The sequence below is a fragment of the Aeromonas sp. SrichE-2G genome, assembly GCF_017939565.1.
In the GTDB taxonomy this organism is placed as follows: domain Bacteria; phylum Pseudomonadota; class Gammaproteobacteria; order Enterobacterales; family Aeromonadaceae; genus Aeromonas; species Aeromonas taiwanensis.
In genome coordinates, this window is the sequence record NZ_JAGKRG010000053.1 from 227,067 (window position 1) to 455,009 (window position 227,943).

Below are 227,943 nucleotides of genomic sequence, written 5' to 3' on the forward strand. Positions count from 1 at the left end.
AGCCGTCATCAGCGCATGCAGCACAAGCTGATGTCACTGGTGCAGGGCACGCCCGGAACGGGGTTCGGGCTCATCGTCTATGACAGCACGGCGCACCTGACCACGCCCCTGACGCTGGACCCCGACTTCTTCTCCCTCTTCCTGGAGGCCCAGAGCCCGGCCATCATGCCGCAGGGGCAGGGCTCGGCCCTGGTCAAGGCCCTGGCGCTGGCACGGGAGAATCTGCCGACGGCCCCCGATGCGGCGCGCAGCATCCTGGTGGTGGCCGACACCCTGGCCCCCGACGAGGCGGCTGCCTTGAGGGAATCCCCGCTGCCGGTACAGGTATGGGTGGTGGGCACGGAGCGGGGGGGCACGCTGCCGGCCGAGTATGCCGAGCGCGGGATAGACACCCGGCTGAACGTCGATGAGTTTGGGTCGCTGAAGCGGGACGGCATACCGGTCACCCTGGCCACCATAGATGACGGGGATCTGGCGGCCGTCTCGGCCAACATCGAGCGGGCGGTGCAGGCCCAGAACAATGCCCGTGAAGACTTGCGGTGGAAAGACAGCGGCTACCTGCTGGTGATCCCCATGCTGGGGTTGCTGCTGTTCTGGCGCAGGCAACTCTTGTGCGTGGTCCTGCTGGCGGGCTCGCTCGGGCTCTATGGGGGCCACGTCGAGGCGGCCTGGCTGGACTGGTGGGCGACGCCGGATCAGCAGGGGCAGCGCGCCTTTGACCGGCAGGATTACGAGCAGGCCGCCGAGCACTTCCAGGATCCGCTGAGACGGGGCATTGCCCACTACCATGCCGAACAGTACGTGGCGGCAGCCACGGCGTTTCGCCAGGCCCCGGCCACACCGGAGACCCTGGTGTGGCTGGCCAACAGCTATGCCCGGCAAAAATCCTGGCAACAGGCCATCGACGCCTATGATCAGGCGCTGAGCCTGCGCCCCGGCTGGGACATGGCGCTGGACAACCGCGCCAGGATTGCCGGGATCATCATGGCGCTGCGCAAGCAAGAGCGGGATCGCGAAGCCTCCCAGGGGGAAGAGGCGGACTTCGATCCCGATGAGATCAAGCATGACCTGAAGAAGGGGCAGGGGGTGGATCAGCAGGATCTCGGGGCGGTGGGCGGCGCCACTCCCCAGGCGAACCAATGGTACGACAATCTGCAGCTCTCCCCCTCCGGGCTGCTGCGCAACCTCTATCAGGCCGACACCCCGGAGGCACAGTGAAACCGCTCTGTTTATTGCTGCTGCTCGTCAGCCTGTCAGGATATGGCGCCATGGACATCAGCCGGGAGCTGGTGGCGCCAGAGCAACTGGTGCCGGGTCAGCCGGTGCGCGTCGCCGTCACCTTCTGGACTGACTCCTGGTTCAACCCGCCCCCCGAATGGCCAGCCCAGGTGGTGAGAAACGGCGCCCTGCTGACCACGCCCCTGCCGAACCAGCTGCTGACGCGCCAGCAGGATGGCAAGAGCTGGAGCGGCGTGCGGATGGAGAGGCTGGTCTCCGCCTGGGATCCCGGCACGCTGAGCCTGCCGGCGCTGGAGGTGACCCTCTCATCGGCGGGACAAGCACCCCGCACCGTCTCCCTGCCCGCCGTCGAGCGACCCGTGGCCTGGCCCCAAGACGTCAAACAACCGGACCGCTTCCTGCCGGCCAGCGCCCTGACCCTGAGCCAGAAGCTGGTGCTCTACCGCAGCGGGGAGGGGGACGCGCTGCATGTGGGGGATGCCATTGAGCGGCAGGTGACGGTCAAGGCCGAAGGGGTCGTGCCGTCCCAGATCCCGCAGCTGCTGTACGCCATTCCTGGCCAGGACAGCCAGCGACTGCCCCCCGTCAACAGCCTGCTGGATTCGGGGCGCGGCGACTTTGGCGGTGGCCAGCGGGAGGAGCGCCTGCGCTATCTGCCCACCCGGCAGGGCAAGCTGGTGTTGCCGCCCTTGACCCTGAGGTGGTGGGATACCTCGGCGCAGCGCTGGCAGTCGGCCGAGCTGCCGGGAGCCGACTACGAGATACAGGGGCCGCGTGCGGCCGGTCGAGAGGCCGAACTGCGGGCCGGCACCGCCTCTCACCTCTGGCGCTACCTGTCTATGCTGGGAGGCCTGGCCATCCTGGCGGTGGCGGGCTTCTTCGCCCGTCATTCGCTGCTGCGTGGCTGGCAGTTTGCCCGCCTCGCGGTTGCCCGATTCTGGCGTCCCGTCCCGTTGCCGGACCTGACGCCCTCACACAAGGAGAATTAGATGAAACTCAACCCTCTGCTTGTCGCCCTGCTCGTGAGCACCTGTGCGGGCGCCAGCGAACAAGGCGCGGCCAACCCCCTTGCCGCCTGGCAAGACACGGCGCCCAAGAAGGCGATCGAGGCCTGGGTCAAGGGCGCCACGACGGAAGGCTCCAAGACCTTTATCCCGGTCAGCAAACGCTATGTGGTCTTCGACAACGACGGGACCCTGTGGCCGGAGGCCCCATTGACGTTCCAGCTGCAATTCGCCCTCGACGAGATCAAGCGACTCGCCCCCGCACACCCGGAGTGGAAAGACGATCCCATCGTCAAGCTGGTCCTGGCCGACGATCTGGCCGGGCTGGTCAAGGCGGGCAAACCGGGGCTGACCAAGCTGGTGGCGTTGACGCACAGCGGCATGAGCACGGACGACTATGCGCAGCGGGTGCGCCACTGGCTGGACACGAGCAAGCACCCCCGCTTTGGCTGTGGCTATGACAAGCTGGGCTACCTGCCCATGAGGCAGTTGCTGGAGTATCTGCGGGCGAACGGCTTCAAGACCTGGATAGTGTCCGGTGGCGGCATCGACTTCATGCGGGTGTTCGCGCAAGAGATGTACGGCATCCCGCCGGAGCAGGTCATCGGCTCCTTCGCGCTTTCAGACTATGCCTTGACGGCGGATGGCTCAGCCATCACCAAGACGATGAAGGGGGCCTACTTCGACGACGAGGCTGCCAAGCCCGCCGCCATCCACCTCTTCATGGGGCAGCGGCCGGTGGGGGCCTTTGGCAACAGCGACGGCGATGTGCCCATGCTGCAATACACCTCCACCCAGCCCGGCTTCAAGACCTTCGGCCTCATCGTGCATCACACGGACGCGAAACGGGAGTATGCCTATGACGGCCATCCCCCGAGCAGCGGCACCCTGGTCAAGGGGCTGACGGAGGCGACCAAATATGGCTGGACCCTGGTGGACATGAAGCAGGACTGGAAGAGCGTGTTCGATCCCGCCCTGTGTCAGACCCCCTGATGACCGCGCCCTGAGAGCATCAGGGCGCCTGCCATTCAGCCCTTGCGGCTCGCGAGCTGGCGCAGCCGCTGGGTGCTCTGGTGCAGACTCTGCTGCTGTGCCTCGCTCAGGGGGCACTGCCTGAGGACGTACTCCGCGCTGGCCACCACCGTCTTCCAGCGCGGGGCCTTGGGCAGGGTATCCAGGCTCAGGTACTTGTCGAGGGTGCGGGTCTGGGGGCTGGACCTGTCCATGTAGACGCGCCACAGCTTGCTCTTTTCCGCCAGCACTATCTTGCCCTTGCCGGTGCTCTGCTGCCAGGTGTCCAGGGTGAGCCGCATGGTATCCACCAGGGCCCGGCGCAGGGGCTCGTCATCCTGCTGGCGGATGAGGTTGTCCGCGAGCGATCTGAACTCTCCCCCCAACCGGCTCAGCTCCCCGAGCAGTTGACCATCCTCGATGATGGCCTGGCGTGACAGGCTCTTGAGGGCGTTTTCCAACGCCATCACCCGGTTGTCATCCTGGCGTTGCTCGGTGCTGAGGGTCAGCGCAAAGGCGTGCTGCCCGGCCAGGTTGATGGGCAGGGCGCGGGCATTGAGGCCATCTTTCTGACCCGCCACCAGGAAGTCCAGATCCTGCTCCGGGCGCGCCGTCATGTCGGGCCACTGCTGGGCCAGCGGGCTGGCCAGCCACTCGTCCAGTGGCTGCCCCTCCATGGCTTCCGGTTCCTGACCCAGCAGGCGCGCCAGTGCCCGGGAAGCGAACAGCACCACGCCCTGGCCGTCGATGAAGACCATGGGGTCGGCCCCTTCCCCGAGCAGGGCCAGCAGCCGCTCCTGGTCCTGATGCAACTGCTCCTGCAACATCAGACGGTGCTCTATCTCCTGCTTGAGCAATCGGTTCTCCACCAGGGAGGCGCGACCGGCGCTCGCCTCCAGCAGAGCCCTGACCCGGGCAAACAGCTCCTCCTTGCAGAAGGGTTTCACCAGGTAGTCGTTGGCCCCGGCGTTGAAACCCTCCTCGATATCCTTGGGCTGGTTGAGGGCGGTGAGCAGCAGCACCGGCAGCGTCTCCTTGGGGTGCTGCTGGCGCAGCCGGCGGCAGACGTCAAAGCCGGAGAGGGTCGGCATCATCACGTCCAGCAGGATGAGATCGACCGGCTCCTGGGCCAGCTTGGCGAGGGCGTCGTGGCCGTCGCTGCTCGGCAGGATGCGGTAGCCGCAGGGTTGCAGCAGGTGGCGCAGTATGTGCAGGTTGATGGGCTCGTCGTCCACCACCAGGATGAGGGGGGCGCCGGGTGGCGGGGGCGGCAGATCCTCGCTCTCCCAGTCCGGCAGGGTGAGGGGCTGCTGGCGCACCAGCTGGAGCTCCATCTGGCGGCTGTCCAGGGTCAGGGTGCCCGCCTTGCCGCTGGCGAGCGGCAGGGTGAAGGCGAAGGTGGAGCCGACGCTCGGTTCGCTCTCCACGAACAGCTCGCCCCCCATGAGATGCACCAGCTGGCGGGTGATGGAGAGGCCGAGGCCGGCCCCCTGTTTGCTGACCTCCGGGCTCATCTGCACCAGGGGCTCGAAGATGTGCTCCAGGTGATCCCGGGCGATGCCGATGCCGGTGTCGGTCACCTTGATGCGCAGGAAGTTGCCCTCCACCAGGGCGCTCAGCACTACCTTGCCCTGGGGGGTGTACTTGATGGCGTTGCCCACCAGGTTGTAGAGCACCTGTTCGAGCCGTTGCTCGTCCGCCAGCACCGGCGGCAGTTCGGCCGGGCTGATGTCCACCAGGGTGAGGGGCTTGGCCTGCACCAGGTGCTGGCAGAGATCCAGCACCAGCCGGATGACTCCCTTGGAGGAGACGGGTTGGGGGTGGATCTCCAGCTGGCCGTAGCGCATCTGGTGGTAGTCCAGCAGATCGTCCACGAGACGCGCCAGGCCGTCCGCGCTCTTGATGATGAGGCCGAGCTGCTTTTGCTGCCCCTCGGTGAGATCCTGCTGGCTGGCGAGCATGGACTCCGCCATGCCCTTGATGCCGTGGATGGGGGTGCGCAGTTCGTGGGAGGTGTTGGCCAGCAGTTCGTCCTTGAGCTTGTCCGCCTGCTGCAGGCTGAGGTTCTGCTTGTGGGTCAGCTTGACCTGCTGCTGCAGCTCCTGGGTCTGGCGCTCGATGAGCTCGATCTTCTCCTTCACCGAGCGCTGCATGTGGCGAAACGCCTGGGCCAGCCGATCGATGTCGTCGTCGGTGCGATCGATGGCGATGGGGTGATCCAGGGCGCCGTCGGCCACCTGCTCCGCGGCGGCGGTGAGGGATCGCAGCGGCGCCGTGATGGAGTGGGAGAGCCAGCGGGAGAAGAGGGTCAGCAGCAGCAGGGAGGCCGCACCCAGCAGGACCACCAGGGCTTCGAGCTGGCGAATGGGGGCATAGGCTTCCCGGGTGGAGATCTCGGCGATGAAGGCCCACTCGGTATCGAACACCTTCACCTGGGTGTAGGCGGCCAGTACCTCGTCCTCGTGGTAGGAGAGAAACTGCCCGACCCCCTGCTCGCCGGAGAGGGCCTTGATGATGAGCGGCGTCTGCAGCGGCCGGAAGTCCGGGGTGAAGCTGTTCTCCACGCTGAAGCCGGGGGCGAGGGAGGCGTTGGCGCGCATCCGCTTGTCCGGGCCGATGAGGATGGTCTCGCCGGTCTCCCCGAGCCCCTCCCGCTCCGCCATGATCTGGTTCAGCTTGTCCGGCAGCAGCTCGAAGATGACCACGCCGCGCACGTAGTCGTATTGCATCACGGGGGCGGCCAGATAGGCGACCACCTGGCCGGTTAGCTCGTTGCGGCCAAAATCGGTGAACTCGAAGATCTGCTGCGGCTTCTGGCCACCGTCGAGGCGGCGCTTGATCTTGGCGAAGGTGTTGCCAAGTCCGCTGGACTGGTAGGGGCCGGAGAGCAGGTTGGTGGCGAAGTTGGCGTGCTTGGTGACCGAATAGACCACGTCGCCGTTGAGGTCGACCAGGAAGATGTCGCTGTAGTTGGACTTGCGCACCATGTCGGCGTAGCCGCGGTGAAAACGCTGGTGGACACGGCCATACATCTCGTCCGCGAGGATGAGGGCACTGATGGAGGGCTCGATGTTGACCTGGCTGTCCGGTTGCTGCAGCTTGTCCCAGGAGCCGGGCACATAGCGGGCCTGGGCGCGGGCGCGGGCCTCCTGCGGCGTGGTGCCGAGCTTCTCGAAGGCGCCGGTGAAGCCGTAGAAGCGACCGATACTGTTGCCGGCAAAATCCTGCTGGGAGAAGTTGATGATCTGCTCTTTGAGGTTGCCAAAGTAATCTTCCAGCTGGCTCTTCTTGATATTGCGCACGGAGACCAGGTGGTTGGATGTCTGGGTGGTGAGATCCTTGCCGTGGCTATAGAGGAAAAACAGGGTGACGACCAGGAAGGGCACCAGGCCCAACATGAAGAAAGCCAGCATCAGCTGCGGTCGGAGCCCACGAGGCCTGAAGATCCATTTCATCGCGTGATTTTCAATTGAGAATCCGGTTACTAAGCGCGATGAGTTTCTGACTAAAGGCTAACTATTTCAATGGCTTTATCTGAAATTCGCTCGTCGGGTCACAGGGAATGGGGGGATTTTCGACCAAGACGTCTAAAGCCTGAGCAAACAGTTTTGAAAAGCGAACAAAGTCATAAAAAAGGGTTGTGCCCGGGCTCGGGGTACGTATAATGCGCCTCGTTGTCAGGCAACTGGCACGAAAGCAGTAATGCGGGAATAGCTCAGTTGGTAGAGCACGACCTTGCCAAGGTCGGGGTCGCGAGTTCGAGTCTCGTTTCCCGCTCCAATACTCCATGGCACCAATCATGGACATCACTCTCAAGGCCCAGGCCTTGTCAGCATGGCGCGTTAGCAAAGCGGTTATGCAGCGGATTGCAAATCCGTTTAGTCCGGTTCGACTCCGGAACGTGCCTCCATCTTCTCCCTGTTTTGTCACTCGTCATCGACGATCACTCAATCGGTTTTTCCCTGTATCGCCACTGTCATTGCGACCCGGTGAGCTGTTCGCATCCCTGTCGTTGCCACTCCTTGCGCAGATAGTGCTCCATGTCGGTCAGCGCCTCCCCCCGGAACTGAAACGCCAGCTCACCGCCGTGTTCGGCCAGGGCGGTCATCCGCTGGGTCAGCAGCGCGCACTGCCACAGGCTGGGGGAGGGCGTGCCATGATAGGCGATGTCGATGGCGTCCTCGCGATTGAGCTGCCACTCCTGCCATTGTGACCAGGCGAGCAGCCCCAGTACGCTCAGGATCGCCACATCCGCGAGTTTCATCCTGTTCCCCCTGTCTGTGTTTCCTCCGTTAACTCTGGTCCAGCCGCCGCGTTTTGCCACGCTTGTTGTTTTTTGGTTAAAAAATGTAACCCATTTTCATTTTATGGCTTTAAGACCGCTTTTTTCCAAAAAAATGGCCTCATGGGTGTAGTAATCCTACAATTTGTGGCGTAATCTTTGTTCAGTGGTCTTACCAGTGAGGCGTCATATCATGTTTCATCCCTTCTCCCTGACTCAGATAATCCTTCGCCGCATCTTCGTGCTGATGGCGGGTCTGCTTGCCTTCCCGGTGATGCTGTTTCGCAGCGATCGCGCCCGTTTCTACAGCTACCTGCACCGCATCTGGAACAAGACCAGCACCAAGCCGGTGTGGCTCAAGATGAGCGAGCGAGGGGAGCGGATCTTCTACTGAGGACGCGCCAGCCAATAAAAAAGACAGCCACGGGCTGTCTTTTTTATTGGGCGCTTGCCGGGCTGATAGCCAGCGCCAATGCGCCCTGGCTATCAGCCGGTGGCCAGTCAGGGCCGATGAGCCAGGGTGGCTAGTGCCGCCCGCAGGCGGGCGAGGCCGATGGGCTTGAACAGGCAGTCGTTCATGCCGGCGGCCAGGCAGAGCTCCCGCTCACGGGGCTGGGCGTGGGCGGTGAACCCCCAGACGGGCAGCTCATGGCCACGGGCACGCAGGTTGCGGGTCAGCTCGAAGCCATCCATGACCGGCATCTGGCAGTCGGTGATGACGAGATCGAAGGGATGACTGGTGAGGGCGCGCAGGGCCTCCAGCCCGTTGGCGCGCACGCTGACGTCGTGCCCCAGGTGCTTGAGCTGCTGGCGCAGCAGGGTCTGGTTGGCGTGGTTGTCATCCACCACCAGGATGCGCAGCCGGGTCGGTGGCGTCAGGGAAGTCGGAATCGCCGTCCTGGCAGGCAGCGGGGCGTGCTCCGCCAGCGTCAGGGGCAGGCTGATCGCGAGCCGGGTGCCTTCGCCGACCCGGCTGTGGACGCTTATTTCTCCCCCCATCAGCTGGCACAGGATGCGGGCGATGTTGAGGCCCAAGCCGCTACCCGGGATGTGGCCCTGGGTGTGCGCGCGGTAGAAGGGGGTGAACAGCCGGGGCAGCTTGTCTGGCGCAATGCCGGCCCCGGTGTCGGCGATGACGAGGTGCAGCACGGGCTCGGCCGGTGCACCGGCCAGGGTGGCCGCGATGCTCACCTGGCCCTGCTCGGTGAACTTGATGGCGTTGCCGATCAGGTTGAAGAGGATCTGGCGCAGGCGAAGGGGGTCGATCATCACCCTCGGCAGGGGCGGTTCGGGCAGCCTGACGTCATAGGCCAGTCCCTTCTGCCCGGCCATGCCCGCGAACACCCGGGTCACCGACTGCAGCAGCGGCGTGAGCTCGCACGGCACCGGCGTCAGGGTCATCTGGCCCGCCTCTATGCTGGCGATGTCGAGGCTGTCTCCGAGCAGATCCAGCAGGCCGTTGGCGGAGTCTGCGGCGATGCGCAGCCACTCGCCGCTGCGGCTGCTGAGGGCGGGATCCTCGGTGGCGAGCTCCAGCATGCCGAGAATGGCGTTCATGGGGGTGCGGATCTCGTGGCTCAGGGTGGCGAGGAAGTCGCTCTTGGCGCGGCTGGCGCTGTCGGCCTGGAGCTTGGCCTGGCGCAGCGCCTCCTCCAGTCGCTTGCGGTCCGTGATGTCTATCCAGCCATCGATCACCCCGCTGATGACCCCGTCGCCATCGAAGTAGGGCACCATCCAGTGATAGATGTCGGTCTGCTCCCCCTGCCGGTTGAAGAGGCGATCGGCAAAGACGGGCTGCCCCTCCCGCAGCACCCTGGCAAAGTCTTGTTCGAGCCTGGCGATGCTGCGGGCATCGAGCACCCCCTCCAGCCCCCGGGCGAAGGGCTGGCCCATGACGGCGTCCGGCTCTGCGCCGAGCTGGGTCAGGTACTTGCTGTTGCACAGCAGCACCTTGCCGCTCTTGTCCCGCACGACGATGGGGTGGGGCAGGCTCTCCCCAAGCGCCCGGATAAAGCGGACATGGGCCTCCAGCTGCTGGCGGGAGGCTTGCTCGCTGTGGGCGAGGCGGTTGAGCATGCGGTTGCGGTAGAGCAGCGCCAGCGCCAGGGAGAGCAGCACGGCAAACACCAGGTAGAAAACGTGGGCGTGGCGCTCCATGAAGCCGGGCACCGGCAGTTTGCGGTTGCGCCACTCGTAACGCAGCATGGCCAGCTCGTTGGGGGGAATGGCGAGCAGGGTCTTGTCGAGGATCCCCATCAGCATGCCGTGCTCCGGCAGGCTGGCAAATCCCATCCGGATCGGCTCGTCATCGGCGGGGCCGGCGATGCGCAGCCGGGCCCGGGGATCGTTCTCCAGCGCGTGACGGGCGAAGTAGAGCGGCACGATGGCGGCGTCCAGTCGCCCCCAATCGAGCGCATCCATCGCCTGGGCGGCACTCTCCACCAGGGTGATCTTGCTGCCAGCGAGCCTCTCTGCGAGCGGGGTGTGGCGCGTCATCGCCACCGTCCTGCCCGCCAGGCTCTGGAGGGAGTCGATGGCGTGCTCGTCCTGGCGAGTGAGGATCACATAGATGTTGTCGGTGGCGTAGGGAATGGAGGTGAGCAGCCCGTAGCGCTCGGCCACCTGCTGGGAGATGGCGCCAATGAGATCGATGGTGCCTGACTGCAGGGCTTCTGCCAGTTGGCGCTCGGAGTCCGCGCTCACGAATTCGAAGGTGAGGCCGGTGCGTGTGCTCACCTTGGCCAGCATGTCGACCGTCATGCCGACCAGCTGGCCGTCGTGATCCAGGGCACCATAGGGGTAGAGATTGTCCATCAGCCACACCTTGACGGGGGGGGCCTGGCGCATCCAGGCCCGCTCGGCGGCGTCATAGATCTCGCCATTCCTGTCGTTCATGTCGCGAATGGGCCCGTTCCACTGGGTGAAGATGGCATTGCGGATCCCGATGTCGATCCCCTCCAGACTCTTGTCGACCAGGGCTGACAGCACAGGCTCGCCGGCCTGCATCGCGAAGCGAAAATCTGCCGGCGCGAGCTCGGGCGGGGCCTCCCCACGCTGGCGCAGGTAGTCGAAGCGCTCGCTGTTGAGGAAGTGCATGGCATGGGCGTCCCCCAGCAAGATGTCCTGACGGCCGAAGAAGACGGCGTCGAAGGCTTCCATGTTGGAGGGGTAGGTCTCCAGAGTGAGGGTGGGGTAGTAGCGCTTGAAGCGTGCCGTGTCGATCTGCCCCTGGACGGCCGCGACGCGCTGACCCGGCGCGAACAGGGGCCCCTGGCGGGCTTTGGGAGCCGAGAAGACGAGAGGCGAGCTGAAATAGGGGACGCTCAGCCGGATACCGGCAGCATCGGTGTCCGCCAGCGTGAGGTTGCCAACGCTGGCAAGGTGGATCTCCCCGCGGCGCAGGGCATCGAGCAGGCTTTCCTTGTCGGGGAAGGCGCGCAGCGCCAGGGGTTTTTGCAGGGTTCTGGCCAGCACGTCGAGATAGTCGGCGGTGAGCCCCTCCACACGCTGCCGGGCGAGGATCATGCTGAACGGGCGATAGTCGTGGCGCAGGATGCCGACCCGCAGTTGGGGTGTCTGTCGCAGCCACGCCTGCTCGGCCTGGGTCCAGCGGGGCGGGAGGATCTCGGGGGCGTGACGGCTGTGAAGGGTCAGGGCTAGGGCCGGTTGCAGGCACAGCAGGCAGAGCAGGATCAGTGATCGAAAGAGGTTCATCATGCCATCCGACGTGACAGCCATCCTTGCCAGGTCTTGTTCAAAGGCGGCCATTCTACCGGAAAACGACTATAACGAGTCCCTCATTTGGCGTGTATTCCCATAAAAAGAGGCCCGGAGGGCGGATTGACCGCCGTCCGGGCGCCGTGGCCATGCCACCCGCTCAACCGAACCGGTAGGCCCCCATGTAGAGGCTGCCGTAGTCCCAGCTGTCGTGCAGTTTTTCCGGCCTGTCCTGCCCCGCCGCTCCCAGTGCCACGAACAGCGGCCGCAGGTGATCGTCGTGGGGGTGGGATTCCACTGCCCCGGGGGCCCGGGCGCGGTAATCTTCCAGCGCTGCCTTGTCCCCCTCGCTCATGGCCTGTTCCATCCAGTGGGCGAACTGGCTCGCCCACTGGGGAACCGGGGCGCCGTCCGGTCCGAGCGCGCGCAGGTTGTGGGTCATGGCGCCGGAGGCGAGGATGCCGATCCCCTGTTCGCGCAGGCCCCGCAGGGCTTCCCCCAGCCGCCACAGCTGATCCGGGCTGAAGCTGGCCGGCAGGGAGAGCTGCACCAGGGGGATCTCGCTGTGAGGATCCATCAGGGAGAGGGGGGACCAGACGCCGTGGTCCAGCTCACGGCGCACCGGGGTGGCGGGCATGCCGGTCAGCAGCAGCTGATCGCTCACCGCTTCCTGCAGCCACTGGGGGCTGCAGGCAGGCCAGCGGATATGGTAGAGCGGCTCGGGGAAGCCATAGAAGTCGTACATCAGGGCCGGGCTGGGTTCGACGTTGATCTGCAGCTCGCTGCGACTGAACCAGTGGGCGGAGAACACCACCAGCCCCTTGATGCCCTCGAGGCGCAGGCGCTTGAGAAACTGGGTGGCTGGCTGGTCGCGCAAGACCAGATCCGGGGCGCCGTGAGAGATGAACCAGACGGGGGCGATAGCCATGACGAGACTCCCTATGCAGTGTGCAGGTACGCGCGGCGTACCAAAGACCGGGGTCAGGGCGACGTGCCGCTGACGATGAGGTCATTATCTGCTCACGCCATGAGGTTAACAATCCATGCTGATGTGTAATCACTGTTCACTATAGGTAGATAGTGATGGGGGGAGGAGGGCGGTAACGAGAGGGCCGGCGCAGTGGCCGGCCCTGGGGGAAAGGAGAGGGCGGGGTCTTACTGAATGCCCAGCAGCTCCACATCGAAGATAAGGACGGAGCCCGGCGGGATCTTGCCGGCGGCGCGATCGCCATAGGCCAGGTTGGCGGGGATGTAGAAGCGGGTCTTCTCTCCTTCCACCATCAGTTGTACCCCTTCGGTCCAGCCCGGGATCACCTGGTTGAGGCCAAACTCGATGGGCTCGCCACGGGCGACGGAGCTGTCGAACACGGTGCCGTCCAGCAGCTTGCCTTCATAGTGCACCTTCACCTTGCTGGTGGCGGTGGGGTGAACCGTGCCGTTGCCTTTGGTGAGCACCTCGTACTGCAGGCCGGAGGCGGTGGTGGTCACCAGCGGATTGTCTTTATTGCCGGCGAGGAACTGGGCGCCGATGCGCACGTTTTCCGCGGCCAGCTTCTTGTTATTGCTGCTGGTGAAGAAGTAGTAGGCGACACCGGCGACCAGCAGCGCGATCAGAATGAATTTCATCGAATTTCCCTTGTGAGAGCGAGAACGGCATCTTATCCCAGCCGGGGCGTCAGGGCGAGCCGGGGCGGGCAGGATGTGACCGGACTGGCAAATGAACAGGGGGAGGATAGATCCTCCCCCTCATGGTGGCAGTGGGCGTTACTTGGCGGCCACCATCATCAGGGCGGGCAGGGCGAAGAAGAGCCCGGCCACGTACCCCAGGGCAAGCAGCTTGTTCTCGCTGCCGACCCGGGCCAGGGTCTCGGCGGCCTTGATGGGCAGCTCGCGCAGGAAGGGCAGGCCATAGATGAGCGTCACGGCGAACAGGTTGAACAGCACGTGGACGAAGGCGATGGTCAGCGCCAGCTGGGCACCGGCGCCGCTGATGGCGGTGGCGGCCAGCAGAGCGGTGATGGTGGTGCCGATGTTGGCCCCCAGGGTGAAGGGGTAGAGCTGACGGGTACTGAACAGACCGCTCCCCGCCAGCGGGATCATCAGGCTGGTGGTGGTGGAGGAGGACTGCACCATGACGGTGACCAGGGTGCCGGAGGCGATGCCGGTCAGGGGGCCGTGGCCCAGAGCCTTGTGCAGCAGCTCCTTGGCGCGGCCTACCATGACCCGCTGCAGCACCTTGCCGAGGGTGGTGACACAGCCGAGGATCAGCAGGATGCCGATGACGATGGTGGCAATGGCGGGCCCCTTGCCCGGCAGGAAGGCGACGGCGCTGTCGATGACGTTCATGGCCGGCTCGATGAGGGGTTTCATGAAGTCCATCCCCTTCATCGACATGTCGGCGGAGCCCAGCAGCAAGCCGGACAGCCACTCGGCGCTCTTTTGCAGCAGGCCGAACATCAGCTCCAGAGGGAGGAAGATGAAGACCGCCAGCAGGTTGAAGAAGTCGTGTACCGTGGCCGCGGCGAAGGCGCGGCGAAACTCGCCCCGATCCCGGATATGGCCGAGGGAGACGATGGTGTTGGTGATGGTGGTGCCGAGGTTGGCGCCCATCACCATGGGGATGGCCATGCCCATGGGCAGGCCGCCAGCCACCAGGCCGACGATCACCGAGGTGACAGTGCTGGAGGATTGCACCAGGGCGGTGGCGAGGATCCCGAGCAGCAAGGCCACGAAGGGGTTGTTTGCGAAGGCGAAGATCTGGGCCGCACCCTCGGCGCCGCCGGAGAAGCCCTTGAAGCCGTGGGAGACGGCGCCAACGGCGACCAGGATCAGGTAGATCAGCGTGATCACCGCCAGCCAGTTGAACAGTGGGCCGGTACGGCGGGGCTGCAGTGGTGCGGAAGATGCGGTGCTGTGCATGTGGCCTCTTGGGACGTGCTGCGTTGAATTGGACGGGCGCATTACAGCAGCGCTCTATGACAGAAATATGACAAAGTGACACTTTTATGATGGTTTGATGACGGCAGGGGGATGGGCGGATCGATCGTCACCGCCTCCTTGCTGCCACCAAATGGGTCAGGAACTGTCGGACGCACCCCCTGTGTGGAGGGGGCAAGGGCGTCGTTCGAAATCGTGCTTGTACTTGGCCGTCAGGGTTATATGCTGACGATTGTCCTTTCAACCAAAGAGAGTGGTGCTGTCATGCGAGCATGGATACTGTGTCTTTCCCTCGGATTGTTGTCTGCCGGCGTCCAGGCCGAGTGCAATCTCGAGAAGGCGGCCAAGAACGAGGCCCTCAATGCGACCCTGGGGGTCAAGGGACGCTGTGATACCGACAAGCTGGTGGATCAGAAGACCAAGGATGCCAAGAAAGAAGTGAAAGAGGTGAAGAAGAACACCACCAAAGCGATCGATGACAAGACCGATGGCCTCAAGGAGGCCGGCAAGGATGTGAAGAAGGTGGTGAAGGATCCGGTCAAGTCGGCGGCCACCGCCGTGGTCACCAAGGGCTGAGCCGGGTGTCGGCCATTCCGGGCCGAGGCGGCACGCCGTGCGACGCAAGAAAGGGAGCCAATGGCTCCCTTTCTGTTGGGCAGCCGGCGGCTGGGCCAGAGGTCGCGCTAGAAATTGACGGAGCAAACGGGAAAAGAGGAGCCAAAAGGACATAAAGGTGCTATCTGGTGCCAGCGTTCGACCCGGGAGAGTAGACTGCGGCGCCATGTCATTAGCAATGGTGAGTCTGTCATGAAGCATGTCGTCATGAAACCCTGGTCCCTTCTCCTCCTCCCCCTGGCCTTCTGCGCCCTCTCGGCCCAGGCCAACCTCCTCTCTTCCGGTTGCAGCGCCAAGGACGTGGCGATTGGCTCGGCCGTCAACAGCGCGACCGGGGTCAACAGTCGCTGTTCGGCGGCCAGCACCAAGCAGCGGGTCGAGCACGCCGTCGACAACCCGGGGGACTACGCCAAGCGCAAGGCCGCCCAGGCCACCGGGGTGGACGACGCCTATCGCAAGGCGAAGAACACCCGGCAGCGGGTGGAGGATGCGGTCGACAACCCGGGGGACTACGCCAAGCGCAAGGCGGCCCAGGCCACCGGGGTGGACGATGCCTATCGCAAGGCGAAGAACACCAGGCAGCGGGTGGAAAACGTCGTGGACGATCCGGCCCAGGCCGCGGGCAGGGCCGTGCTGCGCCACAGCGGCGCATACTGAGTCGCCGGACCGACGAATGCGCCGCAAGAGGGCGTGGATGTAAAAAGGGGAGCCCATGGGCTCCCCTTTTGCTTGGCGTGACGTTCTGCTTTGCGTGTCGCCGGCCGCTTACTGGCCGTCGGTCGCTTCCTCGTACTGACGGAAGGGAATGCGCAGCACCGCGATGCGCAGGAAGAGGTAGGCCACCCCGATCCCCGCCCAGATGAGGCCGAGCTCCAGGGAGCTCTGCTCCAGGTTGATCCAGAGCGCGCCTATGGTGGCGGCCCCCAGCAGCGGCAGCACCAGATAGAGCAGGTGATCTCTCAGGCTCTTGTTGCGCTTCTCGCGGACCCAGAACTGGCCGATGACCGACAGGTTGACGAAGGTGAAGGCCACCAGGGCGCCGAAGTTCACCAGGGCCAGGGCCATGTCCAGATCGAACGACACCGCGGAGAGCGCCAGGGCGCCCACCAGCAGCACGTTGATGGCCGGGGTGCGCCAGGTGGGGTGGATGTAGCCGAACACCCGCTCGGGGATCATGCGATCGCGCCCCATCACGTAGAGGATGCGCGATACCCCGGCGTGGGCGGCCATGCCGGAGGCCAGCACCGCCACCGTGGTGCACACCAGCACGATGCTCTGGAACAGGGTGCCGCCGACGTAGAGGGCGATCTCCGGCAGCACGGCGTCCGGCTCCTTGAAGCGGGCCAGATCCGGGAAGTAGAGCTGCAGGCTGTAGGAGACGGTCACGAAGATGATGCCGCCGATCAGTGCAGTCAGCACTATCGCCTTGGGGATCACCTTGCCGGCGTTCGGGGTCTCTTCCGAGAGGGAGCTCAGCCCGTCGAAGCCCAGGAAGGAGAAGCAGAGGATGGTGGCGCCGGTGAACAGCGGCAGCATGCTGGCGGACTCCACGTGGAACGGACGGCTGCTCATCAGGGTGCCGGCACCCTCACCCTGGCTCAGACCCCAGGCGATGAGGCCGAGGAAGGTGATGATGATGGCGATCTGGATGAAAACGATGGCGCCGTTGAAGTTCGCCACCAGCTTGATGCCGCGCAGGTTCAGGAAGGTCATCACGGTGACCAGGCCGAAGATGAAGATCCAGGGATCGACGTTCGGGAACATGGCGGTCAGGTAGATCTTGGCCAGCAGGATGTTGATCATCGGCATGAACATGTAGTCGAGCAGGGAAGACCAGCCGACCATGAAACCGACGTAGGGGTTGAACACCTTCTGGGCGTAGGTATAGGCAGAGCCCGCGGAGGGGAAGCGGCGCACCAGGTGGCCGTAGCTGAAGGCGGTCAGCAGGATGCCGCCCAGCGCCAGCAGATAGGCTGTGGCCACGCGGCCGTCAGTGATGTCGCCGACGATGGCGAAGGTATCGAACACCGCCATGGGGGTGAGGTACGCCAGACCCATCACCACCACCTGGAACAGGGTGAGCGTCTTGAGCAGCTTGGCACCGGCCATCACGCTTTCTCCTCTGCACAGGCCACGGGGGCGAGATCGGACGGGATCAGGGAAGCGCGCAGGCCTCGCTGGACACAGGGGGCGCCGGTCTGGGTGACAGACGGATGGCGCACGCCGGCGGGGACCGGCAGGAAAGCAGTGAAATGCCCCATGTTTTTCCTCACAACGTCGGGAGATTGTTTGGCAATCTCGGTATCAATTCCGGCACAAGGTCCGGCCTCTTGGTGGATGGTGGTGTGCCCCTTAAAAAGCAAAGAACCGATGTCGCAACAACATCGGCTCTCAAAGGGCGCCGTATTGTGCCCTCAGGGGGGGGAGGAGACAAGCAAAAAAGGCCGTCAGAAGGGATTTTGTTTCCAGTGCAAGCAGTCACTTCGCAGCCAGATCCAGGGGAAAATGACAAGATACTCACCAGAAGGGCGGATGGACTGGCGGGAGGAAAAAGCTGGAGCCCGCATGGGGCGGGCTCCAGGGGAGGGATCAGGAGGCATCGCTCTCGGGGCGGCCGAGCCGGACCCGGAAGACGGTCAGGCGCAGCAGCAGGTAGAGGGCACCGAGCGCCGCCCAGACCAGGCCCAGCTCGAAGGAGGCGGGTTCCAGATTGAGCCAGAGCACGCCGATGCAGGCGGCACCGCACAGGGGCAGCAGCAGGAACAGCAGGTGATCCTTGAGGGTCTTGTTGTGGCCGAGCTTCACGTAGAAGTGGGCAATCACCGCCAGGTTGACGAAGGTGAAGGCCACCAGGGCGCCGAAGTTGATCAGGGCCAGGGCGATCTCCAGGTCAAACGACACGGCGGAGAGGGCCAGGGTACCCACCAGCAGCACGTTGAGCGCCGGAGTCTGCCACTTGGGATGGACGTAGGAGAAGAAGCGCGCAGGCAGGGCGCGATCCCGCCCCATCACGTAGAGCAGACGCGACACGCCGGCGTGGGAGGCCAGGCCGGAAGCCAGCACCGCCACCGTGGTGCACACCAGTACCACCGCCTGGAACAGGGTGCCACCCACATAGAGGGCGATTTCGGGCAGGACCGCATCCGGCTGCTGGAAGCGGGAGATGTCCGGGAAGAACAGCTGCAGGAAGTAGGAGGTGGTGACGAACAGCACGCCGCCGATCAGCGCGGTCAGCACGATGGCGCGGGGGATCACGCGATCCGCGTCCGGGGTCTCTTCCGACAGGGTGCTGATGGCATCAAAACCCAGGAACGACAGGCACAGGATGGAGGCGCCGGTCAGCAGGGGGTTGATGTGCATCTGCTCGGAGAAGAAGGGACGGCTGCTGGCCACGGTCCCCATGCCCTCACCGTTGTAGACGCCCCAGGCGATAAGCCCGATGAAGACGGCGATGATGCTGAACTGCATCATGACGATCAGGCTGTTGAAGTTTGCCACCAGCTTGATGCCGCGCAGGTTCAGTGCCGTCATCACGGCGGCCAGGGCGAAGATGTAGGTCCAGGGCTCCACGTTCGGGAACAGGGCCTCCATGTAGATCTTGGCCAGCAGCATGTTGATCATCGGCATGAACATGTAGTCGAGCAGGGAGACCCAGCCCACCATGAAGCCGACATAGGGGTGGAACACCTTCTGGGCATAGGTGTAGGCGGAACCCGCCGAGGGGAACTTGCGCACCAGATGGCCGTAGCTCATGGCGGTGAACAGCATGCCGATGAGGGCGAACAGGTAGGCGGTGGGCACATGGCCTTCGGTGATCTCGGTGACGATGCCGAAGGTGTCGAACACCGCCATGGGGGTGAGGTAGGCCAGCCCCATGATGACCACGTGCCAGAGTTTCAGGCTTTTCTTCAGAGCGGTGGGTTGCGCAGTCATTATGGGTTCCCCTCGAAACGGACCGACGGGATCAGGCTGACGGAGATGTCATGCTGAGCAGAGGGGGCGCCATGCCCTTGTTCGGCTGGATGGCGCTGACCGGCGAGGGCCGGCAGTAAAGCGGTGATATGCCCCATGGTGTTCCTCACTAAGAAGCGGGTGTCGTGAGATGGCTGTCCATCTCGCTATCATTTCCGGTCGGTTCCGGCCTCGTTATGGATTTGTTTGGCGCAAAAAAAGAACCGGGCTCCGATGAGCGGGCGGTCCTTGAATACGGCGGCGCATTGTGCATTCGTGTTGCCCCCTTGACAAGCATATCAAGGGAGCAAAAACGCATTTTTTTGCACAAATAAGCGAACGCTTTCTTCCGTATCAGGCCAGGGATGCCAACAGGGATTGCTCGAGCAGATCGAGCCCCTCGTCGACGATGGCCGCCGGTGCGGTCAGGGGGGCGAGGAAACGGATGACGTTCCCGCGCACACCGCAGGCCAGCAGGACCAGGCCCCGCTTGCCCGCCTCGGCTACCAGCCGCTTGGTGAGGTCCGGATCCGGCCTGGTGGCATCCCGCTCCTTGACCAGCTCCATGGCCACCATGGCACCCGGGCCGCGGATGTTGCCGATGCAGTCAAACCGCTCGGCCAGCTGGAGCAGGCGGGTCTTGATCTGCTCGCCCTGGGCCTGGGCTTTCTGGTTGAGACGCTCCTCCTCGATCACCTCCAGCACTGCCAGGGCGGCGGCGCAGGCGATGGGGGAACCGGCATAGGTGCCGCCGAGGCCACCCGGCTTGGCCGAGTTCATGATGTCGGCCTTGCCGACCACGGCGGAGAGGGGGAAGCCACCGGCCAGGCTCTTGGCGAGGGTCATGATGTCCGGTTCGACGCCGCTGTATTCGGTGGCGAAGGTCTTGCCGGTGCGACAGAAACCGGTCTGGATCTCGTCACAGATGAGCAGGATGCCGTGCTGATCGCAGATCTGGCGCAGGCGCTGCAGGAAGCTCGGGGAAGCGGCATAGAAGCCCCCCTCGCCCTGCACCGGCTCGATGATGATGGCGGCGACCCGGGCGGGCTCGATGTCGGCGCTGAAGCAGAGATCCAGCGCGGCCAGGGCGTCCGCCTCGCTCACTCCCAGGTAATCGGCGGGGAAGGGGAGGTGATAGACCTCGCCCGGGAAGGGGCCGAAGCCGGTCTTGTAGGGAACCACCTTGCCGGTGAGCGCCATGCCCATCATGGTACGGCCGTGGAAGCCTCCCTTGAAAGCGATGGTGCCGCTACGGCCGGTGTGGGCACGGGCGATCTTGATGGCGTTCTCCACCGCCTCGGCGCCGGTAGAGAGGAACAGGGTGCGCTTCGGCGTGGGGCCGGGCACCAGGTCGTTCAGTTTCTCCGCCAGCTCGATGTAGCCGGAGTAGGGGGTGACCTGGAAGCAGGTGTGGCTGAACTTCTCCAGCTGGGCGCGCACCGCCGCCACCACTTTCGGATGGTTGTGGCCGGTGTTGAGCACGGCGATGCCGGAGGCGAAATCGATGTAGCGGTTGCCCTCCACGTCCCACAGCTCGGCGTTCTGCGCCCGATCGATGAAGACCGGCAACAGGGTGCCGACGCCCTGGACTACGGCCGCTTCACGGCGGGCCTGCCAGCTCTGGTTGTTGCTTGAATGACTCATTTTTCCTCCCTGAAGGGCATGTGCCCCGATATTCCTGTGCCATCTGGCTATCAATTTCATCCGCTGCCTGCCATGGGCAGGGCGGTATGTCCGGTGGGGGCGCACTCGGCGTGCTGTCGGGTCTGATGACCTCTGACGGTGGCCGGTGCGCCCCCCTTGCTGTCGATAAAACGAAGGGGTGGTCAGGTGCTCCTGACTGCCCCGCGTGCCTTAGCGAATGCCGCCAAAGCAGAGGTATTTGGTCTCCAGGTACTCCTCCAGCCCTTCAGCCGCCCCTTCGCGGCCCAGGCCAGACTCCTTGATGCCACCAAAGGGCGCCAGCTCGGTTGAGATGATCCCCTCGTTGATACCCACCATGCCGTACTCGAGCTGCTCCGCCACGCGCCACACCCGGGCCACGTCGCGGCCATAGAAGTAGGCGGCCAGGCCATAGGGGGTGTCGTTGGCCAGCGCGATGGCCTCGGCCTCGGTCTCGAAGCGCACCAGGGGGGCGACGGGTCCGAAGATCTCCTCGTCCAGGATGGGGTTGCCCTGCTCGACCCCGGTCAGGATGGTGGGGTGATAGAAGAGGGGGCCGGCGGGGTGGGGGCTGCCGCCCACCAGCACCCGGGCACCGGCTGCCTCGGCCTGCTTGACCAGGCTCGCCACCTTGTCGGCGGCGGCCGGGTTGATGAGGGGGCCTATCTGGGTGCCTTCCCCCATGCCATCCCCGACCTTGAAGCCACGCACCGCGGCCGCCAGCTTGTCGGCGAAGGCGTCATAGACACTCGATTGCACCAGGATGCGGTTGGCGCAGACACAGGTCTGGCCGGCGTTGCGGTACTTGGAGGCGAGCGCCCCGGCCACGGCGGCGTCGAGGTCCGCATCGTCAAACACGATGAAGGGAGCGTTGCCGCCGAGCTCCAGGGAGAGGCGCTTCATGGTGTCGGCGCACTGGCGCATCAGGAGCTTGCCGATGCGGGTCGAACCGGTGAAGGAGAGCTTGCGCACCGTCTTGTTGTTGCACAGCTCGTCGCCCACCGCGCTCGCCTGGTGAGAGGTGATGATGTTGATGACCCCGGCAGGAATGCCCGCCTGCTCCGCGAGGGCCGCCAGTGCCAGGGCGCTGAGGGGAGTCTCGGCGGCGGGCTTGATGACGATGGTGCAACCTGCGGCCAGCGCCGGGCCCGCCTTGCGGGTGATCATGGCGATGGGGAAGTTCCAGGGGGTGATGGCGGCCACGACCCCCACCGGCTGCTTGATGGTGGCCAGACGCCGGTCACCGGAGAAGCCGGGAATGGTGCGGCCATAGGCGCGCTTGCCCTCCTCGGCGAACCACTGGATGAAGCTGGCGCCATAGGCCACCTCTCCCTTGGCTTCGGCCAGCGGCTTGCCCTGCTCGCAGGTCATGATGCGGGCCAGCTCCTCCTGATTGGCCATGATGAGCTCGAACCAGGCGTAGAGCTTGCTGCTGCGCTCCTTGGCGGTGAGGGCCGCCCAGGCGGGCTGCGCCTGGTGGGCCGCCGCGATGGCGGCGCGGGTGTCTTCCCCGTCCATGTCCGGTACCTGGGTGATGACCTGGCCGGTCGCCGGGTTCAGAACCTCGAACCGGTGTCCGCCCCGGGCCTCGCACCAGCGGCCATCGACATAGGCAAGGGATTTGATCAAGGAGAGAGCAGGTTGTGATGCTGACATGGGAAGCCTCGATTGTGGGTCAGGGCGGTTCACTCGTCCGGTGGACACGCCGTATAGAATAATAAGCACATGACGACCATAAATTGAGCCGAAATGTTTTTCAAGTGTTAAATATATTTGAGTGTACGGGGTCTGGCATGCTAGAAATGAGGCTAATTGAGCGATTGTTGCGTTTTATGTCGTCTCGGGTGTGCAAAATAATGAACGGATGGGGTTGTGCAGGATAGTGAACAGGGCATCGGCGTTGATGCACTATTTTAACCAACCGTCACCAGGTATTCGAATGGCAATTAAGGAGATGGACGATGCAGCAACCCCATGGAGAGGTCCAGTGGCGGACCATGACGGATAACCCCTTGGCTGACAAAGAGATGGACAAGAGCATGGGGGAGCGTCTCGCCCAGATCCGCCGGGGCCTCGGGCTCTCCCAGCGCCGGGCGGCCGAGCTGAGCGGCCTGACCCACGGCGCCATCTGCATGATAGAGCAGAACAAGGTGAGCCCCTCGGTGGCTTCCCTGCAGAAGCTGTTGAGCGTCTACGAGCTGCCGCTGTCGCGCTTCTTCGCCGAGGAGGAGCAGCAGACGCCGAGCGTGGTGATCAAGGCGGATCAGCTCATCGAGCTGGGCAGTCAGGGGGTCTCCATGAAGCTGGTGCACAACGGCAACAACCGTCGCCAGCTCGGCTTCATGCTGGAGACCTATGCCCCGGGCACGGACACCGGGGGCCAGGTCAAACACCTGGGGGAGGAGGTCGGCACCGTGCTGGAAGGGTCGGTGCTGCTGACCCTGGCTGGCCAGACCTACGCGCTCAGCGCCGGGGACAGCTATGTGATAGACACAGGCGAGCCCCACAGTTTCAGCAATCCGTCGGGGCAGGTCTGTCGCATCGTCAGCGCCCACACCCCGGCCAACTTCTAGTGTCGTTCTGGAAAAAGTGTCGTTTTGGAAAAGAACCGGTAAGGAAACAGGGATCATGACCGAACATGTAAAGAGTTACTACGCAGCCAGTGCCAACCAGCACGCCCCCTATCCCATGCTCACCGAGCAGCTTGAGTGCGACGTCTGCGTCATCGGGGCGGGTTACACCGGCCTCTCCAGCGCCCTTCACCTGGTGGAGAAGGGCTACAAGGTGGTGGTACTGGAGGCGGCCCGCATCGGCTTTGGCGCCAGCGGCCGCAACGGCGGCCAGATCGTCAACTCCTACAGCCGCGACATCGACACCATAGAAGCGAACTGCCCGCCGGAACAGGCCAGGCTGCTCGGTTCCATGTTGTTTGAAGGGGGCCAGATCATTCGCGATCGCATCAAGCGCTACAACATCCAGTGCGATCTGCAGGAGGGGGGCGTGTTCGCCGCCGAGACCGAGAAGCAGCTGCACGAGCTCAAGGCGCAGCAGGAGCGCTGGCAGAAGTGGGGCAACGACAAGCTGGAGCTGCTCGATGCCGACGGGGTGCGCGAGGTGGTGGCGAGCGATCGCTACGTCGGCGCCCTGCTCGACAAGAGCGGCGGCCACATCCACCCCCTGAACCTGGCGCTGGGGGAGGCGGAGGCGATTCGCATGCAGGGGGGGCTCATCTTCGAGCAGTCCGCCGTGACCAGCATTACACCGGGCCAGAGCCCGCTGGTGAAGACCGCCAAGGGCGCGGTCAAGGCGCGCTACGTGGTGGTGGCCGGCAACGCCTACCTCGGCAACCTGGTGCCCGAGCTTGCCGGCAAGAGCATGCCCTGCGGTACCCAGGTGATCGCCACCGAGGTGCTGGGGGAGGAGCGGGCCCGCTCGCTGTTGCCACAAAACTACTGCGTGGAGGATTGCAACTACCTGCTGGACTACTACCGCACCACAGGGGATCACCGCCTGCTCTACGGTGGCGGCGTGGTCTATGGTGCGCGGGATCCTGCCGACATCGAGCGGCTGATCATCCCCAAGATGCTGAAAACCTTCCCCCAGCTCGCAGACGTCAAGGTGGAGTACACCTGGACCGGCAACTTCCTGCTGACCCTGTCGCGCCTGCCGCAGTTTGGCCGCATCGGCCACAACATCTACTACATGCAGGGTTACAGCGGCCACGGCGTCACCTGTACCCATCTGGCGGGCAAGTTGCTCTCCGAGGTGCTGAGCGGTCAGGCGGAGCGTTTCGATGCCTTTGCCAAGCTGCCTCACTACCCCTTCCCGGGTGGCCGGCTGTTCCGCATCCCCTTCACCGCCGCCGGGGCCGCCTGGTATACCCTGCGCGATCGCCTCGGGGTGTGAGCCCGGGCGCGTGCAGCAAGAAACGACAAGGCCACCCTGAGGTGGCCTTGGTTTTTTGGGCGTGGTGAAAGCGCTGGGCTCTCGCTTGCCGGTAGCCTTGCCCGAACAAGGGCCGCTGGCCTTGCCGGCAAAGGGAGAGTGAACAGGGGCTAGTCGCCCCTGGCCACCCCCTCGCGTCTCGGATCCGCGGCCCCCAGCCAGCCGCCGGCATTGCGCTGCACCCCCTGCAGCCCCGAGGTCTGCTCATTGAGCAGGATCTCGTGTCCCCTGGCTTTCAGCCCCTGGACCACGGCGTCGGGCGTGCGCCCCTGCTCCAGCTCGGTGGGGCCGTTACGGCTGCCAAAGTTCGGCAGGTCGATGGCCTGCTGCAAAGTCAGTCCCCAGTCCTGGGTACCGAGCAGCGCCTTGCCCACATAGTTGATGATGGCGGAGCCCCCCGGGGAACCCAGGCTCATCTCGAGCTCGCCGCTCTGCTTGTCAAACACCAGCAGGGGGGACATGGAGGAGCGAGGGCGCTTGCCGGGCTCGACCCGGTTGGCCACCGGCAGGCCGGCCACGTCCACCGAGGTGAAGGAGAAGTCGGTGAGCTGGTTGTTCAGCAGGTAGCCGTTGACCATCAGCCGCGAGCCGAAGCCATCCTCGATGGAGCTGGTCATGGAGACCGCCATGCCGCTGCCATCCACGATGGAGATGTGGCTGGTGGAGGGAAGTTCCGGGGTGGCGTCACGGCCCATGGCCAGCGCCCGGGGCGGGGTACCTGGCTTGGCGACCCCCATGGAGCGGTTGCCGATGAGGCGACCCCGCTCCGCCAGATAGCTCTTGTCCAGCATGCCCTGCACCGGCACGGAGACGACGTCGCCGTCGGCCACGTACTGGTTGCGATCCGCGAAGGCAAGGCGCGCCGCCTCGCTGTAGAGGTGGATGGCGTCGCTGGAGGCGGCGAGCCTGCCGTTCGGCCCTTTCACGGGCTTGAGCGCCGCCATGTCGCGGCTCTCCAGCATGCCGAAGATCTGGCCGAGGGCCAGGGTGCCGGAGGAGGGGGTCGGGAAGCCGCACACCTCGCTCTGGCGATAGTCAAAGCAGAGCCCGTCCCGCAGCTTGGCGCGGTAGCTGGCGAGATCGGCCGCCGCCAGCACCCCCGGGTTGGTGGGGTGGCTGCGCACCTTGGCCACCATGGCATCCGCCAGCGGCCCGCGATAGAAGGCGTCCGGCCCTTGGTTTGCCAGGGTGCGCAGCACCCTGGCCAGGGCCGGGTTGGTTTGCTTGGTACCCGCCGTCTTGGGCGTGCCGTCCGCCTGGTAGAAGTAGGCGCGGGCCTCCGGGTCCTTGGCGAGATAGGGCTCCTTGGCGAGCAGGGTGGCGAGGCGGGGGCTTATCACGAACCCTTGCTCTGCGAGGGTGATGGCGGGTTCGAACAAGCTAGCCCAGGGCAGCTTGCCATAGCGCTCGTGGGCCAGGGCCAGGGCGCGCACCGTGCCGGGGGCGCCGACCGAGCGGCCCCCCACCACGCCGTCGTAGAAGGCCATTGGCTTGCCATCCTGCATGAACAGTTGATCCGTGGCAGCCAGAGGCGCCGTCTCCCGGCCATCCACGGCAGCCACCCGCTTGCCATCCCACACCAGCATGAGGGAGCCGCCACCGATGCCGGAAGATTGCGGCTCCACCAGGGTCAGCACCAGCTGGACGGCGATGGCCGCATCCACGGCGCTGCCTCCCGCCTTGACGATCTGGTAGCCCGCGTCCACCGCCAGCGGATTGGCCGCGGCCACCATGAAGTGGCGACCCTGCCAGCCTGGCTTGTCAGTCCAGCCGCTGGCCGCTTCGGGGGCGATCAGGGTCTGGGGTGGGGGCACATAGTGGAAGCCATTCTGGGGGGCGCAGCCGGCGAGTAGGCCGAGGGCGACCAGCAGGCCGAGAGGTTTGAGGGACATGACAAACTCCTTGTCGGTTTCTTGTTCACCTGTCGGAATGTGTCACACTTGGAGCCTGATGAAAAGATTGTCTTTAATACTCATATGGTTACAAATCTGTCAGGAGGCACACCATGAGACTCGAAACGCTGGAAGGAAGGGGCGGCATCCTGGCGCTGCTCTGTCTGCTGCTGGCCGCCTGCGGGGAGCCGGCGCTCAGGCCCCTGGGGACGGGGGAGACCATACTGGCCTTCGGGGACAGCCTGACCGAAGGGCGAGGCGCGAGCACGGCCCAGAGCTACCCCGGCGTGCTGGCGAGTCTGACCGGTCATCCCGTCATCAATGGCGGGGTGTCGGGGGAGCTGAGCCAGGCCGGCAGGGCCCGCCTGCCGGGGTTGCTGGCGGAGCACAGGCCCGCCATGGTCATCCTGCTGGAGGGGGGCAACGATATCTTGCGCGGTAGCGGGGAGGGGGCGCTCAAGGCCAACCTCGCCGCCATGATAGAGGCGGTGCAGGGCAGCGGCGCCCAGCTGGTGCTGGTGGGTGTGCCCCGAAAATCCCTGTTTGCCGAGGGCGCTCCCCTCTACGAGGAGCTGGCGGAGCAGTACGGCTTGGTGCTGGACAACGACAGCATCGGCAACCTGCTGCGACGCCCCGAGCTCAAGTCCGACGCCGTGCACCTCAATGCGCCGGGGTATCGCACCCTGGCCGAGCGCCTGCACCGGCTGTTGCAGGAGCGGGGGGCACTCTGAGCCGGGGCATAAAAAAAACCGCCATCCGGCGGTTTTTTTACGATGATTTCTGTCGCCAGCCGGCGGACTAGATGGACTGCTCTTCCCCACCCAGGGCGGCAAACAGGGCCGGGATGAACTGGGAGAGTTCGGCGGTGACCAGGGCGAAGTCGGCGTCCAGACGGGCGGCGGGATCCTCGCTGGTGACGTCGTCGTTCTGCTCGCGCAGCTCTTCGCTGAACTTCAGGCGCTTGATGGAGAGGTCATCCCCCAGCACGAAGCCCAGGGTCTCGCCCCAGTTGAGGGCCAGCTTGGTCACCAGCTTGTCGTTGGCCAGGTGATTCTTGATCTCCTCGCTCATCAGATCCTGCTGCTTGCAGCGGATGATGCCACCGTGCTCCATGGCGCTGCGCAGCTCGGCCTCGTCCTCCAGGGTGAAGGCGGTGGGCAGGTTGCCCTCGTTGAGCCACTCGGTCATGGTGATCTCGGGCGGGTTCTTCAGGGCCACCGGCACCACCGGCAGGGAGCCGATGGACTTGCGCAGCAGGGCCAGCAGATCGTCCGCCTTCTTGGCGGAGCCCGCATCCACCACCATCAGGTTGTCGGCCGGATTGATCCAGGCGAAGGTCTGGCTGGTACGGCTGAAGGCGCGCGGCAGCAGGGTGTGCATGATCTCCTCTTTCAGCGCTTCCTTCTCTTTCTTCTTGAGGGCGCGCCCCTGCTCGAACTCGATCGCCTCTACCTTCTCCGCCAGCATCTCCTTGACCACGGTGCCGGGCAGCATCTTCTCTTCCTTGCGGGCGCAGACGAGGATGTGGCCGGAGGCGCTGTGGGTCAGGGTGGAGCCGAATTTGCCAAGGGGCTTGACCCACCCGAACCGGGAGATGTCCTGGCTGCCGCAGGGGGTGAAGGCACAGGCCTCCAGCTGGGTTTCCAGCTGCTCGACGGTCAGGTCAAAGGGGCGGGTAAAGCGATAAATCTGCAGGTTTTTAAACCACATGGCGTCCTCGGTCTCTAGATTGTCCGGCGGGCATTGTACTAGAGAGGCGCTTTGTGATCAGCCAATCATTCTCGCTAAATAAAGGGCGATCGACTTCACATGGCCTCACGTTGACCGCCCGTCTCCCTGCCGAACTCCCCTAGACTGCGAGTGTTCGAATTGTTAACAAGGATGCGACTATGTTGAGACAGAGCCGGCCGGAAGACATGGAAGAGATCGTCGAGATCTGGCTGCTGGCATCCTTGCAGGCCCACGATTTCGTCGACGCTTCCTGCTGGTGGCAGGCTCAGGAGGAGCTCCGTACCCGCTATCTCGATCACGCCCGTATCTGGGTGTTCGAGGAGCGCGGCGATCTGCTCGGCTTCATGGCGCTGGTGGACGACTACCTCGCCGCCCTGTTCGTGCGCCCCGACAGGCAGGGGCGCGGAGTGGGACATGCCCTGCTGCAGCAGGCCAAGTCCCGGGGGCGGGCGCTCCATACCCGGGTCTTCGTGGAAAACGAGCCGGCGGTGCGCTTCTATCGACGCCACGGCTTTCTGATCGGGGAGGAAGTGGCGGATCCCCTGACCCAACACCTCCAGTACGAGATGCACTACCAGCCCGTCTGACTCTGGCGGTCACCTCCCTTTTGCTTGAAAAGCGAGGGGCATATCCTCATCTTGTCTGCATCGGGCGGCACTGCTGCCTCCTCTTTCATTTCGAGCCGCTTTTTCATGAAGATCCTGCATACAGCCGACTGGCACCTTGGCCACCAACTCCATGGCCACGACCGCCGCTTCGAACACGACGCCTTCCTCGACTGGCTGGCTGATACCATCAAGACCCGCGACATCGACGCCCTGCTGGTGGCGGGCGATCTGTTCGATACCGCCAACCCCCCTGCCAGCGCCTGGCAGCAGCTCTATCGCTTTCTGGCGCGGCTGCGCGCCGACCATCCCGCACTGGAGATGGTGCTCATCGGTGGCAACCACGACTCCCCCTCCAAGCTGGATGCCCCCCACGAGCTGCTGCGCGCCTTCGACCTGCATCTGGTGGGCAGTATCAGCCGGGACGACGAGGGGCGCCTCGAGACCGAGCGCCTGCTGGTGCCGCTGCGGGGCAAAGACGGCGAGGTGGCCGCCTGGTGCGCCGCCGTGCCGTTTCTGCGCAGCAGCGATCTGCGCCCGGAAGGGCTCAACGAAGGGCAGGACAGGCTCATCGAAGGGGTACGCCAGGTCTATGAGGCGGTGCTGACGGAGGGGCGGGCGCGCTGCAATCCGGATCAGGCCCTCATCGCCATGGGCCACGCCTATCTGGCGGCGGGCCAGCTCTCCGAGCTCTCCGAGCGGCGGGTGCTCGGCGGCAACCAGCACGCCCTGCCTGCCGAGCTGTTTGCCGCTGCCGACTACACGGCGCTGGGTCACCTGCACCTGGCCCAGAGCCCGGCCGAGGGAGTGCACTACAGCGGCTCACCGCTGCCCCTCTCGCTGGCCGAGGCGAACTACAACCATCAGGTGCTGGAGGTGACGTTTGTGGGAGGCAAGCTGGCTAGGCTTGAGCGGATCCCGGTACCCCGCGCGGTGGAGATGATCCGGCTGCCCCAGAGCGGCCTCGACGAGGCGCTCCAGGCCATCGAGGCGCTGGAGTTGCCCGTTCGTTCGCAGCAGGCACAGCCCTTCCTCGAGGTGCGGCTGCTGTTGCCCAAACCCGAGGCCCGTATCCGCGAGCGTGTGCTGGCAGCCCTGGCGGACAAGCCGGTGCGTCTGGCCCGCATCACGACCAGCTATCAGGGCTCGGGGCAGGGGCTGGCGGACGGTGCCGGCCAGCGTCGGCTCGATGAGCTCTCCCCCACAGAAGTGTTCCGCCTTTGCTATCAGCGTCAGTTTGACGGAGAGCCGGAGGCTGAGCTGGTGGCGTCGTTTGAAGAGATCCTGGAGCAAGTGAAGGAGGCCAATGCATGAAAATCTTGTCGCTGTCAGGGGAGAATCTGGCCAGCCTGACCGACCTCTTTGCCATCACCGGCAATACCCGGGCTGATGGGGGCAAGAGCACGCGCGATATCGGGTCGGTATGGATGGAGGCGTGTGGCGTATGAAGATCCTCTCTTTGAGTGGTGAGAACCTCGCCAGCCTGACCGGTCAATTCACCATCGATTTTGCCGGTGGCGCCCTGGGGGCCGCCGGCCTGTTTGCCATCACCGGCAACACGGGGGCCGGCAAGAGCACCCTGCTCGATGCCATCTGTCTGGCGCTCTATGACGAGATGCCGCGCTTTATCGCCAATCGCAAGAACGTGGCCGAAGTGGGCCGCATGGATGACGAGGAGAAGCTCAAGGCCAACGACGTGCGCGGCATCCTCAGCCGCGGCCACGCCAGCGGTTTTGCCGAGGTGCAGTTTCGCGGCTGCGACGGCCGGGTCTGGCTGGCCCGCTGGGCGGTGCGCCGGGCCCGCAACCGCGCCGAGGGGCGCTTTCAGGCCCAGGAGCGCAGCCTGACCGACGTGGCGTCGGGTCAGGTGTTCAGTGGCAGCAAGCGGGAGCTGCAGGAGCGTATCGACGAGCTGGTGGGGCTCTCCTGGGAGCAGTTCCGCCGCGCCGTCATCCTGCCGCAGGGGGAGTTTGCCGCCTTCCTCAAATCGAGCGCCGACGAGCGTTCGGCCCTGCTCGAACGGATGACCGGCACCGAGCTCTACTCCGCCATTTCCATTCAAACCCATGAACGGGCGCGGGAGGAGCAGCAGAAACTGGCCGCCATCAGCCAGCGGCTCGACGATGTGACACTGATGGACGAGGCGACCCGCGAGCAGTGGGTGATCCAGCAGGTCAGCCTCGCCACTAGCCTCAAACACGAGCAGCAACAACAGCAGCTGATGCAGGACTTGCGCGATCTCAATGGTCGCATCGCTGCCCAGTTGCAGGCCTGTGAGGAGGGGGGGGTGGCCTTGGCCGCGGCCGAGGCGGCCCATGGTGCGGCCGCCCCGGAGCGCGAGGAGTTCGCCCGCGCCGAGCAGGCCCAGGTGGCTCGCGCCGATCACGACGAGCTGGCTCGCCTCACCCTGGAGGTGCAGCAGCAGGAGAAACTGCTGGCCGAGCTCGGTCCCGAGTTTGGCAAGCTGGAAGAGCAGACCCAGCAGAGCGCCCTCACCGAACAGCAGCTGCTGGCAGAGAAGATCGCCGCCGAGCGCGAGTGGGGGGCCCTGCAGCCCGAGCTCAAGCGGGCGCAGGAGCTCGATACCCGCATTCGGGAAAAGCAGCAGCAACTGCAGAAGATCCAGCTGGAGGGGACGCAGGAGCGGGAGGTGCAGCTCACCCTTGAGCAGGGCTGGCACCAGCAGCGCCAGCAGGTGGAGCAGCTCAAGGCCCAGCACCAGCAGTGGGGGCATTGGCTTGAAGAGCACAAGGAGCTGGCGCCGGTGGCCCGCCAGTGGCAGCCCCTGCTCACCGCCATGCAGGATTGGGCCGAGGATGCAGGCAGGCTGCAGCAGTTGCTCACCTTGCGCGAACACAAGCTGCGTGCCCTCAGGCAGTTGCAGCACCAGCTGGAGCAGGGGCAGCAGGAGCGCGACTACTGGCAGCGCGAGCAGGAGCGGTTGCAGCAGCAACAGCACGAACTGCAGGAGCAGCAGTGGGAGGGGCGCCTGGCCAAGGCGCAGGAGCAGTGGCAGCAGCAGACCGAACAGCTGGGCCAGCTGCGCCAGTTGCTGGAGCTGGCGGACTATGGCCGCAATCACGGCGAGCAGCATGGTCGCCTGCAACAGGAGATAGCCCAGCTTGAGCAGGCGCTCGGCAAGCTGGCCATTCTCGGCGACGAGCTAGCGCCGGCCCGTGAGCGGCTCGCCCTGCAACGGGACGAGGCGCGCCACGCGCTGGAGCAGTCCCGTGCCATCGCCAGTTTCGAGCAGTATCGCCACATTTTGCGCGACGGTGAACCTTGCCCGCTGTGCGGCGCCGAGGAGCACCCCTATCACCAGAGCCAGCCGCCGGTGGCGGGCATTCTGGGCCAGCTGGCGGAGCGCGCCCGCGGCCTCGAGCTCGAGTGGGATCGGCTCAATCACCAATACATTCAGTGCGAGAGCGAGCGCCAGGAGCTGGCTCGTCAGCTGGCGGTGCGCCAGCAACATCTGCCGGAGCTGGAGACCCGTGCCGAGCAGCTGACCTTGCGCTGGCAGCAGCTCGGGGGCGATACCCTGCTCGGCCATCCGCTGCCGCTAGGTCAGAGCCCGATCGAGTGGAATGAATTGATGAATACCCTGCTGGGCCGTGGCCAGAGCCTGGAGCAGGGGCTGGCCCGTAGCCAGCAGCAACTGCGTGAGGCCCAGCAGGGGCAGCAGCAGTTGCAGGCCGTGCGCCAGCAGCTGAGCCAGCTGGCCAGCCAGCACCAGCAGTTCGAGCAGCAGTGGCAGGAGGCCGACCGCCAGCGCATCGCCCTGGAGGGGGAGGTGAAGGCGATGGGCGAGCAGGAGACGACCCTGCGCCAGCGCCTCGAGCAGGGGGGCAACCGGCTCGATGAGCAGATGGGGGGCCAGCCCTGGCGTCAGTGGCTGGGCAGCCAGCAGTGGCACGAGTGGCAGCGGGCCTGCGAGGCCTGGCTGCACGGCCAGAGCGAGTGGGAGCGGCTGGCCGGCGAGATTGCCAGCCTCACCCCGGCCCTGAGCGCCCAGGAGGCGCGTCTGCAGACCCAGCGCGAGCTGCTGCACAAGCTCGAGCGCGACTACAAGGAGCATGAACAGCAACGGCAGGGGCTGGTCACCAGCCGCGCCACCTGTCTGGGGGGGGAGGAGATTGCCCTGGTTGAACATCGCTGGCAGCAGCGGCTGCAGCAACTGGCCAGCGAGCTGGAGATGATGCAGGGGGCGGCACGAACCCTGCGCGAGCGCCAGACCGAGCTCAAGACCCGTCTCAGCCATCTGGAGCAGGAGAAGCAGGTGAGCAGCCGGCGGCGGCGGGAGGTGCTGGGGCGCTGGGCAGCTCACGCCAGTAGCCTTGGCATCGCCGAATATGACCTGCGCCGCCTGCTGGCCATGAGCCCGGATGAGCTCAAGGCGCGGCGCGCCGCCTTGCAAGCGCTGGAGGATGCCCGCGCCGAGGCGCGTACCCGTTTGACCGAGCGGCAGCGGGCGCTGGCGCTGGAGGAGAGCAAGCGGGATCGTTACCGCGAGCATCACCCCGAGCTGGCCGCGTTGGCGCCAGAGGAGCTCGACAGCCGACTGACGGCGCTGGAGGCGCACTGCCGCGCCCTCGACGAGCAGCTGTTCCAGTGCAAGAGCACGCTGGCCCAGGCCGAGGCGGCTGCCCTCAAGGCGGGTACTTTGCAGGAGGAGCTAGCCGCCCAGCAGGCGGTGGCGGATCACTGGCAGCGACTCTCCGATCTCATCGGCTCGGCCAGCGGTGCCAAGCTGCGAACCTTCGCCCAAAGCCTGACCCTGGAGCGGTTGCTGCTGGAGGCCAACGCCCAGCTTGCCGAGCTCTCCCCCCGCTATCGGCTGGAGCGGGTGCCCGGCACCGATCTGGCACTTCAGGTGGTGGATCTCGACATGGGGGACGAGGTGCGCTCGGTGGACTCCCTCTCCGGCGGCGAGAGCTTCCTGGTATCGCTGGCGCTGGCGCTGGCCCTCTCCAGCCTGTCATCGCGCCAGACCCAGGTCGAATCGCTGTTCATCGACGAGGGCTTCGGTACGCTCGATCCCGACAGCCTGGATCTGGCGCTCTCAAGCCTCGACTCCCTGCAGGCGGCCGGTCGCCAGATAGGGGTCATCTCCCACGTGCAGACCCTGGTGGAGCGGATCGGTGTGCAGGTGAGGGTGGAGGCCCTCGGCGGCGGCGAAAGCCGGGTGGTGTTGCCCTGAGCCTGGGTCTGTCAGGCTCAAGATCCTAAAAAGCCAGTCCGGGATGCCGGACTGGCTTTTTCAATGGGGGATGAATGAGGATCCCTTTCCCACCGGCATAGGGCCTGTATGAGGGGCCGTATCTCTTATCCAACGCCGGGGTTTACGACAGTCAGGCATAAAAAAACCGAAGCACCAGGCTTCGGTTTTTTGCGGTCACTGGCACCAGGCCAGGGGCATCATTTCTTGATGCGGATCACCGGGGTCTCGCCCACGGTCACGGCACCAGTCATCTTCACCAGCTCTTTGATCTCGTCCATGTTGGAGATGACCACAGGAGTCAGGGTGGACTTCGCTTTCGCTTCCAGCACGGCCAGATCGAACTCGATGATGGTGTCACCGCGCTTGACCTGTTGACCTTCCTGAGCGATACGGGTGAAGCCTTCGCCTTTCAGTTCGACGGTGTCGATACCAAAGTGAACGAACAGCTCGATACCAGAGTCGGATTCCAGAGAGAACGCGTGGTTGGTCTCGAAGATCTTGCCGATGGTACCGTCGCACGGAGCAACCATCTTGTTGCCGGCCGGCTTGATGGCGATGCCGTCACCGACGATCTTCTCGGCGAAGACAACGTCAGGCACATCTTCGATGGGCACGATTTCGCCGGACAGCGGGGCAAAAATTTCGATGCCGCCGGTATCAGAACTGTCGTCGGAAACCAGTTTCTTCAGTTTATCAAACAGACCCATAGTAAAAGCTCCTAGAGATGATTGTCGCTGTTTGCAGCCGATCTTAGCAGACTGCCTTCTGCTTAATAAAGTTATCTACACAGGCTTCGATTTCGGCGGCGGTCGCATAGCTCAGGGCCTGGTCTGCCATTGCCTTCACATCTTCGAAGTTGGTGTTGCGGATAAGCTTCTTGATACGCGGTACAGAGATGGCGCTCATGGAGAACTCATCCAGACCCATACCCAGCAGCAGCAGGGTGGCACGTTCGTCACCAGCCAGTTCACCGCACATACCGGTCCACTTGCCATTGTCATGGGAAGCGTCGATCACCATCTTGATCAGGGTCAGGACGGAGGGTGACAGCGGGTTGTACATGGCGGAAATCATCTCGTTACCACGGTCGACGGCCAGGGTGTACTGGGTCAGGTCGTTGGTACCGATACTGAAGAAATCCACTTCCTTGGCAAGATGATGAGCCATGACGGCCGCGGCCGGGGTCTCGATCATGATACCCACTTCGATGGATTCATCAAAGGCTTTGCCTTCGGCACGCAGTTCGGCTTTCAGCGTCTCCACGGTGGCCTTGAGGCTGCGGAACTCTTCGACGGAGATGATCATCGGGAACATGATGCGCAGCTTGCCGAAGGCGGAGGCGCGCAGGATGGCCCGCAGCTGGGCGTTCATGATGTCGGCGCGATCGAAGAAGATACGCACGGCACGCCAGCCCAGGAAGGGGTTCATCTCTTTCGGGAAATTCATGTAGGGCAGTTCTTTGTCGCCGCCGATGTCCATGGTGCGGACGATGATCGGCTGATCCGGCATGGCCTCTGCCACTTCTTTGTAGGCCTTGAACTGCTCGTCTTCGGTCGGCAGCGCGTCACGGTCCATGAACAGGAACTCGGTGCGGTACAGACCCACGCCTTCGGCGCCATTGCGGATGGCACCCTCGGTATCCTTGACGGTACCGATGTTGGCGCACACTTCGACCTGATGGCCATCCAGGGTGATGGCGGGCAGATCTTTCAGCTTGGCCAGCTCGTCTTTCTCGGCCTGGAACTGGGCCTGGAACTTCTTGGCTTCGTTCAGCTGATCGGCGGTCGGGTTGATGATGACCTGGTTGTTGATCGCATCCAGTACCAGCATGTCGCCGTTCTTGACGCGCTCGGTGATGTCGTTGGTGCCCACAACGGCCGGCAGCTCCAGGGAGCGGGCCATGATGGAGGTGTGGGAGGTACGGCCACCGATGTCGGTGACGAAGCCCAGCACGTATTTCAGGTTGATCTGGGCAGTTTCGGACGGGGTCAGGTCTTTGGCGACCAGGATGACCTCTTCGTCGATGGTGCTCAGGTTGACAACGGCGATGCCCAGTACGTTCTTGACCAGACGGGTACCGATGTCGCGGAAGTCGGTGGCACGCTCGCGCAAGTAAGGGTCATCCAGCTCGGCCATCATCTTGGCGTACTGTTCGATCACCTCGAAGATGGCTTTGTCGGCGGATGCCTTGTTGTCCTTGATGAAGGATCTGATATCCCCTTCCAGCTCTTCATCTTCGAGCAGCATGATGTGGCCTTCGAAGATGGCCTCTTTTTCTTCACCGAAGGTGCGACCGGCCATCTCTTTGATGGCTTCCAGCTGGGCGGCTGACTTGGTGCGGGCTTCGAGGAAGCGGTTGATCTCGGCATCAATCTGGTCGGCAGAAATCTTGCCCTGATTGATAACGATTTCATCTTCTTTCAGAAGAAGCGCCTTGCCGAATGCGATACCGGGGGACGCAAGAATGCCAGATATCATAATCCTTCCTATTAAAACGACTGTGGGGGAGGAATAAAGCTGGATTACTCCAGCTCGTCCATCAGGGCAACCAGCTTCTCAACGGCTTTCTGAGCGTCCGGGCCGTCGGCCTGGATGGTCACGTTGGTGCCTTTGGTCAGACCCAGGGTCTGCAGCTTGAACAGGCTCTTGGCGCTGGCGGATTTGCCACCGGAGACCACAGTGATCTCGCTTTGGAATTCTTTGGCTTCTTTCACGAACTGAGCTGCAGGACGGGTGTGCAGGCCGTTTTCAGCAGTAATAACAACAGACTTCTCGTACATGGTTTCACCCCATATTATTGATATTGTGTGGAGAGATGGTCGCTAATGAGGCTTCCTGTCTCACCGTGTCAGTATGGATATGTTGTAAAGTAACGAAATCAGACCTGCAATGGTTTAATCCAGGTCAATTTTCTGTGCAGTATTCGGCGTTTTGGCCAGGTCTTTTTTCGTTGTCGCGCTACAAGCCGCGTCAGGACTGGCCTGAAATTAATTTATAACGAAAAATAACACTTTGTTACCTTGTGATACCTAGCCGGTAAACACCTCGTGACGCCGCACAGGATATGAGATTTATCACAGAATGTCTGCTTTTTTTGTCATGACGGAGTTTGTTATTTTACCCCAAAAAATAAGGGGCCGACTGACGCTGATGGCTATTGAGTTTAGCGCATAATGAAAACGGCGCTCCGAGGAGCGCCGTCGTTTTGATGTAAGCAGATCAACTACTGTTGCAGCTCTTGCTCGCTGAACACGCCGGCGAAGAGGGCGCTGGAGAGGTAACGCTCGGCGGCGCTCGGCAGGATGACGACGATGGTCTTGCCCTCGAACTCCGGCAGCTCGGCCAGACGGTTGGCGGCAACCACGGCGGCGCCGGAGCTGATCCCGGCCAGGATCCCTTCCTCTTCCATCAGGCGGCGAGCCATCTCGATGGCCTCGTCGCTGCTCACCTGCTCGACCCGGTCCAGCAGGCTCAAGTCCAGGTTGCCAGGGATGAAGCCGGCACCGATGCCCTGGATCTTGTGCGGACCCGGTTTGATCTCTTCCCCTGCCAGCTTCTGGCTGATGACGGGGGACTCGCTGGGTTCGACCGCCACGGAGACGATGGCCTTGCCCTTGGTCTGCTTGATGTAGCGGGATACCCCGGTGATGGTGCCGCCGGTGCCGACGCCAGCCACGAAGACATCGATATCACCATCGGTGGCCTCCCAGATCTCGGGGCCTGTGGTCTTCTCGTGGATTTCCGGGTTCGCCGGGTTTTCAAACTGTTGCAGCAGGACGTATTTTCCGGGCTCGGATTCGAGGATCTCGTTGGCCTTGGCGATGGCGCCTTTCATGCCGAGGGGGCCTTCGGTCAGCACCAGATTGGCTCCCAGGGCCTTGAGCAGTTTGCGGCGCTCCAGGCTCATGGTGGCCGGCATGGTCAGGGTGATGGGATAGCCACGGGCTGCGGCCACGAACGCCAGGGCAATGCCCGTGTTGCCGCTGGTAGGCTCGATGATCTCCTTGCCCTTGGTCAGCACGCCGCGTTTCTCGGCATCCCAGATGAGGTTTGAACCGATACGGCATTTGACGCTGAAGCTCGGGTTGCGGCTCTCGATCTTGGCCAGCACGCGGCCCTTGGTAACACGGTTGAGACGAACAAGCGGGGTATTGCCTATGGTCTGGCTGTTGTCCTCAAAAATTTTGCTCATGGTGCTATCCCTGTGTTTGTTAAGGCGATGAAACAAGATTAACCTGTGGTTTCTGAATGAGAAGTGACGAATCGTTATAACAATATGTTATTAGAACATATAGAATTTATTCTCTCTCGCCGAAGGGCCTCCCGGTGCCCGGGCGACCAAAGGAATGGATCTCATGGGATTTGCAGGAAGCGACCGCTATCTCGCGTCAACGTCACTGAGTATGGCCGTCAACGCCGCCATCGTGCTGGAGAAGCCGCTGCTCATCAAGGGTGAGCCCGGTACCGGCAAGACGGTGCTGGCCGAGGCAGTGGCCGCCTCGCTCGGTGCTGACCTCATCAGCTGGCACATCAAGTCCACCACCAAGGCCCAGCAGGGGCTCTACGAATACGATGCGGTGGCCCGGCTGCGGGATTCCCAGCTCGGGGACCCGAGGGTGGGGGAGATAGGTCATTACATCCGCCGTGGCAAGCTGTGGCAGGCCTTCGCCGCCCAGCAGCGGCCTGTGCTCCTCATCGACGAGATCGACAAGGCCGACATCGAGTTCCCCAACGATCTGCTGCTGGAGCTGGATCGCATGGAGTTCGACGTCTACGAGACTGGCGAGCGGGTCAAGGCGCGCCAGCGCCCCGTGGTCATCATCACCTCCAACAACGAAAAGGAGCTACCGGACGCCTTCCTGCGCCGCTGCTTCTTCCACTACATCCGCTTTCCCGACAAGGCCGAGATGGAGGCCATCGTCCGTCTGCACTACCCGGCCCTCAAGGAGAGCCTGCTCAGCGAGGCGATGGAGCTCTTCTTCGAGCTGCGCGCCGTCGAGGGGCTGCGCAAGAAACCCTCCACCTCCGAGCTGCTGGACTGGATCCGGCTGCTGCTTGCCGATGACATCGCCCCCGAGGCGCTGCGTGCCCGGGAGCCGGGCAAGCTGGTGCCCGCCCTCTACGGCGCCCTGCTCAAGACGGAGCAGGACTTGCACCTCTTCGAGAAGCTCGCCTTCCTGGCGCGCCGCGGCGGCTGAATGCTCATCGACTTCTTCCTCCATCTTCGCCGCCACAAGCTTCCTTGCAGCCTGCGGGAGCTGCTGGACTTGCACGGGGCGCTGGGGGGCAGGTTGGCCAGCGTCGACATGGAGGCGTTCTACCTGCTCGCCCGCTGCGTGCTGGTCAAGGACGAGGGACACCTGGACCGCTTCGATCGCGCCTTCGCCGAGTATTACGAGGGGTTGGATGCCATCCCCCTGCTGCCGGAAAGCCTGCCGGAGGAGTGGCTGCGCCAGGAGTTCGAGCGGCTGCTGAGCGAGGAGGAGAGAGCCCTGCTGCAATCTCTTGGCGGTCTCGACAAGCTGCTGGAGACCCTCAACCAGCGTCTGCGCGAGCAGAAGGAGCGCCACGCCGGCGGCAACAAGTGGGTGGGCACGGGGGGCAGCAGCCCGTTCGGTCACGGCGGCTATCACCCGGAAGGGATCCGCCTGGGGGGAGAGGGCCGGCATGGCCGGGGGACCAAGGTGTGGGAGGCGCGCCACTATCGCAACTTCAGCGAGGAGAACGCTTTGGGCCAGCGCGCCATCCAGCTGGCCTTGCGCAAACTCAGACGCTGGGTGCGCAAGGGCAGCCCCTCCGAGCTGGATCTCGACGACACCATCCAGAGCTCGGCCCGTCAGGGGTGGCTCGATGTGAAGCTGCGGCCCGAGCGCCACAACGGCGTCAAGCTGCTGGTCTTCTTCGATGTGGGCGGCTCTATGGATGCCCACGTGGCCGAGGTGCAGCGGCTCTTCTCGGCCCTGCGCCACGAGTTCAAGCACCTGGTGTTCTTCTACTTCCACAACTGCCTCTACGACTTCGTCTGGCAGGACAACGCCCGGCGCACCGAGGAGCGCTTCGACACCTTGCGGCTGCTGCGCACCTATGGCAGCGACTACCGGGTGATTTTCGTGGGGGACGCCAAGATGGGCCCCTACGAGATCACCTGGCCTGGGGGCAGCGTGGAGTACTGGAACGAGGAGCCGGGGCAGGTGTGGCTCGAGCGTTTGCAGCACCACTTCCCCAGGATGGTCTGGATCAACCCTCTGCCCAGGCAGGAGTGGCTCTGGCACCCCTCCATCAAGTTGATGAATGAATTGGTTGGCGGGCGCATGCACCCGCTGACGCTGGCTGGTCTCTCCGCTGCGATCGACCAGCTGTGACCCTCTGAACCCTAAAAAACAGACAAGCCGGGACTGCACCCGGCCAGGAGCAAAGATGACCTCTATCGTAATCAGTGGCTCGGGCCTCTATACCCCGCCCCATGCCGTCAGCAACGAAGAGCTGGTGGCCGCCTTCAACCAGTACGTGGATCTCTACAACGAGGAGAACGCCTCCGCCATCGACGCGGGCCAGCTCTCTCCCAAGCAGCACTCGAGCTGCGAGTTCATCGAGAAGGCCTCCGGCATCAAGAGCCGCTATCTGGTGAGCCGCGAAGGAGTGCTGGATCCCGACATCATGCAGCCCCTGCTGGCGGAGCGTCCGGATGAGCAGCCCTCCATCATGGTGGAGATGGCGGTGGCGGCCGCCGAGCAGGCGCTGATCGCCGCCGGTCGCGAGCCGGGGGAGATCGACCTGGTGATAGTGGCGGCCTCCAACATGCCGCGCCCCTACCCGGCGCTGGCCATCGAGCTGCAGCACTATCTGGGGGCGGGCGGCATGGCGTTCGACATGAACGTGGCCTGCTCCTCCGCCACCTTCGGCATCAAGACGGCGGCGGATCTGCTGGCGGCGGGCTCGGCCCGGCTGGCGCTGGTGGTGAACCCGGAGATCTGTTCGGGGCATCTCAACTTTAGAGATAGAGACAGCCACTTCATCTTCGGCGACGCCTGCACCGCCGTGCTGCTGGAGCGGGAATCCGACTGCAAGGTGGCCAACCCCTGGCAGCTGGTGGCGAGCAAGCTGGTGACCCAGTACTCCAACAACATCCGCAACAACTTCGGCTTCCTGAACCGCTTCAGTCCGCGCACCCGCTACGGGGACGACAAGCTGTTCCGCCAGCAGGGGCGCAAGGTGTTCAAGGAGGTGCTGCCCCTGGTGTGCGATCAGATTGCCGCCCAGCTCGACGAGCAGGGGTGGGCGGCGGACGACTTGAGCCGGCTCTGGCTCCATCAGGCCAACCTCACCATGAACCAGTTCATCGGGCGCAAGCTGCTGGGCCACGATGCCAGCCAGCAGGAGGCGCCGGTGATCCTGGACCGCTACGGCAACACCAGCTCGGCGGGCTCGGTCATCGCCTTCCACCTGTTCAACCAGGACTTGCCGAGCGGGGCTCGCGGCGTGCTCTGCTCCTTCGGGGCCGGCTACTCCATCGGCAGCCTGCTGCTGCAACGTCGCTGAGGGCCATCGTCAGGCAGAAAAAAACCACCCGTACGGGTGGTTTTTTTGTCTGTTCGGGGCGCTCAGTTCGCAGGCTCGATGGCGAGCACCTCGCACGTCGGCTCGCTGATGCGAAAGCGCACGTTCACGTCGAACAGCCTGACCCCATACTCCTTGTCGTCCGGCTTGCCCTGCTTGTAGGCAGGGCGCGGATCCTGGGCCAGCACCTCGCTCACCAGCTGGCGCAGCTCTGGGTGGGCCTTGAGCCAGGGGGCGAGCTGCTGCTCGGCCTGGGGGCTGAAGCTCACCGACAGCGGCGGGGTGGGGGCATCCGGGGCGAAGCCGCCACGGGCGTGAGGCAGGCTGTCGGCATAGGGAATGTAGGGCTTGATGTCGACGACGGGGGTGCCATCGAGCAAGTCCACCGCCCCCAGCTCCAGCCAGAGCTTGCCCCGTGCCCGGCCGACGCCGTGCAGCTCGACCACGGAGAGGCCGAGGGGGTTCGGGCGGAAGGTGGAGCGGGTGGCAAAGACCCCGACCCGCTCGTTGCCGCCGAGGCGCGGCGGGCGCACCGTCGGATGCCAGCCCTGGGCCATGGTCTGGTGAAACACGAAGCTTATCCAGAGATGGGAGAACTGCTCGATGCCGCGCAGCACGTCCTGCTGATCGTAAGGGGGAAGCAGCTCGAGGCGGGCGCGGGCCGAGGTGACCAGGCCGGGCTGGCGGGGGATGGCGAACTTCTCCTTGTAGGGAGAGCGGATGATCCCGAGGGTATCGATGTCGAACTTCATGGCGGGTCCTGGCTGAAAACCCCGGCAATGTAGCACAGGCGGGCCGAAAACGCAGGCACCCTGGCGGCCGGGGCGTTGCCGCCCCCCTGTGATCCGGGTCGCAGACCCGGGGGCGCGGGGCTGTGCCCGGGCGTGAACTTGCGTAGGGTGGTGCGCAAAGGAGATGCCGGACGTGGCCAGGGCGCCACGCCGCACAGGAGAGACAGGGATGAAATTGCTGATTATCGGCGGCACCGGCTTCCTGGGCCGCCACCTGACCTCGCTGGCCCTGGACTGGGGCCACGAGGTGACGCTGTTCAATCGCGGCCACCGCCAGCACCCGGACTGGCGCGAGCTGACCCGGTTGCAGGGGGACAGGGATCTCGACCTGACGCCCCTGCAGGCGGACGGGCTGCACTGGGATCTCGCCATCGACACCTGCTGCTATCGCCCCGAGCAGGCAGAAAGGCTCTCAGACGTCCTGCTCGGGCGCTGCGAGCGGGTCATCTTCATCTCTACCATCAGCGTCTATCGTGACTTCGCCCGGCCCGAGATGGATGAGTCGGCGCCGCTGCATGAGATGGGGGATCCGCTCCCGACCGATTACGGCCCGCTCAAGGTATGGTGCGAGGCGGCCTATCGCGAGCGCTGGGGCGAGCGGCTCTGCATCCTGCGCCCCGGCGTGCTCTGCGGCCCCTTCGACCCGACCGGGCGCCTGGCCTGGTGGGTGAGGCGGGTACAGCAGGGAGGGCCCTGGCTGCTGCCGGGGGAGGGGCAGGACAGGCTGCAATACCTTGATGTGCGCGACTGTGCCGAGTTCGTGCTGCGGGCTGCCGAGCAACGGCTGGAGGGGTGCTTCAATCTGCTCAAGCCCGGCATCGCGCTGGCGGACTGGGTGGAACGCCTCGCCGCCCGACTGGTGCCGGCGACGGCACTGCAACCCCAGTGGCGGCCCTGGGCCACCCTGATAAAGGCGGGGGTCGAGCCCTGGCAGAGCTACCCGACCCTGTTGCCCAGCACCCAGGCGGAGTATGCGGGCTATGGCAGCATCAGCGCCGAGGCCGCCATCGTCCACGGCCTGAACTTCCGCCCCCTGGAGGAGACGGTGGCCGATCTGGTGGAGTGGCTCGCGAGCAACCCGCAGGGACCGCTGGCGGGCATGAGCCGGGCAGAGGAGGAGGCGCTGCGCCGGCGGCTGGGGGAGGCCTGAATAAGGGAGTACAGGGCAATAAAAAAGAGAGGGCACCCCGGTGCCCTCTCTTTTTTCATTTTGCCTCGGGCGTCAGCGCAGGAGCGCGCCGCACTCGGCCAGCAGTGCCCTCAGCACGCTGCGATGGCAGCGGGACTCCTGCTCGCAGTAGCAGCCGACCGACAGGTTGGTGGTGTGGGAGAGGGCGGCCAGCAGGGCCAGATCGTGCCTCGCGGCCGGGACGGCCATCTCGGCCTTGTACTGCTTGCAGAAGGCCGTCCACTGGGCCGGGGTCTCGGCGCTCTGGCCCAGCTTCATGGTCTCGGCGCTGGGGGCCAGGTTCGGGAACCAGACGTCGTACCAATCCTGGCTGGCGAACTCCGCCTTGGGCACGCCGCGGGGCGGGCGGCGCACGGTACCGATACGCAGCCCCTCGTCCGCGAGGCGGGGGCTGCCGAGACGCACTATGGCCAGTGCCATGGCGGGCTCCTTACTTCTCTTCGGCCACTTTCAGTGCCTGGCCGTAGCAGATCACCTGCTTCAGGCAGCCCGGTACGTCGCTGAACTCGGCGCATTTGTCGAAGCTGACACCGTTGCCGCCCATGTCCGCCACGCGGCGGCGGGCCAGGGTGCGCGCCTCGCCGGCATTGGGCACCGCCTGATTGGCATCGCTCTGGCAGGATTCCCCCTCGACGGTGCCAAGGTAGAGGTAGTTGAGATCGGCGAGCTCGCTTGGCTCGTAGATGCGGACGCTGCCCGGCTTGAAGTATTCGTCGAAGTTTTCCTTGTCCAGATTGCTGTTGAAGGAGAAGTCGGCGCAACCGGAGGTGATGAGTGGCAGCAATAGAATCAGGCGTTTCATGTCGATGTCTTGTTGAACGGTGAGAGGGGCATTATAGGGGCCAGTCGCTGCCTGCGACCAGCCCCATTTTTGGCCTGGTGGGAAGGGTGTGACGAGGATCAGGCAGAAGCGAGCACGCTGGTGCAGGCTGCGGTAGTCGTCGTTGGTGAGCAGGGTCTCTGGATGAGAGAGGGGCGCACCGGCGCCCCTCGGGTGACTGCGATCAGACCGGAGCCAGCCGCTGGTGCAGGCTGCGGTAATAGTCGTCGGCAAGCAGCGTCTGATGCGGGGCACACAGGCGGATCTGCCCCTCTTCCATCAGGGCGACCCTGTCCATCCGCTCCAGTCCCAGCAGACGGTGGGAGATGAGTAGCAGGGTGCGATTTGCCCCCAGGGTCAGCAGCAGATCCATGATCTCCCGCTCGGTCTGGCTGTCGAGCCCTTCGGTCGGCTCGTCCAGCAGCCAGAGCGGCGCGTCGTGCAGCAGGGCGCGAGCGATGCCGATACGGCGGCGCTCACCGCCGGAGAGCGGACGGCCACCATCCCCGAGCCAGGCGTCCAGCCCGGCTTCGGTCTGATCTTCCTCATGCTCAAGCAGGCTGGCGAGACCCACCTGGGTGAGCACCTCCGTCAGCCGCTCATCGCTGGCGTTGGGGGCGGCCAGCCTGAGGTTGCCGCGCAGGGTATCGGCAAACAGGTGGACCCGCTGGCTGACGACGGAGCAGGAGGCGCGCAGCGCGTCCTCGCCGTACTGGGTCAGGGGTCTGCCGTCCAGCAGGATCTCCCCGGACTGCGCCGTCCACTCCCGGGTCAGCAGCCCCATCAGGGTGGACTTGCCGCAGCCGGTCTGCCCCAGCAGAGCGAGCTTCTCGCCCGCGTTCAGTTGCAGGGTGCAGCCCTGCAGCACGGGGCCGTCCTGGTCCGGATAGGTGAAATGGACATCTCGCACCTGCAAGGCGCCCGCGCTGGCGGGGGCCTGATCCTCTCCCCACGCAGGCGCCTTGGCCTCCTGCAGGATCTCGTTGAGGCGGCGGGCCGAGGTGAGGCTGGTGGAGAGGTGCTGGAAGGCGCCCGCCAGCGGCAGCAGCGCCTCGAAGCTCGCCAGGGTGGCGAACACCATCAGCGCCGTGATGGGGTCGGGGACACTGCCCCCGACGCCGTGACCGGCCAGCCAGAGCATCAGGGTCAGGGTCCAGCCGCTCAGCAGCTGGACCGAGAACGCGGCCAGACCACTGACCCTGGCCATGCGGGCCTGGGCCTGGATCAGAGCCCGTTCCGCCTGCTGCAACTCGGCGAGCGCCCCGGGGGCGGCGGCGAACATCTGCAGTTCGGCATGACCGTCCAGATAGTCCACCAGGCGGGTGCGCAGGCTGGACTTCTCGGCGATGAGCCGGCGGCCCGGTGCGCGCCCGGCAAAGTAGAAGACCAGGGGCAGGGCCAGCATGCCAAACAGCAGGATGGCGCCCAGGGTCAGGGCGAGGCGGCTGTCGAAGAAGGAGAGGAAGAACACCAGCCCGGCACAGCTCAGCAGCGCCGCTCCTATGGGGGTGATGAGGCGCAGGTAGACGTGGTCCATGGCGTCGATGTCGGCCACCAGGCGGTTGAGCAAGTCCGCCTGCCTAAAGCCGGCCAGGGAGCCGGGGGAGAGGGGGGAGAGCTTCTCCCAGAACCAGACCCGCAGCCGGGTCAGCACCCGGAAGGTGGCATCGTGGCTCACCACCCGCTCGCCCCAGCGGCTGGCGGTGCGCACGATGGAGAAGAAGCGCACCCCGCCCGCCGGGGTCATGTAGTTGAAGGTGTCCCGGGTGGCGACGGCCAGCCCGGCCACCGCGGCAGCGGAGAGGAACCAGCCCGAGAGGGAGAGCAGCCCCATGCCGGCCACCAGGGTGACCAGGGCCAGCAGCAGGCCCAGGGAGAGGCTGAGCCAGTGCTGGCGATAGAGACGCAGGAACGGCAGTAGATCAGTCATCGAGAGAGTCTCCGAAACCTTGTGACTGGTGCTGGGACAGGAGGCGGGCGAAGGGCCCGCGGGCTTCGCTGAGCCGTGCGAACTGGCCTTGTTCCACCAGCTGGCCGCGCTCCAGCACCAGGATGTTGTCCATCTGGCTGAGCTGGTCGAGGCGATGGGTGATCATCAGCAGGGTCTGGCCTTGTGCGGCCTGTTCGAGCGTGCCCATGATGGCGCGCTCCGAGTGGCGATCCAGGCTGGCGGTGGGTTCATCCAGCACCATCATCTGGGTCTCCTTGAGCAGGGTGCGGGCCAGGGCGATGCGCTGTGCCTGACCGACGGAGAGACCACCGGCCTGATCCCCGACGCGGTAGTCCAGCCCCTTCTCCTTGACGAAGGACCAGGCCTCTGCCCGAGTCAGCACCGCCTCGAGCTCCGCATCGCTCGCAGCGGGCTTGGCCAGCAGCAGGTTGTCTCGCAAGGAGGCGTGGAAGAGCTGCGGATTCTGGGAGAGCCAGCCCAGTTGCATGCGCCACTGGCTGATGTCCAGGGTGTGGAGCTCCACGCCGTTGACGCGAAGGGAACCGCGATAGGGGGCAAAGCCGAGCAGGGCGTTGACCAGGGAGCTCTTGCCCGCCCCGCTGATGCCGACCAGGGCGGTGCGCGTGCCGGCTTCCAGGGTGAAATCGAGGGGGCCGACCAGCACCTTGCCCTCGGCGCTCAGCACCTCCAGGGCGCAAGCCTCCACCCGGATGGGACCCTGGGCGTGGAAGGGGGTCGTTCCCGAGGCCGGCTCGCTGACCTCGGCTTCCAGAAACTCCAGCAGCTGTTCGGCGGCGCCGATGGCCTGCGCCTTGGCGTGGTAGTGGGCGCCGAGCTCTCGCAGGGGGGCGTAGAACTCGGGGGCGAGGAAGAGCACGAACAGGCCGGTAAAGAGCGTGACCTTGACGCCATAACTGCCAAAGTTGAGGTGATCTATATAGGAGAACCCGAAATAGACGGCCACCAGGGCCACTGCGATGGCGGCGAAGAACTCCAGCACGGCGGTGCTCAGGAACGCGAGGCGCAGCACCTCCATGGTGCGCTCGCGAAAATCTTCCGACGCGTCGCGGATGGCGTCACCCTCCGCCCGGGTGCGCATGAAGAGTTGCAGGGTACGCAACCCCTTGAGGCGATCGAGGAAGTGACCGGAGAGGCGTGCCAGCGACTGGAAATTGCGGCGGTTCGCATCGGCGGCGCCCACACCCACCAAGATCATGAAGAGCGGGATCAGGGGGGCGGTGCCGAGCAGGATCAGGCCCGCCGCCCAGTTGACCGGGAAGACGGAGACCAGGATCACCAGGGGGATGAAGACGGCTATGGCCATCTGGGGCAGATAGCGGGAGAAGAAATCCTGCATCTCTTCGATCTGCTCGAGCAGCAGGCTGGTCCAGCTGCCGGCGGGGCGGCGCTGGATATAGGCGGGGCCAAGGCGGGCGAGGCGGGTGAGCACCAGCTCGCGAATGGCCTGACGCACCGCGCTGCCCGCTTTGAAGCTGGCCACCTCGCGCCCATAGGCCAGTGCGGCCTTGGTCAGGGTCACCAGCAGCAGGCTGACGAAGAGGGGGGCGGATTGCTCAGGGGTCGAACCCTCGATGATGAAACCGTGGAGCAGGGTCGCCAGCAGCCAGGCCTGCATCACCATCAGGACGCCCTGACCCAGCCCGAGGGCGATGGAAAAACCGATCCAGCGTCGGCCATGGCCCGACTGCTTGCGCAACCAGCCATAGAGATGTTTCTGCCTGTTCTTGTCCATTCACCGCCTCCTCAAATGAGTGGCGCAAGACTATCGTCGCCCCCACGGCTTGGCAACCTTGCAAATCCGGCTCTGTGGGCGCCTTTGTTTGAAAAACCAGCTTCATGCTCAATAGTTGGCCGAACAGCTTGATTTATGGCAAAAAATGCGAAGTCGGTGATTGCGCTCGGCGGCAAAATGCATATAGTAGAGGCCACTGACGCGGGTGTAGTTCAATGGTAGAACGGCAGCTTCCCAAGCTGCATACGTGGGTTCGATTCCCATCACCCGCTCCACATTCCAGATGATGACCAAGCTTGTCATCACCTCCGCCGAATCGCTCTCTGTCATGGGATGACCCATCAGACCAGCAGGTTTAGATGCCTAGCGGGCATCGTATAATGGCTATTACCTCAGCCTTCCAAGCTGATGATGCGGGTTCGATTCCCGCTGCCCGCTCCAGCGTTCATGCAAAAAGCCCACTCCGTCGAGTGGGCTTTTTGTTTTGCGCTTCTTTCACGCCTCTACTGCAGTGGCTGCCACAAACAGAAGAGGCGCCAACAGGCGCCTCTCGCTTCACACACGGGAGCCGGCTTATTCCTGCTCCAGCTCACCGCAGAAACGGTAGCCTTCACCGTGGATGGTGGCGATGATCTCGGGGGTGTCGCCCACGCTCTCGAAGTGCTTGCGAATGCGGCGGATGGTGACATCCACGGTACGGTCGTGAGGCTTGAGCTCGCGGCCGGTCATCTTCTTGAGCAGCTCGGCACGGGTCTGGATCTGGCCCGGGTTTTCGCAGAAGTGCAGCATGGCACGGAATTCGGAGCGCGGCAGCTTGAACATGTCGCCCGCCGGGCTGACCAGCGCGCGGCTGTTGATGTCCAGGGCCCAGCCATTGAACAGGTAACGCTCCACCAGTTTCTTCTCTTCGCCACCGGCGGCCACGTTCATGGTGCGGCTCAGCAGGTTGCGGGCGCGGATGGTCAACTCGCGGGGGTTGAACGGCTTGGTGATGTAGTCATCGGCACCGATCTCCAGGCCCAGAATCTTGTCCACCTCGTTGTCACGGCCGGTCAGGAACATCAGGGCGATATTGTCATCCTCACGCAGTTCGCGCGCCAGCAGCAGACCGTTCTTGCCCGGCAGGTTGATGTCCATGATCACCAGATTGATGGTATGGCTGGTCAGGGCCTGGTGCATCTCGTCGCCATTGTTGGCTTCCAGCACGATGTAGCCTTCGGCCTCGAAGATGCTCTTGAGTGTATTGCGGGTGACCAGCTCGTCTTCGACGATCAGAATATGTGGTGTTTGCATGAGTATTCCCAGATTCTTATCAGTTAATTATCGAAATTTTAACACTCTTTGGCGTTATCCGACCGGTCCTGAAAATTTATTACGTCATCCTGGGTATGAAAATCAGGTCGAATCATCGCGAATTTGGTAACTATGTTGGCAAGCGTCCCTGTGCCATCCATAGGCTCTCAACAAGTCTGATCGAGAGGTGTCCGGAGAGGTAGTCCATTACAAAAGTTGCTGCATTTTATCAGTTAACAGGCGCATAACAACACTCTTTGCCGTCAGATAGCAACTTTTTAACTCGGGTTTGATATAAGTCAATCCCCGAGTTCGCTGCATCATACTTGGGCTGGCCCGCTTTTTCGCCCTTAATAAATGTAATGGGATGTAACATGTGGTTGACATGACTTTGTGGGAAAACTACAGAAAAGTGTGCTTCATTGCCCCCTCTGCACCGCCGGACTGGCCTGCCTATGCCATCGTCACGGCCTGGAACCCGGCCAGCCGCTGGGTGGCGCCGCGTCGCAATGCCCGCCGCCAGCGGGCCCTGATGCGGCAGGTGGACGAGCTCCCCGTCCTGCCGGTGTGGGGGAGCGATGAAGACGAGCGTTGGCAGGAGGCTTCCCTGCTGTTGCCACTCTCGCAGGCCGAAGCCGTCAGGCTGGCCGCCCGCTTCGGGCAGAATGCCCTCTACTGGGTGGAGGGCGGTGAGCTCTGGCTGGTGCCCGTTTTGCTCCAGGGGGCGCCCTGCCATCTGGGGCGGCTGGCGTCCCGCTGGCGGATCCGCCCTTCTGCGTGACGAAGGGGAGAGTAAGAGCTCACCCATCTGGACGGGCTGCCCAGGTCCCGGATTGTCAGACCCTCCCCATGATGAAAGAATGAGCGCACAGATTTCACTCCATGGAAGGATGATGAGCATGCTGGACCTACTGCCCGACCTTTGCGATCAACACGGTGACACCCTGCAGGTGGCCGATCCCCTGTTTCACGACTATGGCGGCAAAGCGCTGTTTCACGGCGAGGCGGTGACCCTCTCCTGTTTCGAGGACAACAGCCTGGTGCGGGAGCTGGTGAACCGGCCCGGCCAGGGCAAGGTGATGGTCATCGACGGGGGAGGCTCCCTGCGCCGGGCACTGCTCGGGGATCAACTGGCCATCAAGGCGGTGGAGCAGGGGTGGGAGGGGATCCTGATCAACGGCGCGGTGCGCGATGTGGGCACCCTGGCCACGCTGGCGCTCGGGGTCAAGGCGCTGGCGCCCTGCCCGGTCAAGACCGAGAAACGGGGGCTGGGTACACTGGATGCGGTGGTCTCCTTTGCCGGCGTGACCATAGCCCCGGGTGACTATGTCTACGCCGACCTCAACGGTGTGCTGGTGAGCGGCGCACGCCTGCTCTGAGGCCTCAGAAGTTGAAGCCCACGCCCAGGGTGAGGAATTGCTCGGTGCTGAAGGCGCTGACGCCGTAGTTGGCGGTGATGGCCAGTTGCGGCGTCACCAGCAGGCTGCTGTTGAGCTCCACCAGGGTGCTGGGCTTGCTCACCTCCAGCTGCTTGAGCTGGCTGCCGATGTTGAGGGAGGGGGAGACGCGATAGCGCACCCCTGAGCTGATATTGAAGCCGGCTCGGTCACTGTCGGTGCCGATGGCGGGCCCCGCCTCCATGTAGAGGCTGATGTCGTCCTCCACCGGATACTGGTAGCCGGTATTGATGAGCCAGATGTCAAAGTTGTCGCCCGGGTGGGCCTGATTGCCGAGCAGGATGCCGGAATAGCTCTTCACGTAGAGCGAGTTGTCTGCATCTGTCTGGAGAAAACTCCAGTCGGCGGCCTGGGCCGAGAAGGCGAGGCTGGATGCGAGTGCGATGACGAGAGACCTGGCCATTCGTTTCCCCTCCTTGGGCCCGAACAGGACTACAAGCATGGCACATGCCAGCGGGCTGTAAAGGGAACCCCGATCACAATAAAAGAGTTTTGACGGGGGGAGGAGTCGTGTTACACAGGCCCCTCACTCTGTGTCTTCACGATAATCTCCATCACGAGGTGAACTCATGAACAAAAAACTGATCCTGCTGGCCGCACTGGCCCTGGGAGGCTGCGCCATGACGACGGGGTCCACAATGGCCGAACTGCAGGCATCGACCTGGCAGTTGCAAGGGGCGAGCGGTGACACCTTCACCCTGCAGCTTGCCGGTGACAAGGTTGTGGGCAAGGGCGGCTGCAACCGCTACTTTGGCGGCATTACCCAGCAGGGCGACGGCGTGCTGACGCTCGGTCCCATCGGGGCGACCCGCATGATGTGCATCGGAGATCAGATGAGCAAGGAGATGGACTACCTGAAAGCGCTGGAGAAGGTGGCAGGCTTCCAGGTGACCGGCGATCAGCTGGTGCTCCAGGATGCCGGCAAGGCGACGCTGCTGACCTTCAACGCCGTCAAATAATCTGGTGCCGTCAGAGTCTGTCGCAGACCAACGCCCGCACCACAGTGTGACAGGGATGTGCAAAAGGGACGCCGTGGCGTCCCTTTTTGATCGCGGGGCCGAGGGTCAGCCCCCCCGCTGAAAGCGAAAGCGCTTCTTGCGCCGGTAGGGATAGACGTCCTCGAACACCCCCTCCTTGATGTTGCTCTGCAGCCGCTTCCAGTAGTTGGCATCGAACAACTCCTTGTGCAGCTGCATCATGATCTCCCGCACCTGGGGTTTTTGCAGCAGGAAGGTGGCGAACTCCTCGGGGAAGATGTCGTTCGGCGCCACCGAATACCAGGGCTCGGCGCTCCACTCGTCTTCCGGGTAGCGCGGTGGCGGGATCTGGCGGAAGTTGCACTCCGTCATGTAGCAGATCTCGTCGTAGTCGTAGAAGACCACCCGGCCGTGGCGGGTCACCCCGAAGTTCTTGAACAACATGTCGCCGGGGAAGATGTTGGCCGCCGCGAGCTGGCGGATGGCGTTGCCGTACTCCTCCAGTGCGAGCCGGGTCTGCTGCTCGTCCGCCTGATCCAGATAGAGGTTCAGCGGGATCATCTTGCGCTCGGTATAGAGGTGTCTTATCACCAGCTTGTCGGCCGTGATGGTGAGGGCCGAGGGGGCCACCGCCTTGAGCTCGGCCAGGAGCGCCGGGGAGATGCGGTCCAGCGGAAACTCGAAGTTGGTGAACTCCTGGGTATCGGCCATGCGCCCCACCCTGTCGTGCTGTTTCACCAGGCGGTACTTCTCCTTGACCTGCTCGTGGCTCACCTCCTTGGGCGGGGTGAATTCGTCTTTGATCACCTTGAACACCACGTCGTAGGAGGGGAGGGTGAACACGCTCATCACCATCCCCTTGATGCCGGGGGCGATGACGAACTGCTCCCGGCTCTGGGCCAGGTGCTGCTGATAGTGGCGATAGAGCTCGGTCTTGCCGTGCTTCTGGCAGCCGATGGCGTTGTAGATCTCGTAGTCCGGCTTGCGGGGCATGATCTGGCGCAGGAAGGCGACGAAGAGCGCCGGCACTGGGGCATAGACCATGAAGTAGGCGCGGGCGAAGCCGAACACGATGGAGGCCAGCTCCGGCTCGAAGATGACGGTGTCCACATAGATGCTCTGGCCCGTGCTGAGCAGGGGCAGGATGAAGGGCAGCACCTGCCCCTTCACCCTGATGAGCCCCACCAGATAGGCCCCCTTGTTGCGATAGAACACCTCCTTGAGCAGCTCGATGGCGAACGGCTCCTCCTGCAGGATGGCGGGGCCGCTCTCGGCCAGGTGGCGGTGGATGTCGATGATGTCCCGCTGCTTGTCCTCATAGGGCAGGGTGAAGCTGTAATCCCCGAGCAGCTGGCTCAGGGTCTGGGGCAGGTGGGCGAGATCGGTGCGATAGACCCGCAGCAGGGCGCTCAGGTCGGGATGATCGCCGCGGCTCACGAAGGGGTGGATGTAGAGGTTCTCGTCGCGGATGTTGCGATGGCGGAAGATCCGGCGATAGACGGAGTTGAAGAAGGACTCCGCCACCTCGAAGTTTTCGCAGCGGGGCAGCAGATCGCTGAAGGCCCCCTTCACCTGCTTGAGCAGGGACTGGGTGGCGTGATGCTCCCCCATCATCTGCTTGATCTGGGCCGTGGTGGCGCCGACGTGGTGATCATAGAGGCGGATGCGCTCGCGCCCGGCGAGCTGCACCCCCAGCCAGTCGCTGTTCTCGAAGCGGCTCTTGCTGCCCTGGGTTATCTCGAGAAAGCGGCTGTAAAACGACTCGAAGCGTTGCAGGATAGTCTCGGCGACGGCCTGCTCCAATGGCTGCTGCATCTCTCTCTTCCTTGTGATCTGGCGGGCCGATGGCATCTGTGCCAGGAGCAAAACGGGTCACTCCCTGGGCCACTATGGCAACATCCAAACATCTGTTCAAGTGGCAATCTTCGGGGATAAACGGTAGATTGCGCCCCTGTTTTGCCGGCGTTTCGCAGCCGTTCGCGGCGTCGGCCCCATCCAGGAGAGAACCCGATGAAACTCTATTTTGTGCTGGTGTCACCCGCCCGCGCCGCCAATGTGGGGGCTGCCGCCCGCGCCATGAAAACCATGGGCTTCGATGCCATGCGGCTGGTAGGGAGCCGGGTACACGAAGAGGAGGAGGCGAGCTGGGTGGCCCACGGGGCGCAGGAGATCCTGGCTGAGGCGTCGGCCTTCGACACCCTGGAAGAGGCGCTGGCCGACATGGATCTGGTGATCGCCACCACGGCCCGCCAGCGCGGCCGCTACCAGCACTACCTCACCCCGGGGGAAATTCGCGAGCAGATCCGCGCCAAGCCCTCCCTTGAGAAGGTGGCCATCGTGTTTGGCTGCGAGGAGTCGGGCCTCTCCAACGAGCAGCTCGCCCAGGTCGATCTCATCAGCTACCTGCCCCTCAAGGTGAGCTACCCGTCCCTGAACCTGGGGCAGGCGATCATGCTGTACGCCTATGAGCTGAGCCCCCTGCTGGATGACCAGCCGGTCGACGAATCCCGGTCGGTAGCAGAAAATTTTGAGAGCACCGGGCAGGTTCGCGTGCTGAAATCAAAAACAGCAGAATTGCTTAATGATCTCGGTGTTTCGCAGGATGAAAAACTGCATCAGTGGGTGATGGACCGAGTGCCCATGCTGCCGCAACGGGATCTGAATATGCTCCATCTGCTCTGCAAAGACCTCGCCCGCAAGTTTGGCAAGGAGGTTTAGGTTGACAGCCCGACGTCCGGCGCGGTATTGCTAAAAGCCAGCTTCGTTCAAGAGTGTTCGTCATGCAGCTATTCACCAACGTCATCACCACCACCATTATTACCGGTACCACCACAGGTGGCACTGGGGCCGGTTGATGCGCTGACGAACAAGCACAGAAATCAGAAAAAGGCCCGTACCCACCCAGTACGGGCCTTTTTTGTTGGGGCAATTTCAGACTGATTTTCAACGGATTACAGGGAGAGAAAGCGATGAGAGTGTTGAAGTTTGGCGGGTCGTCACTGGCCGATGCAGAGCGTTTCTTGCGGGTCGCCGATATCGCGGTAAACACCCACGGGCAGTCCCAGGTAGCCCTGGTGCTGTCGGCACCGGCCAAGGTGACCAACCACCTGGTGGCCCTGGTGGAACAGACCAGCCGCGGCATGGATGCCAGCAGCACCCTGTTCGAGATCAACGGCATCTTCTCCCGCCTGCTGGCGGGCCTGAAGGCCGCCTACCCGGCCCTCGATGACAAGGCGCTGCAAAGCCGCCTCACCGCCGAGCTGGATCAGGTCGAGCGGCTGATGCAGGGGGTGCGTCTGCTGGGGCTCTGCCCGGACAACGTCCAGGCCCGCATCCTGAGCCGGGGCGAAAATCTCTCCATCGCCTTCATGCACGAACTGCTGCGGGTGCGCGGCCTCGAACTGGATCTCATCGTGCCAGAGCAGCTGCTGGTCACCGACGGCGGCTACCTCGAAGCCCACGTGGACATCGAAGCCTCCCGCCTGCGCTTCGCCGCCAAGGGTCTGCGCTCCGACTGTCTCTACCTGATGCCGGGCTTCACCGGTGGCAGCGACAAGGGCGAAACCGTGCTGCTGGGCCGTAACGGCTCCGACTACTCCGCCGCCGTGCTGGCCGCCTGCGTGGACGCCGAGTGCTGCGAGATCTGGACCGACGTGGAGGGCTGCTACAACTGCGACCCGCGCCTGGTGCCGGATGCCTATCTGCTGAAAACCCTCTCCTACAAGGAGGCGATGGAGCTTTCCTATTTCGGCGCCAAGGTGCTGCACCCGAAAACCATCGCCCCCGTGGCCCAGTTCCACATCCCCTGCCTCATCAAGAACAGCTTCAACCCCCAGGGTCCGGGCACCCTCATCGGGGTCGACCAGGGGGAGGACGATCTGAAGGTGAAGGCCATCTCGGATCTCTCCGGCATGTGCATGTTCAACGTCTCCGGCCCCGGCATGAAGGGCATGGTGGGCATGGCGGGTCGCATCTTCTCCGCCGTCTCCCGCGCCGGGGTCAGCATCGTGCTGATCACCCAGTCGTCCTCCGAGTACAGCGTCAGCTTCTGTATCCACAGCTACGACAGCGACAAGACCCGCAAGGTGCTGGAGCGCGAGTTCGAGCTGGAGTTCAAGAACCAGCTGCTGGATCCGCTCGAGATCATGACCGATCTCGCCATCATCTCCCTGATCGGTGACGGCATGCGCACCAGCAAGGGGATGGCGGCCCGCTTCTTTACCTCCCTGGCCCAGGCGTCCATCAACATCGTCGCCATCGCGCAGGGGTCGAGCGAGCGTTCCATCTCTGCGGTCGTGCGCTCCGGCAAGGTGGCGGAAGCCATCAAGGCGTGCCACCAGAACTTCTTTGGCAGCCAGCAGTTCATCGACCTCTTCGTGGTCGGCGTGGGCGGCGTCGGTGCGGCCCTGGTGGATCAGATCGCCCGCCAGCAGCCGGTCCTGGCCGAGCAGGGCACTGGCCTGCGGGTAGTGGGCATCGCCAACAGCCGCCAGATGGCTGTCAACAAGGATGGCCTGAACCTCGCCAACTGGCGTGAGCAGCTGGTGGAGGCGCAAGGCAGCTTCAGCCTGGAGGCGGTGAAGAAGCTGGTGGAAGAGAGCCACCTCATCAACCCGGTGATCGTGGATTGCACCTCCAGCGAGGCCGTGGCCGTCCAGTACGCCGACTTCCTGGCGGCCGGCTTCCACGTGGTCACCCCGAACAAGAAGGCGAACACCGGGTCCCTGGATTACTACAAGGCGCTGCGCCGCACCGCCCGCCAGACCCGCCGCAAGTTCCTGTACGAGACCAACGTGGGCGCGGGCCTGCCGGTCATCGAGAACCTGCAGAACCTGATCAAGGCCGGCGACAAGCTGCGCGCCTTCGACGGCATCCTGTCCGGCTCCCTCTCCTTTATCTTCGGCAAGCTGGACGAGGGCATGGCCTTCTCAGAGGCCACCCAGATCGCCCGCGGCAACGGCTTCACCGAGCCGGATCCCCGCGACGATTTGAACGGCATGGACGTGGCCCGCAAGCTGCTGATCCTGGCCCGTGAGGCCGGCATGGCGCTGGAGCTCTCCGACGTAGAGGTGGAGCAGGCGCTGCCGCCGGGCTTCGACGTCAGCGGCGACGTGGAAGCCTTCATGGCCCGTCTGCCCGAGGCCGACGGCTGGTTCCGCGACCAGTTCGCGGCGGCCCAGCGTGAAGGCAAGGTGCTGCGCTACGTCGGCTCCATCGAGGGGGGCAAGTGCAAGGTCGCCATCAAGGCGGTGGGCGGTGACGAGCCGCTGTTCAAGGTGAAAGACGGGGAGAACGCGCTCGCCTTCTTCTCCACCTATTACCAGCCCATCCCCCTGGTGCTGCGCGGCTATGGCGCAGGGACCGAAGTGACCGCCGCCGGCGTCTTCGCCGACGTGCTGCGCACCCAGAACTGGAAGCAGGAGTTATAAGCATGAGTTCAGCGATGAACCCGAATGTGGAAGTGGGTGGCAGCGTGGTGGCCTATGCACCGGCCTCCAGCGCCAACCTGAGCGTGGGCTTTGACGTACTGGGGGCGGCGCTCGCCCCCGTGGATGGCTCCCTGCTGGGTGACCGCGTCCAGGTCAAATCGGCAGAGGTGCCCTTCGCCCTCTCCTCCGTGGGCCGCTATGCCCACAAGTTGCCGGATGACCCCAAAAAGAACATCCTCTACGACTGCTGGGTCGCCTACGGGGAGGCGCTGGAGAAGCGCGGCCTCGGGCTCCAACCCCTGGAGATGGTGTTGGAGAAGAACCTGCCGGTAGGCTCGGGCCTCGGCTCCAGCGCCTGCAGCGTGGTGGCGGCGCTGGAGGGCCTGAACGCCTTCCACGGCGCGCCCCTCAATGAACACGACATGCTGCTGCTGATGGGGGAGATGGAGGGCAAGATCTCCGGCTCCGTCCACTACGACAACGTGGCGCCCTGTTATCTGGGCGGCATGCAGCTGGTGCTGGAGGAGGGGGGGGTCATCAGCCAGGGCATCCCGGTCTTTGACGAGTGGTACTGGGTGGTCTGCTACCCGGGCACAGTGGTTTCGACTGCCGCCGCCCGCGCCATCCTTCCGGCCCAGTATCGCCGTCAGGACTGCCTCACCTATGGCCGCCGGCTGGCCGCCTTCGTGCACGCCAGCTACAGCGGTCAGGAAGGGCTGGCCGCCAGCGTATTGAAAGACGTGATCGCCGAGCCTTATCGCGCGGCCCTGATTGAAGGCTTCAACGAGGTGCGGGCCCAGGCGGCCCAGAACGGGGCGCTGGCCACCGGCATCTCGGGGTCCGGTCCCACTGTGTTCGTGGTGATGAAGGATCCGGCCCAGGCCGAACGAATGAAAGAGTGGATGGAAGCGCACTTCGTGCGCAATGAAGATGGATTTGCCCGGGTCTGCAAACTGGACATGGCCGGGGCACGGGTAACAGGAAGCGAGCTATGAATCTTTACAACATCAAGGACAAGAGTGAACAGGTGAGCTTTGCCCAGGCGGTGCGCCAGGGGCTGGGCCGCGAGCAGGGGCTGTTCTTCCCGGAAACCCTGGAGCCGCTGGCCGACGTGGATGCCCTGCTGGACCTGCCGCTCGCCGAGCGCTCTGCTCGTATCCTGAGCCACCTGCTGGGTGACGAAGTGCCGGCTGCCAAGGTAAGCGAGCTTATCGACGCCGCTTTCACCTTCCCGGCCCCCCTGGTGAAGCTGAAAGATGGCACCTATGCCCTGGAGCTGTTCCACGGCCCGACCCTGGCGTTCAAGGACTTCGGTGGACGCTTCATGGCCCAGTGTCTGGCCGCCTTCCGTACCAACGACAAGATCACCATCCTCACCGCCACCTCAGGCGACACCGGCGCCGCCGTGGCTCACGCCTTCTACGGCCTGGAGGGGATCGAGGTGGTGATCCTCTATCCGAAGGGCAAGATCAGCCCCTTGCAGGAGGCGCTGTTCTGCACCTTAGGGGGCAACATCCGCACCCTCGCCATCGACGGCGACTTCGATGCCTGCCAGGCGCTGGTGAAAGATGCCTTCGACGATGAAGGGCTCAAGACCGCCATCGGCCTGAACTCGGCCAACTCCATCAACATCAGCCGCCTGCTGGCCCAGGTTTGCTACTACTTCGAGGCCGTGGCCCAGCTGCCGAAAGCCGATCGCGCCAAGGCGGTCATCAGCGTGCCGTCCGGCAACTTCGGCAACCTCACCGCGGGTCTTATCGCCAAGGCGCTGGGGCTGCCGGTGAAGCGCTTTATCGCCGCCACCAACGCCAACGACACCGTGCCGCGCTACCTCAAGACCGGCCAGTGGGAGCCGCACCAGACGGTCGCGACCCTGTCCAACGCCATGGACGTGAGCCGCCCCAACAACTGGCCGCGCGTGGAAGAACTGTGCCGCCGCAACGGCTGGGCGCTGGAAACCTTAGGGTCAGGCATGCGTGACGACGCCCAGACTCGCGATGCGCTTAAACGCCTGCACCAGCTGGATTACTTGTGCGAGCCCCACGGCGCCATTGCCTGGGATCTGCTGAACGAGCAGCTCGCCGAGGACGAGGTAGGGGTCTTCCTCTGCACCGCCCACCCGGCCAAGTTCAAGGAGTCGGTGGACGAGATCCTGGGGCTGGACGTGCCGCTGCCTGGCCCGCTCGCCAAGCACGCCGCGCTGCCCCTGCTGTCCCACGACCTGCCCGCCGACTTTGGCCGCCTCAAGGCCTTCCTGCTCGGTTAAGCCGCCATGAGACGCTGACGATCCCCCGCTTTTTCACGAGAGCGGGGGATTTTTTATGTCCGTCATAGCGCGGGGAATCCCGCCCAGATCACCCTGAAACAAGGAGCACGGCATGAGTCAGCATCCCCTTCGCACATTGATCGAGACCTGTGACGCCGCCATTTCCCGGCGCGACTTCGACGCCCTGATGGCCTTCTACGCCGAAGACGCCGCCCTGGTGGTCAAACCTGGCATGGTGGTGCGCGGCATCCCCGCCATCCGCCGCGCCTTCACTGCGATCTCGGATTACTTTGACGGCCAGCTTGAGGTGACTCAGGGGGCCATGGAGGTGATCGAGGGGGCCGACAATGCCCTGGTGATCATGCAGACCCGGCTGCGCTACCCGGGCGGGGAGGGATGGATCGACGAGAACCGGCGTGCCACCTATGTGTTTCGCAAGGAGACGGATGGAGAGTGGCGCTGCACCATAGATAACTCCTACGGCACCACGCTGCTGGCGGCGGAAGCTTGATGCCAGCCACTCGATGGCCCTCTCTCTGAGCCATCCCCGCTGGCGCCGCACCACAGTGGGAGCCCGGGCACAACTCCCCGCATGGCGGCGTATCACAACCTACTGCCAGGATCCTCTGTTTCAGCGGTTGCTGCGGCCTGTTGCTGATGGATTGCGCACTCTGCCCAGCAAGGCAGGCAGGGGCAGGACAATAAAATGGAGGGGGAAAAACCCGGTTGAAAAGACTCGATGCGGGCCATTGACCCGGCGCCTTGTGGCTGTTAATCAGGGTGCTGCTTGAAGCTTTCATGGACGAGCAGGGCCGCAGATACCTCGAAGGCGCGGCTTATCGATAACAACAACACCACAGTGCAGGGAGCAAACCATCATGTGGCCGTACCGAAAAATAGTGACCCAGTCCCTCAAGACCCCCCTGATGATCGCCAGGATCATGTTTTACCTGGCCCTGTTATTGGTATTCCCCTTGCCAATGATAATGCTATCGGACTCTCCGGCGGCAGAGATCGGGCGTTTCTCTTACGTCCTGGTGACGTTTCCCATCGCCATGGGACTGATGCTGATATCAAGCCTGATGGCCATCCTGATTGCCATGGTGGAGTCGCGAAACCAGCAGCCACCCCAGGGGCGGTGGTGAGAGGGGCTTGGGCCTTTCGAGGCATCAATAAAAAACCATCCCGTGCGGGATGGTTTTTTGTTTCCGAGCATCCAGAACGGCGGCTGATGGCCGTGAAATATCCCAACGATTTCTAACTTGGGATACGTTGCTACGTTTGAATACTCGGCCCGCCGGGAAAACGGTGTTTGCCCGATCTTGAGCGGGCTCTTGGCGGCGCAGTGTGTGATGACAGATAAAGCCAGCTGGTAATGGCTGGCTCGGGAAGATGGTGCCATATATTTTGGAGTTTATCCTGGGTTTTTAGCAAGCCAAGCATCGAAAGAGTGTTTTGACATATTTGTTAGCATTGATGAAAAAACATCTTGGTTACACAAGTATAAACAGTGCCGAATTACAGTATATGGATTCAAGGTGTCATTATTTTCAGGGTTTTCTTCAAACTCTTGCTTATATTGTTTAACTTTCGTTATTGTTGCCTTCATGTATTCATTAAGATCATTTCGAGTAATATTAGGCGCTAAGGAAACAATTTCATCGGTGAATCCGTCAACTTTATAATCATCAAACTCATAATCTTTAAAGAAGTGCTTTGCTATTCTAAGAAATCCGAAAGCGGTTAACCCCCCTCTTCCATTAGACTTTATTGGCCTTGGCGGTCCGGGCTGATCAATTAAAAGAGGCATCGGTTCATCGACGTCATCCTCTTCTGCTTTCTTAATTTCATCATCTGTTGCAACACGGATTTCTTTAAATTCCCTATCCGCAAGTTCAAATAATGCAGCTAATGTATTTATTCTGCGCTTTAACCTATTTGGGATGCTCTTTTTATATTTTATTTTATGGTCTAAAACACTCCAAGAATCTTGAATTATCGTTCTTATCTGAATTTCAAAGCTTATACCAACAAAAGCTTTGTATTCTGGCATATCCTTTCTTGATTCGCCTAATTTCAAGTCTAGATGTAGACCCTTATAACCAAAGGAGCCCTCAGTGCTTTCAATTTGCGATATTTTGTCAGTTTCATCAATAATATCTAAGTGTAGCTTTAAAATCTGTTTGATTTTATCAATGTCATCCTCATAGAGGCATACTACGCGCAAACCCACCAAGTCAGATATATGCTCTGTTATTGTGTATTCTGTTTTATCTGCTTCAAGTTTTTTTCTATATTTAAGATTGAACTTCCTAATGCACTCTTCTTTTTCCTTTACTCTCCCTTCAACTTTAGATAGATAAATACTTCCGTCATGATCTAATAATGCTGAGATTAATGTTTTAAATGAAGTGACAGCTCCCTCAAGGAGCTTTATATTGTCTGAGTAATATTCTCTGAATGTTGACTTTTCTTTTTCGAAGTCTAAAGATGGCATTAATTAATCCTTTGATTTTCTGCCCAATGTTTACCGAGAAAAATAAATTCGGTTGCTGATTTTCTATTGGCACAATTCTAATCTTATTTTGGGAGGCATCTTTCTCATGTTTTGGGCCAACCTACAAATTGCATCAATCACTGTGCATAACCGACACTACCGCTCGTGGATTACAGCTTCCAATGCGCTCCATCGACCAGCGGGCGGGGCCCGGATGGTGCTATAGGCGCCGAATGGCCAGCATAGCCTCAAGCCTCATACGCAAACCAGTCGAAAATTGACGCAACTGGCGAGAAGCGCTGAATTTTTGCGCCAGCTCACCAATCTAGCCTCTCGTCTTGGTGGAGCGGGGGCGGGCAGGGGGAAGGAAGGCTGTGCGAGCACGGCGGCACTTTGGTTGTCATCAAGCAAGGGGACTATAGTGCAGCGAGGCGAGGGTGCCTCGTTTGGCCCGCGTGAGTGGGGCTAACCACAATGGATAGAACGAAGGGAGTTGGTCATATGAAGCGGATCCTGATGGTGTTGAGTCTGTGTGTGACGATGTTTGGCATGGGAATGGGGGTGGCCCAGAGCGCGACGGTGGCGGGCGATGGCTCGGGGGCGCAGCAGGCGTGCGAGGCCCAGGCCGCGGCCAAGAAGCTGGCGGGGGCCGCCAAGACCAGCTTTGTGGGCAAGTGCGTGAAAGATGCCACCAGCGCCGCGACCGGCGAGTGCGAGAAGGCGGCTGCCGACAAGAAGCTCGCGGGGGCGGCCAAGAACAGCTTCGTGCAAAAGTGCGTGAAGACCGGCGGGGCGAGCGATCCGGCGGCGAAGTGCGAAAAAGCGGCCGCCGACAAGAAGCTCGCCGGGGCTGCCAAGAACAGCTTTATCCAGAAGTGTGTGAAGGATAGCGCCGTCCAGTAAGGCGCTGTACTTATCCGGTGTGTTTGCGGGGGCCATCAGGCCCCCTGCTTTTTTGGGGAAAGGAGCGGGGGCACGCGGGTGGGAACGGGCTGGTCACGGCTGGCTGGGGCGCATCACGGCAGCGACAAGCCATCGGGGCTGGGGGTTAAAAGAGCGGTCTCTGAAGGGGCTCTGCCACCAGAAGACGCGCATCCACCCCCTCTGTGCCGCCGATCAGGAAGGGGCTCTGGGGATCGTGGCGCTGCCGGTTCTTGATGACGGCGCTCTGGCTGTAGGTGGCGTAACAGTAGGTGCAGCCATGGAGGCAGGTGTTGTAGGCGCCGATGTCGATGCTCTTGACGCAACCACAGGCCTCGCGCTGGCCGGGGTCTTTTCTGCCGTCAAGCCGGCGGCCGAACAGCGCCTGGATCAGCTGGTCGTCGATGCACTTGCCATGGGGGATGCCGAGATGGGCGAGATCCACGGCCTCGGCGCAGGTCTCTATGGTCATGTCGAACTGGGCGGCGGTCTGCGCCATAAAGGCTGCCAGCTCATCGAGCGCCTCATGATGCGCTGGCGCCTTGCCCCATTCCGTTCCCAGCAGGTCGTGCACGATGAGCCCCTCGACCGCGTTCAGGTTCTTCTCCGTCTTCTTGTAGAGGTCGACCACGCTGATGACGACCCTGTGGGTCTTGCCGGCCAGGAGGGACGCAATCTTGTGGAAGAGCCGCTTGTGCTCGGCCAGATCGACCAGGTTGCACAGCAGGATGGGGTCGTAGCGCCAGATGACCCTGTTCGCACCGACCCGCTCTGACAGGGCGCAGAAGGTCTGGATGGCGTGATGGGGTCTGGGGACCCGGCTCTCCAGGGCCTTGGGGTAGCCGGTCAGAGTGTATTGGAAGTAGTAGCGGTGGCCGAGGGCATCGAGCTCATCCAGGTGCCCCATCAAGGGGGCCGGTTGCCGGGTCCAGAACACGATGGCATCGACCTCCTCCGGGTGCAGCGACACCCGGGAGATCTGATGGGCATTGAAGGGGTTGCGGGTGAGCAGGAAACCGGCCCTTATCCGGTTCATCCACCAGGGGGTGTAAAAGGCCGGGATATCGGTTCGTCTGCTGGCGCTGATGATCATGGCGCTTCGGCTCTCGCTCCGGCGGTTGGCAAGGGGGGCCGCCCCTTGCCAACCCGCCATGCCTATCAGGCCCCGGATTCCGGCGGCGTGTGTTCCGGCGCGCTGCTCAGCAGATCCTGCCCCTCGTCCTGGCTCAGCACCAGATAGCGCTCGTACTGGCGCAAGACGTCGGCGCTCAGCTCGTCCCGGGTCAGGTACTGAACGTCGTAGCCGGCGCGGCCGTCGGCGAAGAAGGTGATGGGCTCGAAGATGCGGGCCTCGGGATCGTGGTTGTGGGCCGCCTCCAGGGGGTTGAACGCCGGGGCGGGGCGGGCCTCGATACGCACCCCGTAGCAGAAGTCGCGCCGCCCTTGCTGGGGCACCAGCAGGTGGCACTGCTCCGCGTCCTCCTGCTCGACCCGGCTGATGATCCCCCGGGCCGCGAACTCCTGGCTCAGGGCCGTCAGGGCCGGCAGGGCGACCTCGGCGAGGAACGTGCGGGCCCCCTGTTCGGTGGAGGGGCGCAGCAGGTGATCCATGCGGGTGCGCCACTGCTTGCCGCTCCAGAAATCGGTGGCGGGGGAGAGGCGTCTGGCCGAGTGCTCCCGGTCGGCAATCAGGCCGCGCACCAGGCCGAGGCAGAGCAGCACCATGATGAAGGCGAACGGCAGGGCGGCGATAAGCGTCATGGACTGGAGCGCCGCGAGCCCCCCGGTGCTCATCAGGGTGCCTGCGGTGATACCGAGCAGCACGGCCCAGAACAGGCGCTGCCAGACCGGGGAGCCCTCCTTGCCCTGGGTGGCGATGTTGTCGATGACGAAGGCCCCGGAGTCGGCGGAGGTGACGAAGAAGACGCTGATGAGGATCACCGCGAGGGCCGAGGTGATGTCGGCCCCCGGCAACAGATCGAAGAAGTTGAACAGCAGGGTGTCGATGTTGCCGACCGAGTCGATGAGGCTCTGGCCCCCCTCATGCTGGCTGGCCCAGATGGCGGCGTTGCCGAACACCGTCATCCACAGCAGGTTGAAGGCGGTGGGCACGAACAGGACGCCCAGGATGAATTCGCGCAGGGTGCGCCCGCGGGAGATGCGGGCGATGAAGAGGCCGACGAAGGGGGACCAGGAGATCCACCAGGCCCAGTAGAGCAGGGTCCAGTTGCCGAACCAGCCTGCCTGGCGGGTCTCGCTGTAGGTGAAGGTGCGGAAGGTGAGCTGGCTGAGAGACGACACATAGTTGCCTATGTTCTCGGAGAGGGCCCCCAGCAGGTACTGGGTGGGGCCGGCCAGCAGCACGAACAGCAGGAGCACAATGGCGAGGAAGAGGTTGAGCTCGGAGAGGCGCTTGACCCCCTTGTCGAGCCCGGTGACCGCCGAGACGCCGGCGAGGGCGATGACGGCCCCGATGAGGCCGAAGCGGAACAGCTCCCCCGAGGTGTCCATGCCGGTGAGCCGGGTGATCCCCGCCGAGAGCTGCATCACGCCATAGCCCAGGGTGGTGGCGATACCGAAGATGGTGCCCACCAGGGCGAAGACGTCCACCGCGTGGCCGAGCGGCCCGTGGATCTTCTCCTTGAAGATGGGGTAGAGGCCGGAGCGGATGGTCAGGGGCAGGTTGTAGCGAAAGCCGAAGTAGGCCAGCACCAGGCCGACGATGGCGTAGACGGCCCAGGCGTGAAAGCCCCAGTGGAAGAAGGTGGTGACCATGGCCTCGCGGGCCGCCACTGGCGTCAGGGGCGTCGCCTGGGGCGGCGAGACGTAGTGGCTCATGGGCTCGCCCACCCCGAAATACATGAGCCCGATACCCATGCCGGCGGCGAACAGCATGGCGAGCCAGGAGGTGAAGCTGAACTCGGGGCGGGCGTCATCCGGCCCCAGGCGAATGTTGCCGTAGTGGCTGAAGGCGATCACCAGCAGCAGGATCAGGAACATGCCGACCACCAGCACGTAGAACCAGCTGAAATGCTCGGCGATCCAGCTCTGGCCGTTGCCGAAGAAGCGGGCGGCGGCCTCGGGGGCCAGGGAGCAGATGGCCAGCAACGCCAGGATGAAGAGCAGGCCGGGGATGAAGATGGGCAGCGACAGGGTGCATCTGGGGGGGCGAGGGGCGTTCATGGGACACCTTTGGGTAGAGGGACTCATGACACTATAGGGCCATTGTTTGCAAAACAGACTACCTCAGCGGGATTTTTACGTACCTTGCAAGGCGCATGTGAAGCCGCTCACGTTCAAGCGGCTCGGGCGCTGAGGGCGGGCAGATGATTGGCAGGCAATTGACGGCCCATCGGGGAAGGAGAGGCGGGGGAGGGCCCGTTCAACTCGCGGCCCTCCTGATGGACGCAGGAGGGGATGGAAGGTGGCGCGGAGGCCAGGGCCCTTCGTTGACCGTTTTCATTCACACGTAACATCTTTTATAAAACAATGGCTTGTCACTTTCTTTTTTGTTAATAGCGAGCGAATCCGCCTTTTTGGGAAATCTTTTCGCCCCTCGTCCGGTTCTATTGAACGTAGCCGGACGACACGGGCCGGATACATCCCTCACGACAACAAGGAATAGAGACATGAACGTGAAAAAGAGTACTGCCATCGCCTCTGCCATGACGGGTCTGCTGGCCCTGGGGGCCCAGATGATCGCCGCGCCGGCCATGGCGGCGGAGGAAAAAGAGAAGTGCTACGGCGTGGTCAAGGCGGGCAAGAACGACTGCGCCAGCAAGGGGGGATCCTGCGCCGGTACCGCCAAGATGGACGCCCAGGGAGATGCCTTCGTGGTGGTGCCCAAGGGGCTGTGCGAGAAGCTGGCGGGTGGCTCCCTGCAACCCAAATAAGCCCGGTGCCGGGGGGCGGCATTCTCGCGCCCCGGCATCCTGCCACCCGAGGTCATTGCCATGAATCCCTTGATCGGTATCGGATTGCGCCCACCCCATTATGACGAGATCCGCCAGACCCTGCCGGAGGTCGGCTGGCTCGAGGTGCACAGCGAGAACTACTTCGAGCGCCACAGCCGGGGGGCCGAGGTGCTGACTGAGCTGGCCGGGCACTATCCCGTCAGCCTGCACGGGGTCGGCATGTCGCTCGGCTCCGCCGACCCGCTCGACCCGTCCCACCTGCGCCAGCTGGCTACCCTGGTGGCGGCCGTCTCGCCGGTACGGGTCTCCGAGCACCTGAGCTGGGGCAGCATCGGCGGGCGCCACTTCAACGATCTGCTGCCCATGCCCTACACCCGGGCGGCCCTCACCCACATGAGCGACAAGATAGAGAAGGTGCAGCAGACCCTGGGCTGCCAGCTGCTCATCGAGAATCCTTCGTCCTACCTGCAACTGCCCGCCGAGATGGGGGAGGGAGAGTTTCTGGCGGAGCTGGTGCGGCGCAGCGGCTGCGGCATTCTGCTCGATCTCAACAACCTGCACGTGAGCGCCTGCAACCACGGCCTGGAGGTGGACGACTACCTGGCGACCATCGACCTCGACACGGTCGGCGAAATTCACCTGGCCGGTTTTACCGAGAAGCACCTGCCCCAGGGGGCCCTCTATATCGACACCCACAGCGCGCCGGTGGCGTCTCCGGTATGGGCCCTCTATGACCGTGTCTGCCGGGAGCGCGCCATCCCCACCCTTATCGAGTGGGATCTGGCGATCCCCCCGCTGCCGGTGCTGCTGGCAGAGGCCCGCCAGGCCCACGAGATCCTGAGCGCCAGCTTGCGGGCCAAGGAGCCAGTCCATGTCTGAGCTGGCCCGCCTGCAACAGGCATTCGCCCAGGCCCTGCTCGGGGAGGATGACGCCATTCTGGGGCAGATCCGCTCCCGGTGCTTCCCGCCCGAGGCCGTGCTGCAGATCCACCGCAACAATTTCATCCTCGGCCTGACCGAGGTGCTCGCCAGCAGCTACCCCGCGGTCCGGGCCATGGTCGGCGAGACCTTCTTCGACGCTGCGGCGCGAGGCTTCGTGCTGGCCGAGCCGCTCGGGGAGGGGAGCGTCATGCACTACGGGGAGGGCTTTGGCGACTGGCTGGCAGGCTTGCCCACCACGGCAAGCCTGCCCTGGCTCGGGGATCTGGCCCGCTTCGAGTGGGCGCTGGAGCGGGTCTCCTTGCTTGCGCCAGAGACGCGGCGCTGGCCGGCCGAGCGGCTGGCAGCCCTGCCCCCTGCGCAGTGGGAGCAACTGGTGCTGCACCCTGCCCGGGATATGGCCCTCTTCGAGAGCTCCTATCCGGTGCTGGCGCTCTGGCACATGGCCCTGCACGGCGGGGAGACGGTCAGTGAGGGGGAGGCCCCGAGCTGGCTGGCGCTAAAAAAACGGCCCGGTCACGAGGTCGGCCCCATCCCTCTGGATGCCGCCGCCTGGCGCCTGCTGCACGGCTGCCAGCAGGGGCTGCCCCTGGCCCGCTTGCTGGCTCAAGAGGCGGCGATGGCCGAGCACCTCGCCCCCCTCGTCACCCTGGATCTGCTGGTCGAACTGGAGCTTCACCATGACTGAATTTCCCTCCCACCCGGCCCCTCAATGGGCCGCCCGCCTCCCGTGCTGGGGCAGCGCCGCCGTGCTGCTGCTGGCCCGGCTCTGGGTCGCCAGTGTGTTTCTGCGCTCGGGCTGGCTCAAGCTCGGCAGCTGGGACTCGACCCTCTATCTGTTCGAGTTCGAGTACAGGGTGCCCCTGCTGCCCTGGCAGTGGGCGGCCTATGTGGGCACCGCTACCGAGCTGCTGCTGCCACTCTTCCTGCTGGCGGGTCTCTTCACCCGCCCCGTGGCCCTGCTGCTATTTGGCTTCAACATCATGGCCGTGATCTCCTACCCCACCCTGTGGGCGGGGGGCTTCTACGACCATCAGCTGTGGGGCTGGATGTTGCTGACCCTGGTTGTCTGGGGGGCCGGCCCCCTGGCGCTGGATCGCTGGCGCCTTGCCCGGCGTTCGTCTCCGGCGTAAGGTGGTTGCACATGAGCCCCTGTTAGGGGGGTAGGTCATGGATTCAAGGAGCAGAGATGAAGGTACGCGAGGCCGTGGCGGCCGATATTCCCGCGCTGGTGGCCCTGCGCATGGCGCTCTTTGGTGAGCTGGGGGAGCTTGATGACCCGCTGGCGGAGCCCGCGCTTCGGCAGGCGACCCACGCCTATTTCAGCGAGGCCTTGAGGCAGGGCAGTGCCCGCACCTGGGTGGTGGAGGTGAACGGCGAGCCGGTGGCCTGCGGCACCCTGGCCCTCTTCGTGCGGCCCCCCTATCCCGGCAACCTGGCAGGGCGTGAAGCCTATCTGCTCAACATGTATACCCGACCGGCCTGGCGCAAGCGGGGCATGGCGAGCGCCCTGCTGGAGGCCATGCAGGCCCATGCCCGTGAGCAGCGGCTGGGCAAACTGTGGCTGCACGCCAGCGAGGAGGGACGAGCGCTCTACGAGCGGTTCGGGTTTGCAGGCAACCCCGCCTGTCTGGAGTGTGCGCCCGCCTGATCCGGCTTTTCCTCCGCCCCGCTGATCCCGGATCCCCCGGGCTGCGTACACTCCCTCCCTTGGCGGCGTCGCCGCTTTTCTATACACTGCGCGCCCCCGTGAATCCGGGTCATCCGACCACTCATCCCGGGGCTCGCGGTGCCGATATCCTCTATGTGGGATGGCGGTGGTGCCGTTCGGATCGTCAACGAGGTAGGAGTGTCATGTTCAATCACAAACTCAAGGCGCAGTTGCAGGCTTGCCAGAGCCGGCTCGACGAGGAGCAGGGCGTGGTCGAGGCGATCAAGACGGGCGCCGCCACCATCATCTTCACGCCGGACGGCACCATCCTGGAGGCGAGCGCCCCCTTCCTGGCCCTAATGGGCTACGGGGTAGGCGAGCTGCCGGGGCAGCACCACAGCCTGCTCTGCCCCAAGGGGTGGGCGCAGTCCAGCGACTATCGCCAGTTCTGGAGCCGTCTCGGCCAGGGGGAGGTGCAGTCCGGCACCTTCGAGCGTCTGAACAAGCGGGGGGAGACGCGCTGGCTGGAGGCGAGCTACTTCCCGGTCAGGCAGCAGGGCCGGGTGACCCGGGTGGTGAAGATCGCGAGCGACGTGACGGAGCAGCACCTGAGATTGCAGCACCTGGAGGCACTCTCCCAGGCGCTGGACCGCTCCCGGGCGATGATCGAGTTCAGCCCGAACGGCGACATCCTCAGCGCCAACGCCAACTTCCTCGACGTCATGGGCTATCGCATGAGCGAGATTGCGGGCAAGCACCACAGGATCTTCTGTGACGAGGCCTTCCTGCGGGAGCAGCCCCATTTCTGGGAGGAGCTGGCCCGGGGCCAGTTCAAGTCCGGCCTCTTCATGCGCCACAACAGCCAGGGTCAGCCTATCTGGCTGGAGGCGACTTACAACCCTATCCGGGACGAGAGCGGCAAGGTGGTGCGGGTGGTGAAGTTTGCCAGCAACATCACGGCCCGCATCGAGCAGAACCACGCCACCCGGGAGGCGGCGCGGCTGGCCCACAGCACGGCCCAGGAGACGCTGCACAGCGCACAGGCGGGGGCCGAGCTGCTGCGCGCCGTGGTGGAGACCTCCTCCCTCATCGCCACCCGGGTGGATCAGGCCATCGCCCTCATCGGCCAGCTCAACGAGCAGTCGAGGAGCATCGAGGCCATCGTCTCGACCATCAGCGCCATCGCCGATCAGACCAATCTGCTGGCCCTCAACGCGGCCATCGAGGCGGCGCGGGCCGGGGAGCAGGGGCGGGGCTTTGCGGTGGTGGCGGACGAGGTGCGCCAGCTGGCGGCCCGCACGTCCCTCTCCACCGATGAAATCGCCAAGGTGGTGCAGAAGAACCGCGAGTTGACCGCCCGGGTGACCGATGACATGGCCGGGGTGGCCGGCAGCGCCGAGCTCGGCAAGCAGCAGATCGCCGGCGTGGACAGCCTGATGACCGAGATCCACCAGGAGGCGAGCCGGGTCTCGGAGACGGTCTCCGCCCTCTCCATCTGAGGGCCGGCCCGGCGACAGCCGCTGGCCAGATTGCCAAAAGAGTGAGCAGTCGGACGCTCAGGCTGAACCCGGGCTGTATGGCGCCCACCTTGTGAATTGTCCTGCCCGGGCCACTTGTTTAGGCTGCCGCCTCCTTTTTCGATTGAGCAGGTAGACAATGATGGCAGTACGACAGAGAGGCAGGGCACTGGCCCTGCTGCTGGGAATGGTGGCGAGCCTGGGGCTAGGTGGTTGCATGGGCCAGATGGGCCTCTCCTCCATGGTGACCAAGGGCAACCTCAGCGTGGTGGACAACCGCTACGGCCGCGCCGGCGTCTTCGTGCTGCTCTCCCCCGTCTATGGCCTCGCGGCGACGGCGGATCTCTTCGTGTTCAACACCATCGAGTTCTGGTCCGGCAAGAACCCCATCACCGGCAAGTCGCCGGCCCTGGTGGATCAGAAGGCCGATGCCGTCATCAAGGTGAACCAGCACCTGGATCCTTCCCTCAACAAGGTGCCGCTCGCCATGCTGCCGCAAGGGGTCCGCGAGGTGGAGGTGCACTATCCGGACGCGCACACCGCGCTGATGGAGATCCACTACCTGGACGGCCGTCAAGGCACGATGCGCGGGGAGATGCAGGGCGAGCTGCTGCACCTCTATCTGGACGACAAACTGGTCTCCACCCTGACCCGTCAGCAGCTCGATGCGGCGGCAAGCCGGGGAGCGGTGCAGGCATAATTTGTCGCTCTCCTGATCTTTTCCTCACCACAGGGGGTATACATGCCTGCGGGCAAGTACGCCCCGATGTTGAGGGAGTGGGCTATGGGGGTAAATGGATTGCGCTTGGCAGAGCTGATTGGTTCTCTCAGCCATGCCCTGGACATGACGGAAGGGCAGCCAAGAGGCCACTGCATCCGCTGCTGCTGGATAGGCTCTCGTCTGGGAGATCAGCTGGGACTGGATGCCCGGCAGCGCCACGACCTCTACTACACGCTGCTGCTCAAGGATTTGGGGTGCAGCAGCAATGCCGCCCGCATCTGCGAGCTCTATCTCACCGACGATCTTCACTTCAAGCGCGACTTCAAGCTGGTGGATGGCTCCCTCTCCGAAGTGGTCAACTTCGTGCTGGGCCACACCGGCTTGCAGGCGGATCTGCTGGGGCGTTTTCGCAGCCTGTTCCACATCTTTCGCAACGGGGATCAGATAGCCAACGAGCTGATCCAGACTCGCTGCCACCGGGGGGCGGCCATCGCTCGCCAGTTGCGCTTCAGCGACGAGGTGGCTCAGGGCATCCTCTCCCTGGATGAGCACTGGAACGGCAAAGGTCGGCCGCTGCAACTGGCGGGTGAGGGGATTCCGCTCTTCTCCCGTATCGCCCTGCTCTGCCAGGTGGTGGACGTGTTTCACGCCGCCGCAGGCCCGGACGCGGCGCTCAGGGAGCTGCGCGAGCGCAGCGGAAACTGGTTTGATCCCGCCCTGGTCAGGGCGTTCGAGGCGCTGGCCGACGACGCCTTCTGGCAAGGGCTGGTGGACCCCAGGCTGACGGAGCGGGTCTTCGCCCACCCGGCGGGGCAGGGGGAGGTGGCGCTGGATGAGGATTATCTGGACGAGATAGCGGCGGCCTTTGGTCAGGTGGTGGACTCCAAGAGCCCCTATACCGCAGGACACAGCGGCAGGGTGGCGCTCTATACCGACATCCTCGCCGCCCAGATGGGGCTGTCCGAGCCGCGGCGGCGCTGGCTCAAGCGGGGCGCCCTGCTCCACGATGTGGGCAAGCTCGGGGTGAGCAACGCCATCCTCGACAAGCCGGGCAAGCTCGACGAGCAGGAGTGGGCGGCGGTGCAGATGCATGCCGCCTACACCGAGGAGATCCTGAGCCGCATCGGTGCCTTCAAGGAGCTAGCCCAGGTGGCAGGCGCCCACCATGAGCGACTCGACGGCAAGGGCTATCCCAAAGGGCTCAAGGGGGAGGCGATCACCCTGGAGACGCGCATCATCACCACCGCCGACATCTTCGATGCCATCACCGCCAAGCGCCCCTATCGGGACGCCATCCCGGTGCCCAGAGCGCTGGAGATGATGGCCGAAAACCTGGGCACTGCCATCGACCCCGACTGTTTTGCCGCCCTGAAGGCGGGTATCCAGGATTTCTCCCTCTACCTCACGCCGGAGCAGCCTCTGGCCCTGGCAGGCTAGGGCAAGGGTCAAGCCCGCGACAAAAAAGCCCCGCTTCGGCGGGGCTTTTTTGTGGGCGCGTGTCGGCGTGGGATCAGGAGGCCTGATGGGCCGAGGGCTTGGCATAGGGCTGCAGCACCAGCCCCAGCAGGCGATGGAGGTGGGCGAGCTGCTCGGTGAGCTGGACGTTGAGCCAGAGGTAGCCGGCGAGGGTGACGCCGCCCTCCCGGGGCGATTCGGCCTGGAGCGCGCGGGACACCTCGGCCGTCGCCTCCTGCAGGCGGGTCATGGCCTGGGTGGCGGCGACGGTGTCCCCGCTCTTGAGCATGAGGGCGAGCTGGGTGAGCACTCCCTCGGTGGCCTGCTGGCAGGCGCGAAGTCCGGGGTGGCTCTGCATCAGGAAGTGGCTCTGGCGGTCGCGCCAATGGGTGTTGGCCAGCATCTCCAGGGTGCAGACGCTGTTGCGCATCGTGGTCTGGATGGCCTCGAACAGGGGGCTGCCAAGGCGGGTCTCCTTGACGGCGGGCGCCAGCAGGGCGCGCAGGCCGACGATCTTGGCGAGCAGGCGTGCGTGGCTCTGGGTGAGCTTGGGGCGTTCCAGCACGTTGGGGGAGAGGTGGGTGTGGTAGATGCGCTGGGCCTGCAGCAGGGTGTCGTGCATCTGCAGGCGCCAGTGGAGGTAGGCGCGCTGGGGATAGATGCTGCAAAACAGCAGGGCCAGCACCGAGCCCAGGATGACGTCGCCGCTGCGCCAGAGCGCCGTCTCTATGTCCCCCGGCAGCCCGCCGACGATGACCCCCAGGGTGATGCCGATGAGCAGCCCCACGTAGGGGCGCTTGCCGAGCGCCAGGTAGCCGCACAGGAACATGATGGCGCAGCACCAGATCAGCATCAGGGGCAGGGAGTAGAGCTCCAGATAGAGGGCCACCACCCCGCAGGCCGCGCCGAAGATGGTGCCCACCACCCGCTGCAGGGCGCGGGAGAGCACGTTGCCCCAGAACGAGATGGGGCCCATCACCACCACCAGGGTGATGAGGGGCCAGGTGCTCTCCGGCAGCTTGAGCTGCCGGGTCAGCAGGAAGGTGAGGGTGAACGCCAGGGCGATGCGCAGGCCGTGGACGATGCGGTAGCGACCGTAGATCAGCAGATCGAAGCGGGAGAGGGGCGTATTCAGGCGCAAGGGGGCTCTCTTATCTCGGGGGGCGGCCGGTGTGGTGATGTCGGTATCGACCAAAGGGACGACCTGGGTTGCAACCACTCAGGTGACCGGAGTGGCAAAGAAGCGTCATGCAGACCCCTCTGCGGGCAAGCGTACCATCACCCGCTCGCCGGGGGGGAGGGCGGTGTGCCCGGGGGCAAGCTCGATGCGGCAGTTGGCGCTCTCGCGGCCCTCGTCCACCGGGCGCACCAGCAGGAGGCCGGCCTCATCCTGGCTGAGAACGCCGGGCAGAGAGGTCAGCCCCGCCGGGTTGGCCACGGCCGCCAGCAGCCGGGCGCAGAGGCGCAGGGGTGGCGGTGCCTGACGGGGCTCGCGCGAGGGCAGCCTGGCGCAGATGAAATCGGCGATGGCCTCCAGATCGTCGAAGCCGAACCGGGGCAGGGTCGTGGCCTGGGGGGCGTCGCTGACGAGGGCGACGATGTCCGGGTCATCGGGGAAGAGCAGGGGCCGGCCGATGGCGGCGCGATGCAGCTCCACCTTGGGGAAGTGCCTGTGCTTGAACCCCTCGATGAGCAGCAGGTCGAGAGCGCTGGCATCGAAGCGGGCCAGCAGTGCCTCCAGGGATGGCTCCCCCTCTGGCGTCTCCCGGATCAGGGCGTGGCGCAGGCTGGAGGCCGCCATCACCTGGACGGCGCCCGCCTGGCGCAGGCGGTGGCTGTCCTTGCCGGGCTGGTCGATGTCAAAGGCGTGATGGGTGTGCTTGAGCACCCCGAGGCGCAGGCCGCGGGCCACCAGGCGCGGGATGAGGCGCTCCAGCAGGGTGGTCTTGCCGGTGCCGCTCCAGGCGACGAAGCCGAGCAGGGGGAGGGGCGAATGGTTCATGGCTGATCCCCTTCAAGCAGGCGCGCCTCGTAGGCGGCGAGCTCGTCCGGGCTGTTGAGGTTGACGAAGGCGTCAGGCAGATCGGCGAAGGGCACCACCGCCATCCGGTGGCGGGCAAACCAGGCCCCGGTCTTGCGCTCCCCATCGGCCAGCGCCTGGCGCAGGGAGGGGAGCAGGGGGCGGCGGAGCAGGGCGACTACGGGCTGCAGGTGCTCCCCGTCGTGGGCCACCACCAGATCTGTGTCCGGGGTGATGGCGGCGCGAAAGCGGGTCATCAGATCAAGGGGCAGGGCGGGGCCGTCACAGGGCACGAACAGCACCCAGTCGTGGCGGGCGGCGGCCAGCCCCGCCTGCATGCCGGCCAGCGGCCCCTGGAAGTCGTCGTTGCCATCGCCGATGACGGGGGCGAGCGTCTGGTAACGCGCCTGGCTGCGGTTGGCGTTGATCAGTACCTCGTCCACCTGGGGGCGCAGGCGATCGAGCACGTGTTCGATCAGGGACTTGCCCGCGAGGGGCACCCAGCCCTTGTCGTCACCCCCCATGCGGGTGGCACGGCCACCGGCCAGGATCACGGCGGAAACGGGATGGGCGGGGAGTTGGGAAGGGCTCATGGTGCTCCAGTGTCTGCATCTGTATGGGGCGCCTGTGCGCCGCGCCCGGGGATCTTGCGCCAAGCGCGCCGCGCTCGCAACCTTCCGGGGCTCATGACTGCGCCCCTTTGGCCACAGGGTTTGGCCAAGCTCACAAAACCGAAACGCCAAACGTCATATGATCCGTGCATTTCGAGTCTTGCTCTCCTGCCGAACGGCAACTTCATGTAAATCAAAGAGAATGACTATGGCTACCGGACAATATCTGCTGTGGAAAGATGCGCAGGGCGAGGACTTTCGCCCGGTCGCGCTGACGGGGACCGACCTGCTCAACGATCGCAACCTCAACAAGGGCACCGCCTTCACCGAACAGGAACGCGCCGACTTCGAGCTCGACGGCCTGCTGCCGCCCCAGGTGCAGACCTTTGAAGCCCAGCTGGAGCGGGTCTATGGTGCCTTCCAGAGCGCCTGCAGCGACATCGAGAAGTACCAGAACCTGCGGGCCCTGCAGGATCGCAACGAGACCCTGTTCTACGCTCTGCTGGCGCGCCACGTGGAGGAGATGACCCCCTACATCTACACCCCGACCGTGGGCAAGGCGTGCCAGGAGTTCAGCCACCGCTTCCAGAAGCCGCGCGGCCTCTACATCACCCCGAAAAACGTCGATGACATGGGATCCCTTGCCCGCCACATGGACGCCAAGGCAGTGCGCATCATCGTCGTGACCGACAGCCAGGGGATCCTCGGCATCGGCGATCAGGGGGTGGGCGGCATGGGCATTCCCATCGGCAAGCTCTCCCTCTATACCCTGGGCGCCGGCATCCACCCGGCCTGCTGCCTGCCCATCGCGCTGGACGTGGGCACCGACAACCAGGCGCTGCTGGATGACCCCATGTACCTGGGCCAGCCCCACAAGCGCATTCGCGGCAAGGAGTACGACGACTTCATCGACAAGTTCGTGGCCGGGGTCAAGCGCCACTTCCCCAACGCCGTGCTGCAGTGGGAGGACTTCAGCAAGTCCAACGCCTTCAACAACCTGGCCCGCTACCAGCAGGCGCTGCCGTCCTTCAACGACGACATCCAGGGCACGGGTGCCGTGGTGCTGGCGGGCATCATAGGGGCGGTCAAGTCCAAGGGCGAGACCCTGGGCCAGCAGAACTACCTGGTCTACGGTGCCGGGGCTGGCGGGGTCGGTGTTGCGGATCAGATCTGTGCCGGGATGATACGCGAGGGGCTGGATCCGCAGGCGGCGCGGGATCGCATCTATATCCTGGATACCCAGGGGCTGGTGTGCGACAACCGCGAGGGGCTGGATGAATACAAGCGGCGCTACGCCAAGCCGGGCCTGCTGCTGGCCCAGTGGGATCTGCAGGGCAAGGCGGGGCTGACCGAGGTGCTGCGCCACGTGCCCATCACTGTGCTGCTCGGCACCAGCGGCGCCGGCGGCGCCTTCCAGGAGGAGCACATCCAGCTGATGCTGGCCCACTGCGAGCGCCCCATGGTGTTCCCGCTCTCCAACCCCACCGCCAACTGCGAGGCGCTGCCGGAAGACATCTTCCGCTGGAGCCGGGGTCGCGCCATCGTCGCCACCGGGAGCCCGTTCAAGGACGTGCACTTCGAGGGGCAGGATTATCGCATCGGCCAGGGCAACAACGTCTTCATCTTCCCCGGCGTGGGACTGGCGGCCATCGTCAGCCAGATCCGCGAGATAAGCCCGGACATCTTCACCACCGCCGCCTTTGCGCTGGCCGAGTGCGTGGATGAGGCGGATCTCGCCCGGGGCACCGTCTACCCGCGCATCAGCGAGCTTCGCAAGATCTCGGTGCACGTGGCGACCGCGGTACTCAAGGACATAGTGCGCCGCGACCCCACCCATCCACTCATCGGCCAGGATCTGCATCAGCACATCCTGAGCCACATGTGGGAGCCGGTCTACCTGCCCTATCGCCGGGTCTGACGAACGCAAGCCAGCAATGAAAGGGGGGTGACCATGGTCACCCCCCTTTTTTTGTCAGCCGGACGGTCAGCTTCGCAGGGGCAGCCAGCGGCCCTCCCTGCTGCGGCAGGCGGTGTCCTGCCACTGCTGGCTGGTCTGGCCTATGTAGAGCTGCTCGCGATAGTCGCGACACCAGAGGCCGTTGGGGTGGCGAAAGGTGCGCAGCGGCGTGACGCTGCCCGTGTGGCGGTTGGCGGAGTTGAACCAGGTGAGGCTCTGGCCCTTGGGACGGGTTTGCAGCGCCTCGGCCAGCGCCTGGTTGGCCAGCGCCACGTCGCGCTTGTCCATCTGGTGATAGAGGGGGGCGGGTGGCTGGGTGGCGCAGGCGGACAACCACAGCGCCAGAAAAATCAGCAGATGACGGCTCATGGCTGCACCTTGCTGTCAAACCCCTGCCGGATCAGGGCTTGCTCCTGCTCATCGGTCAGGGTCTGACCGCGATCGTCGACCGTGCCGTCTCCCCTAAGCTTGTTGCCGCTGGCATCGACGGCGTCCACGCCATCCACGCCATTGTCATCGACCGTGCCGTCCCCTCTAAGTTTGTTGCCGCTGGCATCGACGGAGTCCACGCCGTTGTCATCGACCGTGCCGTCCCCCCTAAGCTTGTTGCCGCTGGCATCGACGGCGTCCACGCCGTTGTCGTCGACCGTGCCGTCTCCCCGCAGCTTGTTGCCGTCGGCATCGACGGCGTCCACGCCGTTGTCATCGACCGTGCCGTCTCCCCGCAGCTTGTTGCCGTCGGCATCGACGGCGTCCACGCCGTTGTCGTCGACCGTGCCATCCCCACGGATCTCGTTGCCGTTGTCATCGATGGCGTCCACGCCGTTGTCATCGACCGTGCCATCCCCACGGATCTCGTTGCCATTGTCATCGATGGCATCCGTGCCGTTGTCATCGAGGCCGTTGCCCAGGCCACGCCCGCCCCCATGACGATCTCCACCGGCGTGGCGCTCTCCGCCGCCATGTTGTTCGCCCCCGGCATGGCGATCGCCTCCTGCATGCTGATCACCGCCTGCGTGTTCACCGCCACCACTGTCATCGCTACCGTGACTGCCGCCGCCATCGTCACCGCCACCGCTGCTGTCGCTACCGTGGCTGCCGCCGCTATCGTCACTGCCACCGCTGCTGCCACTACCCTGGCTGCCGCCGCTATCGTCACTGCCACCGTTGCTGTCGCTACCCTGGCTGCCGCCGCTATCGTTACCACCACCGCTGCTGCCACTACCCTGACTGCCGCCGCCGTCACTGCTGCCACTGTCGTCGCCACCCTTGTTGTGAACGATCAACCCATTGGCGATATAGCTGTGGCTGCCATCGAGGATCAGGTTGAACAACGCCGTGGTGGGCGCAGCGTCAAGCCAGCAGAGGGACTCCACCAGCAGCAGGGCGGGGTGTGGGGCCAGCGCCAGAGCTCCCGCGCTGCTGGTAAACGGCCGGCCCAGCAGGTGCATGCCGGTAAAGAGCGGCAGCACGGCCAGGGTCGGGTTTTCGGTGCGGGTCATGGCCGGCGCGATGGCTGCCCAGCCACGGGTGGTCAGGAAGGGGTGCTCGGCGGTAAAGAAGGGGGCCAGCCGGTTGATCCCGTAGAGCCTGCGCGCGCCCAGCAGTACCCGCTCGATCGCCAGGATCCGGTTGCGGTGGCCATGCTGGTCCAGTACCTCTTCACCGGCCAGCAGCGTCTCGATGGGGCGCTCGCTGCCATCGGCCATGACGATACGGGTACCGGCAATGAAGCAGGACTTGGCATAGGCCTGATTCGGCTGCCACTGGTGGTGGCTGAAATCATAGGTGTACGGGGTTGCAAACAGGGCCAGAGCGATGGCCGAACCCACCAGCAGTCGGCGCTGGCTGGGTGTGAAGGAGGGCAGTGACATGGGGAACTCCTTGTCGGTATTTGGGCACTCCTTCGAGTATAGGGAGGGAATGGGGGCGACATCTGCGTCGACCAGTTGAAACCCTTGTCATGCTATCTACCCTGAAAAACGATTGGCGTCGGCCATAAAAGTGCGTAAAATCGCTTCCTCGATGCTTGTAGCAACGAATCCCGCCTAAAAAGCCAGTTTCATGCCCTCCCCAAGCAGTGAAAGGTAACAAATGACGCCCGTCGGCCCATTTTCTGCCTTGAAAACGTCTTGTGATGACTGAAAAGTGTCAAATATCCCTGTCAGTTATCAAAAAATTAAGGATACCCATGTTTTCCTTGGTCAAGCAAAGCGTCGCCGGGCTGCAAATTCTGTTTGTCGCCTTCGGTGCCATGGTGCTGGTGCCCCTGCTCACCGGATTGAACCCCTCCATGGCCCTGCTTGGCGCCGGTGTAGGCACCCTGCTGTTCCAGCTCTGCACCCGCCGTCAGGTGCCGATCTTCCTCGGCTCCAGCTTCGCCTTCATCGCCCCCATCATCTATGCCACCCAGACCTGGGGCCTGCCCTCCACCATGTTCGGTCTGTTCGCCGCGGGCTTCATGTACTTCATCCTGGCGGCCGTCATCCGCGCCCGGGGCATGGGCTTCGTGCACAAGCTGCTGCCTCCCGTGGTGATCGGCCCGGTGATCATGGTGATCGGTCTGTCGGTGGCCCAGGTGGCCTGCAACATGGCCATGGGCCGTGCCGGCGGTGAGCAGGTGGTGCCTGCCACCACGGCACTGACCCTGGCGGGGATCTCGCTGGCGGTTACCCTGATCGCGGCCGTCTTCTGTAAGGGCTGGATCAAGCTCATCCCCATCCTGTGCGGCGTGATTGCGGGCTATGTCTCTGCCGTGCTGATGGGTCAGGTGAGCTTCGACGGCATGGTCAACGCCCCCTGGCTGGCGCTGCCCCACTTCGAGACCCCGGAGATCAACTGGGCTGCGGCCCTGTTCATGCTGCCGGTGGCCATTGCCCCCTGCATCGAGCACATCGGCGGCGTGCTGGCCATCGGCGGCGTGACCGGCAAGGACTACACCAAGAACCCGGGTCTGCACCGCACCCTGGCCGGTGATGGCATCGGAGTCTGCTTCGCCGGCCTCATCGGTGGTCCCCCCGTCACCACCTACGCCGAAGTGACCGGCGCCGTGATGATCACTCGCAACTTCAACCCGGTCACCATGACCTGGGCTGCGGTGTTCGCCATCATTCTGGCCTTCTTCGGCAAGTTCAACGCCCTGCTGACCTCCATCCCCATGCCGGTGATGGGCGGCATCATGCTGCTGCTGTTCGGATCCATCGCCGCCATCGGTCTCAAGACCCTGGTGGAGTCCAAGGTGGATCTGGGTCTGTCCCGCAACATCGCCATCGTGGCTGTGACCCTGACCGTGGGCGTCGGCGCCCTGGAGATGAAGATCGGTGACTTCGCCCTGGCGGGCGTGGGCCTGGCCTCGGTGGCGGCGATCCTGCTGAACCTCATTCTGCCCCAGCACTCCGAAGAGGGCGCGATGGAGAGCGCCAAGGATTGAGTCGACGCATCTTTGTGTTTGCAATTAAAGAGAGGCCACCTTCGGGTGGCCTCTCTCTTTTTGGCGGCGTCGCCACTGACTCCGGGTTCCCCATCTCAAGCGGCTACAATCAGGAGCATCGTTCACAGGTAGAGGAACAGGCGATGAAGAAGGCATGGATGCTGGCCCTGCTGGGGCTGATGGGCAGCGGCGCGGCCGAGGCGGGCGCGGTGCGCTACGAGGTCGAAGGTCAACCGTTCGAGGGGTATTACCTGGCGGCTGCCGACAAGCAGGCGCCCCTGGTGCTGCTGGTGCACGACTGGGACGGGCTGAACGGCTACGAGGTCAAGCGGGCCGAGATGCTGGTGGCGCTTGGTTACAGCGTCTTCGCGGTGGACTTGTTCGGTGCAGGAGTGAGGCCGACCGCCATGGAGGAGAAGAAGCAGCTGACCGGAGCCCTCTATCAGGACAGAGCCAAAATGCGCAAGCTGTTGCAGGGGGGGATGGCCGAAGCCGGTAAACAGGGGGGACGGCTCGACAATGCGGTGGCGCTCGGTTACTGCTTTGGTGGCGCCGCCGTGCTGGAGCTGGCGCGCAGCGGGGCGGATCTCAAGGGGGTGGTGAGCGTACACGGCGGGCTCGAGACCCCGGCCGGACAAGATTACCGGCAGGCGAAGGGGACGCTGTTGATCCAGCACGGCAGCGCCGACGAGGCGGTGTCCCTCGGGCAGTTTGCGGCGCTTGTCGGCGAGCTGGAGAGCGCCGGGGTGAAGCACGAGGCGACCAGCTACAGTGGTGCCCCCCACGCCTTCAGTGTCTTTGGCTCGGACAACTACCGTGCCGACGCGGATGCGAAATCCTGGCGCCGCTTCATCGACTTCCTCGGGGAGGTGACCAAGGGGTGAGGGGACCCGGATAGGATATACTGGTCAGATGTGATGCTGCCCGCCCCGGGCATGGTGTCCCGCGAATCAATACAACAAGGAGTGAAGATATGCGTCAATTGCAGTTCTGGAGCCAACTGTTGATCGTGTTGGTGCTGGCGGGATGCTCCGCGAAAGGGGACACCCCGAGCGAGCAGCGCAACAGCATCTTGCAGATGCGTCAGGAGACGCTCTCGGCCCTGTATGGCCAGAAGCCGGCCATCAGGCAGGAAGTGAGCCGTGCCAAGGGCTATGCGGTCTTTAGCAACTTGAACAACAACCTCTTTCTCCTCAGTGCGGGGAGCGGGTACGGGGTCCTGCGGGACAACAGAACCGGTCGCGACACCTACATGAAGATGGCCACCGCCGGCTTCGGCGTGGGCCTCGGGATCAAGCAGTTCAAGGCGTTGATCATCTTCAACGAGACCGCCGCGCTGGATCGTTTCATCACCTCGGGCTTCGATGCCGGCGCCCAGGCCGACCTGGCGGCCAAGGCGGCGGACGATGGCAAGGTGGTGGTCAGCGAGGCGGCCAACGCCGACTTCCAGCGGGTGAAGGTGTACCAGCTGACCGAGCAGGGGCTGGCGGCGCAGGCCACCCTGCAGGGTTACAAGTACTGGCCGGATGATGATCTCAACGGCAAGTGAGGGCCGGATGGCCCGGTCCACCTCCCAGGCGGCGCTCCATGAGCGCCGCCTGTATTTTTAATGCCGTTCAGGCGGGGCGCCCGGCGAGATCCAGAACCCTCACCCACATGGCCCCCTTGCCCACGGGCTGGCAGGAGGCCAGGGTCAGCTGCCCGCTCTCGGGGTCGATGCGGTGCACGGCCACCTGATCGGACTGCTGTCCGGTGGCGATGAGCCAGCGGCCGCCATGGTCGATGGCAAAGCCGCGGGGGCAGGCCTCGGTCGGGAAGTGGCCGAGGGTCGTGAGGGCGCCGTCCCGGGCATCGATCCCGAACAGGGTGAGCAGGCTGCTGGCCCGCTCGCTGGTGTAGAGGAAGCGGCCATCCGGGGTCAGGTGCAGGTCCGCCCCCCAGCGCTCGCCCTCATAGCCGGGGGGGAGCATGTCCAGGCTCTGGCGGACCTCGATGCGGCCGTCCGCCTCCCTGTGGTAGCAATTGAGGGTGCCGTCGAGCTCATTGAGGCAGTAGAGATCGCCGTTGGTCGGGTGCAGCGCCAGATGGCGGGGGCCTGCGCCTTGGGCGGTGTGCAGATCCCCGAGGGGGTGGGGGGTCAGCCTGTCTTCCGTCAGTGTAAAGCGGCGGATAGCGTCTTCCTTCAGGCAGGCGACCAGCAGCTCCTGTTCACCGTCATGCCCCGCCAGCCACGTCACCGAGTGGGCCGCCATCAGGCCGTCGAGGCACTGGTGAGGGGGCTGCATCTGCCCCTGCTCGTCCATGCGCGACACGCTGGCGTGGTTGAAGGCGTAGGAGGCGGCGAAGAAGAGGCGGCCGCTCCCATCGGTGCAGGTGTGGGAGGCGCTGCCGAGCAGCGGCGCCGAGGCCGGCGTCCCCAGCCGGCCGTCCGCTGCGATGGGGTAGCTCAACACCCGAAAGTCGGGGCGTACTCCGGCGTGGAGCCAGCGCCTGTCGGGGCTGATGACCAGGGGCTGCACCTCGCCGCCGGTCTGTACCTCCTGCAGCGGCAGCAGCTCGCCCTCCGCCAGCTGAAACACATGGATCAACCCGCTCACCGGGTTGGCCACATAAACCACTTGTTGCATTGCATGCTCCTGAGAATGAGGGTCGCGCAGATTATTTCTCCAGGCTGAGAAGGTAATTGCGCAGATTGACCCCGCGATTCGCCAGTCCCAGCTTGATCCGCACACTGTTGCGGTGGTTCTCGACCGTCTTCTTCGCCACGTTGAGGGCGCTGGCGATCTCCTGGCTGGACATGCCGCTGCGGATGAATTCGGCCACCTGCATCTCGGAAGGGGTCAACACCGTCAGCAGGCGCTGGTTGCCGTCCCCCTCCAGGCTCTGCAGGCTGTTTTCCATGCTGGCGCGGATCAGCTCCAGACACATCTTCAGGGCCGGGTCCCGGATCTGCTGCAGCTTCTGCTCCACCTCCGGCAGATGTCGGCCGATCAGCTGTAGACGCTGGGCCTCCATCTCCGGTGCCGCACTGTTACTGAGGGCCGCCAGGGAGTGGCTGAGCTCGTTGATGAGTCGGTGATCCTGCTCGATGGCGCTCTCCTGCAGGTTGTCGCTCGGCCTTATCTGCAGACACCAGATGAGCGGCTGATCCGCCTCCTCGTGAGCGAACAGCTCAAAGGCGAGGTTGAGGATCTCGAAGTGCAGGGGAGGCAGGTGGCCACGGATGCGCTGGCGAATGGCCTTCAGATAATCCGGGCCGACCAGGAACACCAGATCGTCGAGTCGATTAAGGACCAGGGTATCGACCGGGTAGCTGGAGGCGACCACCTGCTCCAGCTGGTCGAAGGCGATGAAATAGAGGTCGTTTCGCGCCAGCAAACGGTGACAGAGTCCCTGCTCGGCGAGGGGGGTCAGCTTGTTACTCATTGGCTATCCGGTTTCGCGTCCTGTGATGCTGTACGCAATAGACCCTTTTGGGTATCCACCCCCCCCTGCTTTCAGGGGTGAGAAAACACCTAGGTATCTTTGCCTGAATACTGCGTCACTTAACAAAAAACAAACATATGTGTGAGGGTGGTCACGAAAATATCGGGGCATTTAGTGAGCAGAGTCTCATTAAAGGCCACTAAACACCTAGATAATACCTATCAACCACTCAATGGATATAGGGAGAATACCATGCTGGCAAGGACCTTACCTCAACACTTTTTAGCGGCCGGGCTGGCGGGGGCCATGCTGCTCGCAGGGTCGGCTACCGCGCAAGAGGTTGCGACGACGCTGGGACCTAACGGTGAGTATCCCACCCCCTATACCCAGATAACACTCAGTGCCGAGCAGCAGGCCCAGGCTAAGGCGAAGGATTACACCGCCGCCATCCTGATGCACACCACCTCGGACTGGTCGAGTGCCCTCATCAAAGGCGCCAAGGAGAAGTTTCAGGAGCTGAACGTCAAGGTGGTGGCGGTGACAGACGCCGAGTTCAACGCCAACAAACAGAAGACTGACGTGGAAACCGTGATGGCCATGTCTCCCGACATCCTCATCACCCTGGTGGTGGATCCCGTCTCCGGGGCTGCCGCTTTCCGCCCCGCCGTTCAGCAGGGCAGCAAGTTGGTGCTGATCAGCAACCTGCCGACCGGTTTCCAGCACGGCAAGGACTATGCCGGCATCGTCACGGATGACTTGTTCGAGATGGGCGGTCTGGCTGCCGACATGCTGGCCAAGACGGTGGGTGAGCAGGGCAAGATCGGGTTCATCTATCACGAGGCGAACTACTACGTCACCAATCAACGGGATCAGGCTGTGCTGACCAACCTGGCCAAGCATCATCCCGGCATCCAGATCCTCGCCAAGCAGGGGATCGCCAACGCCAACGATGGCGAGATAGTCGCCTCGGCTCTCATCACCCAGCACCCGGACATCCAGGCCATTTACGCACCCTGGGATTCCATCGCCGAGGGGGTGGTCGCCGCCACCCGCGCCGCCGGGCGCAAGGACATCAAGGTGATCACCATGGATCTCGGGGCTGCCAACGCGCTGGACATGGCCAAGGGACGCAACGTGGCCGGCATAGTGACGGACCTGCCCTACGATCTCGGCCAGACCCTGGCCACCATGGGGGTGCTGGCCAAACTGGGCGAGTCGACGCCCCCCTTCGTCACCGTCTCCGCCGATGCGGTCACCCGCGCCAACCTGGCCGATGCCTGGCAGCAGGCGCTGCGCCGGGAACCGCCGGCGGCGGTGGTCAAGGCGCTGGATCAGCCCCTCAGTCAATAGATGCATGGTGGCGGGTCTCTCACGCCAGGGTCTCTCATTCAAGGAGTCGCAGATGGAGCAGTACGCAATCGAGGCGAGTGGTATCAGGAAGGGGTTTGACGGCATCCCCGTGCTCAAGGATGTGTCGTTTCGCCTCAAACGGGGGGAAGTGCATGCCATCATCGGCCAGAACGGCGCTGGCAAGTCCACCCTGGTCAAGCTGCTCAACGGCTTTCACTGTCGGGACGGGGGAGAGGTACTACTGTTTGGCAAGCCCTGCCGTTTCAGCACCCCCAGGGAGGCGCAAGCCGAAGGGATCGCCATGGTCTATCAGGATCTCAGCCTGGTCCCGACCCTGTCGGTGGCCGACAACATCTTCCTGGCCGGGGGGGGCGAGGAGGGCTCCCTCATTTCCAACCGGGAACGGATACGCCGGGCTCGGCCTCTGCTGGCCATGCTCGGCGTCGAGCTGGATCCGGCCTGCGAGGTGGGGAAGCTCAGCGTCGGCCAGCAACAGTTCGTCGAGATAGCCAAGGCCCTGGCGCAGAACGCCCGCATCCTGGTGCTGGACGAGCCGACCGCATCGCTCTCCAGCGGCGAGATAAACGAACTGTTCAAGGTGATCGCCACTCTCAAGGGGCAGGGGATGTCCGTCATTTACATCAGTCACTATCTGAGCGACATCATGCGGGTCTGTGATGCGGTGACCGTACTCCGTGATGGCCACACCGTGCTCGCCACCCCGACCGCCACCACCAGCGTCGAGGCACTGGTGGAGGCCATGTTGGGCGGCAAGGGGGACACCTCACTGAGCTGGCCTCGCCCGGTCCCCCCCTCTGATACCGTGCCGCTATTGGAGCTGATCGATGTATCCAACGAACAGCTGCACCAGGTGTCGCTCAGGGTGCTGCCGGGCCAGGTGGTGGGGCTGGCGGGGCTGCTTGGCAGCGGACGTACCGAGATCCTGGAGGCCATCTATGGCCTGGCGCCTGTGCGGCACGGGGAAATCCGTATCCAGGGTGAGTCGGTGCGGATCTGCTCCCCCAGAGAGGCCATCGCCCTTGGTATCAACATGGTGCCGGAGGAGCGCCGCAGCCAGGGGTTGGTGCTCGACTTCTCGGTGGCGGACAACATGCTGATGGCAGCCTATGACCGCCTCACCCAGGGGCTGGGGCTGGACAAACCGAAGGGGGATGCCATGGTGCGCGACCAGATCCGGCGCCTGGGGGTCAAGACCAGCGGTCCAGAGCAGTCGGTGCGTTTCCTGTCGGGGGGCAACCAGCAGAAGGTGGTGATAGGCAAGTGTCTCTCCACCGAGGCCAGGGTGCTGCTGCTGGATGACCCCACCTTCGGCATCGACATTCATGCCAAGTACGAAATCATGAAGATAGTGGACAGCTATGTCGCCGCAGGCAATGGCGCCCTCTTCGTGTCGAGTGAATATGCCGAGGTCGCCAGCTTCTGCGACCTCATTTACGTGGTGAACAAGGGACGTATCGTCGCCTGCCTGGAAGGGCGGCGAATGAACGAAGAGACGCTGCTGGCGGCGGTTCAATGACAAACGAGGGATCAAGGATGAAAGATTTAACCCTGCCGGCCCCCAAGGGTGGCCGTATCAACTGGCGCGACTACATCATCTATCTGGTGTTCGTCGGCATCTTCGTATTCTTCTCGGTGGTGCTCCATGACAAGGGCTTCCTGAGCTCGGTCAACCTGATGAACATCGCGCGGCAGACTGCCACCATCGCCATCATGGCGGTGGGCATGACCTTCGTGCTGAGCGCCGCCGAGATTGATCTCTCGTTCGGGGCGACGGTGGCCTTAAGCGCCATCGTTGCGGCCCTGACCCTGCAGGAGACAAACAGCATACTGCTGGCCATGTCGGCGGCGCTGCTGGTCGGCATCATGATAGGCGCCATCAACGGCATGTTCGTGACCCAGGTCGGCATACCCTCCTTCCTGGTGACACTCGGCACCACCGGGATCATCACCGGCATCGCACGTTGGTCTACCTCGCTGCAATCCATTCCCATCGACAACGAGCTCTACGTCTTCATCTTCGGTTCTGGGGATATAGGTCCCATCTCGGTGCTCTTTGTCTGGACCATCCTGGTGACGGTGGTGGGGGCCATGGTGCTGCGAAACACCCGCTTCGGCAAGCAGGTACTGGCCACCGGTGGCAACAAGATTTCTGCCATGTATTCGGGCATCAACATCAATCGCATCAAGCTCTATGTACTGATGCTCAACGGCTTCCTGGCCGCCCTTGCGGGCATCCTCTACTCGGGACGGTTGCAGAGTGCCCGCTACACCTTGGGGGAGAACGATCTCATGCTGGTGATCGCCGCCGTCATCATAGGGGGGACCAACCTGTTTGGTGGCAAGGGCACAGTGGTGGGGTCCGTCATCGGTGCCCTCATCATGGGCATGGTCAATAACGGTCTGATCCTGATGGGACTGAACGTGGATCAGCAGCTGATCCTGCGCGGCATCATCGTCATCGTGGCCGTCACCTTCACCATGGGGCAGCTCAAACAGCTGCGCAAACAATAAGTTCATCCTCAGACAACCAAGGAAGAGACCATGCAGATAGATGCCGAGGTGGCGAACATCATCGCCCGTTGGAGCCTCAAGGAGAAGGTGGGCCAGCTGTTTATCCTGGCCTTTCCCGGCAAGTCGGCCGAGACCATACGCCCCCTGATCACCGAGTACAACCTGGGAGGCTGCTACCTCAGCCAGGACAACAGCGACACTTTCGAAGAGGCCCAGCGGTTGACCCGGGCGCTGACGGAAATAGGTGCCGAACTGGGGCGGCTGCCGCTGCTGCTGGGTGTGGATCAGGAGGGGGCCTGGGGAGTGCTGGTGGGCGAGTCCACCACAGGGCCTGGCAACCTGGCCCTCGGGGTGGCGGAGCAGGGGCAAAACACGGAGCGCATGTATGGCGTCATGGCCGAGGAGATGCGCCTCGCGGGTTTCAACTGCATTCTTGGGCCCTGTTGCGACGTCAACTTCAATCCGAGATCTCCCATCATCGACAGCCGCTCCTTCGGTGACCAGCCTGCCAGGGTGGCATTACACTCGGCGGCGGCGGTGCGGGGTCTGCATGGTGGCGGCATCTGTGGCAGCGGCAAGCATTTCCCGGGGCACGGCGATACCCAGGGCGATAGCCACCGGGAGATCCCCAGGGTAGACAAGTCTCTCGCCGAACTGCGCGAGCAGGATCTGCTGCCCTTCCAGGCAGCCATCGACGCTGGCGTGGAGCTCATCATGACCAGCCATATCCTCTATCCGCAGATCGATAGCGAGCGGCCGGCTACCCTGTCTCCCGTCATCCTGCAGGATCTGCTGCGCACCGAGATGGGCTTTGAGGGGATCATCATCTCCGACAGCATGAACATGGGGGCCATCGTTCATCACTATTCGCCGTCCACGGCGGCGGTGCTGGCACTCAAGGCCGGCGTCAACATGATCATGCTCTCCGAGGAGCACTACGACCACAGCGACGGCTACCTCGACAAGCAACTCGCCATGATCCACGGCGTCATGGCCGCGGTGGCGACGGGGGAGCTGGACGAGGCGCTGATCGATGCCGCCCTGGCCCGCATCGTCGCTTTCAAGCTCACCAGACTGGTGCCCATGGCCCTCTATGGGGGAGTCGACATCCCTGCCCATCAGCGGGTGGCCCGGGAGTGTGCCGGTGCGGCCCTGACCTGGCTGCGCCAAGTGCCGGTGCTCGGCAATGCCCCTCTCTATGTGCTCAATGCTACCCCGGCGGCCAGCTACCGCAACCTCACTAACCCTCGCGGCATCGGCCCCAATCAGCGCGAGCCCGCCTACGACCACTTTATCGCGGCCCTGAATCCAGTGCAGCAGGGGGGGCGAGAAGTGGGACTCGACGAGCTGAATTGCCTGAGAGAGGGCTGGCTGGTGCTGGTAACCGAAAACCACCCTCTGCCCGGGGAGGATTTCGAGCAGCAAGAGGCGCAGGCTCTGGTGCGCCGGCTCAGCTGCGAGATAGACAGACTGATCGTGGTGGCGCTGCGCAGTCCCTACGACCTGCTTGGCTACCCCGAGGTGCGCTACTACCTGTGCAGCCACTCGGCCAGGCCAGAGAGTGCCCGCGCCGCCGCAGAGGTGCTGCTGGGCAGGCTGGAGACGCAACAGAGCCGGGCGGTAAGCCTGGTCAGTTAAACCGGTTTCTTCCGCCATCCTGGGGTGGCGGGGATATCTCCTAGAGGTGTGTGGTTGGGAGCAGCGCCGGGTGAAGGCCCGGTAATCAATGAACCAACAAGGAGAGTTCAGGCTTTGAAAACCACCATCAAGCTCGTCTCGGCCACCGTATTGCTGGCATTGGCCGCCCCCACCCTGGCAGCGAAGGGAGGCACCCAGGATTTCCTGGATGCGCTGCGCAACTTCGAGTCGGGGATCAACCCGGCCCTGGCCGATTTCTATCTGCAAAACCTCGACAATCCCGTCTACACCTATGCGCAGGTGACGGCACCGGGCCGACTGGTGAGAGACTGCTCCACCGGCACCATGCTCTCGGAGCCGACCACCATCAGCGGCTTCTTCAACAAGCTGGGGATTGGCAATCTTTATAACTCAGCGACTCCGAACGATGCGGCCATGTTCAGGAAGATGCAGTACAGCTCCACCAATGCCTGGGGTTTCATCGGCTATCAGCTGGGGGAGGCCGTACTGATCGACGCGGGCTATTACAGTCCGAAGCAAGTGACCCTGGATGGCAAGGAGTACGACAGCTTCTACATGTTCGTACCCGACGCCACTTGGGCGGGTTGCAAGACCGAGGCCTTGGCAGAGATTGAGGGCTCAGGCGGCAACAAGGTCTATGTAACCGACGTCAACCGCTGGCAGGGGACCTTCGTCGGCAAGAATGGCATCCACTCCCTCGCGGATCTGCGCTTGCCCGAGAAGCAGGAACTGGTGATGCGCGACGCCATGCACTTCAACTATCAGGTGATCAGCAAGCTACTCAAGGACGCCAACATGACCTGGGCCCAGGCCCTGGCCAAGAGTTGGCCTGACAAGGATGACAACGGTCAGCCTGTCCAGGTGAGGGCGACCATGTCCGGTATCCTGGCGGCGGCACATCTGCGCGGTGCCTGGGGAGCGGCGGCGTTGCTCACCAAGGACCAGATCACCTGCGATGAGCTCGGCACCTGCATTACCAAGTACGTCCACAAGTTTGGCGATTACAACAATCTGTTTGACACCCCGGGGGACAGCGTGACCCAGGGCTCGCCCTATGATGAGGTGTTGATGGCTGGCTGGGGCAACGACATTGTCATCACCGGCGGCGGCAAGGATCAGCTCCTGCTCAACGAGCAGGCCAACGGCCTGACCACGATCAATGACTTCACCGTGGGCGAGGATCTCATCGTGCTGCGCGGCTGGAGCCTGGCAGATCCCTTGGCCGATCTGGTGATCGCCGACGTGGCAGGCGGCACCGAGCTGCAGTTTGCCGGTCAACGGGTACTGCTCAAGGGGGTAGGCGCTGCCTCGGTACAGGCCAACCCGGCCGCCGTCATCACCAAGTCCGACATCTACACCCTGGCCTGGAACTCGGGCAAGCAGGTGGTGCAGGGCTTCGATCCTGCGGTGGACAAGATTGCGGGGAGTGCGGGCATCGGCTTCAAGCATCTCAAGGCCTACGAGACCGCCACCTCAGTGGTGATAGGCCCGCAGGCGGAGGATGGTGGTATCTACTCCTCCTTCGAACTGACCGGACTGAGCCTCGGCGACCTGCGCCCCGAGATGTTCACCAATGTCACCGGCAGCTATAATCGGCTCGGTTACATAGTGCCGCTCAGCTCGCTCAACTGGGGTTGGAATATGACACTCGTGGTCAACCGCTTCGATCCGGCGAAGACCGTCATCACTACCCCGAGCAACCAGCCGGTGCCCTTCTCCGGCATCAAGTTGAGCCAGGAGGGGGGCGATGTTGTCATTAGCCTGGTGGAGCCCTATGCCAAGGGGGACAACAAACAGATAGTGTTGAGGAACACCCTGGTGGAGAGCCTGACGGCCGCCAACTTCGCGGGATTCAGTGGAAGCTATAGCGAAGTGACCATCGATATCCCGGTCTTCTTCGACATCAGCGTGACCATAGGGAGCGGGGGATCTATCTCACCGGCGCCGATGGGCGGCGTGCTGAAAGCCAGGGGCGGTAGTGACTTCACCGTCAATCTGGTACCGGACGCGGGGTTCAAGGTGAAATCCCTGGTCGTGGATGGAGTTGCCAAGGCGGTGGCGGCAAGCTACACCTTCAGGGCCCTGAGCGGAGCTCATAGCCTGTCGGCCAGCTTCGAGCAGGGCAGCAGCTGCCCGGCAAGCTGGAGCAGTGGCGCCGTCTATACCACAGGCAATCAAGTGACCTATAACGGCAACATCTACGAGGCCAAGTGGTGGAACAGCGGCAATCTGCCAAGTGGCGGAGACCCCTGGAAACTCATCGGTCCCTGCAGTTAAGCCGCAGGCTGGAAAAGTATCACAATCAGGCCCCATGAGGGGCCTGTTTCATTGGGAGAGCAGTTGCCTCCCGATCTCCTGGATGACGGGCACGACGGAGAGCGCCAGCAGGGTGGCCATGACCAGGTTGAAGCGGCGGCGGGCAAGGGGGCTCGCCAGCCAGCGCCTGAGCAGGGCGCCGCACAGGAGCCAGAGTCCGACGCTCGGGAACGAGACGATGAAGAAGGTCAGGGCGATGGTCAGGTTCTGCTGGTGGAACCCGGCTCCCGCGCTGGTGAAGGCGGCGATGGCGCCGGTGGCGACCACCCAGGCCTTGGCATTGACCCACTGGAACAGGGCGCCCTTGAAGAAACCGAGGGGGCGGGCCTGAGTGCTCCCCGTCACCTCGCCCGCCGAACGGGCGATGAGCCAGGCCAGATAGAGCAGGTAGAGGGGGCCCGCGTACTTGATGAAGAGGTGCAGTCCGGGGAAGAGGGTAAAGAGCTGGCCGAAGCCGAGGCCCACGAGCAACAGCATCAGGGTGAAGCCGACGCAGATCCCCATGAGCAGCGGCAGGCTCTTCCTGACCCCGAAGTTGGCACCGGCGCTCATCACCATGATGTTGTTCGGCCCCGGGGTGACCGATGCCGAGATGGCAAAGAGCACCACGGCATAGAGATAGTCCATAAGGTTCCTCGGGGTGACAGTCCGTTGTCTTCCCTATATTGGGGAAGTCTCTGTGCTTTCAAGGCGCGGGCGGGGACGAAAAAAAACAGGCCCCATGACGGGGCCTGTGCAAGAGGGCGGGATCAGGCGGAGGGATTCTCCGCCGGCGGCAGGGCCGGACGGGACTCCACCTTCTGCTCTTCTCCCTGCATGTTCTTGATGTAGACGTCCATCTGGTTGAACGCGATCTCGATGCCGTGCTCGCGGAACAGCACGTCGATGCGGCGGTTCAGCTCGTCGATGGCCGGGTTGCGATCCCCCAGTTCGCTCACGAAGAAGCGCAGCTCGTGATCCAGGGTGCTGGCGCCGAAGGTGAGGAAGTAGACGATGGGTTCGGGATCCTTCAGGACCCGGCTGTTCTCCATGGCGGCCTGATTGAGCAGCTTGCGGGTCAGCTCCAGATCCGAGCCATAGGCTACCCCGACCTTCACGATGACACGGGTAATGGTGTCACTCAGGGACCAGTTGATCAGCCTCTCCGTCATCAATTGCTGGTTCGGGATGATCACTTCCTTGCGGTCGAAGTCGGTCAGGGTGGTGGCGCGGATGCGGATCTTGGAGACGGTGCCCGAGAAGGTGCCGATGGTGACGGTGTCACCGATCCGTACCGGACGCTCGAACAGGATGATGATGCCCGAGACGAAGTTGGAGAGGATCTCCTTCATGCCAAAACCGATACCGACGGACAGACCCCCCGCAACCCACTGCAGCTTGTCCCACTGGACGCCCATCATGGAGAGTGCCACCAGGGAGCCGACACCGATCAGTACATAGTTGAGCATGGTGGTGATGGCGTAGGCGGTGCCCTGGGCCAGGTTCAGCCTGGACAGCACCAGCACCTCCAGCAGACCCGGCAGGTTGCGGGCCAGGGACAGGGCGCCCCCCAGCAGGAGGAGACCGATCAGCACGTCGCTCAGGCTGATGGGGAAGAGGACGGCGTTGGCCCCGGTCCCTTCGCTCTTGTGCCACAGCACCATGCTGTCGAGGTAGGAGAAGATCGCCACCAGATCGGACCAGAGCCAGTAGAAGGCGACGCCGAACACCAGCAGCAGCATGATGCGGGTCAGGCGCAGGGACTGCTGGCTGACCTCTTCCAGATCCATGGGCTGCTCTTCGATGGTTTCGCCACCCTCTGCATCCTCCTGACTCTTGTGCTCGCGCTTGGCCACCGCACGGCGGTAGGCGAGGCGACGGGCCGCGAGCTCAAGACCACGCAGGGCAGTGCGATAGACCAGGCCCCAGATGATGAGGAGGTAGAAGGACTCGATCAGGCGGCCGGTCAGCTTCAATGCGGTGTAGTAGTAACCCAGGCCGACCAGCACGATGAGCGCCACCGGTGCCAGGGCCAGGGCCATGGCGACGAGGGACTTCTGCATGCTCGCCTCGCCCTTGATGCGGGCGCGGGAGATGGGGAAGATCAGGTAGGCAGTCAGGCCCAGCAGCACCAGGGTCAGCACCTGGCCGATCACGTCGTTGCCAAGGGTGGAGGGTTCCACCACCGCCTTGGTCGAGAGCATGATGAGGGGCAGCAGGGGCAGCCAGAGGTAGCGCATGCTGTTGCGTTTGGCCTGCAACTCGTCACGGGGGATGCGGAAGTGGGTCTCGCCGATGCCACCCGGGCGCATCACCGACAGGTAGACGCTGAACACCAGGTAGCCGAGTGCCAGGTTCAGGGTGATCTGGAAGATGAGACGCGGGCTCAGCAATCCGCAGTAGGTGAGCAGCAGACCGGCGGCCAGGATGAAGAGGCTGCCCGGCAGGCGCTGCAACACGGTATAGAGCAGGGCGCGGGGGGTGTGCCACTGGCTGTCCTGGCGGAAGCGCCCCAGATCCTTGGCGATCCGCTTCTGGCGCTCGAGCAGGGCCGACCGTTTCCACATCAGCAGCCCCCCGATCAACAGCAGCGGCAGGGCGAGCAGGGAGATGGGCAGCAGCATGTCGCCCCAACCGCTCCAGTCAGGTTTGAGGACCCAGTCGGAAGCCTGCTTGTAGGCCAGTGCAGGCCAGCTGAAGAACCACTTGCCGTCGATGGGCTTGTTGCTGCTCACCCAGAAGATGTGCTGTTGCAGGGTGAATTCGATGGAGGCATAGACCCGGGTCAGCTGCTGCTGGGTCAGTTGCAGGCTGATGGCGTTGGTCAGCTGGGCATCCATCTGGCGGTTGAGCTGGTCCAGCAGGCTGACGCGCGTGTCGATCAGCTTGGCCAGGTTTGCCCTGTCCTCCTCGCTCACCGTCTCGCCGCTGCTGGCGATCAGGTTGTCCAGATACAGGTTCTTCTGGAACAGCTGGTCACGCTGCTGACTCAGTTCGAACTGGGCCAGATGCAGGTCGGCGATCTGCTCCTCCAGGTTTTTCACCAGGGTGGAGGGGACGGCTTCCAGCTGCTGGTAGAGCTGGTAGAGGATGCGCGACAGCAGCAGGTTGCCCTTGAGCATCTGCACCTGTTCGTTGAGGTTGCGCTCGGTCTGGGTGCCGCGCTCCAGCCAGCTCTTGGCCTGCAGATTTTTCTGGGCGAGGGAGTTGAGGTTGGTGGTGGCGCTGATGAGCTGCTGGCTGAGCTGGTGGTTGATCTCCTGCTCTTTCTGCACCAGGGGGTTGTCCTCGGTGGCGACCAGCTCACCGGTCTGCTCTGCGGTCTTCTCGGTGTCACCCAGGCGCTTGGCGCTGCTCTGCTCCTGCAGCACCTGGAGTTTCTGCTCTTCGCTCGCGAGGCGCGCCCCCTGGTAGTCGCGCTGCTTGATGGCCAGATCCTGCATGCTGGTGCGGTTGTCCAGCTCCTTCTGCAGGTTGGCCAGCTGCAGATCCAGCAGGGCCAGCTCGGTATTGAGCTTCATCTTCTCGGCGCTGCTTACCCCGTCACCGGCGCTGAGGCGGGTGCGGATCTCCTGGCTGCGCTGGTAGGCCCGGCTCATGCTGGCCTGGGCCCGTTCCGGCAGGGTCTGCAGGCTGGTGAGGCGGCTTGCTATGGCGCCGATGGCTTCCTGGGCCGCCTGCATGTTGGCCAGCACATCGGGCTGACGGCTCTCCAGCTCGTTCAGGCTCATGCTGGCGTATTCGCTCTTCAGCTGTTCCAGGCTCTTGCCCTGGGTCAGGGCATCGAGTTTGGTGCTGATATCCTTGAGCTCGGACGGCAGGGAGCGGATGCGCTCGCTCAGGCTTTTGGCCTTGATCTTCTCCTTGTCGATGCTGTCGAGCAGGGAGAGGGTGTCCGTCAGGAACTTCTGGTCTGCCTGCTGGCTGACGGTCTCCGCCTTGCCGAGGGCATCGATGGCCCGCTGTACGGTGGCGCGCTGAGGCAGCTCTTGCGCCATCGCCGTCGGGGAGCCGAGTGTGATGAGTAAACAGAGCAGCGGCAACAGGGCGGCCGAGGCTCTTTTGAATCGTGTAGAGAACATAAAACGTCCGGGTGTATATGCGAGGTTCGGGTGATTTTCCACCAGGGGAAAATCCGCGTGGATTCTAGCACCGGTACAAGAAGGGCTGCAGGGGGAAAGAGAAAAAAAAACGGCGCCTCGTGGCGCCGTTTCATCGGTTCAGGCGTACTTACAGCACGTGAACGGAGGCGGTGTTGGTGGTACCGCTCGGTACCAGGGCACCGGAGACCATGACAACCACATCACCCTTCACGCCCATGCCGATTTCCAGCGCGGCTTCTTTGCCGATGCGATAGAAATCGTCGGTGGAGGCGATGGAGTCAACCACGTGAGTCACCACACCCTTGGTCAGTACCAGCTGGGCAGCGGTCTTCTTGTTGGTGGTGATGGCCAGGATCCAGGCTTTCGGGAAGTACTTGCGGATGGCCTTGGCAGACTTGCCGCCTTCGGTGGCGACCACGATCAGCGGGGCATCCAGCTTCTCGGAGGTCTCGACCGCGCCTTTACATACCGCTTCGGTGATGCGCAGCTTGTTGCTGTCGTTGGCAGCAGACAGGTTGGACGGCATCACGGAGTCGGTACGCTCGCAGATGGTGGCCATGATGGTCACGGCTTCCAGCGGGTACTTGCCCTTGGCGGATTCGCCGGACAGCATGACCGCATCGGTACCGTCCAGGATGGCGTTGGCCACGTCGCCGGCTTCGGCACGGGTCGGACGCGGGTTCTTGATCATGGAGTCCAGCATCTGGGTCGCGGTGATAACCACTTTACGCGCCTTGTTGCACTTCTCGATGATCATCTTCTGGGCGAAGATAACTTCTTCAACCGGGATTTCCACACCCATGTCGCCACGGGCGACCATGATGCCGTCGGAGACAGCCAGGATCTCGTCGAAGTTGTCCAGGCCTTCCTGGTTTTCGATCTTGGAGATGATCTGGATGTTCTCGCCGCCGTGGGCCTTCAGGTGCTCACGGATTTCCAGCACGTCTTCCTTCTTGCGAATGAAGGAGGCGGCCACGAAGTCGACACCCTGCTCGCAACCGAAGATGAGGTCGCGCTTGTCTTTCTCGGCCAGGGCCGGCAGCTTGATGGAGACGCCGGGCAGGTTGATGCCCTTGTTCTCGCCCAGATCGCCGTTGTTCAGCACTTTACAGATCACTTCGCGCTCGGTGATCTCGATGACGTCCAGACCGATCAGGCCGTCGTCAACCAGGATGCGGTTGCCGACGCGCAGGTCGCTGGCGAAGCCGGCATAGGTGACGGCCACTTTGTCTTTGTTGCCAACCACGGTCTGGTCGGTGGTGAAGGTGAAGGTCTGGCCGGCGACCAGGGAGACGTCGTTGCCGCCTTCCAGCTTGATGGTGCGGATTTCCGGACCCTTGGTGTCCAGCAGGATGGCTGCTTGCTTGCCGGTTTCGGCCATGACAGCGCGCAGGTTGCTGATGCGACCACCGTGCTCGGCGTAATCGCCGTGGGAGAAGTTCAGGCGCATGACGTTCATGCCGGCATCCAGCATCTTGCCCAGCATTTCTTTGGATTCGGTCTTGGGACCGATGGTGCAGACGATTTTGGTCTTTTTCATGTCAGTCTTCATGGTTAAGGAATTTCCGCCGTGCAATATACACCAGTTTTTGGATACTTTTTATGATCCAGAAACAACGTTTTGAGTGAAAACTGCCTCATTTTGAAAGATAACGTTTTCGCTCACTGTTGATTTTACGGGCTAAAATAATTGGTTCCTCCATGTACCGGTTCATTTGGTGCCCACCCTGTGTCCGCTTGGGTGTCGTTCGGATGTTGTTAAATAACCAACATGGTGACATGAGCGACAGGGGCTTCATGGTCGACCGTCACCAAGTGTAGTGGGGGGGCCGTCGGTTGCCAGCACAGGCGACGACAAAGGGGGTCTGCAAAATAACAAGGCGCCGCTGTCACCAGCGGCGCCTTGTCGTTGTCTGGGCGAGTTTAGCCGAAGAACCAGTAGCCGCGGTTGACCAGCCGGGTCAGCAGCTGCAGGAAGCCGGCCTGATCCGCGAGCTCCACCAGCTCATCCTGGGTAATGATGTCCTTGTCGCACAGGAGCGAGATGGCGGCCGGATCCTCGCTCGGCAGGGTCCAGGCCTCGCCGTCGATGTAACAGGTCCGGCTCTCGCCGCTGAACCAGACAGAGCGCAGCCCCGGCACCTTGATGGCGGGCTCGCCCTGGCTCAGCAGGTCGGCCACCTCGTCGGCGCTGTAGTCGGGCTCCATGGGGCTCACGTCCAGATCGTGCTTGGCCTCGGAGATCATGGTGCCAAACCACTCCTTGAACAGGGTCTCGTCGTCCAGAGCCTGCTGCATCAGCTCCCGCAGGCGGTGCAGCTCAAAGGGCTGGATCTCGCCGTGGCGGGCACGGGGCTGGAGGTCGGCATCGCCGTAACGCTCGGTGCGCATCTCGTTGTCGATCAGGTGATCGGCAAAGGAGGAGATAAGCGCTTTTGCGTCAGGCGCGCGGAAGCCCACGGAGAAGTTCAGGGAGGGCTCGATGGCGTAGCCTTCGTGGGGGAATCCGGGCGGAATGTAGAGGATGTCGCCCGGCTCCATGATGACGTCGATGATCGCCTCGAACGGCTCGCAGTGCAGCAGGGCGGCGTGGGCGGCGAACTCGCTGAGCGGCTTGGTATCGCCCACGCGCCAGTGGCGTTTGCCCTGGCCCTGGGTGATGAAGACGTCGTAGTTGTCGATGTGGGGGCCGACGCCGCCATGGGGGGTGGAGAAGCTCACCATCACATCGTCAAAGCGCCAGCCCGGGATGAACTGGAACGGCACCGCCAGCTCGTGCACCTCGGGAACCCAGTGGTTGCAGGCCTGCACCAGCACGGTCCAGTTCTCCTCGCCCAGGTGGTCATAGGATTCGAAGGGGCCGTGGGAGGCTTCCCACTTGTTGTTGAAGCGGGTCACCAGGCGCGATTCAATCACGTCCTCCATGGCCAGCCCCGCCAGCTCATCCGGGCTGATGGGATCCTGAAAGTCGGTGAAACCGCCCTTGATGAGGAGCGGGCGCTTCTGCCAGTAGTGCTCGAGGAAGTGAGCGATATCCAGATTGAGTTGGTACATGGTGCTTCTCGTATCTTGTGAGAGAGGGCTTGCCCAAGGCGGGCTTGGGCAAGGCCACTCGGTTCAACATGGTCCTGACTTGAACATAGTTTTGCCGGTCGAAAATAGCAGGGGCCCTGTGGCAGAGCATGCACAGGGCCCCTGTTCATTGGTTATCAGCTTATTTCAGCAGATCGACCAGACGCTGGGCGTCGCCGATGTAGTTGGCCGGGGTCAGCTTCTTCAGCTCGACTTTCACGGCTTCCGGCAATTCCAGGGTGTCGATAAAGGTACGCATGCCCTCGGCGTCCACGCGGCGGCCACGGGTCAGCTCTTTGAGCTTCTCGTAGGGCTTCTCGATGCCGTAACGGCGCATCACGGTCTGGATGGGCTCGGCCAGCACTTCCCAGTTGGCGTCCAGATCGGCGGCCATGGCATCGGCGTTGGCTTCCAGCTTGGAGATGCCCTTCAGGGTCGCCTGATAGGCAATCAGGGAGTAACCCACCGCCACACCCAGGTTGCGCAGCACGGTCGAGTCGGTCAGATCACGCTGCCAGCGGGAGATGGGCAGTTTGCTCGCCAGGTGCTGGAACACGGCGTTGGCCAGACCCAGATTGCCTTCGGAGTTTTCGAAGTCGATGGGGTTGACCTTGTGCGGCATGGTGGAGGAGCCGATTTCACCGGCGATGGTGCGCTGCTTGAAGTGGCCCAGGGAGATGTAGCCCCACACGTCGCGATCGAAGTCGATCAGGATGGTGTTGAAGCGCGCCATGGCGTCGAACAGCTCGGCGATGTAGTCGTGCGGCTCGATCTGGGTGGTGTAGGGGTTCCAGGTCAGGCCCAGGGAGGTGACGAACTCCTCGGAGAACTGGTGCCAGTCCACTTCCGGATAGGCGCTGAGGTGGGCGTTGTAGTTGCCCACGGCACCGTTGATCTTACCGAGGATCTCGACTGCCATGATCTGCTTGAGCTGGCGCTCCAGACGGTAGGCGACGTTGGCCATCTCCTTGCCCATGGTGCTCGGGGTCGCCGGCTGGCCGTGGGTGCGCGACAGCAGCGGCATGTCGCGGTACTCGACGGCCAGGCGCTTGATTTCGCTGATCAGCTTCTCGCAATAGGGCTTGATGACCTCTTCGCGAGCGGTCTTCAGCATCAGGCCGTGGGAGTTGTTGTTGATGTCTTCGGAGGTGCAGGCGAAGTGGATGAACTCGCTGACGGCGGCAAGCTCGGGGTTCACTTCCACCTTCTCTTTGAGGAAGTACTCCACCGCTTTCACATCATGGTTGGTGGTGCGCTCGATCTGTTTGATGCGGGCGGCGTCGCTCTCGTTGAAGTCGCTGACAATGCCGTCGAGCAGGGCGCTGGCGGCCGCACTCAGGGCAGGGACTTCCGGGATCCCGGCGTGGCTGGCCAGTTTTTGCAACCAGCGAACCTCGACTTCGACGCGAAAACGCAGCAGACCGAATTCAGAGAAGATAGGGCGCAGGGCATCGGCCTTGTCGCCATAACGACCGTCAATCGGGGAAACGGCAGTCAGCGCGGACAGCTCCATGGGGTGAACTCCTGATGATTGGTGTGGGGGATTCGTCGCCTCTCGTGTCTTGGCCGGGTCGTCATCCAGGGGGATGTGCGGCTGTTCACCCTGGTGTCGACCCTGTGCCCGGGCACGAGCGGATATTTAGTAACGTTTGGCCAGCTCCACCATCTTCTTGCGCGCGAAGATGATCTGGGTACGGCTGCCGCCCAGCTGGCGCCACAGCACCACGGCGCGGATGCCGGCCAGCAGCAGGGCGCGCACCTTGTGCTGCACCAGGGGCTGCTGCAGGAACAGCGGGGTACCCGCTACCTGGATGCGCGGCCCGATGGGGCTGATGAGGTCGCTGTAGATGCTCGCCATGTTGGCCAGGATCTGCTCGTCGAGCAGGTCGAAATGCTGTTGCTGGCGGCCGATCTGGCTGATCCGCTCCCCCAGCATGTTGAGAATGTCCTTGCGCTTGGCCAGCTTGCGCTCGAGCGCAATCAGGCTCACCACGTAGCGGGTCAGCTCGGCATTCTTCTGGCTGCCATCGGCACCCAGCTGCTCCACCAGGGCGCGGTAGCCGTCGCGAATGGCGAGGTGGTTGCCGAACACGTCCAGCGGCTGCTTGGGGTCGGTGACCAGGATGCTGGAGAGGCTCTCGCGCAGGGAGGCCTCGTCACAGGTGCCGTCGCGGGCCACCTTCTGCACCAGATAGGCCGCCTGGCAGATGCCGGCGAAGGCCATGGTTCTGTCTTGGAATTTGTCGCTCATATCTTCACAGCCCTGTTCTGTTCATCCGCCGACTGATGGCGCAGTCGGCCAGGATCCGGCCTTGGAATGGGTGGCTCACGCTTGTGGCCTTTTGTTCACGCTTCAAACAGGCGCGAGCCCGTTGGCCGAAGGTGTCTGCCAAGGGCCGCACGTTGCGGCCCTTGTTGCTCATCACACCGGATGGCTGAAACGCTGCTCTATGATGCCGCCACCCAGACACACTTCCCCGTCGTAGAAGACGGCGGACTGGCCCGGGGTCACCGCAGACTGTTTCTCGTCGAAGATGACCCGGATGGTCTCATCGTCGATGGGCTGGATGAGGCAGGGAATGTCCTGCTGGCGGTAACGAGTCTTGACGGTGCAACGGCGCGGCTCGCGAATGGGGGTGCGATCCACCCAATGTAGCTGGCTCGCGATGAGGCCGTCGGAGTAGAGGCGGGGATGCTCCCCTTGCGCCACCACCAGGGTGTTGCGCTCCACCTCTTTGTCCACCACATACCAGGCCTCCTCGGTCGCATCCTTCATGCCGCCGATCCCCAGGCCCTTGCGCTGGCCCAGGGTGTGGTACATCAGACCCTGGTGCTCGCCGATCACCTTGCCATCCACGGTTTCGATGGGGCCGGGCTGGGCGGGCAGGAACTTGGCCAGGAAGTCCTTGAACTTGCGCTCGCCGATGAAGCAGATGCCGGTGGAATCCTTCTTCTTGGCGGTGATGAGATCGAGCTGCTCGGCGATGCGGCGCACCTCGGGCTTCTCCAGATCCCCGACCGGGAACAGGCTCTGACCCACCTGGGTTTCGCTCAGGGTGTAGAGGAAGTAGCTCTGATCCTTGTTGGTATCCAGACCGCGCAGCAGGCGCGGGCGGCCGGTACTGTTGTCACGGCGCACGTAGTGGCCGGTGGCGATGTAGGTGGCCCCCAGCTCTTCGGCGGCAAACTCCAGGAACGCCTTGAACTTGATCTCCTTGTTGCACAGGATATCGGGGTTCGGCGTACGCCCTGCCTTGTACTCTTCCAGGAAGTGCTCGAACACGTTGTCCCAGTACTCGGCGGCGAAGTTGATGGTGTGGAGTTTCATCCCCAGCTTGTCGCAGACGGCCTTGGCATCAGCCAAATCCTGGGCGGCAGAGCAGTACTCGTCCGTGTCGTCTTCTTCCCAGTTCTTCATGAACAAGCCTTCGACCTGATAGCCCTGCTGCTGGAGCAGGTAGGCCGAGACGGAAGAATCCACGCCGCCGGACATGCCGACGATCACCTTGATTTGGCTGTTGTCTGTCATTAGTCGAAGTTACCAGTTCGTTTAAACGGGGCGTATTCTACCAGAGTTTTGCGCCCCCGGTCACATCTCCATGCCGCCTTGCCCATCGGGAGCCTGGCAGCGGGAAATCGTTTTTCTTGTCTCGGCCCCATAGCATCAAAAAGAGCGTCTAATGGCGCTTAAATGAAGGCCTTGAGGGCCGACAGCGGCAAGCGGGTACCGGACAGATAGTCCTGGATGCACTGCCACACCAGGGGGCTGCGCAGGGCCGGCTTGCACTCGGCGATCTCCTCCAGGCTGAGCCAGTGGCAGGCAAGCACGTCGCCGTCGGGATCCTCTGGATGGTGCTGACCCGGCGCCTTTTCAAGGTCGAAGATGACGGCGGTGCGCACAAAGGTGGCCTCGCTGTCCGCCGGCTTGTAGAGATAGACCCCGAGCCAGGCGGTGGGAGGCACGGTGAGCCCCGTCTCCTCTTTCAGCTCGCGGCAGGCGGCCTGGATGAGATCTTCCCCAGGCTCCACATGGCCGGCAGGCTGGTTGAAGCGGCGCCGGCCCGCTATCTCCTCTTCTACCAGCAGGAAGCGTCCCTGCCAGTGCACCACAGCGGCCACGGTGAGGCGGGAGGGAAGGGGGGGATGTTCTATCATAGGGACTCCTTGTCTCGTTGTGCCCGGCCTGTGTGGGGCGCTCGATTCAGCTGCGTTATTTACTGCACGATTGCCAGGCCATGACTGCCCGTTATTCCGAGGGTTTGGTGCGAGCCGGTCGGCGCGCGGTGCCGCGCCCGCCGCTGCGATTGGCCGGGCGCGGACCCGCTTCACTGCTGCCCCGCCCTTGGCGTTGCTCCTGGTGTTGGACGTTACGGCTCGACCGGGCCGCTCGCGGTAGGCTGTTGCTGCCGGCGCCTTGCTGCTTGGCGGATGCGCGCGGCTTGCCGTGCGCAGCAGATTGCCGCGGGGCCGGCGCCAGCTCGGGAGCGGGCAGGGCGCGGCTCTCCCCCGGCGCCAGACCATCGAGGGTCCACTCCCCGATGGCGTAGCGGATTAGGCGCAATGTGGGGTGGCCGATATGGGCGGTCATCCGCCGCACCTGGCGGTTGCGCCCCTCCACAATTTTTATCTCCAGCCAGCAGGTGGGGATCTCCCTGCGCTCGCGAATGGGCGGATTGCGCGGCCACACCGCGGGTTCATCCATGATGCGCGCCCCGGCGGGCAGGGTCATGCCGTCGTTGAGCTCCACTCCGGCGCGCAGGGCGGTCAGTTTCTCCTCGCTCGGCACGCCTTCCACTTGCACCCAGTAGGTCTTGGGGGTCTTCTCCCCCGGCTGGGTGAGTCGCGCCTGCAATTTGCCGTCGTTGGTGAGCAGCAAGAGCCCCTCGCTGTCACGGTCTAGCCGGCCTGCGGCATAGATGCCGGGTTCGGTGATGTAATCCTTGAGTGTCTCGCGACCCGCCTCGTCGGTGAACTGACAGAGCACCATGTAGGGCTTGTTCAGGAGCAGCAGCTTGCGATCGACAGGCGCCGGTGCCGGTTTGCGCTCCTGCTCTCTGGCTGTGCGCGGTTCATCCCTGCGCTGGGCCTGGTGCGGCGTGGCGGCACGTCTGGCCGTGGTGTCGGCATCGGGACGAGAAGAGAGGGAGAGTCGGGGGCGGGCTGATTTCATCGCGTGCATACCAAAAGCAGGGGATGCCGGAGTGTACCACAGGGCGCAGTCGACGGGATGCAGGGTTGAATGAGGCGGGAGAGGGGCCCCCGGGAGAAGGGCTGGGAAAGGCCGCCAATCCGGCGACTCGAAAGTGCCAAATATCCCTGGTGTGGGAGTTGGTCACACCAGGGGACAAGCCATCCGGATGATGGCCCCGGCAGCGGGAGTGCCGATGGGGCTGGCTCCCGCTGCCGTCACAAGAGGGCCGTCAGGCTCAGGCCAGCTCGTCTTCTCCGACGCGAATGACCAGCTTGCCGAAGTTCTTGCCCTCCAGCAGCCCCTTGAGCGCCTCGGGGGCGTTCTCAAGACCGTCCACGATCTGCTCCAGATAGTGGATCTTGCCCTCACTTACCCACTGGCCCATCTGTTCTGCGAACTCGCCATAACGATGGCCGTAGTCGTCGAAGATGATGAAGCCTTTCACGGTGGCCCGCTTGGTCAGTATGGTGGACCAGGCCCAGTCCAGATGATCGGGTCCCTGGGGCAGTGCGCTGGCGTTGTAGTTGGAGACGGTGCCGCACAAAGGGATACGGGCCTTGGCATTGAGCAGGGGCAGCACGGCCTTGAGCACCCGGCCACCGACGTTCTCGAAATAGATGTCGATGCCGTCCGGGCAGGCGGCGGCGAGCTGCTGCTCGAAGTCGCTCGCCTTGTGGTTCAGTGCAACGTCTGCGCCGAGCTCCTCGCGGGCCACCCGACACTTCTCGTCGGAGCCTGCGATGGCGACGACGCGGCAACCCATGATCTTGCCGATCTGGGCGACGGTGGCGCCGACCGGGCCCGTGGCGGCGGCGACCACCAGGGTCTCACCGGCCTTGGGCTGGCCGATATCCATCAGCCCCATGAAGGCGGTGAAGCCCGGCATGCCGAGCACCCCGAGGGCGTGGCTGACGGGAGCCTGAGCGGGATCCAGCTTGAACAGGAAGCTGCCGTCTGAGACGCCGTAATCCTGCCAGCCCACCCCGTAGCTCAGCACCCAGTCCCCTTCCCGGTAGTCGGGGTGGCGGGAGGCGACGACCCGGTTGATGGTGCCACCCACCATGACGCCACCCAGGGCCACGGGGTCGGCGTAGGAGTCGGCATCGCTCATGCGACCGCGCATATAGGGGTCGAGGCTCAGGTAGACGGTCCTGAGCAGCAGTTGCCCCTCGACGATGCTCGGGACTGGGGTGGTCTTGAGGGTGAAGTGTTCGGCACCCGGGGTACCGACGGGACGGGCCGCCAGGGTCATCTGGCGGTTTTCGGTCCGGCTCTGGGTCATGGTATTTCCTCTTGTCACTGGGTGTCATTGCCACTGCGCGGTCAGTCGGCCAGCAGTGGCGAGAGTATTTGAGGCGCCTCACTCACTGGGGGGGCACCTCGCCGGGTATTCAACTAGACCGGTCGTCTAGTTGTGGTGGCCAAAAAAGCCCGACATGACATCGGGCCTGTTGTTCAGGGTGCCAGCAGCTGGCACGTCAGGGTGTAGGCGTGCGCCAGCTGTTGCCCCTCTCGATCCAGTTTGCCAAGCAGGGCCGCCCCCAGCCAGAGCTGGTAGAGGTTGGTCGCCAGCGGCTGGGTCGCTCTGTGGCCCAGGCTGCCATCGGCGATGGCCTCCTCGATGGCCTGTGCGAGGCGCCGCACCACCCTGTCTGTGCCGGTTTTCAGGATGAGGCGCATGGTGTCGGAGAGATCCGCCACCTCGGCGCTCAGCTTGACGACGAGGCAGTCGCAGCAGTTCCCTTGCCAGTGGGCGAAGTAGCGCAGCAGGCGTTCCCGCCCCGGCATGTCCTGGCCTGCCAGCAGCGCCTCCATCTCCACCAGGTAGGTGTCGATGTAGTGGCTGAGCAGGGCTTCGCCAAACTGCTCCTTCGACTTGAAGTAGTGGTAGAAGGAGCCCTTGGGCACGCCGGCCTCTTGCAGCAGAAAGCTCAGTCCCATGGCGCTGAAGCCGTGGGAGGTGAGTATGGTGCGGCCAGTGTCGAGCAGATGCTGGCGCGTGTCTTGGTATCTGTCGGTCATGGAGGCATGGTAGAGCTTACTAGACCGGTCGTCTAGAGAAGGTTTGCCCCGCACGGAGTGCGCGGGGCTAACCCCTTGTTCGGGCTTGGGTTCTTTTTACGGTCACCGGAAGAGGGCGCCAGGATCTTTTCTTGCCAAGCCCGGGGACCGCCCCGAAGGTTCGTTCCCATCGAAGGAGGTCCTGGTCAGGCGGCTAGACGCAGGCAACCGGTCAGCGGGCCGCAATCCATCGGCTGCCGATGGCTGTCAGGAGGGGGCAACGTCGGTCTGGGGGGACAGGCCGCTAGAGTCAGCGTGCGTCGGGGTCAGCTCCAGGGAGAGGCGTAGCATGTCCTTGTGCCGGATGCCGTGCTCCATCAGGGGCTCGGGGTAGTGGGTCAGGAAGTGATCTTTCACGACGGCCTCGACGCGAAAGCCGTGGCGCTGGTAGTAGGTGAGCTGATGGCCGAAGCTGCCGGTGCCAAGCTCGACGCGGCGCACGCCCTTCTCGGCCAGGCTGGTCAGCACGAAGTCCAGCAGGCCGGATCCTATGCCTTGTTGCTGTCGGTCGGGGGCCACGGCGATATTGAAGATCTCGGCTGTTTGCTCCCCCACCTGGCCGGCCACGCAGGCGCCCACCACCAGCTCGCCCTCCAGGGCGGCAAAACCCCAGGCGCCGGGCAGATAGGCGGCGATGCGCCGCTCGGCGGGGTCCGCCTCCAGCAGCAGCGCCATCGGCAGTTGGCCGGTCTCCATCTCGAGGAACTCCATCTTCATTTCATCCTGTTCTCTTGATGACACGCAGGGGCGCCCCTCAATACTCGAGAAATGTCTCGCCGCAGCGCTCGCAGATAAGGTGGCGCACATGGGTAGCCTGATAGGCCAGGGTCTGGCCAAATACCGCGTTGGTCAGGAGGCTGGCGCGAAAGGCCTGCCAGAAGGCCTTGTACGGATCCTTGGGCAGGATGTCCTGGCTGTGATCGCGCGCCACCAGCACCACGATATGGCGGGTGCGCTCCCCGCATTGGTCGCAGGGATGGATCTCGCTTGGCGGCTCGGCCAGCTCTCTCTCTTTGGACTCTGTGGCTGCCATGACGTCGGCTTCCGTTCTGGATGGTGCGGCGCCCATCATAGTCTTCTTCACTTGGCTCTCAATCCCCCAGGTTGAGGGATGATCCCGCTTGCAAGCGGGATCATCCCTTGCGGCGCGAGGCGGAGCGGCCAGGGGAGGGTGGTGCCCCTTCCCGTGAGCTATCTGAGGGCATGATGCCCATGCTGGCCAGGGCCCGGGCGGCGTTCTCCTCGCACGGCATGTCGTCGGGCTTGGACGCCACCAGCTGGATAAGGGTCTGCAACTGCTGCTTGTTGTGGGCAAGGCGCGCCTCCAGCGCCTCAATGTCGCTCACCTTGGCCTTGAGCGCCGCCAGTAGCGGGACGTGTTGCCAGGTACTGATGTCCGCCGGCACCAGCTGCTTGATCTCGTCGAGGGAGAAGCCCGCCTGCTGGGCCTGGCCGATGATGGTCAGCAGTTGCACCGTCTCGGGCGGGTAGTTGCGATAGCCGTTGGCGCCCCGCCGCACCTTGCTGAGCAGGCCTCTGGATTCGTAGAAACGGATGGCGGACGCCGCCATGCCGGTCTGTCTTGCCAGGTCGCCTATCTTCATCTTGCCTCCGGTGTGGTGAGCGGACTGCCCGCGCCGATGGTCGGGGGGGCAGGTCATCCTGGGGTTAAAGCCGGCTTGAATGTCAACGGCGGTCACAAGTGTTGCTGGCCGCGACCTGGTGTCGGCTGCACCAGCCATGACGCCACAAAGGAACTTGACCTTCAAGTCAGCTTTAAACTTATGGTGGGCTCCTCACTACAGAGGAGAGCGCCATGACCCCCTTTATCCCCTTGACCTTGCCCAATGGCAATCAGCTTATCAACCGCCTCGCCAAGGCCGCCATGGAAGAGAACATGGCCGACTGCGACCATGCCCCGTCCAAGGCGCTGATCCAGCTCTATCGTACCTGGGCGCAGGGGGGCGCCGGCCTCATCATCACCGGCAATGTGATGGTGGACGGGCGCGCCATGACGGGGCCGGGGGGCGTGGTGCTCGATTCCCCAGACCTTTCCCCACAGATAGGCGAGCGCTTCAGGGCCTGGGCCGATGCGGCCAAGAGCGGTGGCGCCCAGATCTGGATGCAGATCAACCACCCCGGTCGCCAGATGCCGGCGGCGCTGAGGCAGCCCACCCTGGCCCCGTCCGCCGTGCCCATGGCGCTCGGCAGTTTCTCCAGGCAGTTTTCCCCGCCCAGAGCCATGAGCGAGACCGACATTGCAGAGGTGAAGGCGCGCTTTATCAATACGGCGCGGCTGTCACAGGATCTGGGTTTTGACGGAGTGCAGATCCACGCCGCCCACGGTTATTTGCTGAGCCAGTTTCTCTCGCCGCTCACCAATTTGCGCCGCGATCGCTGGGGCGGCAGCCTTGAGAACCGCGCCCGCCTGCTGCTGGAGATAGTGCAGGGGATCCGCCAGCAGGTGGGGGAGCGCTTCGCGGTGTCGGTCAAGCTCAACTCCGCCGACTTTCAGCGCGGCGGCTTAAGCGCCGACGAAGCGAAGGCGGTGGTGGAGATGCTTAACCCCCTCGGGGTGGATCTGGTGGAGCTCTCCGGCGGCAGTTACGAGGCGCCCGCCATGCACGGCCAGGCCCGCGATGGTCGCACCCTGGCGAGAGAGGCTTATTTTCTGGAGTTCGCTCGGGAGATCGTCTCCGTTGCCCGTATGCCCGTGATGGTGACGGGGGGAATCCGTCGTTATCCGGTGGTGGAGCAGGTGCTCGGTAGCGGGGTGGCGGTTGCCGGCATGGCCACTGCGCTCGCCATCGACCCGGATCTACCCGCCAGATGGCGCCGTGAGCAGGAGAGTAGTGCCCAGCTCAGGCCCATCCCCTGGCGCAACAAGGTACTGGCCTCGGTGGGCTATATGGCGATGGTGAAATACCAGTTGCGCCGCCTGGGCCGGGGCAAGGCCAGCAACCCCGAGGTGGCGCCCGCCCTGGCGCTGGCCTGCCAGCAGTGGCAGACCCTGCTAGGCAACGCCCGCTATCGGCGCTGGATCCGCGGACGAGCGTCTTGATCGTTAGGGGCTGGGTAACGAGAGCTGCATGCCAGATAGCAATAGCCGCCCGTGCAAGAGTGGTTTTATGCCGGGCTGAATAGCCGTGCCGGTGGTCTAGACCGGCTCTTCGGTACGATAGAGCACCTTGCCACAGGCAATACAGGTATGGCGAAAGCGGTGATCAAACCAGCCGGTCTGCGGGTGGCCCAGCACCTTGTCGGAGCCGCAGGCGCAGCAGCGGGCACCCAGTTCATCGCCCGTGGCGCACTCGGGGTAGTTGCTCAGGTACTCGGCGCGAGTGGGCAGGCGTTGCCAGTCGGGCTGAGCGTGGCGCCTGTCCCAGAAGCGCATGGCACAGAGGCTGGCCGCGAGGGCGAGCAGGCCGAATAACCAGAAGAGGTCCATATGGTGGCTTCGTGATGAACGGGGTCTAGGTTCCTTGTTTAGAGAATGGTGCGGCTTCGAAACAGTATCTTGCCGCAGGCAAGGCAGGTGTGGCGCAGGCGGTAATCGCCGACGCCGGTCAGGGGATGGAACACCACCTTGTCGGAGCCGCAGGCGTGACAGCGGGCATTCTCGGCATCCCCCGTGATGCAGTCGGGGTGGCGTGCGAGGTATTCCGGCAGGGTGGGCAGCGCCTCCCAGTCGGGTTGACCGAGGGCCCGGTTGCGCAGGATAAGGCCGGCGGTGATGAGGCCCGCCAGGGTAAGCAGTGTGTCGGTCAGATCCATGAGGAAAGCTGCTCCATCGTCGGGGATGAGTCGAGGCTGCCGGAAGCGGAGGTCATCGGGCGCCTTGCCCCGGCATCTTATCGGAGTGAAGAGGATGGAAGGTATCCCCGAATGGGTCGTGTTTGCTCCGGCCAGGAGGGGGCGCGAGAGAAAAATATGTGCATAGCATCTTTTTGCCGGCGAAGGTAAATCAATAGTTACACCATAAGATTTCAAATATTTGATAAATAACGAAAATGATTCCATTTCATGAGGTTTTAATGAGCCGAAATAAAGGGCTTAAAAGGGTCTTTAAATTGTTTTTTAGATTGGGTTTTGCATAATCAATCGCTTATTTTGGTGGACAATCCAGGAAAAACTGGTGTCCAATCGGGTGAGCAGGTTGGCCAACAGTGCCGTCAGCCAGTGTGTAACCCGAGATGTAAGGAGACATCCTGATGGATAAACTTGACCAAAATATCGACAACATGCGCCAGGAGTTCGAATCCCAAGGGCAAAAGCAGGCCCAGGACAAATGGCAAGCCAGGGTCGATGAACTGCAGCGGGAACGTACCGAGGTTCCCCAGCCGGAAGTGGCAGAACACTAGCCCCCGACGGCCATGATGGCCATCGGTTGAGCAAATAATAAAAACCACCGCCCTGCATCGGGGCGGTGGTTTTTTTCTGGGGGATTGCCAGGGTCTCCGGCAGGTGCGTCGCCTGGTGGGGGGGCCCATTGTTTCGCTGCGCTGGCCCGTATGGATCAAGTTCATGTTCATACAATACCGTTCTCGCTCAAGGGAAGTGGCGCATCGCCGTGGTTACAGCGATGTGAACTTTGTTGGCCGGTTTTTCACGTTGCGGATCTTTATGGATCTCTTTTGGTGTGGGGTGCTCTGTGAGCCCCGGGGCAGGGAGAGATCCTGGCATCCTGATGTCGGTGCGCCTTGATGCCCGTGCCCAGGCGGCATTGCGGTGACGATTCCCCTTCCCCAGGGCGTACTGTGATCCAATCCCCGACTATGGTCGGACATGCACGCCCGCCATTTGATTATGCAAATGGATGGGCTTAAGATGGCCGCGCGCAACGATCAGATTGATAACAAACGGAAGTTAGGAGATGCCGATGGAAAGCAAAGTAGTTATCCCGACCCAGGGCCAGAAAATCACAGTCGATGCCAACGGCAAGCTGCAGGTTCCCCACAATCCCATCATTCCGTTTATCGAAGGGGATGGTATCGGCGTGGACGTGACCCCGGCCATGTTGAATGTGGTCAATGCCGCGGTCGAGAAAGCCTACAAAGGCGAGCGCAAGATCGCCTGGATGGAGATCTATACCGGCGAGAAATCGACTCACGTCTATGGCGAAGGTGCCTGGCTGCCGGCCGAAACCCTGGATTTCATTCGTGAATACTGCGTGGCCATCAAGGGCCCCCTGACCACTCCGGTCGGCGGCGGTATTCGCTCTCTCAACGTGGCTCTGCGCCAGGAGCTGGATCTCTACGTCTGCCTGCGTCCGGTACGCTACTACGAAGGCACTCCGAGCCCGGTCAAGCACCCCGAGCTGACTGACATGGTGATCTTCCGCGAGAACGCCGAAGACATCTACGCCGGCATCGAGTGGAAAGCCGACAGCGATGAAGCCAAGAAGGTGATCGCCTTCCTGCAAAACGAGATGGGCGTGAAGAAGATCCGCTTCCCCGAGTCCTGCGGCATCGGCATCAAGCCCATGTCCAAGGCCGGTACCGAGCGTCTGGTCCGTGCCGCCATCGAGTACGCCATCGACAACGATCGCGACTCCGTGACCCTGGTACACAAGGGCAACATCATGAAGTTCACCGAGGGTGCCTTCAAGGATTGGGGCTACGCCCTGGCCCAGAAAGAGTACGATGCCCAGCTGATCGACGGCGGCCCATGGTGCTCCTTCAAGAACCCGAAGACCGGCAAGACCATCGTCGTCAAGGACGTCATCGCCGATGCCTTCCTGCAACAGATCCTGCTGCGTCCGGCCGAGTATGACGTCATCGCCTGTATGAACCTCAACGGTGACTACATCTCTGACGCCCTGGCGGCCCAGGTCGGCGGCATCGGCATCGCACCGGGTGCCAACATCGGTGACGGTGTGGCCCTGTTCGAGGCGACCCACGGCACCGCGCCGAAATACGCCGGTCAGGACAAGGTGAACCCGGGCTCGCTGATCCTCTCCGCCGAGATGATGCTGCGCCACCTGGGCTGGACCGAGGCGGCCGACCTCATCGTCAAGGGGATGGAAGCGGCCATCGCCAACAAGACCGTCACCTATGACTTCGAGCGACTGATGGAAGGCGCCACCCTGCGCTCCTGCTCCCAGTTCGCCCAGGACATGATCGACCAGATGTAATCCTGGTCGTTGAAATGCAAAACCGGCGCCATGGGCGCCGGTTTTTTTATGGGAGGAGCGGGAGCATCAGGTGGTCTTCTCCACGTGCTGCTCATAGATCTGCTGCCATTTGCTGAACTCGGCTTCGTTCCCCTCTGCCTGCCAGAATTCGCAGATGGAGCTTGCCAGTTCGGATGCCATGGCGTGATCCCCGTCGCGACGGCTCATCAGATATTGTCCCAGCCAGCTTTGGTATTGTTTCATAGCCCGATCTCCTTATCTTGGGTGGCCCGGATGCCTGCCCGCCGGCGTGGATAGCCCGCCAGAATCGGCCCGACCGGGTCACAAGTTTGCCTGCGCCGCTGCTCGCGGCCCTCATTGATTCCGATTGCTATCCAGTCGATGCGAGGGGTCAACGGGGGGCAGGTGTCAAAAAACGGTCTCCATCGTATCACATTTTAACCAGCCTGGGGGCGTGCAAGGCAAAATAAGGCATCCAGCAGTCTGGCCATCTATGTTCCTGGGTAAGATGCAAAGTGAACCATCTTGCTGATCTTGTTAAAGAAAAACCCGCCATCATGGCGGGCCTTTCGGGTGAAAAAAAGATCAGAGACGGGCACTGCCGAGGTATTTCTCCATCTCCTCGGCGGGCACCATGCCGCCGCCGGTGGCCCACACCAGGTGAGTCGCCCGGGCCATCTTGGCCTTATCCAGCCCTTGGGCTTCCAACCATGCGCGACCAGCCGCCAGCCGCCAGGGGCCCGCCATGCCGGCCAGGGCGGAAGGCTCGAGCCGGATCTGCTCGTCCCGGGCCAAGAGCCCCAGCAGGTCGTACATCTCCTGATCGCTCAGGGTGTAGAAACCATCCAGCAGTCGCTCCATGGCTCGGCCGACGAAGCCGGAGGCGCGCCCCACCGCCAGGCCGTCTGCGGCGGTGAGGTTGTCGATGCCCAGATCCTGCACAGATACCTTGTCGTGCAGCCCGGTGTGGACCCCGAGCAGCATGCAGGGGGAGTGGGTTGGTTCGGCGAAGAAGCAGTGCACGTTATCCCCAAACGCGAGCTTGAGGCCAAAGGCCACCCCGCCCGGGCCACCACCCACGCCGCAGGGCAGGTAGACGAACAGCGGGTGCTCGGTATCCACCCGGATGCCCATCTCGTCGAACTGCTTTTTCACCCGCTCACCGGCCACCGAATAGCCGAGGAACAGGGTGCGGGAGTTTTCGTCGTCGATGAAGAAGCAATTGGGATCGCGCTCGGCCTCCTTGCGACCCTGCTCCACCGCGACGCCATAATCTTCGGCGTACTCCACCACTATGACCCCGTGCTCGCGCAGTTTGCGCTTCTTCCACTCCCGCGCATCGGCGGACATGTGGACGGTGACGGTGAAGCCGAGTTTGGCGCTCATGATGCCGATGGAGAGGCCGAGGTTGCCGGTCGAACCCACTGCAATGCTGTACTGGCCGAAGAACTGGCGGAACTCGTCGCAGAAGAGCGTGCGGTAGTCATCCCCTGCCTGCAGAAGGCCCGCCGCCATGGCCAGTTGCTCGGCGTGGGTCAGCACCTCGTAGATGCCGCCGCGGGCCTTGATGGAGCCGGAGATGGGCAGGTGGCTGTCTTTTTTGAGCAGTAGCCGACCGGTTACCTCGACCCCGTAACGTTGGTTGAGGGTCGCCTGCATGGCCGGGATGGTGGTGATCTCGGACTCGAGGATGCCGTGATTGACGCGGGTCTCGGGGAAGGCTTCGCACAGATAGGGGGCGAAGCGGGTGAGACGGGCGGAGGCATCCGCGACATCGTGCTGATCAAGCCCCACACAAGGGAGCCCGACCGCCAGGGTACTGGCCTTGGGGTTGAACCAGGTGACGGGCTCGAGGGCCACCAGTTTCTCAAGCAGGGGGAAGCGGGCAATGAGCCCGGCCATGTCGATGTGCGTCACGATGACCTCGAGGGTATGAGATATGAAGACATCCATTGAACGGCACCTGGGCCGGGCTGACAAATGATAGAAAACGGCCCTTGGATGAGCCTGATTGATGCAAGGTGGCCATCGTCCTGCTTGTCATCGAGCAGTTGGGGGGTTGGATGAGTCAGGTGAATGCAACGTTCTGCCATCTGGTATCATCGGGCGACTACCAGCAGGGGAGAGGGACCATGCAGAGGGATGAACACTACGCCGTGCGGAGCAAGTTGCTGAGCGGTTACCAGCTTTCCAAGTTGCACACCTTCGAGGCGGCGGCCCGCCACAGCTCCTTCGCCCTAGCGGCGGACGAGCTTTCCTTGAGTCCGAGCGCGGTGAGCCACAGGATCAGCGCCCTGGAGGCGGAACTCGGTTTCAAGCTGTTCCAACGTTTTCACCGCAGGGTTGCGCTGACGGCAGAGGGGGAGCGGGTCTTCTGGGCGCTCAAGTCCTCGCTGGAGTTCATCAACCAGGAGATCCTGGAGATCAAGCACCAGGAGCTGTCGGGTGTCTTGACCGTCTATTCGCGTCCTTCCATCGCCCAGTGCTGGCTGGTGCCCAGGCTCGCCGACTTTTCCCGCCTGCATCCCCAGATCGAACTCAACCTTATGACTGGCAACGAGAACATCAACCTGCACGGCTATGGCATCGATCTGACTCTCTATTTCGACGACAAGGTGCCGGAGCGGCTCGCCATCCACCCCCTGATGGACGAATACATGGTGCCGGTGTGCAGCCCGGCGTATGCCGAGTACCATCAATTGCTGGATAACCCGGACCAGCTGCAACACTGTCGCCTGCTGCACGACAGGCAGGCCTGGGGGTATGACTCCGACAGCGACGAATGGCAGAGCTGGGCTCGCCAGTCAGGGGTTTCCCTAGAGGGCCGCCAGATGAGTATGGGGTTCGATCGATCCGATCTTGCCATCATCGCCGCCCTGAACCACGCCGGGGTCGCCATGGGTCGCAAGCATCTGGTGAGCCAGCGGCTGGCACGGGGTGAGCTGGTGGCGCCGTTTCCGGGCAAGGAAGTGCGTTGTGAACAGCGTTATTATCTGGCAACCCTCCCCAATCGTCAGTGTCCCAAGATCCAGGCCTTTATCGCCTGGATAAAAGGTCAGGTGGATGCGGCGAGTTGAACCAGACCAGGTTCGACCGTTATGGAGATGGCTTATTGCCTCCCGGGCCATGACGATAAGCGCAATATTTGCGCAGAACCTGGCTGGCCCCATGGAGGAAATGAAAGGGATTGATCAAGGTGCCGCGTGGCGGGCTCCCCCGCTAATGGGATGGGGAATCCGGCTGGATTGACCCGTATGAAAAGAAATAAAGGCAGCCGCCTCTTTCCAATAAGTGCGAGGGGATGAAATTAACCATTGTGAATAATGCCCATAAAGGTTCTGGAATCCACTTACAGCCAGAAAAACATTATGTTGTTATCGAGTCGGCATGCTATTCTCAAAATGTGTTATCCCTGTGACATACAAAAATAATTCTGTGAGGAAGTAATGAACGAGTTTCTGAAGGTTCTGCTGAACATTCGTAGCTTGCGCGCTGCCATTCGTGAACTGCCGTTTGAGCAACTGCAAGAAGCAAAAGAGAAGTTTGATCTGGTATATAACGAGCGTGCCGAATCCGTAGAACAGGAGCGCGCCGAACAGGAAGAGCGCCAGCGCAAACTGACCGAATTTACCGAGATGCTGCAACAGGCTGGCATCGATCCGCGCGAGCTGATCGGCAGCGTGGCTGCACCGGCAGCGGCGGGCGCGACCAAGAGCAAGCGCGCCCCGCGTCCTGCTAAATACAAGTATCAGGAAGATGGCCAGGAGAAGACCTGGACCGGTCAGGGCCGTATGCCCAAGGCTATTGCCGAGCAGGTTGCGCTGGGCAAGGATCTGAACGACTTCCTGATCTGATTGCCGGATCCGGATATCAATAATGCCGCCCAAGGGGCGGCATTATTATTTTCAGGATCCAGCCAATCTTATTGCCCATGAAAAGATCCTGTAATTATGCAGTCTCATCTGGAATAGCCATGAGCATCATGGGTCAATAAAGCAGGGCGCGCCATCGCCAACCTGTGAGCCCCGAACCTGGGTGCCTGATAATCAGGACTCATACAGCCCGATGATTGCTCCGGCAGAGCGGCGCAACAAATTAGGACTGGTCAAGGCCTGATGAAATAGGTGAGGGGATAGTGAGTCCTTCTCACCACCCCCTTCCCATTTCTTCAATCCGCGTACTCGAGGCCATCACGCGATTATTTTATTTGATCATTGATGTTCTATTTGGCACCCCGGCTTTGGAATATATGACCCCATGAGCGCGTGAAGGGCACAGTTCGGGGGCGTCAGGGCGAAGAAATAACTCAGGTGACGGGCTGGCGCTTTTCTTGGCTTAAGGGGAATGCACCGGGTTTGGCGGCACGACGGCGCGCCTGCACCGCATCGGCCAGCATGGCGAGCAGGGTCTCGCTCTCTTCCCAGCAGAGGCAGGCATCGGTGACCGACAGGCCATATTGCAGCTCGCTCAGCGGGGCCGGCTTCTGGCTGCCCCCTTGCAGAAAACTCTCCACCATAACGGCGACGATGGCGCCGCTCCCCTCGCTCAGTTGCCGGCAGAGTGACTCGGCGACCCTGAGCTGATTCCTGTGCTGTTTCTGGCTGTTGCCGTGGCTGCAATCGATCATCAGACGGGGGCTGAGCCCCTGACGGCCCAGGCGCTCGGCGGCCTCCATCACGTCGCTCTGGTGGTAGTTGGGCAGGGTGCCGCCGCGCAGGATGATATGGCAATCCGGATTGCCCTCGCTCTTGATCACCACCATGCCGCCCTGGCTGCCGGGAGCGGTGAACAGATGGGATGCGGTGCTGGCCAAGATGGCGTCGATGGCCACCCGGATATTGCCGTCCGTGCCGTTCTTGAAGCCCACGGGGCAGGGGAGGGCCGAAGCCAGTTGCCGGTGCACCTGGGATTCGGTGGTGCGCGCTCCTATGGCTCCCCAGCTGACGAGATCCGCGAGATAGAGGAAGCTGGTGGTATCGAGGAATTCGGTGGCGGTGGCCAGCCCCAGGCGGTTGATGTCGAGCAGCACCTGGCGGGCCAGGTGCAGACCCTGGTTGATGGCGTTGCTGCCATCCAGATGAGGATCGAACACCAGCCCCTTCCAGCCGACCGTGGTGCGAGGCTTCTCAAAATAGGTACGCATCACTATCTGCAGGCTGTCCTCATAGGTGACGGCGAGCCGTGCCAGTCGCCTGGCATAGTCGAGGGCGGCGACGGGATCATGGATGGAGCAGGGGCCTATCACCACCAGGAGGCGATCGTCCTCCCCTGACAGGATCCGACGTACCTGGTGGCGCTGGTTGTCGATGTGTCTGGCCATCTCGGCGGGGCAGGGATGCTGTGCCAACAGCTCGGCAGGAGTGGGGAGCGCCTCTACCGCGAAGGCGCGCATTACCGAATTCAAAACAGCCATCTGAAGATTACCTTGCTGTGCAAATGGGACCGATAAGGCGTCAGCACTGGGGACCGGTAGGAGTCGCGGCCTCAACGCCTTATTTGAGAGTGATTATCATTATCTTGGTGTTTGTCTCAAATGCAAGCACTACCAGGCAGTGGGCCAGAGATGGGGGAGAGTGAGGGAGGACGGGAAAATGACGACGGCAGACAGGCCCGCTCCCTGCGGGAGAAGGCCTGATAAATCAAAGGGAAACAGGAGTGATCAGCTGTCCATCACGGTGTGCCTGTCCTGGTGGTAGGCGTCCTCATCCTTGCCACTGCGCCAGTAAGGCACCGCATAGACCCGCTGGCGATCGACGTCCTGGGTGCGCCTGACATGGCGTCGCAGCGGCACGACCAGGCCCTCTTCCCCGCCGAACCAGAAATAGCTCCCCTCGGCGACCATGGGCTGGGCGGTGAAATGCGCCACCAGGGTCGCGGCCTGCTCCGGGTTGCCCACGAACCAGCGCAGGTCGACGCCGGCTGGCAGCGACAGATCCTGCACATCGTCCTGATGGGGGACCAGGAGGGCGACATGGCCGCGGGCGTCGCTCGGCATCACCTCGGCCATGGCGCTGATGGCGGGCAGGGAGGTGAGATCCCCCGCCATGTAGTAGTGGCTGGCCGGTTGCAGCATGGGGTCTGGGCCACCGGGGCCCGAGATGGCGAGCCTGTCCCCGGGCCTGGCGTGCAGGGCGAAGCGGCTGGCGGGGCCGGCTTCACCGTGCAGGGCGAAGTCGATGTCGAGCTCCAGCGCCTCGCGGCGAAAGGCGCGTATGGTGAAGGTGCGGATGACAGGTTTCTGGGCCGGATCCAGCCAGCGTGGTCCCTGGGGCGTCGGGGTCGGCAGCACTATCTCGCTCTGGCCCGGTCGGGGCAGCATGATCTTGACATGGGCGCCGCCGCAGCTGAAGGGATAGTCCGCGAGCTCGGGGCTGGTCAGGCAGACTCGGCGCAGGTTCGGGCTCACATCGTGCACGTGCTTGACGGTGAGCAGGCGGGGGCGGTTGACCGGGACGGGCTGAGACATAGGAGTACTCCTGACAGGCAAGGGCGCCCATTCTCAAGCAAATGAAAATTATTATCAATTGCTTTGTGGGTAAGAAACCGGCGAGAAAAAAGGAGCGTTTCGGCTCCCTTTCTGGGGGGGACTGGGTTGGATTACGCCCCTTATTCCCTATCGCTCCCCCCCAGTGCCCGGTAGATCCCGGCCATGGTGTTGAGCTGGCTCTGCTGCTGGGCGAGCAGGGCCAGCTCGGCATCCCAGAGGCGATTCTGTTCATCCAGCCAGGGTTGTACCCCGGTGGCGCCGGCGAGGAAGCGGGCGCCTGCCAGTCGCTCGGCCTCCCTGGCATAGTCCAGCTGCTGCCCCAGGTAGCGCAGTCGCTGCTCCCCCTGCTGGCGGGCGGCCAGTCCATCTTCCACCTCCATCAGGGCGGCATAGAGCTGCTTGCGAAACTCGGTCTCGGCGATCTGATAGTCGATGTCGGCGCCGGCGATGGAGAGCCGGGTCTTGTTGTATTCGAGGAAGGGGAGGGCCAGGGTTGCTCCCAGGGTCCCGATGGGGTTTTGCAGCACCTGGGTCAGGGTATCCGAGGTGGTGCTGGCGCCGCCGGTGAGACTCAGGGTGGGGTAGAAGCCGGTGCGGATCTCGTCCCCCTTGGCGAGGGTCTTGCGCAGCCTGAGCTCGGCGGCCCGCACGTCGGGGCGCCGGGCCAGCACATCGGCCGGGATGCCGGCTGCCAGCGTCGGGATGGGCCCCAGGGCGAGGGCGGTGGGCGCGTCGTCCAGGGGGCCATGGCTCTGTCCAAGCAACAGGCGCAGGGCATTGCCTGCCTGCTCCCGCTGCAGGATGAGGGTGGCGATCTCCGCCTGCTTGCCCGCCTTCTGCTGGCTGGCCTGCACCAGGTCGAGGCGGGTGATGGCCCCTGCCTCGTACTTGGCCCGGGTCAGCCGTTCGACCCGCGCCAGGTTGGCGAGCTGCTGGTTGCCCAGGGTGATGGCCGAGCCGAGGTAGGCCAGCTGCCAGTATTGCTCCAGGGTTTTGCCGATCAACAGCAACCGGGTAGCGGCGAGATCCTGCTCGCTGGCCGCTGCCTCCCACTGCGCCTGATCCCGTGCTGCGGCCAGCCTGCCCCAGAGATCCACTTCGTAGCTCAAGTTGAGGGAGGGGCCCAGATTGCTGCTGGCGCTGCCATCTCTCATGTTCTTGGTGCCACTGGCTCCGAGGTTGGCGCTGACCGAGGGAGTGAGGTTGGTGTCGGCCAGATCGGCGCCAAGCAGGGCGCTTTTGAGCCTGAGCCCCGCCACCCGCATGTCCGGATTGGCCGCCAGCACCGCCTCTACCAGGCGATCGAGGGCGGGATCCTGAAATCCCTGCCACCAGAGACCGGCCTGCGGCCCGGCGAGATCCCGGGCATCCTGCTGCCATTGTGGCGCCACGTCGAGGTCGGGTCTGTGATAGGGGCTCTGCTGGCTGCAGGCGCCGAGGCTGGCGGTGAGCAGCAGGCTCAGCCCCAGCCGGGGTAGGTTGTGGATCGTCATTCCCGCGCCAGTGCCTCCACCGGATCGAGCCTGGCCGCGTTGCGGGCGGGCAGGTAACCAAACAGGATCCCGATGAGGGAGGAGCAGCCGAAGGCCATCAGGATGGAGAAGAGGGAGAAGTGCATCTGGAAGCTCTCCACGAACAGTGAGAAGAGGGCGCCGATCAGCAGGGCCAGGCCGATGCCGAGCAGGCCACCCAGCAGGCTGACCATCACCGCCTCGATCAAAAATTGTTGCAATATGTCGGACTGACGGGCGCCCACCGCGATGCGGATCCCTATCTCCCGGGTGCGCTCCACCACCGAGACCAGCATGATGTTCATCACCCCGACGCCGCCGACGATGAGGGAGATGACGGCGATGGCGGAGACCAGCAGCGTCAGGGTGGCGGTGGTCTTCTCCACCGACTTGACGATGCTGTCGCTGCTGAAGGTGAAGAAGTCCTTCACCCCGTGCCTCTGAGTCAGGAGCGCCACGGCGGCCTGCTCCGCCAGGGCGGGCTGGACGCCGTCCTTGACCCGGATGGTGATCTGGCTGAAGTGCTGCTGGGAGAGGAGCCGGCTCATGACGGCGCTGTAGGGGAGCCAGACGTTGACCGACTGGCTGCTGCGGCCAAAGCCGGTCTCCTGGGTCACCACCCCCACGATGCGCACCGGCAGAGTGCCGACCAGCACCACCTGGCCGACGGGGTCCGTCTTGCCGAGCAGGCTCTCTATGGTCTTGCCATCCACCACGGCGACCGCCGCCCGGCTGCGAATGTCCCGCTCATCGAGCAGGCGCCCCTGGATGAGGGTCATCCCCTTGACCCGGAAGAAGTCGTTGCCGACCCCGATCACGCTGCCGCTGCTGGTCTTGTTGCGATAACGGAGCTGACCCGAGGTCGCTATCTGGGGGCTGGCCCCCTCCAGATAGGGCTGACCGAGCAGGGCGTCGAGATCCCGCTCGTTCAGGGTCTGGATGCTGGCGGCCTTCTCGTCCCCCCAATCCTTGCCGGGGAAGATGTCGATGGTATTGGTGCCCATGGCGTTGATGTCGTCGATCACCTTGGCGCGAGCCCCCTGACCCAGCGCCACCACGCTGACCACGGCGGCGATGCCGATGATGATGCCGAGCATGGTGAGGAAGGTGCGCATGCGGTGGGCCAGCATGGCGTGCAGGGCCATGCGCCCTGCCTCCCGGTAGCGATCCCACCCCTGGCTCGCGGTGCTGGCATGGGCGTGTACCGGCACGGCCTTGGCATCTTGGGTTCCGTCCCCTTGCGTGCCGTGGGAGGGCGCCAATGCCGCGGGTGTGCCTTGGCTGGCCACGCTGGCCTCTGCGGCAGGGTGGGCGCTGTCTTCCACCACCCGCCCGTCGCGCAGGGTGATGATGCGATCGGCGTGGTTGGCCACGGCCATGTCGTGGGTCACGAGGATGATGGTGTGGCCCTGGGCGTGCAGCTCCTTCAGGATAGCCATCACCTCCTTGCCGCTCTGGCTGTCGAGGGCGCCGGTGGGCTCGTCCGCCAGGATCACCTCGCCGCCGTTGGCGAGGGCGCGGGCGATGCTGACCCGCTGCTGCTGGCCCCCGGAGAGCTGGCCCGGTCTGTGATGGCTGCGATCCTGCAGCCCCAGGCGGCTCAGCAGGGTGCGGGCCCTGGCCTGGCGATCAAGGCGGGCGGTGCCGGCATAGATGGCGGGGATCTCCACGTTGGCGGCCGCATCCAGGTGCGGCAGCAGGTGGTAACGCTGGAAGATGAAGCCGAAGTGGTGGCAGCGCAGCCGTGCCAGGGAGAGGGCGTCCAGGGTGGCGGTATCCTGGCCGCGGAACAGGTACTGGCCGCCGCTCGGGCGATCGAGGCAGCCTAGCAGGTTCATCAGGGTGGATTTGCCTGAGCCGGAGGCACCGACGATGGCCACCATCTCCCCCGCGTCTATGGCGAGATCCAGCGGATGCAGCACGGTCACCTCGTGCTCCCCGCTCGGGTAGCGGCGCTCTATGCCCTTGAACCGGATCAGGGGTTCGCTCACGGCGCCATCTCCATGGACTCGTCGTGGACGGGCTTGCCCTGATCCAGGATGACCTTCTCCTGCTCACTCAGGCCATCGACCACTTCTATCTTGATGTCGTCCTTCATGCCGGTCCGGATACGGCGGGTCTCCCGCTGCTCCCCTTCCCCGAGCAGGGCCACCTCGTATTCGTTGTCACCGAGCTTCTTGCCGAGCGCCGTCTGGGGGATAGCCAGCACCTGCTTGCGTTCACCGAGCACTATGGTGACCTGGGTCGTCATGGCAACCCTCAGCTGGTGATCCGGGTTGGGCACGTCGAACAGGGCGTAGTAGTAGATGGCCGCATTGCTGGTGGTCGTGGTGCTGGCGGTCTGCTCGTTGATGTTGGTGGGGGCCAGCTCGACGGTGCGCAGGGTGGCGTGGTAACGGGTGTCCGGATCCCCTATCAGGGTAAAGTAGACCGGCATGCCCGCCCTGACCTTGGTGATGTCGGCCTCCGAGATCTGGGCCTTGACCGTCATGGTATCCAGGTTGGCGAGCTTGAGCAGGGTGGGGACCGTCTGGCTGGCGGCCAGGGTCTGCCCCTGGCGGGTCACTATGCTGACGACGGTGCCATCCATGGGGGCCAGAATGCGGTTGTAGCCGAGTTCCGTCTTGGCGCGCTCCACCTTGATGAGGGCGCTGTCGATGTCGGCCTGAGCACTCTGCAGCTCGGCCCGGGTGACGGCGAGCTGGGCCTCGGCGCTCTCCAGATCCGCGCGGGAGCTCGCTTCCTGCTTGAACATCTGCAGCTGGCGGCGCCAGGCGAGCTCGTTTTGCTTGAGCTGGGCCTGCTTGATCTTGAGCTGGGCGCGGCGGCTGGCCAGCTCCGCCTCGGCGGTCTTGAGGTTGTTCTGGGCGATCAGGGGATCGATCTCGGCCAGCAGGTCCCCCTGCTTGACCTGTTGCCCTGCCTCGACGGCCAGCTTGGTGACCTGACCCGAGACCTGGGCCCCCACATCCACCTGCTCGATGGCCTGCAGGACCCCGCTGGCGAGCACCGTCTGCTCCACGTCCTGGCGGGTCACGGTGGCGGTCAGCACGGGATCGGGCGTCTTGCCGGGCCAGGCCAGCCACGCGATGAGGGCCAGCAGCGCGAGGGCAAGCAGGACGAACTTGCCGGGGAGGGGAAGAGTCTTCATTGATCACCTGAACGAAAGGGCGAAGCGCGCAAGGGCCATATCGTGCAGCAAATGGCACTGAAAAAGAAGCGAACAAAGTGTAAGAAAGCGTGTCGCCGGGAGGGCTTGCACGCCGGGGGCCTAAGGCCGGCACCATGACAAAGGGGCTCCCTGCACGGGGGCAAGGAGAGGGGCCCGTTTGCGGGCCCCGGTGCTCAGCCGACGGCCTTCAGCTGCTCGGCATGGGGTTCGTGGCAGACCTGGATATCCACTGGCAGCTTGTAGATGAGCAGGCGGGCCAGAGAGCCCTCCATCCAGTGGTGACGGCTGCCGACCAGCAGCAGATCGGTGGGGTGGGCGGTCAGCCAGCGCCTGAGATCCAGTACCACGTCATCGACCACCAGACACTGGTAATCCACCGGGTGAGGCGGCAGGGTGATGAGTTCGCTGATGATCGCCTTGGCATCCAGAGTGGCCTGGACGCTGCGCTCCTCCTGCGAGAGGGACAGGCTGGTGCGGCGTACCTGGCTGCTGTGGGTCAGGTGCAGCAGGGTCAGCTTGCCGCCCAGACCTTGTGCCAGGCGGCTCGCCTTGGCCAGCGTCTCCTGCTCGTAATCCTTGCCTTCCAGCAACAACACGATATGGGTAGAGCTCATATGCAGTTCTCCTTGGCATTACGCGGGTCACCCGGAACAGAGAGTGTTCCATCCTTGGCGCGTGCCCGCTGGTGTTGGATCAGCACTGCCGAGCGTGCGTCCAGCGTCGTGCCTTGACGTCATGCCCGCCATTTCTGCTTTGTTTACATCATCATAACAGAGGCAGTTGAATGGAAAATGAAGGGGGGCTGCATCTTGGGGTCGAAGTGGCGGTATGTGATGGTCAAACGGGATGAAGGCGATATGGGAACAGGGGAGCCCCTGAGTGAGGCGACATTTTATACTGCCTCCATCACGGTAGCGCTTGCCGCCGAGGGGCCCCGTTGACGAGGTTTAGCCTGGGTGTTTTGAAAGATGCTGCGTCAGCCAGGGGAGTCCCTCCTTCTTGCGGCTGAGTGCGCCCGCCAGCGGGACGGGGTCGGTGGGCAGTATGCCCTTGCTGGCACAATGGAGCAGACTCTCCCCCCTGGCCAGGTCTGTCAGCATCAGAACATAGGCATCCAGAGAGTCCTGTTCCAGCCGGATGTGCATGGCCTCGTACAGTTCAGCCATCCTGTCCAGTAACTGGGCCGGATCCATCACGCAGATCTGGCTCACCATCAGGGTGTGCCCCGCGATCTGGTAACGCTTCTCGTCGGCGACGAGCAGCTCGCTCATGGGGGAGTCACCGAGTTGGGTGCGACGCTCCAGCAGGGTCTGGGCGAAGGGGGCCAGCGCCAGATCGGCGATGGGCAGCAGTCGCTCGACCGCCGCCCTGTCCTGGGGTGTGGTGGTCGGCGAGGTGAAGTTGAAGGTGTCGCTCACGATGGCCCCCAGCAGCAGACGGGCCTGGGCGCGAGAGAGCGTTTCATGGCCCATCAGTTCCAGCAGCACGGTGGCGCTGCAGCCGACGGCCCGGATCCAGGCATCGAGGGGGCCCCGGGTAATGAGGGTGCCGAGGCGATGGTGATCGATAAGCCCCTGCACATCGGCCTCTGCCAGTCCCTCCGGTCCTTGCTCCAGCTCGCTGAAGTCCACCAGGAAGACAGGCTTGCCAGCCACGCTGCCCTGCAAAACGGGAGGCGCCGCTACCCCGGCGGTTTCCAGGATGAAGCGAGTCTCGGCAATGGGATCGCCCAGAGCGAAGGCTCGGGCGGGGCGTCCCTGGCCATTGAGCCAGTCGGCAGCGACCAGGGCGGTACAGATGCTGTCGCTGTCGGGATTCTTGTGACCAAACACGTGGAGCATGGCGCGATTCCTGAGGGTGATGACACACCCGGGGCGAGCTCAGGTGTGAGGGGCAAGGGAACAACGTGTGGGGGACTGTCCCCGAACGGGTTTTACTCTAGGTGCCGCTACCGCCCATGGCAACAGGTACAGGTTGCCATGAGCCGGGAGACATCCTGTTGCCATGACGCAGATCAGGTCAGATTTCAATCTTCCCGGCGGGGGTGTTACCAGCGCCAAGAGAGCGAAATCTGTGTGTGGAAGGTCAGTCAGGGCAATCATCGACGCAAGGTTCACACCGCCACGGCCTCGAAGAGCTGGGCTGGTCAATGCGTCGTGAGGCGAGTGACACGGCGAGGCCTTTCCGGTCTGGGACGGTTGGCAACGCGTCTCGACGGATGCAGGGGGATGTGCATGGCGCCGACAAACTACTGCATTGCTGGCGGTTACGAGGGGAATCTGACACGCATGCAGGATTCCCCTCGTGACAATGGCGGCCGGTTGCCTCAGGAGGCCAGCAGCTCGCGGGCGTTGGCCAGGGTGTTGTCGGTGATCTGATCCCCCCCCAGCAGACGAGCCAGCTCGTTGAGGCGGGCCCCCGGGGTGAGCGCCTGCATCTGGGTTTCGGTGGTCTTGCCGTCGGTGTGCTTGCTCACCACCATGTGCTGGTGGCCCTTCCCCGCCACCTGGGGCAGGTGGGTGACCACCATGACCTGGGTAGACTCACCAAGCTGGCGCAGGAGACGGCCGACCACGGCGGCGGTCGGGCCGCTGATCCCCACGTCCACTTCGTCGAATATGAGGGTCGGGGTGGAGATCTTGCGGGCGCTGATGACCACGATGGCGAGGCTGATCCGCGACAGCTCGCCGCCGGAGGCGACCTTGCCGAGCGGCTGGATTGGCTGGCCCGGGTTGGTGGTGACCATGAATTCCACCCGGTCGATGCCGAGGGGGGACAGGCTGCTCTGGGCATCTGGCCGCACCTCGATGGCGAAGCGGCCATCGGGCATGGCCAGCTCGTGCATGCTGGCACTCACCTTGGCGCCGAGCTCTTCGGCGTAGCGCTGGCGGCTCTGGCTCAGGGCCTCGGCGGCCTGCACGAAGGCTTCACGGGCCGCGGCCAGTTCGTCTTCCATCCCCTCCAGGCGCTCCTCGTCGGAGTGGAGGCGGGCGAGATCGGCGGCCAACTCCTGATGGTGCAGGGCCAGCTCCGCCGGCTTGACGTGGTGCTTGCGGGCCAGGTTGATGGCCTTGGAGAGGCGGGCCTCCAGCTCGTTGAAGCGTTCGGGATCCAGCTCCAGCCGATCCAGGTAGCTGCGCAGCTCGCTGTGGCTCTCCTGCACGCCGATCAGGGCTTCGTTGAGCATGCCGAGCACGTTGCCAAGCCGGCTGTCCATGCCGACCAGGGTCTCGGCCCTGTCCACCGCCGTCTGCAGCAGACCGGCGATGGTGGTATCTTCATTGTCATAAAGCAGATCGAGGCAATACCCGCACTCCTGCATCAGCTCGGTGCCATTGGCGAGCCGCTGATGCTCCTCTTCAATCTCTTCAAACTCTCCCGGCTGAAGGGCAAATTCGTCCAGCTCCTGCACCTGGTATTCGATGAGCTGGCGGCGGGCTTCCCGCTGCTGCTGCTCGGCCTTGAGCCGGTTGAGTTCGTTTTGCAACTGGCGCCACTGCTGGTAGTGGCGGCGCACATCGTCGAGGAGCAGATGATGACCGGCGTAGCCGTCCAGCAGGGCGAGCTGGTAATCGGGTTTGAGCAGCATCTGGTGAGCGTGCTGACCGTGGACGTTGACCAGCAGCTGGCCCAGGTTCTTGAGCTGCGCCAGCGGCACCGGCACACCGTTGATGTAGCTGCGCGAGCGCCCCTCGGCGGAGAGCACCCGCCGCACTATGCACTCTCCCTCGTTCTCCAGCTCGTTGGTGGTGAGCCAGGCGCGGGCGGCGGGGTTGCCGTCCAGCAGGAAACGGGCGCTGACCTCGGTCTTGTCGCTGCCGGGACGCACCATGCTGGCCTCAGCCCGTTCTCCCAGGCACAGGCCCAGGGCGTCGATGGCGATGGACTTGCCTGCCCCGGTCTCACCCGTGATGCAGGTCATGCCCGGTTGCAGATCGAGTTCGAGAAACTTGACGATGGCGAAGTTGTTGACGGTCAGCTGGGTCAGCATGGTCTCATCCTGTATGGGTCAACATTACTGTGTATGCATCCAGTATATACTGGTTTTCCATACAGTAAAGATGTCGCCGCAGGACGGAATGCAAAACGGCCCGTGTCGGGCCATTTTGTGAGGGAGGTGGCGTGCAGAGCGGGGGATCAGAACAGCTTGCTGCCCCAGCCGAGCTTGTTACGCAGCACGTGGAAGTAGCTGTAATCCAGCGGATGGACCAGGTGCAACTTGTGGCTGCTCTTCCTGATGAGGATCTCATCCCCCGGGTGGACCGCCAGGGTCACCTGGCCGTCGCAGCTCACCTGCATGGCGTCGTCCTGGTTGTCTGGCGAGACCAGCAGGCGCACCTCGCTGTCCGCATCCAGCACGATGGGGCGGCTGCTCAGGGTGTGCGGGAACATGGGCACCAGCGTGATGGCGTTGAGCTTGGGGGTGAGAATGGCGCCGCCCGCCGACAGGGAGTAGGCGGTGGAGCCGGTCGGGGTGGCGACGATGATGCCGTCCGAGCGCTGGCTGTACATGAAGCTGCCGTCGATGTAGACCTCGAACTCGATCATGTGGGCTATCTTGCCCGGGTGCAGCACCGCCTCGTTCACCGCCAGGTTGCTCGACTTGCGCTCCCCGTGGCGATAGACCGAGGCCTCCAGCAGGAAGCGGTGCTCGCTCTTGTAGTGGCCGGAGAGCACCTGCTCCAGGGGCAGCAGGTAATCCTGGGGCGACAGGTCGGTGAGGAAGCCCAGGTTGCCCCGGTTCACCCCGATCACCGCCACGTCGAAGCGCGACAGCACCCGGGCGGCCCCCAGCATGTTGCCGTCACCGCCGACCACGATAGCAAGATCGGCCTGCTCGCCGAGTTGCACCAGATCCATCACGTTCTCCCCGAGCACCCCCAGGGTCTGGGCGACCCGGCTCTCCAGCAGCACACGAAAGCCTCGGCTGGTCAGGTATTGATACAGGCCGCTGAGGGTCTGGTTGGCCCCCTCGTGGTGGGGTTTGCCGATGAGCGCGACGGTTTTGAACGGAGAATCCATAGGTTACCGGGTCTGGGAGAGTCTTTGGGGGGAGTATACCGTGCTTTGCCGGGGATTTGTCTGTCTCCATGCGAGTTGGCGCATTCGGCCCCGAAAAGGGGCAATCTGGCCGGCTGGCGGGGGGCATTGTGTCCGATATGCCCTTTTCCCCTTGAAAGCCGGGGCGGCGTCCCCATAATAGCGCCAGCACAGGGTCCGTTGGCGCGTGTCGCTTGCCTGAACGCCAGCCGCCCTCATAAGTAACCCCTGAATATTGGAGATGTCATGAGCCACGAAGAACAAAAGGTTGAAGCGATGGAGCAATTGGACGCCCAGCCAGTCGAGCCGACCGATGTAGACAGTGAAGTGACAGCCGAGCAGGCCCGCATTGCCGAGCTGGAGGCCCAACTGGAAGCGGCCCAGCAGGCCTCCCTGGAAGAGCGCGAGCGCGCCATTCGTGCCGTCGCCGAGATGGAGAACCTGCGTCGCCGTGCCGCTCAGGACGTGGAGAAAGCCCACAAGTTTGCACTGGAGAAGTTCGCCGCAGAGCTCTTGCCGGTGCTGGACAACCTGGAGCGCGCCATCGAGCTGGCGGACAAGGAGAACGACACCCTCAAGCCCATGATCGAGGGGGTGGAGCTGACCCTGAAATCCATGCAGAGCGGCGTGGCCAAGTTCGGCCTGGTGGCCCTGGACCCGACCAACCAGCCGTTCGACCCCAATGCCCACCAGGCCATGAGCATGGTGCCGAGTGCCGACGTGGCGCCGAACACCGTCATCGCCGTGATGCAGAAGGGCTACGAGCTCAATGGCCGCGTCATCCGCCCGGCCATGGTGATGGTGTCCAAGTCCGCTGACTGATCGCGCTGTTCTCACCAAGCCCGCCGCTTGGCGGGCTTTTTGTTGGATGTGGCGCCAAAAAGATGTGTTTGGTGCCATTTGGCTGTCAGGTGGGCCTGTATGCAGGTTTTTTCAGGGCCGGACTTGAAGCGCTGGCTTGAGACCCCATATAGGTTGCAAGGCCACGGCGGCACAAAAAATTTGGTGCCGGGAGCTTGAAAGCCACAGTGGCAGGCCCCACCTAGCCGTTAACGTATCAAGGCGAGCCCCTCGCCAGTTTATTCAAAGTATTTGGAGATTCGTCAAATGGGTAAAATCATCGGTATTGACCTGGGTACTACCAACTCCTGCGTCGCTATTCTGGATGGCGACCATGCTCGCGTGATCGAGAACGCAGAAGGCGACCGTACTACTCCGTCCATCATTGCCTATGCCGATGACGGCGAAATCCTGGTTGGTCAGCCGGCCAAGCGTCAGGCCATCACCAACCCGAAGAACACCCTGTTCGCCATCAAGCGTCTGATCGGCCGTCGTTTCGAAGATGACGAAGTACAGCGTGACCTGAAAATCATGCCGTATGCCATCGCCAAGGCCGACAACGGTGACGCCTGGGTCGAGGTGAAAGGCAAGAAAATGGCACCGCCGCAGATCTCTGCCGAAGTGCTGAAAAAGATGAAGAAGACCGCCGAAGACTACCTGGGCGAGCCGGTCACCGAAGCCGTCATCACAGTACCGGCCTACTTCAACGACGCCCAGCGTCAGGCCACCAAGGATGCCGGTCGCATCGCCGGTCTGGATGTAAAACGCATCATCAACGAACCGACTGCCGCGGCTTTCGCCTACGGCGTGAACAAGGTCAAGGGCGAGCGCAAGGTTGCCGTCTATGACCTGGGCGGTGGTACCTTCGATATCTCCATCATCGAGATCGACGAAGTCGAAGGCGAGACCACCTTCGAAGTACTGGCGACCAACGGTAACACCCACCTGGGTGGTGAAGACTTCGACAACCGCGTCATCAACTACCTGGTTGACGAGTTCAAGCGCGAGCAGGGCATCGACCTGCGCAACGACCAGCTGGCCCTGCAGCGTCTGAAAGATGCCGCCGAGAAGGCCAAGATCGAGCTCTCCTCCGCCCAGCAGACCGACGTCAACCTGCCGTACATCACTGCAGATGCCACCGGTCCGAAGCACATGAACATCAAGGTGACCCGCGCCAAGCTGGAATCCCTGGTGGAAGACATGGTGAAAGACTCCCTGGAGCCGGTTCGCGTCGCCCTGAAAGACTCCGGTCTGGCGGTTGGCGAGATCGACGACGTCATCCTGGTGGGTGGTCAGACCCGTATGCCGCTGGTGCAGAAGACCGTGGCCGACTTCTTCGGCAAAGAGCCGCGCAAGGACGTCAACCCGGACGAAGCCGTGGCCATGGGTGCTGCCATCCAGGGTGCCGTACTGTCCGGTGACAAGACCGACGTACTGCTGCTGGACGTGACTCCGCTCTCCCTGGGTATCGAGACCATGGGCAGCGTGATGACCGCGCTCATCGAGAAGAACACCACCATTCCGACCAAGAAGTCCCAGGTGTTCTCCACCGCCGAAGACAACCAGTCTGCCGTGACCATTCACGTGCTGCAGGGTGAGCGCAAGCGTGCCAGCGACAACAAGTCCCTGGGCCAGTTCAACCTGGAAGGCATCCGCCCGGCACCGCGCGGTCTGCCGCAGATCGAAGTGACTTTCGACATCGACGCCAACGGCATCCTGCACGTCTCCGCGAAAGACAAGGAGACCAACAAGGAGCAGAAGATCACCATCCAGGCCTCTTCCGGTCTGTCCGATGACGAGATCGAGCGCATGGTTCGCGAAGCCGAAGCCAACGCGGCCGAGGACAAGAAGTTCGAAGAGCTGGTGCAGGCCCGCAACCAGGCTGACGGTCTGGTCCACTCCGTGCGCAAGCAGATCACCGAAGCCGGTGAAGCCCTGCCTGCCGACGAGAAGACCAAGATCGAGACTGCCCTGAGCGAGCTGGAAACTGCCATCAAGGGTGACGACAAGGCCGCCATCGAAGCCAAGCAGCAGGCGCTGCTGGAAGCGTCCCAGAAGCTGATGGAGATTGCCCAGCAGCAGGCTCAGGCACAAGGCGCCGCCGGTGCTGATGCCGGTCAGTCCTCTTCTTCCGCCAAGGCCGACGACGACGTGGTCGACGCCGAGTTCGAAGAAGTGAAAGACGACAAGAAATAAGCCCGACCCGGATGGGCGAGGTTCGCCTCGCCCATCGGCTCAGAATCTGTTCACGGTCTGTCGCGAGAGGCCGTCAGCAAGGTAAAGAGCAGCGCAGGAACCTGAGCGTATAGATATACGTGAGGATTCAGAGCTGCACATGAGCCTTGATCACGGCTTCGTAGTAAGAGTGTGAGCAGATTCGTCAATGAATTTACGGGCGTTGGGTAACCAACGCCCGTCTGCATAACTGCTGATATAGCAACAGGATGAGTATGTCGAAGCGCGATTTCTACGAAGTGCTCGGGGTATCGAAAGGTGCCGACGAGCGCGAGATCAAGAAGGCGTACAAGCGTCTGGCCATGAAGTATCACCCGGATCGCAATCAGGGTGATGCCGCGGCCGAAGAGAAGTTCAAAGAGGTCAAGGAAGCCTACGAGGTCCTGACCGACGAGAACCTGCGGGCCCGTTACGACCAGTACGGTCATGCCGGGGTGGATCCGAGCCAGGGTGGCGGCCACGGCGGCTTTGGCGGTGGTGCCGACTTCGGCGACATCTTCGGCGACGTGTTTGGCGACATCTTCGGTGGTCGCGGGGGCGGTCGTCGCGGCCCGGCCCGTGGCTCTGACCTTCGCTACAACATGGAGCTGACCCTGGAAGAGGCGGTGCGCGGGGTCTCCAAGGAGATCAAGATACCGACCCAGGTTCACTGCGAAGTGTGCAACGGCTCCGGCGCCCATACCGGAAGCCAGGCCCAGACCTGCCCCACCTGCCACGGCTCCGGCCAGGTGCAGATGCGTCAGGGCTTCTTCGCGGTGCAGCAGCCCTGCCCGCACTGCCACGGTCGCGGCAAGATCATCAAGGATCCGTGCCGCAAGTGCCACGGCGAGGGTCGCTACCAGAAGACCAAGACCCTGTCGGTCAAGATCCCGGCTGGCGTCGACACCGGGGATCGCATCCGTCTCTCCGGCGAAGGGGAAGCGGGGGAGGCCGGCGCACCGGCCGGGGATCTCTACGTACAGGTCCACGTGCGCGAGCACGAGATCTTCGTGCGTGACGGCAACGATCTCTACTGCGAGGTGCCCATCAGCTTCACCACGGCGGCCCTGGGTGGCGAGATCGAAGTGCCAACCCTGGATGGCCGGGTCAAGCTCAAGGTTACCCCGGAGACCCAGACCGGCAAGCTGTTCCGCCTGCGGGGCAAGGGCGTCAAGTCCGTGCGCTCCGGCCAGGTGGGGGATCTGATGTGCAAGGTGGTGATCGAGACCCCGGTCAAGCTGACCGAGACCCAGAAAGATCTGCTGCGCCAGCTGGACGACTCCTTCAGCGGCGCCGCCGCCAAGACCCACAAGCCGAAATCCGAAGGCTTCTTCGAAGGGGTGAAACGCTTCTTCGACGATCTGACCAAATAAGCGCGACTCGCGTGACCCAAGCCGGCCTCTATGGCCGGCTTTTTTTCTGCCCGGGATCCGGCCCTATTGAGTGGATCCTGATGAGGGATCTTCCTCACAACTTCCACCTCTTCCTGCTGTGCAAATGTTATCCCGCTCACAGTTGGCTGAAACGGTTTAGCTGGCATATTGAGTTAGCTAAAGCGGTTTAGCTATCCTCAGCCCGTCGATAACAACAGCGCCCGGACGGGCGACACATGACAGGTGAGGAAGATGACGATGCACAAGAGCAAGTTGGCGCTGGCCGTGGCGCTGGGATTGGGGATGAGCAGCCCGCTGTGGGCGGCGGATGGTGGTATCGAGGCCCGCCTGGCGGCGCTGGAGGCGCGGGTGCAGGCGGCCGAGGCGCGCGCCACTGCGGCGGAAGCGCGGGCAGATGAGGCCGAGAGCAAGGCGAGCGAGGCCCACGAGACCGCCGCCGTGGCCAAGGCCCAGAGCGAGAAGGTGGACAAGCAGACCGCCGCAGCCCAGGGCTTCGAGTTCCACGGCTATGCCCGCTCGGGCCTCCTGGTAAACGGCAATGGCAACGGGGGCCGCGGTGGCCCTTACATCACCCCGGCCGGTTCGGTGGGCGGGGCCGTGGGGCGCCTTGGCAACGAGGACGACACCTACATGGAGGCCAACCTGCTGAAGACCCAGACTTTCGACGATGGCAGCTGGGCCCGCTACAAGCTGATGCTGGCGGACGGGGTGGAGACCAGCAACGACTGGACCGCCAGCGATTCCAGCCTCAACACCCGCCAGGTGTTTGCCGAAATCGGCGATCTGGCGAGCTTCAGCGGCCCCTTCCAGCACTCGGTGCTCTGGGCGGGCAAGCGCTTTGACCGGGACAACTTCGACATCCACTGGCTCGACTCGGACGTGGTCTTCCTCGCCGGCACCGGCGGCGGTGTCTACGACGTGCAGCTCGCCGACAGCTGGAAGGCGAACTTCTCCCTCTACGGGCGCGACTACGGCGACATCAGCGCGAGCGGCCTCTCGGACATCGAGAGCTACATCCTCACCATGAACAACCGCGTCGGCAACTGGCAGTGGATGCTGAACGGCCTCTCCGCCAAGGACAACGAGACGCGCATCAACGACGGCGGCGCCGGCAGCGAGGCGGCGAACAAGGGGGCCCACACCCTGCTGGCCTACCACGCGGACAGCTTCTTTGGCATCAACCCCGGCTTCTCCAAGGCAGCCGTGCTCTATGGCCATGGCCTCGGGGCCGAGCTCAAGGGGCTGGGCTCCGACAGCGAGCTGCTGCCGGATGCCGATGCGGTGCGAGTGGCCGTCTTTGGTGCCACGGATCTCAGCCCGCGCTGGCGTGTCGCCCCGGCCCTGCTGGCGGAGCAGAGCCAGGATCGCTACGTGAAGGGGGACGAGTACAGCTGGGTGACCCTCAATGGCCGGCTGGCCCAGGTGCTGAGCCAGAACGTCGAGCTGGTCTACGAGGCCACCTGGCAGTACATGGATCTCGATCCCAAGGGCTACAAGGGGCGCCAGGCGGTGAGCGGCGACTTCACCAAGCTCACCTTCGCCCCGACCTTCAAGGCGCAGACCGCCGGCTTCTTCGAGCGGCCCGAGCTTCGCGTGTTCGCCACCTGGATGGACTGGTCCTCCGAGCTCGACAACTACGCCAGCACCGATGCCATGGGCCAGAACGACTTCACCGCCGGGGGCGAGTGGAACTTTGGCGTGCAGATGGAAACCTGGTTCTAGTTCGTTATCCCGATCACAAAAATGGCAGCCGGCGTCGGGATCTGTTGGTTGGCTAAAACGGTTTAGCTGATAATGCGGACCAAGAGATCAGGGCCCGGCTCTGGCAAATCCTGTGCAGCAGTGGAGTAGCAAGGTGACGAATCGTGTGTGGGTAATGGGGGATGCGGTGGTGGACTTGATCCCGGAAGGGGAGGTGCACTACCTCAAGTGTCCCGGCGGCGCGCCGGCCAACGTGGCGGTCGGGGTGGCGCGGCTCGGCGGGGAGTCGGCCTTCATCGGCCGGGTCGGCGCGGATCCCTTCGGCCGCTTCATGGCCGACACCCTGGCAAGGGAAGGCGTCGACATCCGTCACCTGACCCTGGATCCGGCCCATCGCACCAGCACAGTGCTGGTGGAGCTCGATGAGGCAGGGGAGCGCAGCTTCACCTTCATGGTGAGGCCCAGCGCGGATCAGTTTCTGAGCCCCGCCGATCTGCCGGTCTTCCAGGCCGGGCAGTGGCTGCTGACCTGCTCCATCGCGCTCGCCAACGAGCCGGTACGCAGCAGTTGCCTGCAAGCCATGGCGACCATCCGGGCGGTCGGGGGACGGGTCTGCTTCGACCCCAACCTGAGGCCCGAGGTGTGGGGCAACCCCGCCGAGATGCTGCCCGTGGTGCGCGAGGCCATCGCCCTCGCGGACGTGGTCAAGCTCTCGGTGGAGGAGTTGCAACTGCTGAGCGGTCTGGACGATCTGGCGGTCGGGCTCGCCACCATCACGGGACCCGCCCTGGTGCTGGTGACCCGGGGGGCGGCCGGCGTGGTGGCCCGCCTCGGGGGCGAACTGCTGGAGTGGGTGGGGCCCAAAGTGGTACCCATCGACACCACGGGAGCGGGGGATGCCTTTGTCGCCGGTCTGCTGGCGGCCCTTGCCAGGGGGGAGGGGGTGCCCGCCTTCAGCGAGCTGCCCGCCATCCTGGCCCAGGCCCATGGCTGCGGGGCACTCGCCACCACCGCCAAGGGGGCCATGACGGCACTGCCCACCCGCACCCGGCTGGATGAATTTTTGCGATCGGGCGCAAGCGGCTGTTGATCCGCGGCTAGAGCCGCAGGGCGACAGACCCTACTCTCATGTGACAAGGGCCCGCCGACGGCGGGCCATAAGAGGAAGAATATGAATATCAGTGCGATAGCCAAGGATCTGGTGCCCCTGCTCGGGGGCAAGGAGAACATCGTCAGCGCCGCCCACTGCGCCACCCGGCTGCGGCTGGTGCTGGCGGACGACAGCAAGGTGAACAAGGCCGCCATCGACAAGCTGGACGGGGTCAAAGGGTGCTTCAGCAACGCCGGCCAGATCCAGGTGATCTTCGGCACCGGCCTGGTCAACAAGGTCTATGCGGAGTTCGTGGCCCTGACCGGCACCGGTACCGCCAGCAAGGCAGAGCTGACCGACCTGGCGACGGCCAAGCTCAACGTGGCCCAGCGTCTGGCGCGGACCCTCTCCAACATCTTTGTGCCGATCATCCCGGCCATCGTCGCGTCCGGCCTGCTGATGGGGCTGCTCGGCATGGTGCGCACCTATGGCTGGGTCAACGCCGACAGCGCCCTGTTCGTCATGCTGGACATGTTCAGCTCGGCGGCCTTCATCATACTGCCGATCCTCATCGGTTTTACCGCGGCGCGGGAGTTTGGCGGCAACCCCTATCTGGGGGCGACGCTGGGGGGCATCCTCACTCACCCGGCCCTGACCAACGCCTGGGGCGTGGCGGGGGGCTTCAAGACCATGGACTTCTTCGGGCTGGATGTGGCCATGATCGGCTACCAGGGTACCGTCTTCCCGGTGCTGTTGGCGGTCTGGTTCATGTCCCACCTGGAGAAGCAGCTGAGAAAGCGCATCCCCGATGCTCTGGATCTCATCCTCACCCCCTTCCTCACCGTCATCCTCACCGGCTTCGTGGCGCTGCTCTTTATCGGCCCGGCAGGTCGGGTATTGGGGGATGGCATCTCCTTCGGTCTGAGCGCCCTCTACGAGCAGGCGGGCTGGCTGGCGGGCCTGGTGTTTGGCGGGACTTATTCGCTGATCGTCATCACCGGCATTCACCACAGCTTCCACGCCATCGAGGCGGGCCTGCTGGCCAACCCGGCCATCGGCGTCAACTTCCTGCTCCCCATCTGGGCCATGGCCAACGTGGCGCAGGGCGGGGCTTGTCTCGCGGTCTACTTCAAGACCCGTGACGTGAAGATCAAGGCCATCACGGTGCCGGCGGCCATGTCCTGCCTGCTCGGCATCACCGAGGCGGCGATCTTCGGGGTCAACCTGCGCTACATCAAGCCCTTCCTGGCCGGTCTGTTCGGCGGGGCCTGCGGCGGCGCCTACGTGGTGGCGGCCAAGGTGGGCATGACGGCGGTGGGTCTGACCGGCATTCCGGGCATGGCCATCGTCCAGCCCATGAGCCTCATCCACTACGTCATCGGTCTGGTGATCGCCTTTGGCGCCGCCTTCGCCGCCTCCTACCTGCTCAAGTACAAGGTGGAGTGATGAAAGAGAGCCATCTCCTCAACCAGGTTGTCCGGTCCCTGCTGGCCGGACAGCTCAAGGCGGCGGCCGATCCCCATCGGCCCCGCTGGCACCTGGCAGCCCCGGTGGGGCTGCTCAACGATCCCAACGGCTTCATCGAGCACGGCGGGCGCTATCACCTCTTCTACCAGTGGAACCCGCTCGGCTGCGAGCACCGCAACAAGGGCTGGGGTCACGTCACCTCCAGCGATCTGCTGCACTGGCAGCACGAGCCGGTGGCGCTTCTGCCCACCGAGGTCTACGAGAGCCATGGCTGCTATTCGGGCTCGGCGGTGAGCGACGAGCAGGGGCGCCTGACTCTCATCTACACGGGCAACGTCAAATACCCGGACGGCAGCCGCACCGCCTACCAGTGTCTGGCCCGTGACGATGGCAAGGGGGGCTTCGAGAAGCTCGGACCCGTGCTGGCGCTGCCCGAAGGCTACAGCGGCCACGTGCGCGACCCCAAGGTGTGGCACGATGGCCGGCAGTGGCTCATGGTGCTGGGAGCCCGCACTCTGGATGACAAGGGTGAAGTGCTGCTCTATCGCGGCGATACCCTGGATGGCTGGACGCTGGTCGGTCCCATCGCCGGCAGCGGGCACGGGGGGCTCGGGGAGTTTGGCTATATGTGGGAGTGCCCGGACCTCTTCCCCCTGGGGGATCGCCATGTGCTGATCAGCTGCCCGCAGGGGATTGCCCCACAGGGAGAGGATTATCGCAACCTCTACCAGTGCGGCTGGCTGGCGGGCCACTTCGACGGCGCTCAGTTTGCGCACGGGGCCTTCCACGAGCTGGACCGGGGCTTCGAGTTCTACGCGCCCCAGACCACCCGGGACAGCCAGGGGCGCCGCCTGCTGTTCGCCTGGCTGGGGCTGCCTGAAGAGAACGAGATGAGCCAGCCTACCGTCGGGCACGGCTGGATCCACCAGATGAGCTGCCCGCGGGAGCTCGTCTGGCAGGATGAGTGGCTCTGCCAGCGGCCGGTGGCAGAGCTGGACGCCCTGAAAGGAGAGCAAACCCGCTTCGTGGGGGCGCCGGGCGAGCTCCCAGCCCTGGCCATCGACGCGGCCTGGCTGGACCTGGCCTTGAGCGGGGAGGGGCTCCTCGGGTTCGGGGCCGTGGCCGAGCTGGTGTGGCAGCCGGGGCGCCTCATCCTGCGTCGCCAGAACTGGCAGAGCGGGGAGTGGGAGGAGCGAAGCGCCCCCTGGCTTGGGGGCAAGATCACCGTCTTGTGCGATCGCTCCAGCCTGGAGTGCTTCGTGGACGGCGGTCGCCAGACCCTGTCTACCCGCTACTTCCCCGGTGAAAATCCAGTACTTTCCGCACGTTGTGACGGTGATGACAGCAAAATTTGCCTCGATCACTGGCCGCTGGCGGCCTGCCTTGTACAATAGCCCGGTGTCAGTTTGCCGGGAGGTCAGGTGGAGAAGAAGAAACGGATCACGATTGCCCAGATAGCCACGCTCGCGGGGGTCTCCAAGGCCACCGCCAGCCTGGTGCTCAACGGCAAGAGTGCGGAGTACCGCATCGCCGACGATACCCGCAAGCGGATCCAGGCGGTGGCGGACGAGTGTCACTACCAGCCGAGCATCCATGCCCGCTCCCTGCGGGCGGCGCGCAGCTACACCTGGGGGCTGGTGATCCCCGACCTCACCAACTTCGGCTTTGCCAGCACTGCTCGCGCCCTCGAAGCCCACTGCCGGGAGGCGGGGATCCAGCTGCTCATCGCCTGCTCCGAGGATGACCCCACTCTGGAGCAGCGGGTGGTGGACAACCTCATCAGCCGCCAGGTGGACGGCCTCATCGTTGCCTCCAGCGGCCACAGCGACGACATCTATGCCCGCATCCACGACCGCCTGCCGGTGGTGCAGCTCGACCGCCACATCGGCGAGTCGCGCCTGCCCATGGTGATCTCGGACGCCTGCAAGGCCACCGCCGAGCTGGTGCAGGACATGGCGGCCGGCTGCGGGGAGGAGATCTACTACTTCGGCGGCCTGCTGGATCTCTCCCCGAGCCGCCACCGGCTGGCGGGCTACGAGCTGGGGCTGCATCGCGCCGGGCTGGAGGCCACATCAGACCGGGTCCGTCACCGGGACTACCAGCCAAGCTCCGGCTATCAGCTGATGGCCGAGCTGGTGGACGAGCTCGGGGCGCCCCCCCGAGGGCTCTTCACCGCCTCCTTCACTCTGCTCGAGGGGGTGCTGCGCTACCTCAACGAGGCGGGGTTGATGGAAACGGGGATGCGGCTGTGCACCTTCGACGATCACGACCTGCTCGACTGCATCCCCATGCGCATCGACTCCGTGGCCCAGGATTGCCCGGCCCTGGCCCGGGCCACCTTCGAGCTGATGCAAAAGCTTATTGCGGGCAATGCCCCCGCCCAGACCGCCCAGGTCATTCCCCCCAGGGTGCGCTGGCGCAGTCGCCGTTGACCCTGAAGATGAAAAAAGCCCCGCCAGTGCGGGGCTTTTTGTCGTGGGGCGAGGGCTCGCCTCAATCCGTGGTGCTGGCGCGCCAGAAGATCTGCTTGATGCGGGGATGCTCCCCCAGCCGCTTCATCAGGGCGTCCAGCTCGTCGCCATCGATGGAGGTGGCCAGCAGCACCGCCGAGATCTCCAGATCCTGCTCCCCGAACGGCTCGATATCGAGCTCGCTCAGGGGGTAGTTGGCCTGCTCCAGCATCTGCTCCAGCCAGGGCAGCACCTCCTTTTGGTGGGTGCGGCGGATGAGGGCCGTGACGCGGTAGGTCACCTCGGTGTCGGTATTGTCCACCGGGTGGCGGTTGATCTGGTTCACCAGGGGGCGCAGCAGGGTGTTGGCCGCCAGCACGAAGAGGGCGCCGAGCACGGCCTCCAGGGCAAAGCCGGCACCGCTGGCGGCCCCCACCGCCGCCACGCCCCAGAGGGTGGCGGCGGTGTTGATGCCGCGGATGTTGCCGGATTCGCGCATGATGACGCCGGCGCCGAGAAAACCGATGCCGGAGACGATGTAGGCCACCACGTGGACCACGCCGTAGCTGCCGCCGTGCAGGTCATAGATGCGCTGGGCCAGGTTGACGAACAGGGCCGCCCCCACGGCGACCAGGACGTTGGTGCGAAGGCCGGCGGTGCGCTGGCGATACTGGCGCTCCAGACCGACCAGGCTGCCGAGCACGAAGGCGAGCAGCAGGCTGGCCAGGGTGTCGAGCAGGGCGAGAAAATCGAGTTGTTGCCACATTCTCATGGGGTTCTCCTTCTAAAGGTGCTGGCGCGACGCTGCCCATCTGGGTGACGAGACGGGGCGATGAGGCATCGAGAGCGCAGCGCCGGCGTGGGATGAATGCAAACGAGGGACCGTGCCCGGAAAACGGGCACGGAACGAACGGGTGTGGCCTAGGTGCCCCGGGAGGGCAGTCAGTGCCGGGCGGGCGGGTCGCTGTCCGGGCGCAGCTCCCAGCGCACGGGGCGAGTGGCCCCGACCTGGTGGACGAACTGCACCAGATAGCGGCGCTGGGGCGGGGTGCAGTGCAGACTGAGCATCAGCTCCCGCACGCCGCTGCGACCGGGTCGCATGGATTGCGCGGGGTGCAGCCCGGCCGGGTGCAGGGTGCTGCTCACCAGATCCAGCACCTGCTCCATGTCGGCCCGATCCTCGCAACGGACCTGTAGCCGGTAGTGGTGCTGTTGCCGCTTGCCGCGCAGCCAGAGCGGCAACAGGCCGCGCCCCAGTCTGCTCAGCAGGGAAGGGGATTCGCCAGCAAGATAGTTGTTTGGAATCAAACGCATAGTAGCCTCCTTTTGGGAAACAGAAACTATGCAGGCAAGGTGTCCGGCCGGGGCTGGTCACCTGACGTCAAGTGTAAAGAGAAGGGAGACGGTTCCGCTTCTCGCTGGGGTGGCGAGTCGCGGCAGGGAAGAGCCTGCGGCTAGCTCGCGACCGGGGTGCCGACAAGGTTCGGCGTGCATCTGTCACTTGATGAGTTGCCCACTGATGGTCTCCGCCAGGGATGAAAGAGGCGACATGGTAGCCGATGAGACGGTCGGGGTAAACCCTGGGGCACCGATAGCAACATATTGAAACATAATAAAAAAGAGATAGCGGCGCCGGCGAGGACGCCTCATTCCCCCGTCTTGGCGGGCCGCCCGGGCGGCCCGCACACCCGGTGCAGAAGGCATTTCTCACCCGTTTTGCGTGGAGGCTGCCCGTGTCTCCCATGGGTGTCTCGTGAGGCGGTGGCGAGGTGCCATTCGCCATTTAATTAGATATTGCTAATTTAGTGTTTATTTATACAATGAGGTAAATATCAGGAGTTGCTAATTTAAATCATGACCCCCCTCGACGAGATGAACCGGCACGTCGCCGCGGCCGCCGATCTGCTCAAGGCGCTGGCTCACCCCGAGCGCCTGAGGGTGCTCTGTCAGCTGGTGGAGGGGGAGAAGAGAGTCGGGGAGCTGCTGGCGAACAGCCAGCTCGGCCAGTCTGCCTTCTCCCAGCAGTTGTCGGTATTGAAGCGTTGCGGGCTGATTCGTTCGCGCAAGGTCTCCCAGCAGATCTTCTACTCGCTGGTAAGCGAGGCGGCCGTCGATGTGCTGGCGGCGCTGCAAACCCATTTTTGTCACTCAGATGAGGAAACACGATGATGGAAAGCCAATGGCTGCTCTCTCTCGGAGGAGGCATGCTGGCGGGGCTCTCGGCCCTGATCTTGATGCTGTTCAACGGCAAGGTGGCCGGGATCAGCGGCATCCTGGCGGGGGCCCTGCAACACAGAACCCCCTGGCAGGTACTCTTCCTGCTAGGTCTGGGTCTGGGGGCCTGGCTGGCACTGAATGCCGGCTGGGCCAGCATGCCTGCGTTCAGCACCCTGCCGGGCTGGCCGCTGGTGCTGGTGGCCGGACTGCTGGTGGGCATAGGCACCCGCCTTGGCAATGGCTGCACCAGCGGTCACGGCATCTGCGGCATGGGCCGCCTCTCGGTGCGCTCCATCGTGGCCACCCTCACCTTCATGGCGGCCGGCGTGCTCACCGTCCTCGTCACTCACCATCTGTTGTAAGGGGTTGATCGTCATGGCATTGATGACAAGTTTGCTGGCGGGTCTGCTGTTTGGTCTGGGTCTGGCCATCTCCGGCATGATAGATCCCGCCCGGGTCACCGGCTTTCTCGACGTGGCGGGGGCCTGGGATCCCAGCCTCGCCTTTGTGATGGGGGGGGCCCTGGCCGTCTTCATGCCGGGCTACTTCCTGCTGGTGAAACCCCGCCGCCAGAGCCTGCTGGGGGAACCCATGGCCAGGGTGCCGGCCCCCGTGCTGGATCGCCGTCTCATCGGTGGCGCCGCCCTGTTTGGCATCGGCTGGGGCCTGGTGGGGATCTGTCCAGGGCCAGCCCTGAGCCTCATCTCCAGCGGGCAGCCCATGATACTGCTGTTCATCGGGGCCATGGTGGCCGGGATCCTGCTGGTGGACCGGGGCTGGAACAAGAGGCAGGAGCAGGCTCGCAAGCCCGGTAACGCCTGACCCCCCTCATCCCGAAGGTCCCGTGTTCAACGGGCTGGCCATTTCCCTCATCTTCGGGATCCCGGTCTCGACCCTGTTGACCCTGGTGGTGATACCCTTGCTCTATTACGCCCTGCTCGCGCGCCGGGGCTGACGGTGCGCCCCGGATGGGGAAGAGAGCCATGAGAAAACTGTGGTGGGGAGGCGGGGCCGCCGTGCTGGCAGCCCTTGCCCTGGCCTGGTGGCTGCGCCCGGTGGCGACGCCCCTCCCGCTGGTGAGCGTGGATCGCGGCGAGGTGCGCGTCACCGTCGTCAACACCCGGGCCGGCACCATCAAGTCGTGCCGCCGCTCTGGCCTGAGTCTGCCGGGCGGCGGCGTGGTGAGCGAGCTCGCGGTGCGGGCGGGGGACAGGGTCAAGCAGGGGCAGAAGTTGCTGCGCCTGTGGAGCGGGGATCTCGAGGCCGAGCTCGCCCGCACCCAGGCCCAGGCCATCCTGGGGCGTACCGAGCGCGAGCGCAGCTGCACCGAGGCCGAGTTCTACCGGCGCGAGGCGGCGCGCCTGGCCATTCTGCTGGCCAGGAACCTCACCTCGCGCACCCTGGCCGAGCAGGCCCAGAACCTGGCAGACAGCCGCCGTCTCGCCTGTGAGGCCGCGAGCGATCAGCTGGGGGTGGATGCCGCCCAGGTGGCGCAGGTCGAGGCGCGCCTGACCGAGCGCACCCTGCTCGCCCCCTTCGACGGGGTGGTGGCCGAGGTCAACAGCAAGCTCGGCGAATACATGACCCCCTCGCCCCCCGGGGTTGCCATGCCCCCCGTCATCGATCTCATCGACGATACCTGCCTCTACGTCTCCGCCCCCATCGACGAGGTGGACGCCGCCCGCCTGCGCCTCGGCCAGCCGGCCCGGGTGCTGCTCGACGCCATGCCAGGGCGCGAGCTGGCGGCCAGGATCACCCGCATCGCCCCCTACGTGAAGGAGCTCGAGAAGCAGGCCCGCACCGTGGAAGTGGAGGCGGCCCTCGAGGAGTTGCCCGGCGACGCCCCCCTGCTGGTGGGCTACAGCGCCGATCTCGAGGTGACCACGGGGCGCGCCGCCAGGACCCTGCGCATCCCCGCCAGCGCCCGGGCCGAGGATGGCAGCGTGCTACGTCTGGAGGGGGATCGCCTGGTGCGCCTCACCCCGAGCTGGGGGCTCGAGAGCTGGAACTGGGTTGAGGTGACCTCGGGGCTCGCCGAGGGGGACAGGCTCGCCGCCCAGCCCGCCCTCATTCAGGGGGAGGGGCCCTACCGCCCCGAGGACGCCCATGAGTGAGCTCATCCGCCTCGAGGGGGTAGGCCGGCGCTTCCATCTGGGGGGGAGCGAGGTGCTGGCCCTGGACGGCGTGAGCCTCGCCATCGAGGCGGGGGAGTACCTGGCGGTGATGGGGCCCTCGGGCTCGGGCAAGTCGACCCTGCTCAACGTGCTGGGGCTGCTGGACAGGCCCGACGAGGGGGAGTACTGGCTCGAGGGGGCGCGCACCGCCCGCCTGGCGGAGCCCGAGCTCGCCCGCCTGCGCGGCCAGGCCATCGGCTTCGTGTTCCAGTCGTTTCACCTGGTGCCGCGCCTCACTGCCTTCGAGAACGTGGCCCTGCCCCTGATGCTGGCCGGGATGGCCCCCGCCGAGCGCACGACCCGGGTGGCGGCCCTGCTCGCCGAGCTCGGGCTCTCCACGCGCGCCGACCACAGGCCCGCCGAGCTCTCCGGCGGCCAGCGCCAGCGGGTGGCCATCGCCCGCGCCATGGTGACCCAGCCGCGCCTGCTGCTCGCCGACGAGCCCACCGGCAACCTGGATTCCCGCTCAGGGGAGGAGGTGATCGCCCTGCTCGAGCGCCTCAACCGGGAGCGCGGGGTGACCCTGGTGGTGGTGACCCATGACGAGCGGATCGGGGCGCGGGCGGGGCGGCGCATCCGCATGAACGACGGCAGGCTGGAGCCCCCATGCTAGGGCGCGACGCCGTTGCCTTCGCCGCCACCGCTCTGCTGCGCCATCGCGGTCGGGCCCTGACCCTGATCGCGGCGGTGAGCCTGAGCGTCGCCTCCGTGCTGCTGCTCACGGCCCTGGGGGAGGGGGCGCGGCGCTACGTGGCGGCGGAGTTTGCCAGCCTCGGCAAGGACTTGCTGGTGATGTTTCCCGGCCGCAAGGAGACCCGGGGTGGCCTGCCGCCCCTGACCGGCAACAGCCTGCGGGACATCACTCTGGAGGACGTGGACTTTCTCGCCCGGCGCGAACCGGCACTTCGCCTGGTGCCTCTGGTACTCGGCACTGCCGAGGTGGCCGCCAGCGGGCGGCTGCGCAGCGCCATGGTGCTCGGCACCCGCAACGGGCTGCGCGAGACCCACGGCCTGACCCTTACTTCCGGCCGCTGGCTTCCGGCGGGCAGCCCGCCGGTCATCCTGCTCGGGGCCACGCTGTCCCGCGAGCTGCTCGGCGAGCGGGATCCGGTGGGGCAGTGGGTGCGCCTCGACGGGCGCCGCTACCGGGTGGTGGGGCGCTTCACCAGCCAGAGCAGCAACCTCGGCATGGATCTCGCCGAGACCGCCCTGATCCCGGTCGAGCGGGCCCTCACCCAGTTCAACACCGAGGGGCTGTTTCGCCTGGTGATCCAGCCCCTGGCCGGTCAGGGGCTGGACGCGCTGACGGCGCGCCTCGAGCGGCTGATGCAGGCGCGTCACGGCACCCTGGACGTCACCCTGGTGCGGCGCGACGCCATGCTGGCGGCTTTTTCCTCCATCCTCGCTACCCTGACCCTGGCGGTCGCCGGCATCGGGGCCATCAGCCTGCTGGTGTCGGGCATCATGATGATGAACCTGGCCCTCATCAGCACCCGCCAGCGCACCGGCGAGATAGGCCTGCTCAAGGCGCTGGGGGCCGACGGCGCCACCATACGCCGGCTGTTTCTGTGGGAGGCGCTGCTGCTCGCCGGGGGCGGCGGCCTGCTCGGGGTGGCGTTCGGTTACCTGTTGGTGGGGCTGGGTGGCGTGCTCTGGCCCGCCTTCCCCCTGGCGGTGCCCTGGCAGGCGCCCCTGATAAGCCTGCCGGCGGCGATCGCGGTGGGGCTCTTCTTCAGCTGGCTGCCGGCCAGCCGGGCGGCGCGTCAGGAGCCGGTCGGCAGCCTGCGCAGCGGCCAGTGGGGGGCATGATGCGCGCCGGGGATCTCATGGCCTGGCTGTGGCGCGCCCTCGGGGCCGCCGGCAGCCGCAGCCTGCTCTCGGCGCTCGGCATCGCCATCGGCATCGCCGCCGTCACCCTGCTCACCGGCATCGGCGAGGGGCTGCGCCTCTACCTGCAGGGGAGCTTCGCCCAGTTCGGCACCCGGCTGGTGGCGGTCACCCCGGGCAAGACCCAGACCGGCGGTGGTCCCCCGGGCCTGCTCTCGAGCAGCCGCCCCCTGCTGTTGCTGGACGCCGAGGCCCTGGCACGCCTGCCCGGGGTGGAGTCGGTGCTGCCTGTGGTGCAGGGGCAGGGGGAGGTGCGCGCCGGCGGGCTCAGCCGCAGCACCGCCATCCTGGGTACCGGCTCGGCGGCGCTGGCCGGCTGGCGCCTGACCCTGGCCGAGGGGCGCTTCCTGCCGACCGAGGAGGGGGCCATGCCACGCGCCCTGACGGTGCTGGGGGCCAAGGTGGCGGCCGAGCTGTTCCCCCGCGGCGGCGCGCCGGGGAGCCTGATCCGGGCGGGCGATCGGCGCTTTCGGGTGGTGGGGGTGCTGGCCCCCAAGGGGCAGTTCCTCGGCTTCGATCTCGACGACATGATCTATGTGCCGGCGGCCCACGCCCAGGCCCTGTTCAACCGGGAAGGGCTGCAGGAGATCGATCTCGTCTACGGGGCCGGGGAGGCGGAGTCCGTGGTGCTGGAGCGGGTGCGACGCCTGCTCACCGCCCGCCACGGGGCGGAGGATTTCACCCTGCTCTCCCAGCAGGAGATGCTGGCGAGCCTCGACAAGATACTGGCGATGGTGAAGCTCGCCATCGGCGGGCTCGGGGTGGTGTCGCTGCTCATCGGGGCGGTCGGCATCTTCAGCATCATGAGCATCAGCCAGCAGGAGCGGGTTCCCGAGATTGGCCTGCTGATGGCCCTCGGCAGCCCGCGCCGGCAAATTCTCACCCTGTTTTTGCTCGAGGCCATGGTGCTGGCCCTGGCGGGGGGCCTGCTCGGGCTCCTGCTGCTGCTGGGGGCCAGCCTGCTGACCGGCTGGCTGCTGCCGGCCCTGCCGTTGGCGCTGCACCCCCTCTATCTGCTGCTGGCGCTGGCGGGTAGCGCCCTGGTGGGGCTGCTCGCCGGGGTGGCGCCGGCCCTCAGGGCGGTGCGCCTCGACCCCGTGGTGGCCCTTCGCGGCGACTAGGCCCGGGGGGCGGGGTTCGCCGATCCGCCCCCAGGTGGTATGGTTGTCATCCGTTTCCTGTTTCCCGTTGTCTGTTTCACTAGAAGGTCCCGCCATGTCCTCCCTGCGCCTGCTGCTCTCCGACTCCCACGATCCCCTGTTCAACCTCGCGGTGGAGGAGTGCATCTTCCGCCAGATGGACCCCGCCCAGCGGGTGCTGTTTCTGTGGCGCAACGCCAACACCGTGGTGATAGGCCGGGCCCAGAACCCCTGGAAGGAGTGCAACACCCGCCGCATGGAGGAGGATGGCGTGACCCTGGCCCGGCGCAGCAGCGGGGGCGGCGCCGTGTTCCACGATCTTGGCAACAGCTGTTTCACCTTCATGGCGGGCAAGCCCGGCTATGACAAGAGCGTCTCCACCGCCATCGTGCTGGATGCACTCAAGCGGCTCGGGGTGAGCGCCTTTGCCTCCGGGCGCAACGACCTGCTGGTGGCCACCCCGGACGGAGATCGCAAGGTCTCTGGTTCGGCCTACCGGGAGACCCAGGATCGCGGCTTCCACCACGGCACCCTGCTGCTGGACGCAGACCTCGGCCGCCTCGCCCACTACCTCAATCCCGACCCCAAGAAGCTGGCGGCCAAGGGGATCACCTCGGTACGCAGCCGGGTGACGAACCTCGGCGAACTGCTGCCGGGCGTCGATCACCCACGGGTGGTCCAGGCTCTGTGCGAGGCCTTCTTCGCCCACCATGGCGACAGGGTTGCCCCCGAGCATATCTCCCCCGAGCGGATGCCCGACTTGCCCGGCTTTGCCGAGACCTTCGCCCGCCAGCGCAGCTGGGAGTGGAATTTCGGCCACGCCCCCGCCTTCAGCCATCAGCTGGACGAACGCTTCCCCTGGGGCGGGGTGGAGCTGTACTTCGACGTGGAGAAGGGGGTGATAGGGCGGGCGCAGATCTTCAGTGACAGTCTGGATCCGGCCCCGCTGGATGCCCTGGCCGAGCGGCTGCCCGGGGTCGCCTACCGGGCCGACGCCATCGACGCCCTGCTGCAAGGGTGGCGGGCCGATTTCCCGGCCCAGCAGGACGAGCTGCTGGCGTTCTCCGACTGGTTGCTGGGGGCGCTGCGCTGACCTTGTCGGCGTGAGCGGGATCACAAGACGAAGACAGGGGTCGTTCGGGCATGATTGCCGCAGGCCCCGTCACGACTCAGACATGACAAAAAGTAGGGGAGACCATTAGATATTGTCGCTGTTGATAGCGGGGTCACTGGAGTATAAAAACCGCACTTTTGCCGTACGAATGGTATAAAAATGAGTGACTTGGTCTATCTGAAAGACGACGGCGTCAACGCCGTCTCCCCCGAATTCGCCGCCCGCTTCGCCACCGTCAAGGCCCACTTTTTCTCCCGTAACCCGGATCTCTGGCCGGTGTTTCGCGAGCCCGGTTTTGCCACCCTCAACGAGTTTCGCGCCCGGGGCCTGGCCCCTGATGCGCGCCTGAATGCCTGGCCGGACGGCCGCGCCCGCCTCGCCGATCTGTGCGAGACCATGCCGGTGCCGGCAGCCATGCGCACCCCGGGGGAGCCCATGGCTGAACTGCTGTTTGCCGGCGCCCTCTCCAAGGACTGGGAGAACCCCTCCAGCGTCGAGAACGTCATCACCATGTCGGCGGATCCCGCCATCTACGGCGCCCAGATGGGCATTCTGGCCAACCCCAATCTGGTCTATTCGGAATACGCCGGGGTGGCCGAGGAGCTGGAGAGGAAGGTGGTGCGCCAGATTGCCCTGCTGGCGGGTTACGATCCGGTCCGTGCCACCGGCATCTTCACCCAGGGGGGGACCTTCTGTAACCTCTACGGCTACCTGCTCGGCATTCGCAAGAGCCTGCCGGAAGCCAAGCACAAGGGGCTCGGCCACTATCAGGACTACCGCATCATCAACTCCCAGGGCGGCCACTACTCCAACATCACCAACCTCTCCCTGCTCGGAGTGGACATCGAGAACAAGACCATCCGCATCCAGGTCGGGGAGAACAACGACATCGATCTCGCGGATCTCGAGCGCACCCTGACCGCCTGTTTTGCCTTGAAGCACGTGGTGCCCACCATCATGCTCACCATGGGTACCACCGACACCTTCGGGGTGGATCAGGTCAAACCCGTGGTGGACCTGCGGGATCGCCTGTGCGAGCGCTTCGAGGTGGCGGTCAAGCCCCACATCCACGTGGACGCCGCCATCGGCTGGTCGATGATCTTCTTCCTGGATTACGACTTCGTCGCCAACCCGCTGGCCATCAACGCCGCGACCCTGGCCGGCATCGAGCGCAACGTGGCGCGCTTTGCCGAGCTCAAATACGCCGATTCGTTCACCGTCGACTTCCAGAAGTGGGGCTATGTGCCCTACACCTCCAGCCTGGTGATGATCAAGGAGCAGAACGACCTCAAGGCGATGGAGAACGATCCGGAGAACTTCTCCTACTTCGAGCGCGACATCCAGGGCCACACCCACCTGCAGTCCACCATAGAGTGCTCCCGCGGGGCGAGCGGCCTGTTCGGTGCCTACGCGGCCCTCAACTACCTGGGGGTCGAGGGGTATCGCACCGTGCTGGCCCACTGCCTGCAAAACGCCAACTACTTCCGCTTCCGTCTGAGCCAGCTCGGCAACGTCAAGCTGGTGGCCCAGGAGAACCAGGGGCCGAGCGTGGGCTTCAAGATCTACAACCCGGAGTGGGTGCAGGATCCGGAGGCCGAGTTCGCCTTCGAGCTGGCCCGCAGTCCCGACCCCGCCTACAAGGCGCGGCTGGCACGCAACACCGAATACCACCGCAGCCTCTTCACCGGGCGCGGCAAGGTGGGGCTCTTCACCAACTGGGTGGAGGCGGTGGCCCGCTCCGATTACGACGCGCGGGGCCGTTACTCCTACATCGCCGGGGAGAAGGCGGTATTCATGAACCCGGCCTGCAGCCGCGAGCAGATCGACGCCTTTATCGATCACATTCGCGGCTGAGGATCGGCCCGGCGCTGACAAGCAGACAGCAAAACGGCGGGTTCAACCCGCCGTTTTTTTACTGCCCTTGTGAGTAGTTACTGCTTCTGCAGCTTCGTCACCGTGAGCTTTCCAGCCGGACTTTCGGCGTGGAAGCTCACCGCATCCCCGACCTTGAACCCTTCCAGCAGGGCGGGATCGGCCACCTGGAAGACCATGGTCATGGGGGGCATCTTGAGGTTCTCGATGGCCTCGTGCTTGATGCCTACCTTGCCGTTTTGCGCGTCGATACGGCTGATGACCCCCTTGGTCATCACCCTCTCCTCCATGCCCTCCATCTGGCCCATCTCCCCCATCTGGCTCATGTCGTGCCCTTCGTGGTTCATCATCTCCTCGGCCTGCAGGCCGGTGTGGGTGGCGAGGCCCAATAGCAGGGTCAGCGTCAGCGTCTTGTAGTTCATGATGGTTTCCTTGTTTGTGTTGTCCGGTTGATCAGGGTGCAGTCGGGGTATCCGTCTGCGACGTCGTGTGTTCAAGGGTTTTCAGGGTGCGGCTGCGCCAGAGGTAATAGGCGGCGGGCAGCACCAGCAGGGTCAGCACCAGGGCGGTCACCATGCCGCCGATCATGGGGGCGGCGATGCGCTGCATCACCTCCGAGCCGGTGCCATGGCTCCACATGATGGGCAGAAGGCCCGCGATGATGGTCACCACCGTCATCATCTTGGGGCGCAGGCGCAGGGCGGCGCCGTGAATGACCGCCTGGTGCAGGCCGGCCTTGTCCGGTTTGCCGCTGGCCACCAGATCGTCCCAGGCGTGGTTGAGGTAGACCAGCATCAGGACGCCCGTCTCCACGGCCACCCCGGCCAGGGCGATGAAGCCGACGCCGACGCCCACCGAGAGGTTGAAGTCGAGCAACCAGACGGCCCAGATCCCCCCGACCACCGCCAGCGGCAGGGTGGTGAGGATGAGCAGCACCTCCTGGAAGCGGTGAAACGCGAGATAGAGCAGCAGCACGATAATGGCGAGGGTCAGGGGCACCACGTAGGTGAGGCGCTCCATGGCCCGCTCCATGTATTCGTACTGACCTGACCAGGTGAGGGCGTAACCCGGTGGCAGCACCAGCTGCTTGTCCACCTCGGCCTTGGCCTCTGCCACAAAGGAGCCGATGTCGCGGCCACGGATGTCCACGTAGACCCAGCCGTTGAGGCGTGCGTTTTCGCTGCGCAGCATGGGCGCCTCGTCGCTGATGTAGACCCGGGCCACGTCCGCCAGGGCGATCCGCTCACCCTTGGGAGTGACCAGGGGCAGCAGTTCGAGGCTGGCCACGGAGTCGCGATAGCTCTGGGGATAGCGCAGGTTGATGGGGTAACGCTCGCGCCCCTCAATGGTCTGTCCCACGTCCATGCCGCCCACCGCAGTGGCGAGCACCGCCTGCACGTCGGCGATGTTGAGGCCGTAGCGGGCCGCCTTGAGTCGATCGATATCCACCTTGACGTAGCGACCGCCCGCCACCCGCTCGGCGTAGACGGAGGCGGCGCCTTCCACCTTGCCGACTATCTGCTCGAGTTGCTGGCCAATCTGCTGGACCACCTTGAGGTCGGGGCCGGCGATCTTGATCCCCACCGGGGTCTTGATGCCGGTGGCCAGCATGTCTATACGGGTCTTGATGGGGGGCACCCAGGCGTTGGTGAGGCCGGGGAAGCGGATGAGGGAGTCGAGCTCTTCTTTCAGCTTCTCCGGGGTCATGCCCGGGCGCCACTGGTCGCGGGGCTTGAGCTGGATGCTGGTCTCCATCATCACCAGGTCCGCCGGGTCGGTGGCCGAGTCGGCGCGCCCCGCCTTGCCGAACACATTCTGTACCTCGGGCACAGTGCGGATGAGCTTGTCGGTCTGTTGCAGGATCTCCCGCGCCTTGCCCACCGAGATGTTGGTCGCCGTGGTGGGCATGTACATGATGTCCCCCTCATCGAGCGGCGGTATGAACTCGGAGCCCAGGTGCTGGAGCGGCCAGAAGCCCGCGACCGTGACCACCAGGGCGGCGGCGAGGGTGGTCTTGGGGCGGGCCAGCACGGCATTGAGCAGGGGCACATAGGCCTGGCTCAAGCCACGGTTGAGGGGGTTGGCCTGCTCGGGCAATACCTTGCCGCGGATGAAATAGCCCATGATGACCGGCACCAGTGTGATGGCGAGCGCGGCGGCGGCGGCCATGGCGTAGGTCTTGGTGTAGGCGAGCGGGTGGAACATGCGCCCCTCCTGCGCCTCCAGGGCAAACACCGGTAGGAAGCTCATGGTGATGATGAGCAGGGAGAAGAAAATCGCCGGCCCCACCTCGATGCTCGCCTCGGTGATGATCCGCCAGCGGTTCTTGTCGGTGAGCTCCTCCCGCTCCATGTGCTTGTGGACGTTCTCTATCATCACGATGGCGCCGTCCACCATGGCGCCGATGGCGATGGCGATGCCCCCCAGCGACATGATGTTGGCGTTGATCCCCTGCAGGTGCATCACGATAAAGGCGGTCAAAATCGCGATAGGGAGGGTGATGACCACCACCAGGGACGAGCGCAGGTGGAACAGGAAGGCGAGACACACCAGCACCACCACGGCGAACTCCTCCACCAGCTTGGCGGAGAGGTTGTCGATGGCGCGCTGGATAAGGTCGGATCGATCGTACACGGTGACGATCTCCACCCCGTCGGGCAGGCTGGATTTGAGCTCGGCCAGCCGTGCCTTGACCCCGTCGATGGTGTGCTGGGCATTCTCGCCAAAGCGCATGACGATGATGCCGCCCACCACTTCCCCTTCGCCGTTGAGCTCGGCGATACCGCGCCGGCTCTGGGGACCGGTCACCACGTCGGCCACGTCACCCAGCAGCAGGGGGGCGCCCCGCACATTGGTGCCGAGCGGGATCTGCTTCAGATCCTCGACGCTCTTCAAATAGCCATTCGAACGAACCATGTACTCCGCTTCCGCCATCTCGATGACGGAGGCGCCGGTCTCCTGGTTGCCCTGCTTGATGGCGGTCTCGATGAGGGAGAGCGGAATGCCGTAGGCCCGCAGCTTGTCCGGATCGACCCGCACCTGGTACTGGCGCACCATGCCGCCCACGGTGGCGACTTCGGAGACGCCGTTCACCGTCTGCAGCTCGTATTTCAGAAACCAGTTCTGCAGTGACGTGAGCTCGCTGAGATCGTGCTTGCCGCTCTTGTCCACCAGGGCGTACTGGTAGACCCAGCCCACCCCGGTGGCGTCCGGCCCGAGCTGGGGCTGGGCCCCGGCGGGCAGATTGGGGGCCACCTGGCTCAGGTACTCCAGCACCCGGGCGCGGGCCCAGTAGAGGTCGGTGTCGTCGTCAAACAGCACGTAGACGAAGGAGTCGCCGAAGAAGGAGTAGCCGCGCACCGTGGTGGCCCCCGGCACCGCCAGCATGGCGGTGGTGAGGGGGTAGGTCACCTGATCCTCCACCACCTGGGGCGCCTGGCCCGGGTAGGAGGTCTTGATGATCACCTGGACGTCGGAGAGATCCGGCAGGGCGTCCACCGGGGTCTGCTTGACCGACCAGAGGCCCCAGGCGGTGAGCATGACGGTCAGCAGCAGCACCAGGAAGCGGTTGCCGACGGACCAGCGAATGATGGCCGGGATCATGATTTATCCCCCATCTGGTGCTGGCTGTGATCCATGCCTTCCATGCCTGGCATCTCGCCCTTGGCCTCTTTCATCGGCTCGTCTGCTGCCGGTTTGTCTTCCACATGGATCTGGATGATGCGGTACTCGTCCCCCTCCTGCTCCACCTGCAGATGCAGGGTCTGATCCGGTTTCAGCTGGCTGATGTCCACGCCGTCGGCCACGGTGAAGTCCATCTCCATGGCGGGCCACTGCCACTCGGGAATGGGCTGGTGAGAGATGCCGAGGGTACGCCCGGCGAGATCGATGTTCTGCACCTGGCCCTGGGTCCACACCTGCATGGGACGCACCGCCGTCATGCGCTGGAAGTCCGAATCGATGGCCGATTCTGAGTCGAGCAGGAACTGGGCCGAGCTGACGATGCTGTCACCGGCTTCGACCCCCTCCTGGATGGCGACCTTGTCACCAAACTGGGGGCCCAGGGTGACGGCCACCGACTTGAAGTTGCCATCTCCCAGCGCCAGCACCAGCCGGTCCTGGCTGCCGGTGCGGATCACCGCTTCGCTCGGCACCACCAGGCGGGGTTCCCCCTTGCCGGTGCCGATGCTCACCTTGGCGAACATGTTGGGTTTCAGGAACTCGTCCGGGTTGTCGAAGCGCAGGCGGACCCGCAGGGTGCGGGTGCTCGCATCAAGCGTCGGGTAGAGGTAGTCCACCCGACCCTGCCAGCGGCGGCCCGGGGCATAGTCCAGGGTCATGGTGACCGGATCGCCGACCTTGATCTGGGCGGCCTGGCGCTCGAACACCTCGGCGCTCACCCACACCTGCTTGAGGGTGCTGATATTGAACAGGGGCGCGGCGGGCTCCACATACTGGCCTTCGCGCACCTTGAGCTCTGACACATAGCCGCTGCTCGGGGCATAGATGCGCACCGTCTCCTGCACCTTGCGGGTGCGCTTGAGGGCCGCAATCTGATCCGCCGGTACCTGCAGGGACTTGAGCTTGCCTTCGGCGGCGCGCAGCAGCAGCGGGTTGGTGGTATTGAGCGCCAGCAGGTACTCGTGCTGGGCGTTCACCAGATCCGGGGCGTAGAGATCGTAGATGAAGCTGCCCCTGGCCACCTGCTGCCCCTCGTTCTTGATGGCGAGGTTGCGGATCCAGCCCGCCATCCGGGAGTTGATGGCTTCGAGGCGCTCCTCGTCATAGCCCACGTAGCCCACCGTCTCGATCTGCTGGTGGACGGGCAGTTTTTCCACCTTGGCCAGCCGCACCCCCAGGTTCTGCTGGATCTCGGGGCTGATGGTAACGGTGCCGGGCGAGCCGCCCTGTTTCTCTTCATAGACGGGGATGAAGTCCATCCCCATGTTGTCCTTGGCGGGGCCGTCGCGCTTGTCGCGGGGATCCATGGGATTGACCCAGTAGAGGGGGGCCTTCTCCCTGGCGGTAGTAGCGCCGCCCATCTTGGTGGCGGCCCAGTAGCCGCCGCCAGCCCCGAGGGCGAGCATCAGAGTCGACAGGATCAGGGTCTTGTTCATCGCAGGCCTCCGGCACGAGTCGAACGGGAGGCGCGGGCGCTGGCAACGGCGAAAATCTTGGCTGATGACATGGTTACATCTTCTCTTCTATCAGGCCGCCTGACCGGGTTCCTGCATGAGCGTCGTGTCCAAGGGCGGGGCAGAGGCGTTATTCACGCACCTGCGTCACGCAACACTCGAATCACAGCGAACGGGTTGGGCGGCAAATGGAGCACTGCCGACGAGTCGGCCGGTGCACGGCACTTGTTGCAATGGCGAACCATTGCCCAGGCTGGGGTAGAAGAGGTTTCTAATGGCGCAGCACAGAGAGCATCAGATGCCGTCTGGGCCAGGAGGGGGGATGGGTACCGCGCAGGCGCAGGAAGGGATCCCGCAGCCAGTTGTCGAGCAGGGAGCCGACATGCCACGAAGAGGGGAGCAGCAGCAGGGGGATCAGCAGCAGTGACAACAGCATGCCGAGCAGGGGCGGGGCATTGGCCGCACCGGAGAAGCCGGCCTGCATCTGGCATTCCTCCCCAGACGGGGCACTCTGGCTCATGGTGCCCGAATGGCAGGAGAGGGGAATTGTGTCGGCCTGGCCATGGTTCATGGCGGCGTGCTGCACAGGCGGGCTCTCGTGCAGCGCATGAGACAAGGGGGAGGATGCCGGAAGGGCATCCTGGGCCTCACCCGGGAGGGCGGTGGCCGCGCCATGCCAGCTGATGCACAGGGTCAGATTGCAGACGAGCACCAGCGCCAGCAATAGCCGGGCGATGAGTGCTGTGGGCAATCTCGATGACAACATGGTGCATGTTCCCTGTGACGTATGGGATGAATGTAAACCTTACCTACAGGAGAAGGTCAAGGTTCGGCCGGCTTCATCTGCCAAATAGTTGATATGGATTAAGAAATTGCCGGACCTATGAAGAAGAAAGCCCCCGCGTCTGCGGGGGCCGGGGGTTATGACTTCTCCTGCGCCGTCCTGGACGGCCGCTCCGAACGCCGCATGATGAGGCGGAAGAAGAGCGGGATGAAGAAGATGGCGATGAAAGTCGCCGCCAGCATGCCGCCGATCACCGGCCAGCCGAGGGCGTGGCGGCTCGCCGCACCGGCGCCGCTGGAGGTGACCAGGGGCACACAACCCAGGATAAACGCCAGCGAGGTCATGACGATGGGACGGAAACGCAGGCGCGCCGCCTCCAGGGCCGACTCGATGAGAGTCATCCCTTCTTCATGCTTCATCACCGCGAACTCCACGATCAGGATGGCGTTCTTCGCCGCCAGCCCCACCAGCGTCACCAGGCCTATCTGGAAGTAGACGTTGTTGGTGAGCCCCACGGCCCAGGTGGCGAGCAGGGCGCCGAACAGGGCGAACGGCACGGCGGTGATCACCGCAAACGGCAGGCTCCAGCGCTCATACTGGGCGGCCAGGATGAGGAAGATCATCACGATGCCGAAGCCAAACGCCATGGCGGCGCTGCCGGCGGCCGCTTTCTCCTGGTAGGCGGCGCCGGTCCACTCCAGCTTGGCGTCGTTGCCCAGCGTCTGGGCGGCGATCTCCTCCAGTGCGGCAATGGCCTGGCCCGAGCTGATACCCGGTGCCGGCTGGGCCATGATCTTGGCGGCCGGGAAGATGTTGAAACGCTCGACCAGCTCGGGGCCGGTGGCATCGCGCACTGTCACCAGGCTGGTGAGGGGGATCATCTCGCCGCTGTTGGAGCGGACATAGACGTTGCGGATGTCATCCTTCTTGGCGCGGTAGTCCGCCTCGGACTGCAACTGCACCCGGTAGGTGCGGCCGAACTGGTTGAAGTCGTTGACATAGACCTGGCCGAAGGTGGCCTGCATGGTGTCGAACACGGCGTTGATGGGCAGCCCCAGCGCCTTGGCCTTCTCGCGATCGAGATCCAGGAAGACCTGGGGCACGTTGGCACGGAAGGTGGTGGTCACGCTGGCAAACTCCGGGCGCTCCTTGGCCGCGTCGAGCAGGCGCTGCACCTCGCCCGCGAAGGCGTGCACGTCGCCGGTACCCCGGTTCTGCAGGTAGCCTTCGAGGCCCCCGGTGGTGGACATGCCGGTGATGGGGGGCGGGTTGAAGGTGGCGGTGAAGCCATCGGCCAGCCCCATCAGGCTCATCCCCTGGAAGGTCTTGGCCAGAGAGAAGGAGTCCTGACCCTCACCCTGACGCTCTTTCCAGTCTTTCAGGGTGATGAAGGTGAGGCCGCGGTTGCTGATGATGGAGCCGGACAGGATGTCAAAGCCCGAGAAGGTGACCACGTCCTTCACGTTGGGGTTGGCCATGGCCATCTTGTCGAAGTCGCTCGCGACTGCCTGGGTACGGGTCAGGGCGGCGGCATCGGGCAGCATGATGGAGCCGATGAGGTAGCCCTGATCCTCGTCCGGCACCAGGGCGCCCGGCACCTTGTTGAACAGCACATAGCTGCACCCCAGGATGATGGCGATGATGCCAAAGGCCACGCCGACCCGGCGGTTGAGGAAGGCCACCCCGCGCACATAGCGGCGGGTCAGGGCATCAAAGGCATTGTTGAACCAGACGAAGAAGCGAGCCGGCTGGTGGTGGCCTTCTTTGAGCAAGATGGCGCACAGGGCCGGCGACAGGGTGAGCGCCACCAGACCGGAGATGGCCACCGAGACGGCGATGGTGATGGCGAACTGCTTGTACATCACCCCCGTCATGCCGCCCATGAAGGCGACAGGCAGGAACACGGCCGAGAGCACCAGCACGATGGCGACCACGGGGCCGGAGACCTCCTGCATGGCGAGGACGGACGCCTCCTTGGCGGAGCACTTCTTCTCGCTCATGATCCGCTCGACGTTCTCCAGCACCACGATGGCGTCATCCACCACGATACCGATGGCGAGCACCATGCCGAACAGAGTCAGCAGGTTGATGGAGAAGCCCAGCATCAGCATGCCGGCGAAGGTACCGATGAGTGACACCGGTACCGCGATACAGGGGATCAGGGTGGCGCGGAAGTTCTGCAGGAAGAGGTAGACCACCACGAACACCAGCACGATCGCCTCGAGCAGGGTGTGGACCACCTCCTCGATGGAGATCTTCACGAAGTCGGTGGTGTCGTAGGGGATCTGGTACTCCACGTCCGGCGGGAAGCGGCCCTGCAGGCGTTCCATGGTGGCGCGCACCTGATCGGCGACCGCGACCGCGTTGGCCCCCGGTTGCAGGTAGGTGGCGATACCGATGGCCGGCTTGCCGTTGGCGCGGGCCAGCACGTCGTAGTCCTTGCCGCCGAGTTCGACCCGGGCCACGTCTTTCACCCGGATCTTGGAGCCGTCCGGCATGGCGCGGATGATGATGCTCTCGAACTCCTTGACGTCATCCAGACGACCCTTGGTCTGCACCGTGTAGGTGAAGTCGGTGGGGGTGCTGGTGGGCTGGGAGCCGATCTTGCCCGCCGCAAACTGGGTGTTTTGCTCGCGGATGGCGCCGATCACATCGCTCGGGGTGAGTTGCAGCTGGGCCAGCCGGTCCGGGCGCAGCCAGATCCGCATGGCGTAGTCGGTGCCGCCGAACAGGGAGGTGTCCCCCACGCCGGGAATCCGCTTCAGCTCGTCGATGATGTTGAGCAGGGCGTAGTTCGACAGATAGGTGGTATCAAACGAACCGTTGGGTGACTGCAGGGTGATCACCTGCAGGATGGAGGTGGACTTCTTGCGCACCGTTACACCCTGCTTCTTCACCTCTTCCGGCAGCTGGGCCATGGCGGCCGAGACCCGGTTGTTGACGTCGATGGTCGCCTGATCCGGATCCACCCCGATGTCGAAGTAGACGTTGAGGTTCATCTGGCCGTTGGAGGCGGAGCCGGACTGCATGTAGATCATGTTCTCGACCCCGTTGACCTGCTGTTCAATGGGGGCGGCCACGGTCTGGGAGATCACCTCAGGGGTGGCACCCGGGTAGAAGGCGGTGACCGAGACCACGGCCGGGGTGATCTGGGGATACTGCTCCACCGGGAGCGAGCGCATCGCCGCCAACCCGCCCAGTACGATGATGATCGAGATCACGCTGGCGAAGATGGGGCGTTCTATGAAGAACTTGGAAAACATGGGAGCTCCTTATTTGCCCGCGGCACCCTGGGTGATCTTGGCGTTGATCGCCTTCATCTCTTCGGCACTGACCGGTTTGACCACGGCGCCCGGGCGGGCCTTCATCAGTCCCTCGACGATGTAGCGATCGCCGACCTGCAGGCCGCTGTCGATGATGATGCCGCTGCTGATGGCCGGGCCCAGCTTGACCGGGCGCGGGCTCACCTTGTTGTCCGCATCCACCACCATCACCAGGCGATCGGCCTGGGACTGGACGATGGCGCGGGGCGGCACCACGATGGCGTCCTTGCGGGTACCCAGATCGATGGTCAGGCGCACGAACTGGCCGGGCAACAGGACGCCGTCCTTGTTGTCGAAGATGGCGCGGGCGCGGATGGTGCCGGTGGCCGGGTCGACCCGGCTGTCGGAGAAGTTCAGGCGCCCCGCTTGCGGGTAGGTGCTGCCGTCAGCCAGCTGGATATGGGTGCGCCAGTCGGTGCTGCTCTTGGCTTCGATCTTGCCGCTCTTGACCGCGCTCTCGAAGTTCAGGCGATCCTGCTCCGAGTAGGAGAAGTTGACGTAGAGGGGATCGAACTGGGTGATGGTGGTCAGCAGGCTGCCCTCGCCGCTGGTGGCGATGAGGCTGCCCTCGGACTGGGAGCTCTTGCTCGCCATGCCGTTGATGGGGGCGGTGACCTGGGTGTAACTGAGGTTGAGCTCCGCCTCCTTCACCTTGGCCTGGGCCGCCTGCAGGCTGGCCAGGGCCGCCTCGTAGTTGGCGATGGTGTCGTCATAGTCCTTGCGGCTCACCACCTGACGCTTGAACAGCGGGATGACGCGATCCTTGTCGGCGCGAGCCTTGTTGAGGCGGGCCTGCTCCTGGGCCAGGGTGCCCTTGGCCTGCTCCAGCGCCACCTTGAAGGGGGCGGGGTCGATCAGGAACAGCTCCTGACCGGCGGTGACCGGCTGGCCTTCCACATAGGTGCGTTTGAGCAGGATGCCGCCGACCCGGGCGCGCACCTCGATCTCGCGATAGCCGGCGGTCTCCCCCACCATCTCGGTGGTGAGGGGCACGTCCCCGGACGCCGCCGTTTGTACCACCACGGGTACCGACGGCAGGGTATTGGCCGCATTATCGGTGTTGTCACCACAGGCGCCAAGCGCCCCCGCCAGCGTCAGAGCCACCAGGCTCCGGATGATGCTGTGCTCCCTGCCTGCAGAACTGTTCATGTTACTACCCCTGTGAAATGAGGCCTTCAAGGTGGCCGCGTCTTGTTATTAATCGTTGATGGACTGTCCTTCGACAGAACTAAGTATGGTATTTCCCGAACTTGAACCGGAGCTGTTCCCATCGCCAATCCGCAAAAAGAAAACGGTTTCTTTTTCGGGTTTTTGGCGGGCGGCTATCCGGAGCTCCGTGGCCAGGGGCCGGCAGGTTCCAGAACGGTGGCGGCAAGAGGGTTGCAAGAGGGCGGCGGGGGAGGGAAGAGGCGGTGATCGGCTGGATGGCGGCCGGGGATCTCGGAGGGCGGCGGCGGGATGACTCGCCAGCGGCAGGGCTCAGGCGCCAGCGAGAGAGGGGGAGCTCAGGCCCCCCTCAGTCATGGGCCAGGGTCGGGCCGGTGTGACGATTGGGCGCCACCTCCTGGTTGGCATGCCTGTCACTGCAGCATGGCGGCTCAAGGATGTGGAAAGTATCCCCATCGGTGAGCCGCCATGATCAGATCATCACGCGAAGGTGGTCCAGATGGGGGCGTGATCGGAGGGCTTGTCGATGCCGCGCAGTTCGTAGTCGATCCCCACCTCGGTCACTCTGTCCTTGAGGGCGTCGGAGGCCATGATGAGGTCGATGCGCAGGCCCCGGTTCTCGTCAAAGCCGCGGGAGCGGTAGTCGAACCAGGAGAAGCGCTCGCACTCGGTGGGGTTGGCGGCGCGGAAGGTGTCGGTCAGGCCGAATCCCTTGAGGCGCTCCATCCACTCCCGCTCGATGGGCAGGAAGGAGCACTTGCCGTCCCGCAGCCAGCGCTTGCGGTTCGCCTCGCCGATGCCGATGTCGAGATCCGTGGGGGAGATGTTCATATCCCCGATCAGCGCTATCTGATCGCCGGGGGTGTGGTGGGTCTCGAGGTAGTGCTGCAGGTCCTCATAGAACTTCTGCTTGGCGGGGAACTTGGTCTCGTGATCCTGGCTCTCCCCCTGGGGGAAATAGCCGTTCATCACCTTGATGACGGAGCCGTCTTCCCGCTTGAAGCTGGCCATGATCATGCGGCGCTGGGCGTCTTCCGGATCGGTGGGGAAACCCTTCTGCACCTCGAGTGGCGCCTGCTTGCTCATGATGGCGACCCCGTAGTGCCCCTTCTGGCCGTGGAAGACCACGTGGTAGCCCATGGCTTCCACGTCCGCGACCGGGAAGGCCTCGTCGTGGACCTTGATCTCCTGCAGGCCGATCACGTCCGGCTGGTGCTTGTCGATAAGGGCTTGCAACTGATGAAGACGGGCACGCAGGCCATTGATATTGAAAGAGATGATCTTCATGTTCGGGGTGCTCATGTCATTTTTATAAGTGGCTATTGGACTAGGAATCCGCGATGGATGCAAGTTCGGGGGCCGGGGAAGGGGGAAAGGTCCCCGGCCGCCAGCCTATCGGGTCATCTTCTTGACAAACACCACCACGAACAGCGCCAGCGTGAAGCTGCCGGTGAAGGCCTCGAGGGCGGCAAAGATCCGCGACAACCCCACCGGGGTGAAGTCGCCATACCCGAGCGTGGTGAAGGTCACCACGCTGTAGTAGAGGCATTCCAGCAGGAAGATGGCGTTCTGCTCCAGGGGGGCGTCCGGGCGATAGACGAGGTGCTCGCCCGCGAAGCTGAGGCCGAAGAAGAAGTAGAACACGCTGCAGATGAGGATGAGCAGCAGGGAGAAGAGTACCACCCGCATGGGGGCCTCGCCGTAGCCGCAGAAGAGGTCGACTATCCAGGAGGCAAAACGTTGATAGGACCAGAAAGGCATCTGCAGACGGCGCATGGTGAGCTCCTGCTGGATATAGCGTCCGGACATGGTGAAAATGCCCTGGGCCTCCGAGGCCTTGCGCAGGTCCCGGTAGGTCTCTTCCGCCTCCTTGAACCAGACGCGGGCCTGCATGGTGTCCCGCTCCTTGCGCCCCTTTCTGTCCTGCATCAGCCGGGGGCCGGTATCCAGGTTGTCGAGGCGGGTGTTCTTCCAGCGGATGCCGAGCAGGTTGACGTCGTGCAGGGTCGCGCAGTGCAGGTTGGCGTCGCTGAGGTCGGCCTTCATCAGGCTGCCCCCCTTCATGCGCAGGCCGTAGAGGTGGGCGCCACGCAGGTTGGCGCGATAGAGGTTGCACTGCTCCAGCAGAAAGCCTGCCGGATCCTGCTTGTTCACCAGGTTGAGGCCGCTGAGCTCGGCGCGAGCCAGTTGCAGGCCGTGGCACAGGCCACCCTGTCGCACATAGTGCTCCAGGTCGGCCGCGGTGTCCGGGGATTGGTGGGGGGCTCTGGGGTCATGCCAGCGGCACAGATCCTGATCTCCCGCCTCTTCGGTGCAGTGGCGGCCATCGGCCACCAGGTATCGGCACATCGCCATGGTGTTGCCCCTCCCTTCCTGAAGTCTGTATCAGCATAGGTGAGGGGAGAGGGGCGCCGCTCAGGCGTGCTGGTGATATTCCTGACGCAGCTTGCGAAAACGCTCCTGCTGGGCCGGGTTCAGGGGAATGCCCTCCAGCACCCCCAGGGTCTCCTTGCACTCGGCGCCAAATTCCGGGCTCTTGCGGTTCTTCTGCATCAGCTGCAGCAGCACCTGGATCTTGTTGAGGGCCGCCCCGGTATTGGCGGGCGCCCGGCGCAGCGCCTCGCGAAAGTGGCCGAGGGCCTGCTCCAGCTCCCCGCTCTGATAGGCCTTGATGCCCAGATCGTTGAGCTGCTGGTAGCGCTGGCGGCGCTCCTGCACCGTTTTGTCGTCCCGGGTCACCTGGATGCAGGTGGTGAGCAGCCGATCCTCGTCTTCGGCCAGCAGGGCCTGCAGGCTCTCGGCGTACTCGAACTCCCCGAGCTGGTAGAGGGCGAGTATGGTCTCGCCGAGCAGGGCGGGGGGCATGGTGTCCGGCTTGTCCAGCCAGTTCTGGTTGGCGCGATAGAGCATCTTCTTGCCCTTGAGCAACTCCCCCAGGGCGATGCGCACCCTGGCCTGGCAGATTTGCTCGAACACCGGGTAGTTGAACTCCGCCATCATCAGGGAGTCCCGGATGCGGGAGAGGGCCGAGTTCACCTGCTTTTGCAGGTTGGCGATGTGATAGCTGTCGTTGCTGTTGAGGGCGTAGAGGGTCAGGGTCTGGATATAGGCCCCGAGATAATGCGGCGTGCGGTGGATGGAGTTGCGCGACAGATCGATGAGGGAGAGCAGCACGTCCTTGGCCTGGCCGTAGTCGTGGCGCAGCAGGCACACCTCCGCCAGGCGGCGGGAGAGCTGCACCGACTGGGGGGAGATATCCACCGCCCGCCTCAGCTCCTGCTGGGCCTGCTCATCCTTGCCGAGCGCCAGCAGGGACTCCGCCAGCCAGAGGTAGGCCTCCACCATCAGGGGAGTGTGTTTCAGGGTCGCCTGCAGGTGGCTCACCGCCTCGTCGTGCAGCCCGAGGGTGTGGCACGCCTTGCCCAGGGTGAGCCTGGCCCAGCTGTTCTCCTGCCCGGCCAGCAGCTGGCGCATCAGGCTGCGCGCCTCCTTCGCCTGCCCCAGCTTGAGCTGGGTATCGGCCTGCAGGCAGCGGCAGAAGTTGGCAAAGCGGGGCACCGCATCCGCCTGTCTGGCACAGGCCTCGGCCAGGGCGGGCAGATCGTTTCGGGTGAGGGCGCTAAAGACGCTCTCCAGGGACTGGCGGCGGGCGATGGCGCGTTTGAGGCGAAACGAGAACTGCTCCTGGGAGAAGGGCTTCATCAGGTATTCGTCGGGCTCGGCCTCCAGCGCGCTCAGCACCATGGCGCGGGAGCTGTCGCTGCTGACCATGATCACCACGCTCTGGGGCGGGATGAGTTGCTGATCCCGCAGGCTCTCCAGCAGCTGGCGGCCGTTCTCGCCGGCTCCCAGTTCGTAGTCCAGCAGATAGATGTCGAAACTCTCTTTCTGGCAACGGCGGCGCGCCTCGTCCGCGGAGTTGGTGTAGGTGATGCGGTTGATGCCGATGTTGATCAGCATCGCCTTCATCATCATCTGGAAGGATCGCTGCTCGTTGACCAGCAGGATATGCCTGGGCTTGGGCTGGGCTTTCTTCTCTGGCGCGGGTTCAGGTGTCTGCATCTGTCTGGCATCGAGGCGCTGCGGGCTGGTGAGAGAAGTGTGCCATCAAAGTCCGCAGGCAGGCAATTGCACGTGGGAAGGGGGACCGGTTTTTCCAGGCGGGCTGGCGCCGAAAAAATCGACTCGTACCCTTGATCTTCGTCAAGGAGAGGCGAGATGGCAGTGGCGGGGGCGGGCCCGGTTTTTAGACTTGAAGAGAGACAGATGACGGGGAGCGGCAAGCGGGCGCGGTGCTCGCCTGCGCTCCATGCGTCTTATAAGGAGGAATCAAATGAGTTTGCTACCGAGTCGTACCAGCCTGTTTGATGACCTGTTTCACGACATGGCCTCCGGCTTCTACATCCGGCCCCTGCACGGGGATCCGCTGCCCAGCCAGATCAAGCTGGATCTCAAGGAGAGCGACGGCGGCTATCTGCTGCAGGCGGAACTGCCCGGGGTGGCGAAGGAGGACATCCACGTGGAGGTACACGGCAAGCTGGTGACCCTGAAGGCGGAGATCCGCCAGCATGACAGCCAGAGCAAGGATGAGCGCGCCCTGCGCAGCGAGCGCTATTATGGCAGCGTGTCGCGCACCGTCGAGCTGCCGGTGGAGGTGACGCCGGAGCAGGTTGTCGCCCGCTTCGACAACGGCATCCTCACCCTGCAACTGCCCAAGCTGGCGGTGACCCCTGCGCCCCACCGCATTTCCATCGAATAGCTGCACCCTATGAAAGAGGCCCCGCACTGCGGGGCCTCTTTATTCATGGCGGCTTGTTTATGGTTGCCTGGGAGCCAGATAGGGGGCGAACTCGGGGGTGTGGCTCGCCACAAACCCCTGATCCGTCTTCTCGATGAGATAGACGGCCAGCTTGTGCTCCCGGGCGAACGCCATGGCCCGCTCTGGCCCCATCACCATGAGGGCGGTGTCCAGGGCATCGGCCTCCAGCGCCGTCGGGGTGATGACGCTGGCGGAGACCAGTCTGTGGGTCACGGGCTGGCCGGTGGCGGGGTCGATTATGTGGGAGTAGCGCTTGCCATCGAGCTCGTAATAGTTGCGATAGCTGCCGGCGGTGCTCACCGCCATGCCGTTCGGGGTGACCACGTCCTCGATGGCGCCCGGCCTGTCAGAGGGCTCGACGATGGCCACCCGCCAGGGATTGCCCTTGGCGTTGTGGCCCTTGCTGCGCACGGCGCCCGCCACCTCGATGAGGTAGTTGTGCACCCCCTTTTGCTCCAGCAGGCCGGCTATCTCGTCGGAGGCCGCCCCCTCGCCCAGGGTGGAGAGGTCGAGATAGAGTGCGGGGATGGCCTTGCCGAGCAGGAAGTGATCCCCCTCTGGGGTCAGGGTCAGTCGGTCGATGCCCACCTTCTGGCGGGCGCTGGCGATCTGATCGGCGCTGGGGCGCTTGACGGGACGCTTGTCCGGCCCGAATCCCCACAGGTTGACCAGGGGGCCCACGGTGACGTCGAGCTTGCCTTTGGTGAGATGGCCGGCGTCTATGCCCTGCTGCACTATCCTCGCCATGCTGGCGGGAATGGCCAGGGGGGGCTGGCCGCTGCCCTGATTGAAGCGGGAGATGAGGGAGTCCGGGTCATAGGTGGAGATCTCGTGGTTCATGCGCGCCAGCAGGGCGTCCACCTCCTGCTGCAGTGCCGGCTCCCCGCCAGGGAAGGGGTCACTCAGGGTCACCGCATAATAGGTGCCCATGGTCTTGCCCTGAATGCGGGTCTGGGTCGGGGCGGGCTGGCAGGCGCCCAGCAGCACTATCAGCGGGAGCAGCAGGGCGCGCCGGGCCCGGCGCATGGCGGGTGTGTTCATCTCAATTCTCGCGGGAGTCGTCGACGGGGGAGCAGCTTAGCCAAGGGCGTTCGGGTTGGCGAGCTGGCCAAGTGCCCGACCCCTGCAAATAATTAAGCCGGTCGGTCTGTTGACCAATCCGGCGTTGTTGCCGTCCCAAAGGCAGGGCAGAGGAGTGACCCGGCCCGCAGCTTTGAACAAAAGCGGTCGTCACCCGGCGGCATTTGAATACAATGAAGATCGATTCTGACAGCATCTTTGCTCGGCGCCGCTCGGGTTGGCGAGGCGAGTTTGCTGCCATCCATCGCCATCAAAGGAGAAGATGATGAAAAAGGTATTAGCCCTGCTGCTTCTGAGCTCCCTCGCCGCCCCGGCCCTGGCCGACGAGTGTGCGCTGACTATCGAAGGCAATGACGCCATGCAGTTCAACCAGCAGGCGATGAGCGTGCCGGCGACCTGCAAGGAGGTGACGGTGACCCTGAACCATACCGGCAAGCTGCCGGTGGCCAACATGGGTCACAACTGGGTGCTGGCCAATACCGCCGACTACCAGGCCGTTGCCACCGCGGGCATGAGTGCCGGTGCCGATCATGACTACCTGCCCAAGGACGATGCTCGCATCCTGGCCCACACCAAGCTGGTGGGCGGCGGCGAGAGCACCAGCGTCACCTTCAAGACCGAGGGGCTGGCGGGCAAGGATCTCACCTTCTTCTGCTCCTTCCCCGGCCACTTCGCCATGATGAAGGGCACCTTCAAGGTCGGTTGAGGGACCCCTTGCACAGACAGACAAAAGCCGGGCACTGCCCGGCTTTTCTGTCTTCGTCATCGGGCAGGAGGCGGATTCACTTTTCCTGCAGGGTAAAGAAGGCGATGGTGGTTTTCTTGCCGCACTCGAAGTGGATGCTCACCTCATCGCGGATCACCAGGGTCTCGTTGGGGGCGACGCTCTGCCCCTGCACGGTGAGCTGGCCCTCCAGCAGGTGGCAGAGGTAGGTCTTGTCCGCCTCCAGGGTGAGGCTCAGGGGGAAGGGCAGGGTGAGCACCCGCACATTGGCGCTGAGGCGCTCCGGGTGGTAGATAAGCCCGAGATCTGTCACCTCTTTTTTGAGCAGCTCGCAGTGGGTCTCGTCGTCCCCGCTGAAGTGGGCCGCCTCGAAGGTGGCATAGGGGTGGCCGTTGAGCACGAAGCCGGCACCGCTGACGGGCAGCAGGATGCGCTGGTAGCCGGGGAAGCGGGAGAAGGCCCCCGGCCCCTTGATGGGGGCCGAGCTCAGACGGTAGTCAAAGTCGAGCCTGTCGAGGCTGGCCCCCGCTGGGGAGATGAGGATCTGGGCCGTGGTGCCCTGCCTGTTTTTCCAGGGCATCTTCAGCTGGTCGGATTCTTTAATCAGGGTGATCACTAGGGGGCCTCGACGGGGAAAGGGGAGAGTGAGGCCAGTGATACCATCTCCGGGAGTGGCTCACAAGGCGCCGCCAGCGGGTACTGCGCCGGTTGGCCACAAATCAGACAGGGTGGCGGCGCATGTCGGCGTTGGATCTACCCGGTTGATCCCAAACCCTTTTCTATCTTGCACAGCAGTTGCTGAAGCTGCTGCACCTCTGCCGGCTCCAGCAAGGCACACAGCTGCTCGTCGAGCGACGCAGCCAGCTGCTCCGCCTGGCTGACGCGGTCGCAGGCCAGCGGGGTCAGGGCGAGACAGACGCTGCGCTTATCCGTCGGATGGGGCTGCTTCTCTATCAGCCCCTGTTTCTCCATCTCCTGCAGCAGGCGTGTGACCTGGGCCTTGTCGCGGCCCGACTGCTGCGCGATGAGCTGGGGGGTGGCCGGGTCGTGGGCGTGGATCAGTTGCAGCACCTTGTAATGCAGGGGGCTGAGGGAGAGCTGCTGTACCCGGAAATGCTGCGCCAGGGCGATCTTGTACTGATCCAGGATCCGGAAGAGGTGGTTCGATAATTTCATGGTTGATAAAGTCAACTTAAATTGGTTTAATTGATTTTATCAACCATGTGGGCAAAAGCCCAGCCCGAGAGGAGAGGAAGCATGCCACACCAGTATCGTGTACAGGTCCAGTCGCTGGACGGCGAGGCCCCCGCGCTGCAGTTCGAGTGCTAGAATCACGACGACATCTTTGCCATCCTGGCGCTCAGCAAGGGGAAGCTGGCCATGTCGGAGCAGGAACACCAGGCGTTTATCGTCGGATTGAAGCTGTTTGGCGAAGTGATGATGCAGCATCGCAAAGACGAGCTGTTCAAAGAGTTTCTCCCCCATTTCAAGCAATTCATGGGGCAGCTGAAGCGCACGGCTCGGGGCCAGGCCGTGGGCACCGACCCGTCCCGGGAGTGATGCCCAGTCGCTTCGGGGAATAAGGGAGAGGGCCCGTGCCCTGGCCGTCCCGGTCATGGTGCTGACCCATGTCTGCCATGGCCGTTGGGGAGGCCGCCATTAGCGGGACAAGGGAGCCTGTCATCATGCTTGATGCAGATGAAACCCCAAGGTTGTGATCCCGGCGCTGTTAAAGTGGTGATGGGTCGTTACACTGGCGGCTCTGTCCTATGGAGGCCCCATGACCCACAAGATCATTCTGGATACCGATCCCGGCATCGACGATGCCATGGCCATTCTCTTCGCCGAGGCGCATCCCGCCATCGATCTGCTCGCCATCACCACCGTATTTGGCAATGCCACCATCGAGAACGGCACCCACAACGCCCTCTGGCTCAAGCAGAAATATGGTATGAAGGCCGACGTGGCCCAGGGGGCCGCCGCGCCCTTGCTGCGGGATCCCGTGGGCCCCACCACTGTGGTGCACGGTCCCACCGGCTTTGGTGATGTGCAGGCGGGGGAGGTGAGTCTCTCAGCGGATCCCCGCCCGGCCTGGCAATACATCGTCGAGACGGTGAAGGCCCATCCCGGCGAGATCACTCTGGTGACCATAGGGCCGCTGACCAACCTGGCGCTGGCGCTGCAGGCCGCCCCCGAGATCGCCGGCCTAGTCAGGGAAGTGGTGGTGATGGGGGGCGCCTTTGGCGTCAACGGCCATCGCGGCAACGTGACCCCCTATGCGGAGGCCAATATCCACGACGATCCCGAGGCCGCCGATGTGGTGTTCACCGCCGACTGGCCGGTGGTGATCATCGGGCTCGACGTCACCCAGCAGAGCGTCTTCAGCGGTGCTTACCTGGATGCCCTGCGGGACGAGGCGGGGGAGCCCGGCCGCTTCCTGTGGGATGTGAGCCGCTTCTACCTGCGTTTCTACTCGGCGCGCATCGGCATGGAGGGCTGCCATGTGCACGACCCGTCAGCCATCGCCTATGTGATAGATCCTTCCCTGTTCACCCTGCGGGAGGGGCCGGTGCGCGTCATCACCCAGGGGCCCGCCATCGGCCATACCCTGCAAAAGTTCGACGGCAACTCCCATCCCCACGACGAGTGGGCGGCCTGCCCGGCCCAGCGGGTCGGGGTGGCGGTGCGGGATCAGGCGCTGCTGGCGCTCTACCGCGATACCCTGATCGCCTGGGGCAAGGGGCGCTAAACGCGGGGATGGCGAAAGCGTGACGCCGGCCGGAGCCTCACCGGTCGGCACCGCTTATACTGACGCACATCGAGTGAACGGGAGGGAGAAGCAATGGCCTGGTTGTCTCTGTTGGTGGCGATAGCCCTGATCTGGTGGCTGATGACGCTGGGGCGCGGTGCCCTGTTCGAGATCCGGCTCGCGCCGGGCAAGGTGGTGGTGAAGCGGGGCTCGGTGCCGCCGCGCTTCCTCGCGCAGGCGAAGCAGGTCTTGCAGCAGGATCCGGTGCGCGGTCGCATCCTGGGTCAGCGGGACGGTAGCGGCGTCAGGCTGGTCTTCTCCCGCTCCATCCCGGAGCCCGTGGCCCAGCGCCTGCGCAACATCTTCCCCTACGGGGACTACCGGAGCACGACACCGGAGGGGAGCAAGCCCCGCTAGGCGCCTCCCTTGCACCAAACCACGTCGGATATGCCAGACGCCGGGCCTGCTGCCCGGCGTCTGCCTTTCCGGCCGCCGTCAGCGCGGCCTTTGCAGGGGGTGGGTCACCTCGACCAGGAAGTGGATAAAGGCGCGGGCCTGGGGGTAAGGAAGCGGCCGCCACGAAACACCGCGTGGATCTCGTCATGGCGATCTTCGTGGGGAGACCCTGCTGGCCCAGTGCTTGATGCAGGTCGTCACCATCAATGCCTGGAACCGGATTGCCGTTGCGACCCGTAGGGAGCATCCCGACCCCTGAGTGACAGTCCCCGGGGGAGCAGGAAACGATGGCAGGCAGGGCCCCTCATGGGGCCCTTTTTCTGGGTGGGTGTCGGTCAGGGCGGGTCGTCATCCGCTTTTGTCGACCCCAGGAAGTTAATCATACGAATGTTTGATTAATTATTTTTTTAATCTTCCCCTGAAAATGCGTATCCAGATCAAGGAAGCCATTCAGAGCTTGTGCCTGTGGAAGGGGTTGTCTGACTCTCAAGATGCCGGTAAATCCGGACAAAAATAGAACAATTTGATGGGTTGGTTTGATTTGTGAGCGATTTCGGCGGGAAAAAAGATTAACGGAAGATGAATTGCCGGGCTGTGACATGAGTAAATTGGTCATTGTCAAGGGATTAACATCTGACACTCGTTTTCATCACCTCTGGAACATTTGCGGGATTAATTTTTCATGTTGTTCACATGCCGGTCTGATGCAATAAAATGCTGCATTTTTTTATACCAATAAGCCTTCAAAAGATGAGGACATTGCATGAGACTCTTTGACGTGAAGAGGGGCTTGGGCGCTTTGCTGTTGCTCGCGACTGCCAGCTTGCTGAGCGGTTGCGACATGGCTCTGATGAGCCCCAAGGGGCAAGTTGGTCTGGAGCAGAAGTCACTGATATTGACCGCACTCGGTTTGATGCTGATTGTGGTGGTGCCTGTGATCGTGATGGCGGTGGCGTTCGCTTATAAATACCGAGCGTCCAACACCAGCGCCACCTATGCGCCGGACTGGGCTCACTCCAACAAGATTGAGGCGGTCGTCTGGACCGTACCCGTCATCATTATCGCCATCCTGGCGGTGATTACCTGGAAAACCTCCCATTCTCTGGACCCCTACAAACCACTGGAATCCGAGGTTAAACCCATTCAGGTCGATGTCATTTCCCTTGACTGGAAATGGTTGTTTGTCTATCCGGAACTGGGCATTGCCTCAGTCAACGAGCTGGCATTCCCGGTCAACACCCCGGTCAACTTCCGCGTGACCTCCGACACCGTGATGAACTCCTTCTTCATCCCCCAGCTGGGTGGCCAGATCTACGCCATGGCGGGCATGCAGACCAAGCTGCACCTGATCGCCAACGAAGCGGGCGAGTACAAGGGCATCTCGGGCGGCTACAGCGGCGCCGGCTTCTCCGGCATGAAGTTCAAGGCTATCGCGACCCAGGATCAGGCCGGTTTCGACGCCTGGGTAGCCAAGGTGAAGGCCTCTTCCAAGGCGCTGAACACCCTGGGTGAGTTCGATGCCCTGGCCAAGAAGAGCGAAAACCACCCGGTGGAGTACTTCGCCAGCGCCGATCCCAAGCTGTTCGTCAACATCATCAACAAGTTCATGGGCGACATGTCCCATGGTGGTCACGACACCCAGAAAGCGGGCGCCGCTGACCACGAGGGCATGAACCACGAAACCATGAACCACGAAGCCATGAATCATGACGCCATGAACCATGAGGCCCCGACCGAGGGTGCCATGGACGAGCAGGCCATGAACCATGACGCCCATGCCGGACACATGGCCATGTCGGCCGACAAGAGTGTGAAAGCAGGATCCGAGGAATAATCGATGTTTGGAAAATTGACACTCGAGGCTATTCCGTACCATGAACCCATCATCATGGTCACGATAGCCGGTATCATCTTGGGTGGGCTGGCCATCGCCGGTCTCATCACTTACTACGGCAAGTGGCAATATCTGTGGAAAGAGTGGCTGACCTCGGTCGACCACAAGCGCCTCGGTATCATGTATCTCATTCTGGGCATGGTCATGCTGCTGCGCGGCTTCGCCGATGCGGTCATGATGCGTGGTCAGCAGGTCCTGGCCTCCGCGGGCAGCGAAGGCTACCTCAACGCCCATCACTACGACCAGATCTTCACCGCCCACGGCGTCATCATGATCTTCTTCGTGGCCATGCCGCTGGTGATCGGTCTGATGAACATCGTGGTGCCGCTGCAGATCGGTGCCCGTGACGTCGCCTTCCCCTTCCTGAACAACCTGAGCTTCTGGTTCACCGCCGCGGCCGTGGTGCTGATCAACGTCTCCCTCGGGGTCGGTGAATTCGCCCAGACCGGCTGGCTGGCCTATCCGCCCTTGTCGGGGCTGGAGTTCAGCCCGGGGGTCGGGGTCGACTACTGGATCTGGAGTCTGCAGATCTCGGGTCTGGGGACCCTGCTGACCGGTGTGAACTTCTTCGCCACCATCATCCGCATGCGTGCCCCGGGCATGACCATGATGCGCCTGCCGGTCTTCACCTGGACCGCCCTGTGTGCCAACATCCTGATCATCGCCTCCTTCCCGATCCTGACCGTCACCATCGCCCTGCTGACCGCAGACCGTTACCTCGGTACCCATTTCTTTACCAATGACATGGGTGGCAACATGATGATGTACATCAACCTGATCTGGGCCTGGGGTCACCCCGAGGTGTACATCCTGGTACTGCCGGTCTTCGGTATCTTCTCCGAAGTGGTGGCCACCTTCTGCAAGAAGAAGCTGTTCGGTTACACCTCCCTGGTGTGGGCAACCGTGGCGATCACCGTGCTGTCGTTCATCGTGTGGCTGCACCACTTCTTCACCATGGGGTCCGGTGCCAACGTGAATGCCTTCTTCGGCATCACCACCATGATCATCTCCATCCCGACCGGGGTGAAGATCTTCAACTGGCTGTTCACCATGTACCGCGGTCGCATCGAGTTCACCTCGCCCATGCTGTGGACCGTCGGCTTCATCATCACCTTCACCGTGGGTGGCATGACCGGGGTACTGCTCTCCGTGCCGGCCGCCAACTTCGTGCTGCACAACAGCCTGTTCCTGATCGCCCACTTCCACAACGTCATCATCGGCGGCGTGGTGTTCGGTTGCTTCGCCGGTATCACCTACTGGTTCCCGAAAGCGTTCGGCTTCAAGCTGGATGACGTCTGGGGCAAGCGCGCGTTCTGGTTCTGGATCACCGGCTTCTTCGTGGCCTTCATGCCGCTCTACGTACTGGGCTTCATGGGCATGACCCGTCGCGTCAGCCAGAACATCGATCCCGAGTTCCATGGCATGCTGGTGGTTGCCGCCTGCGGCGCCGGCCTCATCGCCATCGGTGTGCTGTGCCAGGTCATCCAGATCGTGGTCAGTATCCGCGACCGCGAGAAGAACCGCGACTGGACCGGCGATCCCTGGGGTGGCCGTACTCTGGAGTGGGCTACTTCCTCTCCGCCCCCCTTCTATAACTTCGCCATCGAGCCGAAGGTGAAGGGTCTGGACGCCTTCTGGGAAGCCAAGCAGGACGGCAGCGCCTATCGCAAGCCGGCCCAGTATGCTCCCATCCACATGCCCAAGAACTCCGGCGCCGGCGTCATCATCGCCGCCTTCAGCACCGTGTTCGGCTTTGCCATGATCTGGCACATCTGGTGGATGGCCATCGCCGGCTTCATCGGCATGATCGCCACCTGGATCATCCACAGCTTCAACGACGATGTGGACTACTACGTACAGGTTGACGAGATCGAGCGCATCGAAGGTCAGCATTTCGACAACATCAACAAGGTGGCTTAATTCCATGGCGACTGACGTACTACATCACTCTCACGGTGCCCATGAGGATGGGCACCACGATGCCGGTGCCACCAAGGTATTCGGTTTCTGGATCTACCTGATGAGTGACTGCATCCTGTTCGCGACCCTGTTCGCGACCTATGCGGTCCTGGTCAACGGCACTGCCGGCGGCCCCACCGGCAAGGACATCTTCGAACTGCCGTTCGTGTTTGCCGAAACCATGCTGCTGCTGCTGAGCTCCATCACCTTCGGGTTCGGCATGCTGGCCATGAACAAGAACAAGGTCGGGGCGGTCAACACCTGGCTGTTCGTTACCTTCCTGCTGGGTGCCGGCTTCATCGCGATGGAGATCTACGAGTTCCATCACCTGATCGTCAATGATGCGGGCCCGGATCGCAGCGGCTTCCTGTCTGCCTTCTTCACCCTGGTGGGTACCCACGGTATCCACGTGACCAGCGGCCTTATCTGGATCATCGTGATGATGGTGCTGGTAGCCAAGAAGGGGCTGACCGATCGCAACCGTACTCGCCTGATGTGCCTGAGCCTGTTCTGGCACTTCCTCGACGTGGTGTGGATCTGCGTCTTCACCGTGGTCTATCTGATGGGGGTCATGTAATGAGTCATTCCGTTGACAATCACGGCGCCAGCCACGGCAGCGTCAAGTCCTACATGATCGGCTTCGTGCTGTCACTCATCCTGACCGCCGTGCCGTTCTGGATGGTGATGGACGGCTCCGCCTCCCACGCCGTGGTGCTCGGCACCGTGGTGGGCATGGCGGTGGTGCAGATCTTCGTGCACCTGGTCTACTTCCTGCACATGAACACCTCGTCCGAGGAGCGCTGGAACCTGGTGGCACTGATCTTTACCGTGCTCATCATCGCCATCGTGGTCGTGGGTTCCCTGTGGATCATGTACAACCTCAACATCAACATGATGGTTCACTGAGCGGGTTGATGATGATGAAGCAATACCTGCAAGTGACCAAGCCGGGCATCATCTTCGGTAACCTCATCTCGGTTATCGGGGGATTCCTGCTGGCCTCGAAGGGGAGCCTGGATGTGCCCCTGTTCATCCTGACCATGGCAGGGGTGTCACTGGTGGTGGCCTCCGGTTGCGTGTTCAACAACTACATCGACCGGGACATCGACTGCATCATGGAGCGGACCAAGAACCGCGCCCTGGTGCGCGGGCTCATCGCCCCCGGTGTGTCGCTCTGGTATGCCACGGCGCTGGGCGTTGCGGGCATTGCACTGCTCTACTTTGCGGCCAATCCGTTGGCCGCCTTGCTGGCGGTGCTGGGCTTCCTGGTTTATGTGGGGGTCTACAGCCTCTACATGAAGCGCCACTCTGTCTACGGCACCCTGGTCGGCAGCCTGTCCGGCGCCGCGCCGCCGGTCATCGGCTACTGCGCGGTGAGTGGCCAGTTTGACTCGGGGGCCCTGATCCTGCTGGCGATCTTCAGCCTGTGGCAGATGCCGCACTCCTATGCGATCGCCATCTTCCGCTTCAAGGATTACCAGGCGGCCAACATCCCGGTGCTGCCGGTGGTGAAGGGGATCCCGGTGGCCAAGCTCCACATCACCCTCTATATCCTGGCGTTCATGGTGCCGACCCTGATGCTGTTCCTCGGCGGTTACGCCGGTTACAAGTATCTGGTGGTGGCCACCGCGGTGAGCGTCTGGTGGCTGGGGATGGCGCTGTCTGGCTACAAGGCGGCGGTGGATGACTCCCTGTGGGCACGCAAGCTGTTCATGTTCTCCATCGTGACCATCACCTGCCTCAGCGTGATGATGTCGGTGGACTTCCAGCCCGATGCCGCGCCCGTCCTGGTGACCATGCTGCCTTGAGTGGCGAGTATCACCGCTGTGATGTGACGCAGGAAAATCAATAGAATCCAGAGCCGGGAACCTTCCCGGCTCTGTTATTATGTGGCCCCCCGTGCGGGGTTCCCGGATCCTGCCGGGTGGAGGCAGGGCGCCATTCACCCGGATCTCTTCTCTCTTCTTGTCTATCGAGGCCCTCATGAATGATTTCACCATGACGAGGGGCGAGCGACGCGCGACCTGGGCGCTCGGCTCCGTCTTCTCCCTGCGCATGCTCGGCATGTTTATGGTGCTGCCGGTGCTGACCACCTACGGCATGTCTCTCGCGGGGGCGTCCGAAGCCCTGATTGGTCTGGCCATCGGCATCTACGGCATGAGCCAGGCCCTGCTGCAGATCCCCTTCGGCCTGCTCTCCGACAGGGTGGGACGCAAGCCCCTCATCGTCGGCGGCCTGCTGATGTTTGCAATCGGCAGCGTGGTCGCGGCCCTGAGCGACTCCATCTGGGGCGTCATCGTCGGGCGCGCCCTGCAAGGGAGCGGCGCCATCTCCGCCGCCGTCATGGCGCTCTTGTCGGATCTCACCCGCGAGCAAAACCGCACCAAGGCGATGGCCTTCATCGGGGTGAGCTTTGGCATCACCTTCGCCATCGCCATGGTGACCGGCCCCCTCATCACCCATGCGGTGGGGCTCAGTGGTCTCTTCTGGCTCATCGCCCTGCTGGCCCTGTGTGCCATCGCCCTGGTGATCTGGGCGGTGCCGACCCCGGCGGCTCACCTGCTTAACCGCGAATCCGCCATGGTGCGCGGCAGTTTTCGCACCGTGCTCACCAACGGGCGCCTGCTCAAGCTCAACCTCGGCATCCTCTGCGTCCACACCCTGCTGATGGCGAGCTTCGTGGCGCTGCCGCCGCTGCTGGAGCGCGCCGGGCTGCCCCGGGACGACCAGTGGCAGGCCTACCTCGCCACCATGGCCATCGCCTTCGTGAGCGTGGTGCCCTTCATCATCTACGCCGAGAAGCGCCGCCAGATGAAGCGGGTCTTCCTCTGCTGCGTGGTGGTGATGCTGGTCGCCGAGCTGGTGCTCTGGCAGAGCGGCGCCCGGCTCTGGGCCCTGCTCGCCGGGTTGCAGCTCTTCTTCATCGGCTTCAACGTGATGGAGGCGCTGCTGCCGTCTCTTATCAGCAAGGAGTCCCCGCCGGGCTACAAGGGCACCGCCATGGGGGTCTACTCCACCAGCCAGTTCCTCGGGGTGGCCATCGGCGGCAGTCTCGGCGGCTTGCTCTACGGCTTGGGGGGCGGCCCCCTGGTGTTCGGCGGCTGCGCCGCGCTGGCGCTGGTCTGGCTCGGAGTCAGCCTCACCATGGCCGAGCCCCCCTATGTCAGCAGCCTGCGCATCGTGCTGCCTGAAGGGGTGGAGGCGACCCCGGCCCTGGAGCAGCGGATCCGCGCCTGCGATGGGGTGAGCGACGTGCTGCTGGTGCGCGAGGAGCACTCCCTCTACGTGAAGGTGGACAGCAAGCGCCTGACCCGCAGCGATCTGGAGCGGCTGGTGGCCCTCTGAGGGGAGGATGGGGCGTGGCTGCTATGCTGAGATCCTCAATCACAGGAGGAGAGTCTCATGTCATATGTGGATGGCTTTGTGATCGCCGTGCCCACGGCCAACAAGCAGGCCCTGATCGATCACGCGGGGCTGTTTGACCCCATCTTTCTCGAATATGGCGCCACCCGGGTGCTGGAGTGCTGGGGGGATGACGTGCCCCACGGCAAGCAGACCGACTTTTACCGTGCGGTGGCGGCCAAGGAGGACGAAAGCGTGGTCTTCTCCTGGGTGGAGTGGCCGAGCAAGGCGGTGCGGGACGACGCCATGGGCAAGATGATGCAGGACCCCAGGATGGACCCCGCTAATCCCCTGCACCAGACCATGCCGTTTGACGGCGCCCGCATGATCTACGGGGGCTTCACCCGGGTGCTGGAGCTCAAGGCCTGAGCCGCAATGTGGATGTGAAAAGCCCGCCTCTCGGCGGGCTTTTTCATTGGGGCAGGGCGGGGGAGCCGCGCAGGTCAGTCCGGGCGCCAGAAGGGCTTGTCCCCGAGGATGGTGGCCCTGTGCATCACCCGGCGCGCCGGCAGGTAGTCGGCATTGGCGTAGTGCTGGGTCACCCTGTTGTCCCAGATGGCGATGTCGTTCTCCTGCCAGCGCCAGCGCACCTGAAACTCGGGGCGGGTGATGTGCTCGAACAGAAAGCCCAGCAGCGCCTCGCTCTCCTTGGGGGGCAGCCCGGGCAGCCGGGTGGTGAACCCCTCGTTGACGAACAGGGCCTGCCGTCCGCTCACCGGGTGGGTGCGGATCACCGGGTGGCGCAGGGGCGGGTGACGGGCCACGGCGGCCTGCCAGCGCTGGCGCTCCTCCTCGCTGCCGTCGTGCCGGTGGGCCGGGAACGACTTGGTGAAGTCGTGCTCCGCCTCCAGCCCCGCCAGCAGGGTTTTCAGGGGCGGGGAGAGGGCCGCCAGCGCCGCGATGCCGCTGGCCCAGAGGGTGTCTCCCCCGGTGGGAGGTAGCTGCTTGGCCGCCAGAATGGCCAGCGCCGGGGGGGTCTCGATAAAGGTGACGTCCGTGTGCCAGTTGTCGTTGTCCGGCGGATTGTCGTCGTGGGTATCGAGCACGATGATCTCCTCGGCCTCCTCCGTGTGGGGATAGACGGGGTGGATGTGCAGATCCCCGAAGCGGTTCGCCAGTGCCCGCTGCGCTCGCGGGGTGATGGGCTGGTCTCGCAGGAAGAGCACCTGGTATTTGAGCAAGGCCCGGTGGATCTGCTCGAACTGCCCCTGGGTCAGGGGCTCGGCCAGGTTGACGCCGGCGATCTGGGCGCCGATATGGGGCCCCAGCGGTGTGATGGTCAGCTTGTCAGTCATTGTTCTTCTCCATGCCAGGGGGTGAGCCTGCGCTGCAGGGCGCGCAGGCCCAGTTCCAATACGAAGGCGATCACGGCGATCACCAGAATGCCCGCCAGCACCACGTCGGTGGCGAGAAACTCGCCGGCGGATTGCACCATGAAGCCCACTCCCCGGGTGGCGGCGATAAGCTCGGCCGCCACCAGGGTGGACCAGCCCACCCCGAGCCCGATGCGCAGCCCGGTCAGGATGTCCGGCAGGGCGCCTGGCAGGATCACGTGCCAGAGCACCTGGGACCGGGATGCCCCCAGCGCCTGCGCCGCCCGCACTCGCACCGCGTTGGCGCTCTGCACCCCCGCCAGGGTCGCTAGGGCCACGGGGGCGAAGATGGCGAGGTAGATGAGCAGCACCTTGGAGGTCTCGCCGATGCCAAACCAGATCACCATCAGGGGCAGGTAGGCGAGCGGCGGCACCGGGCGGTAGAGCTCGATGAGGGGATCCAGCACGCCGCGCACCACAGGGCTGAGCCCCATGGCGATGCCCACCGCGATGCCAAAAAAGGCCGCCGCCGCCAGCGCCACCAGGATGCGGCCCAGGCTGGCCCCCAGGTGCTGCCACAGGGTGGCGTCCATAAAGCCCTGGGGCCCGGCGATGGTGATGAGCTGGGCCAGCACCCGCTGTGGGGGCGGCAGAAACAGGGGATCGACCCAGCCAAGGTGCGCCACCAGCCACCACAGGGCGAGCAGGGCGATCAGGGTGGCGAGGCTCAGGGTCAGTCGGCGCGGCAGGGGCCAGCCCGGGGCACGCCTGTGGGCGACGATCCGCTGCCGGGTGAGGGTGAGGCTCATGCGAAGGCCTCCCGCTCTGCGAACACCCGCCTCAGCACGTATTCCCGCTTGGCGATGAAGGCGGGGTCGGACTTGATGCTGCGGCAGGATTCGCCGGCAGCAAAACGGCGGCCGAAATCCAGGGTAAGCCGTTCCATCACCCGCCCGGGAGAGGGGGAGAGCAGCACCAGATCGGTTGCCATGAAGATGGCCTCCTCGATGTCGTGGGTGATGAGCAGCACCTGGCGCCGGTGCTCATGCCACAGGCGCAGTAGCAGGGTCTGCATCTGCTCCCGGGTGAAGGCGTCCAGGGCGCCGAAGGGCTCGTCCAGCAACAGCAGGCGGGGCCGGGTGGCCAGGGCCCGGGCGATGCCAACCCGCTGGCGTTGGCCGCCGGAGAGCTGCCAGATGGCGCGATCGCCGGCTCCCTCCAGCCCTACCTGACGCAGCAGTTCCTCGGCCAGCAGGGTGCGCTCGGCCCCGGGCACCCCCGCCAGTTGCAGGCCGAGGGCCACGTTGTCCCGCACGTTGCGCCAGGGCAGCAGCCCCTCGCTCTGGAACACCACGCCGCGCTCGGCGCCCGGACCGGTGACGCGCTTGCCCTCCAGGCTTATCTGGCCGTGGTGGCAGGGCTCGAAGCCAGCCACCAGGTTGAGGAGCGTGGTCTTGCCCGAGCCAGAGGGACCGAGCACCACCATCAGCTCCCCCTCGGGCAGGGAGAGGCTGACGTTGTCGAGTACCCGCCTTCCGGCGTACTCGGCGGACACATGAGAGAGCTGCAGCATGGTCGTCTCCTCCGGTCTACTGGGCCACGGCTTTCACGAAGCGATCGGTCACGAACTGGCGGTAGTCCGAGGCGGCGCTCGCAACCTTGCCCTGGCTCTCGAGGAAGCGGGCGGTGTCGATGATGGTCTGGTTGACCAGGGGGCCAAGCTCGGCACTCTGGGCCTTCGCATCGAGGTAGGTGTTGCCCTTCACCAGGGCGGGAATCTCTGCCTCGGGAACACCGCTCAGGGCCGCGAGTTTGCCGAGATGCTCGGGTTGGGCCAGCCAGCCTTCCGGGTTGGCGAGGTAGGCCTGCTGGGCGGCCAGGGTGCTGTTCACGAAGGCCTGCACCACCTCCGGGTGGGCCTTGGCAAAGTCCTTGCGCACCACCCAGACATCCAGGGTCGGTGCTCCCCAGTCACCCACCTGGGCGGAGTCGGTCAGCACCTTGCCCTCTCTGGTGAGCTGGTTGAGGGCGGGGGCCCAGACATAGGCGCCGTCGATGTCCCCCCGCTGCCAGGCGGCGATGATGGCCGGGGGTTGCAGATTGACTATCTGCAGCGTCGCGGGGTCGACGTTCCAGTGCTTGAGGGCTGCCAGCAGGCTGTAGTGGGTGGTGGAGGTATAGGGCACGGCGATGCGCTTGCCCGCCAGATCCTCGGGCTTGGTGAGCCCCTGTTTGACCACCAGGGCTTCGGACTCCCCGAGTTTGGAGGCGAGCAGGAACACCTCGATGGGCAGGTTCTGGCTCGCCGCCACCGCCAGGGGGCTGGAGCCGATATTGCCAATCTGCACGTCGCCGGAGGCGAGCGCCCGTACCACGCTGGCACCGCTGTCAAATTTGCGCCAGTCCACGGTAGCGCCGCTCTCCCTGGCGAAGGTGTTGTCGGCCTGGGCTACCTTGGCGGGCTCGGCCGAGGTCTGGTAGGCCACGGTGACCTCGAGGGCCTGGGCGGACTGGCCGAGCAGCGCGGAGGCCACGAGCCACAGAGAGATGCCTTTTACTGTCATGATGCACTTCCTTGTCGGGGGTGTTGGAAGCCACATCTTTATCTGAACCTTGGCGGGTGAGAAGGAACGAGAAGGGCGCTCTCATGCCGTTTGGTTCTTAGAAAAATAACAGTAAATCAATGATCTAATTGAGATATGTCAGGATGTGAATAGCTTGTGCGCCCTCCATCTATCGGGTGGCTGGGGCAAGCGCCAAACGCCAGGTGCCCGAGAGTGGGGGGAGGGGCCGGTCAACCGGGAAGGCGAAGGGGCCGCCCTGGCTGGAAGGGGGAGGAGAAGAGCAAAGGCCCCGCCACAAGGGCGGGGCAGAGGGGATCAGCGCTCCAGCAAGGGGGCCGAGCGGTAACTCCAGAGGCCATAGGTGCGCAGGGCATCCCGGTAGATGCCGAGCAGCTCCTCGGGGCTCGCCTTGGCGAGGGTCGAGAGGGGCTTGTCCGGGTAGGCGATGCTGTCGATGCGGATATTGGCCGGGCCGCTCTGCCAGCAGGCGATTTCCAGCAAGGTCTGGCCCCGACGCACATGGCTCGCGGAGCTCACCAGGGTCGCGTATTCAATCTCGTGGCGGGCGAGGGCGTAGCCGCTGTAGAGGGCGTTCTCCACCGTGCTGGTGGCGTAGTTCTCCTCGATGAGGCGGGAGCGGTCTATGCCCTTCTTCGCCAGCCAGTCTGCCATCAGCTTGCCCTCGGTCTGGCGGTTCTGGGGCACGCCGCCGGTGAGGATGACCAGGGCCGCCGGATCGGCCTGGGCCAGGGCGCGGGTGGTCTCGAGGCGCCCCAGCAGGATGTCGTGCATGGAGCCGTCGGGGTTGAGGGCGTAGCCCAGGGTGACGATGGCGCGGCGCCCCTTCTTCTCGCCCCGTCCCGGTCGCTCCTTGAGCGGGGTGGCGACCACCCGGTCCACGGTGGCGAACAGCCGCTGCAAGTCGGCGGCGCGGCCGGCGTTGAGCTCGCCGACCCGCTTGACGTAGGCATCAGACTTGGCCTGGTTGCCCTTGAAGCGCTGCCAGGTGGCCAGGTAGGTGTTGAGGTCGAGATCGTCCGGCGCCGCACTCAGGGCCTGCTCGAACAGGCCGATGGCCCTGTCCACGTTGCCGTTGTAGATCTGGGCGTTGGCCGCAGAGACCAGCAGATCGGTGCGATAGGGTTCGAGCTGGTGGGCCTCGAGCAGCAGGGTGGTCACCTGCTCCATGTTGCTCGGCATTTTGGCGGTGAAGCCGGCGGTGGAGACCCGGGCGGGGGAGTGGAAGATGCGGGCCGCATCCGCCAGCAGCTGATCCACCACCTGGCGCTTGCTGATGTACTGGTCGTAATTCTGCTCCTTCTGCAGGGATCGCACCGGGGCGGCCCAGGCATCGGAGGAGACGAAGAGCGGCAGCGCCAGCAGGCTGCTCAGGGTCAGGGCAATCGCGGTTTTCTTCATCATCATGGGGTACCACCTAGGGTCAGGGAGGCGCAGCCATGGCAGGCTCCCGTAATACTTTTTCAATAAAAACATAAGCTTGTTTTATGACTACTCTACTCCTTTCCCGATGAAAAAAACGTGAACCGTTTCGGCTATCGGGATATCCCGTCTGAAGGCTGCCCCAGGCGCTCCTCCAGAAACGCCAGCCAGGCCCCCACCTTGGCGGGCAGGTGGCGCCGGCGCGGATAGACGCACCAGATGCCGTGCTCGGGCAGGGCGTGGGCCGGCAAGAGAGGCACCAGGCGGCCTGCGGCGAGATCGTCCCCCACGATAAAGTCCGGCATGTTGCCGATGCCCAGGCCCGCCAGCAGGGCGGTGTGGATGGCGTCGCTGTTGTTGACCTCGAAGTTGCCGCGAGGGGTGATGGCCACCTCTCCCTCGGGCCCCTGCAGGCGCCACTGGGTGCCGCCGCGAAACAGGGAGTAGAAGAGGCAGTTGTGGGCCTCGAGATCCCTCGGGGTGCGGGGCGAGCCGGCCCGCGCCAGGTAGGCGGGGGCGGCGCACAGGGTGCTGTGACAGGGGGCGAGGCGGCGGGCGATCAGGCTCGAATCCTCCAGCGCGCCGATGCGCACCGCCACGTCGAACCCCTCGGCCACGAGATCCTGCTGGGCATCGCTCATCTCGAGTTGCAGCTGCACCTCGGGATGGCGGGCGAGAAAGTCGGGGATGAGGGGGGCGATGTGGCGCCGGCCATAGACCATGGGCACCGTCACCCGCAGCAGGCCGCGAGGGGCCGCTTGCAGGGCGCCGATGGCATCCTCCCCGTCGCTCGCCAGGCGCACCGCGTGGCGCACCGTCTCGAAGTAGCGATCCCCCGCCTCGGTGAGGGTGAGGGAGCGGGTGGTGCGATAGAGGAGCTGGCAGCCGAGCAGCTGCTCGAGCTGGCTCACCTTCTTGCTCAGGGCCGACTTGCTGCTGCCGAGCTGGCGGGCGGCGCCGGAGAAGCTACCCGCCTCCACCACGGCGACGAAGGCGGGGAGCAGGGCGAAGGCATCCTGGTTCATGCTGTTCTCATAATGGAAACAATGTTGTTCCAGCATGGCAGATTATCGCCATATCTAAAACAATTTACCCTGCTCCTGTGTTCAACCAAGGAGCATCCCATGATCCCTACCCTCATCGAGCGGCGCCCCGGGCGCCTCGACCTCGGCCAGGCCGTCGGCGCCCTGGCCGCCTTCGCCGCCGGCCTGCTGCTGGCGCTGATGATCGCCCAGAACGGCGCTCTGGCCCGCGCCACTGACCCCTGGCTCGCGAGCTGGCTCGCCCACGGGGTCGGCACCCTGGTGGCCGCACTGCTGTGGTGCCTGACCCCCAGGGCAGCAGGCCCGGAGGCTGCACCGGGCTGGGCCTGGCTAGGCGGCCTGCCGGGGGCGCTCACCGTGGTGCTGGCGGCCCTGTGCCTCAACTCGCCCCTCGGCATGGCGGGCACCCTGGCCCTGCTCCTGCTGGGCCAGCTGCTGTTCGGTGCCCTGTGCGATGGCCTCGGCTGGTTCGGGCTGGCGCGCAGGCTCCCCTCAGGTGTGGACGGACTCGCCGCCCTGCTGGTGATGGCCGGCGCCCTGCTTATCGTGCTCGGTTAGGAGAAACACCATGACCATCCTTATCCTGCTGGGACTGCTCAACGGCGTGGCGGTGAGCCTGTCGCGCACCCTCAACGGCCGGCTCGCCAGCGCCCGGGGCGCCCTGATGGCGTCGCTCGCCAACCACCTGCTCGGCTTCGGGCTGCTCGGCACCCTGCTGCTGTTGACGGGGGCCCCCTGGGGGCGCCTCGCCGGGCTCGATCCCTGGCTGCTGCTGGGCGGGGCGCTGGGGGCACTGTTCGTGGCCATCAGCAGCTGGGCCATCGGCCGGGTCGGTGCCCTGGCCTGCGCCCTGCTCATCGTGGCGGGGCAGCTGGTGGGGGGCGCGCTGCTCGACGCCCTGGCCGGGCGCCTGGGGGCGAGCGATCTGCTCGGCACTCTGCTGGTGCTGGCCGGTGCCGGCCTGCAGCGCTGGCAGGCCGTGCGAAAAAACAGGCAATGACAGGCTGGGGCGAACGGAGCCGAATTTTGTTTCCATATCGAATCGTTTTAGCGCTTTTTATATGGTTGCTATCCCTGTACCATCGCCGCCCGACCTGCCACCCGGCCGCTTCTCTGCTCGCGGCGGTGCTGGCGTCACCCGATACATGCCGTCACCCGGAACGTGAACGACCCCAGGATGGGACCCGCCACTAACCTGTAGGTTTGTGGTCTGTGTGTCGCGTGGGTCGGCACGCTCCCCGCCCGACCGCCGCGCGACACCCGTCTGCAGACTTGCCGTATGAAACTCCTCTCTTCATAGGTGCAAGATGACACTGTTATTGAGTCTGGTCGGTATGCTGGCCCTGATGTTTATCGCCTGGCTGGCGAGTGAAAACCGCCGCGCCATTCGTTGGCGCACCGTGCTCGGGGCGCTCGCCCTGCAAACCGGCTTCGCCGCCCTGGTGCTCTATTTCCCCCCCGGTCAGGTGCTGCTCGGCGCTTTGAGCAACGGCGTCTCCGCCCTGCTCGGCTTTGCCGACAGCGGCATCCGCTTCGTGTTCGGCGATCTCGCCAGCAACGGCTTCATCTTCGCGGTGCGCGTGTTGCCGCTGGTCATCTTCATCAGCGCGCTCATCGCCGTGCTCTACCACTTCGGCATCATGCAGTGGGTGATCCGGGTGCTGGGGGGCGGCATTCACCGCCTGCTCGGCACCAGCCGTGCCGAGTCCCTGGTGGCCACCGGCAACATCTTCCTCTCCCAGGGGGAGTCCCCCCTGCTGATCCGCCCCTTCCTGGCGGGCATGACCCGCTCCGAGCTCTTCGCCGTGATGACCTGCGGCATGGCCTCGGTGGCGGGCTCGGTGCTGGGCGGCTACGCCGGTCTTGGCGTAGAGCTTAAATACCTGATTGCGGCCTCCTTTATGGCGGCGCCGGGGGGCCTGCTGATGGCCAAGCTCCTGGTGCCGGAGCAGGAGCGGGTGCGCGAGCAGGACGAGATCGCCCTCGACAAGAGCGACTACAGCAACGCCATCGACGCCCTGGCGGGCGGCGCCATGGGGGGGATGAAGATCGCCGTGGCCATCGGCACCATCTTGCTGGCGTTTGTCAGCGCCATCACCATGCTGAACGCCGGCTTCACCCTGGTCGGTGAGTGGCTGGGCTGGCCCGAGCTCTCCTTGCAGCTGCTGCTGGGCTACCTGTTTGCCCCCGTGGCCTGGCTCATCGGCGTGCCGGCGAGCGAGATGATGGCGGCGGGATCCTTGATTGGCCAGAAGGTGATCATGAACGAGTTCGTCGCCTATCTGGACTTCGCCAGCATCAAGGAGAACTTGAGCGCCCACACCCAGATCATCGTCACCTTCGCCCTGTGCGGCTTCGCGAACCTGGGCTCCATCGCCATCCAGCTTGGCGCCATCGGCACCCTGGCACCGGAGCGCCGCCACGACGTGGCGAACCTGGGCCTCAAGGCCGTGCTGGCCGCCACCCTGGCGAACCTGATGAGCGCCACCCTGGCGGGGATCTTCGCGACCCTGGGGTGATCCTAGAGGCAGGGATGATCGGGCGCCGAGAGGCGCGTTGCCCACAGGGCCTATCAGCCTGCCCAGGAAACGACAAGCCCCGTCTCGCCGCAAGGCGGGACGGGGCTTTTTTATATGGCAGCGGGGAGGATGTCGAGGGGGCTTGGGCGCGGGAAGGAGCCCGGCCGCTGCCTGCTACCGGAGGCTGAAAAGCAAGACACCGGCACTAGGCCGGTGTCTTGCTAGGCGGAGCTACCCCGGCCAGGCCGGGACAAGGCTCAGGCGTAAAACGCCTCGACGGTGCCCTTGACGGTGATCAGCATGGGGTTGCCGTAGCGATCCTTGGCCTTGGGGGAGGGGATCTTCACCCAACCTTCGCTGATGCAGTACTCCTCGACATTGGTGCGCTCCTTGCCGTTCACGCGAATGCCGATCTCGTGCTGGAAGCACTCTGCCACATAGTGCGGGCTGCGCGGGTTGGCGGCCAGACGGTCGGGCAGTGCAGGTTTGTTGTCGCTCATTTTATAGACCTGAGTGTGATAAAAAGTGGGTCATTGTAGGCAATGCCCGCTATGGGCTCAAGGCTGGGCTGCGTCCCATGGGGGTGGACAAGGTCCGGCTACCGCTGCCGCTCGGGAAACAGCGCCGCCGGCTTCTGAATATGTGGCAATAGAGCTTAACGTCATCTCGGTAGCGAGCCAGCTCACCCGGCTCGGCGGGATGGCGTATATGTTTGCTGACTCATGCCAGATCCGGCACAGGGACGCACTCCTCGCGATACAAGGTCTTGCGCTGAAAGGCGGGACTCCTCATGTTTTTATTGTTCTTCGGGTAGCTTCGGCACCAAGGCCAATATCAAGGTTGTAACACCTGAGTTAAGCCGAACCGCGAAGCGGTTTCGGCTTGAACGAATAGTTAGAAATCAGTCGCACGTCGTGGGTAGACGTGGTAGCGGTTGGTTCCTGTGCGCTCCACTACAACTGAGTCTCCCGCCTTTAGTTGATGTGTAGCGAAGAACTCCCCGACCCAGGCGCGCCTACGGAAAATCTTCTTATCCCCCGCAATGTCAGTCAGCACGGGAGCGCCAATGCCGGAGTGAACCTCCAGCAGTTGCGAGGCGCGATCAGCCTCTGAGCTGCCGCCCACAGAAGTGATGGGGAAGAGGTCCATGATGCTGGTGAGATACAGATGATCGTTGTTGATGTTGCCCTGCGTGAGCTCAATTATTCCGTAGCGCAAATCTTTCCCCTGAGTTACAGCTCCCAGTCCGCTGCTTTTCACCTGCGAGATAGCAACCATTGCTGTCATGGCGCTCTCCCGAGAGCTGGATTGTTGTTTGGCTATCTTAAGTGTTCTGATCGGAGCATGGGAAGAGGGTGTTGATAGAAACCTGAGCTGGTTCAATCAATTAGTAAGCAACAGCTGTTTTGGATGGGCTGTATGGAGGGGGTAGATAGTGCGGAATCCCCCTCACCCCAGGCCTCTCCCAAGGGGAGAGGTAGCATATCTGCGGCTAAGCGGGAGCTGCGGGTTGGCACGTTTTTGATCCCCCTGTTATTCGCTGAGGCGAGCCCTCTTGTCCAGGCCGCGAGGCAGGATGCCGAGCGAGCGGCGCTGGGTCATGGACGGCCCATCGGCGCGTGCCGTTGGACAAGAGGGTGAGCCGAAGGTACCCGACGTTAGTCGGGCGAATAAGCGGGGGTGGCCTTTCTTTTGGTGACTTTTCTTTGGCCACGCAAAGAAAAGTCACTCGCCCACGCCCGAAGGGCGGGCGAAACCCCGTCGAGGGCAGCGCCCTCGCGTCCTGCGTGGCGAAGCCACGCCATCATGGGATCCGTAGGCTAGGGAGTTCGGATTAACTCCGCCCGGATCGCGAACGTCCGAATACGCTTCGCTATTCGAACCTACGGCTGCATGGCGAAGCCACACCATCTGGAGCATCTGCAGACTAGGGCATTCGGTCGAAAATCGCGGGTCAGGCGGGCGGCACCCCGTCGAGGACGGCGCCCTTGCGTCCTGCGTGGCGAAGCTACGCCATCAGGGGATCCGCAGGTTTGGGAGTTCGAATTAACTCCGCCCGGATCGCCACTGGGCGATCTGCCCCTAATCGAACAACACAGTGACCGGCAACCCCTCCACCTGCAGGTTGGCGGGCAGGGGCTCGTCGAAGGAGAGGGCGACCTTGAGGGTCGCCTTCTCGCCCTCGAAGGGGGCGGCGAGCTGGGCGGGCAGCTTGTCGGCCAGCTCCACGGGCCTGGCGATCCGGGCCGCGAGGCGCTCCCCGCTCGGCAGCTTGATGGTGGCCCGGTGGCCGGGGGTCATGGTGGAGAGGTACTTGGGCTGCACATAGGCGATGACCAGAGGGTCCATGTGCTTGGAGATGAGCGCGAGCGGCGCCCCCGAGAAGACCCAGTCCCCCTCCTGCACCAGGATGTCGGATACCCTGCCGGTGGTCGGGGAGAGCGGTTGCTGCTGTTGCCTGGTGGCTTCCATCTCCGTCAGCTCTTCCACCAGGCGCTGGCGTGCGCTGATGAGGGGGCCGGTCAGCTGATCCTCCCGGATCTGCAGCTCGAGCTGCATCTTCTCGGCTCTGGCTTTTTGCAGGGTGATGCGGGACTGGGTCCAGCTCAGCAGGGCGCTGGCATATTCGGCGCTGGAGACCAGCTTCTCCTGCCGGTAGCCGGCGTACTCGTTGTAGATCGCCTCCTGCTCGCGGCGACCCCGTTCGGCGATCTCTATCTGCACGTCCAGGTTGCCCAGCCTCTCCCGCTCGGCCTCCTCCTTGTCCAGCACCATTCTGGCCAGTCGAGTCTGGCGCTCCCGGATGTTGGCGAGAAGGGTGGGCGACTCGAACTTCATCAGGGCGTCTCCTTGGGAAACTTGCTGCCCGGGGGAGAGGTAGATGCTGCGCACGAAGCCATCGCCGTTCGCCACCACCAGCTGGGGCTCTGTGGTGATGATGGCGGGGGCCTGGGTCAGCCACCACTCCCGCCCCAGATAGCCGAGCAGGATGATGACGGGGCTGAAGGCCACCAGCAGGATCAGATACCAGCGCGCACGAAAGGCGATGCGCCTGGCGGGGGCATAGAGGACGCGGACCCCCTCGTCCGAGGTGGCATCCTGCTTCTTGGGGGGATCGAAGGTGACTTTCATCAGAATTTGTTTCCTCGTTTCAGCACCCACCAGGGTGCCATGCTGCTCTCTTCGTGACCGCGGCGGAATATCTCGTTGAGCAGGGCCACCGCACACCAGAGGCGCATAGCCAGGGTGTAGACAGGGTAGAGCAGCAGCCAGGGCAGCAGCCGCAGATCGGCCCGGGGGCGCTCCGAGATGGCCAGCAGAAACACCAGGAAGTTGACCAGGGTGAGGAAGAGATAGACCAGGTAGAGGCAGATCATCAGGGCCGCCACGAACTGGCCCGGGAAGCTGAACACCAGCCACCAGCTGTAGCCCATCACCAGCAGGGGCAGGACCACGTTCTGGGCGACCCCGTAGATCAGGGTGAACAGGAAGGTTTTCCAGCCCAGGATGCGGGGGGTCAGGGAGAGTTTGTGCTTGCGCAGATAGAGGAACAGCAGGTCACCGTCCCAGCGCAGGCGCTGATTGGCCAGGGTGCGCAGATCCGCCGGGGCATCCGTGTGGCCGATGGCCCTGGGGGCGAAGCCTATCTTCAGCCCGGGGTGGCGTTTGAGGTAGTGCTTGATCCGCACCGTGAGATCCAGATCCTCCGCGGTGTGGGTGTCCCAGCCGCCGATCTGGCGCAGGAAGTCGCGGCGAAAGGCGCCGAAGGCCCCGGAGATGTTGTTGATGAGGTTCCACTCGCTCAGCCCCGTCTTGCCCCCCTGCATGGAGATCATGTACTCGATCCCCTGCATCCGGGTGAGCGCCCCGTCCTTCAGGTTGCGCACCCGCAGCGCCCCCCCGACCGCGGGGACATCGGGGTCGTCAAAGCAGGCGACGATCTCGTCGATCATGTTGTTGTCAAAGGAGGTGTCCCCATCGGCATTCATCACTATCTCGCCGGTGGCGGCCGACAGCCCGGCGTTGAGGGTGGAGACCCGGCCGCCGCGCTGCCACTTGGGCAGGAGCACCAGGGTGCGCGTCTTGCAGCCCTCGAACTCGGCGACACAGTTCAGGGCCGCCCGGTAGGTGTGGACATTGGCCTTGGCGCCGTCGATCACCGCGATGATCTCCAGGTGGCCGCGATAGAGCTGCTCCTTGAGGGTCAGTATGGTGGAGCGGATCGCCTCGCCCTCGGCGTAGCAGGTGATGATGCAGGAGACCCTGGGGCAGCGCTTGGCCAGGGGAAGCGCGGAGGGCCTGGGTTGCTGGCGGGCATACCACTTGAGGATGCCGGTCAGGGTCAGCGCCATCAGCGGCACCTCCAGCAGCAGGAGCATGGGCAGCAGCAACAGCAGCATCCTGGGGGAGATATGCAGGCCTCCCAGGATTTCCCGCACTATGTGGTGCGTCGTGCTGACCCACTCAGGCATGGAGGTGCTCCTCCAGCCAGCGGCTCAGCCAGAGGCTGGCGTCCTCCCCCAGCTGGGTCGGCAGGGGATGCACCTGTGCCGTCAGGGCGAGGGCATCCAGCCCCTCGATGTCATTGAGCGCGTGGATCCGCTCCACCAGGATGTGCCAGCCCTCTTCGTCGGTGTGCGGCAACAGCAGCAACAGCAGATCGTCCGCGTACTGGCAGACCACGTCGGTGTTGCGAAACAGCGCCTGCAGCCGGGTGATCAGGGCAGCGAGGCGCTGCTGGGTCTTGAGCAGCCCCACCTCGGCGCGCAGCTCGGCCAGCTGCTCGATGCGGATCGCCAGCAGGGTGTCCCGGCCGCCGTGGCGCTGCAGCAGGCTGTTTTTCCACTGCAACAGCCAGGGGAAGTGCTCCATGGCCATGGGGGTGCCCCAGGTCAGGGGCAGGTGCAGCTGCTGGGTGCCTTCGCGAGCCACATGGCGCGCCAGCTTGCCGAGGCGGTATTCGAAGATGCTGGCGACCACCAGATCGTCCGGCTTGTGGGCCTGGCCGCACTCGAGGCAGCGCGCCTGCACCGCCGCCTCCATGAAGCGGGCGTGGCAGGAGAGGCAGCGAAATTTCTCGAGGGGCCTGTCGTAGTCCACGCCGATATGGCGCAGGGTGGTGACACACTTCGGGCAGCGCAGCTGGCCCTGCACCATGAAGGCATCCTGATCATCCACATGGCCGCAGGTGAAGCAGTGCACCGCCGGGATGGTCTGGATGGCGATGTGGAAACACTCGGGGCAGACGTCGATGAAGTTGAGGTGGGACGAGAGGCAGCCGTTGCACAGGCGCACGCGATCGACCAGCTGGTCGTTCTGCAGCAGGTGTTCGGCCACCAGCTGCGGCAGGGCGTCCCTGGCGTCGCTCCCCAGCAGGCAGTCGAGCAGGGGGTAGTGATAACCCTGGCGGCAACCGGCCTGCCAGCGCGGCAGCAGACGAAAGTGGGGGCGGGGCCAGCCGTACCACGCCAGCTTCTCCATGCCGTCGGGGTGCTCCCGGGGCGTCAGCAGGGCCAGGCGCTTCAGGATGTCGGGCAGCCGCTCATCCAGCTGGGACAGCAGACCATCCGCCAACATGGGGGAGAGGGGGCTCTGCTCTGTGCAGAAGACGGGATGCAGATAGCGGACAGGATCACGGCGCAGGGCCTGCAGGGCCCTGTCCTGCTCGTCGGCGGGCAGGTTGAGCAGCAGCACGGGGTGCGCCGCCGGATCCCAGCTCGCCCAGTCGGGCTGGGGATGGGTCGGGCGAGCCACCGGCTCCCCCAGCAGGGCGATGGCCGTGGAGTGTTGGCTCGGGTTCACCATCTTGTGCTCTCCATGGGTCATCACCTCTTTCTCTCTGTGAAACAAGGGTTGCGCAGATACTTGAGTATCGAACAGGGAGGCTCCGGCTGTCGCATCGCGGCCGGTGCGCGGGCAGGTCTACTCCGTCAGGGCCGACCTCTTCGTCGTCCATGTCGGCGCTGGCGTGGCAAAGTCTCGTATTATCGCCAAGCCCGTGGTGCGCATCATGGACAGGAGCTGAATGGACGAAAAACAGGCAGGGGCCATTGCACATTGGCCGTCGAGAGCGGCGCCGTGGTGCGATGAGACCTGCTGACCCCTGGTTCAGCCCTGGCGGCGGGGAAAAAACAAGGGAGCCGGTCAGGCTCCCTTTTATACGGTGATGGGCGGCGTGTGGGTTCCGAAGAGCCCATGTCCGGCCTTATCGATTGGTCGCGGCCTTCATCCCTTCCACAAACTCTTTCAGGCGGGTCAGCATATGCTCCGGGTTGTGGTGGTGGGTCTCGATGATCTTCACCACGGCGGAGCCGGAGATGGCACCGGCGGCACCGGCCTTGATGGCGTCACGCACCTGGGCCGGCTCGCTGATGCCAAAGCCGAGCAGGGCAGGGGGGGCGTTGAACTCACGAAGGGTGTTGATCAGCCCATCCACCGGCATGCCGGCCTTGGTCTCGGCCCCGGTCACACCGGCGCGGCTCACCAGGTAGGTGTAACCTGAGCCAAGCTCGGCCACGGCCTTGAGCGTCTCGGTGTCGCCGTTCGGCGGGGCGATAAAGATGCTGTCGATGCCGAACCTGTCGGCGGCCGCCTTGTAGGGCTCGCACATCTGCACCGGCACGTCGGCCACCAGCACGGAGTCCACCCCCGCCTGCTGGCACTTCTCGTAGAAGCCGTCGATGTGGCGCACATAGACCAGGTTCGCGTAGACCAGCAGGCCAATGGGCAGCTCCGGATACTTGGCGCGGATGCGGGCGAGCAGGCCGAAGCAGTCGTCCGGGGTGGTGTGGCTGGCAAAGGCCCGCAGGGCCGCCCCCTGGATGGTGGGGCCGTCCGCCACCGGATCGGAGAAGGGAATGCCGAGCTCGAGGGCGTCGGCGCCCCCCTCGACCAGCGCATCGACGATGGCCAGGGACAATTCGGGAGTGGGGTCACCCAGCATCACGAACGGCACAAAGGCGCCCTGATTGGCCTTGTCCAGACGGGAGAAGAGTTGTGCGTAACGGTTCATGGCAAGGTTCCTTCTTTCTCGAAAATGTCGGCAACGGTGAAGATGTCTTTGTCGCCACGGCCGGAGAGGTTGACGATGAGCACCTGCTCTTTTTCCGGTTCGCTGCGGGCCATCTTGAGGGCGTGGGCCAGGGCATGGGAAGACTCCAGCGCCGGGATGATCCCTTCGGATTTGGCCAGCTCCTGGAAGGCGTCCAGCGCCTCCTTGTCGGTCACCGAGGGGTACTCGGCGCGGCCGATGGCGGCCAGGTGGGCGTGCTGGGGGCCGACGGAGGGGAAGTCCAGCCCCGCCGAGACGGAGTAGGACTCCTGGATCTGGCCCTGGCTGTCCTGCATCAGGTAGGAGTGCATGCCAAAGAAGACCCCCTTGCTGCCGTGACCGAGCGGTGCGCCGTGCTCGCCGCTCTCGATGCCGTGACCGCCCGGCTCGACGCCGATAAGGCGCACCTCAGGGTTGTCGATAAAGTCCGCAAACATGCCGATGGCGTTCGAGCCGCCGCCGACGCAGGCGATGACCGCATCGGGCAGGCGCTCTTCTTTTTCGAAGCACTGGGCCTTGGCCTCTTCTCCGATCATCTTCTGGAACTCCCGCACGATCGTCGGGAAGGGGTGAGGACCGGCGGCGGTGCCGAGCAGGTAGTGGGCGGTCTCGTAGTTCGCAGCCCAGTCGCGCAGCGCCTCGTTGCAGGCATCTTTCAGGGTGGCGGAGCCGGAGTGCACCGGAATGACGGTGGCGCCCATCAATTTCATGCGGAAGACGTTCGGCTTCTGGCGCTCGCAATCCTTGGCCCCCATGTAGACCCGGCACTTGAGGCCGAGCAGGGCACAGGCCAGTGCAGTCGCCACACCGTGCTGACCGGCGCCGGTCTCGGCGATGATCTCGTGCTTGCCCATGCGCTTGGCGAGCAGGGCCTGGCCCAGCACCTGGTTGGTCTTGTGGGCACCGCCGTGCAGCAGGTCTTCCCGCTTCAGATAGAGGCGGGTCTTGGTGCCCTTGGTCAGGTTGCGGGTGAGGGTGAGCGGCGTCGGGCGACCGGCATACTCGGTCAGGAGCGCCTGGAACTCGGCGATAAAGGCCGGATCATCCTTGGCGTCAACGAAGGCCTTCTCCAGCTGGAGCAGGGCGGGAATGAGGATCTGGGGCACGTACATGCCGCCAAATTCACCAAAAAACGGGTTGAGCAGGGTCATGGCTTCTTCCTTGTATTTGCTAAATCGAAACATCAAAAAGGGGTAGCGTTACAGGTTGCGCAGGGCGGCAAAGGCGGCCGCTATCTTGTGCGCATCCTTGTGGCCCGGGGCGCTCTCCACCCCGGAGTTGAAATCAAGGCCCACACAGCCCACCCGGGCGGCCTCAAGGGCGTTGTCGGGGTTGAGCCCCCCTGCCAGCATCAGTTTGCTCTTGTCGAGCCCGGCCAGCAGAGTCCAGTCGAACGCCTGACCGGTGCCGCCGCTCTGGCTGCCGACTTTCGTATCCAGCAGCAGGCGATCCGCCGGGTAGTCGAGGGCGGGCAGGGGCTGGCCACTTGTGACTCCAACCGCTTTCCAGATCTGGCAGCCTGCCGGCAGCAGCGCCCGCAGTGCCTCGACATAGGCGGCATCTTCATCACCGTGCAGTTGCACTGCGGCGAGCCCCAGCGCCTCCACCGTCTTGACGATGGTGGCGGGCTGGGCATTGCGAAACACCCCCACATAGGAGAGCGGCGCCCCGGCCATCACGGCGCGGGCGGCGGGGATGTCCACGTAGCGCGGGCTCTTGGCCACAAAGATCAGGCCGCCGAACACGGCCCCCGCCTGGTGGGCAGCGGCGGCGTCCTCGGGACGGGTCAGGCCGCACACCTTGTTCTGGCCGAGCACGAGCTTGCGCACCGCAGCCTCCAGATCCGGCTCGGCCATGAGCGACGAGCCCACCAGGAAGCCCTTGGCGTGGTGGCGCAGATCCGCCACCTGGGCGCGGTGGTTGATGCCGGACTCACTGATCACCACCCGATCCCCCGGGATTGCCTTGGCCAGCTGCTTGGTGCGGGCGAGATCGACGCTGAGGTCGCGCAGATCCCGGTTGTTGATGCCAATCACCGGGGCGCCGAGCGCGATGGCGCGAGTCAGCTCCTCCTCATTGCTCACTTCGGTGAGCACGCCGAGGCCGAGCTCTTTGGCCACCGCGAACAGGGCGCGATACCCCTCGTCGGTGAGCACGGAGAGCATTAAGAGGATGGCGTCCGCCTGATAGTGGCGGGCCAGATAGACCTGATAGGGGTCAATCATGAAATCCTTGCAGAGCACCGGTTGCTGGACGCGGCTGCGTACCCGCGGCAGGAAGGCGAAATCCCCCTGGAAGAACTTCTCGTCCGTCAGCACAGAGATGGCGGTGGCGTAGTTGCCGTAGATGTCGGCGATGGCCTCCGGGCTGAAGTCGTCGCGGATCAGTCCCTTGGAGGGGGAGGCCTTCTTGCACTCCAGAATGAAGCGGGTGGAGCCTTTGCGCAGGTCCCCCTCGAAGTCCCGATCGCTGGGCACCAGTTCACTCTGGAAGCTCTCCAGGGGCTGGGCCACTTTGCGGGCGGCGACCCACGCCTGCTTGGCGGCCACGATCTTGCCGAGGATGGTCTGGCTGATGGACGCCATGTTCAGGAAGGCGTGGGGAGCAATGACGTCTGACATCTCGTTATCCTTGCGAAGCGGGTGACTGCCCTTTGGTCGTTCTGCGTGAGTGCCTTGCGGGCGACTCTCCTGGGTGGTGGCTGACATCATGCCTCCTGATGGCTCAGGGTGGCGAGCCGGGCGGCGAGTGCCGCCGCCTTGCCGCTCGCCAGCACCGCCAGCACCTGGGCGGCAGCCTGCTTGAAGTCCGGGGCCTTGCCCGCCATCACCAGGAGCGGCGCCACGTTGGCGGCGATGGCGGCGTTGTGGGCCGGGGTGCCACGGCCTTCCAGGATGGCGGCGGTGATGGCGCGGTTCTCTTCAGGCTCCCCTCCCTGGATGGCGCTGACCGGGTAGGTCTCGAGGCCAAAGTCCGCCGGAGTGAGCAAGTACTCGCGAATTTCGCCGTCACGGATCTCCGCCACCTGGGTCGGGCCGTGGATGGCAATCTCGTCGAGGCCGGCGCCGTGCACCACCATACCGGTTTTCAGCCCGAGTGCCAGCAGGGTTTCGGCGATGGGGCGCACCAGCTCGGGGGCATAGACCCCCATCAGCTGGAAGCTGGGGCGGGCCGGATTGATAAGGGGCCCCAGCACGTTGAACAGGGTGCGGGTCTTGAGGGCCTGGCGCACCGGCATGGCGTGGCGCACCCCGGCGTGGTACTGGGGGGCGAACAGGAAGCAGACGCCGAGCTCGTCCAGGCAGTGGCGCGCCTGGGCCGGGCTCATGTCGAGCTTGATCCCCATCTTGTCCAGCAGATCGCTCGACCCCGACTTGCTCGAGACCGAGCGGTTGCCGTGCTTGGCCACTTTCAGGCCGCAGGCGGCGGCCACCAGGGCCGAGGTGGTGGAGACGTTGATGGTGTTGAGGCCGTCGCCCCCGGTGCCGACGATGTCGCAGAAGGCATAGTCGGGGCGCGGGAAGTCACGGGCCTCGGCCAGCAGCGCCTCGGCGGCGCCGGCGATCTCCTCCGGAGTCTCCCCCTTGATCTTGAGGGCGGTCAGGAGGCTGGCGAGCACGATGGGATCCACTTCACCACGGACCACCTGGCCGAAGGCATCGCGGGCGGCGTCGCGGGTGAGAGACTGACCCTGATAGAGGGTGTTGAGATGTTGATGCATGGTCTCTTCCTTACCGCACGTGGCTTTCTGGACGGGTGATGTGGGCGAGGGCCTGGGTCAGCAGGCGGGCCCCTTCGCTGGTCATGATGGATTCCGGGTGGAACTGGAAGCCCAGCACCCGCTCGTCCCGTTGCTCGATGGCCATGGGCATGCCCTGATAGTGGGCAATCACCTGCAGCTCTTGTGGCACATAGGTGGCCACCAGGGAGTGGTAGCGGGCCACCGGCAAGGGGCTCGGCAGGCCGGCGAAGGCGCCGTGGCCGTTGTGCTCGATGAGGGAGCGCTTGCCGTGGACGATTTCGCCTGCCGCCCCGACGGTGCCGCCGTAGGCTTCGCACAGGGCCTGATGACCGAGACAAATGCCGAGAATGGGCACCCGGCCGCGGGCCAGCTTGATGAGGTCGATGAGGCAGCCCGCCTCATGGGGGGCGCCCGGCCCCGGGGAGAGCACCAGCACGGCGTCCCCCTCGCAGGCGTCGATCTCCTGCATGATGCGGCTGGCCGGCAGGCTGTTGCGGTAGATGCGCACCGGGTAGCCCAGGGTGCGGAACTGGTCGACGAGGTTGTAGGTAAACGAATCGAAGTTGTCGAGCAGGAAGATGTTAGTCATGGCTCACGTCCTTGTGTTGCTCCTGCTGGGCGCTCAATGCTTGCAGGGAGGTGCCATGGCTGGCAGCGATGGCGGCCAGCACGGCCGCCGCCTTGGCGCGGGTCTCGTCCGCCTCGGCCTGGGGTTTGGAGTCATAGACGACGCCTGCCCCGGCCTGGACATGGGCCACCCCCTCTTTTACGAAGGCGGAGCGGATGACGATGCAGGTATCCATCTCACCGGCACCGTTGAGGTAGCCCACGGCGCCGCCGTAGCTGCCGCGGCGCTTGCCTTCCACCATGCGGATGAGCTCGCTGGCGCGCAGCTTGGGGGCGCCGGTCAGGGTGCCCATGTTCATGCAGGCCTGGTAGGCGTGCAGGGCGTCGAGATCGGCGCGCAGGGTGCCCACCACCCGGGAGACCAGGTGCATCACGTGGCTGTAGCGATCCACCTTCAGCAGATCCTTGACGTAGCGGGTGCCGGGTTCGGAGATGCGGGCGATGTCGTTGCGACCCAGATCCACCAGCATCAGGTGTTCGGCCACCTCCTTCTCGTCCTGGCGCAGCTCCAGCTCGATGCGGCCGTCCAGGTCCAGGTTGATGCTGCCGTCCGGGTTGAGGCCGCGGCGGCGGGTTCCGGCGATGGGGTACATCTCCACCTGGCGGCTGTTGGCGCAGAACTTCACCGCACTCTCGGGGGAGGCGCCAAACAGGGTGAAGCCCTCGTCCTGTACGTAGAACATGTAGGGGCTGGGGTTGGTCTGCTTGAGGCGGCGATAGGCGGCGACGGGGTCCGGGCAGGGGAGGGAGAAGCTGCGGGACGGCACCACCTGGAAGATGTCCCCGCGGCGGATGAAGCCCTTGAGTTTCTCCACTTCGGCGCAGAACTGCTTGTCCCCCTTGTCGACGGCCAGGGCGCCGGTCAGTGGCGCCGTGGTCTGGGGGGCTGACTGCGGCTGCTGGCAGGCCTGCTTGAAGGACTCGAGGCGGGCGGTCAGGCGGGCGTAGCGCGCGTCCAGCTGTTCATCCCCTTCACCCCCGAAGAGGCAGGCCAGCAACTGGGTGCTCTGCTTGATGTGATCGATGGTGATCAGGGTCTCGGCCACATAGAAGCAGTAGTCAGGGCAGTCGTTGCTCCCCTCCGGTACCTCGGGCAGATCCTCGAAGGAGGCGATGAGGTCGTAGGCGAAGCTGCCCGCCATGAAGAGGGCCTCTTTGCCCAGCTGGCATTCGAGCTCCCGCTGCAGGGTGCGCAGCACGTCCAGCACGCTGCTGCCCTTGAGGCGGCTGTCTTCGTCGAGCTCCCGATCGGAGGCCGGGAAGTCGAGGTGCAGCTCGTCCGCCACCCGGGTCTGGGCAACGGCGGCGGGCAGGCGCTGCTCGAGCAGGCGCAGCAGCGCGGTGCCATTGTCGCCGAGGGGACGCACCCGCACGGTGCGGCCGCGGCATTCGATGCGCAGGCAGGCGTCTACCAGCAGCAGGCTCTGGGTGCCTGCCTTGGAGTCGATCTCCACCGATTCGAGCAGCAGGTTGTTGGGTCTGTCCTGGCAGAGCCGGGTGTAGAGCGCCAGGGGATCTGTCACATAAGGGGCATTGAGCCGGATGGTGTCGAATTCGCCCAGGGGCAGACGAGATCTGTTGCCTGTCATAGTGCCTTCCCTTGCATGTGATGTGTGTTACCGATGTTCATGACGTTGAATACCTTGAAAAAATGCCTTGAAAATTAAACGGGTCCGGGTGGTGGGTTCAGGGCCGCCATCGCCAGGTCAGGGTGCTTGTCTGAATTGTCGGTTTCATCACAGGTCCATTTGCCGGATAATAAAAAAGCCCGCTGGGGTCAGCGGGCTTTTTCTTTGGGTTCTTAACTTGCTGTCATTTTACAGGTACAGCAACGACCACACGCCCGCATGTCAGGGAGTGTGCCACCACCAGATGGTCAGGATGGAAGTCGCTTGCATGATAAAGTCCTGTAAAAAGATGTTTGCAATGAAGTGCCTACAGAAAACGATAAAGCCGCGGCCAAGTCAAGTCGCTTTTTTGCCTCTCTTTTCCGAGCAGGTCCCGAACAAGAGCGAAACACGCCGATGAGATTCGATCTTCACTGCCATACCACCGCCTCCGACGGGGTGCTGAGCCCCGCCGACCTGGTGCGCCGCGCCGCCGAGAAGGGGGTAGAAGTGTTAGCAGTCACTGACCACGACACCCTCGCCGGGCTTGACGAGGTGCGTCAGACCATCGCGGCCGAGCAACTGCCGCTGCGACTGGTGAGCGGGGTCGAGATCTCCACCGGGTGGGAGCACCACGAGATCCACATCGTGGCCCTCGGGGTGGATGAAAAAAATCCGCAGCTGGCCGCCTTTCTGGCCGGTCAGCGGGCCCGGCGAGAGGCGCGCGCCGAGGAGATCGGGCGCCGTCTGGAGAAGTGCCTCATCCCCGGCACCTATGAAGAGGCCAAGCAATTGGCCTGTGACGCCGCCGTGACCCGGGCCCACTTTGCCCGGGTGCTGGTAGCGCGCGGGGTGGCCGACAATATGCAGAAGGTGTTCAAGAAGTACCTGAGCCGGGGCAACAAGGGGTATGTGCCGGCCGAGTGGCCCGAGATGCGCGAGGCGATCGACGCCATTCACGGCGCCGGTGGGCTTGCCGTGCTGGCCCACCCGAGCCGCTACGATCTCACCGCCAAGTGGATCAAGCGGCTGCTGGTGGCCTTCAAGGCCGCCGGGGGGGACGCCATGGAGGTCTCCCTGCCCCAGCAGAGCCCCCAGGAGCGGGCCAACCTCGGCCAGTGGGCCAAAGAGCACGATCTCTATATTTCGGTGGGGTCCGATTTTCACTTCCCCTCCAACTGGACCGAGCTCGGCCGCCACCTCTGGCTCCCCAAGGAGGGGATGCCGCTCTGGCTCGGCCACCCCGGCCATTTCGGGCTGACCCCGGAGGAGCATGCGGGCCTGCTGGCCAGCCGCTGAGGGCCATCCGGCGAGAGAGCATCTTTGATGCGGGCGAGTCTGCGTCAAACAGGTTAAGGTAGTGTCATGGGCCAGGTGGCCCTTGACCATAAGCGGGCAACGAGCGTGCCCCAATCGCGAGAAGAACATATGAGTCAGCATTTTTACGTACACCCGGACAATCCCCAGGCTCGCCTCATCAGCCAGGCGGTGCAAATTCTGCAAAGTGGCGGCGTCATCGTCTATCCCACCGACTCCGGTTACGCCCTGGGTTGCCAGATGGGCAACAAGGACGCGCTGGAGCGCATTTGCCGCATCCGCCGCATCGACCCGAACCACGACTTCACCCTGGTGTGCCGGGATCTCTCGGAGATCTCCACCTACGCCAAGGTGGACAACAGCGCGTTTCGCCTGATCAAGAACAACACCCCCGGCCCCTACACCTTCATCTTCAAGGCCACCAAGGAGGTGCCGCGTCGCCTCATGAACGAGAAGAAGAAGACCATCGGCATCCGGGTGCCGGCCAACAACATAGCGCTCGCATTGCTGGAGGCGCTCGGCGAGCCGCTGCTCTCCACCACGCTGATCCTGCCGGGCTCCGAGATGGCGGAGTTCGACCCCGAGGAGATCGCCGACAAGCTCGGCAAGCAGCTCGATCTGGTGGTCAACGGGGGTTATCTCGGCGAGCAGCCCACCACGGTCGTGGACTTCTCCGACGACGAGCCTGTGCTGCGCCGTCGCGGTGCCGGGGATCCGACGCCGTTTGAGTGATCTTGCCGACCCCGTGCCCGAGGCGCTGAGCGCACCGGGCACGACCGGGGAAACTGCCCTTCCCCCGCCCATCGCGACTGTGCTGGGGCAGCCCTACCACGAGCTGCCCCAGGATTTGTTCATCCCCCCCGACGCGCTGGAGGTGTTTCTCGACACCTTCGAGGGGCCGCTGGATCTGCTGCTCTACCTCATCCGGCGCCAGCAGCTCGACATCCTGAACCTGCCCATCCTGCAGATCACCGCCCAGTACATGGAGTACGTGGAGCTGATGCAGGGGCTCAACCTCGAGCTCGCGGCGGAGTACCTGCTGATGGCTGCCTGGCTCGCGGAGATCAAGTCCCGCCTGCTGCTGCCCAAGGCCCCGGAGCTGGAGGACGAGGAGGAGGGGGAAGACCCTCGCGTCACCCTTATTCGCCGCCTGCAGGAGTACGAGCGCTACAAGCTGGGGGCGGAGCGGGTCAATGCCTTGCCGAGGGTGGAGCGGGAGATCTTCGTCGCCGCGGCCCTGCCGCCGGATTTTGGTGCCCTGAAGCCGCTGGCCCCCGATGTTTCACTGGTTGAGCTCGCCCTTTACATGCAAAGTGTGGTAAAACGCGCGACTCATTTTGAGCATCACCAGATCCGCCGGGAGCAGATCCCGACCCGGGTACGGATGGCGGAGATCCTCGCCATGCTCTCCCTGGGCCAGACCCTGCGCCTGGAGCAGGTGCTGCGGGCCGAGGAGGGGCGCATGGGGGTACTGGTGACCTTCCTGGCCCTGCTGGAGCTGTGCAAGGAGCAGCTTATCTGGATCCTGCAGGCGGAGCCCCTGGGGCCCATCCACTTTGCCCTGGCAAGTCAGGAGACGGCGCATGAGCATGTACACTGAGCGGCCGCCGACGGCCATGGGCACAGCCCGGGAGGCCTGTCGTGGCGCTGCCCGCTGAACGGCTGAAGACCCTGATCGAGGCGGCCCTGTTCGTCGCCGGGCGACCGCTCAATGTCAGCGAGCTCAAGGGCAGCGTGCTGGCGGATTACCCGGTCACCGGCCGCTATGTCCAGCTGCTGCTGGCGGAGCTCAAGAAAGACTATGAGACGCGGGGGGTTGAGCTCAAGGAGGTCGCCTCCGGCTGGCGTTTCCAGGCCCGCCAGGAGTATGCCGAGGAGCTGTCTCGCCTGTGGAGCGAGCGGGCGCCCCGTTATTCCCGCGCCGTGTTGGAAACCCTGACCCTGATTGCCTATCGTCAGCCCATCACCCGGGCAGAGATAGAAGCCATCCGCGGGGTGGCGGTGTCGAGCCAGATCGTCAACACCTTGAAAGAGCGCGGCTGGGTGCGCAGCATAGGACACAAGGAGGTGGCGGGTCGCCCCGAGCTGCTCGCCACCACCCGCGAATTTCTGGACTATTTCAATCTGCAGAGTCTGGAGCAGCTCCCCGAGCTGGATCCCGAACTGCCCCATCCCTTGTCGCTCATGCCGGACGAGGGAGGCGATGGGCGGCCCGCCGCGGGCCGTCTTGCGCATGAACATGGTGAGGATGCCCGCGAGGCGGCCTCACAGACATCCATGCTGTCCGCGATGTCGGCGGGGAGCGATCAACAATCAGGTAACCCCGATGAGTGAAAAACTGCAAAAAGTATTGGCCCGCGCGGGTCAAGGCTCCCGTCGTGAGATGGAGGCCCTGATCACCGCAGGTCGGGTCAGCGTGGATGGCAAGGTCGCCACGCTGGGGGATCGCGTCGAAGTGAACGCCGTGATCCGGGTGGATGGCCACCAGGTCAAGACCCGCGCCGCAGAGGAAGTGATCTGCCGCGTGCTGGCGTACCACAAGCCCGAAGGGGAGATGTGTACCCGCCATGATCCGGAAGGGCGTCCCACCGTGTTTGATCGTCTGCCGAAGATGGATGGCGCCCGCTGGATCGCGGTCGGTCGTCTCGACGTCAACACCTCCGGTCTGCTGCTGTTCACCACCGACGGCGAGCTGGCGAACCGCCTGATGCACCCGAGCCACGAGGTGGAGCGGGAATACGCGGTGCGTGTCTTTGGCGAGATCACCGAAGCCATGCTGCAGCGCCTGCGCAAGGGCGTGCAGCTGGAAGACGGCATGGCCAAGTTCAACAAGATCAAGCCGGCTGGCGGCGAGGGTCTGAACCAGTGGTTCAACGTCACCCTGACCGAGGGTCGCAACCGGGAAGTACGCCGCCTGTGGGAATCCCAGGAAGTGCAGGTGAGCCGCCTGATGCGTATCCGCTACGGCGATGTCACCCTGGATCGCGGCATCCCGCGCGGCGGTTGGCAGGAGCTCAAACTCCCCGAAGTGAACTACCTGCGCGGCCTGGTCAACCTGCCCAACGAAACCGAGTCCAAGGTCGATCTGCAGCAGGATGGCAAGGCCGGTCGCCACAAGCAGGCCGCCCAGATCCGCCGCGCCGTCAAGCGCCATAAGGAGATGCAGGGCAAGGAGCCGCGCGCCCGCAGTACCACCGCCCGCCGCAAGCCGACCTCCTCCACCCGCAATTCCGGCACCGGCAGCAAGTAATTCCGGCCGTCATTGTGAAAGAGCCTGCCCCGCAAGGGGCAGGCTCTTTTTTTATTGGGCCTTCGCCACTACAGGGAGGCGGCGGCGCGAGAGGCCTGATCATAGAGGCTGGCAAACAGCCGCAGCTGCTGCGCTATCTCCGCCGCCGAGGCGTTCGCCCCCGCCAGCCCGCTTTCCACTATCACCTGGATCAGGCACTGTTCGCGGATCTCGCTGTATTGGTGGCACAGGGCCGCCCCGGCCGGCGTGGTGCTGAAGTGCACCTCCTTGCCCACCTTGGTGCGCGCCGCATAACCCAGGGTCACCAGCTTCTTCAGGGCATAGGTGGCGACATGGGTGTCCTCGATGTTCAGCACGAAGCAGATATCGGCGAGCCGCTTGGGGCGATCCCGGTGATTGATGTGGTGGATGAGCAGCACCTCCAGCGCGGTCAGCCCCTTCTCCCCGGCGGCCCCCATGCAGCGCACGACCCAGCGGTGGAAGGAGTTGTTGAGCACGGTCAGGCCGAACTCCAGCTCCGAGAGGGCGGGAGCCTGAGCCGAGACGAGGTGGGCCGATGAGACGATGGAGGGGGGCTTGGTCATGGAGACTCCTTTTCCTGATGAGAGGCCAACACGACGGCTGGCGTTTCCTACGATGGCTTATTGTAGATAAATTATCGATGTTTTGTTGATATTTTTGCTGTATGTTAATTAAATGTTTTGGTTGTTGGGGGCTGTATGGGATCGAGTGAGTGTCGCCTCTACCCGCTGGGAGAGCGGGCCCTGGTGCTGGAGACGGACCTGGGGGCCGATCTGATCGGCCAGCGGCGGATCTGGTGGCTGGCACAGCGACTGCGCGAGCGGGAAGGGGACGAGCGGTGGGAGGAGATAGTGCCGGGGATGAACAACCTGACCCTGGTGTTCGATCCCGAGGTGATGGACCCCGCCGGTCTCGAGCGCTGGCTGACCGAGTTGTGGCGCCAGGGGGAGGAGCTTGACTACCGGCCGCGGGAGCGGGAGATCCCGGTGCACTACGGCGGTGAATGGGGGCCCGATCTGGAGGAGGCCGCCCGCCACTGCGGCCTGACGCCAGCCGAGCTGGTGGCGCGCCACAGCGGCGGCGATTACCGGGTCTACTTCCTCGGCTTCCAGCCCGGCTTCGCCTATCTGGGGGGGCTCGCGAAGGCGCTGGCCGTGCCGCGGCGCAGGGAGCCCAGGCTGAGAGTCCCCGCCGGCAGCGTCGGCATTGGCGGGGCCCAGACCGGTATCTACCCGGCGGCGAGCCCCGGGGGCTGGCAGCTCATCGGGCGCACGGATCTGACGCTGTTCGACCCGGCTCGTGACGAGCCTTCCTATCTGCTGCCCGGCGATCGGGTGCGCTTCGTCCCCCTGGGAGGTGCCCCATGCTAGAGGTCATCCGACCCGGGCTTCAGAGCACAGTCCAGGATCTCGGCCGTTCTGGTGTGCGCCATCTCGGCATCGCCCAGGGAGGCGCCCTCGACAGGGAGGCGCTGATCCTGGCCAATCGCCTGGTGGGCAACCCCGCCGGAGCGGCGGGGATAGAGCTGGTGCTGGGGGCGGCCGAATTCCGCCTGCTGCGCGATGGCTGGCTAGCGCTGACCGGTGCCGACTGCGCCGCCACCCTGGACGGTGAAGCTGTCTGGCACGGCTGGCGCTGGCGGGTTCGCCGGGGCCAGCGCCTGCGCCTGTCGGCCCCTCGCCATGGCATGCGCACCTACCTCGCGCTGGATGGGGGCCTGGCCGTGGCCCAGGTGATGGGATCGCGCGCCACCGAGTTGCAGGCCGGCTTCGGGGGTCATCAGGGGCGAGCCCTGCAGGCCGGGGATCGCCTGCCCCTGGGGGCGCCGCTGAGTCATGACGGCCCCCTCGGCGCCTGGTTGCGCGAGTCGGACGCCTGCCTGCGCATCTTGCCCGGACCCGAATGTGACGAGTTCGAACCGACCGCCGTGGCGGCGCTCTGGCAAGGGGAGTGGCGACTCAACCCCGCCAGTAACCGCATGGGCGTTCGCCTCGACGGACCGGTGCTGGTGCGCAGCCACAGCCGGGAGCTTGCCTCCCACGGCGTCCTGCCCGGCGTCATCCAGGTGCCCCCGGGCGGCCAACCCATCGTGCTGCTGGCCGATGGCCAGACCACGGGTGGCTACCCGCGCATCGGCTGCGTCATCGACGCGGATCTCTGGAAGCTGGCCCAGGCGCGGCCGGGGTCGCGGCTGCGCTTCTCCCCCGTGACGCGGGAGCAGGCCCTGGCGGCGCGGCGCGAGTGGCAGCAATACCTCTATCGTTTCGAATGGATGGCTTATGGAAAGACACATTGATCTCAACGCAGACCTCGGGGAGGGCTGCGACTCGGATGCCCTGCTGCTGGATCTCGTCAGTTCGGCCAACATCGCCTGTGGCTGGCACGCGGGGGATGCGTCCCTGATGGCCGAGACGGTCCGGCTGGCGCTGGCCAAGGGGGTTGCCATCGGCGCCCACCCCAGCTTCCCGGATCGGGAACACTTCGGGCGGGCGCCCATGGTGCGGGAGCCGGCCAAGGTCTATGCCGACGTGATCTATCAGGTGGGGGCCCTGGCCGCCCTGGCCAAGGCGGCCGGTGGCCGACTGGCCCACGTCAAGCCCCATGGTGCGCTCTACAACCAGGCAGCCCGGGATGGGGCCCTGGCCGACGCCATCGCCAGTGCCGTCGCCAGCCTGGATCCCTCCCTCAAGCTGATGGGGCTGGCGGGCAGCGAGCTGATCGCCGCCGCCCGGCGCCATGGTCTGACCTCCATCGCGGAGGTCTTCGCCGATCGCGCCTATCTGGCCGACGGCTCCCTGGCACCGCGGGGCCAGCCCGGCGCCGTCATCGACGACGAGGCGAAGGCGTTGAGCCAGACCCTGAGTCTGGTGACGCGGGGAGAGGTGGAGACCCTGGACGGGCAACAACTGGCACTAGTGCCCCAGAGTATCTGCCTGCATGGGGATGGCGCCCACGCCGTCGCCTTCGCCCGGCGCCTGCGGGAGGCCCTGATCGCAAACGGTATATCGATAAGGCCTCATTGAAGAGGTGAATTCAGGCCGCGTGGCCTTCACATGGAATGGAGAAGCTCATATGGATGTAAGTCTGTTATTACCCCTGATCGGGATCCCCGTGGTGGTGCTGGGGTTTGCGCTCAGGTTCAACCCGCTGCTGGTGGTGACGGCGGCGGGACTGGCGACCGGCCTGGCGAGTGGCATGTCGCTGGTCGCGCTGCTGGAAACCTTCGGGGAGAAGTTCCTCAACAGCCGGCAGCTGGCCACCTTTATCCTGATCCTGCCGGTGATCGGCCTGCTGGAGCAGTACGGGCTCAAGGAGCGGGCCCAGAGCTGGATCGCCAGCATCCGCAAGGCGACCTCGGCGCGCATCCTGATGCTCTATTTCGTACTGCGCCAGGGCACGGCCATGCTGGGCTTGCTGAGCCTGGGGGGCCATGCCCAGACGGTGCGTCCGCTGATCGCCCCCATGGCGGAGGGGGCTGCGGTGCATCGCCACGGGGATCTGCCCAAGCCGATTCGCGACAAGATCCGCGCCCATTCGGCCGCCTGTGACAACGTGGCGGTGTTCTTCGGCGAGGACGTCTTCCTCGCCTTCGGGGCCGTCCTGCTGATGAGTGCCTTCCTGCAGGAGAACGGGATCACCGATATCGAACCGCTCTACATCGGCCTGTGGGGCATACCGACCGCCTTGTGCGCCCTGCTGATCCACATGGGGCGCCTGCTCCTGCTGGATGCCAGCATCGCCCGTGACGTTGCCGCCTGGCAGGCGAGCGAGCAAACCGGGACCCCCGACCAAGCCGTGCTGGAGCGTGCATGATGAGCAGCCTGATCACCATCAACGACATCTATTACCTCATCGGCCTCGTCGTCATGCTGCTGGTGGGCATGACGCTCTCTGACCGCCATAACCCCAAGCGCCTCACGACGGCCCTGTTCTGGTTCTGCTTTGGCGCCATCTTCCTGTTCGGCGATCTGCTGGTCAGCCAGCTGGGCAGCCAGATTGCCTACCGGATCGTGGGGGGGCTGGTGATCCTGATGGCCCTGCTGGCCGGCACGGGCCAGCTCGCGATGGGACGCTACGCCCAGCGCAGCGACGCCGAGCGGCAGGCGTCTGCGGGCAAACTGGGCAACCGCCTCTTCCTGCCGGCGGTCATGATCCCGGTGGCGACCGTGCTCAGCACCCTGCTGCTGGGCCATGCCAGCCTGGGGGATTACTTCGTGCTGGATCAGAAGAACGTCACCCTGACCTCCCTGGCCATCGGCACCCTGGCGGCCCTGCTGCTGGGCTGGAAACTGACCGGCGGCACCCCCTTGCAGGCGGTGCGCGAGTCGAGGCGTCTGGTGGATGCCATCGGCTGGGCCGCCATCCTGCCGCAGATGCTCGCCATGCTGGGCGGGGTCTTCGTGGTCGCCCAGACCGGGGAGTCGGTGAAGGCGGTGGTGGACTTGTTCGTCACCCCCGACAACCTGTTCCTGATGGTGGTGATCTACTGCGTGGGCATGGCGCTGTTCACCATGATCATGGGCAATGCGTTTGCGGCCTTCCCGGTGATGACGGCGGGGATCGCCATCCCCTTCCTCATCATGGGGGCTAATGGCAACCCCGCCGCCGTGGTCGCCATCGGCATGCTGTCGGGCTATTGCGGCACCCTGATGACCCCCATGGGGGCGAACTTCAACATAGTGCCCGCCGCCCTGCTCGAGCTGGACAACAAGTATCAGGTCATCCTGGTGCAGATCCCCACCGCGCTCATGATGCTCGTCTGCAACATCCTGCTGATGTACTTCCTGGCGTTTCGTTGATGTCGTCAGATGAGGGCGGCCCGCCTGGGCCCGCCCTCATCCCTCCCGGCATCCGCTGGCCGCGCGCCGGGAAAAAACAGAAGGAGATGGCCATGAAGACCATTTTACTGACCGGATTCGAACCCTTCGGCGGCGAGCCGCTCAACCCCTCCTGGGAGGCCGTGAGGCAACTCGATGGCCAGCGCCGTGGCGACCATCAGATCCGGGCGGTGCGGCTGAGCTGTGCCTTCGGCCAGGCCCTGACGGAACTCAAGGCGGCGCTGGCGCAGCACCAGCCGGTGCTGGTGCTGGCAGTGGGCCAGGCAGGGGGGCGCAGCGAGCTCAGTCTGGAGCGGATCGCCATCAATCTGGATGATGCCCGCATCCCGGACAACGCCGGGGCGCAGCCCATCGACAGCCCCATAGTGGCAGAGGGGCCCGCCGCCTATTTCACCACCCTGCCCATCAAGGCCATGGTGGCGGCCCTGCGCGAGGCGGCCCTGCCCGCCGCCGTCTCCCACAGTGCCGGTACCTATGTCTGCAACCACCTCTTCTACGGCCTGATGCACGAGATTGAGCGGGACAGGCCGGGCTGCCGGGGCGGTTTCCTGCACATTCCCTATCTGCCCGAGCAGGCGGCGCGCCATCCGGCGGGCACGCCCTCGATGAGCCTGAGCCAGATAGTGCACGGGTTGGAAGTCGCCCTCGATGCAGCGCTGCATCACGAGCGGGATCTGCTGATCACGGGGGGAACGACCCACTGAGGGCGTGGCAATGGTTGCCTCGACCAGGACTCCTTGTTAGCCTCTGCGACATTGATACAGGAGAAACCAATGAGCAAGGTACTGGATGAGCTGCTGGCGTTGCTGGCGCTCGAGAAGATCGAGGAGGGCCTGTTTCGGGGCCAGAGCCAGGATCTCGGATTGCGATCCGTGTTTGGCGGACAGGTGATGGGGCAGGCCTTGTCAGCCGCCAAGCAGACGGTCGCCGCCGATCGCCAGGTGCACAGCTGCCATTCCTACTTCCTGCGCCCCGGCGATGCCAACAAGCCCATCGTCTACGACGTGGAGAACATCCGCGACGGCCAGACCGTCTCCACCCGCCGGGTCAAGGCCATCCAGGGCGGCAAACCCATCTTCTACCTCAACGCCTCCTTCCAGGTGGAGGCCGAGGGCTTCGAGCACCAGGCCAGGATGCCGGGCGGCATCACGCCCCCGGAGCAGCTCAAGAGCGAGCTGGAGCTGGTGCGCCCCTACGAGCAGATGATCCCCCCGGCCCTGCGGGACAAGATCCTGTGCGAGAAGCCCATCGAGATCCGCCCGGTGACCCTGGTGGACCCCATCCGCCCGGATGTGCACGAGCCCCTGCGCTACACCTGGTTCAAGGCCAACGGCCCGGTGCCGGACGATCAGCGGGTCCACAACTACCTGCTGGCCTATGCCTCCGACTTCCACTTCCTGTTTGCCGCCCTGCAGCCCCACGGGGTGTCGTACTGGGAGCCGGACATGCAGGTGGCCACCATAGACCACTCCATGTGGTTCCACCGCGACTTTAGGCTGGATGACTGGCTGCTCTACGTGGTGGACAGCCCGAGCGCCAGCGGTGGACGCGGCCTGGTGCGCGGTCAGTTCTTCACCCGTGACGGCGTGCTGGTGGCGAGCACCATGCAGGAAGGGGTGATCCGTCGCCGTGCTGCGGATGCATGAAGACGGCGGCACCCACGACGGCGTGCTGGTGGCGAGCACCATGCAGGAAGGGGTGATCCGCCGCCGCGGTTGAGCACCCATCAGCCATAAAAAACGGGAGCCCTGGGCTCCCGTTTTTATTGGCGCGACAACGCGGTCAGGCCGCCTCGCGATCAAGGGCGGACACGGCACCGTCCCGCTGGGCGAAGCGGTCTGCCCAGAGGGCGATGACGCCGTCACCGGTGACGTTGCAGGCGGTGCCAAAGCTGTCCTGGGCCAGGTAGAGGGCGATCATCAGGGCGATGGAGGCCTCACCGAAGCCCAGCATGGAGGTGAGCAGACCCAGAGCCGACATGACACCGCCACCCGGGGCGCCCGGGGCGGCGATCATGATGACACCCAGCATCATGATGAAGGGCACCATGGTGCCATAACCCGGGATGGCCAGGTGTTCGGAGAGGAACATGACGGCGGTGGCACAGGTGACCAGGGTGATGGTGGAGCCGCACAGGTGGATGGTGGCGCACAGGGGGACGGTGAAGTTGGCGATGCCGTCGCTCACGCCGTTGTTCTTGCTGGCCTGCAGGGCCACCGGGATGGTGGCGGCGCTGGACATGGTGCCAAGGGCGGTGAAGTAGGCGGGCAGCATGTTCTTGATGAGCATGACGGGGGAGCGTCCCATGGCGAGGCCGGTGCCGACGAACAGCACGCAGAGCCAGATCCAGTGCATCAGGATGGCCATCACCAGCACCACGCCGAAGGTTTTCAGGGTGGCGAAGACGGTGCCTTCCACCGTCATCTCGACGAAGACGCCGGCGATGTAGAAGGGGAGCAGGGGAATGATCACCTTCGCCAGCAGGCGGTCGATGATGTCACGGCCCTGATCGGCGACCCGGCGCAGGTCGGTGGCCTGGGTGGCGCTGATGCCGATGCCGAACACGAAGGCGGCGGCCAGCGCCGACATCACCCCGAACAGCGGCGGGATCTCGAGGTTGATGTAGGAGGCGAGCTTGGTGGCCGCCTCGGCGGTGGGCTCGGCGGCCGTGGTCAGGTGCGGGATCAGGTGGCTCGCCACGGTGAAGGCGAACAGACCCGCCAGTATGGTGGAGCAGTAGGAGAGCCCCACCGTCTTGCCGAGCAGCTTGCCGGAATTCTTCGGCAGGCTGGCGATGCCGCTCATGATGAAGAACATGATGATGAGCGGGATGGTGAAGGTGATGAGCTGGCCTATTACCGTCTTGGCGGTGAACAGCACGCGGGCGACCCATTCGGGGGCATAGAGACCGAGCAGGAGGCCGGCGAGGATGCCAGCGATCAGATTCAGAACGAGTTTCATGGGCAAATCCAGGTGTTGGTGTCTGTTTTGTTATTAAATAATGATTTTAATGCCGCTTTTTAACACAAACACCGCATCTTGTCTGCCTTATGCTGGTTAATGTGGGGTTAAATTTTGTTAATAGGGCGCTCCACAACTATTTGTTTCTATGTCTATCAGGCCTGGATGGGCGCTGACAGTGTCTCTGTACCGGGCAACCCGGGCGGACGGTCAGCGCGCGTTTCGCCTCCCATCGGAGCCGGGGCGTCAGCGCCGGATGAGCAGGACATGCAGCCAGCGGCCGTTCACCTCGTCCTCGCTGCACCAGTGGCGGTGCAGTGCGAAGGGCAGGGGGGAGATGAGGCGCTGCAGCCCGGGCTCGTCGAGCCGGGTCTGGAGCGGATACTCCTCCGAGCGCGGCAAGGGCTCGCCATTCCCGTGGGGGAAGGAGCAGTAGAGGGGGCCGCCGACCTTGAGCAGGGTGGCCAGGTGCCCGAGCGCCGGGGCTATCTCTTGCTCGGGCAGGCAGGGTAGGGAGCCGCCGGCCCAGATGCCGTCATAGGGGACGACGCTTCGCATCTGCTCGAAGCGGCAGACGCGCACCGGTTGGCCGCACAGGCGCGAGGCGGCGGCGGCCTGCTCCCGGCTCGCATCGAAGGCGGTCACGACCAGGCCCTGTTCCCGGAAGAGGCGCAGATCCTCCCCTGCGCCGCAGCCCGCCTCCAGCAGGTGGCGGCCGCTGCCCTGTAGGGCGAGGAAGGGGGCATGGGCCCCGGCCAGGAGGGCCGGGCGAGGGGCGGCGTCGCCAGCCGTGGCGGGAGTGTGTGGCAAAGACATCGGGCTCATCTCGGTGGGGGGCGGCTACTCTAGCAAATTCGCCCCCGGCTGTTGAGCGTTGGCGAGGGCTTTCCCGCCATCGCCTTCATTCAAGAATGCTGGCGAAGGGCGGGGGAGGCGCTCGCGAGCAGGCCAAAGAGGGTGTCGAGCAGGAAGTCCGCCTCCCGGGCGAGGTCGATGCGCTCCGGGAAGTGCAGCCAGTTGATGATGTAGCCGTCCAGGGTGCAGTGCAGCAGGGTGGTGGCGCGGCGCAGATCCAGCCCCTCTGGCAGCTGACCCTGGCGCACCGCATTGGCCAGGGTGATCTCCAGATCCTGGAAGAAGTCGATGGAGCGCTGGCGCATGTGATCCCGCAGGGCCGCGGCTTCCCCTTCCATCGGCTCCAGGTTGAAGATGATGGTGAACATCTGCTGGTGGGCGGGCTCTGAGCTTATCTTGAGCATCACCTCCTTGAGGAAGACCCGCAGCTTGCCGAGGGGATCCGGCTCCGTCTCGTCGACGCAGGCGTCGAGCTGGTGGGAGAGGGGGGCGCACAGCTCTTCCCACAGGGTGACGAACAGCTCTTCTTTATTCTTGAAGTGCCAGTAGATGGCCCCTCGGGTGAGATCCACGGCCTTGGCGATGTCGGTCAGGCTGGTCTTCGCCAACCCTTGCTGGCAGAAGAGATCCAGCGCCGTGCTCATGATGCGGCAGCGGGTCTGCTGTGCCTCTTCTTTGGTACGTCTGGCCATTGGCTCCGATCCTGTCTAAATAGTGATAAAAGTTTCTTACATACATTCATGAATGTATGTATATTACTTCATCTTCGCAGTTTTACCAACAGGGGCCTTATAAACCCTGTGGTTTTTGTCACTTTTTTTGATTGAAACAGAGGCTCAGAGATTTCATGGATAAACATATTCTCGCACGTTCGGTCGGCCTTGCCTTGCTGGCAAGTGGCCTGCTGGCTGGTTGTGGTGACAAGGGAGAGGCCCAGCAGGCCATGGAGATGCCCCCGGCGGCCGTGGACGTGGTCACCCTTCACAGTGCACCGCTGCAACTCATGACCGAGCTCACCGGCCGCACCGCCCCCCTGCGGGTGGCCGAGGTTCGCCCCCAGGTGAACGGCATCATCCTCAAGCGCTTGTTCACCGAAGGCAGCGATGTCAAGGCCGGGCAGCTGCTCTACCAGATCGACCCCGCCGTCTATCAGGCCGAAGTGGCCAGCGCCAAGGCCAACCTTGCCAAGGCCGAGGCCAACGAGCGCAGCGCCCGTCTCAAGGCCCAGCGTTATGCCGAGCTGGTGAAGGTGAAAGCCATCAGCCGCCAGGAGTATGACGACGCCGACGCGGCCTGGAAACAGCAGGTTGCCGAGATAGGGTCTGCCAAGGCGGCCCTGCAGAGCGCCAACATCAACCTGGCCTATACCCGCATCACCGCACCCATCAGCGGTCGCATCGGCAAGTCAGCGGTGACCGAAGGGGCCCTGGTGACGGCCCAGCAAGCCACCAGCCTCACGACTATCTCCCAGCTCGATCCCATGTATGTGGACGTGCGCCAGTCCACCGCCGATCTGCTGCGCCTCAAGCGCCAGGTCGCAGCCGGCAAGCTGACCCAGGGGGAGAAGGGGGACGCCAGCGTCAGCTTCCAGCTGGAAGATGGCAGCCAGTACGGCCAGAAAGGCTCGCTCCAGTTCTCCGACGTGACCGTGGACGAGACCACCGGCATGGTGACCCTGCGAGTGATAGTGCCGAACCCGAATCAACTGCTGCTGCCCGGCATGTTCATGCGCGCCACCCTGCAGGAGGGCGAGCGCCCGCAAGGTCTGCTGGTGCCGCAGACCGCCGTGACCCGTACCCCCAAGGGCGGGGCGACCGCCATGGTGGTGACCGCCGACAACAAGGTGGAACTGCGCGAGGTGCAGCTGGGTCGCGTGTACGGCGACAGCTGGGTCGTGGAATCCGGCCTCAATGCCGGCGAGAAGGTGATCGTCGCCGGTCTGCAGAAAGTCAAACCCGGGGCTGCGGTGGCACCCACTGAACACGCCAGCACCGCACAGACTCAGCAAACCCCGGCAACCAAGCAGTAGGATGGAGTAGTCGCCTCATGGCACGTTTTTTCATAGATAGACCCATTTTCGCCTGGGTGATCGCCCTGGTGATCATGCTGGCCGGGGCCATGGCCATCATCGCCCTGCCGGTGGCCCAGTACCCGACCATAGCCCCGCCGGCGGTTGGCATCTCCGCCAGCTACCCGGGTGCCTCCGCCAAGACGGTGGAAGACTCGGTGACCCAGATCATCGAACAGAACATGACGGGGCTGGATCACCTGCTCTACATGTCGGCGCAATCCGATTCGTCCGGCAATGTCAGCGTGACCCTCACCTTCAAGCCGGGCACGGATCCCGACATCGCCCAGGTGCAGGTGCAGAACAAGCTGCAACAGGCGATGTCGCTCCTGCCCCAAGAGGTGCAGCAGCAGGGGGTGCGGGTCCAGAAGACCTCCAGCAGCTTCCTGATGGTGGCCGCCTTCATCTCCACCGATGGCAGCATGACCAACGATGACCTGGCCGACTACGTGGTGGCCAACATCAAGGAGCCCCTGAGCCGACTGGACGGGGTGGGTGACATCACTCTGTTCGGCAGCCAGTACTCCATGCGCGTCTGGCTCGATCCCCACAAGCTCAACCGGGTGCAGATGACCCCGGCTGACGTCCAGAGCGCCATCCAGGCCCAGAACGCCCAGGTGGCCTTCGGCAAGCTGGGAGGCACCCCTGCGGTGAGCGATCAGCAATTTACCGCCACCATCATGGGCCAGACCCGGCTCTCCACCGTGGAGGAGTTCAACAACATCCTGCTGCGGGTGAACCAGGACGGTTCCAAGGTGCAGCTCAAGGACGTGGCTCGGGTTGAGCTGGCTGGCGAGAACTATGACGCCACCGCGCTCTACAACGGCCAGGCCACCGCCGCCGTCGCCATCAAGCTGGCGACCGGTGCCAACGCCCTGGATACCGCCGAGCACGTGCGCGCCAAGCTGGGCGAGCTCTCCGAGTACTTCCCGGCCAACATGGAGATCGTCTATCCCTACGACACCACGCCGTTCGTGAAGATCTCCATCGAGGAGGTGGTTCAGACGCTGATCGAGGCCATCTTCCTGGTGTTCTGCGTCATGTATCTGTTCCTGCAGAACTTCCGGGCGACCCTGATCCCGACCATCGCCGTGCCCGTCGTGCTGCTCGGCACCTTCGGCGTCATGGCGGCGTTCGGCTTCTCCATCAATACCCTGACCATGTTCGGCCTGGTGCTGGCCATCGGTCTGCTGGTGGATGACGCCATCGTGGTGGTGGAGAACGTGGAGCGTCTGATGAGCGAGGAGGATCTCTCCCCCCTCGAGGCGACCCGCAAGTCCATGACCCAGATCACCGGTGCCCTGGTGGGCATCGCCCTGGTGCTCTCGGCAGTGTTCGTGCCCATGGCCTTCTTCGGCGGCTCGACCGGTGCCATCTATCGCCAGTTCTCCCTCACCATCGTCTCGGCCATGGTGCTCTCTGTGCTGGTGGCCCTGATCCTGACCCCGGCGCTCTGTGCCACCCTGCTCAAGCCCATGAAGCACGGTGAGTTCGGTGCCCAGCGCGGCTTCTTCGGCTGGTTCAACCGCTTCTTCGACACCAATGCCAACCGTTACCAGAACGGCGTGCGCAAGGTGATCAAGCAGGGGACCCGCTACAGCATCATCTACCTGGCCATGCTGGGCGTGCTGGCGGTGCTCTTCATGCGCCTGCCCACCTCCTTCCTGCCGGAAGAGGATCAGGGGGTCATCATGTCCATGGTGCAGCTGCCGGTCGGCGCCACCAAGGAGCGTACCGAAGTGGTGCTCGCCGAGATGCGCGACTACTTCCTCGAGAACGAGAAGGAGAACGTCGACTCCGTGCTGACGGTGGCGGGCTTCAGCTTCGCCGGTAGCGGTCAGAACAGCGGCATGGCCTTCATCAAGCTCAAGGACTGGAGCGAGCGCAAAGGGGAAGAGCGCAGCGCCAACGCCATCATCGGCCGCGCCATGGGCTTCCTGTTCAGCATCAAGGAAGCCCAGGTCTTCGCCTTCAACCTGCCTCCCATCCCGGAGCTGGGGACGGCCACCGGCTTTGACTTCTATCTGCAGGATCGTGGCGGTCTGGGTCACGAGAAGCTGATGGCGGCGCGCAACCAGCTGCTCGGCATGGCGGCGCAGGATCCCAACCTGGTACGGGTACGCCCGAACGGGATGGAAGACACGCCCCAGCTCGACATCAAGATCGACTACGAGAAGGCACTTGCCCAGGGGCTCTCCATCTCCGACATCAACAACACCCTGTCCGCAGCCTGGGGCTCGTCCTACGTGAACGACTTCGTCGACAGAGGCCGGGTCAAGAAGGTCTATCTGCAGGCGGATGCGCCGTTCCGGATGAGCCCGGAGGATCTCAAGCTGTGGTACGTGCGCAACAGCGCAGGCCAGATGGTGCCCTTCTCCGCGTTCGCCAGCACCGAGTGGAGCTTCGGCTCGCCCCGCCTCGAGCGTTACAACGGCGTCTCCGCCATGGAGATCGTCGGTGAGGCGGCGCCGGGCAAGAGTACGGGTGACGCCATGGCCGCCATCGAGGAGATGGTGAAACAGCTGCCGGAAGGCATCGGCATCGAGTGGACCGGTCTCTCCTTCCAGGAGCGTCAGGCGGGTTCCCAGGCGCCGGCCCTGTACGCCATCTCGCTGCTGGTGGTCTTCCTCTGTCTGGCGGCCCTCTACGAGAGCTGGAGCATTCCGTTCTCGGTCATGCTGGTGGTGCCGCTCGGGGTGCTGGGGGCCATCCTGGCCGCGACCCTGCGCGGGCTGGAGAACGACGTCTACTTCCAGGTGGGCCTGCTCACCACCATAGGTCTGTCGGCCAAGAACGCCATCCTGATCGTCGAGTTTGCCAAGGAGCTGCACGACAAGGGGATGAAGCTCGGGGAAGCCGTGGTGGAGGCCTCGCGTCAGCGTCTGCGCCCCATCCTGATGACCTCGCTCGCCTTCATCCTGGGCGTACTGCCCCTGGTGATCAGTACCGGTGCCGGTGCCAGCAGCCGCAACGCCATCGGTACCGGCGTGATGGGGGGGATGATCAGCGCCACCGTGCTCGCCATCTTCTTCGTACCGCTGTTCTTCGTGCTGGTGATGCGTTACTTCACCGAGCACCACAGCGCCGAGGAGCGCATTGCCCACGCCAAGGAGATCAAACATGACTAAGACCCTGATTGCCCTCGGCGTGACCCTGATACTGGGGGGCTGTTCCATGGCCCCCGACTACCAGCGGCCCGAGCTACCGCAAGGGGCCTCCTGGCAAGACAATCTGGCCACCAGGGGGGAGCTTGCCCCCTGGCGCGAGCAGTTCCTCGATCCGGCGCTGCAAAAGCTGATTGGCACGGCCCTCGAGAACAACCGGGATCTGCGCCTCGCCGCCCTCAATGTCGAGGCCTATGAGGCGCAATACCGGATCCAGCGGGCGGCCCAACTGCCGACCCTGGCCGTCAGTGGCAGCGGCACCCGCCAGCAGGGATCCGACGATCTCAGCAGCACGGGGCAGGGCACCATCAGCAGCCAGTACGGTGCAGACATCGGTATCACCGCCTATGAACTGGATCTGTTTGGCCGGATCCAGAGCCTGAAAGATCAGGCTCTGGAAACCTACCTTGCTCAAATCGAGACCCAGCGCAGCACCCAGATCGCCCTGGTGGCCTCGGTGGCGAACGCCTACTTCACCCTGCTGGCGGATCAGGAGCTGCTGGCCCTGAGCCAGGCGACGCTTGCGACCGAGCAGGAGAGCTATGCCCTGACCGAGCACAAGTACCGGCTGGGGGCCGCCTCCGAGATGGAGCTGGCCCAGAGCCGTACCGCACTGGAGAGTGCCAGGGTCAGCCAGGCCCAGTACCAGCGGCAGGTGAAACAGGACAGAAACGGCCTGGCCCTGCTGCTCGGCACCGAGGCACCGGTGCTGGACGGACAACCGGCGACCCTGGCCGAGGTGCAACTGGCCGCAATCCCGGTGGGCGCCCCCTCCAGCCTGCTGCAACAACGCCCGGACATCCTGGCGGCGGAGCACAGTCTGAAGGCGGCCAACGCCAATATCGGCGCGGCGCGGGCTGCCTTCTTCCCGACCATCTCGCTCACCGCGACGGCGGGCACTGCCAGCAACCAGCTGAGCGGCCTGTTTGACGGTGGTACCGGCACCTGGACCTTCATGCCCCAGATAAGCCTGCCCATCTTCGATGGCGGCAAGCGCATCGCGGATCTGGACGTGGCCGAGGTGAGCACCAAACAGGCGGTGGCCAGCTACGAGAAGAGCATCCAGACCGCCTTCAAGGAGGTGGCCGATGCCCTTGGCGCCCAGGCGGACTACGAGCAGCAGCTGCAGGCGCAGCAGGCACTGGTGGACGCGAACCAGACCTACTTCAAGCTGGCGGAGGTGCGCTACGAGCAGGGGGTGGACAGCTACCTCACCCGACTCGATGCCCAGCGCTCCCTGTTCAGTGCCAAGCAGGGGCTGATCAGCACCCGACTGGCCCAGCTTGGCAACCAGGTCGCGCTCTACAAGGCGGTCGGCGGCGGCTGGCAGGCGCCGAAGGATGCAGAGTTGGCATCTGACAAACAGGGTTGACCCGTCGGGGTTGACGTAACAAACATCAGGGGCGAACCACAGGGTTCGCCCCTTTTTTATGGCGGGAAGAGAGGCCGCCCTTCTCGCGGGGAGGGCACAGGTCAGGCGTTGCCAGCCGGATGCTGGTCATCCACGGGCTCAGGGGGAGGGGAGCCGGGCCCCGGCATCCTCCTGCGCCGTGTGCGGTGCGGGGTCGTGGTAGGTGAAGCCGAGCGGGGGGAGCCGGGTCTTGAGGGCGGCCATGTCCAGCAAGGTGATCTCGCCCCTGCCCAGGAGCAGTTCACCGGCTGCGGAAAGCTGCTTGAGCACCTCGTTGAGGCGGGGGCGGCTGATGCCGATGATCCGGCTCAGGGTCTGCTGGGTGATCTCGAGGCTGGGCTCGCGATCGTTGGCCAGGGCATGCTTGGTCGCCAGCTCCAGCAGCACATAGACGGTGCGGGTGGTCAGGCAGTACAGACTGTTGCTCCCCATCTGGATCGCAAGGCGGCCCATGTACTGGGCGATATAGAACAGGAACTTGTAGAGATGGGGATCCTGCTCCAGCAGGGGCTCGAGCTCCTCTTTCGGGAACAGGATGAGCTCGGTGGGTAACAGGGGCTCGAAAAACTCGACCGGCGTGTAGGTCGGGTTGTGAATGTACTGGGTGCCAAACCAGCTGCCGCGCCCGAAGATGAGGCCCAGAGAGTTCTCCATGCCGGCGTGGGTGGCATAGCCGATGAGGCAACCTGACGCCACATAGAGCACGCCGGGGAGGTTTCCTCCGAGCTGGGCAGGATCGTAGTGGCGGGCGATCTTCAGCAGTTGTGCCTGGGTGCTGGCCGGCAGCGAGCAAGGCCACCGGATCTCGTCAGCCTGCGGCCGGGTATGGCGATCCATGGATGCGACTCCTCGATGAAATGTCCCTGAAGGTTCCATTTGATGAGCCGCAAAGGGGAAGTTGTCAAGCACTGTCACAGGCAAGGGCGCGTCTGTCGTCTTCACTGCAAGTCGAGGAGGGCGCGAGGCGGTCGAGCCATGCCTGGACCTCCTGCGTCAGTATCCGGGCGGCCTCGGTGAACAACTGATAGCTGACTTGCAGTTCCCCGTGCTCGGTGGCGGCATCGGTGACCTCCATCTCAAGCAGCATGTCTTCCAGGTCCTGGGCTCCGAAGTAGCGCAGCAGGCCGCGCAGACGGTGAGCGTGTTGTTTGATCAGGGCGGTATCCGCCGCCTCTATGGCCAGCTTCAGGCCTGCCATCTCGTCGGGACTCATCTGCAGGTAGTTCGTCAGCAGTGACTGCACGAGCGCAAGGTCGTCGGCAAGCAGTTCGAGCACATAATCCTGATTCAAATGGTGCTGTGAAACCCCATGGGTCTGTTCAAATTGGTATGCGTTCATAATAAACCTCGCTGCTTGTCATAGTGATGCTGAACAATCGTGGGTCTTTTTACGAGCCTCATGCTGTCACTGCATTGTCAGAGGCGATCTCCATTCGAGGAAATAGCGGTGGGACCCGACCCGGGACATATCAGCCTGAGGGGACAATCTGTTCACTTATTATCCTATGGCGATTCGGCGGCAAGGTCTGTTCTTTAGGGAACAGACTTACCCATCCCTTCTGATTAAAATACAAACCCCAATGCAGGCCCTCTTACCAAGACGAAAATAACAAATGGATTAAAGAGAGGGAGTAATAAATAAATGGATGGATGTGTAAACAGCTGTCTTGCAATGCTTTTGATAAAAATTGCCGCGGGAGGCATTTCTGTCAGCACCAGAATACACCTACAAGGTGATGCATTCAGGCCTGGTGCCGCTCCGTTAAAGACTGTGATGACCATGTATATTCAACGTCAATAATCATCTCTATAGAATATAAAGTGACTCATTCCAATATCCGCGAAAATATTGATTTATTGGCGAGAGTGTAAAGAGGTGATGGTTCATGAGGTAAATGATGAGCACACTTTCAAATTTGCTGATAATTGAAGATGAACCCTTCCAGCTCGACTGGTTACATGAGCTGTGCAGGCCACTGGCCGACACCATTCATAAAGTCCGGGATGGTCTGGCGGCGCTCGACATCATCAGGCAGCAGGGGATGCCAGATGTGCTGATCTGTGACTTGAACATGCCAGGCATGGACGGGGTCAGCTTCTTGCGCTCACTCGCGCAATGGGAGGCACCTTGCCCCGTGCTGCTGGTCAGTGCGGCCAGTGCGGATGTGCTCCATGCCGTGGTGCAGATGGCTGCGCTCGAAGGGGTCACTGTGTGCCATTCGCTGCAAAAACCCGTCAGCAGACAGCAACTTCAGGAGCAGCTGGGGCATCTGCCCAAGCCGTTGACAACGCCGCATACAGAACCCCATGCGTTTAGCCCCAATCGACAGGAATTACAGCAGGCACTGGATGAGCAGCAATTCGAGGCCTATTTCCAGCCGCAAGTCGAGGCTGACACCGGTGTACTGACGGGGGTCGAGGCGCTTGCCCGCTGGGAGCATCCAACCCGTGGTACCCTGTCGCCAGCCTGCTTCATCGAGCCCCTGCAGCGACACCACCTGATGGCGGAACTCAGCTGGCAGATGCTCGGGCAATCCATCGCGCACTGCCGGCAGTGGCTGGCGCTAGGCATGGAGATACAGGTCTCGGTCAACGTTCCCCCGTCGGCCTTGACGAAGGCGACCTTTGCCGACCGCGTGATCGCGCTGCTGGAATACCACGGGTTGCCCGGGCGCCTGCTGTGTCTGGAAATTACCGAAACCGAGGATTACGGCGATCTGCCCAGCCTGCTGGAGACGGCGTCCCGCCTGCGCCTGCACGGTGTCGAGCTGGCCATCGATGACTTTGGTACGGGTCATGCGTCCTTGCTGCATCTGGTACAGAGCCCGGTATCCACGCTGAAGATTGACCGGGTTTTCGTTGCCAACATGCAGAAGGATGCCCGTTACCGCTCGGCCGTGCACCTGTCGTTGGGGATGGCCAGTGACCTGGACATGCATACCGTGGCCGAAGGGGTGGAGACGCAAGAGCAGATCCAGATGCTCAGGGAGATGGGGTGCCACAGTCTGCAGGGGTTCTACTTCTCCCCGGCACTCCCTGCCCGGGATCTGGTACCGTGGTGGCAGCACCGACAGACGATGATGTGACGAACAGGATCCTCTTGATTGGAAGGAACGAGTTAAATGGCTCAGAATCGATTTTTTAATGCCTTGGAAAAATCCGATACCTCGCTGATCTCATCGACCATCCTGTCTGATGAGGTATCGCTGCAACAACATGATTTTCTGGTGAAACATATCACCGGCATGTCTCGAAAAGGCATGCAGATCTTTGTTGCCTCCAATCTGATGATATTGCTGGTGGTGTTGCTTCGCATCATCTATGTCACGGCGCTTGATTATGCGCATTTTGAGGCACCGCTGTTCACCGGTATGTTCGATTTTCACTATGACAGATATATCATGGTCGCCATGCTAGTCTCTTATTCTCTGTTCATGGTGTACCCCTCCCTGTGTTTCGGCAATAAACACAGCAGTACCCACACAGACAAGGCATTTCAACGGTACTTCATTACCTGCACCTATGTGTTCACCATGGTCTGGCTGGCGGTCTTGTCATATTACCAGCATCAGGTCATCCATGATGCGACCGTGATCCTCTCTATTCAACCCGCGCTGATTGTCTTGATCCCGATAAGCTATATTGGGGCCATACTGGTCATTCCCCATTTCAGCATGGTGATGCTGCTCTGTCTGGTATTGAACCAGATGCTGGGTAACCATTCGGTCAGTATTGCCATGTCCATTCTGGTCATTGGGTTTCTGATGTCATTCATTGCCATGATATTTTATGCCGTGCGTCGCGCCATCGGCTTTATTGCCCAGATAGAGTACAACAACTTCAAACTGACAAAAAAACTGATCCACTCGCTGAATATGGATGCCCTGTTGTCCATTCCCAATCGACAGGCATTCTTCTCCTGTGCCGGCAATAAACTTGCGCGCAAGAAAGAGAGCAGCGAGGCCGCGGCCGTGCTGATGATCGATGTGGACCACTTCAAGAAATACAACGATCGTTACGGTCATCCGGCCGGTGATCGCTGCCTGCAGAAGGTGGCCGGCTGTCTGCAATCCTGCGTGCGCGAGGACATCGACTTCGTCGGGCGCTATGGCGGGGAGGAGTTCATCGTCTTTCTGGACGCCACCGATGCCGACGGGGCGCAGCGAGTGGCGACCCGGATCCGCGAGCGGATGATGACGATGGGACTGAAACATGAAGCCTCGGAGACGGCGAGCCATGTCACCCTGAGCATAGGGATCGCACCATGGCAGTTTGGCAAGACCCTGGAGCAGCTCTGCGAGCAGGCCGACAAGGCGCTGTATGAGGCGAAGCGCGCCGGGCGTCATCAGCATGTGGTTTATGAGGAGAGCCCTGACGCGTCGGGTACGCCATGGGGTGATGCGCCATAGGGGTAGTGTTGCCCGGCTCCCAGGGGCAGGACGACTGAAAACACGAAGGGTTGGCCTCGCGATGAGGCCAACCCTTCGTCTATCTGGTGCCGGAAACAGGAGTCGAACCTGCGACCTTCGCATTACGAATGCGCTGCTCTACCAACTGAGCTATACCGGCTTCGTGAACTTCAGAGTCGTGAAAAAGGGCTGACAAGTCAATTGAGCTGCTTCAATTTTATGAGTTGGCTCATGATGTTAGCGGTCTTTAGAGATCGACGAACTCCGGGATATGGGCGCGGCCACGACTCTCCAGGAAATCGAGCAGGGCACGGGGGGAGCGCGCGAGTATCCGCTCCTCGGGGAAGCCGGCCTCGGTCACCAGCCGGTGGCAGTAGTCAAAGTCTCCCAGGCTGAAGGCCACGTGGGAGTCGGAGCCGAAGGTGAGGTAGGCGCCAAGGTCGCGCGCCGCCTCGACGATGGCGCGGCAGTTTGCCTCGCTGCCCGCACGGGAGTGGCTGAACGAGGAGTTGTTGACCTCCAGGGCGACCCGGTATTCGGCTGCCGCCCTGACCACCGCCTGGATATCGATGGGGAAGGCGGGATTGCCCGGGTGGCTTATCATGTCGACCCGACCGCTCTTGATGGCGTTGATCATAGCCTGGGTGTGGGTCGCCCGATCGCAGGGGGGAAACACCGGCTCGTGGAAGCCCGCCATGATCATGTCGAGCCGCGACTCGTAGCGCTCGGGGAAGTCTATTTCACCGTCGATGTTCTTGATGTTGGCCTCGATGCCGCGCAGGATGCCGACCCCGTCCACCACCCTGGGCAGGACGTGCAGATTGACGAAATGCCAGTAGTGAGGGGCGTCGGCCATGTCGGGGCCGTGATCCGTGGTGGCGAAGAGTTTGATCCCCTTGGCTTTGGCTATGGGCAGGTAGTCGTGGATGGTGCTGTAGGCGTGGGTGCTGGCGACGGTGTGCGTGTGGGTATCGACCGTGTACTTCATCTTCTCTCCCCTCTGGCATGAGGCGTCAGCATAGCAAGATTGGCCGAGTCGGGCCATGTGGCTGGCTGTCATACTTTGTCACAAATTGCGCCAGTACTGACAAAGTCTGACCACCTTTGTCTGCGACCATGGCCTGGTCGATGCAGCCTGAACTCCCATCGATGGGTTGACATTGGATGGTTCGACCCGATTTTCCCCACCGTCGCCCCTGCGACGGTTTTTTTTGCTTGTCTGTCGACGCATCGGGTCGCTGCAGGGTAAAAAAATGCCCAACTAGCATGAAGCAGGTTGGGCGAGACTTAATGTTTAATTGCAGTGGCATAGATATAGAGTCCGGTCTGGTCGCGAAGTTCCCCTCTTGTTCCCCTTTTTTGATTAAAAACATTCCATCAACACCTGTTCACATTCTCTTGACATCACTGAGTGTGAAACGTACTTTTTAAACATTCGTTTAAGAGAGGTGTCCTGTGAGTAAAATCGATACCAAGAACCGTATTCTCGATGCCGCCGAGGTGCTGTTTGCCGAGCGGGGGTTCGCCGATACCTCGTTGCGTCTGATCACCAGCGAGGCCGAGGTGAACCTGGCGTCCGTCAACTACCACTTCGGCTCCAAGAAGGAGCTGATCCAGGCGGTGCTCGATCGCTACCTGAGCCTGTTCATGCCGGCGCTGGAGACGCGTCTGCAGACCCTGATGGCGCAGGATCAGCTGACCCTGCTGCAGGTGTTCGAGAGTTTCGTCGATCCCCTGATGAAGCTGGTGGCGGTGCGGGCCAACGGGCCTGCGCTCTTCATGCAGCTGCTGGGACGCGGCTACATCGACAGCCAGGGCCACCTGCGCCGTTTCATCACGACCCACTACGGTACGACCCTGCACGGGATCACCCAGGCCATCTCCAAGGCCAATCCGGACTTGTCGCCGGCGGATCTCTTCTGGCGCCTGCACTTCACCCTGGGCACCGTCGTGTTCACCATGGCCTCCGCCGATGCTCTGCGTGACATCGCCCAGGCCGATTTTGGCCAGCAGCTCGATGTGGAAGGGCTGGTGCGCAATGTTATTCCCTATCTGGCGTCCGGTGTCGGGGCGCCCGTGGAGTCGACCAGGCTCTCCCTGGCCGTGTAATACCAACAATAAATCAACGGAAACAGTGAAATAGAAGGAACTTCGGTATGATCACATTGCTTGTCCTGCTGGTGCTGGCGATAGCCGTAGTGCTCGGCGTACCCTCCATCCGTAAAAAGGTGGTGACCCGCCCGGTGTTTGGCATCTTCAAGAAGATACTGCCACCCCTGTCCGCCACCGAGCGGGAGGCCATGGAGGCCGGCTCCGTCTGGTGGGACGGGGAGCTGTTTCGCGGCAACCCGGACTGGAAAAAACTGCACGGCTACGGCAAGGCCGAGCTGAGCGCGGAGGAGCAGGCGTTCATCGACAACCAAGTCGAAACCCTGCTCGCCATGGTCGACGACTTCAAGATCGTCAACGAAACCAAAGACCTGCCGGAGCCGGTCTGGGACTATCTGAAGAAGGAAGGCTTCTTCTCCCTGATCATCCCGAAATCCTACGGTGGCCGCGAATTCTCCGCGATTGCCAACTCCACCATCGTCACCCGCATCGCCACCAAGAGTCTGAGCGTGGCGGTCACCGTCATGGTGCCGAACTCCTTAGGCCCGGGCGAGCTGCTGATGCATTACGGCACCCAGGCCCAGAAGGACTTCTGGCTGCCGGGGCTGGCCAACGGCAAGGAGGTCCCCTGCTTCGCCCTGACCGGTCCGGAAGCGGGTTCCGACGCCGGTGCCATCCCTGACAAGGGGATCGTCTGCAAGGGCATGCACAAGGGGGAGGAAGTGCTCGGCATTCGCCTCAACTGGAACAAGCGCTACATCACCCTGGCGCCGCGCGCCACCGTGCTGGGGCTGGCGTTCAAGCTGTATGACCCGGAAAAACTGCTGGGGGACAAGGAGGAGATCGGTATCACCTGTGCGCTGATCCCCACCAGTCACCCGGGCGTGCGTGTCGGCGATCGCCACTACCCCATGGGTCTGGCGTTCCTGAACGGCCCGACCTTCGGCAAGGACGTGTTCATTCCGCTCGACTGGATCATCGGTGGCCCGGATTACGCCGGTCGCGGCTGGCGCATGCTGGTCGAATGCCTCTCCGCCGGTCGTGGCATCTCGCTGCCTGCCCTCGGCACCGCCTGCGGCCACATGGCGAGCCGCACCGTGGGGGCCTACTCCTACGTGCGCAAGCAGTTCGGCATGTCCATCGGCAAGTTTGAAGGGGTGCAGGAGGCGCTGGCCCGCATTGGCGGCCTCACCTATCAGCTGGAAGGGGCCCGTCGCATGACCGCAGGCTCTCTGGATCTCGGTCAGGCGCCGGCCATCGTCACCGCCATCTCCAAGTACCACATGACCGAGATGGCCCGCCAGGTGATGGACGACTCCATGGACATCCACGCCGGTCGTGCCATCCAGCTGGGTCCGAAAAACTACACCGGCTACGCCTACATGGGCATTCCGGTGGCCATCACGGTGGAAGGGGCCAACATCCTGACCCGCAACCTGATGATCTTCGGCCAGGGGGCCACCCGCTGCCACCCGTACGTGTTTGCCGAGCTGGAAGCGGCGGCCGACACCGACGTGGAGCGCGGTCTCGAGAAGTTCGACGCCCTGCTGATGAAGCACATTGCCTTTGGCACCGGCAACTTCTTCGGCTCCTTGTTCCAGGGGCTGACCCTGGGCCAGTTCAACA

General features: G+C 64.0%; 198 protein-coding genes, 5 tRNA genes, 2 pseudogenes and 1 other annotated feature (2 of these 206 running past the window's edge). Of the genes and pseudogenes, 104 read left to right on the forward strand and 101 right to left on the reverse strand.

All coding sequences use genetic code 11. The features are described 5' to 3' along the window. The 3 genes in view from J9885_RS17470 to J9885_RS17480 are tightly spaced (each overlapping or abutting the next) and all read left to right on the forward strand, a layout consistent with a single transcriptional unit that may run on beyond the window. A protein-coding gene (locus tag J9885_RS17470) for a VWA domain-containing protein (RefSeq protein ID WP_210550201.1) crosses the window boundary here: on the forward strand, window positions 1-1,218 show its 3' portion. Its footprint begins 309 nt before the window's first position; only the last 1,218 of its 1,527 coding nucleotides appear in the window; its start codon lies off the left edge, out of view; it ends in the stop codon at window positions 1,216-1,218. After that, window positions 1,215-2,228 (forward strand): BatD family protein, encoded by a 1,014-nt coding sequence (locus J9885_RS17475; RefSeq protein ID WP_210550202.1) that lies wholly within the window; start codon window positions 1,215-1,217, stop codon window positions 2,226-2,228. Before J9885_RS17470 ends, J9885_RS17475 begins: the two co-directional genes overlap by 4 nt. Further along, the gene (locus J9885_RS17480; RefSeq protein ID WP_210550203.1) at window positions 2,229-3,236 is read left to right on the forward strand and encodes an HAD family hydrolase; all 1,008 of its coding nucleotides are present in this window, start codon (window positions 2,229-2,231) and stop codon (window positions 3,234-3,236) included. A gap of 35 nt (window positions 3,237-3,271) precedes the next feature. Here the strand turns inward: J9885_RS17480 and J9885_RS17485 are convergent, their stop codons facing one another. Next, the gene (locus J9885_RS17485) at window positions 3,272-6,709 is read right to left on the reverse strand and encodes a response regulator (RefSeq protein WP_210550204.1); all 3,438 of its coding nucleotides are present in this window, start codon (window positions 6,707-6,709) and stop codon (window positions 3,272-3,274) included. A gap of 249 nt (window positions 6,710-6,958) precedes the next feature. Here J9885_RS17485 and J9885_RS17490 point away from each other — a divergent pair. Further along, window positions 6,959-7,034, forward strand: a tRNA-Gly gene (locus J9885_RS17490). Window positions 7,035-7,090: 56 nt separating this feature from the next. Next, window positions 7,091-7,164, forward strand: a tRNA-Cys gene (locus J9885_RS17495). 66 nt (window positions 7,165-7,230) lie between these two features. On the opposite strand, the gene J9885_RS17500 is transcribed toward J9885_RS17495, so the two are convergent. After that, entirely contained in the window at window positions 7,231-7,518 is a 288-nt protein-coding gene (locus J9885_RS17500; RefSeq protein ID WP_210550205.1) for a hypothetical protein, read from the reverse strand. A 211-nt stretch (window positions 7,519-7,729) separates the two neighbouring features. Here J9885_RS17500 and J9885_RS17505 point away from each other — a divergent pair, with 211 nt between their 5' ends. Further along, window positions 7,730-7,930, forward strand: a complete 201-nt coding sequence (locus tag J9885_RS17505) for a YbfA family protein (protein ID WP_043758971.1) — start codon at window positions 7,730-7,732, stop codon at window positions 7,928-7,930. Between the two features lie 107 nt (window positions 7,931-8,037). On the opposite strand, the gene J9885_RS17510 is transcribed toward J9885_RS17505, so the two are convergent. The 4 genes from J9885_RS17510 to J9885_RS17525 all read right to left on the reverse strand — a co-directional run bounded on the left by J9885_RS17510 (window position 8,038) and on the right by J9885_RS17525 (window position 14,172). After that, window positions 8,038-11,250, reverse strand: coding sequence for a transporter substrate-binding domain-containing protein (locus J9885_RS17510; protein WP_210550206.1), 3,213 nt, complete (start codon window positions 11,248-11,250; stop codon window positions 8,038-8,040). Between the two features lie 163 nt (window positions 11,251-11,413). Next, on the reverse strand, window positions 11,414-12,181 hold the full coding sequence (locus tag J9885_RS17515; protein ID WP_210550207.1) for a class III extradiol ring-cleavage dioxygenase: 768 nt from the start codon (window positions 12,179-12,181) through the stop codon (window positions 11,414-11,416). Between the two features lie 227 nt (window positions 12,182-12,408). After that, window positions 12,409-12,879, reverse strand: coding sequence for an FKBP-type peptidyl-prolyl cis-trans isomerase (locus J9885_RS17520; RefSeq protein WP_043758975.1), 471 nt, complete (start codon window positions 12,877-12,879; stop codon window positions 12,409-12,411). A gap of 138 nt (window positions 12,880-13,017) precedes the next feature. Next, window positions 13,018-14,172: a Na/Pi symporter gene (locus tag J9885_RS17525; RefSeq protein WP_134695848.1), complete on the reverse strand. Its 1,155-nt coding sequence runs from the start codon at window positions 14,170-14,172 to the stop codon at window positions 13,018-13,020. Between the two features lie 282 nt (window positions 14,173-14,454). Between J9885_RS17525 and J9885_RS17530 the strand changes: the two genes are divergently transcribed. Beyond that, window positions 14,455-14,766, forward strand: a complete 312-nt coding sequence (locus J9885_RS17530; protein WP_043758978.1) for a hypothetical protein — start codon at window positions 14,455-14,457, stop codon at window positions 14,764-14,766. Window positions 14,767-14,997: 231 nt separating this feature from the next. After that, a complete protein-coding gene (locus tag J9885_RS17535) occupies window positions 14,998-15,462 on the forward strand; it encodes a hypothetical protein (protein WP_210550208.1) in 465 nt (154 codons plus the stop codon). A gap of 108 nt (window positions 15,463-15,570) precedes the next feature. On the opposite strand, the gene J9885_RS17540 is transcribed toward J9885_RS17535, so the two are convergent. The 5 genes from J9885_RS17540 to J9885_RS17560 form a co-directional block, all read right to left on the reverse strand. Continuing rightward, a complete protein-coding gene (locus J9885_RS17540; protein WP_210550209.1) occupies window positions 15,571-16,914 on the reverse strand; it encodes an APC family permease in 1,344 nt (447 codons plus the stop codon). Further along, window positions 16,914-17,066 carry a hypothetical protein gene (locus tag J9885_RS17545; protein WP_167332219.1) on the reverse strand — a complete coding sequence of 51 codons (153 nt, stop codon included), beginning with the start codon at window positions 17,064-17,066 and terminating at the stop codon, window positions 16,914-16,916. The genes J9885_RS17540 and J9885_RS17545 overlap by 1 nt, the downstream gene beginning before the upstream one ends. A gap of 328 nt (window positions 17,067-17,394) precedes the next feature. Continuing rightward, window positions 17,395-18,738: an APC family permease gene (locus J9885_RS17550; RefSeq protein ID WP_043758983.1), complete on the reverse strand. Its 1,344-nt coding sequence runs from the start codon at window positions 18,736-18,738 to the stop codon at window positions 17,395-17,397. Between the two features lie 372 nt (window positions 18,739-19,110). Then, entirely contained in the window at window positions 19,111-20,400 is a 1,290-nt protein-coding gene (gabT, locus tag J9885_RS17555; protein WP_043758985.1) for a 4-aminobutyrate--2-oxoglutarate transaminase, read from the reverse strand. 210 nt (window positions 20,401-20,610) lie between these two features. Next, window positions 20,611-22,074 carry an NAD-dependent succinate-semialdehyde dehydrogenase gene (locus J9885_RS17560; protein WP_043758986.1) on the reverse strand — a complete coding sequence of 488 codons (1,464 nt, stop codon included), beginning with the start codon at window positions 22,072-22,074 and terminating at the stop codon, window positions 20,611-20,613. Between the two features lie 305 nt (window positions 22,075-22,379). Here J9885_RS17560 and puuR point away from each other — a divergent pair, with 305 nt between their 5' ends. Beyond that, window positions 22,380-22,991 carry an HTH-type transcriptional regulator PuuR gene (puuR, locus tag J9885_RS17565; RefSeq protein WP_134695844.1) on the forward strand — a complete coding sequence of 204 codons (612 nt, stop codon included), beginning with the start codon at window positions 22,380-22,382 and terminating at the stop codon, window positions 22,989-22,991. A 55-nt stretch (window positions 22,992-23,046) separates the two neighbouring features. Further along, window positions 23,047-24,324: an FAD-binding oxidoreductase gene (locus tag J9885_RS17570; protein WP_043758989.1), complete on the forward strand. Its 1,278-nt coding sequence runs from the start codon at window positions 23,047-23,049 to the stop codon at window positions 24,322-24,324. A 149-nt stretch (window positions 24,325-24,473) separates the two neighbouring features. On the opposite strand, the gene J9885_RS17575 is transcribed toward J9885_RS17570, so the two are convergent. After that, complete coding sequence (locus J9885_RS17575; protein ID WP_210550210.1) at window positions 24,474-26,255, reverse strand: gamma-glutamyltransferase family protein; 1,782 nt, start codon at window positions 26,253-26,255, stop codon at window positions 24,474-24,476. A 113-nt stretch (window positions 26,256-26,368) separates the two neighbouring features. Between J9885_RS17575 and J9885_RS17580 the strand changes: the two genes are divergently transcribed. Then, window positions 26,369-26,986 (forward strand): GDSL-type esterase/lipase family protein, encoded by a 618-nt coding sequence (locus J9885_RS17580; protein WP_210550211.1) that lies wholly within the window; start codon window positions 26,369-26,371, stop codon window positions 26,984-26,986. Window positions 26,987-27,053: 67 nt separating this feature from the next. Here the strand turns inward: J9885_RS17580 and rdgC are convergent, their stop codons facing one another. After that, window positions 27,054-27,965 carry a recombination-associated protein RdgC gene (gene rdgC / locus J9885_RS17585; protein WP_210550212.1) on the reverse strand — a complete coding sequence of 304 codons (912 nt, stop codon included), beginning with the start codon at window positions 27,963-27,965 and terminating at the stop codon, window positions 27,054-27,056. 179 nt (window positions 27,966-28,144) lie between these two features. Between rdgC and J9885_RS17590 the strand changes: the two genes are divergently transcribed. From J9885_RS17590 to J9885_RS17605, 4 genes are all read left to right on the forward strand, one after another. Beyond that, entirely contained in the window at window positions 28,145-28,573 is a 429-nt protein-coding gene (locus J9885_RS17590; protein ID WP_134695839.1) for a GNAT family N-acetyltransferase, read from the forward strand. Between the two features lie 105 nt (window positions 28,574-28,678). After that, window positions 28,679-29,905, forward strand: coding sequence for an exonuclease SbcCD subunit D C-terminal domain-containing protein (locus J9885_RS17595; protein ID WP_210550213.1), 1,227 nt, complete (start codon window positions 28,679-28,681; stop codon window positions 29,903-29,905). Then, window positions 29,902-30,039 carry an exonuclease SbcC gene (locus J9885_RS17600; protein WP_210550214.1) on the forward strand — a complete coding sequence of 46 codons (138 nt, stop codon included), beginning with the start codon at window positions 29,902-29,904 and terminating at the stop codon, window positions 30,037-30,039. Before J9885_RS17595 ends, J9885_RS17600 begins: the two co-directional genes overlap by 4 nt. Further along, window positions 30,036-33,788, forward strand: a complete 3,753-nt coding sequence (locus tag J9885_RS17605; RefSeq protein ID WP_210550215.1) for an AAA family ATPase — start codon at window positions 30,036-30,038, stop codon at window positions 33,786-33,788. The genes J9885_RS17600 and J9885_RS17605 overlap by 4 nt, the downstream gene beginning before the upstream one ends. Window positions 33,789-34,006: 218 nt before the next feature. On the opposite strand, the gene crr is transcribed toward J9885_RS17605, so the two are convergent. The 4 genes from crr to cysK form a co-directional block, all read right to left on the reverse strand. After that, on the reverse strand, window positions 34,007-34,516 hold the full coding sequence (gene crr, locus J9885_RS17610; RefSeq protein ID WP_010673569.1) for a PTS glucose transporter subunit IIA: 510 nt from the start codon (window positions 34,514-34,516) through the stop codon (window positions 34,007-34,009). Window positions 34,517-34,559: 43 nt separating this feature from the next. Further along, the gene (gene ptsI / locus J9885_RS17615; RefSeq protein WP_043758998.1) at window positions 34,560-36,287 is read right to left on the reverse strand and encodes a phosphoenolpyruvate-protein phosphotransferase PtsI; all 1,728 of its coding nucleotides are present in this window, start codon (window positions 36,285-36,287) and stop codon (window positions 34,560-34,562) included. 44 nt (window positions 36,288-36,331) lie between these two features. Next, the gene (locus J9885_RS17620; protein WP_005303128.1) at window positions 36,332-36,589 is read right to left on the reverse strand and encodes an HPr family phosphocarrier protein; all 258 of its coding nucleotides are present in this window, start codon (window positions 36,587-36,589) and stop codon (window positions 36,332-36,334) included. A gap of 443 nt (window positions 36,590-37,032) precedes the next feature. Further along, complete coding sequence (gene cysK / locus J9885_RS17625; protein WP_210550216.1) at window positions 37,033-38,001, reverse strand: cysteine synthase A; 969 nt, start codon at window positions 37,999-38,001, stop codon at window positions 37,033-37,035. A gap of 163 nt (window positions 38,002-38,164) precedes the next feature. On the opposite strand from cysK, the gene J9885_RS17630 reads away from it, so the two are divergent. The 3 genes from J9885_RS17630 to J9885_RS17640 are packed head-to-tail and all read left to right on the forward strand — an operon-like array spanning window position 38,165 to window position 41,348. Next, window positions 38,165-39,007 (forward strand): MoxR family ATPase, encoded by an 843-nt coding sequence (locus tag J9885_RS17630; RefSeq protein ID WP_210550217.1) that lies wholly within the window; start codon window positions 38,165-38,167, stop codon window positions 39,005-39,007. Continuing rightward, window positions 39,008-40,171, forward strand: coding sequence for a VWA domain-containing protein (locus J9885_RS17635; protein WP_210550218.1), 1,164 nt, complete (start codon window positions 39,008-39,010; stop codon window positions 40,169-40,171). Between the two features lie 55 nt (window positions 40,172-40,226). Beyond that, a complete protein-coding gene (locus J9885_RS17640; RefSeq protein WP_210550219.1) occupies window positions 40,227-41,348 on the forward strand; it encodes a beta-ketoacyl-ACP synthase III in 1,122 nt (373 codons plus the stop codon). Window positions 41,349-41,410: 62 nt separating this feature from the next. On the opposite strand, the gene tsaA is transcribed toward J9885_RS17640, so the two are convergent. Then, window positions 41,411-42,118 (reverse strand): tRNA (N6-threonylcarbamoyladenosine(37)-N6)-methyltransferase TrmO, encoded by a 708-nt coding sequence (gene tsaA, locus J9885_RS17645; RefSeq protein ID WP_210550220.1) that lies wholly within the window; start codon window positions 42,116-42,118, stop codon window positions 41,411-41,413. A gap of 208 nt (window positions 42,119-42,326) precedes the next feature. Here tsaA and J9885_RS17650 point away from each other — a divergent pair, with 208 nt between their 5' ends. Continuing rightward, window positions 42,327-43,307: an NAD-dependent epimerase/dehydratase family protein gene (locus tag J9885_RS17650; protein WP_210550221.1), complete on the forward strand. Its 981-nt coding sequence runs from the start codon at window positions 42,327-42,329 to the stop codon at window positions 43,305-43,307. Window positions 43,308-43,379: 72 nt separating this feature from the next. Here the strand turns inward: J9885_RS17650 and J9885_RS17655 are convergent, their stop codons facing one another. The 4 genes from J9885_RS17655 to cydD form a co-directional block, all read right to left on the reverse strand. Next, a complete protein-coding gene (locus J9885_RS17655; protein ID WP_210550222.1) occupies window positions 43,380-43,766 on the reverse strand; it encodes a DUF488 family protein in 387 nt (128 codons plus the stop codon). Window positions 43,767-43,776: 10 nt separating this feature from the next. Then, a complete protein-coding gene (gene rcsF / locus J9885_RS17660) occupies window positions 43,777-44,148 on the reverse strand; it encodes an Rcs stress response system protein RcsF (protein WP_210550223.1) in 372 nt (123 codons plus the stop codon). Window positions 44,149-44,350: 202 nt separating this feature from the next. Next, window positions 44,351-46,096, reverse strand: a complete 1,746-nt coding sequence (gene cydC, locus J9885_RS17665; protein WP_210550224.1) for a cysteine/glutathione ABC transporter ATP-binding protein/permease CydC — start codon at window positions 46,094-46,096, stop codon at window positions 44,351-44,353. Beyond that, window positions 46,089-47,870: a cysteine/glutathione ABC transporter permease/ATP-binding protein CydD gene (gene cydD, locus J9885_RS17670; protein WP_210550225.1), complete on the reverse strand. Its 1,782-nt coding sequence runs from the start codon at window positions 47,868-47,870 to the stop codon at window positions 46,089-46,091. Before cydD ends, cydC begins: the two co-directional genes overlap by 8 nt. 201 nt (window positions 47,871-48,071) lie before the next feature. Between cydD and J9885_RS17675 the strand changes: the two genes are divergently transcribed. Further along, window positions 48,072-48,145: transfer RNA gene (locus J9885_RS17675), tRNA-Gly, on the forward strand. A gap of 91 nt (window positions 48,146-48,236) precedes the next feature. Next, a tRNA-Gly gene (locus J9885_RS17680) sits at window positions 48,237-48,311 on the forward strand. Window positions 48,312-48,443: 132 nt separating this feature from the next. Here J9885_RS17680 and arcA read toward each other — a convergent pair. Next, window positions 48,444-49,163: a two-component system response regulator ArcA gene (gene arcA, locus J9885_RS17685; protein ID WP_010673581.1), complete on the reverse strand. Its 720-nt coding sequence runs from the start codon at window positions 49,161-49,163 to the stop codon at window positions 48,444-48,446. A 385-nt stretch (window positions 49,164-49,548) separates the two neighbouring features. Here arcA and J9885_RS17690 point away from each other — a divergent pair, with 385 nt between their 5' ends. Next, window positions 49,549-49,944, forward strand: a complete 396-nt coding sequence (locus J9885_RS17690) for a DUF3293 domain-containing protein (protein ID WP_210550226.1) — start codon at window positions 49,549-49,551, stop codon at window positions 49,942-49,944. Window positions 49,945-50,062: 118 nt separating this feature from the next. Next, complete coding sequence (locus J9885_RS17695) at window positions 50,063-50,542, forward strand: putative 4-hydroxy-4-methyl-2-oxoglutarate aldolase (protein ID WP_134695825.1); 480 nt, start codon at window positions 50,063-50,065, stop codon at window positions 50,540-50,542. Window positions 50,543-50,546: 4 nt separating this feature from the next. Here the strand turns inward: J9885_RS17695 and J9885_RS17700 are convergent, their stop codons facing one another. Next, window positions 50,547-51,023, reverse strand: a complete 477-nt coding sequence (locus J9885_RS17700) for a hypothetical protein (protein ID WP_043759016.1) — start codon at window positions 51,021-51,023, stop codon at window positions 50,547-50,549. Between the two features lie 166 nt (window positions 51,024-51,189). Here J9885_RS17700 and J9885_RS17705 point away from each other — a divergent pair, with 166 nt between their 5' ends. Beyond that, a complete protein-coding gene (locus J9885_RS17705) occupies window positions 51,190-51,579 on the forward strand; it encodes an META domain-containing protein (protein ID WP_043759018.1) in 390 nt (129 codons plus the stop codon). A 105-nt stretch (window positions 51,580-51,684) separates the two neighbouring features. Here J9885_RS17705 and aceK read toward each other — a convergent pair whose 3' ends face one another. Beyond that, the gene (gene aceK, locus J9885_RS17710) at window positions 51,685-53,412 is read right to left on the reverse strand and encodes a bifunctional isocitrate dehydrogenase kinase/phosphatase (protein ID WP_210550227.1); all 1,728 of its coding nucleotides are present in this window, start codon (window positions 53,410-53,412) and stop codon (window positions 51,685-51,687) included. Between the two features lie 195 nt (window positions 53,413-53,607). Here aceK and J9885_RS17715 point away from each other — a divergent pair, with 195 nt between their 5' ends. The 6 genes from J9885_RS17715 (at window position 53,608) to J9885_RS17740 (ending at window position 60,553) form a co-directional block, all read left to right on the forward strand. Next, window positions 53,608-54,315 (forward strand): tRNA/rRNA methyltransferase, encoded by a 708-nt coding sequence (locus J9885_RS17715; protein WP_134695822.1) that lies wholly within the window; start codon window positions 53,608-53,610, stop codon window positions 54,313-54,315. A 68-nt stretch (window positions 54,316-54,383) separates the two neighbouring features. Next, window positions 54,384-54,518, forward strand: a sequence feature (Thr leader region). A 48-nt stretch (window positions 54,519-54,566) separates the two neighbouring features. Beyond that, window positions 54,567-57,026 (forward strand): bifunctional aspartate kinase/homoserine dehydrogenase I, encoded by a 2,460-nt coding sequence (gene thrA, locus J9885_RS17720; RefSeq protein ID WP_043759023.1) that lies wholly within the window; start codon window positions 54,567-54,569, stop codon window positions 57,024-57,026. Window positions 57,027-57,028: 2 nt separating this feature from the next. Continuing rightward, the gene (gene thrB / locus J9885_RS17725) at window positions 57,029-58,021 is read left to right on the forward strand and encodes a homoserine kinase (protein WP_246877002.1); all 993 of its coding nucleotides are present in this window, start codon (window positions 57,029-57,031) and stop codon (window positions 58,019-58,021) included. Continuing rightward, window positions 58,018-59,292 (forward strand): threonine synthase, encoded by a 1,275-nt coding sequence (thrC, locus tag J9885_RS17730; RefSeq protein ID WP_210550228.1) that lies wholly within the window; start codon window positions 58,018-58,020, stop codon window positions 59,290-59,292. The genes thrB and thrC overlap by 4 nt, the downstream gene beginning before the upstream one ends. Before the next feature lie 112 nt (window positions 59,293-59,404). Continuing rightward, complete coding sequence (locus tag J9885_RS17735) at window positions 59,405-59,803, forward strand: SgcJ/EcaC family oxidoreductase (RefSeq protein ID WP_210550229.1); 399 nt, start codon at window positions 59,405-59,407, stop codon at window positions 59,801-59,803. Window positions 59,804-60,079: 276 nt separating this feature from the next. Continuing rightward, entirely contained in the window at window positions 60,080-60,553 is a 474-nt protein-coding gene (locus J9885_RS17740) for a hypothetical protein (protein ID WP_210550230.1), read from the forward strand. Between the two features lie 153 nt (window positions 60,554-60,706). Here the strand turns inward: J9885_RS17740 and J9885_RS17745 are convergent, their stop codons facing one another. After that, window positions 60,707-61,789, reverse strand: a complete 1,083-nt coding sequence (locus tag J9885_RS17745; RefSeq protein ID WP_210550231.1) for a (p)ppGpp synthetase — start codon at window positions 61,787-61,789, stop codon at window positions 60,707-60,709. A 555-nt stretch (window positions 61,790-62,344) separates the two neighbouring features. Here J9885_RS17745 and J9885_RS17750 point away from each other — a divergent pair. After that, on the forward strand, window positions 62,345-62,692 hold the full coding sequence (locus J9885_RS17750; protein WP_246877026.1) for a hypothetical protein: 348 nt from the start codon (window positions 62,345-62,347) through the stop codon (window positions 62,690-62,692). A 145-nt stretch (window positions 62,693-62,837) separates the two neighbouring features. Here J9885_RS17750 and J9885_RS17755 read toward each other — a convergent pair whose 3' ends face one another. Further along, window positions 62,838-63,863, reverse strand: a complete 1,026-nt coding sequence (locus J9885_RS17755; RefSeq protein WP_246877003.1) for a DUF1848 domain-containing protein — start codon at window positions 63,861-63,863, stop codon at window positions 62,838-62,840. A gap of 5 nt (window positions 63,864-63,868) precedes the next feature. Then, the gene (locus tag J9885_RS17760) at window positions 63,869-65,893 is read right to left on the reverse strand and encodes a BCCT family transporter (RefSeq protein WP_210550233.1); all 2,025 of its coding nucleotides are present in this window, start codon (window positions 65,891-65,893) and stop codon (window positions 63,869-63,871) included. A 446-nt stretch (window positions 65,894-66,339) separates the two neighbouring features. On the opposite strand from J9885_RS17760, the gene J9885_RS17765 reads away from it, so the two are divergent. The 8 genes from J9885_RS17765 (at window position 66,340) to J9885_RS17800 (ending at window position 72,889) form a co-directional block, all read left to right on the forward strand. Beyond that, window positions 66,340-66,603, forward strand: coding sequence for a DUF2282 domain-containing protein (locus J9885_RS17765; RefSeq protein ID WP_043759054.1), 264 nt, complete (start codon window positions 66,340-66,342; stop codon window positions 66,601-66,603). A gap of 60 nt (window positions 66,604-66,663) precedes the next feature. Continuing rightward, complete coding sequence (locus J9885_RS17770; protein ID WP_210550234.1) at window positions 66,664-67,503, forward strand: DUF692 domain-containing protein; 840 nt, start codon at window positions 66,664-66,666, stop codon at window positions 67,501-67,503. After that, complete coding sequence (locus tag J9885_RS17775) at window positions 67,496-68,251, forward strand: DNA-binding domain-containing protein (protein WP_210550235.1); 756 nt, start codon at window positions 67,496-67,498, stop codon at window positions 68,249-68,251. The genes J9885_RS17770 and J9885_RS17775 overlap by 8 nt, the downstream gene beginning before the upstream one ends. After that, the gene (locus J9885_RS17780) at window positions 68,244-68,696 is read left to right on the forward strand and encodes a DoxX family protein (RefSeq protein ID WP_210550236.1); all 453 of its coding nucleotides are present in this window, start codon (window positions 68,244-68,246) and stop codon (window positions 68,694-68,696) included. The genes J9885_RS17775 and J9885_RS17780 overlap by 8 nt, the downstream gene beginning before the upstream one ends. 56 nt (window positions 68,697-68,752) lie before the next feature. Then, window positions 68,753-69,214 carry a GNAT family N-acetyltransferase gene (locus J9885_RS17785; RefSeq protein WP_210550237.1) on the forward strand — a complete coding sequence of 154 codons (462 nt, stop codon included), beginning with the start codon at window positions 68,753-68,755 and terminating at the stop codon, window positions 69,212-69,214. A gap of 203 nt (window positions 69,215-69,417) precedes the next feature. After that, window positions 69,418-70,713 carry a PAS domain-containing methyl-accepting chemotaxis protein gene (locus tag J9885_RS20140; RefSeq protein ID WP_210550238.1) on the forward strand — a complete coding sequence of 432 codons (1,296 nt, stop codon included), beginning with the start codon at window positions 69,418-69,420 and terminating at the stop codon, window positions 70,711-70,713. Window positions 70,714-70,873: 160 nt separating this feature from the next. After that, on the forward strand, window positions 70,874-71,431 hold the full coding sequence (locus J9885_RS17795; RefSeq protein ID WP_134697294.1) for a DUF3332 domain-containing protein: 558 nt from the start codon (window positions 70,874-70,876) through the stop codon (window positions 71,429-71,431). An 84-nt stretch (window positions 71,432-71,515) separates the two neighbouring features. After that, on the forward strand, window positions 71,516-72,889 hold the full coding sequence (locus tag J9885_RS17800; RefSeq protein WP_210550239.1) for an HD domain-containing protein: 1,374 nt from the start codon (window positions 71,516-71,518) through the stop codon (window positions 72,887-72,889). 73 nt (window positions 72,890-72,962) lie between these two features. Here J9885_RS17800 and J9885_RS17805 read toward each other — a convergent pair whose 3' ends face one another. From J9885_RS17805 to mobA, 3 genes and pseudogenes are all read right to left on the reverse strand, one after another. After that, the gene (locus J9885_RS17805) at window positions 72,963-74,048 is read right to left on the reverse strand and encodes an FUSC family protein (protein ID WP_210550240.1); all 1,086 of its coding nucleotides are present in this window, start codon (window positions 74,046-74,048) and stop codon (window positions 72,963-72,965) included. A 369-nt stretch (window positions 74,049-74,417) separates the two neighbouring features. After that, window positions 74,418-74,909: pseudogene (gene mobB, locus J9885_RS17810) on the reverse strand (molybdopterin-guanine dinucleotide biosynthesis protein B); the annotation flags it as partial. Next, the gene (gene mobA / locus J9885_RS17815; protein ID WP_210550242.1) at window positions 74,906-75,520 is read right to left on the reverse strand and encodes a molybdenum cofactor guanylyltransferase MobA; all 615 of its coding nucleotides are present in this window, start codon (window positions 75,518-75,520) and stop codon (window positions 74,906-74,908) included. The pseudogene mobB and the gene mobA, both read right to left, overlap by 4 nt. A 226-nt stretch (window positions 75,521-75,746) precedes the next feature. On the opposite strand from mobA, the gene J9885_RS17820 reads away from it, so the two are divergent. Beyond that, the gene (locus J9885_RS17820) at window positions 75,747-77,456 is read left to right on the forward strand and encodes an NAD-dependent malic enzyme (protein WP_134697324.1); all 1,710 of its coding nucleotides are present in this window, start codon (window positions 75,747-75,749) and stop codon (window positions 77,454-77,456) included. Window positions 77,457-77,522: 66 nt separating this feature from the next. On the opposite strand, the gene J9885_RS17825 is transcribed toward J9885_RS17820, so the two are convergent. Together J9885_RS17825 and J9885_RS17830 are read right to left on the reverse strand one after the other, a co-directional pair. After that, window positions 77,523-77,864 carry an RT0821/Lpp0805 family surface protein gene (locus tag J9885_RS17825; RefSeq protein WP_043759075.1) on the reverse strand — a complete coding sequence of 114 codons (342 nt, stop codon included), beginning with the start codon at window positions 77,862-77,864 and terminating at the stop codon, window positions 77,523-77,525. Window positions 77,865-78,196: 332 nt separating this feature from the next. Continuing rightward, window positions 78,197-79,369: pseudogene (locus J9885_RS17830) on the reverse strand (hypothetical protein); the annotation flags it as partial. A gap of 317 nt (window positions 79,370-79,686) precedes the next feature. Between J9885_RS17830 and J9885_RS17835 the strand changes: the two are divergent. From J9885_RS17835 to J9885_RS17845, 3 genes are all read left to right on the forward strand, one after another. Continuing rightward, a complete protein-coding gene (locus J9885_RS17835) occupies window positions 79,687-80,925 on the forward strand; it encodes a uracil-xanthine permease family protein (protein WP_043808776.1) in 1,239 nt (412 codons plus the stop codon). A 143-nt stretch (window positions 80,926-81,068) separates the two neighbouring features. After that, window positions 81,069-81,809 (forward strand): dienelactone hydrolase family protein, encoded by a 741-nt coding sequence (locus J9885_RS17840; RefSeq protein WP_210550244.1) that lies wholly within the window; start codon window positions 81,069-81,071, stop codon window positions 81,807-81,809. A gap of 89 nt (window positions 81,810-81,898) precedes the next feature. Further along, window positions 81,899-82,474, forward strand: a complete 576-nt coding sequence (locus tag J9885_RS17845) for a YSC84-related protein (protein WP_167576614.1) — start codon at window positions 81,899-81,901, stop codon at window positions 82,472-82,474. Window positions 82,475-82,541: 67 nt separating this feature from the next. Here J9885_RS17845 and J9885_RS17850 read toward each other — a convergent pair whose 3' ends face one another. Together J9885_RS17850 and J9885_RS17855 are read right to left on the reverse strand one after the other, a co-directional pair. Then, the gene (locus J9885_RS17850; protein ID WP_210550245.1) at window positions 82,542-83,552 is read right to left on the reverse strand and encodes a beta-propeller fold lactonase family protein; all 1,011 of its coding nucleotides are present in this window, start codon (window positions 83,550-83,552) and stop codon (window positions 82,542-82,544) included. A 31-nt stretch (window positions 83,553-83,583) separates the two neighbouring features. Further along, a complete protein-coding gene (locus tag J9885_RS17855) occupies window positions 83,584-84,351 on the reverse strand; it encodes a helix-turn-helix transcriptional regulator (RefSeq protein ID WP_210550246.1) in 768 nt (255 codons plus the stop codon). A 252-nt stretch (window positions 84,352-84,603) separates the two neighbouring features. Between J9885_RS17855 and J9885_RS17860 the strand changes: the two genes are divergently transcribed. The 5 genes from J9885_RS17860 (at window position 84,604) to J9885_RS17880 (ending at window position 92,169) form a co-directional block, all read left to right on the forward strand. Continuing rightward, window positions 84,604-85,701, forward strand: coding sequence for a substrate-binding domain-containing protein (locus J9885_RS17860; protein WP_246877004.1), 1,098 nt, complete (start codon window positions 84,604-84,606; stop codon window positions 85,699-85,701). A gap of 52 nt (window positions 85,702-85,753) precedes the next feature. Beyond that, window positions 85,754-87,238 (forward strand): sugar ABC transporter ATP-binding protein, encoded by a 1,485-nt coding sequence (locus J9885_RS17865; protein WP_210550247.1) that lies wholly within the window; start codon window positions 85,754-85,756, stop codon window positions 87,236-87,238. A 17-nt stretch (window positions 87,239-87,255) separates the two neighbouring features. Next, on the forward strand, window positions 87,256-88,233 hold the full coding sequence (locus J9885_RS17870) for an ABC transporter permease (protein WP_210550248.1): 978 nt from the start codon (window positions 87,256-87,258) through the stop codon (window positions 88,231-88,233). A gap of 30 nt (window positions 88,234-88,263) precedes the next feature. Continuing rightward, window positions 88,264-89,871: a glycoside hydrolase family 3 N-terminal domain-containing protein gene (locus J9885_RS17875; RefSeq protein ID WP_210550249.1), complete on the forward strand. Its 1,608-nt coding sequence runs from the start codon at window positions 88,264-88,266 to the stop codon at window positions 89,869-89,871. A gap of 114 nt (window positions 89,872-89,985) precedes the next feature. Beyond that, complete coding sequence (locus J9885_RS17880) at window positions 89,986-92,169, forward strand: carbohydrate-binding protein (protein WP_210550250.1); 2,184 nt, start codon at window positions 89,986-89,988, stop codon at window positions 92,167-92,169. A 48-nt stretch (window positions 92,170-92,217) separates the two neighbouring features. Here the strand turns inward: J9885_RS17880 and J9885_RS17885 are convergent, their stop codons facing one another. From J9885_RS17885 to J9885_RS17950, 14 genes are all read right to left on the reverse strand, one after another. Further along, window positions 92,218-92,835, reverse strand: coding sequence for a LysE family translocator (locus J9885_RS17885; RefSeq protein ID WP_210550251.1), 618 nt, complete (start codon window positions 92,833-92,835; stop codon window positions 92,218-92,220). A 122-nt stretch (window positions 92,836-92,957) separates the two neighbouring features. Next, window positions 92,958-96,269 (reverse strand): mechanosensitive channel MscK, encoded by a 3,312-nt coding sequence (gene mscK / locus J9885_RS17890; RefSeq protein WP_210550252.1) that lies wholly within the window; start codon window positions 96,267-96,269, stop codon window positions 92,958-92,960. Between the two features lie 148 nt (window positions 96,270-96,417). Next, entirely contained in the window at window positions 96,418-97,830 is a 1,413-nt protein-coding gene (pykF, locus tag J9885_RS17895; protein WP_043759114.1) for a pyruvate kinase PykF, read from the reverse strand. A gap of 383 nt (window positions 97,831-98,213) precedes the next feature. Beyond that, entirely contained in the window at window positions 98,214-99,344 is a 1,131-nt protein-coding gene (locus J9885_RS17900) for a cupin domain-containing protein (RefSeq protein ID WP_210550253.1), read from the reverse strand. A 160-nt stretch (window positions 99,345-99,504) separates the two neighbouring features. Beyond that, window positions 99,505-100,875 carry an adenylosuccinate lyase gene (gene purB / locus J9885_RS17905; RefSeq protein ID WP_210550254.1) on the reverse strand — a complete coding sequence of 457 codons (1,371 nt, stop codon included), beginning with the start codon at window positions 100,873-100,875 and terminating at the stop codon, window positions 99,505-99,507. Between the two features lie 126 nt (window positions 100,876-101,001). Next, entirely contained in the window at window positions 101,002-101,613 is a 612-nt protein-coding gene (gene hflD, locus J9885_RS17910) for a high frequency lysogenization protein HflD (RefSeq protein WP_043759119.1), read from the reverse strand. Between the two features lie 171 nt (window positions 101,614-101,784). Next, window positions 101,785-102,891 carry a tRNA 2-thiouridine(34) synthase MnmA gene (gene mnmA / locus J9885_RS17915; protein WP_210550255.1) on the reverse strand — a complete coding sequence of 369 codons (1,107 nt, stop codon included), beginning with the start codon at window positions 102,889-102,891 and terminating at the stop codon, window positions 101,785-101,787. Between the two features lie 158 nt (window positions 102,892-103,049). Beyond that, window positions 103,050-103,517, reverse strand: a complete 468-nt coding sequence (locus tag J9885_RS17920) for an NUDIX hydrolase (protein WP_210550256.1) — start codon at window positions 103,515-103,517, stop codon at window positions 103,050-103,052. 91 nt (window positions 103,518-103,608) lie between these two features. Beyond that, the gene (locus J9885_RS17925) at window positions 103,609-104,541 is read right to left on the reverse strand and encodes a pseudouridine synthase (protein WP_210550257.1); all 933 of its coding nucleotides are present in this window, start codon (window positions 104,539-104,541) and stop codon (window positions 103,609-103,611) included. Window positions 104,542-104,788: 247 nt separating this feature from the next. Then, the gene (locus J9885_RS17930) at window positions 104,789-105,835 is read right to left on the reverse strand and encodes an NADP-dependent oxidoreductase (RefSeq protein ID WP_210550258.1); all 1,047 of its coding nucleotides are present in this window, start codon (window positions 105,833-105,835) and stop codon (window positions 104,789-104,791) included. A 173-nt stretch (window positions 105,836-106,008) separates the two neighbouring features. After that, the gene (locus J9885_RS17935; RefSeq protein ID WP_210550259.1) at window positions 106,009-106,575 is read right to left on the reverse strand and encodes a TetR/AcrR family transcriptional regulator; all 567 of its coding nucleotides are present in this window, start codon (window positions 106,573-106,575) and stop codon (window positions 106,009-106,011) included. A 246-nt stretch (window positions 106,576-106,821) separates the two neighbouring features. Next, window positions 106,822-107,325, reverse strand: a complete 504-nt coding sequence (locus J9885_RS17940) for a GNAT family N-acetyltransferase (RefSeq protein WP_210550453.1) — start codon at window positions 107,323-107,325, stop codon at window positions 106,822-106,824. A 43-nt stretch (window positions 107,326-107,368) separates the two neighbouring features. Continuing rightward, window positions 107,369-107,647, reverse strand: a complete 279-nt coding sequence (locus tag J9885_RS17945) for a hypothetical protein (RefSeq protein ID WP_210550260.1) — start codon at window positions 107,645-107,647, stop codon at window positions 107,369-107,371. A gap of 100 nt (window positions 107,648-107,747) precedes the next feature. Continuing rightward, on the reverse strand, window positions 107,748-108,218 hold the full coding sequence (locus J9885_RS17950) for a MerR family transcriptional regulator (RefSeq protein WP_210550261.1): 471 nt from the start codon (window positions 108,216-108,218) through the stop codon (window positions 107,748-107,750). 212 nt (window positions 108,219-108,430) lie between these two features. On the opposite strand from J9885_RS17950, the gene J9885_RS17955 reads away from it, so the two are divergent. Further along, entirely contained in the window at window positions 108,431-109,675 is a 1,245-nt protein-coding gene (locus tag J9885_RS17955; RefSeq protein ID WP_210550262.1) for an NADH:flavin oxidoreductase/NADH oxidase family protein, read from the forward strand. Between the two features lie 96 nt (window positions 109,676-109,771). On the opposite strand, the gene J9885_RS17960 is transcribed toward J9885_RS17955, so the two are convergent. Next, entirely contained in the window at window positions 109,772-110,062 is a 291-nt protein-coding gene (locus J9885_RS17960) for a hypothetical protein (RefSeq protein WP_210550263.1), read from the reverse strand. Window positions 110,063-110,100: 38 nt separating this feature from the next. After that, window positions 110,101-110,388 (reverse strand): hypothetical protein, encoded by a 288-nt coding sequence (locus J9885_RS17965; RefSeq protein WP_210550264.1) that lies wholly within the window; start codon window positions 110,386-110,388, stop codon window positions 110,101-110,103. Between the two features lie 437 nt (window positions 110,389-110,825). Between J9885_RS17965 and J9885_RS17970 the strand changes: the two genes are divergently transcribed. Then, a complete protein-coding gene (locus J9885_RS17970) occupies window positions 110,826-110,975 on the forward strand; it encodes a hypothetical protein (protein ID WP_081843654.1) in 150 nt (49 codons plus the stop codon). Window positions 110,976-111,493: 518 nt separating this feature from the next. Then, window positions 111,494-112,747 carry an NADP-dependent isocitrate dehydrogenase gene (icd, locus tag J9885_RS17975; protein WP_042075114.1) on the forward strand — a complete coding sequence of 418 codons (1,254 nt, stop codon included), beginning with the start codon at window positions 111,494-111,496 and terminating at the stop codon, window positions 112,745-112,747. Between the two features lie 66 nt (window positions 112,748-112,813). Here icd and J9885_RS17980 read toward each other — a convergent pair whose 3' ends face one another. Both J9885_RS17980 and dsdA read right to left on the reverse strand, forming a co-directional pair. Beyond that, a complete protein-coding gene (locus tag J9885_RS17980; RefSeq protein ID WP_210550265.1) occupies window positions 112,814-112,990 on the reverse strand; it encodes a hypothetical protein in 177 nt (58 codons plus the stop codon). 342 nt (window positions 112,991-113,332) lie between these two features. Beyond that, window positions 113,333-114,664, reverse strand: coding sequence for a D-serine ammonia-lyase (gene dsdA, locus J9885_RS17985; RefSeq protein ID WP_210550454.1), 1,332 nt, complete (start codon window positions 114,662-114,664; stop codon window positions 113,333-113,335). Between the two features lie 215 nt (window positions 114,665-114,879). On the opposite strand from dsdA, the gene dsdC reads away from it, so the two are divergent. Next, the gene (dsdC, locus tag J9885_RS17990) at window positions 114,880-115,824 is read left to right on the forward strand and encodes a DNA-binding transcriptional regulator DsdC (protein ID WP_210550266.1); all 945 of its coding nucleotides are present in this window, start codon (window positions 114,880-114,882) and stop codon (window positions 115,822-115,824) included. A gap of 369 nt (window positions 115,825-116,193) precedes the next feature. Next, a complete protein-coding gene (locus tag J9885_RS17995; protein WP_043759138.1) occupies window positions 116,194-116,601 on the forward strand; it encodes an H-NS family nucleoid-associated regulatory protein in 408 nt (135 codons plus the stop codon). A 452-nt stretch (window positions 116,602-117,053) separates the two neighbouring features. On the opposite strand, the gene J9885_RS18000 is transcribed toward J9885_RS17995, so the two are convergent. The 9 genes from J9885_RS18000 to nadK all read right to left on the reverse strand — a co-directional run bounded on the left by J9885_RS18000 (window position 117,054) and on the right by nadK (window position 128,939). Then, a complete protein-coding gene (locus tag J9885_RS18000; protein ID WP_210550267.1) occupies window positions 117,054-118,160 on the reverse strand; it encodes a 3-deoxy-7-phosphoheptulonate synthase in 1,107 nt (368 codons plus the stop codon). A 246-nt stretch (window positions 118,161-118,406) separates the two neighbouring features. Next, the gene (locus tag J9885_RS18005) at window positions 118,407-119,213 is read right to left on the reverse strand and encodes a siderophore-interacting protein (protein WP_210550268.1); all 807 of its coding nucleotides are present in this window, start codon (window positions 119,211-119,213) and stop codon (window positions 118,407-118,409) included. Window positions 119,214-119,353: 140 nt separating this feature from the next. Further along, on the reverse strand, window positions 119,354-120,727 hold the full coding sequence (locus tag J9885_RS18010) for an efflux transporter outer membrane subunit (RefSeq protein ID WP_210550269.1): 1,374 nt from the start codon (window positions 120,725-120,727) through the stop codon (window positions 119,354-119,356). Beyond that, window positions 120,724-122,736, reverse strand: a complete 2,013-nt coding sequence (locus J9885_RS18015) for a MacB family efflux pump subunit (protein WP_210550270.1) — start codon at window positions 122,734-122,736, stop codon at window positions 120,724-120,726. The genes J9885_RS18010 and J9885_RS18015 overlap by 4 nt, the downstream gene beginning before the upstream one ends. Then, window positions 122,733-123,896, reverse strand: coding sequence for an efflux RND transporter periplasmic adaptor subunit (locus J9885_RS18020; protein ID WP_134695194.1), 1,164 nt, complete (start codon window positions 123,894-123,896; stop codon window positions 122,733-122,735). Before J9885_RS18020 ends, J9885_RS18015 begins: the two co-directional genes overlap by 4 nt. A gap of 194 nt (window positions 123,897-124,090) precedes the next feature. Beyond that, window positions 124,091-124,531 (reverse strand): universal stress protein, encoded by a 441-nt coding sequence (locus tag J9885_RS18025; RefSeq protein WP_134695195.1) that lies wholly within the window; start codon window positions 124,529-124,531, stop codon window positions 124,091-124,093. Between the two features lie 333 nt (window positions 124,532-124,864). Then, window positions 124,865-125,758 carry a DHHA2 domain-containing protein gene (locus J9885_RS18030; RefSeq protein WP_210550271.1) on the reverse strand — a complete coding sequence of 298 codons (894 nt, stop codon included), beginning with the start codon at window positions 125,756-125,758 and terminating at the stop codon, window positions 124,865-124,867. Window positions 125,759-126,243: 485 nt separating this feature from the next. Then, complete coding sequence (gene recN / locus J9885_RS18035; RefSeq protein ID WP_210550272.1) at window positions 126,244-127,908, reverse strand: DNA repair protein RecN; 1,665 nt, start codon at window positions 127,906-127,908, stop codon at window positions 126,244-126,246. Window positions 127,909-128,054: 146 nt separating this feature from the next. Continuing rightward, window positions 128,055-128,939: an NAD(+) kinase gene (nadK, locus tag J9885_RS18040; protein ID WP_134695198.1), complete on the reverse strand. Its 885-nt coding sequence runs from the start codon at window positions 128,937-128,939 to the stop codon at window positions 128,055-128,057. A gap of 264 nt (window positions 128,940-129,203) precedes the next feature. Between nadK and grpE the strand changes: the two genes are divergently transcribed. The 8 genes from grpE (at window position 129,204) to J9885_RS18080 (ending at window position 140,095) form a co-directional block, all read left to right on the forward strand. Beyond that, window positions 129,204-129,779 (forward strand): nucleotide exchange factor GrpE, encoded by a 576-nt coding sequence (gene grpE / locus J9885_RS18045; RefSeq protein WP_043759156.1) that lies wholly within the window; start codon window positions 129,204-129,206, stop codon window positions 129,777-129,779. A gap of 285 nt (window positions 129,780-130,064) precedes the next feature. After that, a complete protein-coding gene (gene dnaK, locus J9885_RS18050) occupies window positions 130,065-131,993 on the forward strand; it encodes a molecular chaperone DnaK (RefSeq protein ID WP_210550273.1) in 1,929 nt (642 codons plus the stop codon). 254 nt (window positions 131,994-132,247) lie between these two features. Continuing rightward, the gene (gene dnaJ / locus J9885_RS18055; RefSeq protein ID WP_043759160.1) at window positions 132,248-133,384 is read left to right on the forward strand and encodes a molecular chaperone DnaJ; all 1,137 of its coding nucleotides are present in this window, start codon (window positions 132,248-132,250) and stop codon (window positions 133,382-133,384) included. A 252-nt stretch (window positions 133,385-133,636) separates the two neighbouring features. Beyond that, window positions 133,637-135,127 (forward strand): carbohydrate porin, encoded by a 1,491-nt coding sequence (locus J9885_RS18060; protein WP_029314045.1) that lies wholly within the window; start codon window positions 133,637-133,639, stop codon window positions 135,125-135,127. 112 nt (window positions 135,128-135,239) lie between these two features. After that, complete coding sequence (locus J9885_RS18065; protein WP_210550274.1) at window positions 135,240-136,196, forward strand: aminoimidazole riboside kinase; 957 nt, start codon at window positions 135,240-135,242, stop codon at window positions 136,194-136,196. 81 nt (window positions 136,197-136,277) lie between these two features. Continuing rightward, window positions 136,278-137,642 carry a sucrose-specific PTS transporter subunit IIBC gene (locus J9885_RS18070; RefSeq protein WP_210550275.1) on the forward strand — a complete coding sequence of 455 codons (1,365 nt, stop codon included), beginning with the start codon at window positions 136,278-136,280 and terminating at the stop codon, window positions 137,640-137,642. Beyond that, window positions 137,642-139,057, forward strand: a complete 1,416-nt coding sequence (locus tag J9885_RS18075; protein ID WP_210550276.1) for a sucrose-6-phosphate hydrolase — start codon at window positions 137,642-137,644, stop codon at window positions 139,055-139,057. Before J9885_RS18070 ends, J9885_RS18075 begins: the two co-directional genes overlap by 1 nt. 27 nt (window positions 139,058-139,084) lie before the next feature. Next, the gene (locus J9885_RS18080) at window positions 139,085-140,095 is read left to right on the forward strand and encodes a LacI family DNA-binding transcriptional regulator (RefSeq protein WP_210550277.1); all 1,011 of its coding nucleotides are present in this window, start codon (window positions 139,085-139,087) and stop codon (window positions 140,093-140,095) included. Window positions 140,096-140,156: 61 nt separating this feature from the next. Here the strand turns inward: J9885_RS18080 and J9885_RS18085 are convergent, their stop codons facing one another. Together J9885_RS18085 and J9885_RS18090 are read right to left on the reverse strand one after the other, a co-directional pair. Continuing rightward, a complete protein-coding gene (locus tag J9885_RS18085) occupies window positions 140,157-140,885 on the reverse strand; it encodes an MgtC/SapB family protein (RefSeq protein ID WP_029314049.1) in 729 nt (242 codons plus the stop codon). A gap of 170 nt (window positions 140,886-141,055) precedes the next feature. After that, a complete protein-coding gene (locus J9885_RS18090) occupies window positions 141,056-141,427 on the reverse strand; it encodes a hypothetical protein (protein WP_210550278.1) in 372 nt (123 codons plus the stop codon). Between the two features lie 540 nt (window positions 141,428-141,967). Between J9885_RS18090 and J9885_RS18095 the strand changes: the two genes are divergently transcribed. The 9 genes from J9885_RS18095 to J9885_RS18135 all read left to right on the forward strand — a co-directional run bounded on the left by J9885_RS18095 (window position 141,968) and on the right by J9885_RS18135 (window position 150,498). After that, window positions 141,968-142,282 (forward strand): metalloregulator ArsR/SmtB family transcription factor, encoded by a 315-nt coding sequence (locus J9885_RS18095; RefSeq protein WP_210550279.1) that lies wholly within the window; start codon window positions 141,968-141,970, stop codon window positions 142,280-142,282. Beyond that, window positions 142,279-142,692, forward strand: a complete 414-nt coding sequence (locus tag J9885_RS18100; RefSeq protein WP_041201475.1) for a YeeE/YedE family protein — start codon at window positions 142,279-142,281, stop codon at window positions 142,690-142,692. The genes J9885_RS18095 and J9885_RS18100 overlap by 4 nt, the downstream gene beginning before the upstream one ends. Window positions 142,693-142,705: 13 nt before the next feature. Beyond that, window positions 142,706-143,152: a YeeE/YedE family protein gene (locus tag J9885_RS18105; protein ID WP_167576618.1), complete on the forward strand. Its 447-nt coding sequence runs from the start codon at window positions 142,706-142,708 to the stop codon at window positions 143,150-143,152. Between the two features lie 161 nt (window positions 143,153-143,313). After that, on the forward strand, window positions 143,314-144,444 hold the full coding sequence (locus J9885_RS18110) for an efflux RND transporter periplasmic adaptor subunit (protein ID WP_210550280.1): 1,131 nt from the start codon (window positions 143,314-143,316) through the stop codon (window positions 144,442-144,444). Next, a complete protein-coding gene (locus tag J9885_RS18115; RefSeq protein WP_210550281.1) occupies window positions 144,437-145,117 on the forward strand; it encodes an ABC transporter ATP-binding protein in 681 nt (226 codons plus the stop codon). The genes J9885_RS18110 and J9885_RS18115 overlap by 8 nt, the downstream gene beginning before the upstream one ends. Next, the gene (locus J9885_RS18120; RefSeq protein ID WP_210550282.1) at window positions 145,111-146,313 is read left to right on the forward strand and encodes an ABC transporter permease; all 1,203 of its coding nucleotides are present in this window, start codon (window positions 145,111-145,113) and stop codon (window positions 146,311-146,313) included. Before J9885_RS18115 ends, J9885_RS18120 begins: the two co-directional genes overlap by 7 nt. A gap of 17 nt (window positions 146,314-146,330) precedes the next feature. Further along, window positions 146,331-147,512, forward strand: a complete 1,182-nt coding sequence (locus J9885_RS18125) for an ABC transporter permease (RefSeq protein WP_246877006.1) — start codon at window positions 146,331-146,333, stop codon at window positions 147,510-147,512. Between the two features lie 94 nt (window positions 147,513-147,606). Beyond that, window positions 147,607-148,623 carry a lipoate--protein ligase A gene (locus J9885_RS18130; protein WP_210550283.1) on the forward strand — a complete coding sequence of 339 codons (1,017 nt, stop codon included), beginning with the start codon at window positions 147,607-147,609 and terminating at the stop codon, window positions 148,621-148,623. 180 nt (window positions 148,624-148,803) lie between these two features. Beyond that, the gene (locus tag J9885_RS18135; protein ID WP_210550284.1) at window positions 148,804-150,498 is read left to right on the forward strand and encodes a pyridoxal-dependent decarboxylase; all 1,695 of its coding nucleotides are present in this window, start codon (window positions 148,804-148,806) and stop codon (window positions 150,496-150,498) included. A 77-nt stretch (window positions 150,499-150,575) separates the two neighbouring features. Here J9885_RS18135 and J9885_RS18140 read toward each other — a convergent pair whose 3' ends face one another. The 9 genes from J9885_RS18140 to J9885_RS18180 all read right to left on the reverse strand — a co-directional run bounded on the left by J9885_RS18140 (window position 150,576) and on the right by J9885_RS18180 (window position 164,987). Continuing rightward, window positions 150,576-150,938: a copper-binding protein gene (locus tag J9885_RS18140; RefSeq protein WP_210550285.1), complete on the reverse strand. Its 363-nt coding sequence runs from the start codon at window positions 150,936-150,938 to the stop codon at window positions 150,576-150,578. A 31-nt stretch (window positions 150,939-150,969) separates the two neighbouring features. Beyond that, window positions 150,970-154,119 carry an efflux RND transporter permease subunit gene (locus J9885_RS18145; RefSeq protein WP_210550286.1) on the reverse strand — a complete coding sequence of 1,050 codons (3,150 nt, stop codon included), beginning with the start codon at window positions 154,117-154,119 and terminating at the stop codon, window positions 150,970-150,972. After that, entirely contained in the window at window positions 154,116-155,633 is a 1,518-nt protein-coding gene (locus J9885_RS18150) for an efflux RND transporter periplasmic adaptor subunit (RefSeq protein ID WP_210550287.1), read from the reverse strand. Before J9885_RS18150 ends, J9885_RS18145 begins: the two co-directional genes overlap by 4 nt. 289 nt (window positions 155,634-155,922) lie before the next feature. Further along, window positions 155,923-156,417 (reverse strand): hypothetical protein, encoded by a 495-nt coding sequence (locus tag J9885_RS18155; protein ID WP_210550288.1) that lies wholly within the window; start codon window positions 156,415-156,417, stop codon window positions 155,923-155,925. A 155-nt stretch (window positions 156,418-156,572) separates the two neighbouring features. Further along, window positions 156,573-159,698: a multidrug efflux RND transporter permease subunit gene (locus tag J9885_RS18160; protein WP_210550289.1), complete on the reverse strand. Its 3,126-nt coding sequence runs from the start codon at window positions 159,696-159,698 to the stop codon at window positions 156,573-156,575. Between the two features lie 9 nt (window positions 159,699-159,707). After that, a complete protein-coding gene (locus tag J9885_RS18165; RefSeq protein WP_210550290.1) occupies window positions 159,708-160,907 on the reverse strand; it encodes an efflux RND transporter periplasmic adaptor subunit in 1,200 nt (399 codons plus the stop codon). Between the two features lie 498 nt (window positions 160,908-161,405). Beyond that, entirely contained in the window at window positions 161,406-162,212 is an 807-nt protein-coding gene (gene xthA / locus J9885_RS18170; RefSeq protein WP_043759212.1) for an exodeoxyribonuclease III, read from the reverse strand. A 105-nt stretch (window positions 162,213-162,317) separates the two neighbouring features. After that, window positions 162,318-163,280, reverse strand: coding sequence for an ion channel (locus J9885_RS18175; protein ID WP_210550291.1), 963 nt, complete (start codon window positions 163,278-163,280; stop codon window positions 162,318-162,320). Between the two features lie 60 nt (window positions 163,281-163,340). Continuing rightward, window positions 163,341-164,987, reverse strand: a complete 1,647-nt coding sequence (locus J9885_RS18180) for a tetratricopeptide repeat-containing response regulator (protein WP_134695217.1) — start codon at window positions 164,985-164,987, stop codon at window positions 163,341-163,343. Between the two features lie 271 nt (window positions 164,988-165,258). Here J9885_RS18180 and J9885_RS18185 point away from each other — a divergent pair, with 271 nt between their 5' ends. Further along, window positions 165,259-165,684, forward strand: a complete 426-nt coding sequence (locus J9885_RS18185; protein ID WP_134695218.1) for an Hsp20/alpha crystallin family protein — start codon at window positions 165,259-165,261, stop codon at window positions 165,682-165,684. Window positions 165,685-165,741: 57 nt separating this feature from the next. Here the strand turns inward: J9885_RS18185 and J9885_RS18190 are convergent, their stop codons facing one another. After that, window positions 165,742-166,785 (reverse strand): FAD:protein FMN transferase, encoded by a 1,044-nt coding sequence (locus tag J9885_RS18190; RefSeq protein WP_210550292.1) that lies wholly within the window; start codon window positions 166,783-166,785, stop codon window positions 165,742-165,744. A gap of 304 nt (window positions 166,786-167,089) precedes the next feature. Between J9885_RS18190 and azu the strand changes: the two genes are divergently transcribed. Continuing rightward, window positions 167,090-167,530 (forward strand): azurin, encoded by a 441-nt coding sequence (azu, locus tag J9885_RS18195; RefSeq protein WP_043759220.1) that lies wholly within the window; start codon window positions 167,090-167,092, stop codon window positions 167,528-167,530. 76 nt (window positions 167,531-167,606) lie between these two features. Here the strand turns inward: azu and J9885_RS18200 are convergent, their stop codons facing one another. Both J9885_RS18200 and J9885_RS18205 read right to left on the reverse strand, forming a co-directional pair. Further along, entirely contained in the window at window positions 167,607-168,164 is a 558-nt protein-coding gene (locus J9885_RS18200) for a HutD family protein (protein ID WP_210550293.1), read from the reverse strand. A 137-nt stretch (window positions 168,165-168,301) separates the two neighbouring features. Beyond that, complete coding sequence (locus tag J9885_RS18205) at window positions 168,302-168,724, reverse strand: MarR family transcriptional regulator (protein WP_210550294.1); 423 nt, start codon at window positions 168,722-168,724, stop codon at window positions 168,302-168,304. A 165-nt stretch (window positions 168,725-168,889) separates the two neighbouring features. Here J9885_RS18205 and J9885_RS18210 point away from each other — a divergent pair, with 165 nt between their 5' ends. The 10 genes from J9885_RS18210 to J9885_RS18255 all read left to right on the forward strand — a co-directional run bounded on the left by J9885_RS18210 (window position 168,890) and on the right by J9885_RS18255 (window position 178,377). Next, window positions 168,890-169,108, forward strand: coding sequence for a DUF3861 family protein (locus J9885_RS18210; RefSeq protein WP_210550455.1), 219 nt, complete (start codon window positions 168,890-168,892; stop codon window positions 169,106-169,108). A 220-nt stretch (window positions 169,109-169,328) separates the two neighbouring features. After that, entirely contained in the window at window positions 169,329-170,297 is a 969-nt protein-coding gene (locus J9885_RS18215) for a nucleoside hydrolase (RefSeq protein ID WP_210550295.1), read from the forward strand. A 93-nt stretch (window positions 170,298-170,390) separates the two neighbouring features. Next, the gene (locus J9885_RS18220; RefSeq protein ID WP_043759228.1) at window positions 170,391-170,714 is read left to right on the forward strand and encodes a DUF3634 family protein; all 324 of its coding nucleotides are present in this window, start codon (window positions 170,391-170,393) and stop codon (window positions 170,712-170,714) included. Window positions 170,715-171,516: 802 nt separating this feature from the next. Further along, window positions 171,517-172,587: a cytochrome o ubiquinol oxidase subunit II gene (gene cyoA / locus J9885_RS18225; RefSeq protein WP_210550296.1), complete on the forward strand. Its 1,071-nt coding sequence runs from the start codon at window positions 171,517-171,519 to the stop codon at window positions 172,585-172,587. Between the two features lie 3 nt (window positions 172,588-172,590). Then, a complete protein-coding gene (cyoB, locus tag J9885_RS18230; RefSeq protein ID WP_210550297.1) occupies window positions 172,591-174,567 on the forward strand; it encodes a cytochrome o ubiquinol oxidase subunit I in 1,977 nt (658 codons plus the stop codon). Further along, window positions 174,488-175,183 (forward strand): cytochrome o ubiquinol oxidase subunit III, encoded by a 696-nt coding sequence (locus J9885_RS18235; protein WP_081843684.1) that lies wholly within the window; start codon window positions 174,488-174,490, stop codon window positions 175,181-175,183. The genes cyoB and J9885_RS18235 overlap by 80 nt, the downstream gene beginning before the upstream one ends. After that, window positions 175,183-175,512 carry a cytochrome o ubiquinol oxidase subunit IV gene (locus J9885_RS18240; protein ID WP_043759234.1) on the forward strand — a complete coding sequence of 110 codons (330 nt, stop codon included), beginning with the start codon at window positions 175,183-175,185 and terminating at the stop codon, window positions 175,510-175,512. Before J9885_RS18235 ends, J9885_RS18240 begins: the two co-directional genes overlap by 1 nt. Window positions 175,513-175,520: 8 nt before the next feature. Further along, on the forward strand, window positions 175,521-176,414 hold the full coding sequence (gene cyoE, locus J9885_RS18245; protein ID WP_043759236.1) for a heme o synthase: 894 nt from the start codon (window positions 175,521-175,523) through the stop codon (window positions 176,412-176,414). 175 nt (window positions 176,415-176,589) lie between these two features. After that, the gene (locus J9885_RS18250; protein ID WP_210550298.1) at window positions 176,590-177,951 is read left to right on the forward strand and encodes an MFS transporter; all 1,362 of its coding nucleotides are present in this window, start codon (window positions 176,590-176,592) and stop codon (window positions 177,949-177,951) included. Window positions 177,952-178,008: 57 nt separating this feature from the next. Further along, the gene (locus J9885_RS18255; protein WP_210550299.1) at window positions 178,009-178,377 is read left to right on the forward strand and encodes a DUF1428 domain-containing protein; all 369 of its coding nucleotides are present in this window, start codon (window positions 178,009-178,011) and stop codon (window positions 178,375-178,377) included. Window positions 178,378-178,451: 74 nt separating this feature from the next. On the opposite strand, the gene tauD is transcribed toward J9885_RS18255, so the two are convergent. The 6 genes from tauD to J9885_RS18285 all read right to left on the reverse strand — a co-directional run bounded on the left by tauD (window position 178,452) and on the right by J9885_RS18285 (window position 184,350). Next, on the reverse strand, window positions 178,452-179,303 hold the full coding sequence (gene tauD, locus J9885_RS18260) for a taurine dioxygenase (RefSeq protein WP_210550300.1): 852 nt from the start codon (window positions 179,301-179,303) through the stop codon (window positions 178,452-178,454). Then, on the reverse strand, window positions 179,300-180,130 hold the full coding sequence (tauC, locus tag J9885_RS18265; protein WP_210550301.1) for a taurine ABC transporter permease TauC: 831 nt from the start codon (window positions 180,128-180,130) through the stop codon (window positions 179,300-179,302). Before tauC ends, tauD begins: the two co-directional genes overlap by 4 nt. Then, entirely contained in the window at window positions 180,127-180,894 is a 768-nt protein-coding gene (gene tauB, locus J9885_RS18270) for a taurine ABC transporter ATP-binding subunit (RefSeq protein WP_210550302.1), read from the reverse strand. The genes tauC and tauB overlap by 4 nt, the downstream gene beginning before the upstream one ends. 16 nt (window positions 180,895-180,910) lie before the next feature. Continuing rightward, the gene (tauA, locus tag J9885_RS18275) at window positions 180,911-181,885 is read right to left on the reverse strand and encodes a taurine ABC transporter substrate-binding protein (protein WP_210550303.1); all 975 of its coding nucleotides are present in this window, start codon (window positions 181,883-181,885) and stop codon (window positions 180,911-180,913) included. A 315-nt stretch (window positions 181,886-182,200) separates the two neighbouring features. Then, window positions 182,201-183,304: a YdcF family protein gene (locus J9885_RS18280; RefSeq protein ID WP_210550456.1), complete on the reverse strand. Its 1,104-nt coding sequence runs from the start codon at window positions 183,302-183,304 to the stop codon at window positions 182,201-182,203. Window positions 183,305-183,438: 134 nt separating this feature from the next. Further along, entirely contained in the window at window positions 183,439-184,350 is a 912-nt protein-coding gene (locus J9885_RS18285; protein WP_210550304.1) for a LysR family transcriptional regulator, read from the reverse strand. Window positions 184,351-184,449: 99 nt separating this feature from the next. Here J9885_RS18285 and J9885_RS18290 point away from each other — a divergent pair, with 99 nt between their 5' ends. From J9885_RS18290 to J9885_RS18300, 3 genes are all read left to right on the forward strand, one after another. Then, complete coding sequence (locus J9885_RS18290; protein WP_210550305.1) at window positions 184,450-184,926, forward strand: DMT family transporter; 477 nt, start codon at window positions 184,450-184,452, stop codon at window positions 184,924-184,926. Between the two features lie 10 nt (window positions 184,927-184,936). After that, window positions 184,937-185,368, forward strand: a complete 432-nt coding sequence (locus J9885_RS18295; RefSeq protein WP_043759250.1) for a DMT family transporter — start codon at window positions 184,937-184,939, stop codon at window positions 185,366-185,368. Window positions 185,369-185,675: 307 nt separating this feature from the next. Next, a complete protein-coding gene (locus J9885_RS18300) occupies window positions 185,676-186,887 on the forward strand; it encodes a NupC/NupG family nucleoside CNT transporter (RefSeq protein WP_210550306.1) in 1,212 nt (403 codons plus the stop codon). A 257-nt stretch (window positions 186,888-187,144) separates the two neighbouring features. On the opposite strand, the gene J9885_RS18305 is transcribed toward J9885_RS18300, so the two are convergent. The 11 genes from J9885_RS18305 to J9885_RS18355 form a co-directional block, all read right to left on the reverse strand. Beyond that, entirely contained in the window at window positions 187,145-187,387 is a 243-nt protein-coding gene (locus J9885_RS18305) for a DUF3297 family protein (protein ID WP_043759253.1), read from the reverse strand. A 394-nt stretch (window positions 187,388-187,781) separates the two neighbouring features. Beyond that, window positions 187,782-188,174, reverse strand: coding sequence for a hypothetical protein (locus J9885_RS18310; protein WP_210550307.1), 393 nt, complete (start codon window positions 188,172-188,174; stop codon window positions 187,782-187,784). A gap of 795 nt (window positions 188,175-188,969) precedes the next feature. Further along, the gene (locus J9885_RS18315; protein WP_210550308.1) at window positions 188,970-190,019 is read right to left on the reverse strand and encodes an efflux RND transporter periplasmic adaptor subunit; all 1,050 of its coding nucleotides are present in this window, start codon (window positions 190,017-190,019) and stop codon (window positions 188,970-188,972) included. Then, window positions 190,019-191,359 (reverse strand): glycosyltransferase family 2 protein, encoded by a 1,341-nt coding sequence (locus tag J9885_RS18320; protein WP_210550309.1) that lies wholly within the window; start codon window positions 191,357-191,359, stop codon window positions 190,019-190,021. Before J9885_RS18320 ends, J9885_RS18315 begins: the two co-directional genes overlap by 1 nt. Then, window positions 191,352-192,713 carry a diguanylate cyclase gene (locus tag J9885_RS18325; RefSeq protein WP_246877031.1) on the reverse strand — a complete coding sequence of 454 codons (1,362 nt, stop codon included), beginning with the start codon at window positions 192,711-192,713 and terminating at the stop codon, window positions 191,352-191,354. Before J9885_RS18325 ends, J9885_RS18320 begins: the two co-directional genes overlap by 8 nt. A 379-nt stretch (window positions 192,714-193,092) precedes the next feature. Further along, entirely contained in the window at window positions 193,093-193,899 is an 807-nt protein-coding gene (trpA, locus tag J9885_RS18330; RefSeq protein WP_210550310.1) for a tryptophan synthase subunit alpha, read from the reverse strand. After that, window positions 193,896-195,089, reverse strand: a complete 1,194-nt coding sequence (trpB, locus tag J9885_RS18335) for a tryptophan synthase subunit beta (RefSeq protein ID WP_210550311.1) — start codon at window positions 195,087-195,089, stop codon at window positions 193,896-193,898. The genes trpA and trpB overlap by 4 nt, the downstream gene beginning before the upstream one ends. 48 nt (window positions 195,090-195,137) lie before the next feature. Further along, window positions 195,138-196,646, reverse strand: coding sequence for a bifunctional indole-3-glycerol-phosphate synthase TrpC/phosphoribosylanthranilate isomerase TrpF (trpCF, locus tag J9885_RS18340; RefSeq protein ID WP_210550312.1), 1,509 nt, complete (start codon window positions 196,644-196,646; stop codon window positions 195,138-195,140). Continuing rightward, window positions 196,646-197,659 (reverse strand): anthranilate phosphoribosyltransferase, encoded by a 1,014-nt coding sequence (trpD, locus tag J9885_RS18345; protein ID WP_043759271.1) that lies wholly within the window; start codon window positions 197,657-197,659, stop codon window positions 196,646-196,648. The genes trpCF and trpD overlap by 1 nt, the downstream gene beginning before the upstream one ends. 10 nt (window positions 197,660-197,669) lie before the next feature. Next, on the reverse strand, window positions 197,670-198,269 hold the full coding sequence (locus tag J9885_RS18350; RefSeq protein ID WP_010673698.1) for an aminodeoxychorismate/anthranilate synthase component II: 600 nt from the start codon (window positions 198,267-198,269) through the stop codon (window positions 197,670-197,672). Next, entirely contained in the window at window positions 198,262-199,896 is a 1,635-nt protein-coding gene (locus J9885_RS18355; RefSeq protein WP_210550313.1) for an anthranilate synthase component 1, read from the reverse strand. Before J9885_RS18355 ends, J9885_RS18350 begins: the two co-directional genes overlap by 8 nt. Before the next feature lie 435 nt (window positions 199,897-200,331). On the opposite strand from J9885_RS18355, the gene J9885_RS18360 reads away from it, so the two are divergent. The 5 genes from J9885_RS18360 (at window position 200,332) to rluB (ending at window position 204,481) form a co-directional block, all read left to right on the forward strand. Next, window positions 200,332-201,213 carry a PHP domain-containing protein gene (locus tag J9885_RS18360; RefSeq protein WP_210550314.1) on the forward strand — a complete coding sequence of 294 codons (882 nt, stop codon included), beginning with the start codon at window positions 200,332-200,334 and terminating at the stop codon, window positions 201,211-201,213. A 129-nt stretch (window positions 201,214-201,342) separates the two neighbouring features. After that, window positions 201,343-201,963, forward strand: coding sequence for an L-threonylcarbamoyladenylate synthase (locus tag J9885_RS18365; protein ID WP_043759278.1), 621 nt, complete (start codon window positions 201,343-201,345; stop codon window positions 201,961-201,963). Next, window positions 201,956-202,831 (forward strand): ScpA family protein, encoded by an 876-nt coding sequence (locus J9885_RS18370; protein WP_210550315.1) that lies wholly within the window; start codon window positions 201,956-201,958, stop codon window positions 202,829-202,831. The genes J9885_RS18365 and J9885_RS18370 overlap by 8 nt, the downstream gene beginning before the upstream one ends. Before the next feature lie 41 nt (window positions 202,832-202,872). Then, window positions 202,873-203,565, forward strand: a complete 693-nt coding sequence (scpB, locus tag J9885_RS18375) for an SMC-Scp complex subunit ScpB (protein WP_104453169.1) — start codon at window positions 202,873-202,875, stop codon at window positions 203,563-203,565. Then, the gene (gene rluB / locus J9885_RS18380) at window positions 203,558-204,481 is read left to right on the forward strand and encodes a 23S rRNA pseudouridine(2605) synthase RluB (protein ID WP_042074648.1); all 924 of its coding nucleotides are present in this window, start codon (window positions 203,558-203,560) and stop codon (window positions 204,479-204,481) included. The genes scpB and rluB overlap by 8 nt, the downstream gene beginning before the upstream one ends. Window positions 204,482-204,549: 68 nt before the next feature. Here the strand turns inward: rluB and J9885_RS18385 are convergent, their stop codons facing one another. Beyond that, complete coding sequence (locus J9885_RS18385) at window positions 204,550-205,065, reverse strand: winged helix DNA-binding protein (RefSeq protein ID WP_043759284.1); 516 nt, start codon at window positions 205,063-205,065, stop codon at window positions 204,550-204,552. A 135-nt stretch (window positions 205,066-205,200) separates the two neighbouring features. Between J9885_RS18385 and pxpB the strand changes: the two genes are divergently transcribed. The 7 genes from pxpB to tesB all read left to right on the forward strand — a co-directional run bounded on the left by pxpB (window position 205,201) and on the right by tesB (window position 210,986). Continuing rightward, window positions 205,201-205,872, forward strand: coding sequence for a 5-oxoprolinase subunit PxpB (gene pxpB, locus J9885_RS18390; RefSeq protein ID WP_210550316.1), 672 nt, complete (start codon window positions 205,201-205,203; stop codon window positions 205,870-205,872). After that, a complete protein-coding gene (locus J9885_RS18395) occupies window positions 205,866-206,798 on the forward strand; it encodes a biotin-dependent carboxyltransferase family protein (protein WP_210550317.1) in 933 nt (310 codons plus the stop codon). The genes pxpB and J9885_RS18395 overlap by 7 nt, the downstream gene beginning before the upstream one ends. Next, window positions 206,782-207,525 (forward strand): 5-oxoprolinase subunit PxpA, encoded by a 744-nt coding sequence (pxpA, locus tag J9885_RS18400; RefSeq protein ID WP_210550318.1) that lies wholly within the window; start codon window positions 206,782-206,784, stop codon window positions 207,523-207,525. The genes J9885_RS18395 and pxpA overlap by 17 nt, the downstream gene beginning before the upstream one ends. A gap of 49 nt (window positions 207,526-207,574) precedes the next feature. Next, a complete protein-coding gene (locus J9885_RS18405) occupies window positions 207,575-208,315 on the forward strand; it encodes a DUF969 domain-containing protein (protein ID WP_210538680.1) in 741 nt (246 codons plus the stop codon). After that, window positions 208,312-209,301: a DUF979 domain-containing protein gene (locus tag J9885_RS18410; protein ID WP_210550319.1), complete on the forward strand. Its 990-nt coding sequence runs from the start codon at window positions 208,312-208,314 to the stop codon at window positions 209,299-209,301. Before J9885_RS18405 ends, J9885_RS18410 begins: the two co-directional genes overlap by 4 nt. A gap of 92 nt (window positions 209,302-209,393) precedes the next feature. Then, window positions 209,394-210,044 carry a pyroglutamyl-peptidase I gene (gene pcp / locus J9885_RS18415; protein WP_210550320.1) on the forward strand — a complete coding sequence of 217 codons (651 nt, stop codon included), beginning with the start codon at window positions 209,394-209,396 and terminating at the stop codon, window positions 210,042-210,044. Between the two features lie 69 nt (window positions 210,045-210,113). After that, on the forward strand, window positions 210,114-210,986 hold the full coding sequence (gene tesB, locus J9885_RS18420) for an acyl-CoA thioesterase II (RefSeq protein ID WP_210550321.1): 873 nt from the start codon (window positions 210,114-210,116) through the stop codon (window positions 210,984-210,986). A 136-nt stretch (window positions 210,987-211,122) separates the two neighbouring features. On the opposite strand, the gene J9885_RS18425 is transcribed toward tesB, so the two are convergent. From J9885_RS18425 to J9885_RS18435, 3 genes are all read right to left on the reverse strand, one after another. Further along, window positions 211,123-212,301, reverse strand: a complete 1,179-nt coding sequence (locus J9885_RS18425) for a dicarboxylate/amino acid:cation symporter (protein WP_210550322.1) — start codon at window positions 212,299-212,301, stop codon at window positions 211,123-211,125. 246 nt (window positions 212,302-212,547) lie between these two features. Next, window positions 212,548-213,111: a class I SAM-dependent methyltransferase gene (locus J9885_RS18430; RefSeq protein WP_349237401.1), complete on the reverse strand. Its 564-nt coding sequence runs from the start codon at window positions 213,109-213,111 to the stop codon at window positions 212,548-212,550. Window positions 213,112-213,206: 95 nt separating this feature from the next. Further along, on the reverse strand, window positions 213,207-213,848 hold the full coding sequence (locus J9885_RS18435; protein ID WP_210550324.1) for a TetR family transcriptional regulator: 642 nt from the start codon (window positions 213,846-213,848) through the stop codon (window positions 213,207-213,209). Window positions 213,849-214,003: 155 nt separating this feature from the next. Here J9885_RS18435 and J9885_RS18440 point away from each other — a divergent pair, with 155 nt between their 5' ends. From J9885_RS18440 to J9885_RS18450, 3 genes are read left to right on the forward strand one after another with little or no spacing between them, the layout of a single operon-like run. Beyond that, complete coding sequence (locus J9885_RS18440; protein WP_043759300.1) at window positions 214,004-215,185, forward strand: efflux RND transporter periplasmic adaptor subunit; 1,182 nt, start codon at window positions 214,004-214,006, stop codon at window positions 215,183-215,185. Between the two features lie 17 nt (window positions 215,186-215,202). After that, window positions 215,203-218,352, forward strand: coding sequence for an efflux RND transporter permease subunit (locus tag J9885_RS18445; RefSeq protein ID WP_210550325.1), 3,150 nt, complete (start codon window positions 215,203-215,205; stop codon window positions 218,350-218,352). Next, window positions 218,345-219,760 carry an efflux transporter outer membrane subunit gene (locus J9885_RS18450; RefSeq protein WP_210550326.1) on the forward strand — a complete coding sequence of 472 codons (1,416 nt, stop codon included), beginning with the start codon at window positions 218,345-218,347 and terminating at the stop codon, window positions 219,758-219,760. The genes J9885_RS18445 and J9885_RS18450 overlap by 8 nt, the downstream gene beginning before the upstream one ends. A gap of 138 nt (window positions 219,761-219,898) precedes the next feature. On the opposite strand, the gene J9885_RS18455 is transcribed toward J9885_RS18450, so the two are convergent. Next, window positions 219,899-220,636, reverse strand: a complete 738-nt coding sequence (locus J9885_RS18455) for a Crp/Fnr family transcriptional regulator (protein ID WP_210550327.1) — start codon at window positions 220,634-220,636, stop codon at window positions 219,899-219,901. 64 nt (window positions 220,637-220,700) lie between these two features. Continuing rightward, a complete protein-coding gene (locus tag J9885_RS18460; RefSeq protein WP_210550328.1) occupies window positions 220,701-221,138 on the reverse strand; it encodes an Hpt domain-containing protein in 438 nt (145 codons plus the stop codon). A 556-nt stretch (window positions 221,139-221,694) separates the two neighbouring features. Here J9885_RS18460 and J9885_RS18465 point away from each other — a divergent pair. After that, entirely contained in the window at window positions 221,695-222,885 is a 1,191-nt protein-coding gene (locus J9885_RS18465; RefSeq protein WP_210550329.1) for an EAL domain-containing response regulator, read from the forward strand. A 36-nt stretch (window positions 222,886-222,921) separates the two neighbouring features. Further along, window positions 222,922-224,208, forward strand: coding sequence for a GGDEF domain-containing protein (locus J9885_RS18470; RefSeq protein ID WP_210550330.1), 1,287 nt, complete (start codon window positions 222,922-222,924; stop codon window positions 224,206-224,208). Between the two features lie 84 nt (window positions 224,209-224,292). Here J9885_RS18470 and J9885_RS18475 read toward each other — a convergent pair. Together J9885_RS18475 and J9885_RS18480 are read right to left on the reverse strand one after the other, a co-directional pair. Then, window positions 224,293-224,368 (reverse strand) — tRNA-Thr (locus J9885_RS18475). Between the two features lie 87 nt (window positions 224,369-224,455). Beyond that, the gene (locus tag J9885_RS18480; RefSeq protein WP_043759317.1) at window positions 224,456-225,196 is read right to left on the reverse strand and encodes a phosphatase; all 741 of its coding nucleotides are present in this window, start codon (window positions 225,194-225,196) and stop codon (window positions 224,456-224,458) included. Between the two features lie 467 nt (window positions 225,197-225,663). Between J9885_RS18480 and J9885_RS18485 the strand changes: the two genes are divergently transcribed. Beyond that, window positions 225,664-226,317, forward strand: a complete 654-nt coding sequence (locus J9885_RS18485) for a TetR/AcrR family transcriptional regulator (protein ID WP_210550331.1) — start codon at window positions 225,664-225,666, stop codon at window positions 226,315-226,317. Window positions 226,318-226,364: 47 nt separating this feature from the next. Continuing rightward, window positions 226,365-227,943: the 5' portion of an acyl-CoA dehydrogenase gene (locus tag J9885_RS18490; protein ID WP_210550332.1), read on the forward strand. It continues 746 nt past the right edge of the window; only the first 1,579 of its 2,325 coding nucleotides appear in the window; it begins with the start codon at window positions 226,365-226,367; its stop codon lies off the right edge, out of view.

Bases quoted from the DNA above. Each gene is read 5' to 3' on its own strand.
- tauC (WP_210550301.1), bottom strand. From the start codon at position 180,130: ATGAGCCTCACCCTCACCCGGCAGCGGATCGTCGCCCACAGGCGTGCC.
- J9885_RS18150 (WP_210550287.1), bottom strand. From the start codon at position 155,633: ATGAACAAGACCCTGATCCTGTCGACTCTGATGCTCGCCCTCGGGGCT.
- rcsF (WP_210550223.1), bottom strand. From the start codon at position 44,148: ATGAAACGCCTGATTCTATTGCTGCCACTCATCACCTCCGGTTGCGCC.
- pxpA (WP_210550318.1), top strand. From the start codon at position 206,782: ATGGAAAGACACATTGATCTCAACGCAGACCTCGGGGAGGGCTGCGAC.
- J9885_RS17940 (WP_210550453.1), bottom strand. From the start codon at position 107,325: ATGGAGTTCCTCGAGATGGAGACCGGCCAACTGCCGATGGCGCTGCTG.
- J9885_RS17595 (WP_210550213.1), top strand. From the start codon at position 28,679: ATGAAGATCCTGCATACAGCCGACTGGCACCTTGGCCACCAACTCCAT.
- J9885_RS17715 (WP_134695822.1), top strand. From the start codon at position 53,608: ATGAAACTCTATTTTGTGCTGGTGTCACCCGCCCGCGCCGCCAATGTG.
- J9885_RS17505 (WP_043758971.1), top strand. From the start codon at position 7,730: ATGTTTCATCCCTTCTCCCTGACTCAGATAATCCTTCGCCGCATCTTC.
- J9885_RS17545 (WP_167332219.1), bottom strand. From the start codon at position 17,066: ATGGGGCATTTCACTGCTTTCCTGCCGGTCCCCGCCGGCGTGCGCCAT.
- trpCF (WP_210550312.1), bottom strand. From the start codon at position 196,646: ATGTCAGCCACCACCCAGGAGAGTCGCCCGCAAGGCACTCACGCAGAA.
- J9885_RS17570 (WP_043758989.1), top strand. From the start codon at position 23,047: ATGACCGAACATGTAAAGAGTTACTACGCAGCCAGTGCCAACCAGCAC.
- J9885_RS18440 (WP_043759300.1), top strand. From the start codon at position 214,004: ATGGATAAACATATTCTCGCACGTTCGGTCGGCCTTGCCTTGCTGGCA.
- cydC (WP_210550224.1), bottom strand. From the start codon at position 46,096: ATGACTGATCTACTGCCGTTCCTGCGTCTCTATCGCCAGCACTGGCTC.
- J9885_RS17865 (WP_210550247.1), top strand. From the start codon at position 85,754: ATGGAGCAGTACGCAATCGAGGCGAGTGGTATCAGGAAGGGGTTTGAC.
- pykF (WP_043759114.1), bottom strand. From the start codon at position 97,830: ATGAAAAAGACCAAAATCGTCTGCACCATCGGTCCCAAGACCGAATCC.
- mscK (WP_210550252.1), bottom strand. From the start codon at position 96,269: ATGTTCTCTACACGATTCAAAAGAGCCTCGGCCGCCCTGTTGCCGCTG.
- J9885_RS17960 (WP_210550263.1), bottom strand. From the start codon at position 110,062: ATGGACCTCTTCTGGTTATTCGGCCTGCTCGCCCTCGCGGCCAGCCTC.
- J9885_RS17770 (WP_210550234.1), top strand. From the start codon at position 66,664: ATGAATCCCTTGATCGGTATCGGATTGCGCCCACCCCATTATGACGAG.
- J9885_RS18355 (WP_210550313.1), bottom strand. From the start codon at position 199,896: ATGACAGGCAACAGATCTCGTCTGCCCCTGGGCGAATTCGACACCATC.
- rdgC (WP_210550212.1), bottom strand. From the start codon at position 27,965: ATGTGGTTTAAAAACCTGCAGATTTATCGCTTTACCCGCCCCTTTGAC.
- J9885_RS18360 (WP_210550314.1), top strand. From the start codon at position 200,332: ATGAGATTCGATCTTCACTGCCATACCACCGCCTCCGACGGGGTGCTG.
- recN (WP_210550272.1), bottom strand. From the start codon at position 127,908: ATGCTGACCCAGCTGACCGTCAACAACTTCGCCATCGTCAAGTTTCTC.
- J9885_RS18480 (WP_043759317.1), bottom strand. From the start codon at position 225,196: ATGAAGTACACGGTCGATACCCACACGCACACCGTCGCCAGCACCCAC.
- J9885_RS17650 (WP_210550221.1), top strand. From the start codon at position 42,327: ATGAAATTGCTGATTATCGGCGGCACCGGCTTCCTGGGCCGCCACCTG.
- mnmA (WP_210550255.1), bottom strand. From the start codon at position 102,891: ATGACAGACAACAGCCAAATCAAGGTGATCGTCGGCATGTCCGGCGGC.
- J9885_RS18235 (WP_081843684.1), top strand. From the start codon at position 174,488: ATGTGGACTACTACGTACAGGTTGACGAGATCGAGCGCATCGAAGGTC.
- J9885_RS17575 (WP_210550210.1), bottom strand. From the start codon at position 26,255: ATGTCCCTCAAACCTCTCGGCCTGCTGGTCGCCCTCGGCCTACTCGCC.
- J9885_RS18240 (WP_043759234.1), top strand. From the start codon at position 175,183: ATGAGTCATTCCGTTGACAATCACGGCGCCAGCCACGGCAGCGTCAAG.
- J9885_RS17550 (WP_043758983.1), bottom strand. From the start codon at position 18,738: ATGACTGCGCAACCCACCGCTCTGAAGAAAAGCCTGAAACTCTGGCAC.
- J9885_RS18455 (WP_210550327.1), bottom strand. From the start codon at position 220,636: ATGGATCGCCATACCCGGCCGCAGGCTGACGAGATCCGGTGGCCTTGC.
- dsdC (WP_210550266.1), top strand. From the start codon at position 114,880: ATGCAGAGGGATGAACACTACGCCGTGCGGAGCAAGTTGCTGAGCGGT.
- J9885_RS18470 (WP_210550330.1), top strand. From the start codon at position 222,922: ATGGCTCAGAATCGATTTTTTAATGCCTTGGAAAAATCCGATACCTCG.
- cyoB (WP_210550297.1), top strand. From the start codon at position 172,591: ATGTTTGGAAAATTGACACTCGAGGCTATTCCGTACCATGAACCCATC.
- J9885_RS17705 (WP_043759018.1), top strand. From the start codon at position 51,190: ATGAACAAAAAACTGATCCTGCTGGCCGCACTGGCCCTGGGAGGCTGC.
- J9885_RS17965 (WP_210550264.1), bottom strand. From the start codon at position 110,388: ATGGATCTGACCGACACACTGCTTACCCTGGCGGGCCTCATCACCGCC.
- J9885_RS18185 (WP_134695218.1), top strand. From the start codon at position 165,259: ATGAGTTTGCTACCGAGTCGTACCAGCCTGTTTGATGACCTGTTTCAC.
- J9885_RS18175 (WP_210550291.1), bottom strand. From the start codon at position 163,280: ATGGCGATGTGCCGATACCTGGTGGCCGATGGCCGCCACTGCACCGAA.
- J9885_RS17870 (WP_210550248.1), top strand. From the start codon at position 87,256: ATGAAAGATTTAACCCTGCCGGCCCCCAAGGGTGGCCGTATCAACTGG.
- J9885_RS17850 (WP_210550245.1), bottom strand. From the start codon at position 83,552: ATGCAACAAGTGGTTTATGTGGCCAACCCGGTGAGCGGGTTGATCCAT.
- J9885_RS18130 (WP_210550283.1), top strand. From the start codon at position 147,607: ATGTCCTCCCTGCGCCTGCTGCTCTCCGACTCCCACGATCCCCTGTTC.
- dnaJ (WP_043759160.1), top strand. From the start codon at position 132,248: ATGTCGAAGCGCGATTTCTACGAAGTGCTCGGGGTATCGAAAGGTGCC.
- J9885_RS18115 (WP_210550281.1), top strand. From the start codon at position 144,437: ATGAGTGAGCTCATCCGCCTCGAGGGGGTAGGCCGGCGCTTCCATCTG.
- cyoA (WP_210550296.1), top strand. From the start codon at position 171,517: ATGAGACTCTTTGACGTGAAGAGGGGCTTGGGCGCTTTGCTGTTGCTC.
- J9885_RS17485 (WP_210550204.1), bottom strand. From the start codon at position 6,709: ATGAAATGGATCTTCAGGCCTCGTGGGCTCCGACCGCAGCTGATGCTG.
- J9885_RS18460 (WP_210550328.1), bottom strand. From the start codon at position 221,138: ATGAACGCATACCAATTTGAACAGACCCATGGGGTTTCACAGCACCAT.
- J9885_RS18435 (WP_210550324.1), bottom strand. From the start codon at position 213,848: ATGGCCAGACGTACCAAAGAAGAGGCACAGCAGACCCGCTGCCGCATC.
- J9885_RS18060 (WP_029314045.1), top strand. From the start codon at position 133,637: ATGACGATGCACAAGAGCAAGTTGGCGCTGGCCGTGGCGCTGGGATTG.
- J9885_RS18350 (WP_010673698.1), bottom strand. From the start codon at position 198,269: ATGACTAACATCTTCCTGCTCGACAACTTCGATTCGTTTACCTACAAC.
- thrB (WP_246877002.1), top strand. From the start codon at position 57,029: ATGAGTTCAGCGATGAACCCGAATGTGGAAGTGGGTGGCAGCGTGGTG.
- J9885_RS18425 (WP_210550322.1), bottom strand. From the start codon at position 212,301: ATGAAACTCGTTCTGAATCTGATCGCTGGCATCCTCGCCGGCCTCCTG.
- J9885_RS17525 (WP_134695848.1), bottom strand. From the start codon at position 14,172: ATGCACAGCACCGCATCTTCCGCACCACTGCAGCCCCGCCGTACCGGC.
- thrA (WP_043759023.1), top strand. From the start codon at position 54,567: ATGAGAGTGTTGAAGTTTGGCGGGTCGTCACTGGCCGATGCAGAGCGT.
- J9885_RS17640 (WP_210550219.1), top strand. From the start codon at position 40,227: ATGACCTCTATCGTAATCAGTGGCTCGGGCCTCTATACCCCGCCCCAT.
- J9885_RS17690 (WP_210550226.1), top strand. From the start codon at position 49,549: ATGACTTTGTGGGAAAACTACAGAAAAGTGTGCTTCATTGCCCCCTCT.
- J9885_RS17955 (WP_210550262.1), top strand. From the start codon at position 108,431: ATGACCCCCTTTATCCCCTTGACCTTGCCCAATGGCAATCAGCTTATC.
- J9885_RS17980 (WP_210550265.1), bottom strand. From the start codon at position 112,990: ATGAAACAATACCAAAGCTGGCTGGGACAATATCTGATGAGCCGTCGC.
- J9885_RS18095 (WP_210550279.1), top strand. From the start codon at position 141,968: ATGACCCCCCTCGACGAGATGAACCGGCACGTCGCCGCGGCCGCCGAT.
- J9885_RS17950 (WP_210550261.1), bottom strand. From the start codon at position 108,218: ATGAAGATAGGCGACCTGGCAAGACAGACCGGCATGGCGGCGTCCGCC.
- mobA (WP_210550242.1), bottom strand. From the start codon at position 75,520: ATGAGCCCTTCCCAACTCCCCGCCCATCCCGTTTCCGCCGTGATCCTG.
- J9885_RS18155 (WP_210550288.1), bottom strand. From the start codon at position 156,417: ATGTTGTCATCGAGATTGCCCACAGCACTCATCGCCCGGCTATTGCTG.
- J9885_RS18070 (WP_210550275.1), top strand. From the start codon at position 136,278: ATGAATATCAGTGCGATAGCCAAGGATCTGGTGCCCCTGCTCGGGGGC.
- J9885_RS17530 (WP_043758978.1), top strand. From the start codon at position 14,455: ATGCGAGCATGGATACTGTGTCTTTCCCTCGGATTGTTGTCTGCCGGC.
- J9885_RS17900 (WP_210550253.1), bottom strand. From the start codon at position 99,344: ATGTACCAACTCAATCTGGATATCGCTCACTTCCTCGAGCACTACTGG.
- pxpB (WP_210550316.1), top strand. From the start codon at position 205,201: ATGGGATCGAGTGAGTGTCGCCTCTACCCGCTGGGAGAGCGGGCCCTG.
- grpE (WP_043759156.1), top strand. From the start codon at position 129,204: ATGAGCCACGAAGAACAAAAGGTTGAAGCGATGGAGCAATTGGACGCC.
- J9885_RS17700 (WP_043759016.1), bottom strand. From the start codon at position 51,023: ATGGCCAGGTCTCTCGTCATCGCACTCGCATCCAGCCTCGCCTTCTCG.
- tauB (WP_210550302.1), bottom strand. From the start codon at position 180,894: ATGCTGCAGCTCTCTCATGTGTCCGCCGAGTACGCCGGAAGGCGGGTA.
- J9885_RS17930 (WP_210550258.1), bottom strand. From the start codon at position 105,835: ATGACCCAGAGCCGGACCGAAAACCGCCAGATGACCCTGGCGGCCCGT.
- J9885_RS18320 (WP_210550309.1), bottom strand. From the start codon at position 191,359: ATGCCTGAGTGGGTCAGCACGACGCACCACATAGTGCGGGAAATCCTG.
- J9885_RS17695 (WP_134695825.1), top strand. From the start codon at position 50,063: ATGCTGGACCTACTGCCCGACCTTTGCGATCAACACGGTGACACCCTG.
- J9885_RS17885 (WP_210550251.1), bottom strand. From the start codon at position 92,835: ATGGACTATCTCTATGCCGTGGTGCTCTTTGCCATCTCGGCATCGGTC.
- J9885_RS17855 (WP_210550246.1), bottom strand. From the start codon at position 84,351: ATGAGTAACAAGCTGACCCCCCTCGCCGAGCAGGGACTCTGTCACCGT.
- J9885_RS18465 (WP_210550329.1), top strand. From the start codon at position 221,695: ATGATGAGCACACTTTCAAATTTGCTGATAATTGAAGATGAACCCTTC.
- J9885_RS17750 (WP_246877026.1), top strand. From the start codon at position 62,345: ATGGGGGTGGCCCAGAGCGCGACGGTGGCGGGCGATGGCTCGGGGGCG.
- J9885_RS17840 (WP_210550244.1), top strand. From the start codon at position 81,069: ATGAAGAAGGCATGGATGCTGGCCCTGCTGGGGCTGATGGGCAGCGGC.
- J9885_RS18295 (WP_043759250.1), top strand. From the start codon at position 184,937: ATGACCATCCTTATCCTGCTGGGACTGCTCAACGGCGTGGCGGTGAGC.
- J9885_RS18145 (WP_210550286.1), bottom strand. From the start codon at position 154,119: ATGATCCCGGCCATCATTCGCTGGTCCGTCGGCAACCGCTTCCTGGTG.
- J9885_RS17970 (WP_081843654.1), top strand. From the start codon at position 110,826: ATGGATAAACTTGACCAAAATATCGACAACATGCGCCAGGAGTTCGAA.
- ptsI (WP_043758998.1), bottom strand. From the start codon at position 36,287: ATGATATCTGGCATTCTTGCGTCCCCCGGTATCGCATTCGGCAAGGCG.
- J9885_RS18110 (WP_210550280.1), top strand. From the start codon at position 143,314: ATGAGAAAACTGTGGTGGGGAGGCGGGGCCGCCGTGCTGGCAGCCCTT.
- puuR (WP_134695844.1), top strand. From the start codon at position 22,380: ATGCAGCAACCCCATGGAGAGGTCCAGTGGCGGACCATGACGGATAAC.
- J9885_RS18395 (WP_210550317.1), top strand. From the start codon at position 205,866: ATGCTAGAGGTCATCCGACCCGGGCTTCAGAGCACAGTCCAGGATCTC.
- J9885_RS18405 (WP_210538680.1), top strand. From the start codon at position 207,575: ATGGATGTAAGTCTGTTATTACCCCTGATCGGGATCCCCGTGGTGGTG.
- J9885_RS18205 (WP_210550294.1), bottom strand. From the start codon at position 168,724: ATGAAATTATCGAACCACCTCTTCCGGATCCTGGATCAGTACAAGATC.
- J9885_RS18280 (WP_210550456.1), bottom strand. From the start codon at position 183,304: ATGAAGAAAACCGCGATTGCCCTGACCCTGAGCAGCCTGCTGGCGCTG.
- J9885_RS18120 (WP_210550282.1), top strand. From the start codon at position 145,111: ATGCTAGGGCGCGACGCCGTTGCCTTCGCCGCCACCGCTCTGCTGCGC.
- J9885_RS18255 (WP_210550299.1), top strand. From the start codon at position 178,009: ATGTCATATGTGGATGGCTTTGTGATCGCCGTGCCCACGGCCAACAAG.
- J9885_RS17540 (WP_210550209.1), bottom strand. From the start codon at position 16,914: ATGGCCGGTGCCAAGCTGCTCAAGACGCTCACCCTGTTCCAGGTGGTG.
- tsaA (WP_210550220.1), bottom strand. From the start codon at position 42,118: ATGAAGTTCGACATCGATACCCTCGGGATCATCCGCTCTCCCTACAAG.
- J9885_RS17500 (WP_210550205.1), bottom strand. From the start codon at position 7,518: ATGAAACTCGCGGATGTGGCGATCCTGAGCGTACTGGGGCTGCTCGCC.
- J9885_RS18385 (WP_043759284.1), bottom strand. From the start codon at position 205,065: ATGACCAAGCCCCCCTCCATCGTCTCATCGGCCCACCTCGTCTCGGCT.
- xthA (WP_043759212.1), bottom strand. From the start codon at position 162,212: ATGAAGATCATCTCTTTCAATATCAATGGCCTGCGTGCCCGTCTTCAT.
- J9885_RS17760 (WP_210550233.1), bottom strand. From the start codon at position 65,893: ATGAACGCCCCTCGCCCCCCCAGATGCACCCTGTCGCTGCCCATCTTC.
- tesB (WP_210550321.1), top strand. From the start codon at position 210,114: ATGAGCAAGGTACTGGATGAGCTGCTGGCGTTGCTGGCGCTCGAGAAG.
- J9885_RS18190 (WP_210550292.1), bottom strand. From the start codon at position 166,785: ATGAACACACCCGCCATGCGCCGGGCCCGGCGCGCCCTGCTGCTCCCG.
- trpD (WP_043759271.1), bottom strand. From the start codon at position 197,659: ATGCATCAACATCTCAACACCCTCTATCAGGGTCAGTCTCTCACCCGC.
- J9885_RS17755 (WP_246877003.1), bottom strand. From the start codon at position 63,863: ATGGCGGGTTGGCAAGGGGCGGCCCCCCTTGCCAACCGCCGGAGCGAG.
- J9885_RS17620 (WP_005303128.1), bottom strand. From the start codon at position 36,589: ATGTACGAGAAGTCTGTTGTTATTACTGCTGAAAACGGCCTGCACACC.
- J9885_RS18160 (WP_210550289.1), bottom strand. From the start codon at position 159,698: ATGTTTTCCAAGTTCTTCATAGAACGCCCCATCTTCGCCAGCGTGATC.
- J9885_RS18305 (WP_043759253.1), bottom strand. From the start codon at position 187,387: ATGAGCGACAACAAACCTGCACTGCCCGACCGTCTGGCCGCCAACCCG.
- J9885_RS17655 (WP_210550222.1), bottom strand. From the start codon at position 43,766: ATGGCACTGGCCATAGTGCGTCTCGGCAGCCCCCGCCTCGCGGACGAG.
- thrC (WP_210550228.1), top strand. From the start codon at position 58,018: ATGAATCTTTACAACATCAAGGACAAGAGTGAACAGGTGAGCTTTGCC.
- J9885_RS17580 (WP_210550211.1), top strand. From the start codon at position 26,369: ATGAGACTCGAAACGCTGGAAGGAAGGGGCGGCATCCTGGCGCTGCTC.
- hflD (WP_043759119.1), bottom strand. From the start codon at position 101,613: ATGAGCGACAAATTCCAAGACAGAACCATGGCCTTCGCCGGCATCTGC.
- J9885_RS18165 (WP_210550290.1), bottom strand. From the start codon at position 160,907: ATGAACAGTTCTGCAGGCAGGGAGCACAGCATCATCCGGAGCCTGGTG.
- J9885_RS17510 (WP_210550206.1), bottom strand. From the start codon at position 11,250: ATGAACCTCTTTCGATCACTGATCCTGCTCTGCCTGCTGTGCCTGCAA.
- J9885_RS18140 (WP_210550285.1), bottom strand. From the start codon at position 150,938: ATGAACTACAAGACGCTGACGCTGACCCTGCTATTGGGCCTCGCCACC.
- J9885_RS18445 (WP_210550325.1), top strand. From the start codon at position 215,203: ATGGCACGTTTTTTCATAGATAGACCCATTTTCGCCTGGGTGATCGCC.
- J9885_RS17845 (WP_167576614.1), top strand. From the start codon at position 81,899: ATGCGTCAATTGCAGTTCTGGAGCCAACTGTTGATCGTGTTGGTGCTG.
- J9885_RS18325 (WP_246877031.1), bottom strand. From the start codon at position 192,713: ATGACCCATGGAGAGCACAAGATGGTGAACCCGAGCCAACACTCCACG.
- J9885_RS18000 (WP_210550267.1), bottom strand. From the start codon at position 118,160: ATGGCTGTTTTGAATTCGGTAATGCGCGCCTTCGCGGTAGAGGCGCTC.
- J9885_RS18290 (WP_210550305.1), top strand. From the start codon at position 184,450: ATGATCCCTACCCTCATCGAGCGGCGCCCCGGGCGCCTCGACCTCGGC.
- gabT (WP_043758985.1), bottom strand. From the start codon at position 20,400: ATGAGTCATTCAAGCAACAACCAGAGCTGGCAGGCCCGCCGTGAAGCG.
- cyoE (WP_043759236.1), top strand. From the start codon at position 175,521: ATGATGATGAAGCAATACCTGCAAGTGACCAAGCCGGGCATCATCTTC.
- J9885_RS18450 (WP_210550326.1), top strand. From the start codon at position 218,345: ATGACTAAGACCCTGATTGCCCTCGGCGTGACCCTGATACTGGGGGGC.
- J9885_RS18090 (WP_210550278.1), bottom strand. From the start codon at position 141,427: ATGCGTTTGATTCCAAACAACTATCTTGCTGGCGAATCCCCTTCCCTG.
- J9885_RS17560 (WP_043758986.1), bottom strand. From the start codon at position 22,074: ATGTCAGCATCACAACCTGCTCTCTCCTTGATCAAATCCCTTGCCTAT.
- J9885_RS18410 (WP_210550319.1), top strand. From the start codon at position 208,312: ATGATGAGCAGCCTGATCACCATCAACGACATCTATTACCTCATCGGC.
- J9885_RS17745 (WP_210550231.1), bottom strand. From the start codon at position 61,789: ATGCCATCTTTAGACTTCGAAAAAGAAAAGTCAACATTCAGAGAATAT.
- J9885_RS17635 (WP_210550218.1), top strand. From the start codon at position 39,008: ATGCTCATCGACTTCTTCCTCCATCTTCGCCGCCACAAGCTTCCTTGC.
- J9885_RS17835 (WP_043808776.1), top strand. From the start codon at position 79,687: ATGTTTTCCTTGGTCAAGCAAAGCGTCGCCGGGCTGCAAATTCTGTTT.
- J9885_RS18125 (WP_246877006.1), top strand. From the start codon at position 146,331: ATGGCCTGGCTGTGGCGCGCCCTCGGGGCCGCCGGCAGCCGCAGCCTG.
- J9885_RS17775 (WP_210550235.1), top strand. From the start codon at position 67,496: ATGTCTGAGCTGGCCCGCCTGCAACAGGCATTCGCCCAGGCCCTGCTC.
- J9885_RS17935 (WP_210550259.1), bottom strand. From the start codon at position 106,575: ATGACCGACAGATACCAAGACACGCGCCAGCATCTGCTCGACACTGGC.
- J9885_RS18105 (WP_167576618.1), top strand. From the start codon at position 142,706: ATGGCATTGATGACAAGTTTGCTGGCGGGTCTGCTGTTTGGTCTGGGT.
- J9885_RS18085 (WP_029314049.1), bottom strand. From the start codon at position 140,885: ATGAGAATGTGGCAACAACTCGATTTTCTCGCCCTGCTCGACACCCTG.
- J9885_RS18180 (WP_134695217.1), bottom strand. From the start codon at position 164,987: ATGCAGACACCTGAACCCGCGCCAGAGAAGAAAGCCCAGCCCAAGCCC.
- J9885_RS17515 (WP_210550207.1), bottom strand. From the start codon at position 12,181: ATGGCTATCGCCCCCGTCTGGTTCATCTCTCACGGCGCCCCGGATCTG.
- dnaK (WP_210550273.1), top strand. From the start codon at position 130,065: ATGGGTAAAATCATCGGTATTGACCTGGGTACTACCAACTCCTGCGTC.
- cydD (WP_210550225.1), bottom strand. From the start codon at position 47,870: ATGGACAAGAACAGGCAGAAACATCTCTATGGCTGGTTGCGCAAGCAG.
- J9885_RS18010 (WP_210550269.1), bottom strand. From the start codon at position 120,727: ATGACGATCCACAACCTACCCCGGCTGGGGCTGAGCCTGCTGCTCACC.
- J9885_RS18100 (WP_041201475.1), top strand. From the start codon at position 142,279: ATGATGGAAAGCCAATGGCTGCTCTCTCTCGGAGGAGGCATGCTGGCG.
- J9885_RS17535 (WP_210550208.1), top strand. From the start codon at position 14,998: ATGAAGCATGTCGTCATGAAACCCTGGTCCCTTCTCCTCCTCCCCCTG.
- tauA (WP_210550303.1), bottom strand. From the start codon at position 181,885: ATGACAGTAAAAGGCATCTCTCTGTGGCTCGTGGCCTCCGCGCTGCTC.
- J9885_RS18310 (WP_210550307.1), bottom strand. From the start codon at position 188,174: ATGACAGCAATGGTTGCTATCTCGCAGGTGAAAAGCAGCGGACTGGGA.
- J9885_RS17795 (WP_134697294.1), top strand. From the start codon at position 70,874: ATGGCAGTACGACAGAGAGGCAGGGCACTGGCCCTGCTGCTGGGAATG.
- crr (WP_010673569.1), bottom strand. From the start codon at position 34,516: ATGGGTCTGTTTGATAAACTGAAGAAACTGGTTTCCGACGACAGTTCT.
- trpB (WP_210550311.1), bottom strand. From the start codon at position 195,089: ATGACCCTGCTCAACCCGTTTTTTGGTGAATTTGGCGGCATGTACGTG.
- J9885_RS18215 (WP_210550295.1), top strand. From the start codon at position 169,329: ATGACCCACAAGATCATTCTGGATACCGATCCCGGCATCGACGATGCC.
- nadK (WP_134695198.1), bottom strand. From the start codon at position 128,939: ATGGATTCTCCGTTCAAAACCGTCGCGCTCATCGGCAAACCCCACCAC.
- J9885_RS20140 (WP_210550238.1), top strand. From the start codon at position 69,418: ATGTTCAATCACAAACTCAAGGCGCAGTTGCAGGCTTGCCAGAGCCGG.
- J9885_RS17590 (WP_134695839.1), top strand. From the start codon at position 28,145: ATGTTGAGACAGAGCCGGCCGGAAGACATGGAAGAGATCGTCGAGATC.
- J9885_RS17600 (WP_210550214.1), top strand. From the start codon at position 29,902: ATGAAAATCTTGTCGCTGTCAGGGGAGAATCTGGCCAGCCTGACCGAC.
- J9885_RS17765 (WP_043759054.1), top strand. From the start codon at position 66,340: ATGAACGTGAAAAAGAGTACTGCCATCGCCTCTGCCATGACGGGTCTG.
- cysK (WP_210550216.1), bottom strand. From the start codon at position 38,001: ATGAGCAAAATTTTTGAGGACAACAGCCAGACCATAGGCAATACCCCG.
- J9885_RS17860 (WP_246877004.1), top strand. From the start codon at position 84,604: ATGCTGGCAAGGACCTTACCTCAACACTTTTTAGCGGCCGGGCTGGCG.
- J9885_RS18005 (WP_210550268.1), bottom strand. From the start codon at position 119,213: ATGTCTCAGCCCGTCCCGGTCAACCGCCCCCGCCTGCTCACCGTCAAG.
- J9885_RS17875 (WP_210550249.1), top strand. From the start codon at position 88,264: ATGCAGATAGATGCCGAGGTGGCGAACATCATCGCCCGTTGGAGCCTC.
- J9885_RS17520 (WP_043758975.1), bottom strand. From the start codon at position 12,879: ATGAAATTCATTCTGATCGCGCTGCTGGTCGCCGGTGTCGCCTACTAC.
- arcA (WP_010673581.1), bottom strand. From the start codon at position 49,163: ATGCAAACACCACATATTCTGATCGTCGAAGACGAGCTGGTCACCCGC.
- J9885_RS17480 (WP_210550203.1), top strand. From the start codon at position 2,229: ATGAAACTCAACCCTCTGCTTGTCGCCCTGCTCGTGAGCACCTGTGCG.
- icd (WP_042075114.1), top strand. From the start codon at position 111,494: ATGGAAAGCAAAGTAGTTATCCCGACCCAGGGCCAGAAAATCACAGTC.
- J9885_RS18030 (WP_210550271.1), bottom strand. From the start codon at position 125,758: ATGCTCCACGTGTTTGGTCACAAGAATCCCGACAGCGACAGCATCTGT.
- rluB (WP_042074648.1), top strand. From the start codon at position 203,558: ATGAGTGAAAAACTGCAAAAAGTATTGGCCCGCGCGGGTCAAGGCTCC.
- J9885_RS18315 (WP_210550308.1), bottom strand. From the start codon at position 190,019: ATGAAAGTCACCTTCGATCCCCCCAAGAAGCAGGATGCCACCTCGGAC.
- J9885_RS18220 (WP_043759228.1), top strand. From the start codon at position 170,391: ATGGCCTGGTTGTCTCTGTTGGTGGCGATAGCCCTGATCTGGTGGCTG.
- aceK (WP_210550227.1), bottom strand. From the start codon at position 53,412: ATGCAGCAGCCATTGGAGCAGGCCGTCGCCGAGACTATCCTGCAACGC.
- J9885_RS18025 (WP_134695195.1), bottom strand. From the start codon at position 124,531: ATGAGCTCTACCCATATCGTGTTGTTGCTGGAAGGCAAGGATTACGAG.
- purB (WP_210550254.1), bottom strand. From the start codon at position 100,875: ATGGAGCTGTCCGCGCTGACTGCCGTTTCCCCGATTGACGGTCGTTAT.
- J9885_RS17825 (WP_043759075.1), bottom strand. From the start codon at position 77,864: ATGAGCCGTCATCTGCTGATTTTTCTGGCGCTGTGGTTGTCCGCCTGC.
- J9885_RS17780 (WP_210550236.1), top strand. From the start codon at position 68,244: ATGACTGAATTTCCCTCCCACCCGGCCCCTCAATGGGCCGCCCGCCTC.
- J9885_RS17945 (WP_210550260.1), bottom strand. From the start codon at position 107,647: ATGGCAGCCACAGAGTCCAAAGAGAGAGAGCTGGCCGAGCCGCCAAGC.
- J9885_RS18250 (WP_210550298.1), top strand. From the start codon at position 176,590: ATGAATGATTTCACCATGACGAGGGGCGAGCGACGCGCGACCTGGGCG.
- J9885_RS18365 (WP_043759278.1), top strand. From the start codon at position 201,343: ATGAGTCAGCATTTTTACGTACACCCGGACAATCCCCAGGCTCGCCTC.
- J9885_RS17630 (WP_210550217.1), top strand. From the start codon at position 38,165: ATGGGATTTGCAGGAAGCGACCGCTATCTCGCGTCAACGTCACTGAGT.
- J9885_RS17605 (WP_210550215.1), top strand. From the start codon at position 30,036: ATGAAGATCCTCTCTTTGAGTGGTGAGAACCTCGCCAGCCTGACCGGT.
- J9885_RS18300 (WP_210550306.1), top strand. From the start codon at position 185,676: ATGACACTGTTATTGAGTCTGGTCGGTATGCTGGCCCTGATGTTTATC.
- J9885_RS17920 (WP_210550256.1), bottom strand. From the start codon at position 103,517: ATGATAGAACATCCCCCCCTTCCCTCCCGCCTCACCGTGGCCGCTGTG.
- J9885_RS18075 (WP_210550276.1), top strand. From the start codon at position 137,642: ATGAAAGAGAGCCATCTCCTCAACCAGGTTGTCCGGTCCCTGCTGGCC.
- J9885_RS17995 (WP_043759138.1), top strand. From the start codon at position 116,194: ATGAACGAGTTTCTGAAGGTTCTGCTGAACATTCGTAGCTTGCGCGCT.
- azu (WP_043759220.1), top strand. From the start codon at position 167,090: ATGAAAAAGGTATTAGCCCTGCTGCTTCTGAGCTCCCTCGCCGCCCCG.
- J9885_RS18135 (WP_210550284.1), top strand. From the start codon at position 148,804: ATGAGTGACTTGGTCTATCTGAAAGACGACGGCGTCAACGCCGTCTCC.
- trpA (WP_210550310.1), bottom strand. From the start codon at position 193,899: ATGAACCGTTACGCACAACTCTTCTCCCGTCTGGACAAGGCCAATCAG.
- J9885_RS17785 (WP_210550237.1), top strand. From the start codon at position 68,753: ATGAAGGTACGCGAGGCCGTGGCGGCCGATATTCCCGCGCTGGTGGCC.
- J9885_RS17820 (WP_134697324.1), top strand. From the start codon at position 75,747: ATGGCTACCGGACAATATCTGCTGTGGAAAGATGCGCAGGGCGAGGAC.
- J9885_RS18285 (WP_210550304.1), bottom strand. From the start codon at position 184,350: ATGAACCAGGATGCCTTCGCCCTGCTCCCCGCCTTCGTCGCCGTGGTG.
- J9885_RS17800 (WP_210550239.1), top strand. From the start codon at position 71,516: ATGGGGGTAAATGGATTGCGCTTGGCAGAGCTGATTGGTTCTCTCAGC.
- J9885_RS17735 (WP_210550229.1), top strand. From the start codon at position 59,405: ATGAGTCAGCATCCCCTTCGCACATTGATCGAGACCTGTGACGCCGCC.
- pcp (WP_210550320.1), top strand. From the start codon at position 209,394: ATGAAGACCATTTTACTGACCGGATTCGAACCCTTCGGCGGCGAGCCG.
- J9885_RS17925 (WP_210550257.1), bottom strand. From the start codon at position 104,541: ATGCACGCGATGAAATCAGCCCGCCCCCGACTCTCCCTCTCTTCTCGT.
- tauD (WP_210550300.1), bottom strand. From the start codon at position 179,303: ATGACTGACAAGCTGACCATCACACCGCTGGGGCCCCATATCGGCGCC.
- J9885_RS18020 (WP_134695194.1), bottom strand. From the start codon at position 123,896: ATGAAGACTCTTCCCCTCCCCGGCAAGTTCGTCCTGCTTGCCCTCGCG.